At 68.7% G+C, this 230,686-nt stretch carries 200 protein-coding genes (2 of these 200 cut by a window edge); 133 read left to right on the forward strand and 67 right to left on the reverse strand.

All coding sequences use genetic code 11. From position 1 onward, the window contains the following. The 3 genes in view from PSS76_RS02385 to PSS76_RS02395 are tightly spaced (at most 4 nt apart) and all read left to right on the forward strand, a layout consistent with a single transcriptional unit that may run on beyond the window. Positions 1-77, forward strand: the 3' end of a protein-coding gene (locus PSS76_RS02385; RefSeq protein WP_005517038.1) for an MFS transporter. 1,249 nt of this gene lie to the left of the window's left edge; 77 of the gene's 1,326 nt are visible here — the last part of the coding sequence; the start codon falls outside the window, past its left edge; it ends in the stop codon at positions 75-77. 4 nt (positions 78-81) lie between these two features. Beyond that, the gene (locus PSS76_RS02390; protein WP_064076308.1) at positions 82-1,998 is read left to right on the forward strand and encodes an FAD-dependent monooxygenase; all 1,917 of its coding nucleotides are present in this window, start codon (positions 82-84) and stop codon (positions 1,996-1,998) included. Continuing rightward, positions 1,991-3,208 carry an MFS transporter gene (locus PSS76_RS02395; protein WP_337455816.1) on the forward strand — a complete coding sequence of 406 codons (1,218 nt, stop codon included), beginning with the start codon at positions 1,991-1,993 and terminating at the stop codon, positions 3,206-3,208. The genes PSS76_RS02390 and PSS76_RS02395 overlap by 8 nt, the downstream gene beginning before the upstream one ends. A gap of 20 nt (positions 3,209-3,228) precedes the next feature. Here PSS76_RS02395 and PSS76_RS02400 read toward each other — a convergent pair whose 3' ends face one another. After that, positions 3,229-3,942 carry an IclR family transcriptional regulator gene (locus PSS76_RS02400; RefSeq protein ID WP_238086552.1) on the reverse strand — a complete coding sequence of 238 codons (714 nt, stop codon included), beginning with the start codon at positions 3,940-3,942 and terminating at the stop codon, positions 3,229-3,231. 162 nt (positions 3,943-4,104) lie between these two features. Between PSS76_RS02400 and PSS76_RS02405 the strand changes: the two genes are divergently transcribed. The 6 genes from PSS76_RS02405 (at position 4,105) to PSS76_RS02430 (ending at position 9,676) form a co-directional block, all read left to right on the forward strand. Continuing rightward, positions 4,105-4,554, forward strand: coding sequence for a nuclear transport factor 2 family protein (locus PSS76_RS02405; protein ID WP_022598366.1), 450 nt, complete (start codon positions 4,105-4,107; stop codon positions 4,552-4,554). A 70-nt stretch (positions 4,555-4,624) separates the two neighbouring features. After that, the gene (locus PSS76_RS02410) at positions 4,625-5,461 is read left to right on the forward strand and encodes an SDR family NAD(P)-dependent oxidoreductase (RefSeq protein WP_081187234.1); all 837 of its coding nucleotides are present in this window, start codon (positions 4,625-4,627) and stop codon (positions 5,459-5,461) included. After that, positions 5,454-6,266 (forward strand): SDR family NAD(P)-dependent oxidoreductase, encoded by an 813-nt coding sequence (locus PSS76_RS02415; protein ID WP_022598364.1) that lies wholly within the window; start codon positions 5,454-5,456, stop codon positions 6,264-6,266. The genes PSS76_RS02410 and PSS76_RS02415 overlap by 8 nt, the downstream gene beginning before the upstream one ends. Beyond that, positions 6,263-7,723 (forward strand): FAD-dependent oxidoreductase, encoded by a 1,461-nt coding sequence (locus PSS76_RS02420; protein ID WP_081122276.1) that lies wholly within the window; start codon positions 6,263-6,265, stop codon positions 7,721-7,723. The genes PSS76_RS02415 and PSS76_RS02420 overlap by 4 nt, the downstream gene beginning before the upstream one ends. 108 nt (positions 7,724-7,831) lie before the next feature. Further along, on the forward strand, positions 7,832-9,121 hold the full coding sequence (locus PSS76_RS02425) for an MFS transporter (protein WP_005517052.1): 1,290 nt from the start codon (positions 7,832-7,834) through the stop codon (positions 9,119-9,121). 66 nt (positions 9,122-9,187) lie between these two features. Next, a complete protein-coding gene (locus PSS76_RS02430) occupies positions 9,188-9,676 on the forward strand; it encodes a nuclear transport factor 2 family protein (protein WP_013417471.1) in 489 nt (162 codons plus the stop codon). Between the two features lie 89 nt (positions 9,677-9,765). Here the strand turns inward: PSS76_RS02430 and PSS76_RS02435 are convergent, their stop codons facing one another. From PSS76_RS02435 to PSS76_RS02450, 4 genes are all read right to left on the reverse strand, one after another. Continuing rightward, positions 9,766-10,527, reverse strand: coding sequence for an alpha/beta fold hydrolase (locus tag PSS76_RS02435; protein ID WP_084847742.1), 762 nt, complete (start codon positions 10,525-10,527; stop codon positions 9,766-9,768). Positions 10,528-10,656: 129 nt separating this feature from the next. Beyond that, positions 10,657-12,006, reverse strand: coding sequence for an MFS transporter (locus PSS76_RS02440; protein ID WP_005517058.1), 1,350 nt, complete (start codon positions 12,004-12,006; stop codon positions 10,657-10,659). Positions 12,007-12,047: 41 nt separating this feature from the next. Next, positions 12,048-14,354: a cytochrome P450/oxidoreductase gene (locus PSS76_RS02445; RefSeq protein WP_064059376.1), complete on the reverse strand. Its 2,307-nt coding sequence runs from the start codon at positions 14,352-14,354 to the stop codon at positions 12,048-12,050. Between the two features lie 381 nt (positions 14,355-14,735). Next, the gene (locus tag PSS76_RS02450; RefSeq protein WP_037085916.1) at positions 14,736-15,419 is read right to left on the reverse strand and encodes an IclR family transcriptional regulator; all 684 of its coding nucleotides are present in this window, start codon (positions 15,417-15,419) and stop codon (positions 14,736-14,738) included. A gap of 259 nt (positions 15,420-15,678) precedes the next feature. On the opposite strand from PSS76_RS02450, the gene PSS76_RS02455 reads away from it, so the two are divergent. The 6 genes from PSS76_RS02455 to PSS76_RS02480 all read left to right on the forward strand — a co-directional run bounded on the left by PSS76_RS02455 (position 15,679) and on the right by PSS76_RS02480 (position 21,285). After that, a complete protein-coding gene (locus PSS76_RS02455) occupies positions 15,679-16,254 on the forward strand; it encodes a MarR family winged helix-turn-helix transcriptional regulator (protein WP_337455817.1) in 576 nt (191 codons plus the stop codon). A gap of 352 nt (positions 16,255-16,606) precedes the next feature. Further along, positions 16,607-17,806 (forward strand): homogentisate 1,2-dioxygenase, encoded by a 1,200-nt coding sequence (locus PSS76_RS02460; protein ID WP_005517062.1) that lies wholly within the window; start codon positions 16,607-16,609, stop codon positions 17,804-17,806. Further along, the gene (locus tag PSS76_RS02465; RefSeq protein ID WP_013417465.1) at positions 17,803-18,714 is read left to right on the forward strand and encodes a hypothetical protein; all 912 of its coding nucleotides are present in this window, start codon (positions 17,803-17,805) and stop codon (positions 18,712-18,714) included. Before PSS76_RS02460 ends, PSS76_RS02465 begins: the two co-directional genes overlap by 4 nt. Then, on the forward strand, positions 18,711-19,895 hold the full coding sequence (gene fahA / locus PSS76_RS02470) for a fumarylacetoacetase (RefSeq protein ID WP_069855456.1): 1,185 nt from the start codon (positions 18,711-18,713) through the stop codon (positions 19,893-19,895). The genes PSS76_RS02465 and fahA overlap by 4 nt, the downstream gene beginning before the upstream one ends. Beyond that, positions 19,892-20,638, forward strand: coding sequence for a CoA transferase subunit A (locus PSS76_RS02475; RefSeq protein WP_221285764.1), 747 nt, complete (start codon positions 19,892-19,894; stop codon positions 20,636-20,638). Before fahA ends, PSS76_RS02475 begins: the two co-directional genes overlap by 4 nt. Continuing rightward, on the forward strand, positions 20,635-21,285 hold the full coding sequence (locus PSS76_RS02480; RefSeq protein WP_084957083.1) for a CoA transferase subunit B: 651 nt from the start codon (positions 20,635-20,637) through the stop codon (positions 21,283-21,285). Before PSS76_RS02475 ends, PSS76_RS02480 begins: the two co-directional genes overlap by 4 nt. A gap of 36 nt (positions 21,286-21,321) precedes the next feature. On the opposite strand, the gene PSS76_RS02485 is transcribed toward PSS76_RS02480, so the two are convergent. Together PSS76_RS02485 and PSS76_RS02490 are read right to left on the reverse strand one after the other, a co-directional pair. After that, positions 21,322-21,936 (reverse strand): TetR/AcrR family transcriptional regulator, encoded by a 615-nt coding sequence (locus tag PSS76_RS02485; protein WP_226347548.1) that lies wholly within the window; start codon positions 21,934-21,936, stop codon positions 21,322-21,324. Positions 21,937-22,061: 125 nt separating this feature from the next. After that, positions 22,062-22,673 (reverse strand): TetR/AcrR family transcriptional regulator, encoded by a 612-nt coding sequence (locus tag PSS76_RS02490; RefSeq protein ID WP_081122269.1) that lies wholly within the window; start codon positions 22,671-22,673, stop codon positions 22,062-22,064. A 109-nt stretch (positions 22,674-22,782) separates the two neighbouring features. Between PSS76_RS02490 and PSS76_RS02495 the strand changes: the two genes are divergently transcribed. From PSS76_RS02495 to PSS76_RS02515, 5 genes are all read left to right on the forward strand, one after another. Beyond that, positions 22,783-23,532: an enoyl-CoA hydratase-related protein gene (locus PSS76_RS02495; RefSeq protein ID WP_005517080.1), complete on the forward strand. Its 750-nt coding sequence runs from the start codon at positions 22,783-22,785 to the stop codon at positions 23,530-23,532. Between the two features lie 155 nt (positions 23,533-23,687). Next, the gene (locus PSS76_RS02500; RefSeq protein ID WP_221285763.1) at positions 23,688-25,037 is read left to right on the forward strand and encodes a flavin-containing monooxygenase; all 1,350 of its coding nucleotides are present in this window, start codon (positions 23,688-23,690) and stop codon (positions 25,035-25,037) included. A gap of 40 nt (positions 25,038-25,077) precedes the next feature. Beyond that, the gene (locus PSS76_RS02505; protein WP_221285762.1) at positions 25,078-25,713 is read left to right on the forward strand and encodes a TetR/AcrR family transcriptional regulator; all 636 of its coding nucleotides are present in this window, start codon (positions 25,078-25,080) and stop codon (positions 25,711-25,713) included. Between the two features lie 11 nt (positions 25,714-25,724). Beyond that, complete coding sequence (locus tag PSS76_RS02510; protein WP_221286272.1) at positions 25,725-26,675, forward strand: alpha/beta hydrolase; 951 nt, start codon at positions 25,725-25,727, stop codon at positions 26,673-26,675. Continuing rightward, positions 26,653-27,690, forward strand: coding sequence for an NAD(P)-dependent alcohol dehydrogenase (locus tag PSS76_RS02515; RefSeq protein ID WP_084845968.1), 1,038 nt, complete (start codon positions 26,653-26,655; stop codon positions 27,688-27,690). Before PSS76_RS02510 ends, PSS76_RS02515 begins: the two co-directional genes overlap by 23 nt. Before the next feature lie 73 nt (positions 27,691-27,763). On the opposite strand, the gene PSS76_RS02520 is transcribed toward PSS76_RS02515, so the two are convergent. The 7 genes from PSS76_RS02520 to PSS76_RS02550 form a co-directional block, all read right to left on the reverse strand. Beyond that, a complete protein-coding gene (locus PSS76_RS02520; protein WP_005517087.1) occupies positions 27,764-28,912 on the reverse strand; it encodes an oxidoreductase in 1,149 nt (382 codons plus the stop codon). Continuing rightward, entirely contained in the window at positions 28,909-29,433 is a 525-nt protein-coding gene (locus PSS76_RS02525; RefSeq protein ID WP_005517089.1) for a nuclear transport factor 2 family protein, read from the reverse strand. Before PSS76_RS02525 ends, PSS76_RS02520 begins: the two co-directional genes overlap by 4 nt. 71 nt (positions 29,434-29,504) lie before the next feature. Continuing rightward, on the reverse strand, positions 29,505-30,020 hold the full coding sequence (locus PSS76_RS02530) for a nuclear transport factor 2 family protein (protein ID WP_081206018.1): 516 nt from the start codon (positions 30,018-30,020) through the stop codon (positions 29,505-29,507). Positions 30,021-30,140: 120 nt separating this feature from the next. Then, complete coding sequence (locus PSS76_RS02535; RefSeq protein ID WP_013417454.1) at positions 30,141-30,779, reverse strand: TetR/AcrR family transcriptional regulator; 639 nt, start codon at positions 30,777-30,779, stop codon at positions 30,141-30,143. 142 nt (positions 30,780-30,921) lie between these two features. Further along, positions 30,922-31,374 carry a nuclear transport factor 2 family protein gene (locus PSS76_RS02540; RefSeq protein WP_064078499.1) on the reverse strand — a complete coding sequence of 151 codons (453 nt, stop codon included), beginning with the start codon at positions 31,372-31,374 and terminating at the stop codon, positions 30,922-30,924. Positions 31,375-31,441: 67 nt separating this feature from the next. Continuing rightward, positions 31,442-32,878: a coniferyl aldehyde dehydrogenase gene (locus PSS76_RS02545; protein ID WP_081206017.1), complete on the reverse strand. Its 1,437-nt coding sequence runs from the start codon at positions 32,876-32,878 to the stop codon at positions 31,442-31,444. A gap of 170 nt (positions 32,879-33,048) precedes the next feature. Beyond that, complete coding sequence (locus PSS76_RS02550; protein WP_337455818.1) at positions 33,049-33,600, reverse strand: hypothetical protein; 552 nt, start codon at positions 33,598-33,600, stop codon at positions 33,049-33,051. 87 nt (positions 33,601-33,687) lie between these two features. Between PSS76_RS02550 and PSS76_RS02555 the strand changes: the two genes are divergently transcribed. Continuing rightward, positions 33,688-34,137 carry a DUF8021 domain-containing protein gene (locus PSS76_RS02555; RefSeq protein WP_005517095.1) on the forward strand — a complete coding sequence of 150 codons (450 nt, stop codon included), beginning with the start codon at positions 33,688-33,690 and terminating at the stop codon, positions 34,135-34,137. A 59-nt stretch (positions 34,138-34,196) separates the two neighbouring features. Then, on the forward strand, positions 34,197-34,958 hold the full coding sequence (gene fabG, locus PSS76_RS02560; protein ID WP_005517097.1) for a 3-oxoacyl-ACP reductase FabG: 762 nt from the start codon (positions 34,197-34,199) through the stop codon (positions 34,956-34,958). Here the strand turns inward: fabG and PSS76_RS02565 are convergent. Continuing rightward, on the reverse strand, positions 34,931-35,701 hold the full coding sequence (locus tag PSS76_RS02565) for a helix-turn-helix transcriptional regulator (RefSeq protein ID WP_233284607.1): 771 nt from the start codon (positions 35,699-35,701) through the stop codon (positions 34,931-34,933). The genes fabG and PSS76_RS02565 overlap by 28 nt on opposite strands. A 133-nt stretch (positions 35,702-35,834) precedes the next feature. Between PSS76_RS02565 and PSS76_RS02570 the strand changes: the two genes are divergently transcribed. Genes PSS76_RS02570 through PSS76_RS02580 form a run of 3 tightly spaced genes read left to right on the forward strand, consistent with a single transcriptional unit; the run spans position 35,835 to position 38,837 of the window. Then, positions 35,835-37,001, forward strand: a complete 1,167-nt coding sequence (locus PSS76_RS02570; RefSeq protein ID WP_005517100.1) for an LLM class flavin-dependent oxidoreductase — start codon at positions 35,835-35,837, stop codon at positions 36,999-37,001. Next, the gene (locus PSS76_RS02575; RefSeq protein WP_337455819.1) at positions 36,998-38,041 is read left to right on the forward strand and encodes an alcohol dehydrogenase catalytic domain-containing protein; all 1,044 of its coding nucleotides are present in this window, start codon (positions 36,998-37,000) and stop codon (positions 38,039-38,041) included. The genes PSS76_RS02570 and PSS76_RS02575 overlap by 4 nt, the downstream gene beginning before the upstream one ends. Then, positions 38,034-38,837: an SDR family NAD(P)-dependent oxidoreductase gene (locus PSS76_RS02580; protein WP_005517103.1), complete on the forward strand. Its 804-nt coding sequence runs from the start codon at positions 38,034-38,036 to the stop codon at positions 38,835-38,837. Before PSS76_RS02575 ends, PSS76_RS02580 begins: the two co-directional genes overlap by 8 nt. 39 nt (positions 38,838-38,876) lie before the next feature. Here the strand turns inward: PSS76_RS02580 and PSS76_RS02585 are convergent, their stop codons facing one another. Then, positions 38,877-39,809, reverse strand: coding sequence for a DNA-3-methyladenine glycosylase family protein (locus tag PSS76_RS02585; RefSeq protein WP_064076300.1), 933 nt, complete (start codon positions 39,807-39,809; stop codon positions 38,877-38,879). A 73-nt stretch (positions 39,810-39,882) separates the two neighbouring features. On the opposite strand from PSS76_RS02585, the gene PSS76_RS02590 reads away from it, so the two are divergent. Further along, entirely contained in the window at positions 39,883-40,437 is a 555-nt protein-coding gene (locus tag PSS76_RS02590; RefSeq protein WP_013417446.1) for a ribonuclease H family protein, read from the forward strand. A gap of 119 nt (positions 40,438-40,556) precedes the next feature. On the opposite strand, the gene PSS76_RS02595 is transcribed toward PSS76_RS02590, so the two are convergent. Continuing rightward, complete coding sequence (locus PSS76_RS02595; protein WP_064059360.1) at positions 40,557-40,988, reverse strand: TetR family transcriptional regulator C-terminal domain-containing protein; 432 nt, start codon at positions 40,986-40,988, stop codon at positions 40,557-40,559. Between the two features lie 56 nt (positions 40,989-41,044). Here PSS76_RS02595 and PSS76_RS02600 point away from each other — a divergent pair, with 56 nt between their 5' ends. Beyond that, positions 41,045-41,476, forward strand: coding sequence for a CPBP family intramembrane glutamic endopeptidase (locus PSS76_RS02600; protein WP_084924987.1), 432 nt, complete (start codon positions 41,045-41,047; stop codon positions 41,474-41,476). A 9-nt stretch (positions 41,477-41,485) separates the two neighbouring features. Then, on the forward strand, positions 41,486-42,784 hold the full coding sequence (locus tag PSS76_RS02605) for an HNH endonuclease signature motif containing protein (RefSeq protein ID WP_337455820.1): 1,299 nt from the start codon (positions 41,486-41,488) through the stop codon (positions 42,782-42,784). 100 nt (positions 42,785-42,884) lie between these two features. On the opposite strand, the gene PSS76_RS02610 is transcribed toward PSS76_RS02605, so the two are convergent. Next, complete coding sequence (locus PSS76_RS02610; RefSeq protein ID WP_084969054.1) at positions 42,885-43,826, reverse strand: LysR family transcriptional regulator; 942 nt, start codon at positions 43,824-43,826, stop codon at positions 42,885-42,887. 124 nt (positions 43,827-43,950) lie between these two features. Between PSS76_RS02610 and PSS76_RS02615 the strand changes: the two genes are divergently transcribed. After that, on the forward strand, positions 43,951-45,204 hold the full coding sequence (locus PSS76_RS02615; protein WP_084969053.1) for an MFS transporter: 1,254 nt from the start codon (positions 43,951-43,953) through the stop codon (positions 45,202-45,204). A 48-nt stretch (positions 45,205-45,252) separates the two neighbouring features. On the opposite strand, the gene PSS76_RS02620 is transcribed toward PSS76_RS02615, so the two are convergent. Together PSS76_RS02620 and PSS76_RS02625 are read right to left on the reverse strand one after the other, a co-directional pair. Next, positions 45,253-45,693, reverse strand: a complete 441-nt coding sequence (locus tag PSS76_RS02620) for a DUF7832 domain-containing protein (protein WP_005517116.1) — start codon at positions 45,691-45,693, stop codon at positions 45,253-45,255. A 113-nt stretch (positions 45,694-45,806) separates the two neighbouring features. Continuing rightward, entirely contained in the window at positions 45,807-46,946 is a 1,140-nt protein-coding gene (locus PSS76_RS02625; RefSeq protein WP_013417440.1) for an NADH:flavin oxidoreductase, read from the reverse strand. Positions 46,947-47,110: 164 nt separating this feature from the next. Here PSS76_RS02625 and PSS76_RS02630 point away from each other — a divergent pair, with 164 nt between their 5' ends. Continuing rightward, entirely contained in the window at positions 47,111-48,028 is a 918-nt protein-coding gene (locus tag PSS76_RS02630; RefSeq protein WP_069855470.1) for an amidohydrolase family protein, read from the forward strand. Between the two features lie 9 nt (positions 48,029-48,037). On the opposite strand, the gene PSS76_RS02635 is transcribed toward PSS76_RS02630, so the two are convergent. The 4 genes from PSS76_RS02635 to PSS76_RS02650 form a co-directional block, all read right to left on the reverse strand. Next, on the reverse strand, positions 48,038-48,823 hold the full coding sequence (locus PSS76_RS02635) for a VOC family protein (protein ID WP_069855471.1): 786 nt from the start codon (positions 48,821-48,823) through the stop codon (positions 48,038-48,040). 133 nt (positions 48,824-48,956) lie between these two features. Continuing rightward, positions 48,957-50,498: a GMC family oxidoreductase N-terminal domain-containing protein gene (locus PSS76_RS02640; RefSeq protein ID WP_022598311.1), complete on the reverse strand. Its 1,542-nt coding sequence runs from the start codon at positions 50,496-50,498 to the stop codon at positions 48,957-48,959. Positions 50,499-50,747: 249 nt separating this feature from the next. After that, complete coding sequence (locus PSS76_RS02645) at positions 50,748-51,500, reverse strand: SDR family NAD(P)-dependent oxidoreductase (protein WP_005517125.1); 753 nt, start codon at positions 51,498-51,500, stop codon at positions 50,748-50,750. A 19-nt stretch (positions 51,501-51,519) separates the two neighbouring features. Then, positions 51,520-52,461: a 3-oxoacyl-ACP reductase gene (locus PSS76_RS02650; RefSeq protein WP_013417438.1), complete on the reverse strand. Its 942-nt coding sequence runs from the start codon at positions 52,459-52,461 to the stop codon at positions 51,520-51,522. 285 nt (positions 52,462-52,746) lie between these two features. On the opposite strand from PSS76_RS02650, the gene PSS76_RS02655 reads away from it, so the two are divergent. Further along, positions 52,747-54,366 carry an acyl-CoA synthetase gene (locus PSS76_RS02655; protein ID WP_081184127.1) on the forward strand — a complete coding sequence of 540 codons (1,620 nt, stop codon included), beginning with the start codon at positions 52,747-52,749 and terminating at the stop codon, positions 54,364-54,366. A gap of 66 nt (positions 54,367-54,432) precedes the next feature. On the opposite strand, the gene PSS76_RS02660 is transcribed toward PSS76_RS02655, so the two are convergent. Both PSS76_RS02660 and PSS76_RS02665 read right to left on the reverse strand, forming a co-directional pair. After that, the gene (locus PSS76_RS02660; protein ID WP_005517129.1) at positions 54,433-54,918 is read right to left on the reverse strand and encodes a nuclear transport factor 2 family protein; all 486 of its coding nucleotides are present in this window, start codon (positions 54,916-54,918) and stop codon (positions 54,433-54,435) included. A gap of 109 nt (positions 54,919-55,027) precedes the next feature. Then, on the reverse strand, positions 55,028-55,909 hold the full coding sequence (locus tag PSS76_RS02665; RefSeq protein WP_013417436.1) for a TIGR03619 family F420-dependent LLM class oxidoreductase: 882 nt from the start codon (positions 55,907-55,909) through the stop codon (positions 55,028-55,030). 275 nt (positions 55,910-56,184) lie between these two features. Between PSS76_RS02665 and PSS76_RS02670 the strand changes: the two genes are divergently transcribed. Then, entirely contained in the window at positions 56,185-57,078 is an 894-nt protein-coding gene (locus PSS76_RS02670) for an IclR family transcriptional regulator (RefSeq protein WP_337455821.1), read from the forward strand. A 96-nt stretch (positions 57,079-57,174) separates the two neighbouring features. Here PSS76_RS02670 and PSS76_RS02675 read toward each other — a convergent pair whose 3' ends face one another. Next, positions 57,175-57,699, reverse strand: a complete 525-nt coding sequence (locus tag PSS76_RS02675; protein ID WP_005517134.1) for a flavin reductase family protein — start codon at positions 57,697-57,699, stop codon at positions 57,175-57,177. A 255-nt stretch (positions 57,700-57,954) separates the two neighbouring features. Here PSS76_RS02675 and PSS76_RS02680 point away from each other — a divergent pair, with 255 nt between their 5' ends. From PSS76_RS02680 to bphC, 4 genes are all read left to right on the forward strand, one after another. Then, on the forward strand, positions 57,955-58,821 hold the full coding sequence (locus PSS76_RS02680; RefSeq protein WP_013417433.1) for an alpha/beta fold hydrolase: 867 nt from the start codon (positions 57,955-57,957) through the stop codon (positions 58,819-58,821). Between the two features lie 14 nt (positions 58,822-58,835). Beyond that, positions 58,836-60,524 carry an FAD-binding protein gene (locus tag PSS76_RS02685; protein WP_005517137.1) on the forward strand — a complete coding sequence of 563 codons (1,689 nt, stop codon included), beginning with the start codon at positions 58,836-58,838 and terminating at the stop codon, positions 60,522-60,524. 442 nt (positions 60,525-60,966) lie between these two features. Beyond that, positions 60,967-62,139, forward strand: coding sequence for an acyl-CoA dehydrogenase family protein (locus tag PSS76_RS02690; RefSeq protein WP_005517139.1), 1,173 nt, complete (start codon positions 60,967-60,969; stop codon positions 62,137-62,139). Between the two features lie 40 nt (positions 62,140-62,179). After that, positions 62,180-63,085, forward strand: a complete 906-nt coding sequence (bphC, locus tag PSS76_RS02695) for a biphenyl-2,3-diol 1,2-dioxygenase (RefSeq protein WP_005517141.1) — start codon at positions 62,180-62,182, stop codon at positions 63,083-63,085. Positions 63,086-63,179: 94 nt separating this feature from the next. On the opposite strand, the gene PSS76_RS02700 is transcribed toward bphC, so the two are convergent. After that, positions 63,180-64,355, reverse strand: coding sequence for an alpha/beta hydrolase (locus PSS76_RS02700; protein WP_337455822.1), 1,176 nt, complete (start codon positions 64,353-64,355; stop codon positions 63,180-63,182). 113 nt (positions 64,356-64,468) lie between these two features. On the opposite strand from PSS76_RS02700, the gene PSS76_RS02705 reads away from it, so the two are divergent. After that, positions 64,469-65,284, forward strand: coding sequence for a DUF72 domain-containing protein (locus tag PSS76_RS02705; protein WP_064076293.1), 816 nt, complete (start codon positions 64,469-64,471; stop codon positions 65,282-65,284). A 78-nt stretch (positions 65,285-65,362) separates the two neighbouring features. Here the strand turns inward: PSS76_RS02705 and PSS76_RS02710 are convergent, their stop codons facing one another. The 5 genes from PSS76_RS02710 to PSS76_RS02730 all read right to left on the reverse strand — a co-directional run bounded on the left by PSS76_RS02710 (position 65,363) and on the right by PSS76_RS02730 (position 69,404). Beyond that, positions 65,363-66,061 (reverse strand): hypothetical protein, encoded by a 699-nt coding sequence (locus PSS76_RS02710; protein ID WP_064076292.1) that lies wholly within the window; start codon positions 66,059-66,061, stop codon positions 65,363-65,365. A 143-nt stretch (positions 66,062-66,204) separates the two neighbouring features. Further along, positions 66,205-67,098 (reverse strand): nuclear transport factor 2 family protein, encoded by an 894-nt coding sequence (locus tag PSS76_RS02715; RefSeq protein ID WP_337455823.1) that lies wholly within the window; start codon positions 67,096-67,098, stop codon positions 66,205-66,207. Between the two features lie 84 nt (positions 67,099-67,182). Then, positions 67,183-67,974, reverse strand: coding sequence for an SDR family NAD(P)-dependent oxidoreductase (locus PSS76_RS02720; RefSeq protein WP_013417428.1), 792 nt, complete (start codon positions 67,972-67,974; stop codon positions 67,183-67,185). Between the two features lie 28 nt (positions 67,975-68,002). After that, entirely contained in the window at positions 68,003-68,266 is a 264-nt protein-coding gene (locus PSS76_RS02725; RefSeq protein ID WP_005517156.1) for a hypothetical protein, read from the reverse strand. Continuing rightward, positions 68,247-69,404, reverse strand: a complete 1,158-nt coding sequence (locus PSS76_RS02730) for a 3-ketosteroid-9-alpha-monooxygenase, oxygenase component (protein ID WP_013417427.1) — start codon at positions 69,402-69,404, stop codon at positions 68,247-68,249. The genes PSS76_RS02725 and PSS76_RS02730 overlap by 20 nt, the downstream gene beginning before the upstream one ends. A 275-nt stretch (positions 69,405-69,679) precedes the next feature. Here PSS76_RS02730 and hsaA point away from each other — a divergent pair, with 275 nt between their 5' ends. From hsaA to PSS76_RS02770, 8 genes are all read left to right on the forward strand, one after another. Then, positions 69,680-70,846: a 3-hydroxy-9,10-secoandrosta-1,3,5(10)-triene-9,17-dione monooxygenase oxygenase subunit gene (gene hsaA / locus PSS76_RS02735; protein WP_013417426.1), complete on the forward strand. Its 1,167-nt coding sequence runs from the start codon at positions 69,680-69,682 to the stop codon at positions 70,844-70,846. Positions 70,847-71,067: 221 nt separating this feature from the next. Then, on the forward strand, positions 71,068-71,700 hold the full coding sequence (locus tag PSS76_RS02740) for a TetR/AcrR family transcriptional regulator (protein ID WP_172504543.1): 633 nt from the start codon (positions 71,068-71,070) through the stop codon (positions 71,698-71,700). A gap of 294 nt (positions 71,701-71,994) precedes the next feature. Further along, positions 71,995-73,158 (forward strand): steroid 3-ketoacyl-CoA thiolase, encoded by a 1,164-nt coding sequence (locus tag PSS76_RS02745; protein ID WP_005517163.1) that lies wholly within the window; start codon positions 71,995-71,997, stop codon positions 73,156-73,158. A 102-nt stretch (positions 73,159-73,260) separates the two neighbouring features. Further along, positions 73,261-75,465 (forward strand): acyl-CoA dehydrogenase family protein, encoded by a 2,205-nt coding sequence (locus PSS76_RS02750; protein WP_337455825.1) that lies wholly within the window; start codon positions 73,261-73,263, stop codon positions 75,463-75,465. Positions 75,466-75,476: 11 nt separating this feature from the next. Next, on the forward strand, positions 75,477-76,685 hold the full coding sequence (locus PSS76_RS02755) for a lipid-transfer protein (protein WP_337455826.1): 1,209 nt from the start codon (positions 75,477-75,479) through the stop codon (positions 76,683-76,685). Between the two features lie 4 nt (positions 76,686-76,689). After that, on the forward strand, positions 76,690-77,562 hold the full coding sequence (locus tag PSS76_RS02760; RefSeq protein WP_084845958.1) for a MaoC/PaaZ C-terminal domain-containing protein: 873 nt from the start codon (positions 76,690-76,692) through the stop codon (positions 77,560-77,562). Next, the gene (locus tag PSS76_RS02765; RefSeq protein WP_337455827.1) at positions 77,559-78,209 is read left to right on the forward strand and encodes a PaaI family thioesterase; all 651 of its coding nucleotides are present in this window, start codon (positions 77,559-77,561) and stop codon (positions 78,207-78,209) included. Before PSS76_RS02760 ends, PSS76_RS02765 begins: the two co-directional genes overlap by 4 nt. 89 nt (positions 78,210-78,298) lie before the next feature. Continuing rightward, positions 78,299-79,087, forward strand: coding sequence for an SDR family NAD(P)-dependent oxidoreductase (locus tag PSS76_RS02770; protein WP_005517168.1), 789 nt, complete (start codon positions 78,299-78,301; stop codon positions 79,085-79,087). Positions 79,088-79,094: 7 nt separating this feature from the next. Here the strand turns inward: PSS76_RS02770 and PSS76_RS02775 are convergent, their stop codons facing one another. After that, a complete protein-coding gene (locus tag PSS76_RS02775) occupies positions 79,095-79,409 on the reverse strand; it encodes a hypothetical protein (protein ID WP_242420777.1) in 315 nt (104 codons plus the stop codon). 164 nt (positions 79,410-79,573) lie between these two features. Here PSS76_RS02775 and PSS76_RS02780 point away from each other — a divergent pair, with 164 nt between their 5' ends. Together PSS76_RS02780 and PSS76_RS02785 are read left to right on the forward strand one after the other, a co-directional pair. Continuing rightward, on the forward strand, positions 79,574-80,491 hold the full coding sequence (locus PSS76_RS02780; protein WP_064079518.1) for a mechanosensitive ion channel family protein: 918 nt from the start codon (positions 79,574-79,576) through the stop codon (positions 80,489-80,491). 54 nt (positions 80,492-80,545) lie between these two features. Next, a complete protein-coding gene (locus PSS76_RS02785) occupies positions 80,546-80,935 on the forward strand; it encodes a VOC family protein (RefSeq protein ID WP_084845956.1) in 390 nt (129 codons plus the stop codon). On the opposite strand, the gene PSS76_RS02790 is transcribed toward PSS76_RS02785, so the two are convergent. The 4 genes from PSS76_RS02790 to casG (PSS76_RS02805) form a co-directional block, all read right to left on the reverse strand. Continuing rightward, on the reverse strand, positions 80,872-81,600 hold the full coding sequence (locus PSS76_RS02790; RefSeq protein ID WP_084845955.1) for a helix-turn-helix domain-containing protein: 729 nt from the start codon (positions 81,598-81,600) through the stop codon (positions 80,872-80,874). The genes PSS76_RS02785 and PSS76_RS02790 overlap by 64 nt on opposite strands. 31 nt (positions 81,601-81,631) lie before the next feature. After that, positions 81,632-82,546 (reverse strand): TIGR03619 family F420-dependent LLM class oxidoreductase, encoded by a 915-nt coding sequence (locus PSS76_RS02795; protein WP_084845954.1) that lies wholly within the window; start codon positions 82,544-82,546, stop codon positions 81,632-81,634. 85 nt (positions 82,547-82,631) lie between these two features. Beyond that, the gene (locus PSS76_RS02800) at positions 82,632-83,114 is read right to left on the reverse strand and encodes a nuclear transport factor 2 family protein (RefSeq protein WP_013417420.1); all 483 of its coding nucleotides are present in this window, start codon (positions 83,112-83,114) and stop codon (positions 82,632-82,634) included. After that, positions 83,114-84,778 (reverse strand): steroid-24-oyl-CoA synthetase, encoded by a 1,665-nt coding sequence (gene casG, locus PSS76_RS02805; protein WP_081122242.1) that lies wholly within the window; start codon positions 84,776-84,778, stop codon positions 83,114-83,116. The genes PSS76_RS02800 and casG (PSS76_RS02805) overlap by 1 nt, the downstream gene beginning before the upstream one ends. 298 nt (positions 84,779-85,076) lie before the next feature. Between casG (PSS76_RS02805) and casI the strand changes: the two genes are divergently transcribed. From casI to PSS76_RS02845, 8 genes are all read left to right on the forward strand, one after another. Further along, positions 85,077-86,717, forward strand: a complete 1,641-nt coding sequence (gene casI / locus PSS76_RS02810; RefSeq protein WP_037085920.1) for a steroid-22-oyl-CoA synthetase — start codon at positions 85,077-85,079, stop codon at positions 86,715-86,717. Between the two features lies 1 nt (position 86,718). Next, the gene (locus tag PSS76_RS02815) at positions 86,719-87,561 is read left to right on the forward strand and encodes an SDR family NAD(P)-dependent oxidoreductase (RefSeq protein ID WP_013417417.1); all 843 of its coding nucleotides are present in this window, start codon (positions 86,719-86,721) and stop codon (positions 87,559-87,561) included. A gap of 177 nt (positions 87,562-87,738) precedes the next feature. Further along, the gene (locus PSS76_RS02820; protein WP_005517194.1) at positions 87,739-88,905 is read left to right on the forward strand and encodes an acyl-CoA dehydrogenase family protein; all 1,167 of its coding nucleotides are present in this window, start codon (positions 87,739-87,741) and stop codon (positions 88,903-88,905) included. After that, positions 88,902-89,900, forward strand: a complete 999-nt coding sequence (locus tag PSS76_RS02825) for a bifunctional MaoC family dehydratase N-terminal/OB-fold nucleic acid binding domain-containing protein (RefSeq protein WP_005517195.1) — start codon at positions 88,902-88,904, stop codon at positions 89,898-89,900. Before PSS76_RS02820 ends, PSS76_RS02825 begins: the two co-directional genes overlap by 4 nt. Continuing rightward, complete coding sequence (locus tag PSS76_RS02830) at positions 89,900-91,012, forward strand: acyl-CoA dehydrogenase family protein (RefSeq protein WP_081122238.1); 1,113 nt, start codon at positions 89,900-89,902, stop codon at positions 91,010-91,012. Before PSS76_RS02825 ends, PSS76_RS02830 begins: the two co-directional genes overlap by 1 nt. After that, entirely contained in the window at positions 91,009-91,455 is a 447-nt protein-coding gene (locus PSS76_RS02835) for a MaoC family dehydratase (RefSeq protein ID WP_005517200.1), read from the forward strand. The genes PSS76_RS02830 and PSS76_RS02835 overlap by 4 nt, the downstream gene beginning before the upstream one ends. Next, positions 91,455-92,633: a lipid-transfer protein gene (locus PSS76_RS02840; RefSeq protein ID WP_005517201.1), complete on the forward strand. Its 1,179-nt coding sequence runs from the start codon at positions 91,455-91,457 to the stop codon at positions 92,631-92,633. The genes PSS76_RS02835 and PSS76_RS02840 overlap by 1 nt, the downstream gene beginning before the upstream one ends. A 25-nt stretch (positions 92,634-92,658) precedes the next feature. Further along, the gene (locus tag PSS76_RS02845) at positions 92,659-93,474 is read left to right on the forward strand and encodes a MaoC/PaaZ C-terminal domain-containing protein (RefSeq protein ID WP_005517202.1); all 816 of its coding nucleotides are present in this window, start codon (positions 92,659-92,661) and stop codon (positions 93,472-93,474) included. Positions 93,475-93,545: 71 nt separating this feature from the next. Here PSS76_RS02845 and PSS76_RS02850 read toward each other — a convergent pair whose 3' ends face one another. Then, positions 93,546-94,322: an SDR family oxidoreductase gene (locus PSS76_RS02850; RefSeq protein ID WP_005517203.1), complete on the reverse strand. Its 777-nt coding sequence runs from the start codon at positions 94,320-94,322 to the stop codon at positions 93,546-93,548. Between the two features lie 181 nt (positions 94,323-94,503). Here PSS76_RS02850 and PSS76_RS02855 point away from each other — a divergent pair, with 181 nt between their 5' ends. The 3 genes from PSS76_RS02855 (at position 94,504) to PSS76_RS02865 (ending at position 97,099) form a co-directional block, all read left to right on the forward strand. After that, on the forward strand, positions 94,504-95,265 hold the full coding sequence (locus PSS76_RS02855; RefSeq protein ID WP_337455828.1) for an SDR family NAD(P)-dependent oxidoreductase: 762 nt from the start codon (positions 94,504-94,506) through the stop codon (positions 95,263-95,265). A gap of 5 nt (positions 95,266-95,270) precedes the next feature. Continuing rightward, the gene (locus tag PSS76_RS02860) at positions 95,271-96,239 is read left to right on the forward strand and encodes an NAD(P)-dependent oxidoreductase (protein WP_337455829.1); all 969 of its coding nucleotides are present in this window, start codon (positions 95,271-95,273) and stop codon (positions 96,237-96,239) included. A 113-nt stretch (positions 96,240-96,352) separates the two neighbouring features. After that, positions 96,353-97,099 carry an IclR family transcriptional regulator gene (locus PSS76_RS02865; protein WP_005517207.1) on the forward strand — a complete coding sequence of 249 codons (747 nt, stop codon included), beginning with the start codon at positions 96,353-96,355 and terminating at the stop codon, positions 97,097-97,099. On the opposite strand, the gene PSS76_RS02870 is transcribed toward PSS76_RS02865, so the two are convergent. Both PSS76_RS02870 and PSS76_RS02875 read right to left on the reverse strand, forming a co-directional pair. Then, positions 97,062-98,318 carry a multidrug effflux MFS transporter gene (locus PSS76_RS02870; RefSeq protein ID WP_337455830.1) on the reverse strand — a complete coding sequence of 419 codons (1,257 nt, stop codon included), beginning with the start codon at positions 98,316-98,318 and terminating at the stop codon, positions 97,062-97,064. The two genes, PSS76_RS02865 and PSS76_RS02870, sit on opposite strands and share 38 nt — an antisense overlap. Next, positions 98,315-99,166 (reverse strand): alpha/beta fold hydrolase, encoded by an 852-nt coding sequence (locus PSS76_RS02875; RefSeq protein ID WP_175271661.1) that lies wholly within the window; start codon positions 99,164-99,166, stop codon positions 98,315-98,317. The genes PSS76_RS02870 and PSS76_RS02875 overlap by 4 nt, the downstream gene beginning before the upstream one ends. Positions 99,167-99,268: 102 nt before the next feature. Here PSS76_RS02875 and PSS76_RS02880 point away from each other — a divergent pair, with 102 nt between their 5' ends. The 15 genes from PSS76_RS02880 to PSS76_RS02950 all read left to right on the forward strand — a co-directional run bounded on the left by PSS76_RS02880 (position 99,269) and on the right by PSS76_RS02950 (position 112,901). Next, positions 99,269-99,754, forward strand: coding sequence for a hypothetical protein (locus tag PSS76_RS02880; RefSeq protein ID WP_337455831.1), 486 nt, complete (start codon positions 99,269-99,271; stop codon positions 99,752-99,754). Beyond that, positions 99,751-100,152: a hotdog family protein gene (locus PSS76_RS02885; RefSeq protein WP_337455832.1), complete on the forward strand. Its 402-nt coding sequence runs from the start codon at positions 99,751-99,753 to the stop codon at positions 100,150-100,152. The genes PSS76_RS02880 and PSS76_RS02885 overlap by 4 nt, the downstream gene beginning before the upstream one ends. 94 nt (positions 100,153-100,246) lie before the next feature. Further along, positions 100,247-101,551, forward strand: coding sequence for an aromatic ring-hydroxylating oxygenase subunit alpha (locus PSS76_RS02890; protein ID WP_337455833.1), 1,305 nt, complete (start codon positions 100,247-100,249; stop codon positions 101,549-101,551). Positions 101,552-101,675: 124 nt separating this feature from the next. Further along, positions 101,676-103,019: a deacylase gene (locus PSS76_RS02895; RefSeq protein ID WP_337455834.1), complete on the forward strand. Its 1,344-nt coding sequence runs from the start codon at positions 101,676-101,678 to the stop codon at positions 103,017-103,019. After that, on the forward strand, positions 103,019-103,972 hold the full coding sequence (locus PSS76_RS02900) for a DODA-type extradiol aromatic ring-opening family dioxygenase (protein WP_064076279.1): 954 nt from the start codon (positions 103,019-103,021) through the stop codon (positions 103,970-103,972). Before PSS76_RS02895 ends, PSS76_RS02900 begins: the two co-directional genes overlap by 1 nt. A gap of 35 nt (positions 103,973-104,007) precedes the next feature. Continuing rightward, positions 104,008-104,880 (forward strand): alpha/beta fold hydrolase, encoded by an 873-nt coding sequence (locus PSS76_RS02905; protein WP_005517215.1) that lies wholly within the window; start codon positions 104,008-104,010, stop codon positions 104,878-104,880. A gap of 79 nt (positions 104,881-104,959) precedes the next feature. Beyond that, positions 104,960-105,907: a 2-hydroxyacid dehydrogenase gene (locus PSS76_RS02910; protein WP_084870220.1), complete on the forward strand. Its 948-nt coding sequence runs from the start codon at positions 104,960-104,962 to the stop codon at positions 105,905-105,907. 218 nt (positions 105,908-106,125) lie between these two features. Next, positions 106,126-107,079: an ABC transporter substrate-binding protein gene (locus PSS76_RS02915; RefSeq protein ID WP_260985082.1), complete on the forward strand. Its 954-nt coding sequence runs from the start codon at positions 106,126-106,128 to the stop codon at positions 107,077-107,079. Beyond that, the gene (locus PSS76_RS02920) at positions 107,076-107,885 is read left to right on the forward strand and encodes an ABC transporter ATP-binding protein (protein WP_005517218.1); all 810 of its coding nucleotides are present in this window, start codon (positions 107,076-107,078) and stop codon (positions 107,883-107,885) included. Before PSS76_RS02915 ends, PSS76_RS02920 begins: the two co-directional genes overlap by 4 nt. Beyond that, positions 107,882-108,715 (forward strand): ABC transporter permease, encoded by an 834-nt coding sequence (locus PSS76_RS02925; protein ID WP_005517219.1) that lies wholly within the window; start codon positions 107,882-107,884, stop codon positions 108,713-108,715. Before PSS76_RS02920 ends, PSS76_RS02925 begins: the two co-directional genes overlap by 4 nt. Positions 108,716-108,748: 33 nt before the next feature. Beyond that, entirely contained in the window at positions 108,749-109,531 is a 783-nt protein-coding gene (locus PSS76_RS02930) for a class II aldolase/adducin family protein (protein WP_084870219.1), read from the forward strand. 161 nt (positions 109,532-109,692) lie between these two features. Continuing rightward, a complete protein-coding gene (locus PSS76_RS02935) occupies positions 109,693-110,697 on the forward strand; it encodes an NAD(P)/FAD-dependent oxidoreductase (RefSeq protein ID WP_022598254.1) in 1,005 nt (334 codons plus the stop codon). A 3-nt stretch (positions 110,698-110,700) separates the two neighbouring features. Beyond that, positions 110,701-111,021: a DUF362 domain-containing protein gene (locus PSS76_RS02940; protein ID WP_005517222.1), complete on the forward strand. Its 321-nt coding sequence runs from the start codon at positions 110,701-110,703 to the stop codon at positions 111,019-111,021. After that, positions 111,021-111,872 carry an alpha/beta fold hydrolase gene (locus PSS76_RS02945; protein WP_013417399.1) on the forward strand — a complete coding sequence of 284 codons (852 nt, stop codon included), beginning with the start codon at positions 111,021-111,023 and terminating at the stop codon, positions 111,870-111,872. Before PSS76_RS02940 ends, PSS76_RS02945 begins: the two co-directional genes overlap by 1 nt. Before the next feature lie 138 nt (positions 111,873-112,010). Beyond that, positions 112,011-112,901 (forward strand): IclR family transcriptional regulator, encoded by an 891-nt coding sequence (locus PSS76_RS02950; RefSeq protein ID WP_013417398.1) that lies wholly within the window; start codon positions 112,011-112,013, stop codon positions 112,899-112,901. Positions 112,902-112,910: 9 nt separating this feature from the next. On the opposite strand, the gene PSS76_RS02955 is transcribed toward PSS76_RS02950, so the two are convergent. The 7 genes from PSS76_RS02955 to PSS76_RS02985 all read right to left on the reverse strand — a co-directional run bounded on the left by PSS76_RS02955 (position 112,911) and on the right by PSS76_RS02985 (position 121,788). Beyond that, positions 112,911-114,416, reverse strand: a complete 1,506-nt coding sequence (locus PSS76_RS02955) for an AMP-binding protein (RefSeq protein ID WP_337456137.1) — start codon at positions 114,414-114,416, stop codon at positions 112,911-112,913. A 34-nt stretch (positions 114,417-114,450) separates the two neighbouring features. Then, the gene (locus tag PSS76_RS02960; protein WP_064078696.1) at positions 114,451-115,398 is read right to left on the reverse strand and encodes a quinone oxidoreductase family protein; all 948 of its coding nucleotides are present in this window, start codon (positions 115,396-115,398) and stop codon (positions 114,451-114,453) included. A gap of 58 nt (positions 115,399-115,456) precedes the next feature. After that, the gene (locus PSS76_RS02965; RefSeq protein ID WP_337455836.1) at positions 115,457-117,796 is read right to left on the reverse strand and encodes a CaiB/BaiF CoA-transferase family protein; all 2,340 of its coding nucleotides are present in this window, start codon (positions 117,794-117,796) and stop codon (positions 115,457-115,459) included. Positions 117,797-117,922: 126 nt separating this feature from the next. Beyond that, positions 117,923-118,903, reverse strand: coding sequence for an ABC transporter substrate-binding protein (locus tag PSS76_RS02970; protein ID WP_022598248.1), 981 nt, complete (start codon positions 118,901-118,903; stop codon positions 117,923-117,925). Between the two features lie 34 nt (positions 118,904-118,937). After that, positions 118,938-119,729 (reverse strand): enoyl-CoA hydratase/isomerase family protein, encoded by a 792-nt coding sequence (locus PSS76_RS02975; protein WP_064076274.1) that lies wholly within the window; start codon positions 119,727-119,729, stop codon positions 118,938-118,940. A gap of 276 nt (positions 119,730-120,005) precedes the next feature. Continuing rightward, a complete protein-coding gene (locus PSS76_RS02980) occupies positions 120,006-120,923 on the reverse strand; it encodes an AurF N-oxygenase family protein (protein ID WP_005517230.1) in 918 nt (305 codons plus the stop codon). Positions 120,924-121,053: 130 nt separating this feature from the next. Then, positions 121,054-121,788 carry an IclR family transcriptional regulator gene (locus tag PSS76_RS02985; RefSeq protein WP_005517231.1) on the reverse strand — a complete coding sequence of 245 codons (735 nt, stop codon included), beginning with the start codon at positions 121,786-121,788 and terminating at the stop codon, positions 121,054-121,056. 106 nt (positions 121,789-121,894) lie between these two features. Here PSS76_RS02985 and PSS76_RS02990 point away from each other — a divergent pair, with 106 nt between their 5' ends. The 14 genes from PSS76_RS02990 (at position 121,895) to PSS76_RS03055 (ending at position 136,614) form a co-directional block, all read left to right on the forward strand. After that, positions 121,895-123,100, forward strand: a complete 1,206-nt coding sequence (locus PSS76_RS02990; protein ID WP_337455837.1) for an amidohydrolase family protein — start codon at positions 121,895-121,897, stop codon at positions 123,098-123,100. A gap of 11 nt (positions 123,101-123,111) precedes the next feature. Then, a complete protein-coding gene (locus PSS76_RS02995; protein ID WP_238840460.1) occupies positions 123,112-123,984 on the forward strand; it encodes an alpha/beta fold hydrolase in 873 nt (290 codons plus the stop codon). 48 nt (positions 123,985-124,032) lie between these two features. Then, complete coding sequence (locus PSS76_RS03000) at positions 124,033-124,788, forward strand: class II aldolase/adducin family protein (protein ID WP_005517234.1); 756 nt, start codon at positions 124,033-124,035, stop codon at positions 124,786-124,788. Next, a complete protein-coding gene (locus PSS76_RS03005; RefSeq protein WP_005517236.1) occupies positions 124,785-125,093 on the forward strand; it encodes a hypothetical protein in 309 nt (102 codons plus the stop codon). Before PSS76_RS03000 ends, PSS76_RS03005 begins: the two co-directional genes overlap by 4 nt. After that, positions 125,090-125,992 (forward strand): NAD(P)-dependent oxidoreductase, encoded by a 903-nt coding sequence (locus PSS76_RS03010; RefSeq protein WP_084845947.1) that lies wholly within the window; start codon positions 125,090-125,092, stop codon positions 125,990-125,992. Before PSS76_RS03005 ends, PSS76_RS03010 begins: the two co-directional genes overlap by 4 nt. Continuing rightward, positions 125,989-127,209, forward strand: coding sequence for an alpha-hydroxy acid oxidase (locus tag PSS76_RS03015; RefSeq protein WP_064078697.1), 1,221 nt, complete (start codon positions 125,989-125,991; stop codon positions 127,207-127,209). Before PSS76_RS03010 ends, PSS76_RS03015 begins: the two co-directional genes overlap by 4 nt. 79 nt (positions 127,210-127,288) lie before the next feature. Continuing rightward, positions 127,289-128,437: a steroid 3-ketoacyl-CoA thiolase gene (locus PSS76_RS03020; protein ID WP_022598233.1), complete on the forward strand. Its 1,149-nt coding sequence runs from the start codon at positions 127,289-127,291 to the stop codon at positions 128,435-128,437. Continuing rightward, positions 128,437-129,261, forward strand: coding sequence for an SDR family NAD(P)-dependent oxidoreductase (locus PSS76_RS03025; RefSeq protein ID WP_064076269.1), 825 nt, complete (start codon positions 128,437-128,439; stop codon positions 129,259-129,261). Before PSS76_RS03020 ends, PSS76_RS03025 begins: the two co-directional genes overlap by 1 nt. 47 nt (positions 129,262-129,308) lie before the next feature. Then, entirely contained in the window at positions 129,309-130,949 is a 1,641-nt protein-coding gene (gene casG, locus PSS76_RS03030; protein ID WP_064078693.1) for a steroid-24-oyl-CoA synthetase, read from the forward strand. 371 nt (positions 130,950-131,320) lie between these two features. Next, the gene (locus tag PSS76_RS03035; RefSeq protein WP_064078692.1) at positions 131,321-132,898 is read left to right on the forward strand and encodes an ABC transporter substrate-binding protein; all 1,578 of its coding nucleotides are present in this window, start codon (positions 131,321-131,323) and stop codon (positions 132,896-132,898) included. A gap of 39 nt (positions 132,899-132,937) precedes the next feature. Beyond that, the gene (locus PSS76_RS03040; protein WP_044991438.1) at positions 132,938-133,879 is read left to right on the forward strand and encodes an ABC transporter permease; all 942 of its coding nucleotides are present in this window, start codon (positions 132,938-132,940) and stop codon (positions 133,877-133,879) included. Further along, positions 133,876-134,769, forward strand: a complete 894-nt coding sequence (locus PSS76_RS03045; protein WP_005517247.1) for an ABC transporter permease — start codon at positions 133,876-133,878, stop codon at positions 134,767-134,769. The genes PSS76_RS03040 and PSS76_RS03045 overlap by 4 nt, the downstream gene beginning before the upstream one ends. Then, positions 134,756-135,811: an ABC transporter ATP-binding protein gene (locus PSS76_RS03050; RefSeq protein ID WP_064059318.1), complete on the forward strand. Its 1,056-nt coding sequence runs from the start codon at positions 134,756-134,758 to the stop codon at positions 135,809-135,811. Before PSS76_RS03045 ends, PSS76_RS03050 begins: the two co-directional genes overlap by 14 nt. Next, entirely contained in the window at positions 135,808-136,614 is an 807-nt protein-coding gene (locus tag PSS76_RS03055; protein WP_084845946.1) for an ATP-binding cassette domain-containing protein, read from the forward strand. Before PSS76_RS03050 ends, PSS76_RS03055 begins: the two co-directional genes overlap by 4 nt. A 5-nt stretch (positions 136,615-136,619) precedes the next feature. Here the strand turns inward: PSS76_RS03055 and PSS76_RS03060 are convergent, their stop codons facing one another. Further along, complete coding sequence (locus tag PSS76_RS03060; protein ID WP_064078689.1) at positions 136,620-138,185, reverse strand: MFS transporter; 1,566 nt, start codon at positions 138,183-138,185, stop codon at positions 136,620-136,622. Positions 138,186-138,257: 72 nt separating this feature from the next. On the opposite strand from PSS76_RS03060, the gene PSS76_RS03065 reads away from it, so the two are divergent. Then, entirely contained in the window at positions 138,258-138,995 is a 738-nt protein-coding gene (locus tag PSS76_RS03065; protein WP_064058672.1) for a TetR/AcrR family transcriptional regulator, read from the forward strand. On the opposite strand, the gene PSS76_RS03070 is transcribed toward PSS76_RS03065, so the two are convergent. Further along, entirely contained in the window at positions 138,921-139,958 is a 1,038-nt protein-coding gene (locus tag PSS76_RS03070; protein ID WP_064076264.1) for an adenylate/guanylate cyclase domain-containing protein, read from the reverse strand. The genes PSS76_RS03065 and PSS76_RS03070 overlap by 75 nt on opposite strands. A gap of 123 nt (positions 139,959-140,081) precedes the next feature. Between PSS76_RS03070 and PSS76_RS03075 the strand changes: the two genes are divergently transcribed. From PSS76_RS03075 to PSS76_RS03090, 4 genes are all read left to right on the forward strand, one after another. Then, positions 140,082-140,843 carry a DUF6319 family protein gene (locus PSS76_RS03075; protein ID WP_084845945.1) on the forward strand — a complete coding sequence of 254 codons (762 nt, stop codon included), beginning with the start codon at positions 140,082-140,084 and terminating at the stop codon, positions 140,841-140,843. A gap of 184 nt (positions 140,844-141,027) precedes the next feature. Further along, entirely contained in the window at positions 141,028-141,684 is a 657-nt protein-coding gene (locus PSS76_RS03080; protein WP_041674861.1) for a S1 family peptidase, read from the forward strand. 252 nt (positions 141,685-141,936) lie between these two features. After that, positions 141,937-143,583, forward strand: a complete 1,647-nt coding sequence (locus PSS76_RS03085; protein ID WP_005517256.1) for a class I adenylate-forming enzyme family protein — start codon at positions 141,937-141,939, stop codon at positions 143,581-143,583. Positions 143,584-143,630: 47 nt separating this feature from the next. Further along, entirely contained in the window at positions 143,631-144,932 is a 1,302-nt protein-coding gene (locus PSS76_RS03090) for an MFS transporter (protein ID WP_005517257.1), read from the forward strand. A gap of 19 nt (positions 144,933-144,951) precedes the next feature. Here PSS76_RS03090 and ilvD read toward each other — a convergent pair whose 3' ends face one another. Next, positions 144,952-146,673: a dihydroxy-acid dehydratase gene (gene ilvD, locus PSS76_RS03095; RefSeq protein ID WP_064058669.1), complete on the reverse strand. Its 1,722-nt coding sequence runs from the start codon at positions 146,671-146,673 to the stop codon at positions 144,952-144,954. A 24-nt stretch (positions 146,674-146,697) separates the two neighbouring features. After that, positions 146,698-147,636 carry a transcriptional regulator CynR gene (cynR, locus tag PSS76_RS03100; protein WP_236733828.1) on the reverse strand — a complete coding sequence of 313 codons (939 nt, stop codon included), beginning with the start codon at positions 147,634-147,636 and terminating at the stop codon, positions 146,698-146,700. 120 nt (positions 147,637-147,756) lie between these two features. On the opposite strand from cynR, the gene PSS76_RS03105 reads away from it, so the two are divergent. From PSS76_RS03105 to PSS76_RS03115, 3 genes are read left to right on the forward strand one after another with little or no spacing between them, the layout of a single operon-like run. Then, on the forward strand, positions 147,757-148,323 hold the full coding sequence (locus PSS76_RS03105; RefSeq protein WP_064058668.1) for a carbonic anhydrase: 567 nt from the start codon (positions 147,757-147,759) through the stop codon (positions 148,321-148,323). A gap of 34 nt (positions 148,324-148,357) precedes the next feature. Beyond that, positions 148,358-148,828, forward strand: a complete 471-nt coding sequence (cynS, locus tag PSS76_RS03110; RefSeq protein ID WP_005517268.1) for a cyanase — start codon at positions 148,358-148,360, stop codon at positions 148,826-148,828. Positions 148,829-148,864: 36 nt separating this feature from the next. Next, positions 148,865-149,332 carry a nucleoside deaminase gene (locus tag PSS76_RS03115; protein WP_064058667.1) on the forward strand — a complete coding sequence of 156 codons (468 nt, stop codon included), beginning with the start codon at positions 148,865-148,867 and terminating at the stop codon, positions 149,330-149,332. An 18-nt stretch (positions 149,333-149,350) separates the two neighbouring features. Here PSS76_RS03115 and PSS76_RS03120 read toward each other — a convergent pair whose 3' ends face one another. Beyond that, positions 149,351-150,964, reverse strand: coding sequence for a flavin-containing monooxygenase (locus tag PSS76_RS03120; RefSeq protein ID WP_064076260.1), 1,614 nt, complete (start codon positions 150,962-150,964; stop codon positions 149,351-149,353). 100 nt (positions 150,965-151,064) lie between these two features. On the opposite strand from PSS76_RS03120, the gene PSS76_RS03125 reads away from it, so the two are divergent. The 3 genes from PSS76_RS03125 to PSS76_RS03135 all read left to right on the forward strand — a co-directional run bounded on the left by PSS76_RS03125 (position 151,065) and on the right by PSS76_RS03135 (position 154,520). Next, positions 151,065-151,691, forward strand: a complete 627-nt coding sequence (locus tag PSS76_RS03125; RefSeq protein ID WP_005517271.1) for a TetR/AcrR family transcriptional regulator — start codon at positions 151,065-151,067, stop codon at positions 151,689-151,691. A 131-nt stretch (positions 151,692-151,822) separates the two neighbouring features. Continuing rightward, positions 151,823-152,803 carry an alpha/beta hydrolase gene (locus PSS76_RS03130; protein ID WP_237168953.1) on the forward strand — a complete coding sequence of 327 codons (981 nt, stop codon included), beginning with the start codon at positions 151,823-151,825 and terminating at the stop codon, positions 152,801-152,803. Next, a complete protein-coding gene (locus tag PSS76_RS03135; RefSeq protein ID WP_064079140.1) occupies positions 152,796-154,520 on the forward strand; it encodes an N-acyl-D-amino-acid deacylase family protein in 1,725 nt (574 codons plus the stop codon). The genes PSS76_RS03130 and PSS76_RS03135 overlap by 8 nt, the downstream gene beginning before the upstream one ends. A 79-nt stretch (positions 154,521-154,599) precedes the next feature. Here the strand turns inward: PSS76_RS03135 and PSS76_RS03140 are convergent, their stop codons facing one another. Continuing rightward, positions 154,600-156,204, reverse strand: coding sequence for an ABC transporter substrate-binding protein (locus PSS76_RS03140; protein ID WP_044991436.1), 1,605 nt, complete (start codon positions 156,202-156,204; stop codon positions 154,600-154,602). 527 nt (positions 156,205-156,731) lie between these two features. Between PSS76_RS03140 and PSS76_RS03145 the strand changes: the two genes are divergently transcribed. The 8 genes from PSS76_RS03145 to PSS76_RS03180 all read left to right on the forward strand — a co-directional run bounded on the left by PSS76_RS03145 (position 156,732) and on the right by PSS76_RS03180 (position 166,581). After that, complete coding sequence (locus PSS76_RS03145; protein ID WP_013417369.1) at positions 156,732-157,442, forward strand: GntR family transcriptional regulator; 711 nt, start codon at positions 156,732-156,734, stop codon at positions 157,440-157,442. A 147-nt stretch (positions 157,443-157,589) separates the two neighbouring features. Beyond that, entirely contained in the window at positions 157,590-159,245 is a 1,656-nt protein-coding gene (locus PSS76_RS03150; protein ID WP_337455840.1) for an amidohydrolase, read from the forward strand. Between the two features lie 32 nt (positions 159,246-159,277). Next, positions 159,278-160,891, forward strand: a complete 1,614-nt coding sequence (locus PSS76_RS03155; RefSeq protein ID WP_064058662.1) for an ABC transporter substrate-binding protein — start codon at positions 159,278-159,280, stop codon at positions 160,889-160,891. Positions 160,892-160,955: 64 nt separating this feature from the next. Next, the gene (locus tag PSS76_RS03160) at positions 160,956-161,909 is read left to right on the forward strand and encodes an ABC transporter permease (protein WP_005517283.1); all 954 of its coding nucleotides are present in this window, start codon (positions 160,956-160,958) and stop codon (positions 161,907-161,909) included. Further along, positions 161,902-163,008, forward strand: coding sequence for an ABC transporter permease (locus tag PSS76_RS03165; RefSeq protein ID WP_005517284.1), 1,107 nt, complete (start codon positions 161,902-161,904; stop codon positions 163,006-163,008). Before PSS76_RS03160 ends, PSS76_RS03165 begins: the two co-directional genes overlap by 8 nt. After that, a complete protein-coding gene (locus PSS76_RS03170; RefSeq protein ID WP_064078626.1) occupies positions 163,005-164,072 on the forward strand; it encodes an ABC transporter ATP-binding protein in 1,068 nt (355 codons plus the stop codon). Before PSS76_RS03165 ends, PSS76_RS03170 begins: the two co-directional genes overlap by 4 nt. Next, positions 164,072-165,061, forward strand: a complete 990-nt coding sequence (locus PSS76_RS03175; protein WP_005517287.1) for an ABC transporter ATP-binding protein — start codon at positions 164,072-164,074, stop codon at positions 165,059-165,061. The genes PSS76_RS03170 and PSS76_RS03175 overlap by 1 nt, the downstream gene beginning before the upstream one ends. A 95-nt stretch (positions 165,062-165,156) precedes the next feature. Further along, positions 165,157-166,581: an amidase gene (locus PSS76_RS03180; RefSeq protein WP_081263935.1), complete on the forward strand. Its 1,425-nt coding sequence runs from the start codon at positions 165,157-165,159 to the stop codon at positions 166,579-166,581. Positions 166,582-166,588: 7 nt separating this feature from the next. Here the strand turns inward: PSS76_RS03180 and PSS76_RS03185 are convergent, their stop codons facing one another. Continuing rightward, positions 166,589-168,040 carry an MFS transporter gene (locus PSS76_RS03185; protein ID WP_064078627.1) on the reverse strand — a complete coding sequence of 484 codons (1,452 nt, stop codon included), beginning with the start codon at positions 168,038-168,040 and terminating at the stop codon, positions 166,589-166,591. Between the two features lie 234 nt (positions 168,041-168,274). Here PSS76_RS03185 and PSS76_RS03190 point away from each other — a divergent pair, with 234 nt between their 5' ends. Beyond that, positions 168,275-168,748 carry a WKL family lipoprotein gene (locus tag PSS76_RS03190; RefSeq protein WP_236723269.1) on the forward strand — a complete coding sequence of 158 codons (474 nt, stop codon included), beginning with the start codon at positions 168,275-168,277 and terminating at the stop codon, positions 168,746-168,748. Here the strand turns inward: PSS76_RS03190 and PSS76_RS03195 are convergent. Together PSS76_RS03195 and glnT are read right to left on the reverse strand one after the other, a co-directional pair. After that, complete coding sequence (locus PSS76_RS03195) at positions 168,711-169,739, reverse strand: alpha/beta fold hydrolase (protein WP_064078629.1); 1,029 nt, start codon at positions 169,737-169,739, stop codon at positions 168,711-168,713. The two genes, PSS76_RS03190 and PSS76_RS03195, sit on opposite strands and share 38 nt — an antisense overlap. Position 169,740: 1 nt before the next feature. Then, the gene (glnT, locus tag PSS76_RS03200) at positions 169,741-171,102 is read right to left on the reverse strand and encodes a type III glutamate--ammonia ligase (RefSeq protein WP_084845938.1); all 1,362 of its coding nucleotides are present in this window, start codon (positions 171,100-171,102) and stop codon (positions 169,741-169,743) included. Between the two features lie 125 nt (positions 171,103-171,227). On the opposite strand from glnT, the gene PSS76_RS03205 reads away from it, so the two are divergent. The 7 genes from PSS76_RS03205 (at position 171,228) to PSS76_RS03235 (ending at position 176,853) form a co-directional block, all read left to right on the forward strand. Next, on the forward strand, positions 171,228-171,899 hold the full coding sequence (locus PSS76_RS03205) for a TetR/AcrR family transcriptional regulator (RefSeq protein ID WP_081185006.1): 672 nt from the start codon (positions 171,228-171,230) through the stop codon (positions 171,897-171,899). A 122-nt stretch (positions 171,900-172,021) separates the two neighbouring features. After that, positions 172,022-173,362 (forward strand): ammonium transporter, encoded by a 1,341-nt coding sequence (locus tag PSS76_RS03210; RefSeq protein ID WP_064058657.1) that lies wholly within the window; start codon positions 172,022-172,024, stop codon positions 173,360-173,362. A gap of 72 nt (positions 173,363-173,434) precedes the next feature. Beyond that, positions 173,435-174,223, forward strand: coding sequence for an RsiV family protein (locus tag PSS76_RS03215; protein WP_013417359.1), 789 nt, complete (start codon positions 173,435-173,437; stop codon positions 174,221-174,223). 132 nt (positions 174,224-174,355) lie between these two features. Then, positions 174,356-175,513 carry a 3-ketosteroid-9-alpha-monooxygenase, oxygenase component gene (locus tag PSS76_RS03220; RefSeq protein WP_005517300.1) on the forward strand — a complete coding sequence of 386 codons (1,158 nt, stop codon included), beginning with the start codon at positions 174,356-174,358 and terminating at the stop codon, positions 175,511-175,513. Between the two features lie 2 nt (positions 175,514-175,515). Next, positions 175,516-175,734: a hypothetical protein gene (locus tag PSS76_RS03225; protein ID WP_069855506.1), complete on the forward strand. Its 219-nt coding sequence runs from the start codon at positions 175,516-175,518 to the stop codon at positions 175,732-175,734. Between the two features lie 87 nt (positions 175,735-175,821). Then, a complete protein-coding gene (locus PSS76_RS03230) occupies positions 175,822-176,496 on the forward strand; it encodes a hypothetical protein (protein ID WP_013417356.1) in 675 nt (224 codons plus the stop codon). A gap of 222 nt (positions 176,497-176,718) precedes the next feature. Continuing rightward, the gene (locus PSS76_RS03235; RefSeq protein WP_005517304.1) at positions 176,719-176,853 is read left to right on the forward strand and encodes a hypothetical protein; all 135 of its coding nucleotides are present in this window, start codon (positions 176,719-176,721) and stop codon (positions 176,851-176,853) included. Positions 176,854-176,999: 146 nt separating this feature from the next. Here the strand turns inward: PSS76_RS03235 and PSS76_RS03240 are convergent, their stop codons facing one another. From PSS76_RS03240 to PSS76_RS03255, 4 genes are all read right to left on the reverse strand, one after another. Continuing rightward, a complete protein-coding gene (locus PSS76_RS03240) occupies positions 177,000-177,848 on the reverse strand; it encodes a 3-hydroxybutyryl-CoA dehydrogenase (RefSeq protein ID WP_013417355.1) in 849 nt (282 codons plus the stop codon). Positions 177,849-178,010: 162 nt separating this feature from the next. Further along, positions 178,011-178,145 (reverse strand): hypothetical protein, encoded by a 135-nt coding sequence (locus PSS76_RS03245; RefSeq protein ID WP_005517306.1) that lies wholly within the window; start codon positions 178,143-178,145, stop codon positions 178,011-178,013. A gap of 167 nt (positions 178,146-178,312) precedes the next feature. Next, positions 178,313-179,470, reverse strand: coding sequence for an acyl-CoA dehydrogenase (locus PSS76_RS03250; protein WP_005517308.1), 1,158 nt, complete (start codon positions 179,468-179,470; stop codon positions 178,313-178,315). 159 nt (positions 179,471-179,629) lie between these two features. After that, positions 179,630-180,355 carry a TetR family transcriptional regulator gene (locus PSS76_RS03255; protein ID WP_022598177.1) on the reverse strand — a complete coding sequence of 242 codons (726 nt, stop codon included), beginning with the start codon at positions 180,353-180,355 and terminating at the stop codon, positions 179,630-179,632. Between the two features lie 204 nt (positions 180,356-180,559). Between PSS76_RS03255 and PSS76_RS03260 the strand changes: the two genes are divergently transcribed. Then, entirely contained in the window at positions 180,560-204,982 is a 24,423-nt protein-coding gene (locus tag PSS76_RS03260) for a non-ribosomal peptide synthase/polyketide synthase (protein WP_337455843.1), read from the forward strand. 18 nt (positions 204,983-205,000) lie between these two features. On the opposite strand, the gene PSS76_RS03265 is transcribed toward PSS76_RS03260, so the two are convergent. Further along, a complete protein-coding gene (locus PSS76_RS03265) occupies positions 205,001-205,660 on the reverse strand; it encodes a TetR/AcrR family transcriptional regulator (RefSeq protein ID WP_013417351.1) in 660 nt (219 codons plus the stop codon). Positions 205,661-205,761: 101 nt separating this feature from the next. Between PSS76_RS03265 and PSS76_RS03270 the strand changes: the two genes are divergently transcribed. The 5 genes from PSS76_RS03270 to PSS76_RS03290 are packed head-to-tail and all read left to right on the forward strand — an operon-like array spanning position 205,762 to position 211,410. Next, positions 205,762-206,952 (forward strand): lipid-transfer protein, encoded by a 1,191-nt coding sequence (locus tag PSS76_RS03270; RefSeq protein ID WP_064058653.1) that lies wholly within the window; start codon positions 205,762-205,764, stop codon positions 206,950-206,952. Positions 206,953-206,986: 34 nt separating this feature from the next. Further along, a complete protein-coding gene (locus tag PSS76_RS03275; protein ID WP_005517316.1) occupies positions 206,987-207,418 on the forward strand; it encodes a type II toxin-antitoxin system Rv0910 family toxin in 432 nt (143 codons plus the stop codon). 4 nt (positions 207,419-207,422) lie between these two features. Further along, the gene (locus tag PSS76_RS03280; protein ID WP_022598174.1) at positions 207,423-208,286 is read left to right on the forward strand and encodes a MaoC/PaaZ C-terminal domain-containing protein; all 864 of its coding nucleotides are present in this window, start codon (positions 207,423-207,425) and stop codon (positions 208,284-208,286) included. 48 nt (positions 208,287-208,334) lie between these two features. Then, positions 208,335-209,204: an SDR family oxidoreductase gene (locus PSS76_RS03285; RefSeq protein WP_005517320.1), complete on the forward strand. Its 870-nt coding sequence runs from the start codon at positions 208,335-208,337 to the stop codon at positions 209,202-209,204. A gap of 4 nt (positions 209,205-209,208) precedes the next feature. Then, positions 209,209-211,410 carry an acyl-CoA dehydrogenase family protein gene (locus tag PSS76_RS03290; RefSeq protein ID WP_064058652.1) on the forward strand — a complete coding sequence of 734 codons (2,202 nt, stop codon included), beginning with the start codon at positions 209,209-209,211 and terminating at the stop codon, positions 211,408-211,410. Positions 211,411-211,419: 9 nt separating this feature from the next. On the opposite strand, the gene PSS76_RS03295 is transcribed toward PSS76_RS03290, so the two are convergent. After that, on the reverse strand, positions 211,420-212,442 hold the full coding sequence (locus PSS76_RS03295; RefSeq protein WP_064076251.1) for a zinc-dependent alcohol dehydrogenase family protein: 1,023 nt from the start codon (positions 212,440-212,442) through the stop codon (positions 211,420-211,422). Positions 212,443-212,584: 142 nt separating this feature from the next. After that, complete coding sequence (locus PSS76_RS03300) at positions 212,585-214,186, reverse strand: acyl--CoA ligase family protein (protein WP_064058650.1); 1,602 nt, start codon at positions 214,184-214,186, stop codon at positions 212,585-212,587. Between the two features lie 150 nt (positions 214,187-214,336). On the opposite strand from PSS76_RS03300, the gene PSS76_RS03305 reads away from it, so the two are divergent. Next, positions 214,337-215,188 carry a helix-turn-helix transcriptional regulator gene (locus PSS76_RS03305; protein WP_064058649.1) on the forward strand — a complete coding sequence of 284 codons (852 nt, stop codon included), beginning with the start codon at positions 214,337-214,339 and terminating at the stop codon, positions 215,186-215,188. On the opposite strand, the gene PSS76_RS03310 is transcribed toward PSS76_RS03305, so the two are convergent. Continuing rightward, positions 215,178-216,452: an MFS transporter gene (locus PSS76_RS03310; RefSeq protein WP_081264268.1), complete on the reverse strand. Its 1,275-nt coding sequence runs from the start codon at positions 216,450-216,452 to the stop codon at positions 215,178-215,180. The genes PSS76_RS03305 and PSS76_RS03310 overlap by 11 nt on opposite strands. A 72-nt stretch (positions 216,453-216,524) precedes the next feature. Here PSS76_RS03310 and PSS76_RS03315 point away from each other — a divergent pair, with 72 nt between their 5' ends. The 12 genes from PSS76_RS03315 (at position 216,525) to PSS76_RS03370 (ending at position 228,206) form a co-directional block, all read left to right on the forward strand. Next, positions 216,525-217,232, forward strand: coding sequence for a FadR/GntR family transcriptional regulator (locus tag PSS76_RS03315; protein ID WP_005517327.1), 708 nt, complete (start codon positions 216,525-216,527; stop codon positions 217,230-217,232). Positions 217,233-217,275: 43 nt separating this feature from the next. After that, complete coding sequence (locus tag PSS76_RS03320; RefSeq protein ID WP_013417343.1) at positions 217,276-217,803, forward strand: gamma carbonic anhydrase family protein; 528 nt, start codon at positions 217,276-217,278, stop codon at positions 217,801-217,803. Between the two features lie 243 nt (positions 217,804-218,046). Further along, complete coding sequence (locus PSS76_RS03325) at positions 218,047-219,207, forward strand: magnesium and cobalt transport protein CorA (RefSeq protein ID WP_022598158.1); 1,161 nt, start codon at positions 218,047-218,049, stop codon at positions 219,205-219,207. 196 nt (positions 219,208-219,403) lie between these two features. After that, the gene (locus PSS76_RS03330) at positions 219,404-219,928 is read left to right on the forward strand and encodes an OsmC family protein (RefSeq protein ID WP_005517333.1); all 525 of its coding nucleotides are present in this window, start codon (positions 219,404-219,406) and stop codon (positions 219,926-219,928) included. Between the two features lie 60 nt (positions 219,929-219,988). Continuing rightward, positions 219,989-221,062: an ATP-dependent DNA ligase gene (locus PSS76_RS03335; protein ID WP_005517334.1), complete on the forward strand. Its 1,074-nt coding sequence runs from the start codon at positions 219,989-219,991 to the stop codon at positions 221,060-221,062. A gap of 3 nt (positions 221,063-221,065) precedes the next feature. Beyond that, positions 221,066-222,112, forward strand: a complete 1,047-nt coding sequence (locus PSS76_RS03340) for a DNA polymerase domain-containing protein (protein ID WP_013417340.1) — start codon at positions 221,066-221,068, stop codon at positions 222,110-222,112. Positions 222,113-222,238: 126 nt separating this feature from the next. Next, the gene (locus tag PSS76_RS03345) at positions 222,239-223,489 is read left to right on the forward strand and encodes a serine hydrolase domain-containing protein (RefSeq protein ID WP_390891784.1); all 1,251 of its coding nucleotides are present in this window, start codon (positions 222,239-222,241) and stop codon (positions 223,487-223,489) included. A gap of 13 nt (positions 223,490-223,502) precedes the next feature. Further along, complete coding sequence (locus PSS76_RS03350; RefSeq protein ID WP_005517337.1) at positions 223,503-223,709, forward strand: dodecin; 207 nt, start codon at positions 223,503-223,505, stop codon at positions 223,707-223,709. Between the two features lie 137 nt (positions 223,710-223,846). After that, positions 223,847-225,532, forward strand: a complete 1,686-nt coding sequence (locus PSS76_RS03355) for an FAD-dependent oxidoreductase (RefSeq protein WP_175281990.1) — start codon at positions 223,847-223,849, stop codon at positions 225,530-225,532. Between the two features lie 125 nt (positions 225,533-225,657). Beyond that, on the forward strand, positions 225,658-226,653 hold the full coding sequence (locus PSS76_RS03360; protein ID WP_084968552.1) for a L,D-transpeptidase: 996 nt from the start codon (positions 225,658-225,660) through the stop codon (positions 226,651-226,653). 71 nt (positions 226,654-226,724) lie between these two features. Beyond that, a complete protein-coding gene (locus tag PSS76_RS03365; RefSeq protein WP_081187016.1) occupies positions 226,725-227,051 on the forward strand; it encodes a YnfA family protein in 327 nt (108 codons plus the stop codon). Positions 227,052-227,171: 120 nt separating this feature from the next. Further along, positions 227,172-228,206, forward strand: a complete 1,035-nt coding sequence (locus PSS76_RS03370; RefSeq protein WP_237171028.1) for a type IV toxin-antitoxin system AbiEi family antitoxin domain-containing protein — start codon at positions 227,172-227,174, stop codon at positions 228,204-228,206. A gap of 36 nt (positions 228,207-228,242) precedes the next feature. Here the strand turns inward: PSS76_RS03370 and PSS76_RS03375 are convergent, their stop codons facing one another. Then, a complete protein-coding gene (locus PSS76_RS03375; RefSeq protein ID WP_084968550.1) occupies positions 228,243-230,201 on the reverse strand; it encodes a M13 family metallopeptidase in 1,959 nt (652 codons plus the stop codon). Between the two features lie 82 nt (positions 230,202-230,283). After that, a protein-coding gene (locus PSS76_RS03380; protein WP_084968549.1) for a peptidase associated/transthyretin-like domain-containing protein crosses the window boundary here: on the reverse strand, positions 230,284-230,686 show its end. The gene runs 620 nt beyond the window's last position; 403 of the gene's 1,023 nt are visible here — the last part of the coding sequence; its start codon lies off the right edge, out of view — the gene reads right to left on this strand; its stop codon occupies positions 230,284-230,286.

The raw sequence follows: 230,686 nt of genomic DNA on the forward strand, positions 1-230,686 counted from the left end.
TCAGCCTCGCCAGCATCCTCGTGCTGAAAGTTCCCGGTACCACGTCCTCCCGTCCGATCGAGCAGGAAGCGGTCTAGCTCCATGTCGACCTACTACCAGCCCAAGAAGTACCCGGCCTCGGACTTCGCGTCGATGACGCCCGCCGACGAGACCCTGCCCGTCGTCATCGTCGGCGCCGGCCCCGTCGGCATGGCCGTCGCGCTCGGCCTCGCACAGCGCGGCATCCCCGTCACGATCCTCGAGGCCGCCGACCAGGTGTCCTTCGGCAGCCGCGCGATCTGCATCTCCCGCCACAGCCTCGAGGCCGCCGCGCGCCTCGGCTTCGGCGCCGAGCTGGAGAAGATCGTGCTCCCGTGGGTCGGTGGCCGCAGCTTCTACCGCGACCAGCAGGTGCTGCACTTCCAGATGCGCAACGCCGACCACGACGTGCGCCCGCCCATGATCAACGTCTCCCAGTCGGAGTTCGAGCAGATCATGGTCGACACGATCGAGGCGAACCCCCTCATCACGCTGCACTGGTCGGCGAGCATCGCCGGCGTGCTGCGCGCCGACGACGAGGTCACTCTCGAGGTCGACTGTGCCGGTGGCAAGCGCCACCTGCGCGCCCGCTGGGTCGTGGCCGCCGACGGTGGCCGCAGCCGCATGCGCGAACTGGCCGGACTCCGGCTGCAGGGCAACAACTACGACGGCCGCTACGTCATCGCCGACATCCACTGGGAGTCGGAACTGCCGGCCGAGCGCATGGTCTGGTTCGATCCGCCGAGCAACCCCGGCTCGACGATCATCATGCACAAGCAGCCCAAGAACATCTGGCGCATCGACTACCAGCTCGACCCGTCCGAGGACGCCGAGATCGAGACGCAGGAGGACCGCATCCGGGACCGCATCACGCGGCACCTGGAGTGGCTGCAGAACGATCTGCCGTGGACCCTCGAATGGCACGGCTTCTACAGCGCTCGCGCGCTGGCGCTCGAGGACTTCACGCACGGTCGCCTGCTGTTCGCCGGCGACGCCGCCCATCTGGTGCCGATCTTCGGTGTCCGCGGGTTGAACTCGGGCATGGAGGACGCCGAGACCCTCGCCTGGCAGCTCGCCGCGGTGATCCACGGCAATGCTGACGAGAAGATGCTGCAGGCGTACTCGGTGGAGCGCCACGACGCGTGGCGGCAGAACGTCGCCAACGCTGGTAAGAGCACGCTCATCATGTCGCCCGGGAGCCACGGCTACCTGACCACGCGTGACGCGATCCTCGCGCTGGCCGTCAACCGCCCCGAGTTCAGCCACCTCATCAACCCGCGGCAGTCCAGCGCCACCAACGCCAGGATCTCGCCGCTCACGTGGCCCACCCCGGCCGATGTCGCGGGCGTCGCCGCCGGCGACCCGGTCGACGATCGTCGCGTCGTGACCGCCGACGGCACCGAGACGTCGCTCAACAAGCTGCGCGGCACCGGTTTCGCGGTGCTCGGTGTGCAGGTCGATGCCGCGGCGCTGGCCGCCGCGACCGCAACTCTCGCCGCGGCGTTGGCTCCGGAGTCGGTGCGCGCCATCCTGATCGGTAGCGACACGTCCGACGCGTCGGTCTCCGTCGTGCCCGACGCCGACGGCGGGATCGTCGCCGCGCTCGGTGCCCGCGACGGCGAGGTCTTCGTGATCCGCCCCGACGGTCTGCTGCTGTGCCGCATCGACGGTGTCGGACGCATCGAGGACGTCGCCCGCCACCTTTCGCTGGGGGATGCCCCGACCGGTGCCAGCGCCACCGTCGACAGCGGACCCGCCATCGACCCGGCGGAGCTGCGCCGCGAGAACGTGTGGATGGGTCTGTCCGACGCGCTCGACCAGGTCGGCGAGACAGACCGCGAGGGCTTCCTCGCGCGCCTCGCCCTGGTCCTCGGCTCACAGGTGGGGCAGCGTGAGTTCGAGGAGGCCATCGCGGCCGCCGCCGATCCGTCGCTCACCGTTCCTGCCGACCGGAACGCGGACGCCACCATCGGTGGCTGAGCAGGTCTCCGAGTCCAGCGCCGCCCGGCAGCAGCCGGCGGCGCTGGAGTCGTCTTCGTGGCCGGTGGTGGTCGTCGCATTGCTTGCCGGGGTCCTGGCCGCCAGTCAGGTCGGCAAGGTCATCGTCGCACTGCCGACGGTGCGCGACGATCTCGGAATGAGCCTGACCGCGGCAGGGTTCCTGCTGTCGTCGTACACGTTCGTGGGCGCTCTGCTGGGCAGTGCGGCAGGCGGATTCGTCGACAGACTCGGCCGACGCCGAATGCTGGCGTTCGCTCTGCTCGCCCTCGCGGCCGGCGCCGGGCTCGGTGCGATCGGTCCCGGGACACCGGCGTTGCTGTTCTCCCGGGTCCTCGAGGGGCTCGGCTTCATGGGCGTCGCGGTGTCCGCTCCCGCCACCATCACGGCGGCGTCGGGGGACCGGCATCGCCGCTTCGCGCTCGGGCTGTGGGGCATCTACATGCCGCTCGGACAGTTCGTCGCGATCCTGCTGGGCCCGTCGATCATCGACGCGGTCGGCTGGCGGGGGCTGTGGGCCGTCAACGCCGGACTGCTGCTCGGGTGCGCGGGCCTGGTGGTCGCGGTGGTGCCTCGCGTGGCCGGGGTTCCGGCTGCGTCGGCCGGGGCGAAACGAGCTCCCGTGTGGCGCAACCCGGCTGCAGTACTGATCGCTGTCGCCTTCGGTACCTACTCGCTGCAGTACCTCGCGGTCATCGGGTTCCTGCCCACCGTGTACGCATCGGGCGGGTGGGCCGACACCTCTGCGGCGATCCTCACCGCGCTCGTCGTCCTCGGCAACATCGTCGGCAACGTCGTTTCCGGAGTGTTGCTGCACCGGGGCGTACGCCCCGGCACGCTGATCGCGGTGGCCGCGACGTCGATGGGACTGGCTGCCGTCCTCGTCTACGCCGGGTGGTCGCCGTTCGGCCTGTCCTACGGTGCTGCAATCGCTTTCGCCCTTCTCGGTGGGCTGCTGCCGGCCGCCGTGTTCGCAGCCGTGCCCAGCGCCGCCCGCGGACCGCGCGAGATCGGCCCCGTCAACGGACTGGTGGTGCAGATGTCGAACGTCGGGTCGATCGTGGGACCGCCGGCCGTCGCGTTCGTCGCCACCCACGTCGGGGGCTGGTCCATGAGCCCCCTGGTGCTCGCGACCGCAGCCGTGGCTTGCCTCGTGGCCGGACTCGCCCTGCGGGTCAGGGATTCTCGCTGACCTGACCCGCCTTGCGGCGGTCAGCGGAGCAGTAGCGCCCCCAGTCGCCGGGCCGCGGCCATGACCGCCTCGCCCAGCTTCTGCTCCTCCGACGAATCGAACACCGAGACACCGATGCTCACCAGGTCAGCCGGCCGGCGGTTCGGCAGCGTGGCGGAGATGCCCGTGACCGAATGAGTGACCTCCCCCGAGGTCACCGCGAATCCGCGCTCGCGGGCGCGCGTGACCTCGGGGCGTTCGCCCTCCTGCGGCGGCAGCGCCGCGAGCATCGCCAATCCCGCCGACCCGCGGTTGATCGGGTCGATCTGGCCGGCATTGAAGCCGACGTGCGCCCGGGAGTTGCGCGGCTCGATCACCATGAGCGCGCGGACCGAGTCCTCGCCCTCCCGGACCGCGAGGTGCGCGGTCGCCTCCACGGAATCCGCGAGCTCCTCGAGGATAGGGCGGGCGAGTTCGCGCAGGTCCTGCTCCACCGAGCCCGCGAGCGTCACCAGTCCCGACCCCAGCAGGATGCGTTTGCTCTCGGTCCGTCGGCACAGTCGGTGCGCCTCGAGGGTGCGCACCAGCCGATCCGCGACGGTGCGATGCACGCGGATTCCCTCGCCGATCTCGGTGATCGTCAGCCCGTACTTGTGTTGCGTCAGCAACTCGAGGATCTCGAGCCCGTTGTGCAGCGTCTTCGACATCCGTGAATCGAGCTGGACCGCGCCCGTTCTCCCAGCACTTTCGTTCATCCGTTCATCGGAACCGACCGACGCCATGGATCCCTCCCTTGACTCGTGTGAGGCGAGACACCTACGCTTCTTCTTAATCGCACTATGCGTTCGATTATCGCACATCGAGTGTGACGGCGCAATCCCGTTCGGGAAGCGCCGTCGAGGGTCGAGGAGTTCGTGATGACAGGGATCGAGGCACGCGCCGACATCGGCGCCGTGGCGATCGTGGAGATCCACCAGCTGTACGGGCGGCAGAGCCACCTCATCGACGAGGGGCACGCGTCCGAGTGGGCGGCCACCTTCACGGCAGACGGTGAATTCCACTCACCCAGCTACCCGGCCCCGGTCGTGGGAGTCGAGGCGCTCACCCAGTTCGCCGACGCGTTCTTCACGAACGCGTCCGTGGCGGGGGAGGCGCATCGGCACGTGCTCACCAACATCGCCGTCGATCGTGTCGGTGACGACGAGCTCGAGGTCCACGCCTACCTGCAGATCGTCGCGACCCGGATAGGCGGGGATTCCCGCCTCGTGCGGTTCACCACCGTCACCGACCGGGTGGTGCGAGAGGGCGGGCAGTGGCGCATTGCGCGCCGCGTCGTCCGCCGGGACGATCAGGCCCCTCAGTCCTGACATCTCGGGGCTCGACAGACGTGCATCCCGAATCTTTTGCAGAACATTGTTTTTGGAGGAACACCCGATCATGACCGAAACCGCTGACACCCAGAACCCCGGCCGCACCGACGCGTCCCTGATGACTGCGCTGTACCCGGAGATGGCCGGCAAGGTCGCCGTCGTCACCGGCGCTGCCCGGGGTATGGGCGCGGCCTTCGCGGCCGGTCTCGCCACCCGCGGCGTCAACGTCGTCGGCGCCGACATCAACGAGGAGCAGATGGCGGCCACCGCCGACGAGATCAACGCCGCGCTCGCCGCGAACTCGCTGGCCGAGACGCCCGGACGCGTCGTCGGCACCCGCATCGACGTCACCAAGGCGGACGAGCACGAGGCGCTCGCGCAGGTCGCGCTGAAGGAGTTCGGCCACATCGACTTCTGGATCAACAACGCGGGCATCTTCCCGTTCGCGCTGGTCGACGAGATCTCCCCCGAACAGATCGCCGCGGTGCTCGACGTCAACGTCGAGGGTGTGCTGTTCGGCGCGCAGGCCGCGTCCCGCCACATGGCGCCGGGCGGCGCGATCGTGAACATGTCGTCGGTGTCGGCGCTGCGCATCCGCCGTGGACGCGGCGCATACTGCACCTCGAAGGCGGCCGTCGCGCACCTCACCGAGTCGCTCGCTGTCGAACTGGGCGACAAGGGTATTCGCGTCAACGCCATCGCCCCCGGCTACATCGACACCGAGATGACCCGGTGGGTCCGCGAGGATCCCGCCGCCCTCGAGCACGCGCTGAGCGTGGTGCCGCTGCACCGCCTCGGCTCGCCCGAGGAGGTCTTCGGGCCGCTGCTGTTCCTGCTCTCGGACAGCGCCCGCTACGTCACCGGCCATTCCATCGCCGTCGACGGTGGTTCGCGCCATGTCTGAGTCGACGGGTCGTTCTGCAGGCTCCACTTCCGAGACTTTCCCGAACGTCGTCCTCGTCACCGGCGCCGCCGGCGGCATGGGCGCGGGCCATGCGAAGGCATTGGCCGCACGGGGCGTGCACGTCTGCGTCGCCGACGTCGCGGACAGCTCCGCGGTCATGGCCGAGATCGAGGCTGCCGGTGGCAGCGCGTCGGCGCACGAACTCGACGTCGCGGACTCCGCGGCCTGGACCCGGGTGATCGACGAGATCCGCTCCACCAAGGGCGAACTCGGTGGTCTGGTCAACAACGCCGGCATCAGTCGGCGACGCGAGTTCATGGACACCCCGGACGACATCTGGGAACTGACCATGCGGATCAACCTGTTCGGTCCGTTCTACGGGATGAAGGCCGCCGCACCGCTGATGCGGGAGAGCGGCGGCGGATCGATCGTGAACATCTCGTCGATCTCCGGCCAGGTCGGCTACTTCTCGCCGGCGTACGCGTCGAGCAAGTGGGGACTGACCGGGCTGTCGAAGTCGGCGGCCGGACAGTTCGCGCAGTGGGGCATCCGGGTGAACTCCGTGCATCCCGGGCTGGTGGGCACCGCTCTCGTCGGGGGAGCGGACGCCTTCGTCAAGGCCTCGCTGCAGAGCATCCCGGCCGGACGCATGGGCACCGTCGACGAGATCACGGATGCGGTGCTGTTTTTGCTGTCCGACCGGTCCACGTACATGAACGGCAGTGAGGTGACGGTCGACGGCGGCCTGGTGTCCAACGGGCTGTACCACCGCATTCTCGCCGAGACGGGAGGAGCCCTCTCTTGAGTGAAGACAACTGGGACGTCGTCGTGATCGGCGGCGGCGGAGCGGGACTCGCGGCCGCGGTCTCGGCGGCCGAGCAGGGTGCATCGGTGCTGCTGTTCGAGTCGCAGACCGAACTGGGCGGCTCGACGCAGCTGTCGGCGGGATTGTTCACCGCCGCCGGCACGAGCGTCCAGCGGGGCCTCGGGATCGAGGACACCGCCGAGAAGTTCTTCCAGCACTACATGGACCTCAACCACTGGATGCTCAAGCCGGGTCTGGTCCGCGCCTTCTGTGAGAACGCCGGCCCCACACTGGAGTGGCTGATCGGCCTGGGCGTGGAGATTCCGGCCCGCGAATCCGCCAACGCCCACATGCCGGGTCTCGCGCAGGCCGGCGTCGAGGACGTCTGGCGCGGGCACGTGCCCAAGGATCAGGGTTACGGGCTGGTCCAGGTGCTCGACAAGGCGCGCCGCGACCAGGGCGTCGAGGTGGTTCTGAACACCCGCGTGCAATCGCTGCTTGTCGAGGACGGCCGGGTGGCCGGTGTGGTCGCCGACGACATCGAGGTCCGCGCGTCGTCAGTGGTGATCGCCAGCGGCGGATTCGCGCAGAACAAGGATCTGGTCGACCGCCTCTACCCGTTCGCGAACCGGGGCGGGGACTCCCTCTTCGTCGTGGCCGCCGAGGGCAGCCAGGGCGACCACCTGGCGTTCGGTGAGCAGGTCGACGCGGCCGTCACCGGCGAGGGCTGGGGTCTGATGCTGCCCACCGTCTACTTCCAGCGGTTCCACCACTGGCAGTCGGGCTTCCCGCCCAAGTCGCGGATCTACGTCAACGGCGACGGCCGTCGGTTCATGGACGAGGACGCGTCGTACGCGGTCTCGACCGGGATCATCGACGCACAGCAGGGCGGGGCCTGGGTCGTCTTCGACGAAAGGGCTAGACTGAATCTTCCTGCGGGCTATACTGATTGGGCTCCCGAGCGGATTCTCGACGAGGCCGAGGCCGGGCGCACCCTCCGAGCGGACACGCTCACCGAACTCGCCGCCGCGATGGGCGTGCCCGCCGATGCTCTCGAGGCGGCCGTCGCGCGGTGGAACGACCAACTCCCGAACGGTGTCGACGACGACTTCCTGCGTCATCGCACCCTCGCGAACAAGGGATCGACCGCCGACCCCGACCCGATCGACCAGGGGCCGTTCTACGCGGCCCGACTTCTGCCCGCCGAACTCGTCTGCACACACGCGGGCGTCGAGATCGACGGCAACGCATCGGTACTGGACCGGACCGGACGCCCGGTCCAGGGACTCTTCGCGGCCGGTGAGGCCGGAGCCGGCATCCTCGGCCTCCGGTACGTGGGCGGCGGCAACGCCGTGGCGAACGCCCTCACGATGGGCCGGATCGCCGGAATGAACGCCGCGCGCACCGCCCGCGGCGAGTCGACGACGTCGACGGCACTGACAACTGCAGGAATCTGACACCGAGCGTGTTGCGCACCAGACACTTACAAAGGACCATCCATGCCAACGAACGATATTGTGGAGCCCGCGGTTCGTAACCCCGAGCCCGCCCGAGGACCGGATCCCGTGCAGACAGAGACCCAGCCGAAGCAGTCCACCGTCAAGGTGGTGCGTGCGGCCATCGTCGGCACCGTCGTCGAGTACTACGACTTCGGTATCTACGGCTACATGGCGACCATCATCGCGTCGCTGTTCTTCGTCTCGGAGAACGACACCGCCGCACTGCTCGGCACGTTCGCGACGTTCGCGGTCGCGTTCTTCCTGCGTGTGCCCGGTGGCATCTTCTTCGGCCACATCGGCGACAAGTACGGCCGCAAGAACGCCCTGTCCTGGACGATTCTGCTGATGGTCGTCGCGACGGCGGCGATGGGAATGATGCCCACCTACGTCACGCTCGGTGTGTGGGCGACGGCGATCCTGGTGCTGGCCCGTTGCCTGCAGGGCTTCGCTGCCGGTGGCGAGCTGGGTGGCGCCAACGCCTTCGTGTCGGAGTCCGCTCCGGCCAGGTGGCGCGCGTTCCAGACCTCGATGGTCAACTCCGGCACCTACATCGGTTCGCTGGTGGCATCGCTGACCGCGCTGGCGCTCACCTCCGTGTTCACGCACGACCAGATCATGTCGTGGGCGTGGCGTATCCCGTTCCTGCTGTCGGTCGTCATCGGCGTCGTCGGTATCTGGATCCGGAACCACATGGAGGACACCCCGCAGTTCAAGGAGCTCGAGGACAAGGGCGAGACCGCGAAGGTGCCGGTCAAGGAACTGCTCAGCAGCTCCGGTCCGGCGCTGGTGAAGATCATCTTCCTGGGTGCGCTCATCACCGGCGGCTACTACATCGCCTCGGTGTACGCGGCGACGTACCTGCAGAAGGCCGGCGGCCAGTCGTCGACCGTCGCCTTCCTGTCCACGTCGCTCGCGCTGGTTCTCGGTGTCATCACGCTGCCGATCGCCGGCTACCTGGCGGACAAGTACGGCCGCAAACCCGTCCTGTTCACCGGCACGGTTGCCGCCGTGGTCCTGGGCGTCCCGATGTTCATGCTCATGGCGGGTGGCAGCATCTGGCAGGCGATCGTCGGCCAGTCCGTCCTGTTCATCGCGGTGTCGGTGGTCAACGGTGCGTCCTACGTGACGTACGTCGAGATGCTCAAGGCGTCGGTCCGCTACAGCGGCCTGGCCCTGGGTAACAACATCACCAACATGGCTCTCGGTGGCACGGCCCCGTTCATCGCGACGTGGTTGATCGACATCACCGGGAACAACCTCGCGCCGGCGTTCTACTTCGTGTTCTGTGCGCTGCTCACGCTCGGCGCGATCTTCTTCGTCAAGGAGACCAAGGGCATCGAGCTCCGCGTCGACTAGTTCGTCCCCGTCGGGCCCTGCCGGTGGCGACACCGGCAGGGCCCGTTCGTCACGAGAGGAGAGCGCGTGTCGCTCATCGACAAGCAGGAGATCACCGAGGTCCTCTACCGCTACGCGCGGGCGGTGGACCGCAAGGACTTCGATCGCGTCGCCGACTGCTACTTCCCCGACGCGATCGACAACCACGGCGGCTACATCGGCACCGTGGCGGGGCTCATCGAGGACATGAAGAGCCGGCACGCCACCATCGACTCGTCGCTGCACTACGTCACCAACGTGCTCATCGATCTCGACGGCGACACGGCGGACGTCGAGTCGTACTGCCTGTGCTACCTGCGGCAGGCGCCCGCCGTCGCGGGTGGCCCGCAGTCCCGGGCCACCGTCAAGTGCCGCTACGTCGACCGGTTCGAGCGGCGCGACGGGCAGTGGCGCATCGCGGACCGCATCGTCGTGTTCGACGAGTCCGTGACCGACGAGATCGTCGACGCCCTGTCCCCCTCCTGGGTTCGATCCCGTCGTTCCTTCGAGGACCCGGTCTTCACCGGGAAGCCCTGACCGGCAACACGTCCGGATCCACGAAGACGGCAGCGCCGGTACCCCATCCGCGGGGTACCGGCGCTGCCGTGGTGTCAGCTCGGATCAGCTCACTTCAGCTCGGAGAGCACGGCCTCCATGCTGGTGATCAGTGCGACCGGAGCCTCGAACATCGCGTAGTGGCCGGCGTTCGCGAGAACGTCGAGTTCGCACTGCGGCAGCTGCGCCATCCACGTCGCCTTCATCGTCTCGGCGCCCAACGCGGGATCGTGCTCGCCGACGATCGCCTTGACCGGGATCGACGTCTGCGGCAGCGCATCGACGAAATCGGCCCCGCCCCACGCGCGCAGGTACGCACCGAACGCCGGGCGCGTCGTGTGCTCGACGGAGAACTCGGTCATCTGGTTCAGCCACGTGGCCGACTGCCGGTTACCGGTCGTGAAGTCGAGGATCGCGTAGCGGTTGCCGTCCTCGTTCTCGGCACCCGTGAACAACGCCTCGCTGTCGGCGTCGAACGGGACGCCCGACGCGGGCACCGGACTGATGCCGACGACCGCGGTGACACGCTCCGGGGCGTCCGCCAGCACGCGCAGCGCCGCGGCGCCACCCATCGAATGTCCGACCAGGGCGAAGCGGTCCCAGTCCAGCTCGTCGGCGAGGGCGAGGGTGTCCGCCGAGATCTCCTCGAGCGTGTACTCGCCGGCCTCGTCCTTGCGGGCGCCGTAGCCGCGGTAGTCGATGAGCGCGTACGTGTAGGTGTCGGCGTCGACGAGCTCGGGGAGCATGCCCCAGCCCTCGGACGTGCCGAACCAGCCGTGCAGCGCGATCACCTTTACCGGGCCGTGCCCGACGAGCTTGTGAGCGATGGTCATTCGAAGTCTCCTGTCTGTAACTGCCGCCGTCGAGTATGCCGAACGATATGGGCCCCGGCCCGATCCCACGCGGGGAATCGGACCGGGGCCCATATCGTCAGGCCGGATCAGCCGACCCGGCGGTCCCGATCACGCGACCTCGTCGAGGTCCACGCCCTTGGTCTCCCGGCTCAGCAACAGCGCCACCACGGTGATCGCCATCGTCACCACCAGGTATCCGATGACGGTGCCGACACCGAAGTTCTCGATCAGCCACACCGCGATGAACGGCGCCGGGGCACCCGCGATGATCGACGAGCCCTGGAACACCAGCGACGAACCGGCGTACCGGTAGCGGGTCGGGAACAGCTCGGTGATCCATGCCGCCTCCGGACCGGCCAGCATGCCGTGGAAGAACGCGCCCACGCACACGCCGAGCCACAGCATCGGCAGGCTCTCGAGCTGGACCAGCCAGAAGAACACCGGCGCCCACACCACGAGGATGATCGCGGGCACCAGCATCGCCTTCTTGCGGCCGATGCGGTCCGACCAAGCGCCGCCGCCGATCATGCCGACGAACTGGAACAGCGACGCGAACGTCACAGCCAGGATGATGTCACCGCGGTGGAAGTCGAAGTACGTCGTGGCGTACGCGATGACGAAGACCGTGTACACGTAGAACGCGATGTTCTCGCCGAGGCGCATGCCCAGGCCGATCAGAACGGCGCGAGGGCGGCTCAGTGCCTCGAGAATCGACGAACGTTCCTGCGTCGCAGGCGCCTTCGCGGCCTGCTCCTGTGCGGCCTTGAAGACCGGGGACTCCTCGACGCCGCGGCGCACCCAGAAGCCGACGATCAGCAGCGGGATCGCGAACAGGAAGGCCACACGCCAGCCCCACTGGTCGAACGCGTCGTCGGTGAGGAAGAAGCCGAGGACCGAGACGATGACGGTCGCCAGCACCGTGCCCATCGGGGCGCCGGCCTGCGGCCACGACGCCCAGAAGCCACGCTTCTTCGGCTCGCCGTACTCGCTGACCAGCAGCACCGCGGCACCGAACTCGCCGCCGAGCGCGAAGCCCTGGATCATGCGCAGCACCACCAGCGCGACCGTCGCCCAGATGCCGATCTGGTCGTACGTCGGCAGCAGGCCGATCGCGGCCGTCGCGGTACCCAGCAGGATGAAGGTGGTGACCAGCATCGGCTTTCGGCCGAACTTGTCGCCGAGATGGCCGAACACGATGCCGCCCAGCGGGCGGGCGATGAAGCCGAGGCCCTGGGTGGCGAGCGCCAGCAGCAACTTCGCGACGCCGTCGTCACCGGGAAAGAACAGCGGGCCGAGGACGGTCGCGGCGAGGATGCCGTAGATCGCGAAGTCGTACCACTCGAGCACGGCACCGGCCATACTGCCGGTCAGGACGCGCTTGAAGCTGGACTTCGGGGGCTGATCGGTGGTGGCCGAACCCGGCGGCACGGCGGCCCCGGTGACGGACGGAGATCCCATGACGGATCCTTTCGGGTGCTGGAGAGATTCTGGGGAGGGGATCAGAGGGCGAGACTGATCTTCTTGCCGCACGCGCGCGAGCAGCACGTCATCATCGACTTGTTCTGTGCCCGTTCGGTCTTGGTGAGCACCATGTCGCGGTGGTCCACCTCACCGTCGAGGACCGGGGCTTCGCACGATCCGCACAGCCCCTCCTCGCAGTCGCTCTGGATGTCGATGTTCGACGCGCGCAGGGCGTCGAGCACCGTCTGATCGGCAGCGACCTGGATGGTCAGGCCGGAGTCGCGCAACTCCACCTCGAACGCGTGCTCGTTGGCCGGGTCGAGCGTGGCCAGGTTCGACGTGAAGTGCTCGACGTGCAGTGAGTCCTCGGGCCAGTGCGCGGTGGCCTCCTCGAGGGCGGTGAGCAAGCGTTCCGGTCCGCACGAGTAGATCTGGGTGCCGTCGACGGGGGTTGCGAGGAGGGCCGGGATGTCGAGGCGGTTGCCGGCGGCGCTCGAGTGGATCTCGACCTTGTCGCCGTGATCGGCCGTCAGCCGGTCGAGCAACGCCATGGTCGCGACGTCACGCCCGCAGTAGTGGATCTCGTAGTCCTTGCCGGTGGCCTTGGCGTGGTCGGCCATCGCGATCACCGGAGTGATGCCGATGCCCCCGGCCACGAAGACGTAGCGCTGCGCGTCGGGGTCGAGCTTGAAGTGGTTGCGAGGGCCGCGCATCTTCAGTGTGTGCCCGGCCTGCAGGGTGCGGTGCACGTAGCGCGATCCGCCGCGGCTCTCGGGCTCCTCGAGCACCGCGATCTCGTAGTGCGACAGATCGTTCGGGTCGCTGCACAGCGAGTACTGCCGGGACAGGTCACCCAGTTCGACGTCGATGTGCGAGCCCGGCGTCCACTTGGGCAGCGGCTTGCCCGACGGATCGGACAGTGTCACGCGCACGACGCCGTCGGCGACCGGGGTGACGGCGTCGACCGTGACGGTCCGCGAGATGTTGGTCTTCGACGGCTCACCGATCTTCACGGGCTGCCGCGCGTCGAGGATCGACGGGTCGGCGCGCTCCGGATTCTTTGCCGGGTCCCACTGCACCAGAACGTGATCCGGTCCGCGGAACGACGTGTTCGGCAGGTAGGTGAACTCCTGGTCGGGGACCAGCTCCATGTGCGGGATGCGCTTGGTGAACTCCTCGAGGAAGATCTGCATCTCCATGCGGGCGAGGTTCTTGCCCATGCACTGGTGGCTGCCGTAACCGAACGTCAGATGGTCGCTGGAGTTCTCGCGGCGGATGTCGAAATCGTCGGCATTGTCGAAGTGTCGCTCGTCGTGGTTGGCCGACGAGGTGACGATCAGCAGCTTCGATCCCTTCGGGATGTCGATGCCGCCGATGGTGGTGTCGTCGGTGACCAGTCGGCGCCACGCGGCCACCGAACCGGAATGGCGCAGGCACTCCTCGACCGCGTTCGGGATCAGGCTCGGGTCGGCGCAGATCTCCTCCCACACGCTGCGGTTCTCGAGCAGTAGACGGAAGGCGTTGGCCGAGGCGTTGGCCGTGGTCTCGTGCGCCGCAACGATTCCCGCCATCATCATCGAGTGCAGGTACGAGTCGGTGACGACGTCCGGCTGCTCCTGCTGGACGCGGATGCCGAACGGCATCCAGCCGTGGCCGGACGGATCCTTGCGCATCTTCTCGAGCACCGTGCCGGCGTACTGCCAGAACTTGCCCACGGCCTCGGCGACCGCGACCTGCTCCTCGACCGCGGGGCGGCCCCACGTGTTGACGGTGTGCGCAATCGAGTAGCTGCGCAGCTCGTCCATGTCCTCCTCCGGCACGCCGAGGAAGTGCAGGGCGACGGTGAGCGGTACCTCCCACAGCATCTCGTCGACCAGGTCGGCGCGGCCGGTGTCGATGAACCGGTCCACGTACTCACGGGTGAGGCGGCGGACCATCGGCTCGTGGTGGACCAGTTCCTTGGGTGTGAACGGGTCCATCAGCGCTCGGCGGCGCGGCATGTGCGCGGGCTCGTCCTCGTTCACCATGGTGCGCGCCATTGCGTAGTCGTACTTGGCGAGCGTCGCCGTCGCCTCTTCCGAGACCGGGGTGATCTTCTCGAGTGCGATCGACGGCGAGAACAGGATGTTGTCGCGGAAGACGGATTTGACGTCCTCGTACCGGGTGACCACCCAGTAGCCGAGCTCGGGGCTGTAGAAGACCGGCTCCTCGTCGCGCGACCAGCGCAGCGAGGCCGCGGGATCCACCTGGTACGGACCGGTGAAGGGATCGAAGGCAGCGGCATTCGCGGAAACCGGGCATCCCATGTTCTGGAGGGCCTTGTGATCGATCGGGCACGCGCTCATGACTTGAATCTCCGTTGCTCTGAAACTCGCTCGAACTGCGAAGTTACTAATAACGCACAACCTGTAGCGGTGAGCGAACTTCGCACAGAGTAAGTGCGGTCACATTCGAGGTCAAGTGCGGCTTCAGTAACGACGTAAGTGGTCTGTTACTTCGGGTCGATGCTCCCCGGAATCCGCCCCCCGCCACAGGGTTTCGTCCCCCCTCGCGTTTTGCGCACTTATCGCTAGTCGCGGCCCCGTCTCCCTCGCGTTTTGCGCACTTGTTGCGGGGTGAGGGGCCGGTTTCGGCGCGCTAAGTGCGCAAAACGCGAGAGGCGGCACTCGCGAGGTGCGGGTGCTGCCGGGTGTGGAGGTGGGTGGGGCGTCGTCGGACGCGTCGCGTCAGACGGTGATGAGCCGCTCGATCTGGCGGGCGGTGCGCTGGACCGCGCCGGCGGCCCGCTCGGTGTCGAGGCCGTCGATCGCCACGACGCCGACACTGCGCTCGAGTCCGGTGGTGGCGCCGACGCCGTCCGGCAGGCGGATCCCCGTCGCGATGCCGACCGCGCCGTGCTCGAGCTGTCCGCGAGTGAGGCTGAAGCCGTCGGCCCGCGCTTGGCAGACCTCGTCGGAGTCGGTCGGCTTCTCCGGGCGCATCGCCAGGATCGCGATCCCGGCGGCGCCGCGGTCGAGTGGATGACTGCTGCCGACTCGGTACGCGACGCGCAGGAGCGTCCCCTCCGGTTCGGCGACCAGGATGACGACGCAGTTCTCGCCCTGGGCTGCGGAGACGAAGGCCGTCGCGCGGGTCTCGTTGGCGAGCAGATGCAGGATCGGCTGGACGTCACCGGCGAACTGCGGTTCGAACCGGGACGCGAGGACGGCGGCACTCACGCCCAGCCGGATTCGGCCGTCGGCGGTGCGTGCGACCAGTCCGTGCGCCTCGAGCGTGGCGACGATCCGGTAACAGATGGCGCGGTGCACATCGAGTTCGCGAGCGAGGTCGGCGACCGAGATGCCGGCGGCGGACTGTGCGACGACGTCGAGTGCACGCAGCCCGCGATCGAGGGTCTGCAGTGTGCTCATGTTCATCCTGTTCGGGGGGTCGTCGCGCCCCGGTCGTGGGCGCCGCTTTCGCTGGTCTCGGTCCTTTGTACAGACTTTAAGCCGCGTATGGGTAACCCATTGGCGCACAGGGCCGAACGTAGGGTCGAAGGTCCCTTGCGCCGTCAGCTCAGCGGCAAACCGCAGCTCCCGAAATGGTTAACAGATATACTATTTAGGTGGATGCTGTACGACTTTTCGTCCTTCGCGGGGCGCTGGGCTGCCGCGATAGGGTGGCCGGATGAACGGCGACGAGGGGCGCAGCGCGCAGGCGGCGGAAGGTTCGGCGACGCCGGCCCCCGGGTCGCTCGACTTCTGGTCCTTCATCGACCTTGCCAATACGCGTCTGAGCACGGAGTTCGGGTCCACCCATCAACTGGCCACGCAGGTTTTACTGACCCTCAACCGAGCGGCGAACGTCGTCACGTACGACCTGGAATCGTCGGTACATCGCCCGCGCGGGCTGTCGTGGTCGGCGTTCCGGTTGCTGTTCGTCACGTGGCTGGCCGGGCCCATCGAACCCAAGAGCGCCGCCAAGCTCACCGGCATGAGCCGTGCCGCGGTGTCGAATCTGGCGAAGACGCTGGTCGCGAGCGGTCTGATCGAGCGATCGCCGGACGCGCGCGACGGCCGGTCGGTGCAGCTGTCGCTCACCGAGCAGGGGCGCACCGAGATGGCGGCGACCTACCGCGAACACAACGAGCGCGAGTACGCCTGGGTGAGCGTGCTCACCGAGGCTGAGCAGCACATTCTCGTCATGCTGCTCGACAAGCTGATCACCAACCGCAGCCAGTTCGACGTCCGCGGCCGCAACTGACGCGTCCCCCAACCCCCTTCTTGCTCCCGCGTTTTGCGCACTTGATGCTGTCCGGGCGCGTCCCCGCGCGGCGCTAAGTGCGCAAAACGCGGGGTGGGAGGGCGCGAGGGCGCGCTAAGTGCGCAAAACGCGAGGGGCGGGGCGGCGGGATAGCGGGGTGCCGGCGGAGGGGGAGGTGGGCGTCGGGGGACGAGACCGCTCGTGTGGTTGCGCTCACGCCCGGAAACTAGTTAATCTGTTTACTAACCTCGGACGGGGACCGGCGGCCGTGTTCATCGCAGCCGCGCTGCTGTCCCGCCGACGGTGACGACCACAGCCCGAGATCGGGCGCGAGTACCTCAGGAGGCCGGTCATGGCGTTCTACCGACAGCTCGGCAACATTCCGCCGAAGCGTCACACCCAGCACCGGGACGAGGAAGGCCGGCTCTACTTCGAGGAGCTGATGGGCGAGGAGGGCTTCTCCTCCGACTCGTCGCTGCTCTACCACCGCCACATCCCGTCGGCCATCGTCGACGCGACCGTGTGGGAGCTGCGCGACCAGACCACCACCCCCAATCACCCGCTCAAGCCGCGGCACCTGAAGCTGCACGACCTCTTCCCCGAGGAGATCTGGGCGGAGACGGATGTCGTGACCGGCCGCCGGCTGATCCTGGGCAACGCCGACGTGCGCCTGTCGTACGTGGTGTCCGCCAAGGAGTCGCCGCTGTACCGCAACTCGCTCGGCGACGAGATGGTGTACGTCGAGTCCGGCGAGGCGATCGTCGAGACCGTGTTCGGCGCCCTGCACGCCCGCCCGGGCGACTACGTCCTGATCCCGATGTCGACCACCCACCGCTGGGTGCCCCAGGGATCGGAACCGCTGCGCGCGTACGCAATCGAGGCGAACAGTCACATCGTTCCGCCCAAGCGCTACCTGTCGAAGTTCGGCCAGTTCCTCGAGCACGCGCCGTTCTGCGAGCGCGACCTGCACGGCCCCACCGAGCCGTTGATCGCCGAGGGCACGGACGTCGAGGTCCTCGTCAAGCATCGTGCCGGGGGAGCGATCGTCGGCACCCGCATGGTGTACCCCAACCACCCGTTCGACGTCGTCGGCTGGGACGGTTGCCTGTACCCGTACACCTTCAACATCTCCGACTACGAGCCCATCACCGGACGCGTGCACCAGCCGCCGCCGGCGCACCAGGCGTTCGAGGGCAACAACTTCGTCATCTGCAACTTCGTGCCCCGCAAGGTCGACTACCACCCGCTGTCGATCCCGGTGCCGTACTACCACTCGAACGTGGACTCCGACGAGATCATGTTCTACTGCGGAGGCGACTACGAGGCCCGCAAGGGTTCGGGCATCGGCCAGGGTTCGATCTCGATCCATCCCGGCGGCCACGCCCACGGCCCGCAGCCCGGCGCGTACGAGCGCAGCATCGGCGTCGAGTTCTTCGACGAGCTGGCGGTCATGGTCGACACCTTCCGCCCGCTCGAACTCGGTGAAGGTGCGCTGGCGTGCGAGGACCAGGCCTACGCGTGGTCCTGGTCCGGACGGGGGCCGAACAAGTGACTATTTCTCCTTTGCTGGCCGGGCTGTGCGACGACGCCGCGCTGTTCCCCCCGGGGAACGCGCCGATGGACGCCGCAGTGCCCGCGCACCTCGCGCACGAGCGCAGTGACCACGCTGCGCTGGTGGGGCCGTTCGTGTTCCCGGCGCCCCGTCTGGGTGAGCTGCCCGCCATCGTCGCGCAGCAGGACGGCGAGCTCGAGCTGAGCCTGACCGTGCCCGCCGGCACCGACGCCGTTCCGGCGGCGCTCGAGCAGTTGCGGTCGATGGACGGCGTGAAGCTGGTCGCGATGGAGATCGGCGTCCCCGACGGGCAGGCGCCGGACGCGCTCCTCACCGCTCTCGGTGAGATCGCCGCGGCCGCGCCGGGTGTGGAGATCTTCGTCGAGGTTCCGCGTGACGACCGTCGCCCCGCGATCCTGGCCGGACTGGTCGGCACGCCGTACTCCGCGAAGTTCCGCACCGGCGGCGTCGTCGCGACGGCGTACCCCGACGAGGCCGAACTGGCCGCCGCGATCCACACCGTCGCGACGTCGGGTGTGCGGTTCAAGGCGACCGCAGGCCTGCACCACGCTGTCCGGAACACGGACCCGGACACGGGCTTCGAGCAGCACGGCTTTCTCAACCTCATGCTCGCCACGCATCGGGCAACCGATGGCGCGACTGTCGAGGAGATCGCCGCGACGCTCGCCGACCGTGACGGAACTGCTCTCGCCGGCGCGCTGGCGGGACTGTCGGCCGAGGCCGTGGACGCGCTGCGCGCGAACTTCCGGTCCTTCGGCACCTGCAGCATCAGCGATCCGCTGACCGAACTGGTCGGCCTCGGACTGGTGCCCCGATCATCCACCGAGCCCTCCGCGCCTACGGGCTCGGTGGATTCCACCTCGACCGAGGAAGGACCCCTCGCATGACCGTCATCTCGATCCCCGCCGACTCCCTGTTCGGCGTCGACAACCTGCCCTACGGCGTGTTCTCGACCGCCGACGCGGGCCCGCGGGTGGGTGTGCGTGTCGGCGACAGCGTCGTCGACCTCGCAAAGGCGCTGGGCGACGACACGTTCGCCCAGTCGACGCTCAACGCATTCATGGCCCAGGGCCGTGCGCGTTGGGTCGAGGTCCGTACGCAGATCACCGAACTGGTGACCGGTGAGATCGCCGACGACGCGGTGTTCTCGGTCGACGACGTCACCATGCACCTGCCGATCGCGGTCGCGGACTACGTCGACTTCTACGCCTCGGAGAACCACGCGACCAACCTGGGCCGCCTGTTCCGCCCGGATTCGGCTGCGCTGATGCCGAACTGGAAGCACCTGCCGGTCGGCTACCACGGCCGGTCGAGCACCGTCGTCGTGTCGGGCACCGACATCGTGCGCCCGTGTGGTCAGCGCAAGGCGCCGGCCGACGCGGTCCCGTCGTTCGGCCCGTCGATTCGTCTCGACATCGAGGCCGAGATGGGCTTCATCGTCGGTGTCGGTTCGCCGATGGGTTCCTCGATCACTCCGGACGAGTTCGCCGAGCACTGCTTCGGTGCCGTGATCCTCAACGACTGGTCGGCCCGCGACATCCAGGCGTGGGAGTACGTCCCGCTGGGCCCGAACCTGGGCAAGAGCTTCGCGACGTCCATCTCCCCGTGGGTCGTCCCGCTGCTGGCGCTCGAGGCTGCCCGCATCGACACCCCCGTGCAGGACCCGACTCCGCTGCCGTACCTGCAGGGCGACGAGAAGTGGGGCCTGGACATCGATCTCGCGGTGGAGTGGAACGGCGACGTCGTCTCCCGCCCGCCCTACGCACAGATGTACTGGTCGCCTGCACAGATGCTGGCGCACACCACCGTCAACGGCGCGGCGGCGAGCACCGGTGATCTGTTCGGATCCGGCACCATCTCGGGCCCGGACAAGGATCAACGAGGCGCCTTCATCGAACTGACTTGGGGTGGAGCCGAACCCGTCGAGGTCGCCGGTGAGCAGCGCACGTTCATCCAGGACGGCGACGAGATCGCGATCTCGGCAACCGCCCCGGGAGCGAACGGTGGCCGCATCGGCTTCGGCGAGGTCCGCGCCCGCATCCTGCCCGCGACCGGTGATGTGCGATGAGCAAGGTTTACGCGACCGCGGCCGAGGCCGTCGCGGACATCGCCGACGGGTCCTCGCTCGCGGTCGGTGGATTCGGGCTGTGCGGCATCCCGAGCGCCCTGATCGGCGGGCTCGCCGAGCGCGGCGTGACCGGACTCGAGGTGTTCTCCAACAACTGCGGTGTCGACGACTGGGGTCTGGGAATCCTGCTGTCGGCCGGTCAGATTCGGCGTGTCACGGCGTCGTACGTGGGTGAGAACAAGGAGTTCGCGCGGCAGTACCTCTCGGGGGAGCTCGAGGTGGAACTGACCCCGCAGGGCACTCTCGCCGAGCGGATGCGTGCCGGTGGCGCCGGGATCCCCGCGTTCTACACGCCGGCCGGCGTCGGCACCCCGGTGTCCGAGGGCGGTCTGCCGTGGCGTTACGCCGCCGACGGCTCGGTCGCGGTCGCGTCGCCTGCCAAGGAGACCCGTGAGTTCGGCGGGAAGACGTACGTGCTCGAGGAGTCGATCGTCGCGGACTTCGCACTCGTCCATGCCGAGATCGGTGACACCGAGGGCAATCTCGTGTTCAACAAGACCGCGATGAACTTCAACCCGCTGGCCGCGATGGCCGGCCGGGTCACCATCGCTCAGGTCGAGAAGCTGGTCGAGCCGGGCGAACTCGACCCCGCGCAGATCCACCTTCCGGGCGTGTTCGTCCAGCGTGTGGTGCATGCGGGTCAGCAGGACAAGCGAATCGAGAAGCGGACGGTGTCGGCATGAGCTGGTCACGTGAGCAGATGGCCGCGCGCGCCGCGGCCGAGATGATCGACGGTGAGTACGTCAATCTGGGGATCGGGCTGCCGACCCTGATCCCGAACTACCTGCCCGAGGGTGTCAAGGTGGTTCTGCACTCCGAGAACGGCATCCTGGGCACCGGCCCCTACCCGAAGGACGATGCGGTCGATCCCGACCTCATCAACGCGGGCAAGGAGACAGTAACCGTGAACCCGGGTGCGGCGTTCTTCGATTCGGCATTGTCGTTCGGCATGATTCGCGGTGGACACATCGACACCGCGGTCCTCGGTGGCATGCAGGTCTCCCGGAACGGGGATCTCGCCAACTGGATGGTGCCGGGCAAGATGGTCAAGGGTATGGGCGGCGCCATGGATCTGGTGCACGGTGCCCGGCGCGTCATCGTGGTCATGGAACACACCGACCGCGATGGCGGCGCCAAGATCGTCGAGCAGTGCTCGCTCCCGCTCACCGGCCGGGCCGTGGTGCAGCGCATCATCACGAACCTCGCCGTGATCGACGTTCGGGACGGCGAATTGGTGCTGCGTGAACTCGCGCCCGACGTCACCGTCGAAGAGGTGCAGGAGAAGACCGGCGCCGCGCTGGTCGTGGACCTGGCGCAGGACGCCGTCTAGCACCCCCGATCGCCCGTCCGGTCCGGACCTCCCCCCCTACGGATCGGACGGGCTTCCCACTCGACGGGGCGCGATCGCCTCGGCGATGAACCCGGCCGCGCGGCCGAAGTCCCGTTCCATCTCGACGATGGTGTTCTCGCGCCAGAGCCGGATCGTGGTGATGTAGACCGCGGTGAGCATCTGCGACAGGAAGTCGAGCGGGTAGTCCCGGCGCACTTCACCGCAGCCGACGCCGGCCTCGAGAATCCGCCCGAACGCGACGAGGAAACGGTGGGTGCGGGCGGCGCTCTTCTCGGGCGTCGCGAGATCGCGATCCAACTCGCGGGTGGTGGCCCGGAAGTAGTTCTCGAGCGTGACGGCGGCCTCGACGACGTCGTTGAACAGCGAGCCGATCCGCTCGGCCGTCGTGAGGTCGCGCGCTAGCAGGTCGTCGACGATCCCGGGCAGCTTGTCCATGTGGACCTGATGCAGTGCGGCGAGGACCGCGTCCTTGTTGTCGAAGTAGTTGAAGAAGGTTCCCCGGGAGACGCGGGCCGTCGACGCGATGTCGTCGATCGTCGTGCGGTCGAATCCGTTCGCGCTGAACTGTTCCCGCGCGGCTTGCAGAAGCCGCTCGAACGTCTGCTGCCGCCGCTGTTCCCGCCGCGTCACGATTTCCCGGCTTTCCCCCATCTCGCCGCCTCCGTGTCCCTAGCTCGAAGCCTGGATACCTTCCGGTCAGTCGGAATCTACCTGCCGGACGACCATCTCGGACAAACTTCGCCAATTCGGTCAAATCAGGCGCGCGTGGCCAGGGACTCCGCCACGTAGGATCCCGCCATGCGGAAGCCTTCGGCGAGGTCGTACGCCGGATCCTGGCGCCAGTAGCGGATGGTCGACACGTAGACGGCTGCGACCATCCGGGCGAGGAACTGCGGTGGATAGTCCGTGCGCACCTCGCCGGACTCGATTCCGGGCGTGAGTAGCCGCAGGATCTCCTGGTCGAATCGGTCCGTACGCTCCGCGCTGATCTGGGGCGATGCGAGATCGCGCTCCAGTTCGCCGGTCACCGCCTGCAGGTATCCGGGCACGTTCCCGGTCGCCTGCACGAAGTCGTCGAACAGGCCGACGATCCTGTCCCCGGTCGTCAGGTTCTGCTCGAGGAGGCGGTCGACCACTCGTGCGAGCGAGTCCATGTGGGTGGTGTGCAGGGCTGCGAGCAGGCCGTCCTTGCTGGGGAAGTAGTTGAAGAAGGTGGCCCGGGAGACGTCCGCCAGGTCGGCGATGTCCTCCACGGTCGTACCGGCGACCCCGCGTGCGGCGAACAGTGTGCGCGCGGCGGTCAGCAGTGCGTCCCGCGTCCGGCGCTTGTTGCGCTCGCGCCGACCGAGTGCGCTCGAATCGGTCATTCGATACAACCTCCTCCGGGGCGGATCCCCAAATCTCCTGCCGAAACTTAGACTAGCGTCTATCTTTGGCCTCCAAGTCCAGTTTCAGTGAGCAATCGGAGGCGGTTCCATGACGGTGCGGTACGAGCGGGACGGTCGAGTTCTCGTGATCCGGATCGAGCGGGAGGAGCGGCGCAACGCGATCGACCGGGCGACCGCGGAGGGGCTCGAGGAGGCGTTCGACCTGCTGGACGACGACGACGCCCTGTGGGTCGGCGTCGTGACCGGTACGGAGCGAATCTTCTCCGCAGGCACGGACATTCGGGAACGTGCCGATCTTCGGATGCCACGTGGCGGCGAGTACGGGATCATCCGCCGCAAGCGGGTCAAACCGTTGATCGCCGCGGTGGAGGGCTACGCGCTCGGCGGGGGGTTCGAGATCGCGCTCGCGTGCGACCTCATCGTGGCCTCCCGCTCCGCCGAGTTCGGTCTGCCCGAGGCGCGACGCGGCCTCGTCGCGGCGTCGGGGGCGCTGTTCCGCGCGCCCCGGGCGCTGCCGGTCAACGTCGCGCGGGAACTGCTCGTCACTGGCCGGACGCTTTCGGCCGAGCGGGCATTCGCCCTCGGGGTGGTCAACGAGGTGGCCGAACCGGGGCAGGCGCTCGCCGGCGCGCTCGGGATGGCCGGCGAGATCTGCGAAGCGTCTCCCGTCGCGGTGCGAGAAACCCTGCGGGCGCTCGACGCGCAGGTTTCGGACGCCGACGTGCGTGGCTGGGAGGTCACCGCGGACGCGCTGGGCACGGTCCTGGCATCGGAGGACTTCCGGGCGGGCATCGAGGCGTTCGCCCAGCGGCGCACGCCGCAGTGGCAGGGCCGCTAGTTCCCGAACGTCCGCAACGGCGCCGGTGGGCAGCCGATCTCGCACTATTGACGCGTGTCAATTTTGCTCCTACGGTGTGAGGCACCTCACGCATCCGCCCGGTGGGTGGCCCCCGAGTGGGCCCCCGCCCCGCGGCTTCCCACGAACGGAGCACGATGGCGAAACCCACCACCTGCATCATCGGAGCCGGGATCAGCGGTCTCACGGCCGGCAAGATGCTCACCGACTACGACATTCCCTACGAGTGCTTCGAGAGTTCCGATCGGATCGGCGGGAACTGGGCGTTCGGCAACCCGAACGGGCACTCGAGCGCCTACCGGTCGCTGCACATCGACACGTCCAAGACGCGACTGTCCTTCAAGGACTTCCCGATTCCCCAGGAACTCCCGGACTTCCCCCACCACACCGACATCAAGCGATACCTCGACGACTACGCCGAGGCTTTCGGGTTGCTCGACCGGATCAGTTTCTGCAACGGTGTCGACCACGCGGAACACCTGCCCGGCGGCGGGTGGGAGATCCACACCCAGGACGGCGAGACCCGTCGCTTCGACTTCCTGGTGGTCGGGAACGGGCATCACTGGGATCCCCGCCTGCCCGACTTCCCCGGCGAGTTCACGGGCGAGTCGATCCATTCCCATGCCTACATCGATCCCGAGACGCCGCTGAACTTGCGGGACAAGCGAATTCTCATCGTCGGCCTGGGTAACAGTGCGGCCGACATCGCGGTGGAGCTGTCGCATCGAACGCTGACGAACAAGGTCACTCTCTCGACGCGGTCGGGCGCGTGGGTGGTGCCCAAGTACGCGTTCGGCGTCCCTGCGGACACGCTGATCCAGACCATCCCGCAGATCCCGCTGTCGTGGCAGCGCCGGATGGGGCGGCGCGGGCCGATCTTCCTGTCGGGTCGTCCCGAGAGCTTCGGCCTGCCCAAGCCGGATCATCATTTCGGGGAGGCGCACCCCACGCAGTCCCAGGAGTTGTACATCCGCCTCGGCTCGGGAGACCTCACCGCGAAGCCGAACATCGACCGACTAGACGGCGAGACCGTGCATTTCGTCGACGGCACCAGTCAGGACTTCGACGTCGTCATCTACGCGACGGGCTACAACATCACGTTCCCCTTCTTCGACGAGGACTTCCTGAGCGCGCCCGGCAACCACTTCCCGCTCTACAAGCGCATGTTCAAGCCGGGGATGGACGATCTCGCCTTCATCGGCTTCGCGCAGGCGGCCCCGACGCTCTTCCCGTTCGTCGAATGCCAGGCGCGCACTCTCGCCGCGTATCTCGCCGGCACCTACCGGCCGCCGACGGAAGCGGAGATGCACCGCGTGATCAAGGCCGACGAGGAACGCTTCGTGGGGCACTTCAACAATCGGCCCCGACACACCCAGCAGGTCGACTACTACATCTACGAACACGAGATGCGGACCAAGGAACTCCCGGCCGGCCTGGAGCGGGTGCGCCGAGACGGCGCGGTCCGGTTCGCGGGTGTCCCGGCATGATGGGGACTTCAACGCCGTAGCCGACCGGAAGGCCGACACCATGAGCAGTCACCCTGCCTCCAGCGAGGAGACCCGCACGCGGAGGGCGAACAAGGGTGAGGAGCGCCGGGCGGCGATCCTCGACGCCGTCGAACGCCTGCTCGAGGATCGCACCCTCGACGAGATCAACATCAGCGACATCTCGCGTGCCGCGGGGGTCACCCGGTCGGGCTTCTACTTCTACTTCGACAACAAGGCGAAGGCCGTCGCCGCACTGTCTCGCACGGTGTACGGCGAGATGCAGGAGGGAGCACGCGGCTACCTCGCCCGCGAGGGCAGTCCGCGGGAGATGATCGACGGCCTGATCACCGAGGTGATCGGAACCTGGGAACGTCACCCGAATCTGTATCGCGCCCTGCGGGATGCGCGCGACTCGGATCCCACGGTGCGCGAGATGTGGGATCACGACCGCTTCAGCTTCGTCGACCCGGTGGCGTCGGTGATCGACGCCGAACGGACGTCGGGGCGCGCGGCGGACGGTCCGGACAGCCGGGCCCTCGCCGTGGTTCTTCTCGACATGAACGACCGCGCCGTCGAGAGCCTGTCGCGCGGCGGACCGGAGGCATTGACCCCCGAGACCGCTCGCGAGGCACTCGTCGCGGTGTGGCTCAACTCGATCTATGGGAGCAAATTGTGAATCGGACCGATGTGGAATTCTCGGTGCGGGGGACCACCTGCGCCGCCTGGCACTACCGAGGCGAGGGTGACGCGTTCCTGACCGCGGCGGGCCGACCGTGCGTGGTGATGGCGCACGGCTTCGGCGGAACGGTGGACTCCGGTCTCGAGGGCTTCGCGGAAGGGCTCGCCGCGGCGGGCTTGGACGTCCTGGCCTTCGACTACCGTGGCTTCGGACGCAGCGGTGGCGATGTGCGCCAGACGATCTCGATCCAGGGCCAGCTCGACGACTACGCCGCCGCCGTCGCGGCCGCGCGCCGCACGGACGGCGTCGACCCCGACCGCATCGTCGCGTGGGGCGTCTCCCTGTCCGGCGGCCACGTCCTGCGTCTCGGCGCGAGCGATCCCCGGCTGGCGGCGCTGGTCGCGCTCACCCCGGCCACGGACGCCCGAGCCGCGTCGGCGGCCTCGATGAAGCAGTACAGTCCCGCGCACCTGGCGAAGAGTTCGTGGGCGGCGGTGCGCGACCGGGTGGCGTCGGCGCGCGGCGGTGCGGGGGTCGCGATTCCACTCGCCGGCCGTCCCGGCGAGGTGGCCGCGCTCGCACTGCCCGGCATCTACGAGGACTACCGCTCCATCGCCGGACCCAGCTGGCGCAACGAGGTCAGCGCGCGGTCCTTCCTGGAGATCGGCTCCTACCGGCCCGTGACCGTCGCCGACAAGGTGACCGCCCCGTTGCTGGTGCAGATCGGTGATCTCGATCGCAGCGCGCCGCCGCATGCCGCGGCGAAGGCTGCCGAGAGGGCCCGGGCCGAGGTGCGGCACTACCCTTGCGACCACTTCGACGTCTACCCCGGTAAGCGGTGGTTCGACCGGGTGCTCGAACACCAGATCGTGTTCCTGCGCAGGCATCTCGGTAACCCCGGCACCGTCGTGGACGTCATTGCAGGGGAGGTGCGTGATGAGAGCGTTGCAGCTGGTTGAGCACGGACGGATCGCCGTCGTCGACACCGACGTTCCTGAGATCGGCCCCGGTGAGGTCCTGATCGAGGTTGCCGGTGCGGGCTTGTGCCACTCCGACATCCACGTCCGGCACTCCCCGGCATCCATGATGCCGCCGCCGATGACGCTGGGACACGAGACCGCCGGACGCGTTGCCGCACTGGGTGACGGGGTCGACGCATTCGCGGTAGGCGACGCGGTCCTGGTGTTCCTGGTGTGGAGTTGCGGCACGTGCCGCGCATGCGTGCAGGGACGCGAGAACTCCTGCGAGCGCGGGACCGGACGCCAGGGGCTGCCGCTCTGCCCGGGCCTGGCCGCGCACGGCGGCATGGCCGAGTACATGAAGGTCGACGCCCGCTTCCTCGAACCACTCGGGGACCTCGACCCCGTCACGGCAGGGCCGTTGGCCGACGCCGGCCTGACCACCTACCACGCCATCGACGGCGCCCGGGACCGACTGGGGCCCGGTACGACGGCCGTGGTGCTCGGCATCGGCGGGCTCGGCCACACCGCGGTGCAGATCCTCGCGGCCACCACCGCCACCCGGATCATCGCGGTGGACTCGGCGGAGGAGAAGCTGGAACTGGCAACCGCATTGGGCGCCGATCACGTGTTCGCCAGCGATGCGTCGTGCGTCGGAAGGATTCTCGAACTGACCGACGGCATCGGCGTCGACGCGGTCTTCGACTGTGTCGGTGTGCAGGCCACGGTCGACATCGCCACGCAGATCATCGGACGCGACGGGGCCCTGAGAGTGCTGGGCCTGGGCGGCGGAACCTTCGCCTGGACCGGCTTCGCGCTGCCGTGGGGCGCCGACGTGCGCACGAGCTACGCCGGCACCCGTGCGGACCAGCGCGCGGTGATCGACCTGGCGCGTCGCGGGCTCGTGACGATCGAGTCCGAGACGATTCCGCTCGAGGACGCCGTCGCCGCCTTCGACGCGCTCGAGGCCGGAAAGATCAAGGGCCGCGCGATCCTGGTGCCCGATCACTCCTGAAACGGCGAACGGGAGTTCACCGCACGCACCCCACAGGAAAGCGTGCCGTGAACTCCCGTTCGTGATCGAACCGTCAGTACAGCCGGCCCGCGTGGAGCTTCTGGTCGAATTCCGGCATCGGGTCGCCGTCCCGCAGGCGCTGCGCGATCGCGGGGTCCGCCAGGTGCAGGCGCCCGATCGCGACGAGGTCGAACTCGCCCTCGTTCACGCGGCGCATCAGATCCGACAGCGTGTCCGTCATGTGCGGCAGGCCGACGATGACCTGCTCGTTGAGCGCGCTGTCGAGGCCGACGCTGCCGACAGCCATCACGGTGGCGCCGGTCAGCTTCTTCGCCCACCCGGCCAGCGAGAGGTCGCTGCCCTCGAACGCGGGCGCGTAGAACCGGCGGATGCTGGCATCCAGGATGTCGACACCGGCGTCGACGAGCGCGTTCAGCACCACACCGAGTTCCTCGGGGGTCTCGGCGATCCTCGACACGAAGTCCTGCTGCTTGTGCTGCGAGAACCGGAAGATGATCGGGTAGTCCTCGCCGATCTCCTTCCGGATCGCCTTCACGACCTCGACCGGGAAACGGGTGCGGCGCTGCAGGTCCCCGCCCCACTCGTCGTCGCGCTGGTTGGTGGGCTCCCACAGGAAGGCGTCCAGAAGGTACCCGTGACCGCCGTGCAGGGCGATGCCGTCGAACCCGACGTCGATCGCGTTGCGGGCCGCCGCGGCGTAGGCCGCGATCACGTCGGCGATGTCCTGCTCGGACATCGCCGCGGTGACCGGACGCATCTGCTCGACGTAGTCGTCGGAGTACATCGTGTTGCCCACGGTGCCCCAGTGTCCGGACGGGCGCATCGGGGTGACGTCACCGACCGGGCCCATCGCGCCGAACAGCGGCCCGACGTGCCACAACTGCGGGACGATCTTCCCGCCCGCGGCGTGGACCGCGTCGACAACCTTGCGCCAACCCGCCAGCGCCGCTTCGCCGTACATCACCGGAACGGTGTCGGCGTCGACGGCCGAGGGATGCTCGATCGCGACCCCCTCGGTGACGATGAGTCCGGTCCCACCCTCCGCGCGGCGACGGTAGTACGCGACGACCTCGTCGGTGGGCACGCCACCAGGAGACCCGTGACGGGTCATGGGCGACATCGCGATCCGGTTCCGCAGTTCGAGGGACCGGACGGTGAGCGGCGTGAAGAGGGCGGACGTGTCCAGTGCTGTGGTGGTCACAGTGCTCCCATGTAGTCGAAGAAGTTGGGCGTGTGGGTTTCGCGGAGGCGGGTGAGCTTGCGGTAGCTGATCAGCCACTTGCCCTCCACCTTGCGGTACTCCTCGTGGTAGTGGCCGTAACCGTGGAGGTGTTCCTCGACATCGCCGTTGGTCCACCACAGTTCGTCCTCCATGGCCCAGATGCCGGTGGCGGTGGTGTCCGAGGTGAGGACGATCTCGGGCGTGTGGCCGTGGTGCGCCGTGGTCACGTGCGTCGAGGATCCGAGCATGCCCCGGATCGAGTTGGTCAGGTGCTCGCGTCCGGATGCCCGGTTGGCCTGGCCGTCGGACTTGGGCTGCTTGTCTCCGGGCAACCCGGCCCACGTCTCGGTGACGACATCCTCGGTGTGCAGGGGCCCGTAGAGGTCCCACTGCTTGGTGTCCATGACGCGCAGACGCATCGCGAACACGCGCTTGATCTCCTCGATGGCGAGCACCTGCTCGGCCGCGGTCATCGTCAGTTCAGTGGTGGGCGCACCCATGCCTCAACCTCTTTCCTCGGGTCTCATTCTATCAACCAAGCAATTGTTTGGTGACCTGGAACACAGCATAGCTAGCGTCGAGGCGTATCGGCTCCGCGGTAGTCGTAGAAGTTCGGGGTCGCGGTTTCGCGCAGTCGGGTGAGGGTGCGGTAGCTGATCAGCCACTTGCCCTCCACCTTGCGGTATTCCTCGTGGTAGTGGCCGTAGCCGTGGAGGTGTTCCTCGACATCGCCGTTGGTCCACCACAGTTCGTCCTCCATGGCCCAGATGCCGGTGGCGGTGGTGTCCGAGGTGAGGACGATCTCGGGGGTGTGTCCGTGATGCACACTCGTCACGAACACCTTGCCGTCCAGGGTGTTTCGAATCGTGTCGGCGAGGGTCTCGCGCCCGGTGACTCTGCTGCCGGCACCCCAGGACTCGCTGACGATGTCCTCCGTGTGCACCGACCCGTAGAGGTCCCACTGCTTGGTGTCCATGATCCGCAGGCGCCGGGCGAAGACCCGCTCGATCTCCTCGACGGCGAGCGCCTGCTCGGCCGGGGTGAGTGTCAGCGACGGTGACTGGTTGTCCGTGGCGGGCGTGCCCATGATTCGACCTCCGTGTTCGGGGTGTGGAAGAGCGAGCTTTCGATCGGCCCGGAGCCTAACCGCGGTTGCGGCCCCGGGGCCCGGACTTCCCGCCCAGCGGTTGCGCGGGCGTCGGAGACTTCACGCCGCCGCCGGAGCGGGAGTGTGGTGCACCGAATCGTGATGGGAGCAGCCGGCATCGACGGCGAATCCGTCGAGGAAGATCGACACGCAGTCCGCGGCGAGACGATCGGTGGAGTAGGCGTCGTCGGCGCTGTGCCACCGCGTGGACAGCCACACGCAGTCGCGGATGAAGCGATGGAACACTCCTGCCGGCAGATCGTTTCGGAAGGTGCCGCGCCGCTTGCCGTCCTCGATCGTGTCGAGCCACACCTGCTGGATCTCGTCCGCGAGGTCGCTCGCGCGGGTCCGCTGCGAGCGGTTGTGTAGGTGGGGGAGTTCGTCCTGGTACACGGCGGTTGCGTGTGGACGCTCGTGCGCCAGTTCCAACGACGTGTCGACGACGGCCTGCAGCCGTGCGCGCGGGTCCAGTGTCAGTGCGTCGAGTGCCCGGTACCGCCGTTGCAGTTCTTCGAGATAGCCCACCACGAGCTCGTCCACGATGGCGAGCTTGGACGGAAAGTGGTGGTACAGCGCCCCCGACACGACGCCCACGCGGTCGGCGATCTCCCGAATGGTCGTCGCGGCCACGCCTTTGCGGGCGAACAGGTCGGCCGCCGCGTCGAGGATCTCGCGGCGTCGCGCCGAGCACTCCGTCATGGTCCAGCCCCTCCCTCGAGCTCCCAAGCAATCGCTTGACTGAACTATAGGATCGGACGGCCCGTCGGGGAAGGCCTGTTCCGCTCAGCCAAATATCTCCTGAACTGCTTCGATCGACGATTGCGTGGGACGGCGGGCGCTCTCACTTCAGGAGCTCGACCTCGACGTCGTAGGTGAAGTCGACCGAGAGTTCCCGCCGGGAGATACGCCACGCGCCGTCCGCGCGGCGGTACTCGTCCTGGTAGCGCATCGCCACGACGTAGTCGCGATGGCCACCCTCGGTGGCGTACACGTGGTGGGCCTCGCCGTAGACCTGGCCGCGGGCAGTGTCGCCCGAGAGGTCGACGATCTGCTGGCTGACGACGTGCCGGGTGGAATGGAGATGCGCGACGGCCTCGAGGACCCCCGCGGCGATGCCCATGTTGCCGGTCAGCGTGGCGTTGCGGCCGCGCCGGACCAGGCCGGCCGGCTGGACCAGTTCCGCGTCGTCGGCGAAGAGCACGGTCAGCGCCGGCTCGTCGCGGTGGTCGACGGCGATCGCGTACTGCGCGACGAGGTCGGTGAGGGCCAGGCGGTCTACGAGTTCACTGCTCATGAAACACATTCTCCCCGCCGCCCGAGAAGGCGGCGGGGAGACATCTCACTGATCGGCAATGTCGCCGCTACGGGGTGACCTGCGCCTCCATCGCGGCGAGGAAGCCCTCACCGTACGGTGGCAGCGTGCCCCATTCGGCTCGCGGGTCGTGTTCGGGCGCCTCGAAAACCGTACGGGCATGGCTGAATTCGAGAAACCCCTCCCGCCCGTGGTAGTGGCCCATTCCGGACGCGCCGACACCGCCGAACGGGGCGTCGCGCATGCCGGGATGCATCATGATGTCGTTGACCGTCACCCCGCCCGAGAACGTGCGAGTGAGAACTGCCTCCTGCTCGGCGGCGTCGGTGCCGAAGTAGTACAGCGCCAGCGGCTTCGGCCTGCTGTTGATGTCCGCGATGACATCTTCGGTCTGGTCGTACGGAAGCAGGATGATCGCGGGGCCGAAGATCTCTTCCTGCATGATCTTCGACTCGGCCGGCGGCGAGACCACCAATCGCAGCGGACGCTTGCGGTCGCCGTCGACGGGCGAGCTCTCGTCCACCGGGGTGGCGACGATCAGTGCTCCGCGGTCGCGGGCGTCGGCGACCAGCGCCTCCACCCGGGCCAGGTGACGATCGCTCACCACAGCGACGACGTCCGGGTTGTCGGTGATGGACGGCAGGAGCGAGGCGTACGACTTCTCGAGCGCGCCGACGAACGTGTCGAGTTCCTCGCGGGGGACGTACACCACGTCGGGGGAGACGCAGATCTGGCCGGAGTTGGTGGCCTTCGCGATTGCGATCTTGTTGGCTGCGTCGTCGAGGTCGGCGCTGCGCCCGACGATCGTCGGCGACTTGCCACCCAGTTCCAGGGTGACCGGTACGAGGTTCTTGGCGGCGTTGGCCATGACGAGCTTGCCGACCTCGGTGCTGCCGGTGAAGACGAGGTGGTCGAACGGCAGCGACGTGAACGCGTCGGCGACTTCGGGCCCGCCGGTCACGACCGCCACCTCGGTGGGATCGAACATCTCTGCCACGGCGTCGGCGAGCACCTGCGCAGTCTGCGGCACGATCTCGGACGGCTTGAGGATCGCGCGATTGCCGGCACCGAGCGCGCACGCCAGCGGGCTGAGTAGTGTGAACAGCGGCGCGTTCCACGTGCCGATGATGCCGACCGAGCCCTTGGGCTGGTACTGGATGTACGCCTTCGCGCCCAGTTGGTCGTACGGCGGGTACGGTGGCCGCTCCTCGTCTTCCATCCACGACTCGAGGGAGTCTCGGGTGTGCTTGAGCGACGTGATGGCTCCGAGGATGTCGTTCATGATCGAGAACGCGACGAGGCGCCCACCGAAGTCCGCGTCGATCGCCTCGGTGAGCGGCTTGTGGTAGCGGACCAGCAGGTCGATCATCTTCTGCAGGCGGGCGCGGCGCTCGTCGGCCGACGGCGTTCCCTGTTCGGACGCAGCACGTTTCTGAGCCTCGAGGATCTGAGGGAGGCGCGTGATGGCGGCGGTGTCCGTACTCATGGGTAACTCCTGTCGTTGCCGATGTCACGAAGCTAAACGACCTGTGGCGGCGGTAACAGCACGGCGTCTCGCCCACCGGGAGTGTTCGTCGGCGTCCGGCCGGGAAGGGGCCGACCGGGCCGGTCCGTCCCGGTGGCAGGTACCCCGTGCGGGGGAGTCGGGAGTCCTCGCTAGTCGGGACTTCGGTCCCCGGAGCGGGATTCGTCGGCGGATTCGGATTGGGATTCGGAGGGGTCGTCGGGCCCCTCGATCGTGGCCCCACTGCGGGTGACCACGAGCCCGGTGCCGACGAGACCGATCAGCACCACGCCGAGTGCGACGCTCGGCCAGCCCTCGGTCTGCCAGTACACGTCCCGCAGAGTGATGAGCAGTGCGGCCTCGTCGACGATGAGTGCGAGCGCGATGCCCAGTGCCAGACCCATCCACGTGCGTGCGCGCGGACTGCGGTCGACCATGCCGAAGATCGCGACGCCGGCCAGCAGCAGGATGCCCCACAGGTAGTGGTGCAGGTGCGTGCCGCCGGCGGAGACGTCGCCGAAGTCCCGGGAGTCGACCTGGATCAGCCACGTCACCAGGCGGGCGCCGCCGAAGGTGACCGTGAACGCGAGCCAGGCCAGCACGATGCCGCGGCGGGTCTCGTCGATCTGACTCCAGCGGCGCGGGAAACGCACGCGCCGTGGCTCGGATGGCTTCCGGTCGTCGTCGGAGATGGATCGTCCCATGATTTCTTGTCTACCCCCGATGACGCGACATCGCCGGGCACGCGCGTTTTCCGCCCGTACTGCAACGTGTTCTAGCTACGATGCGGCATGCGTATCGCCAAGACGTCGACCCTGTCCCTGCTCGCCGCGGCCACCATGGCCGTGGTGGCACCCACCGCTGCCTCGGCCGCGCCGAACCCGGCCGACTCCCCGAACCAGGCGATGGCCCGCGCCTACATCGACGCGCTCGTCAGTCACGACGCGAGTGCCGTCGTGTTCACCCCCGACGCCACCCGTGTCGAGGCCGGACTGCAGACCGGCTTCAACGGCCCGCAGCTCACGAACGACCTGAACCACGGCGTCCAGTACCGCGTCATCCAGGGCGTCCGGGACCTCGTGATGAGCGAGGCCGGCGACACCGTCCACACCCGCTACCTGCTCGACGCCGGCTTCGGCCCGCAGCGACTGATGACCGTCGAGATCGTCGAGACCTTCGCCTTCGAGAACGGAGCGATCGACCAGATCGTCGCCACCATCTCCCCGGTCTCGCTGTCCTGACGCCGTCGCCCGCGTAGCCTCACCGACGGACGACACCGGGCAGTGGGAGGGAACGACACATGACGGACGGCAACCAGCGGGTGGCAGTGGTCTCGGGTGCGGCACGCGGAATCGGCGCCGCGATCGCGAAGCGCCTCGCGTCGGACGGCCTCGCCGTCGCGGTCCTCGACCTCGACGAATCCTCCTGTGCCGAGACGGTCTCCGCCATCGAGAGTGCCGGCGGGCGCGCACTCGCGGTGGGCGCCGACGTCTCGGACGAGGCGTCGGTCGCCGCCGCCGTCGACAGGATCGCGAACGAACTGGGTGCCCCCACCGTCGTCGTGAACAACGCCGGCATCACCCGGGACAACCTGCTGTTCAAGATGAGCGTGGACGACTGGGACGCCGTGATGAACGTGCACCTGCGCGGGGCCTTCCTACTCACTCGCGCCGCGCAGAAGTACATGGTCGAGCAGAAGTGGGGCCGCATCGTCAACCTGTCGAGCATCTCGGCGCTCGGCAATCGCGGCCAGGTGAACTACTCGGCCGCGAAGGCTGGCATGCAGGGGCTGACGAAGACCCTCGCGCTCGAGCTGGGTCCGTTCGGCGTCACCGCCAACGCCATCGCCCCCGGTTTCATCGCGACCGAGATGACGGCCGCGACGGCGGAGCGCCTCGGCGTGCCGTTCGACGACTTCATGGCCGCTGCCGCCGCCGAGACGCCGGTGCGCCGCGTCGGTGTGCCCGACGACATCGCACACACCGCGTCGTTCCTGATCGGCGAGGGGGCGGGGTTCGTGTCGGGGCAGGTGATCTACGTGGCGGGCGGCCCGAAGGACTGAACCTCGAGGGCCAACTGGGTGCGGGACGCGCATCCGGTGGCCGCGAGGATCCGGCTGACGTACTTCTTCACGGTGTCCTCGGCAAGCATGAGTCGCCGCGCGATGGCCGCGTTGCTCATACCGTCCGCAACCAGTCTCGCGACGTCACGCTGACGTTCGGTGAGTGCGGCGTACGGGTCGCGTCGCGGTGCCGTCTCGAGATTGCGGGTCAGAGCGGACAGGTGACGGGCCAACAGGCGCAGCGTTGCGAGGTCGCGGGTGCCGAGCGCACTGTCGTCGCCGTCGAAGAGACCCACGAGAGCGCGCGCCCGACCGGGCAGATCCAGGTGCATCGCGCTGACCGAGCGCAGACCCCAGGCGCCCAGATAGTCCCGCACGTAGGCGGCCGCACCGGCGGGCAGGTCCTGTAGATCGCCGAGTGACGCGACGCGGTTGTGTTCGAGCCGGCGACGGGCCTCGGGGGTCGCGAAGATGTCGTGCCGGGCCCACTTCTCCTGGTAGACCGGACGATTGCACTCCCACCCGTGTCCGCCGACGAGTGCGGCGTCGGGATCGGTGAACTGACTGTCGTAGCTGTCGCCGACGAAGCACGTCGCGACCCGCACCGGGAAGACGTCGGTCATCGCCGCCGCGATCCGGGTGCGGAACTCCGGCACCGTCCGCACGTCCACGCAACGATCGAGCACCGCGAAGACGCGCTCGTAATCGGTTGCTCGCAAGGAGACCTCGGTCAAACAGTTCACCACCCATCCGAGTACCCGGCCTGGCCGAGGCGCTGTGTGCGGAACTGTCCACCAAAGTGCACTGTCGCCCGGGCGGAACGAATTCTAGCGTCGGGGACGACTGTGTTTCAGCGATTTCCCGAGGAGTACACGCATGGGCAGGCTTCGTTTCGGCGCTTTCATCGCGCCGCACCACGCCATCGGCCAGAACCCCACCGTCGCCCTGCAGCGCGACCTCGAGTTCGTCGAGCACCTGGACCGGCTCGACTTCGACGAGGTGTGGATCGGCGAACACCACTCGGCGGGCAGCGAGATCATCGGCAGCCCCGAGATCTTCATCGCCGCCGCCGCGGAGCGGACCAAGCGCATCAAGCTCGGCACCGGTGTGACGTCGCTGAGCTACCACAACCCGCTGTGGGTCGCGGACCGCATGGTGCTGCTCGACCACCTCACCCGTGGCCGGGTGATGCTCGGCGTCGGTCCCGGCTCGCTGCCGACCGATTCGGCGATGATCGGACTGAATCCCACCGAGTGCCGCGAACTGCTCGAAGAGAACCTCGACATCGTCGTGCGACTGCTCCACGGCGAGTCGGTCACCGCGACCACGCGGACCCACACCCTGATCGACGCCCAACTGCAGCTGCGTCCGTACTCGCACCCGTGTTTCGAGGTCGTCGTCGCCGGGGTGGCGTCGCCCACCGGACCGCGCCTGGCCGGCAAGCACGGCCTCGGCCTGCTGTCGATCGGCGCGACGCTGACCCCCGAGGGCTACGACGCGCTCGGCCACCATTTCGGAATCATGGAGGAACGCGCCGCCGAGTACGGCACCGCCGTCGACCGGGACCAGTGGCGTCTCGTCTGCCCGATGCACATCGCGGAGACGGAGGAGCAGGCGCAGCAGGACGTGCGATTCGGGTTGGGCGAGTGGATCGACTACTTCGGAAAGGTCGCAGCCTTCCCGCATTTCGGCTCCGGTGGTGCCGCAATGGACGACATGATCAAGTACATGAACCACTCCGGCATGGGGATCATCGGCACCCCGGCACAGGCCCGCGAGCTGATCGACAAGCTCGTGACGCAGTCCGGCGGATTCGGTTCGATGCTGATCATGAACGCCGACTGGGCCGCCCCGGCCGCGACGAAGCGCTCGTTCGAGTTGATCGCCCAGCAGGTGGCCCCGCACTTCCAAGGACAGTCGCAACCTCTGTTCGACGCCGCTGCCCGCGCCGGCCAGAAGCGAGACGGGTACAACGAGGCGCAGCACGCCGCGATCGCGCACATGACCAAGAAGTACGAGGACGAACTGGCGGCCAAGGCGTGAGGGCCGCTGTCCTGCACGGCATCGACGACCTGCGGGTCGAGGACGTGCCGGAACCGGAGCTGCCGGACGGGTACGTCCTCGTCGACGTGGCGTTCAACGGCATCTGCGGATCCGATCTCGGCATGATCCACTCGTTCGGGATCTCCGAGCATCCGCATCCGCTCACCGGTGCGTGCGGCCCACAGATCCTCGGCCACGAGTTCTCCGGCGTCGTTTGCGCGGTGGGCGCCGGTGTCGTCGACGTCGCCGTCGGCGACCGGGTCGCGGTGCAGCCCAACTATCACTGCGGCACGTGTGCCCGGTGCCGGGACGGGCACGAGCACCTGTGCACGTCGGCGGCCTTCCACGGGATAAACGCTCCGGGAGGCGGGTTGGCCGAGCGCACCGCCGTGCCCGCGGAGAACGTGCACGTGCTGCCCGACGGTGTCTCGCTCGAACAGGCCGCGGTGGTGGAACCGCTGGCCGTCGCGTTGCACGCCGTCGAACTGTCCGGCGTCGGGCACACCGACTTCGCCCTGATCCTCGGGGCCGGGCCCATCGGCATCGCGACCGCACTCAACCTGTGTGCGGACGGTGTGGACCGGATCCTGCTCAGTGAGCCGTCCGAGACGAGGCGTGCGGTCGCGACCGCGCTGGGCCTCGACGTGATCGATCCGACGGCGACCGATCTCGTTGCGGCGGTGCAGGAACGCACCGACGGAGCGGGCGCGGACGTCGTGTTCGAGTGCGCCGGAGTCGGTGCCGCGTTGCAGACGGCGCTCGCTGCCGTTCGGCCCCGGGGCGCGGTGGTGCTGCTCGCGACCTACAAGGAGCAGGTGCCTCTGAACACGTATGCGCTGATGTTCGGCGAGATGCGGCTGATGTCGTCCCTCGCATACTCGCGCAAGGAATTCACTTCCGTCATCGACCGTATGGCGGCGGGCGCCTATCCGCTCGACGGGTGGGTGGAGCGTATCCCGCTCGCGGACGTGCTCGACGGTGTCCAGGCGGCGTCCGACGGGCGTCGCATGAAGGTTCTCGTGGAGGTAGCTCATGTCTGACAACACGTTCGACGGCGAACGTTTCGCCGGCCGCGTCGCGGTGGTGACCGGTGCGGCATCGGGAATCGGTGCGGCCGTGGCGAAGCGGCTGATCGGCGAGGGTGCATCCGTCGTCGGGATCGACATCGCCACCGACGCGCTCACGGTCCTGGAGAAGGAACTCGGCGAGAAGTTCGTCGGCGCGACCGCCGACGTCACCGCCGAGGACCAGGTGGCGGCAGCAGTCGCCGTCGCGGTGGAGCGCTTCGGTGCGCTGGATCTGGCGTTCAACGTCGCCGGTGCCGCACGCGGCGGCATGATCCTCGATCTCGAGGAGTCCGACTGGGACTTCACCGTCGACCTCGTGCAGAAGGGCGTGTTCCTGTCCACGAAACACGAGGCCCGGCACATGGTGGCGAACGAGCGGGGCGGCGCGATCGTGAACATCGCGTCATTCAACGCCCGCATGCCGATGATGGGCGGAAGCCCGTACGTGACGGGCAAGGCCGGGGTCGAGATGTTCAGCAAGAACGCCGCCCTCGAACTGTCGCAGCACGGGATCCGCGTCAACGCGGTGCTACCGGGACTCGTCGACACCCCACTCGTCGCGGGCGTCACCGGCTGGGAGCCGCTGCTGAACGGGTTCGTCGAGCGGATCCCGATGGGCCGCCCCGCGACTCCCGAGGAGATCGCAGCGCCGTGCCTGTACCTGGCGAGCGACGACGCCACCTACATCACCGGCGCCAGCCTCATGGTCGACGGCGGCTGGCAGGTCTCCAACTACCCGGACGTGATGAAACTGGTCACCGGCCGCTGAGTGGCGTCGGGGCGCCGCGGCGGCGGAACGCGCCCAGGTTCAGTGCCAGGTGTGGTCGACGATCGGTGTCCGCGGCCCGAACTTGGGTTTGCGGGTCTGGCCACTGATCTCGAGCAGGCGGATCGCGCGGTAGCGGTGGGGGCGGAGGTCGGCGAGGTACTCGACCATGCCCGCGTCGTCGAGGGGCCGGCCCAGCAGGGTCCAGCCGACGACCGACGCGAGGTGGAAGTCGCCGACGGAGAGTGCGTCGGCGTCGCCGAGGGCGCGCTGGGAGACTTCCGCCGCGGTCCACAGCCCGACGCCGGGGACGGCGCGCAGGCGTCGGTACGCGTCCGCGCGGTCCATGCCGACGACCTCCTCGAGACGGTCGGCGACGCGGGCGCACGCGACGATCGTCTTCGCGCGCTGCGGGTCGACGTTGGCGTGGTGGAACTCCCACGACGGAACCCGCCGCCACACCTCGGCACCGGGCGGCACCCGCATGCCGTCGGGAGCGGGTCCCGGTGCCGGCGCTCCGAACTTCGTCACGAGTCGCCGCCACGACGCCTGCGCAGCGACGCCGTGTACTCGCTGCTCGAGGATCGCCGGCACCAGTGCCTCCATCACCCTGCCGGTGCGTACGATCCGCAGGTTCGGAAAGCGGCGGTGCGCCTCGGCCAGCTTCGGGTGGGCGGGCGCGAAGTCGTCGGACCGGCCGGCGTCGTCCTCCCCGACGAGACCCGGCAGGTACGTCTCCAACTCCTCCGCACCAGGTCCCCACGCGCGGGCCTCCACCACACTCGGCCCCTGCTGCCGCAGCCGGTAGGTGACCGCGCCCGACGGCAGTAGCGACGTGCGCCACACACTGCCGTCCGGCTCGCGCCGATGGCACGGGTCGAAGCGTCCGCGCCGCAGCGGCGACAGCGTCGGCGCAAGGTCCACGGGACGTCGCGTCGACAGCTCGAACCGCACTTCGGAGGCCGTATCGGTCATCACCGGCAGCCTATCGTCGCCCGGCCGGGACCTGTCCGGCGGCCGTCGGGGCGGCAACGTATTGTCCGAAGCCATGATCATCGTGAGTACCGACGGTTCGTGTCTGAAGAATCCCGGTGGCGCCATCGGGTGGGCGTGGGTCGATCACGAGGGTCCGAGCCGGTCGGGCGGAGCGGTGTCCGGCACCAACCAGATCGCCGAACTGTGGGCGCTGGTGGAGGCGATCGTCGCGCACCCCGGCCCCGAGCCGCTGCTCATCGAATCCGACTCGCAGTACGCCATCAAGTGCGCGTCCGAGTGGCTCCCCGGATGGAAGCGCAAGGGGTGGAAGACCGCGTCGGGCGGACCGGTCAAGAACCTCGAACTGGTGCAGGACATCGACCGCGCGATCACCGAACGATCCGGACCGGTCCGCTTCCGCTGGGTGCGCGGACACGTCGGCAACCACTTCAACGAGATCGCGGACAAACTGGCGGGTGAGGCTGCGCGTGCCGTCGCGTCGACGCCGGAGAAGGCTCGCCCGTGGGCCGGGCTCGGTCCGCGGGAGGTACCTCCACGTCCCGTGGCCGCGGTTACCCCGGCAGCCGCGCCGGTGAGGGCGCCGGAGCCGGAACTCACGCTGTTCTGAAGGCATCCGCTCGGGCGGGCGGGCGTGATCCGAGTGTCTTGCGTCGAGAAGCTGTCATGTTGTCGCGGACGATCGGGGTTGCACCGAGGGCAACCCCGATAGGTGCGTCGAGCACCGACCTACTGCAGGCGCGCAAGGTACGAATCGAACAGAACAGCCACTTGGTCGAAGCTGAACGTGCGTGGTCGAAGTACCGCGTTCATCGTCAGCCCATCTGTGAAGGCGCGTATCTCCGCACCGGTCACGGCTGGCGCCGAAGCAGGGGCGAGGACGGTAGCGGTCCACTCGCACAGGTGATCGAGTTCAGCGTCGATCGAGTCCAGGACCTCAGCAACCCGCGTAGTCTTGATCGCGACCTGCACTGCCAGCCAAACCTGGGCCTCGAGGCGTGATTCCTCGGTGAGCGGTAACGCCTCCCTCCATAGCTGCTTCACATGCTGTTGGGGCGTCGCGCTGACCACCATCGAATCGATTCGGCGCCGTTGCTGTGCCCTGGCGAGTGACAGCGCGTCGGCGAGCATGTCCTCGGAGTTGGCGAAGTAGTGGCGCAACGCAGACGGTGAGCAATTGGCTTCGGCAGCAACCGATCTGACGGCGACCGCTGTGGGTGGCCATCACGTCGAGCGCAATCGAAGAGATCATCTTCCGCAGAATGGTGATGGATGCACTCGCCGATAACGGGATCGGAGCGGTCGGCCAGATCGGCGCATCTGCACTGGCATTCGGCGTTGCCCACGGCGCTTGGGTTCTTCTCGGTCGAGAATGGGCCATAGCGATCCCGGTCGTTGTCTCGACAACATGCCTGGGGGCAGGATTGGCGGCCGTATATCTGCTATCGGATCGCGCACTCCTACCTGCCGTCATCGCGCATATCGCGATCAATCTGGTGATCGAGCCATGGTTGATCTTGTCCGCAGTCACCCGCGACTGGAATCCTCAACAGGCGAAGCGATTCCCGCCGCCGCAAGCTACTTCCGGATGCTCTCCGGAAAGTCTGACGAACGGGACAGGCCTTGACTCGAACACTAGTTCGAACTAAGCTCGTGTCATGAATCCGGGGGGGCTCAATACGCTGGTCACGGTCGCCGCGCCGCGACCAGAAGACGTGCACACGCTGCCAGAAATCCTACTGGTGCAGACCGGCCTCGACATCTGCCGAGCGATCGAACAACTCGAAGCACTACGCGCAGCCACCGTCGCCGAGATCGACGAGCGCGCAGTCTCGTTCGACACTCTCGGCTTTCGTAGCGTCAAGCAGTGGTTGGCCGCGAACACGTTGCTGGAAGTGCCGGCCGCCGCACGGATTCTCGCGTTGGGCCGGATGCTGAGCCGGCAGCCCGAGATCGCCGACGCCTTCAACTCCGGCGATATTTCCGCCGAGCACGCGGCGTTGATCGGAAAGTTCTGCGAGACCCCGCCGCGCGGCATGCCCGTGGAAGCGTTGGATGCGTGCCGGAAGGTGTTGCTGGATGCCGCGTCCGGTGTCGCCGCGACCACCACGACCGTCCGCATGTGCATCTCGCGGTTGGAGCGGATCTTCGAATCCGACGAACTCCCGCCCAGCGAAGACACCGAACGCAACGAATTCCACGCCTCGAAAACCCTGAACGGACGCGTCGCGGTCAAGGGTGACCTCGACGCCGTCACGGGTGAAATGCTCCTGACCGCACTGTCCGCGTTGACCAAGCCGAGGAATCCGGTCGACGACCCGGCCGAGAAACGCACTCCGGCACGGCAGCGAGCCGATGCCTTCGCCGAGATTCTGCGCCGCTACCTCGACTCCGGCGACGCCCCGATCGAGGGCGGGGAGCGGCCCCACCTGTCGCTGCACGTGAACGCCAGCGATCTCGCCCGCAGCGAGTCGGCTCACGAGTGGGTGAATCCAGACGGCGATTCGGACCTGTTCGGCGACAAGGACATCGCACGCATGCCCCACATGGGACCGCTCTCCATTGCCACCGCCCGGCGACTGGCCTGCGACTGTCACCTCACCCCCATCGTCATGGACGATGGCGTGCCCCTGAACTTGGGCCGCACGAGCAGAACCGTGTCGAAAAAGCAGCGTCGAGCGTTGATCGCCCGCGATCACGGCTGTGCTTTCCCCGGCTGCGGCGCACCACCCGCCCACTGCGAAGGCCATCACGTAAAGCATTGGGCAGACGGTGGACCCACCGACCTCGACAACCTCGTCCTACTCTGCCGCTACCACCACCAGCTACTGCATCACAGCCACTGGGGCGTGAGAATCGGCGCTGACCGGCACCCGTGGTTCACCCCACCGAGCACCGTCGACCCGTTCAAGAAACCCGTCCCCGCCCACAACCGCGCCGGACCACACGCCGCGTGACGCTGCAGCCGACACCTGGTAGGGGTGCCGGCCACAGCGGGGTGCGGGTCACGCCAGGGTCGGAGTTCACGCCGCTCCGAGTGGCCGAGCGGCGTGCCCGTCAGTCAATTCGCGTGGCCCAACTCGGTGTCCAAAGTCGTCCCGGTGGGATGACTCGAGAGGTACCTAGGTAGCGACGCAGCGCGGCCAAGGCCGGATGTGGGTTTCCGTTCCGATGGACGAGTGAATGCGGGTAGACGGGGGTCGGATCCGTGATGGGAATGCGCCGCAGGCCGTGTGTGGCGGGCCAGACGTATCGGTCACCGGCTCCCACGAGCGTTGCCAAGGTGGGGGAGCCAGCGAGCGAATCCATCAGCGCCTCAGCTCCGAAGTCGGGCCCGACGGCATCGATGGACAGACCGGACGACTCCCCGAGCTCGTCGTAGAAGGAGCCCCACTCGGTGCCCGGTTTGATCCCCGGGATCCAGATGCGATGCCCGGTCAGGTCCTGCGGGCGGAGACCCGGTGCGCCGGCGAGTGCGTGGTCCGGTCCCACGAGCAGTTGGAGCGGATCGTCGAGTACCCGTTCCACGGCCACAGAACCGGGCAGTTTTCGTGGAGGCACCGGCACGGAGCGGAACGTCGCATCGATCGATCCGGCGAGGACAGCATCGATCGCCGCGGTCACGTCGGTGTCCGGTAACGCCACCACGTCGAGGTCCATGTCCGGGTGAACTCGGTGGAAGTTGCGCAAGGCGAGGGCCGGGGCGATCCGTCGGTTCAGGACATCCACGCGCAACGTACGTCCACCCGGACGAACGGACGCCGTCGCACGGTCGATCACCCGCAGGACTTCGCGGCCGTGCGGAAGGAAGGCTCGACCATCCGGCGAGAGCGCCGCGCCCCGTGCTGTCCGCACGAACAGCGTCACTCCGAGGGCGCGTTCCAGATTGGCGATCCGTTTGGACACGGCCTGCTGGGTGATGCGCAGATCCACAGCGGCCTCCTGGAACTGTCCGGTCTCGGCGACGGCGACGAACGTTCGCACGGCTTCGATGTCCACCCGTCAGACCCTACGGATACAACGCGCGGTTGTGGCTCGCGGCGCCGGTGGTTGTTTGCGCCTGATCGACGAGGTTGGTCGAATTCTCGCTGTCGATGTTCCGTTGCGGGGGAGGGATTTTCACATGGGACGACCGGATCTTGGACGTCCGTTCGGATGGTTGTGGGCGGCGTTCGCGGCGTCCACTGCGGGGACCTGGTTGGGTTTCGGCGCGTTCCCTCTGATCGCCATCCTGGTCCTCGACGTGGGCGCTCTCGGGGTGTCCGTCCTGGCGGCGGTGGGGCTACTGGTGGGGGCCGTACTGGCTGTGCCGCTCGGGCCGTGGGTCGAGGCCCATCGGAAGAAGCCCGTGATGATCGCTGCCGACATCGCCCGGTGCGCGGCATTGCTCACCGTCCCGCTGGCCTATGCGCTGAGCTTGTTGACCTACGCGCAGCTACTCGCAGTGTCGATCGTCAGTACTGCTTCGAATATCGCTTTCACCGCCGCGAGTGGTGCCTACCTGAAGCAGATCGTGCGCCCGGACCATCTCCTGACGGCCAATGGCAGGTTCGAGTCGACCACGTGGACAGCCACCGCGGTCGGACCCACGCTGGGTGGCGGCGCCATCAGTGCTCTCGGCCCCGTCGTCACGGTGATCGGCAACGCCACGGGATTCCTCCTCTCGGCGTTGAGCATCGGGATGATTCGCGACCCGGAACGCGTCGGGTCCACGGCGAAAGCGGCGAAGTTTCGGGTTTCGGACGTGACCGAGGGATGGAAGTTCATCAGCGCCGACCGACAGTTGCTTCGGCTGTTCTGGAACACGGTGGCTGTCAACGCGCTCATCATGGCCACAGAACCGCTGATCGCTGTTCTCCTGCTCGGTGACATGGGCTGGGCGGCATGGCAGTACGGGATCGCCTTCGGATTGCCGTGTATCGGTGGCTTCGTCGGCGCCCGGCTCGCTACCGGTCTGGCCGCCAGGTACGGGCGGGGCCGCGTCCTCGTCGTCTCCGGGGCGCTGCGCGCGGTGTGGCCGGTGTGGCTGGTCCTGGTGATGCCGGGAGCTGCTGGTGTCGTGCTCGTCATCGTCGTCGAACTGGCCCTCATCACCTGTATGGGGGTGTTCAATCCGCTGTTCGCAACCGCGAGACTGCAGCGGGTTCCGGTGGACCGCGTCGGGCGGGTGATGGTGGCCTGGAACGTCACCGGTACCGGATCCATCGCTGTACTGACCGGCCTGTGGGGGCTGTGCGCCGCGATCACGGACGCCCGCATCGCCATCGGAATCGCGGGCGCCCTGCTCCTGGTGACTCCGTTCCTGCTTCCCGGGAAGCGGCATCTCGACAACGAGGTCGCCGCTCCCGGACATCAGGTGCCCGTGGCGTCGCACTGAGGACGTCGCACCGAGGACTCGGCGCGCCGACCGTTGCGGGTCGGAGCCCTACGCGACGAACTGCGGCCGCCCGCTGTCCAGCCATGCGTGGAAGCGGTCGCCGATCCGGTCCGCGATCCGGTCGTAGGTCTCCCAGGTGTCTTCCACCCGGTAGATCTCTTCCGCGGTGGTGTCGAACTCGTCGCAGTAGTCGTCGAGGTAGCGGGAGTCGTCGCCGCGGCCCGCGTAGTACGCGACGGCGAACGCGTTGCCGTCGGCGGTGAGGTCGTCGCTGGCGAACCGCTCGTCGAGCACCTTCATGAGGAAGGCGCCGGGGGTCGTCTCCCGCGTCTCGAGCGGTTCGAGTCGGTCCTCGACCCCTTCGCTCGCGAAGCCGGTGAGCAGGCACCACGCCACGAACATGCCGATGTGGGTGCCGGCCGCAGCCTGGGGGAGGTCGTCGGGGAAGTCGCCGCCGTAGTGCCAGTCGGCGTCGTCGTACTGCGTCAAGGATCGGTTCCTTCGATTCCGGGCTGCGTGGCTGTTGCCGCACAGACGAACCGGTCGCCGCAACGCCTCGCGGAGGTATTGCGGCGACCGGGTGGATCATGTCGAGCTGGAGGTTACGTCAGCGAGCCCTCGTGGACGTCACGGACGAACTCGGGCAGCGGCTCGCCGGCGCGCAGGCGCGAGGCCAGCGCCGGGTCGGCCAGGTGCAGGCGGCCGATCGCGATCAGGTCGAACTCGCCGCCACCGATGCGCTTCTCGAGTTCGGGGATGTTGTCGACGACCGGCGCCGAACCGTCGATGCGGCTGTCGCGCAGCGACTTCCCGATGCCGACGCTGCCGACGGCCATCGTGATCGCGCCGGTGACCTTCTTGGCCCAGCCGGCCAAGGACACGTCGCTACCCTCGAACGCGGGGATGTCGAAGCGGCGGATGCTGGCGTCGAAGACGTCGACCCCGGCGTCGGCGAGCGCACCGAGGATCACCTTCAGTTCGTCGGGAGTCTCGGCGATGCGCGCGGTGTAGTTCTGCTGCTTGTGCTGCGAGAAGCGGTAGAAGATCGGGTAGTCCTCGCCGATCTCGGCGCGAATCGCCTTCACCACGGCGACGGGGAAGCGGGTACGGCGCTCGAGGTCGCCGCCCCACTCGTCGTCACGCTTGTTGGTGCCTTCCCACAGGAACGAGTCGAGCAGGTAGCCGTGGCCGCCGTGCAGGGCGATGCCGTCGAAGCCGACGTCGATCGCGTTGCGGGCCGCACGGGCGAACGCCGCGATGACGTCCTGGATGTCCTGCTCGGTCATTGCCTCGGTGGGCTCCTGGACCCACGAGGTGTACGACTCCGGGTACGACGTCGTGCCGAGCGGACCCCACTCGCCGGACGGGCGCATCGGCTTGACCGCCGGGTCGACCTTGCTCATCGCGCCCCACAGCGGGCCGACGTGCCACAGCTGCGGAATGATCTTGCCGCCAGCTTCGTGCACGCCGTCGACGACCTTGCGCCAGCCTGCGAGCGACTCCTCGCCGAACAGGCGCGGCACGCGCGGGTTGTCGACCGCGGTCTCGTGGTCGATCGCGACACCCTCGGTGACGATCAGCCCGGTCCCGCCCTCGGCGCGGCGGCGGTAGTAGCCGGCGACGTCGTCACCGGGGACGCCGTCGATCGAGTAGGAGCGCGTCATCGGCGACATGACGATGCGATTCGCGAGTTCGAGCGAACGCACCTTCAGCGGCTGGAACAGGGGAGATGAAGAGGTCATGTCGTCTGCGCCTTTTCGGGATCGTCGTAAACCAAGCAAGTGCTAGGTAGCGTTTCAGGCGGTTTCCGGACCCGTCAAACCGGGGTCTCACTCAGCGCAAACGTCCCGAGACTAGGGTCGGCAGGTGTGCTCGGGGCCACTCGAGTCACCGAACCGAGAGGGGCATGACCGTGTGTGAATCAGCGGTGGGGACGGAACTCGACCGGGAGTCCGAGGCGGCCGGGGTGATCGCCTTCCGTGAGGCGCTGGGCCTGTCCGCGCTGATCGACGTGCACACCCACTTCATGCCCAAGAACGTCATGGACAAGGTGTGGGCCTACTTCGACTCGGCGGGACCGCTCACCGGTAGGGAGTGGCCGATCCGGTACCGGTCGGAGGAGGAGACGCGCGTCGCGCACCTGCGGGAGTTCGGCATCGCCAGGTTCACCTCGATGCTCTATCCGCACAAGCCCGAGATGGCGGCGTGGCTCAACCAGTGGGCGGCCGATTTCGCGGCCCGCACCCCCGACTGCCTGCACACCGCCACCTTCTATCCGGAGGAGTCCGCTGCCGGGTACGTCGCGTCGGCGCTCGACGCGGGTGCGCGAGTGTTCAAGTCGCACATCCAGGTGGGCGACTACGACCCGAACGATCCGCTGCTCGACCCGGTGTGGGGACTGCTCGAGGATGCCGGCACTCCGATCGTGATCCACTGCGGTTCCGGACCGGCGCCCGGCCGCTACACCGGCCCCGACCGGATCGCCACGCTGCTCGCGCGGCACCCCCGCCTGGTGCTGATCGTCGCGCACATGGGAATGCCCGAGTACACCGAATTCCTCGACCTCGCCGACCGCTACCCGCTGGTGCAGCTGGACACCACGATGGCGTTCACCGACTTCACCGAGGCACAGATCCCGTTCCCGCGCATCGAGGTTCCGCGTCTGCGTGACCTGGGAGATCGGATCCTGTTCGGCAGCGACTTCCCCAACATCCCGTACTCGTACCTCGACGCGCTCGAGGCCCTCACCCGCTTCGACCTGGGGGACGACTGGCTGCGTGCCGTGGTGCACGACAACGCGGTGCGCCTGTTCGGGATCGACTGATCGCGCAGCTCAGGGTGATTCGGGCTGCATGACGCTGAATACCGCGTCCTGCGGGTCGGCGAGTACCGCCATCCGGCCCACCGTTGCCACCTCGAACGGGTCGGCCATCAGCGCGCCGCCTTCCCTCGCGGCGGTTGCGACGATCGCGTCGACGTCGTCCGTGCAGAAGTAGACGTGCCAGTGGTTGGGGACATCGGGGCGCGGTGGCGTGACGCACCCGCCCACGCCGTCCTCGTGGACCTGCAGGACGGTGTACTCGCCGTCCGGCATCGGCATCGGCATCACCGCGGCACCCAGGCCCACGACGGCGGCGTAGAACGCCAGCGCCGACGACGGGTCGTCGGTGATCAGCTCGTTCCAGATCAGCGTGCCGGCCTCGTTCACCAGGGTGGCGCCGATGTGCGCGCGGGCCTGCCACAGCCCCACCTGTGCGCCCGTTGGGTCCGCGACGAACGCCATCCTCCCGGCATCCCCGACGTCGAACGCCGGGAGGATCAGCTGCCCGCCCGCCGGTTCGACCTTCGCGGCCGACGCGTCGGCGTCGTCCACCGCCAGGAAGGTGTTCCACGTCGACGGAGTATCCGCCGGCGGGGCGCCCGCGGGAAGCGGAGCTATCGCCGCGATCTGCTCGTTCCGCAGCGTGGCGATCGCGTAGACCGTGTCCTCGAGCATCGGCCGATCGTCGTACGACCAACCGAACAGTGCGGTGTAGAACTCCTTGGCTCCGGCCTGGTCCGACGTCTGCAGATCGACCCAGCTGGGTGTGCCCTCGGAATAGTTCGAACGGGTAGACATCGCGATGTCCTCTCATCCGCTTCGACGCGTGAAGAAAACGTGGTCGAGTGGGATCGTTCGTGGAAAGGCTATCGCAGAGCGGGGCCTGCCCGCGTCCCCCGGAGCGCAGGCGGGGACGCGGGCAGGCGGGTCGTCACTGGATGTCGGACGAGATGATCTTGTCCATGTTGCGCTCGGCGAGCGCGGTGATCGTGACGAACGGGTTGACGCCGACATTGCCGGGGACGAGCGAGCCGTCCACGACGTACAGGCCGGGGTACTCGGGCAGGCGGCCGAAGTTGTCGGTCGCCTTGTTCAGCAGCACGCCGCCCAGCGGGTGGTATGTGAAGTCGTCGCCCCACGTCTTGTACACGCCGAACAGATCGGTCCGGTAGATCGTGCCTTCCTTCTGGTTGATCTTGTCGAACACCTTCTTGGCCATGTCGATGCCCTTCTGGTTCTGCGACTGAGCCCAGGTGAGATCGACCTTGCCGGTGCCCGAATTGAACTGGAAGCGAGCACGTTCGGGGTTCTTCGTGATGGCCAGGTACAGGCTGACGTAGGTCTCGAGCCCGGCCGGCAGCGGGGCGATCTCCGCGAAGATCGGTGCCGTCGGGTCGGCCCAGTTGTCGATTCCCATCGTCGGGATGGTGGCCTGCTTGGATCCGGTGGCGTCCCACATGTGGTTCGCGCGGCCCACCATGATGTTGCCGTTGTTGCCCCAGCCCTCGCCGACCTGCGACGACAGGTTCGGCAGGTGGCCCTGCGCCTTCATCGAGACCAGGAGCTTGCTGGTGCCGACGCTGCCGGCCGCGAAGAACACCCGATCGGCGGTGACGACCTTGGTGGCGACGACGTTGCCCTGCTCGTCGATCTGTTCCATCGTCACGCTGTAGCCGCTGCCGGTGGCCGGCGCGACCTTGGTGACGCGGTGCAGAGTCGTGATCGTCAGCTTCCCGGTGGCCGCGGCCTGCGCGAGGTAGGTCTTGTCGAGCGACTTCTTGCCGGCGTTGTTGCCGTAGATGACCTCACCGCCGAGGCCCGACTTGGTGACCTGGCCGGCAGCCTCCTTCTTCATGTACTCGAAGTCGTACACGTTGGGCACGAAAGCGGTTGTGAAACCCGAACGTTGGGCGGTCTTGCGGCCGGTGCGGGCGAACTTGTACCACTCGGTCGACTCGAACCACGCCTGGTCGATGTTGTTGACACCCAGACCGGTGTTGGCGCGCGGGAAGTACTTGTTGTACATCTCGTTCGAGTCGACCGACGGCAGGATCTCCTCGAAGTAGTTGCGCTTCGGGGTGACTGCCATACCGCCGTTGACGAGCGAGCCGCCGCCGACGCCGCGGCCCTGGTAGACCTTGATGCCGGAGAACCGCTCGGAGTCGAGGACGCCGACGTACCGGTCGATGCTCTTGTTGATGCCGAAGCCCATGAAGTTGCTGACCGGCTGATCGGTCTTGTCGGCCAACCACATCGAGCGCTTGTCGGGGTTGAGCATCCCGCAGAAGATCTTGCCGTCGGAGCCGGGGGTGTCCCAGCTGCGGCCCATCTCGACGATCTGCGTGGGGATTCCGGCCTGCGTCAGCCGCAGCGCGGCGACGGCACCGCCGTATCCACTGCCGATGACGAGGGCAGGGACGCGGTCGCCGTCGGCGAGGGTGCGGCTGGGGGCTGCGGAGGCGGAGGTCGACATCGACGAGAGCGCGATGGCTCCCGCGGTCAGACCTGCGCCCGCAAGGAATCGACGGCGTGAGACGGATGCAACCCCCCGAGTCGCATCGGCTCTGTTCGCCCGGCTATCGGTCATGGAACTCCTCTGTCGGCGGTTTGGTAGGTGGTCCACTTCACAGCGGACTGCCAGGCTTTATACCGCCGACAGAGGAGGTTACGAGGCAGTACCGGAAAATTGGCACACCTCGGACATGGAGTTGTCGGAGCGCGATCAGCGCAGCTTGAGGCTGCCGCCGTCCGCCATGACGGTCTGACCCGTCATGTACTTCGAGTCGTCGCTCGCCAGGAACAGTGCGATCGGGGCGATGTCGGTCTCCGGATCGCCGATGCGCTGCAGCGGAACCTTGGCGATGGTCGCGGCGGCCCGCTCGGGGAACGCCTCCTGCCACGCCACGACTCCCTCGGTGGCCGCGAACGGGCACAGCACGTTGACCCGGATCTGGTCCGCGGCCCACTCGTTGGCGGCGACCCGGCTGACGCCCCGGATGGCCTCCTTGGCCGCCGCGTACGACGTCTGCGTGGGCATGCCCTCGAGCCCGGAGCTGGAGCCGAAGTTGATGATCGACCCCTTCGACTCCTTGAGCTGCGGGTAGCAGGCCTGCATGAGGTGCACCGTCGGGTAGAAGCCGGTGCCGAAGGAGAGGTCGAACATCTCCTGCGTCTGCTCGAGCAGCGGAGCCTGACGGGACGCGTGCGCGTTGTTGACGAGGATGTCGATACGGCCGAACGCCGCGACCGCGGCGTCGCGGATCGCCTCGGCCGAATCCTTCTGCGAGATGTCGACGTTGAGGAACTTGCCCTCACCGCCGGCCTCCGCGATCTCCTTCTCGAGTGCGAAGCCGTTCTCGTCGCTGATGTCGACGAACAGCACCTTCGCACCCTCGCGCGAGAACACCCGGGTGATCGCGCGCCCGATGCCACCGGCACCGCCGGTGACGATGGCAACCTTGCCCTGAAGCCTCATGAAGAGTCCGCCGTCCGGATCAGACGCCGGCGGGCGCGTCGGTGGCGAGGGCGATCTTCTCGAGGCCCGCGACGCTGTACGCGGCGTAGGTCTCGTACGGGCCGCGGCCCGAGAAGTACGGCGTCATCTGGCCGGCCAGCTCCTCGACGGAGAACTCGGAACCGGCTGCATCGAAACGGTTCTCGACCTGCGGCGCGGCCATGAGGGCGACCATCTTGCCGTAGACCACGAACACCTGGCCGTTGATCTCGTCCGACGCGGGCGACGCGAGGTAGCGGACCAGCGTGCCGACGCGCTCCGGAGCCAGCGGGTCGAGACCCTGCGTGCCGGTGTTGTTCTCGGTGCCGAACGCCTCCGCGGTCATCGCGGTCCGGGCGCGGGGGCAGATCGCGTTGGCGCGCACGCCGTAGCGGGACAGGCCGGCGGCGGTGGAGAGGGTCAGCGCGGTGATACCGGCCTTGGCGGCCGAGTAGTTGGGCTGGCCGGCGGAGCCGAACAGGAACGCCTCGGACGAGGTGTTGATGACGCGACCGTAGATCGGGCCGCCGGCGTCCTTGCTCGCCTGACGCCAGTGCACGGCCGCGGCGTGCGACGTCGCAGCGTGGCCCTTGAGGTGCACGCGGATGACGTCGTCCCAGTCCGACTCGGACAGGTTGAAGATCATCTTGTCGCGCAGGATGCCCGCGTTGTTGACCAGGATGTCCATCGAGCCGAAGTTGGACACGGCCTCCTGGATCATGCGCCCGCCGAGCGACCAGTCGGAGACGTCGCCGGTGACGGCGAGGGCCTGCCCACCGGCCGCCTTGATCTCGTCGACGACGTCGTGGGCGGCGGAGCCCATGTCGTTCACGACGACGGCGGCACCGGCGTCGGCGAGGGCGAGCGCCTCGGCGCGGCCGAGACCGGCCCCGGCGCCGGTGACGATGGCCGTCTTACCGGCCAAGCTCAGAGAATCCACCATGTCAGGCTCCTTCAGGTTCCGTGCGATGCAATCAAACTAGTATTCATTCTAGTTTTGGCACAAGGGTCTTGGTCCATCCCGTTCCTCCGTCGCCTCGGGATGCTCCCGCAGATGATGCGGCATCGCCTCCGCCTGTGCTGGCGGAACCCCAGTTCTCCCCGTCGGGCTATTGATCAACCAATAGGAATATGTTCTACTCGGCAGGTTGTGATCTCAGGCACACGAGGGCGGGGTTTGTGGTAGAACGCACTGTTGCTCGATGTGCGATTCACCGAAGGGCCGGATATGACTCTCAATCTCGCTGATCTGACCGAAGCCGTCATCGACGCCGTACCGGACAAGGTCGCGCTCGTGTGCGGATCCGAATCGCGGACGTTCGCCGAGTTCGACGCCGCTGCGAACCGGATCGCGCACCACCTCGCGGAGCAGGGTGTCGGCCCCGGGGATCACGTCGGCCTGCACGCGCGCAACAGTCTCGAGTTCGTCGAATCGCTGCTCGGCTGCCTCAAGATCCGCGCCGTCCCGGTCAACGTCAACTTCCGCTACGTCGACGCGGAACTCACCTACCTCTACAACGACGCGAAGCTGGCCACCGTCATCGCCGACGGCGAGTTCAGCGACGTCATCGCCGATGTCCTGCCCAAGTGTCCCGAGCTGCGGCACATCGTGCTCATCGGCGAGCCGGCCGGACCGGCACTGGCGGACGCCGCTGCCGCCGCCGACGTCTCGGTCGTCGACTATCACAAGGCTTCCGCCGCGCAGTCCGCAGACCGCGACTTCCCGGAGCGCAGCGCCGACGATCTCTACGTCATCTACACGGGCGGCACCACCGGCATGCCCAAGGGTGTGATGTGGCGGCACGAGGACTTCTACCACGCAGCACTCGCGGGCGGCGCGATCATGGGCGGCGACCCGATCCTCTCGCCCGCCGAGCTCGGCGCCGCCGCGGCGGCGAACCAGTTCGCGATGACGTACCTGGTGACTGCGCCGCTGATGCACGGTGCGGCGTCCTACTCGCTCTTCACCTGCATGTTCATGGGCTCCAAGCAGGTCCTCATGTCCAAGTACGACCCGGTCGAGGCGCTCGAGCTGGTCGATCGACACAAGATCAACACCGTCATGGTCGTCGGCGATGCGATCGCCCGTCCGCTCGCCGACGCGATCGAGCAGCACGGCGACCGATTCGATCTGAGCTCGCTGTGGATCATCGGTTCGGGTGGCGCGCTGTGGTCGGCGAGTGTCCGCGGGAAGCTCAACGAGCTGCTCCCCAACGTCTACCTCCGGGACGCGTTCGGCTCGTCGGAGTCCGGCAACGACGGCGAGCTGAAGAAGGACGAGGACGGCCTGCTGCGCATGCCGCCGTCGCCGAAGGCTCGCGTCGTCGACACCGACTTCTCGACGATCGAGCCCGGTTCCGACAACGTCGGCTACCTCGCCCGCGCCGGACACGTGCCGCTCGGTTACTTCGGTGACCCGGAGAAGACCGCGGCGACGTTCCCCGTCGTCGACGGCGTGCGGCTCTCGGTCCTCGGTGACCTGGCTCGCGTCGAGGCGGACGGCACCATCGTCGTGCTCGGCCGCGGATCGTCGTGCATCAACACCGGCGGCGAGAAGGTCTACGCCGAGGAGGTCGAGGAGGCACTCAAGAGTCATCCCGGTGTGCTCGACGCACTCGTCGCCGGCATCCCCGATCCCATGTACGGGCAGCGCGTGTCGGCCGTCATCTCCACCCGCGAGGGCGTCGACGATCTCGACGAGGACGACGTGATCGCCCACTGCCGGACCAAGATCGCCGGTTACAAGGTGCCGCGCACACTCGTCGTGGTCCCGGAGGTCGTCCGCTCGCCTGCGGGTAAGGCCGATTACCGTTGGGCGAAGGCAACTCTCGAATCCGCCTCCCAGTAGAGTCCTACCGCTCGACGACACGGCCCGCCTCGCGATCAGCGAGGCGGGCCGTGTCGGTACGGGAGGTCAGCTGCCGGCGCGGCCGAGCAGCTCGGGGGCCTCGGGGCGGCCGTCGAGCACGCGCGAGGTGCGGCGCTGGATCTGCCACGTGCCGTCGATCTTCTTCAGGTCGAAGCGGTTCGCGGTCACGCGCCACACGCGGAACGAATCCTCGTCCTGGTTGCGCAGCAGCAGCTGCGAGTGGCACGTGGCGACGGCCGTGTCGCCGTCGACCACGATGTTGACCGGGTCGAGCAGGTGGCCGCAGCCGTTCTTGATGTAGTCCTGGTGGGGGCTGGTGCGGACCATCTCCATGATCTCCGCGCGCCCGTTCATGTTGCGGATGTCCACGTCGTACACGGCGTCCTCGGCCCACAGTGCGCCGACCTTGTCGGCGTTGCCGGCGTCGACGGCCGGGCCGTACGCGGTGATGAGCTCCTGGATCGCGAGCTTGTCCTCGAGCAGCTCGACCCGCTCGATCAGTGACTGGACGAGCGCAGCGGTATCGGTCATCGGATCTCCTTCGGTGTATGTCCGGCTATCGGGTGAAACGTGAAACCTGTTGCGTGCGAGCCCCGATCGGTGTCCGATCCGGGCTCGGTGGTGCAGCGGCGTCCCGCGGTCAGCGGGGTGCGGGATCGAACTCGATGCCCAGTTCGGCACCGAGTTCGCGCAGGGATTCGAGCTGATCGCAGTAGTGCGCGCAGTCGGTCGCGGAGATCGACGCGCTGGCGATCGTGGCGCCGGCGTCGCGGCGGCGTTCGAGCGCCCGGAGGGTGCGGTCGCGTGCGCCCAGCGGGTCCAGAGGCGCCCCCGCGCTCAGTACGACGTCGAAGTGCGCTGGGACGTCTACCTTTTCGAGCATGCCACGAAGTTCGTCGACGCTCAGGCCGAACGGCGCCCAGCCGTCTCCGTGTGTCGTGGCGCGGCGCAGCGAACGCATCGTGCGACCACCGATCCACAGGGGCACCCGGTCCTGCACGGCGTGCGGTTCGACGAGCAGTCCGTCGTAGTCGTAGTAGGTCCCGTGGTACTCGGGCAGGCTGCGCGAGAGCGATGCGCGGAGCGCGGCGAGGGCGTCGTCGGCGCGAGCCCCGCGGTCCTCGAAAGGCGCGCCCAGAAGATCGAACTCCTCGCGCAGCGTGCCGACGCCGAGGCCGAGGATCAGCCGTCCTCCGCTCACGACGTCGAGAGTGCCGTAGCGCTTGGCGATCTCGAGTGGATGGTGGTAGCCGAGCACGAGAACCTGGGTGGCGAGCCGGATCCGGGTGGTCCGGGCGGCGAGGAATCCCAGCGTCGCGAGCGGATCCCAGTACGTGCCCCCCCGTGCGGCGGCGACCTCCACCGGGACCGCGACGTGTTCGCTGCAGGTCAGGTGGTCGTAGCCGAGACGGTCCGCGGTCTCCGCGATGCGGGCGAGGTCGGCGATACCGGCGTCGCGCTCCCACGGGGAGTGGGCGTCGGGGTGCAGGACCACGACTGGGGAGACGATTCCGATGTGCATCCCTACAGCTCCGTTGCTGGATCGGCCGGTGTTGCTTCGTTCTACCGGACGGCGGAGGGGCCTTGGGCCCGTTTTTCCGGTGACCGGGAGTCTGATCGACTCGGACGGCGGACGACGGTGCGAGCGGGCATGATCGGGTGTCCGATTCGGACAAACAATCGACCGGAAAAAAGTCCCGCCTAGCGGGACTTTCCTGCTAGCCTGTCAGAATTGATTTCAGTTTTGCGTCGGATTGCCCCTCTGATCAGGGGCTCAGATGTTGCTTGGAGGTGTCGATGACAGTCGTCGATTCCGGTGAGTCGGTCACCACGCCGGCCCCGCGCCGTGAACTGCCGCCTTCGATGGTGGAGCGGATGACCCTGATTCTCGACGCGTTCGACGGTCGCGCATCGCGGCTCACGCTCGAAGAAGTGGCGTGCCGTACGCAGTTGCCGCGCTCGACCGTGCACCGGATTCTCGATCAGTTGGTGCGGCTGAACTGGGTGGAACACGCCTCGTTCGGCTACTGCCTCGGCCGGCGTGCGCTCGGCCTCGGTGGCGGCGACGGCGGGCACAGTGAGATCCGCGCTGCCGCCGCGCCCCTGCTGCACGAGCTGCACATGCAGACCGGCATGGTCGTCCATCTCGCCGTGCTCGACGGCAGCGAGAGCGTCTACCTCGACAAGGTCGGCGGGCGTTTCGCGTCGACGCTGCCCTCGCGAGTGGGCGGCCGCGGACCGGCCTACTCCACGGCCGGCGGGAAGTCCATGCTGGCGTGGCTCGACCCGGAGCGGGTCGACAGCCTGTACGAGGCGCGGCTGAGTCGCTGCACCGACCGGACCATCACCGACATCGCGACCCTGCACCAGGAACTCAACCGGATCCGGCAGCGTCGGGGCCTGGCTTTCGAGCGCGGCGAGTCCGTGCGCGGCGTGGCCTGTGTCGGTGTCGCCGTGCGCGGCTACGAGGGTCCGGTCGCCGGAATCTCGCTGTGTGGCGACGCGCGAACCGCCCAGCTCGAGCGCGTCGCGCCGCTCGTGGTCGACGCGGCCCGCGAGGTGTCGCGCACGCTCTACCCCGACATGGGTGCTCCCCGGCGCGTGCGCCGGGCGCCCGAGCCGCCCGTCAACACCTGGTCCGCGGACGCGATGGATCGACTGCTGTCGATCCAGAGCGGGCAGTGGATCTGACGGGTACCTCCCGACCGCACCAACGGGAACTGGCGGCACACTTCCACTTCGGAAGGGTGCCGCCAGTTCCCGTTCGAGCGGTGTGGCCGGTGGCCGTCAGACCAGTTCGGGAGCTCCGATGCCGAACTTGCCGCGGAAGAACACCATCGGGCGTTCCTCGCACACCGTGTCCAGCTCGAGCACCCGGCCGATGATGATGTCGTGGTCACCGGCGACGTGGACCTCGTGCACCTCGGCGTGCACCCGCATCAGCACGTCCGGCAGCGACGGGGTGCCCCAACGGGAGACCTCCCAGTCGAGGTCCTCGTACTTGCGGCCCTTGCTCGACCCGAAACGGGAGCACAGGTCCGACTGGTCCTCGTGCAGGACGTTGACGCAGAAGCGGCCGGTCTCGCGGATGCGGGGCCAGGCCCGGCCGCGGTGATCGGCGCAGATGAGGATGAGCGGAGGCTCCAGCGAGACGGAGGCGAACGACTGGCATGCGAAGCCCACCGGGCCCTCGTCGTCGAGACCGGTCACCACGGTGACACCCGTCGCGAACTGGCCCATCACCCGTCGCATGTCCGCCGGAGTCGGCTCTGCTCCCAGCGTGATCTCCTGTGCAATCGCCTCTGTGGACATGGGGCCACCTCCGATTCGATGAAACTGCTCGGCGTCCGCTACGCCGAAGTCGATGTTTGCGAGCGTATGGCCGCAGGTCCGCAGCCCTGAATTGCTGTCTCGATCAGCGGAACCGCCCTCGGCGGGGGTGACCTCGACCAGAGGTGGTCTCGCTGATCGGGATGCGATATGGCCCACTTCGACGCGGACTGGCACCCTTCCGCCGGATGGGCTGTGACCCGGATGACATTTTTTGCAACGGACATGAGGCTGACGATGGCTATTGAGATCAGTTACGAGGATTCCAAGCGGGAACTGCACACCGATCAGGGTGTGCTTCGGTACCACCAGGCCGGCGACGGTCCGCCGCTGCTGCTGCTGCACGGTTCAGGTCCGGGTGTCACCGGTTGGCGCAACTACCGCGGCGTCATCGGCGACTTCGCGGAGCACTTCACCTGCTATGTCCTCGAGTTCCCCGGCTTCGGCGTGTCCGACCCGTGCGACGGCCACCCGATGGTCGAGGCAGTCGGCGCCGTACCGGCCTTCCTCGAGGGCCTCGGTCTGGGTCCGGTCGACATCATCGGCAACTCGATGGGCGGTGTCGTCGGCGCCCGTATCGCGATCGCGCGTCCCGAGCTCGTCAACAAGTTCGTCTCGATCGGCGGCATGGGCAAGAACGTGCTCTCGTCCAGCCCGGGCGAGGGCATCAAGCTGCTCATGGAGTTCACCGACAACCCGACCCGCGAGGGCCTCATCCGCTGGCTGCAGTCGATGGTCTACAACCCTGCCGTGGTGACCGAGCAGCTCATCGAGGAGCGCTGGGAGCTCGCGACCGAGCCCAAGACCCTCGAGATCGCCCGCCGCATGTACAGCAGCAAGGCCTTCGCCGCGATGGCCGCGGCCAACGCGCAGGCCGACGGCACCCCGTACTGGGCGCAGTTCGGCAAGATCAAGGCGCCCACGCTGCTCACGTGGGGACGCGACGACCGCGTCAGCCCCGTCGACCTCGGCCTGCTGCCGATGCGCGACATCCCCAACGCCGAGTTCCACGTGTTCCCGAACTGCGGGCACTGGACGATGATCGAGGCCCGCGACGCCTGGGTTGCGTCGGTGCTCTCCTTCCTCCTGCGCGACCGTAAGTGAGCTGACGAATCACCATGGCTGAGAACAACAACTTCGACACCGTCGTCGACTTCCTCGTCGTCGGCAGTGGCGGCGGCGGCATGGTCGCCGGCATCACGGCCGCCAACCGCGGCATGTCGTCCCTGATCATCGACAAGGGCAAGACCTACGGCGGGTCGACGGCGATCTCCGGCGGTGGCATCTGGATCCCCAACGCGCCCGTCCTCGTCCGCAAGGGCGCCGGCGACTCGCGGGAATCGGTGCGCCGCTACCTCGACATCGTCACCGAGGGCAAGGTGTCCGACGAGCGTCTCGACGCGTACATCGACAACGGCCCGCCGATGATGGAGCTGCTCGAGCGCAGCCCCCACATCGAGTTCTACTGGGTCAAGGGCTACGCCGACTACCACCCCGAGTACGACGGGGGACGCCCGCTCGGCCGTACCGTCGAGTGCACTCCGTTCGACACCCGCAAGCTCGGTGAGGACGAGAAGTACCAGCGCCCCAACAGCATGAAGGGCCCGTTGGGCCTGTGGGTGACGAGCAAGGACTACCACGACCTCGCAATGGTCAAGCGCACCTGGGCCGGTCGCCGGGCGTCGCTCGTCGCGGCGTGGCGGGTGTCGTCCAACGTGATCCGTCGCCGCCACATGTCCACCGGTGGCCGCGCGCTCGTCGCACGGATGCGCATGGCGCTCAAGGATGCCGGCGTTCCGCTGTGGCTCCGGACGTCGATGAAGGACCTGATCGTCGACGACAAGGGCGCCGTCATCGGTATCACCGCGGAGCGCGAGGGCAAGCTCGTGCGTATCGGTGCCCGCAAGGGTGTCCTGCTGGCCACCGGCGGTTTCGAGCACAACAACGCGATGCGCGCGGAGCACCTGCCCGAGCGTGGCGTGGAGAACATCAGCATGGGCGCCCGGGAGAACGTCGGCGACGGCATCGTCGCCGGCCAGAAGCTGGGTGCTGCAGTCGATCTCATGGACGATGCGTGGTGGATGCCGTCGGTCATGCACCCGATGGGTGCGGTCATCCCGCTGGTGTCGGAGCGCTCGATCCCGCCCTCGGTGATCGTGAACAAGGACGGCAAGCGGTTCACCAACGAGTCGGCGCCGTACGTCAACTTCGTGCACGACCAGCTCGAGGGCGGCCACGTGCCGGCCTACTTCATCATGGACAGCAAGGCCCGGTCGCGGTACCCGTTCGCGCAGGTTCTGCCGGGGGCCCCGTTCCCGCAGGGCTTCTACGACAAGGGCATCGTCCACAAGGCGAATTCGCTCAGCGAGCTGGCCGAGCAGATCGGTGTACCGACGCAGAACCTGCTCGAGACCGTCGACCGGTTCAACGGCTACGCCCGCACCGGCAAGGACGAGGAATTCGGCCGCGGCGACAGCGCGTACGACCGGTACTACGGTGACCCGACGATGAAGAACCCGGCCATGGACGAGATCGTCAAGGGCCCGTTCTACGCGATCCGCATCGAGGCCGGCGACCTGGGCACCAAGGGTGGCCTCGTCACCGACGCCGACGCGCGCGTACTGCGTGAGGACGGCTCGGTCATCGACGGTCTGTACGCCACGGGCAACACGTCCGCATCGGTCATGGCGAACGAGTACGCCGGCGCCGGCGCCACCATCGGCCCCTCGATGGTGTTCGGGTACGTGGCCGCGAACCGCGTCGCCGACAGCGACGTCGAGCGCGTCGTCGGATCCGGCGAGAAGTAGTCCGGAAGTCTCTCGAAATGCTCACTCAGTGGGACTGGGAAACCGGCTCTGACGTGGCCGAATTCCAGTCCCGCTGAGCGGGAGATGTTTTGTTCTCCCGGGCCGATTCCTGGGACCGTTCGATACACACGATCAGCGCAAGCGGTTGCGTTGATCCCCGATCCGCACCAGGAGGGCGCATGCTCGCGAGCACTGCTTTCCGTCCGAATGCGGGTACCCGGGGCGCCGCGGCCGATATTCTCGTCGTCGGTGTCCTTCCCAGCTTCCTCGAGCATGCCGCGCGCATGCCAAGCCTCACGGCGCACCCGAACCGAGATTCTCGGCTAGGCCGGTCGCCCGAGCTTGCCGGAGGACAGGAAAGACCAATTGCTCTAGAACGCAACCGGTCTGGCCGTTAAGAATTGATCCGCGTCGTGGGATCGCAGAGAGAGAGCTGATAGCTATGGGTCAGGTTTTGGACAACATCATGCAGTTCGCGGACGAGATCCGCGAGGGTGGCATCGAGGGCGAGAAGCTGATGCGCCTCTCGGACGGCAACGCGAAGCGCGTGCGCGACGCCGGCGTCATCCGGATGCTGCAGCCGAAGGAGTTCGGCGGCCTCGAGGCCCACCCGCGCGAGTTCGCGGAGACGGCCATGAAGCTGGGCTCGGTCGACGGCTCCACCGGCTGGGTGTCGGGCATCGTCGGTGTCCACCCGTGGGAGATGGCCTTCTTCGACCCCAAGGCGCAGCAGGAGGTCTGGGGCGAGGACGTCGACACCTGGATCGCGTCGCCGTACGCCCCGATGGGTGTCGCAGTGCCGGTCGACGGCGGCTACATCCTCAACGGCCGCTGGTCGTTCTCCACCGGCAACGACCACTGCGAGTGGGTCATGATCGGCGCTCTCGTCGGCGACCAGAAGGGCGTGCCGACCGGCAAGATCCTGCACGTGCTGGTCCCCAAGGCCGACTACACCGTCGACCACGAGAGCTGGAACGTCGTCGGCCTGCGCGGCACCGGCTCGAAGGACTTCACCGTCAAGGACGCCTTCATCCCCGAGTACCGCACGATCGACGCCGAGATCGTCCTCAGCGGCAACGGCGCCAAGCACGCCGGCCGCGACGAGACGCTGTACAAGTTCCCGTTCTCCTGCATCTTCCCGCTCGGCATCTCCTCGTCGCTGATCGGCATGTGCGAGGGCGGTCTCGCCCTCTACATCGCCGCGCAGAAGGAGCGCGTCGCGGTCACCGGTGTCCCGATCAAGGAGGACCCCTACGTCCTGTACGCCATCGGTCAGGCCGCCGACGAGATCAACGCCTCGCGCGTCGCGATCCTCGAGACCGTCGACCGCTTCTGGGACAAGACCGAGAAGGGTGAGGTCGTCACCTTCGAGGAGCGCGCCATCGGTCGCCGCACCCAGACCAACGCCGCATGGCGTGCCGTGAGCGCCCTGGACGAGATCTTCGCTCGCGCCGGCGGCGGTGCCATGAAGGTCACGCTGCCGCTGCAGCGCTTCTGGCGTGACGCGCACGTCGGCCTCACGCACGCCATCCACGTGCCGGGCTCGATCAACCACGCGTCGGCGCTGACGCAGCTCGGTGGCGAGCCGCAGGGCGTCCACCGTTCGATGATCTAGTTCGAACCCAGCTGAATTCCTCACTCAGGGACGGATTGATATGACGGACATTCGGGGTCTCGGTTACCTCAGAATTCAGACCCAGGACATCGCCCGCTGGCGTGAGCTCGTCGTCGACGGCCTCGGCATGGCGACCGGCTCGGGCCCCGACCCGGACGGCCTGTACCTGCGTCTCGACGAGCGGCGTGCGCGCCTGATCGTCCTGCCGGGCGACACCGACAAGGCTCAGGCCGTCGGCTGGGAGGTGCGCGACCACTTCGCGCTGCAGCGCGTCCGTGAGGCCGTGGAGAAGGCCGGCATCGCCGTCGAGGAGCTCTCCCTCGAAGAGGCCGACTACCGGGACGCCGAGAAGGTCATCGCGTTCGACGACCCGGCCGGCACGCGTGTCGAGGTGTTCTTCGGCCCCGTGCTCGACCACAGCCCGGTCGTGACGCCGCACGGTGGCCGCTGGGTCACCGGCGAGCAGGGCCTCGGCCACGTCGTGCTGCCGACGGCCAAGTTCGCGGAGTCCTACGCCTTCTACACCGAGGTGCTCGGCTTCCTCCCGCGTGGCGCCATCCGGCTGCAGGACGGCGTCTCGCGCGTCCGCTTCCTCGGCGTCAACCAGCGTCACCACAGCCTGGCGCTGTGCCCGGCGCCGCCGACGGAGGAGCCCGGCCTGGTGCACCTGATGACGGAGGTCGACACCCTCGACGCCGTCGGTCAGGCGCTGGACCGTGTCGCCAAGCTCGGCTTCACGATCTCCTCGACCCTGGGTCGCCACACGAACGACAAGATGATCTCGTTCTACGTGCGAGCTCCCGGAGGCTGGGACCTCGAGTTCGGCACCGAGGGCATGCTGGTCGACGAGACCTTCTACACCGCCGAGGAGATCACGGCGGACAGCTACTGGGGTCACGACTGGTCGGCCTCGGAGCCGCTGAAGGCGTTCATCCCGAAGGCCTGATCACCCGGTAGGTGGTGCTCGACGCGACAGGGCCCCGCACGGATTCGTCCGTGCGGGGCCCTTCGTCGTGCGGGGACCTCTGTCGTGCGGAGGGTCAGACCGGAAGGTCGAGGGAGCGCGCCAGCGTCGGCCATGCCTGCGGCAGCCGGTCGCGCCAGTACGCCCAGCCGTGGATGCCGATCGCCTCGTACTCGAACGTCGCCGGGATGTTCAATTCGTCGAGGCGGGCGTCGAGGAGACGGGTGCAGCCGTTCGCCAGCACCTCCATCGGCCCGCCGATGAACACCCGGTCGAACCAGTCGGACGCCGCGGGATCCTCGTACTTGCCGGGCACACCCGACGCCACCGACACGTAGATGTCCATGCCACGCAGGGCCTCGGCGTTCCGGACGCTGTCGTGGGCGACCCACCCCGGGCCACCGACCTCGCCCCACACGTTGGCGATGTCGCCGCCGCGCGACGACACCGTCGACTGGACGCTGAGCCGGCCCAGGTCGTCGACCGTCGAGTAGCAGCCGCTGAAGACCGCGATGCCGCGGTACATTCCGGGATTGCGGTGGGCGAGCATCATCGCACCCTGTGAACCCATCGAGATGCCGAGCAGCGACTTGACTCCGTTGGTGTTCAGCCGGGCGTCGAGCAGCGTGGGCAGCTCCTGGGTGATGAAGGTTTCCCACTTGTGCAGTCCGACGCCCGGATCGATCCGGTCCCAGTCGGTGTACATGCCGGAGACTCCGCCGTTGATCATCACGACGTTGACGTTCTTGTCCGCGAGGAAGTCCGGCGCGCCGCCGATCGTGACCCACCCGCTGGTGTCCTCACGCGCGTCGACGCCCTCGAGCGCGTAGATCGACGGGCGCGGCACCGAATTGTCCTTCGGAAGGAGCACTTCCACGCCGACCTCGCGGCGCAGCGCCGGCGACGCGACGGTGAAGCGCACGAGCCGATCGGTCTTCTGCTCCTCGCCGGTGATGGCCGCGGCGGCGATGTCGTCCCGCAGCGGTGGCAGCGGCGGGTGCTCGTTCTGGAGCGGGCCCGGAATCACCGACCCGGCGGTGACGCTGCCGTTGTCGGAACTGGCGGCAGCGCTGCCGCTCGACCCTGCCGCGGCGCTGCCGAGGCTCCCGGTGCTTCCGGTGCTTCCGGTGCTTCCGGGCGCGGCCGCCGCTTCGCCGGCCAGCGGCAAGGCCACCAGTGCCGCGAGCGATGCGCCCACCACGCCCCGGCGCAGTCGACGTCTCGCCGCGCGTCTCGGATCTGAACCCCACATGGAAGAAAATCCCCCTACATCTCGAATCTGGCGATCAGTAAGGTACCCCGACCTCGGGACAGGAGTTACCGAGTCCGAGGAATCGTCGATCGGACGGACTACACTGCGGCCGCATGGTGGACGTCCGTGTCGGCATCTCCGGGTGGGTGTACCCGGGATGGCGCGGTGGCTTCTATCCGAAGGGCCTCGTGCACCGGGACGAACTGCGGTACGCCGCAGAGCACCTGACGTCGATCGAGATCAACGGGTCGTTCTACGCGCTGCAGAAGCCGTCGAGCTTCGCGAAATGGCGTGACGAGACACCTGACGGCTTCGTGTTCGCCGTCAAGGGTGGCCGCTACGTCACGCACATCCGGCGGCTCCGGGACGTGGAGGTGCCGCTCGCGAACTTCTTCGCCGCGGGCGTCCTCGCGCTGCGCGACAAGCTGGGGCCGATCCTGTGGCAGTTGCCACCGAACATGCAGTTCGACCCCCGGCTGCTGGAGGAGTTCCTGACGCTACTGCCGCGCACCACCTCTGCGGCGTGCACGCTCGCGGCCCGTCGCGACGACAAACTCTCCGACGACCGCGTCCTCGACACCACCGACGCCGAACGCCCCATCCGGCACGCGCTCGAGGTGCGGCACCCGAGTTTCGCTGTTCCGGACATGGTCTCGATCGCCCGCGACCACGGTGTGGCGCTGGTGCTGGCCGACACCGCCGGTCGCTATCCCCGGATCGACGAGGACACCGCGGACTTCGCGTACGCCCGGCTGCACGGCGACGCCGAACTGTACGCCAGCGGCTACACCGACGACGCGCTCGACCGCTGGGCCGAGAAGGTGCGCCGGTGGACGGCGTCCGGGCGGGACGCCTTCGTGTACTTCGACAACGACATGAAGGGCTACGCCCCGTTCGACGCGATGGGGTTGCTGCGCAGACTGGGTTGATGCGGACTGCGGAAAGGCCCGTCGTTCCGGGCGTCTCCCGATCTCCGCTCGCCTCCGCGGCGCCACGGGTCGGTCCGCTCACGCGTGACTGCGCACCTTCTCGACGGTCCGGGTGAACACGTCGTCGAACTCGGTGCGAAACTCCTTGCCGTGGTAGGCCAGCACCAGCACGGTGTAGTCGCCGACTGCGGCGTATCCCAGTAGCACCTCGTCGTCAGCCCAGTTCGGATTGTCGGAGTGCGTGACCTCGGAGACGATCACAGCGTCCTCAGACGCGAGCTCGGGCGGTAGATCGAGTCGTTCGGTGCGGACCGTGCGGCCGAAGGAAGCCGGGTCGTCGTAGGCGACGGTGTACGTTGCGCACGATCCGGTGTGGGCATCGGCTATTCGCTGCACGTCCAGGTCGGCCTCGCTGACCAGCATGATGTACGCGCGGTCGTCTCCGAGAAGTGCGCCGGCGGCGGAACCGTTGTCGACCAACCCGATCCGAGCCCCGTCCGAGTAGGCGTTCTCGGCCTCGCACGCGGGTGGATCGAACGTCGTCGTCGCCTCCGATCCGTCGCCGGTGCTGGGTGCGTCGAGTTTGAGGCTGAGGACCATCTGGTCCTCGCGGGGGAGTCGCTCGACCACGGCGCCGGGCGGAAGGTCCGCGGCGCCGGGCAGCAGGCTCACGCGGAATTCCTCCTCGCTCACGGGCGGCGCCGCGTCCGTGGCCCCGCAGCCCACGACGCCGAACAGTCCGGCGATCCCCAGCACCGCAACTCGATACCTCGACATGTTTCCTCCCCGTCGGGTGCCGCAGTCGAGACACCTGTGCAGACGGTATCGGGCAAAACGGTCGATCGTTACGTTGATCCTGAAGGATTTCCGTCGCTCAGCGAGAGAAATCAGAAATCCTTCAGGATCGGACCCGACTGCGGTTACGCGGTGTCGGTGCGTAGTCGGGTCAGACGCATCGATGCGATCCGCCAGTCGTCGCCGGCCTTCCGGTACTCCTCGACGTAGTGCCCGTAGCCGTGCAGGCTGCGCACCGGTGCGCCGTCCGGCCACCACAGCTTGTCTTCCATCGCCCACACCCCGGTCGCGGTGGTGGGGGAGGTCAGGGTGATCTCGGGCATGTGGCCGTGATGGACGGTGGCCACGTTCTCGATGTTCGCCCGCAGGAACGGCATGTACTCGTCCATCGAATGCGTCACGCCGCCACCGGTCTCCGTCATGTCGATCGTGACGTCGTCGGTGAACACGGCCGCCAGACCGTCCCAGTCCTTGGTGTCCATGAGCCGGAAGTAGCGGGCCTTGAGAGCCCGGATCGCCTCGATGTCCGCCGCGGTGGTGCGCGGGTTCACCGGGGACGTCCCGCCGTTCCAGTGGCCGGGACCGGCCCCGAGTACCTCGATCTCCCCCTGGGTGCCGTGCATGTGCTTGGTGCGGTGGCTCATTCGCCATGCTCCGTCGGTGAGCTGCCACTGGTCGTGGTAGTCACCGAGCGTCGAGAAGCTCAGGCCGCGAAGGTCTCCGACGCCGAGATGCAGGTCGGACACGTAGGTGCGGCTGGTCGCGGTGCCGGCCGCCAGGTCGACGTCGATCAGCATGTTGCCCAGCAGGTGCTGGGTGGGCCCGCAGTCGTCGAGGAACGAGCGGATCGCGGCTTCCACCTCGCCCGGCCCGTGCAGTGTTCCGGTCCCGAGATCGGCGGTGGCGTCGGGCAGCATGATGTCGTGCAGCACCGGCCAGTCGCGGTCGTCCATCGCGCGCGCGAACCGTACGACGCCGCGGGCGATCTCGCGTTCGGCCAACAGGATCTCGAGAGTCATCGGTGTTCCCTTCGGTGGCTGGGGGGCGAATACGACTGTGGCTGCGACCTTTCGGTCGCAGCCACAGCTTGTCGATCTGAAATTCTACGAGCGGTTCAGCAGCTTGCGCATCGCCTCGGCCGCACCCTTGACCATCTTGTCGCGGGGGAAGCCACTGCGCTTCTCGGCGGCGGCGTAGTTGCCACCGGCCACCCATACCGGACCGTCGGTGAGGTGCTCGAGCCCCTCGCGGGCCGCGTCCTCCGGCTCCTGGACGATCATGCCCGGGATGTCGAAGTTGAGTCCGGCGCGGATCATCGCGGGCGTGCGGGTGACACCCAGGATCAGCTCCACCACGTGGACGTTGTACGGCGCGAGCTCGAGCCACAGGCTCTCCGCGAACACCCGGCTGAACGCCTTGGCGGACGCGTAGATGCTCTGGTGCTCGGAGCCCATGTAGCCGGCCAGCGAGCCGAGCAGCATGATGCCGCCGCGGCCGCGGTCCTTCATCTTCGCGCCGAAGTGGTGCGACAGCTCGAGCTGCTTGGTGATGTTGAGGTTGATGACGCCGTTGAACCCGTCGAGGTCACCGGTGACGAACTCGTGGCCGTAGCTGTTGGCGCCGGCGTTGAAGATGAGCAGGCCCACCTCGAGGTCGTCGGTCACCTTGCGGATCTGGTCCATCGCGTCGTCGGCCAGGAGATCGAGCGACAGCGTGCGGACCTCGACGCCGTTGGCGCGCACCTTGTCCGCGGTCTCCTCGAGCGGGCCCGGCTTGCGGGCGATGAGCACGAGGTTGAGGCCGGCGCGACTGAGCTCGTCGGCGAAAGCCGCGCCGACGCCCTCGGAGCCACCCGCGATGACGACCCACGGGCCGTACTGGTTCTTGTCGATCATGAAAGGTCTCTCTCGTCTGCAGTCCGACCTAGTGGTCGACGACCTGCGGGGTGGGGACGGGCTCCTCGTTGGTGATGGCGAGGCGGCCGTCGAGCGCGGCGACCTGGATCGTCGCGCTCAACGCCTCGCACCGCATCACCGGTGCGCCGGGGCGGCCTTCGCGGCCCACCCACTCGTGGATCTCGACGCACTTCTCCTGTGCCGTCTCGTTCCACTGCACGGCGGTGTGTTCCCAGCTGTGCTTCTGGACCTGCACGCAGGCCCCACAGCGATCACACTCCAGCGGCTGCATTCTCACGCGCCTTCTTCTCGAGGTTGTCCTCGACCACTCGACGCCACGAAGCGACGGCCTTGGTGGTGTCCATCTCGTGCTCGAACCGGTCGGTCATGTCCGAGGTGACGTCCGCGCGGTCCACGTAGAACTGCTCGTACCAGCGGCGCAGCTGGTAGACCGGACCGTCCTCCTCGCACAGCAGCGGGTTCTCGATGCGGGTCTTGTTCTTCCAGATCGCGATGTCCTGCTCGAAGCCCTTGGCGATGAACTCGCCGAACTTCTGTGCGGTCTCGAGCGCCTTGTCCCCGAGGACCGGCGACTTCTTGACGATCATGCCGTACATGAGCACGAACTTGTCGGGGCTGACCGGGTAGTGGCAGTTGATGAGGATCGACTCGACGTCGTAGCCCTCGTACTCGTACGCCAGGTCGTCGATCATGAAAGAGGGACCGAAGTACGAGGCGTCGGAGCGGCTGCCGAGCATCTTCGGAACGCCGGTCGCGTGCGGGCGCATGTCGGTACGGGCCTCGCCGCGCATGAACTGGCTGGCGACCGGGCCCTCGAAGACGTTCTTGAAGAACGTCGGGAACGAGTAGTGCACGTAGAAGAAGTGCGCCATGTCGACGATGTTGTCGACGATCTCGCGGCAGTTGGTGTCGACCTCGGTGGTGTACCAGACCCACTCGGTCCACTCGTCGCTCAGCGCACCCTCGATGTGCGGGATGTACATGTCCTCTTCGGTCGGCGCCTTGCCCTCGGGGTCGTGCCAGATGAAGAGCATGCCGTCCTGGTCCAGGGTCGGCCAGGCGCGGGTCTTGGCGACCGGGGGAACGCGGCGGGCGTAGGGGATGTCGGTGCAGCGGCCCTTGCCGTTCCAGCGCCAGTCGTGGAACGGACACGCGACCGAGTCGCCCTTGATCTCGCCCTGGCTCAGGTCGCCGCCCATGTGCCGGCAGTAGGCGTCGAGGACCTGGACGTCGCCCTTGCTGTCGGCGAACACGACCAGCTTGGTGCCGAAGGCGTGGACCGAGTGCGGCTTTCCGTCCTTGAAGGACTCCGAGAGGCCGAGGCAGTGCCAACCACGGGCGAAACGGGTGGGGGCGACACCGGCGACGATCTCGCGGACTTCGGTTTCATCGGACTGATTGAGCGTCACTTCGTCCGTCCTTTCAGGGAAAGCAGTTTTCGAGTTCGGACGCGCTTCGAATGTCGAGCGCTGGCCGCGGATGCGGGCCCTCCACGGTGGAGGATGCACCTGTGGCATTGACGGCCACGCTAGGTGACACCTATCACCCGGTTTTCGACAGTCCCACTGGCCGGGACCGCCCCACGGACCGCCCGGCGGACGGTCCGCGGCCGTCCCGCCCTACCATGCGGGTACCCCCCTGTCCCTACATGTGATCCCGGTCGGGGTCGTGGAGGAGCACCCACATGCCCAACGAGGTCCTGCAGTCGGTCCGCGAACTGTTACCCGCTATCGCCGAGCGCGCCCAGACCGTCGACGAGTCGCGGCGCGTCTCCGACCAGACGATCCGGGACCTGACGGCGGCCGGCGTCTTCCGGATGCTGCAGCCCGCGCGCTACGGAGGTCTCGAGACCAGCCCGGTCGACTTCTACGAGGTGGTCCGCGCGATCTCCGGTGTGTGCGGATCCACGGGATGGGTCACGTCGGTGCTGGGGGTGCACCCGTGGCATCTCGCGCTGTTCGACGTCAAGGTGCAGGACGAGGTGTGGGGGCAGGACACCTCGACGCTCGTGTCGTCGGCGTATGCGCCGGTGGGGGAGCTCGTTCCGGTGGAGGGCGGCTACGAACTGTCGGGCAGCTGGCGGTTCTCGTCGGGCTGTGACCATGCGTCGTGGGCGTTGCTCGGCGGGCTCGTGGTCGGTGCCGAGGGGCGACCCGTGGACTTCATGACCGTGCTGGTGCCGCGCACCGACTACCGGATCAAGGACGTGTGGGACGTCGTCGGACTGCGCGGAACCGCGAGCAACGAGATCACCGTGGAGCGGGCGTTCGTCCCCGAGTATCGGACGATCCGCAACTACGAGGCGGCACAACTGCGCGGGCCCGGACACAAGGTGAACCCCGCGCCGCTGTTCAAGCTCCCGTTCGCGGCGATCTTCACCAGCACCGTCGCGGCGCCGGTCATCGGGACGGTCGCGGGGTGCTACGAGACCTATCTGTCGGCCATGCGGGACCGGGTCCGGCTCAGTCTCGGCGGCGGCCGGTTCGCGGAGGACCAGTCGGCGCAGATCGCGGTGGCGCGGGCGTCGTCGGAGATCGACGCGGCGATCCTGCAGATGGACCGCAACATCCGGGAGCTGCTGGAGCTGGCCGAGGCCGGCCAGCCGCTGCCGATGAGCATGCGGCTGCGCGTCCGACGGGATCAGGTGCGTGGCACGGAGCGGGCCCTCGAGGCGATCGACGTGCTCTTCAAGACCGCGGGCGGCAACTCGCTCACCCGCGGCAACCCGATCGAACGGGCGTGGCGCGACGCGCACGCCGGCAGCGTCCACGTCGCCAACGACGCCGCGCGGGCCCTCGCCATGTACGGCCGTGGAGCCTTCGGTCTCCCGGTGGAGGACAACCTGGTCTGACGCCGTCGGCGGCCCGTCGTCCCACGTGCCGGGTCTGCGTGGTTGTGTCCGCCCCCGTTTTCGGGTTCGATGTGAACTCGATCGGCGGCGCCCACACGGGCTCCGCGATTCCCACTGACCGGAAGCGCTGCGAGCGGACGACGTCAGCTGGGAGCATTCGAAGTGTGCTGCGCGCCCCGCGGCACGCGGTTCGAGGACGAGGACGAGGTAGGGGGTCGACGGTGCCGAGAGTGGCCGAGGCACGGGACGCGGCCGAGCCGAGTTCGGCGGAGCAGCGCGCGCGGTTCGCCCGCATGCTCGACGCCGCCGCCCAGTTGGGCGCCGAGAAGGATCTCGAGCGCGTGCAGATGCACGAGGTCGCCAAGCTCGCGGGCGTCGCGATCGGAACCCTCTACCGCTACTTCCCGTCGAAGACGCATCTGTTCGTCGCGGTGATGGTCGACCAGATCGACCAGATGAGCGAGGGCTTCGCGCGTCGCGCGCAACCGGCGCCGACCCCGCAGGACGAGATCTTCGAGACCCTGTTGCGGGCCACGCGGGCGTTGCTGCGCCGGCCACTGCTGGCGAACGCGATGATCCAGTCGACCAGTACGGCCAAGGTCACCACGATCCCCGACGTGGCGCGCGTGGACCGGCAGTTCCGGGACGTGCTGTTCGAGGCTGCGGGGCTCGAACAGGTGACGGAGAACGATTCGGTGCTCGTTCGTTTACTGGTATCGGCGTGGTTCGGCATCATCCAGTCCTGCCTCAACGGCCGGATCTCGGTCCCCGATGCCGAGGAGGATCTCCGCACGGCGTGCCGGCTGCTGCTGGCCGACCTGTCGAACGCTCAACTGCCGCCGATCCAGGCATAACTGAAATCAATTCTAATTCCGGCCCCGTGGAGTTGCTCGCGGGGCCGGAGTCGTCGTCGGCCGGCCCTGGGGCCGGTCCCGGCGGTGGCCCAGCGCGCCAGTGCGTAAACGGCTTACTGATTGAGCTGAATGCACGGCTGGCGCAGTGTTCGCCGAGCGTGCGGTCCAGTTCCCGCGCAGCCATTGCCCTGACCGCGAAAGTAGAATACATTCCAAAAATGAACGAGTTGCAGTCCCGAACGGGGCCGACTCGCAGTTTTCGCACGTATTCGCAGTACTCATGAGGAGCGCTCCATGACCAATGTCGTCATCGTCGAGGCCGCCCGCACCCCGATCGGCCGCCGCCGCGGCGCGCTCGCGGGGCTGCATCCGGCCACCCTGCTCGGATTCGCGCAGCGCGCGGTGCTCGAGCGCGCGGGTGTCGCTCCCGAGGAGATCGGTCAGATCGTCGGCGGTGTCGTCACCCAGGCCGGCGAGCAGTCCAACAACGTCGCACGCAACGCGTGGCTGCACGCGGGGTTGCCGTACACCACGGCCGCCACGACCATCGACTGCGCGTGCGGTTCGTCGCAGCAGGCCGTGCACATGGTGGCGGGCCTGATCGCGTCCGGCCAGATCGACGCCGGCATCGGCTGCGGTGTCGAGTCGATGTCGCGCGTGTTCCTCGGCCAGGCGCTCGCTCCCGGCACCGGTATCCCGTTCCCGGAGGACTGGACCGTCGACATGGGCGACCAGTTCACCTCCGCCGAGCGGATCGCCGCCAACCGCGGGATCAAGCGCGGCGACACCGACGCGTTCGGTCTCGAGTCGCAGCGTCGCGCGGCACAGGCGTGGGCCGAGGGCCGCTTCGACCGCGAGATCGTGCCCGTCGAGGCTCCGGTCGTGACGAAGGAAGGCGAACTCACCGGAGAGGTCGCCACCGTGACCCGTGACGGCGGCCTGCGCGAGACCACCGCCGAGGGCCTGGCCGCGCTCAAGCCGGTCATGGACGGTGGCATCCACACCGCCGGGTCGTCCTCGCAGATCAGTGACGGTGCCGCCGCGGTGCTCCTGATGAGCGAGGACAAGGCGAAGGCGCTGGGCCTGCGTCCGCGTGCCCGCATCGTGTCGTCCGGCATGGTCGGCGCCGACCCGTACTACCACCTCGACGGCCCCATCGACTCCACCCGCCACGTGCTGGCCAAGGCCGGAATGTCGCTCGGCGACATCGACATCGTCGAGATCAACGAGGCTTTCGCGGCCGTCGCGCTGTCGTGGGCGCAGGTGCTCGACGCGGACCTGAGCAAGGTCAACGTCAACGGCGGCGCGATCGCGCTCGGCCACCCGGTCGGCTCCACCGGCTCGCGTCTGATCACCACCGCGCTGCACGAGCTCGAGCGTTCGGACCGTTCCACCGCGCTGATCACCATGTGCGCCGGCGGTGCGCTGTCGACCGCCACCATCATCGAGCGCATCTAGGCGGCTCCGCCACCCGTGCGCCTTTTCGGTAGTCCCCACTACCGAAAAGGCGCACGGGCGCGAAGCGCCCGTCGTACTTCATCTACTTCCGAGGACTTTTCGATGACCATTGGTTTGAGTGACGAAGACCGCGAACTCCGCGATTCCGTGCGTGGTTGGGCCGCGCGCCACGCGACCCCGACCGTGATCCGGGAGGCGGTCGAGGCGAAGACCGAAACCCGCCCCGGCTACTGGGGTTCGCTCGCCGAACTCGGCATGCTGGGCCTGCACCTGCCGGAGGAGTTCGGCGGCGCCGGCTACGGGCTCGTCGAACTCGCCATCGTCACCGAGGAACTCGGCCGTGCGATGGTTCCCGGACCGTTCCTGCCGACCGCGGTCGTGTCCACGGTCCTGAACGAGGCCGGCCGCACCGCCGAGCTCGAGGGTCTGGCCGACGGTGCGCTGTTCGGCGCCGTCGCGCTGCAGCCGGGCGGGCTGAAGCTGGTCCGCGACGGCGGCAAGACCACGCTGTCCGGCACGTCGAGCCATATCCTCGGCGGTCAGGTGGGCGACGTGTTCCTGCTGGCCGCCTCCGATGACGACACCGACGCGGCCGAGGGTGGCCTGTCGTTCGTCGTGGTGGCGCGCGATCGCCTCGACGTCACCGAGCTGCCGAGCCACGACGTGGTCCGCCGCAACGCGGAGGTGAGGGCCGACGGTCTCGAGCTGTCCGACGGCGATGTGCTGGAACTCGATTCGCAGCGCATTCTCGACATCGCCGCGACGCTGTTCGCGGCGGAGGCGTCGGGCCTGGCGGACTGGGCGACCACCACGGCCGCGGACTACGCGCGGGTGCGTCAGCAGTTCGGCCGGGTCATCGGACAGTTCCAGGGCGTCAAGCACAAGGCCGCCCGCATGTTCAGCCTCACCGAGCAGGCCCGCGTCACCGCGTGGGACGCGGCCCGCGCGCTGGGTGAGGACGTCGACGGCACCGAGGCATCGCTCGCGGCGGCGGTGGCCGGTGCGGTGGCGCTCGAATCCGCGTTCCAGGTCACCAAGGACTGCATCCAGGTCCTCGGCGGCATCGGCTTCACGTGGGAGCACGACGCCCACCTGTACCTGCGCCGCGCGCAGTCGCTGCGAATCCTGCTGGGCTCCACGGCCTCCTGGAAGCGTCGCGTCGCGAACCTGACGATCGACGGCGCCCGCCGCGTCCTCAGCATCGACCTGCCGCCGGAGGCGGAGCAGATCCGCGCCGACGTCCGCGCCGAGCTCGAGCCCGCGACGGCGCTCGAGGGTGCCGAGCAGAAGGCGTACCTGGCCGAGAAGGGCTACACCTCACCGCATCTGCCCGCCCCGTGGGGCAAGGGCGCCGACGCGGTCACCCAGCTCGTCATCGCCGAGGAACTGCGCGCCGCCGCGCTAGTTCCGCACGACATGATCATCGGCAACTGGGTGATCCCCACGCTGATCGCGCACGGTAACGCCGAGCAGATCGAGCGATTCGTCCCGCAGTCGCTGCGTGGCGACATCGTGTGGTGCCAGCTGTTCTCCGAGCCCGGCGCGGGCTCCGACCTGGCCGGCCTGTCCACCAAGGCCACCAAGGTCGACGGCGGCTGGAAGCTCAACGGGCAGAAGGTGTGGACGTCCATGGCCCGCGAGGCGGACTGGGGTATCTGCCTGGCCCGCACCGACGCGGACGCTCCCAAGCACAAGGGCCTGTCGTACTTCCTGATCGACATCAAGAACAGCGGACTCGACATCCGCCCGCTGCGTGAGATCACGGGCGAGGCGCTGTTCAACGAGGTGTTCCTCGACGACGTGTTCGTCCCCGACGATTGCCTGGTCGCCGAGCCCGGTGACGGCTGGAAGCTGGCGCGCACCACCCTCGCGAACGAGCGGGTCTCGCTGTCGCACGACTCGTCGCTCGGTTCGGGTGGTGAGGCGCTGCTCGACCTGGCCGTCTCGATCCCCGGTGGCCTCGACGACGAACAAATGACCGTTCTGGGCAAGGTGCTGTGCGACGCGCAGTCCGGCGGTCTGATGGGCCTGCGCACTACGCTGCGGTCGCTCACCGGCGCGCAGCCCGGCGCGGAGTCGTCGATCGCGAAACTGCTGGGCGTCGAACACATCCAGCAGGTGTGGGAGGTCGCGATGGAATGGGCGGGTCCGTCGTCCCTGCTCGGTGAGCAGCATCGCCGCTCTGCCACCCAAATGTTCCTGAACTCGCAGTGCATGTCGATTGCAGGTGGTACCACCAATGTGCAGCTCAACATCATCGGCGAGCGGATCCTGGGTCTGCCGCGCGATCCCGATCCCGGAAAGTGAGTTCCACACGCATGAGTAATCGCACGTTCGTCGTCGGCGTGGGTATGACCAAGTTCGAGAAGATCGAGTCTCGTGACTGGGAGTACCCGGACATGGTGTCCGAGGCCGTGGGCACCGCCCTGGCCGATGCCGGGATCTCGTACGACCAGGTGCAGCGCGCCGCCGTCGGGTACGTCTTCCAGCCGTCGGCCGCCGGTCAGCGTGCGCTGTACGAGACGGGTCTGACCGGTATCCCGATCGTCAACGTCAACAACAACTGCGCCACCGGCTCGTCGGCGCTCATGATGGCCCGCGAGTGGGTGCAGGGCGGCATCGTCGACGTCGCCCTGGCGGTCGGGTTCGAGAAGATGACCAAGACGGCGCTCTCCGGTACCGGCGAGATGCCCAAGGTCTCCACTCTCGACGATCACCTGAAGGTGATGACCGCCAAGCACGAGTGGGGCCGCGGTCCCATGACGGCGCAGCTGTTCGGCAACGCGGCACTCGAGCATATGGAGCGCTACGGCACCACCGCCGAGCAGATCGCGTCGGTGGCGGTCAAGAACCACAAGCACTCGGTGAACAACCCCTACGCGCAGTTCCGCGACGAGTACACGCTGGCGCAGGTGTTGGAAGACAAGATGATCCACGCGCCGCTCACCCGGTCGCAGTGTTCGCCCACCTCCGACGGCGCGGGTGCCGCGGTGGTCGTCAGCGAGCGGTTCGTGCGTGAGCACGGGCTCGAGGACCAGGCCGTGGAGATCGTCGCGCAGGCGCTCACCACCGACACCGCCGAGGCGTTCGCGGACAAGTCGATGATCGACGTCGTGGGCGCCCCCATGACGAAGGCCGCTGCCGCACAGGTGTTCGCCGAGTCGGGACTGACGGTCGACGACGTCGACGTGATCGAGTTGCACGACTGCTTCGCGATCAACGAGATCATCACGTACGAGGGCCTCGGCCTGTGCGAACCGGGCGAGGGTGGCAAGCTCGTCGAGTCCGGTGGCACCACGTACGGTGGCAAGTGGGTCGTCAACCCGTCCGGCGGCCTCATCTCGAAGGGGCACCCGCTGGGCGCCACCGGCCTGGCGCAGTGCGCCGAGCTCACGTGGCAGCTGCGCGGTCAGGCCGACGCCCGCCAGGTCGACGGTGCCCGCGTCGGTCTGCAGCACAACCTCGGCCTCGGTGGTGCGTGCGTCGTCACGCTGTACCGGGCCGGGACCATCTCCAAGGAGTCGTAACACCATGCCCATCGACGTGAAGGCCGCGCTGTCGGCCGAACCGACTGTCCGCGAGGCCAACTGGACCGAGCGCGACGTCCTGCTGTACCACCTGGGTCTCGGCGCGGGAGTGAACGCGCTCGATCCCGCGGAACTCGGCTGGGTGTACGAGAAGGGTCTGCGGGTCCTGCCGACGTTCGCGATGGTCGCGGGTCAGGGCATCTCGGCCGGCACACTGAGGCCGGCCGGAATGAACATGCCCGGCATCGACATCGACCTGCGCAAGATCCTGCACGGCGGCCAGTCGCTGACGTTGCACGCACCGATCCCGACCACCGGTTCCGCGCGGATCTCCTCGCGGGTCGCCGACGTGTGGGACAAGGGCAAGGCCGCGGTCATCGTGCTCGAGCAGTCCGCGACGGACCAGGACGGAAACCCGTTGTGGACCACCGCCATGCAGATCTGGGCCCGCGGTGAGGGCGGCTTCGGCGGCGACGCCGGCCCGGAGGTCGCCAACGCGGTGCCCGAGCGGGACGCCGACAAGGTCCTGGTCTCGCCGACCAGCACCCAGCAGGCGCTCGTCTACCGGCTCAGCGCCGACATGAACCCGCTGCACGCCGACCCGGAGTTCGCGAAGATGGCCGGTTTCGACCGTCCGATCCTGCATGGGCTCGCGTCGTACGGTGTCGTCTGCAAGGCCGTCGTCGATGGCTTGCTCGGGGGCGATCCCGCTCGCGTGCAGAGCTACTCGGTGCGCTTCGCGGGCTCGATCTACCCCGGCGAGACCATCGAGACGTCGGTGTGGCAGGACGGGAACACGCTCACGCTGCTCGCGACCTGCCCCGAGCGCGACGGCCAGCCGGTGCTGACCCACGCCACCATGGAGGTTCGCTCGTGAAGGTCGGTGACCACCCGACAGCACAGACCCATCCGCACGGCACCGTCCTGACGTCGGCGCCGCAGGATGCGCCGGTCGACCGCGCCACCGCGGCCGCCCGGCGGGTGATCGACGCGATGCTGCGCACCGATCGCGGCAACGCGAATCTGGATCGGGTCTCGGAGGAGTTGAACAGTATCGCCGACCATCTCGAGGAGCACGCTCCCGAGGTGGCCGAGCGGATGATCGACATGTGGAGCGGTGAGGGTGTCACCCGCCACGACCCGATCACCGGTCCGGAGAATGCGATCGCGCCGCCGCTGGTCCTGAAGGGACTCGACGACGGCTCCGTGCAGGGCGTCGTGACGCTGACCCTGCCGTACCAGGGTCCGCCCGGGTGCGTGCACGGCGGCGTGTCGTCGCTGATCCTCGACCACGTACTCGGCGTCGCGAACGCGTGGGGCGGCAAGGCCGGTATGACCGCGCAGCTCAACGTGCGGTACCACAAGCCGACTCCGCTGTTCGAGGAGTTGACCGTCACCGGGAAGCAGATCTCGGTGGACGGCCGCAAGATTCACACCGTCGGCGACATCAAGAACGCCGCCGGTGAGGTGTGCGTGTCGGTGGAGGGACTGTTCATCGACGCTTCGGTGCCGCGCCCGCGGTAACCGTCTGGCCTCGAGCTGAAGGGTCCCTTCGTGCGCTGTCCGCGTGTGAAGGGACCCTTCAGCTCTTCCAACGGAAGAGGGGATCGACTGTGGGGAAGCTCGACGAGAGGGTCGCGATCGTCACCGGTGCCGGCATGGGCATCGGCCGAGGGATCGCGGGAGCGTTCGCGCGTGAGGGTGCGAGCGTGCTGGTGGCCGAGATCGACGAGGCCGCCGGTGAATCGACCGCGCAGTGGCTGCGCGACGAGTGGGGCGTCGAGGCGAAGTTCCTGCGGACCGACATCACCGACAAGGACCAGGTCCACGCGATGGTCGACGGTGCGGTCGCGCAGTTCGGCCGCCTCGACATCCTCGTCAACAACGCGTGGCGCAGCAGCGGCTACGCGCGGCTCGAGAACATCACCGACGAGCAGCTGCGCGGCGGTTTCGACATGGCGGTGATGGCCGCGTTCTGGGCGATGCAGCGAGCACTGCCCGAACTGGAGAAGCGCGGCACCGGCCGGGTGATCAACCTGTGCTCGCTCAACGGTGTGAACGCGCACATGTACTCGGTGCACTACAACGCCGCGAAGGAGGCACTGCGCACGCTCACCCGCACCGCCGCCCGCGAGTGGGCGCCGAAGCAGGTGTGTTGCAACGTGATCTGCCCGGGAGCGCAGAGCGCTGCATACCAGCGGACCGTCGAGGCCAACCCGCAGATGGCGGCGACGATGGCGTCGGCCAACCCGATGGGTCGCATCGGCGACCCGCTCGACGACATCGGCCCCGTCGCAACGTTCCTGGCGAGCGACGATTCCCGCTACGTCACCGGCAACACGCTGTTCGTCGACGGCGGCGGGCACATCAACGGCGTGCAGTGGGCGCCGCAGGTGGACTGACGACCGGTCAGGCGCTGGGGGAGTCGACGACGCTGCCGTAGGAACTGCCGAAGCTGCCGGTGTTCGAGCTGCCCAGGCTGCCGTTGGTCGAGCTGCCCACGCTGCCCGTGTCGAGGCTGCCGGACCCGAGCTGACCGAGCAGCGGCGTCAGGAGCGAGGGAAGGCTGAAGGTGATGCTGCCGGCCGAGCTGCTCGGCTCGGGTGGCTCGGGCAGCGCGGCGGCGGTGCCCGGCGCGAACGCCATCACCGCTGCTGTCCCGGCCGCCACCAGCACGGCCCCGAGCGCTGCCCGCACCCGACGACCCGTCGTATCAGTCACCATGTTGGGTTCCCTTTCGTCAGTTCGGGACGAATGAAACACGACGAAGGCCCCGGTCGGGGCCGGATCGGACGGATTCACCCCGGGCTTCACGTCGGCACCGGACGGCGCTCGGCGAGCCGACGGTGCCCAGCCGAGGGCGCCGATCTTCCGTAGGGTCGGCACCGATGACGTACGAATTGACTGCAATCGAACTGACCGACAGTGCGCGAACGTGGTTGATCGAGCGGCCCATCGAGATCGCGGTCTACATCGTGATCGCGCTCGTCCTGCGCTTCGTGCTGCACCGGGTCGTCGACCGCGCGACCCGGGAGAGACCTGGTGGGGAGCCGGGCCTGCTGCGTCCGCTGCGGGAACGCCTGCCTGCGGGGACGCGGGACTCGGTGGCCGCGCAGCGTCGAGCGCAGCGCGCCCGCACCATCGGGTCGGTGCTCAAGTCCGGGGTGTCGATCGTGACGCTCACGTGGTGCGTGCTGCAGATCCTGACGGTGTTCAGTGTCAACGTCGCGCCCCTGGTCGCCTCCGCCGGCGTGGTCGGCGTCGCGCTGGGCTTCGGTGCGCAGAACCTGGTGCGGGACTTCCTGACCGGCATGTTCATGCTGCTCGAGGACCAGTACGGGGTGGGCGACATCATCGACGTCGGTGAGGCGTCCGGGACCGTCGAGACGGTGGGCCTGCGCGTCACCACGATCCGGGACCTGAACGGCACGCTGTGGTACTGCCGCAACGGTGAGATCGCGCGTGTCGGCAACATGAGCCAGGGTCACGCGGTGGCAGTGATCGATCTGCCCATCGCCCCGGGGGCGGCGGTCCCGCGGGCGACCGAAGTGGCGCTCACCGCGGCCATCGAAGCCTCCGAGGACGAAGCGATCGCCGACGCGGTGCTGGAACGGCCGCAGATGCTCGGGGTCAACGGCGTCACCGCGGAGTCGGTGATGCTGCGGTTGACCGCTCGTGTCAAGCCCGGACAGCAGTGGGCGGTGCAGCGGTACATCACTCAGGCCGTGCTCGCCGCATTCGACGAGCACGACATCGCGGCGCCACTCGCGGCGCTGGCGGCGATGCGCGGGCCAGCCCAGGGCTGACGGCTGTCCGAAAGATCCAATCGCGGGAAACCTGCGGACGGCTAGCGTGGCCACATGACTCCTCAGCTGAACGCCATCGGCCTCGTGACGACGGATCTCGCGGCATCCCTGCGCTTCTACCGACTGCTCGGCCTCGACATCCCCGCCGATATCGAGTCCCATCCCCACGTCGAGGTGGTTGCCGGCGGGGTGCGGTTGATGTGGGACACCGTCGAGGTCGTGGAGTCCTTCGGCGGCCCGTACACCCCGCCCACCGGCGACGCGCGGGTCTCGCTCGCGTTCGAGTGCGACGGACCGGCGGACGTCGACGCGGTGTGGGCGCGGCTCGCCGAAGCGGGGCACGGCGAGGTGGAACCGTTCGACGCCCCGTGGGGGCAGCGCTACGCGACGGTCACGGATCCCGACGGCAACGGCGTCGACCTGTTCGCGGCGTTGCCGTCTTGACGCAGTTCGCCGAACGGGCGGCCCGTGATGCGGCGCGATTCGCGGATGAGATGGCCCTGGTCGACGTAGCCGCACTCGGCCGCCACGGCGGCGGACGGCAGGCCTTGCCCCGCCAGCTCGCGGGCGCGGGCGAGGCGCAGGATGCCGGCCAGGGTCTTCGGTCCGTAGCCGAAGCTGCGGTTGCCGAGGCGGTGCAGCGCGCGGGCCGACAGTCCGGTGGCCTCGGCGACCCCGGCCACCGGCATCCCCGTCCCGAGGAGACGGGCCGCGACGGTCACCGCGTGGTCCGGTAGGCCGACATCGGCCAGGCACCTCACCGCGAACGTCTCGAACGCGTCGGAGGCGCCGGTGGGATCCAGTGCGCTCAGGGCCGCCGCAGGCCGCCGGCCGACGACGTCGTCGAGCGGCACCCGCCGGTCACGCAGGTGTGCGGCCGGGACGCCGAGCAGGTGCGGGAGCAGACCGGGTGGAAACCGCACACCCACACCGGGCTGCGGGGACGCGGTGACGACGAACGGCCCGGTGTCGGGACCCGCGACCAGGACCGCGCCGTCCCGCCACACGAGATCCATGCAGCCGTCCGGCAGCACCGTGCCGTCCGACGAACGGACCGTGTGCCAGACGGTGGCACCGGGAACCGCGTGTGACGGACGCTCGCTGTACACGGCCCCAGTACAACACGCGGGGACGACAGGGTCAGCCCACCCGCGTGCGCCCGACCGCCTTCAGTCCCACGGCCCAGTCGATCAGCTCCGGAACCTCTTCTCCCGTCGCGCAGAAGGTGGCCGGTCGGAAGACCACGACCGTCGCGCCGGCGGCATGCCAGGCCAGGGCCTTCTCGGCGGTCGCGTCGAGGTCGACGGTGCCGTCGTCGCGGCGCTCCGGCCCCACCGACACCTGGACGATCGCGGTGCGGGGATCGCGACCGTGCGCCTCGAAGGTGTCGCGCAACAGCGTGACGCTGTCCGCGAAGGTCTGCATGTCGGCGGGGTTGACGGTCCAGCCGTCGGCGACCCGGGCGATGCGGTCGAAGTTGCGCCGACTCGGGCCGAATCCGAAGATCACCGGCACCCGCTCCTGCACCGGCAGGGGGCGGGCGTGGAAGTCCTCGAAGGAGAACTCGCGGCCCTGGAAGTCGGTCGGCGCGTCGGTCCACAGTTCGCGGCACGCGCGGACGGTGTCCTCCAGGCGGCCGAAGCGGGCGTCGAAGGGCATGTTGGTGGCCGTGTACTCGGCTTCCTGCCAGCCGACGCCCATCCCGATCGCCGCCCGCCCGTCGGAGAGCCGGTCGAGGGTGGCGATCTGCTTGGCCAGCAGCACCGGCGGGCGGATCGTCGCGATCAGCACCGACACGTTGAGCAACGCCCGTTCCGTGACGGCCGCGACCGACGCCAGCAGTGACATCGGCTCGTACCAGTCGTGTTCGATCGGGAACGGGAAGCCGTGGGTACGAACGCGTTCCGCATGCGCGGCCGCGTTGAAGCCGAGGTGGTCTCCGGTGGAGATCATGTCGACTCCCGCGCGGTCCGCGGCAGCGGCCACATCGAGCACCGGGCGGATCCGTCCGGCGTAGAGGTTCTCGGCTCCGAGGATGTTCAGACCGACCTGCATGGTGCTCCTGTTCCGCGGCTACGCGTTCGGCGCCGCCTTCGTCACGGACTTTGCCTCATCGAGAGTCGCAGCGCAGCACCGATTCTCACAGAGTGCGCTGCGCGTGCTCACTGAGGTTGCCGACCAGGTCGATGCAGGTGAGCCGCTGGGTGAACATCCACTCGCCGTCGCGGACCGCGAACGCATCGAAGTAGCGGCCGGTCAGGATCGGCTGCAGGGGAAGCGCGTCCGTTGCCTGCAGCACCGTGAAGTACGACAGGGACGTCGCGGTCCTGCAGTCGTCGGCGACGTCGACCCGCAGGTTGGTGACCACGTGCTTGGTGCGCGGCCGCGGCGGTGTGCCGTGCATCCGGATGAAGCTGCGGCACGCCTCCAGCACGCCGGCGGGGTCGCAGTCGCGCACCGCCCCCACCGGCGTCCCGGTACCGTCGCACTGCCCGTACACCGCGTGCGCGAAGAGGTCGGCTACCTCCTCGAGCCGCGCCTCGTCGACGAGGTGCGTGTAGCGGTGGGCGAGGTCGCGGATGGACTCGACCGCGCCGAGTCGTTCGACGGTCCAGGCGGACATCAGACGTGGATCTCGCGTCGGTTCATCTTGCCGGTCGCGTTGCGCGGCAACAGGTCCGTGGTGATGCGCCACTTCGTCGGCACCTTGAAGTAGGACAGGCGTTCGGAGGCGAACTCCCGCAGTTCCTCCTCGGTGACCGTCGCGCCCGGCGTCACCACGACGACCGCCGATACTTCCTGACCCAGATCCGGGTGCGGGGAGCCGACGACCGCGCACTCCTGCACTGCCGGGTGCTCGTCGAGGATCTGCTCGATCTCGGTGGGGTAGACGTTCTCGCCGCCGCGCAGGATCAGGTCCGAGCGCCGACCGGTGAGCCGCAGGCGGCCGTCCTCGACGACGCCGTAGTCGCCGGTGCGCAGCCAGCGGTCGGGGGTGATCGAGTTCTCCGTCGCGACAGGGTCGTTCCAGTAGCCGAGCATGACGAACGGGCTGCGCACGCACACCTCGCCCTCCATACCGTCCGGCAGCCACTCGCCGAACGGATCCCGGATCTCCATGCTGACCGTGATGATCGGCCGCCCCAGCGTGCCCGGGTACTCCTCGAGTTCGGCAGAGGTGGCCACCGCGATGGCGGTGCTGCACTCGGTGAGCCCGTAGCTGTCGACGAGGGCGTTGCGGGCGAACGGAACCTGTTCGCGCAGGCGGTCCTTGAACGCGATCGACGACGGCGCCGACGCGAGCGAGAACGACGTCAGCGACGAGAGGTCGTACTTGTCGAGGTTGCCGTGCTCGAGCAGACGCGAGGCCATCGTGGGGACCGCGCCCCAGTTGGTGACACGTTCGCGCTCGACGAGGCGGAGGATCCGGTCGACGTCGAAGGAGCCCTGGTTGATGACCAGCGCGCCGCCCATCGCGAGGCGGGGGACCGCCAGGTTGTGCAGGCTCGCGATGTGGAAGAGCGGGGAGGTGAGCAGGTCGCGCATGTGGGTCGGCACGTCCGGATCGAACTGCTGTCCCGTGAACGACGCCATGATCGCGCCGTTGTAGCGGTGGTAGTCGACGACCGCGAGCAGGTTGCGGTGCGAGTGCAGCGCGCCCTTGGGGCGGCCGCTGGTGCCGGACGTATACAGGATCACCGACGGATCGTCCTCGTCGACCGCGACGACGGGACGCTGCGCGCCGGCGAACTCGGCGAAGAGGTTGGGAAGGTCCTCTTCCATGGTCAGGATCGTGATCCCGGACGTGTCCACCCCGGCGAGCGCGGCGCCGCGCTTGGCGTCGACGACCAGGACCTTGGGGGCGCTGTGCTGCAGGCCGTACTCGATCTCGCGCGGCACCCACCAGCCGTTGAGGCCGACGGTGATCGCACCGAGCGCCTGCGTCGCCCAGAACGAGGTGACCCATTCCGGCGTGTTGGCGCCCAGGATCGCGACCCGGTCGCCCTTCTCCACGCCGTACCGGTCCCGCAGCGCCGCGGCGAGCGCGTAGGCGTCGGCGGCGTGCTGTGCGTAGGAGACGCGACGGTCCTCGGTGACCAGGTAGTCCCGGTCGCCCCACTTCACGGACTGCGCCAGCAGATCGCCGACGGCCCGATCCCTGTTCTTCATGACCGGCATGCGGGTGCCGAGGACCTCTTCCTCGACGATCTCGAACGGTCCGCCGAAGCCGGTGAGACGAGAGATGACCTGATCCAGGTGCAGTTGTGGATCGGCGGGGGCTGTCATGGGTGACCTTTCTTCGATGTCACAGTGTCGCTCCTGTCACCATTGACCAGCGAACACCCAGGTAGATGCCGTGAGGTGTGTCATGTGACGGGTTTCTCACGGCAATTTCTCACGTCCGGAACCCGCGATGGGGGGAGTTACCACTGAGCGAGACTGACGGTGATCTGCGCGACAGCCCGCGGATACTTTTCGCGCATAGGACATGGCTGCCCCGCCGACACCGCCGACGGCCATCAGTACCGCGCCCACCGGCGCCGTGACAGGAGAGAATGAGTTGGAACGCACCACGATTGCCGAGATGCTGCTCGATCGCGTCGGCGACGAGCATCTCGGTCTCCGCACCCGCGAGCAGGACTGGACGTGGGACGAGGTCGTCCGCGAGAGCGCCGCGTGCGGTGATCTCGCCCGATCGCTGCGGACCGACGGGCCGTTCCATATCGGCGTGCTGCTCGAGAACGTGCCGGAGTTCCTGTTCTGGCTCGGTGGCGCGGCGCTGACCGGCGCGACGATCGTCGGGATCAACCCGACGCGTGGCGCGGCGGAACTCGAGGCCGAGATCAAGTACGTCGACTGCCAGCTGATCGTCACCGACGCCGCGGGCATGGAGAAGCTGAAGGGCCTGGATCTGGGGCTGTCCGAGGACCGGTTCGTCCTCGTCGACGCACCGGACTACCGGGAGCGGATCGATGCCCACCGGGTGGAGCCGGCCATGGCCGACGGCATCGACGAGTTCAGCCTGTTCCTGCTGCTGTTCACGTCGGGCACCACCGGGATGTCCAAGGGCGTCAAGTGCAGCCAGGGCCGCCTGTCGCGCCTGGCGTACGCGAACACCGCGAAGTACGGGCACAAGCGCGACGACGTCGATTACTGCCCGATGCCACTGTTCCACGGCAACGCGCTGATGGCGTTGTGGGCGCCGGCGCTCGCGAACGGTGCCACGGTGTGTCTGCCGGAGGCGAGGAAGTTCTCCGCCTCGGGTTTCCTCCCGGACGTGAAGTTCTTCGGCGCGACGTTCTTCACCTACGTCGGCAAGGCCCTGTCGTACTTGATGGCGACCCCGGAGCTGACCGGCGACATCGACAACAAGCTCGAGCGCGGGTTCGGCACCGAGGCCTCTCCGGAGGACAAGGCCGAGTTCGTCCGCCGCTTCGGCGCCGAACTGTTCGAGGGCTACGGCTCGTCGGAGGGTGCCGGCTCGGTCAAGCTCGACCCGGAGGCGCCCTCCGGCGCGCTCGGTCGCCCCGCGCACGACGGCATCCTGGTGGTGAACCCGGAGACGCGTGAGGAGTGCGCCCGCGCGATCCTCGACGAGCACGGCCGGGTGCTCAATCCGGACGAGGCCATCGGCGAGATGATCAACACCGAGGGCGCGCGTGCCTTCGAGGGCTACTACAAGAACGACGCCGCCGACGCCGACCGCATCAAGCACGGCTGGTACTGGACCGGCGATCTCGGCTACATCGACGAGGCCGGGTTCATCTACTTCGCCGGACGCAAGGGCGACTGGATCCGCGTGGACGGCGAGAACACGTCGGCGTTGATGATCGAGCGGGTGCTGCGCCGCCACCCGGAGGTCATCGCGACGGGCGTGTACGCGATCCCGGATCCGAAGTCGGGTGACCAGGTGATGGCCGCGATCGAGGTCGAATCGCTCGAAGGCTTCGACCCGGTCAAGTTCGCCGAATACCTCTCCGGGCAGGCCGATCTCGGCAGCAAGGCGACGCCGCGGTTCCTGCGGGTCTCGACCAACCTGCCGATCACCGGGTCCAACAAGGTCCTCAAGCGCGAACTGCAGGCCGAGTTGTGGCGCACCGATGAGCCGGTCTACCGCTGGGTGGGCCGCGGCGAGCCCGTCTACGAGGCGATGACCGCAGAGGACAAGGCCGCGCTCGAGGCGGAGTTCGTCGCCTCCGGTCGCCAGCGTTTCCTGGGCGTCTGACGTGACCCGCAAGGTTGCGCTGGTCACGGGCGCGAGCCGCGGTATCGGCCGGGAGATCGCGCTCGCGTTCGCGCGTGAAGGTTTCGACGTGGCCATCACCGCCCGCACGGTGCGGGAGGGTGACGGCGCAGTGACGCCTCGCACCCGCGCGGAGGGCGAGACGCTGATCGCGGTGCCCGGCAGCCTCGAGACGACCGCCGCCGAGATCGAGGCGTGCGGCGTCCGCGCGTTGCCGATCCGGATGGATCTGCTCGATCTGGAATCGGTGCTGGCCGCCGCGGACGAGGTACTGCGGGTCCTGGGCCGGGTCGACGTCCTGGTCAACAACGCCTACGCGCAGACGGCCGGCCACATGGAACGGATCCTGGACCTGCAGCTCGGCGACGCCGAGGTCATGGTCCGCGGCAACTACCTGCATCAGCTGGCGCTGATCCAGCGGGTGCTGCCGTCGATGGTCGAGAACGGGGACGGGGTGATCGTCGACCTGGTGTCGGGATCGGCGACGACGGACCCGCCGGCCGCGCCCGGCGAGGGCGGCTGGGGCGTCGCGTACGCGGCATCGAAGGCGGCGTTCGGGCGACTGGCCGGTGCCGTCAACGCGGAATACCGCGGGCGCGGTATCCGCGCGTTCAATCTGAGCCCCGGATTCGTGGTCACCGAGTCCGGTAAGGCGCGCGGCGGCACCGAGAAGATCGAGGACGCCGGATTCGACTCGGTGCCCGCGACGGTGCCGGCCGCCGCCGCGGTCTGGCTGGCCACCGCACCCGACGCCGAGCGTTTTCTCGGAAAGGTGGTCTGGGCGCCCAAGCTGGTGAATGATTTCACTGATTCCGCCACGTCCTGACGGGCGTCTCGGAGTCGACCGAGTGCAGGTGGGGTCGCGGTTCCCGCTGTGCGAGACGTGTGACCCGGGGATCCGACTCGGTCGCTAGCGTCCGGGACAACGCAGGCAGACAGTCGCCGGAACCCGGCGGCTGTCTGCCTTTGGTAAACGACGTCGTTTGGTATTAGAGGAGTAACGATGGATTTGAGGGAATCCCCCGAACAGCTCGCGCTCCGCAAGGAGCTGCGTGCGTACTTCGCGGCGCTGCTGCCGGAGGAGAAGCGACGCAAGGCCGGCGAGGAGGGCGTGGGCGGCCAGTACTTCCGCGAGGTCGTCAAGCTGCTCGGCCAGGACGGCTGGCTGGGTATCGGCTGGCCCAAGGAGTACGGCGGACAGGGCCGCTCCATCGAGGAGCAGTTCGTGTTCTTCGACGAGGTCCAGCGCGCCGGCCTGCCGTTCCCGTTCGTCACCGTCAACACCGTCGGCCCGACGCTGATGAAGTACGGCACCGAGGAGCAGAAGGAGCGCTTCCTGCCGGGCATCCTCGCGGGTGACATCGTCTTCGCGATCGGCTACACCGAGCCCGAGGCCGGCACCGACCTCGCGTCGCTCAAGACGCGCGCGGTCGCCGACGGCGAGGACTTCGTGGTCGACGGCGCCAAGATCTTCACGTCGGGCGCGAACACCGCCGACTACGTGTGGCTCGCGGCCCGCACCGATCCGGAGGCCCCCAAGCACAAGGGCATCTCGATCCTCGTGGTGCCCACCGATGACCCCGGCTTCTCGTGGTCGCCGATCAACACCGTCGGCGGTCTCATGGTCACCGCCACGTACTACAGCGGTATCCGGGTGCCGCAGAAGGACGTCATCGGTGACGTCAACGGTGGCTGGCAGCTGATCGCCGCGCAGCTCAACCACGAGCGCATCGGTCTGGCCGCGATCGGTGGCCGCACCTACGGTCTGTGGCACCAGGTCCTGGACTGGGCCAAGGAGAACGGCGCGATCGAGATTCCGTGGGTGCAGCAGGAGTTCGCGCGCACGCACGCCAAGCTCGAGGCCATGCGCCTGCTGAACTGGAAGATGACCGCGGCCGTTGCCGCCGACACGCTGTCCGGCGCCGACGCCGGCGCCACCAAGGCGTACGGCACCGAGACCCACATCGACGTGTACCGCACGCTGCTGGGCATCCTCGGCGCCGCGGGTCGCATCCGCCCCGAGTCGCCGGGCGCGCTGCTGGCCGGTCAGATCGAGCAGATCTCCCGCCAGGGCATGGTCAACACGTTCGGTGGCGGCGTCAACGAGGTCCTGCGCGACATGGTCGGCACGATGGGCCTCGGTCTGGCACGTGAGAAGAGGGTCAAGTGAGCGAATTCCTCACCAAGCTCAAGGCATTCGAGGGTCAGATCCTGACTCCCACGGTGTGGGGTCCGGACGAGGTCAACACCCCGATGATCCGGCACTGGGTCGAGACGATGGGCGACACCAGCCCGATCTACCTCGACGACGACGCGGCCCGGGCGACCGGCCGTGACGGCGCTGTCGCACCGGCGCTGATGGCGCAGGTGTGGACCATGCGCACCTTCAACGACAAGATGGCGAACAACGATCCGTCGCAGGTGTGGACCGATCTGATCGCCACGCTCGACGACGAGGGCTTCACGTCCGTCGTCGCGACCGACTCGGACTTCGAGTTCTTCACGGAACTGCGTCCCGGCGACCGTGTTTCGCTCACCGAGGTGATCGAGTCGATCTCCGAGGAGAAGAAGACCGGCCTCGGCGTCGGACACTTCGTCACGACGCTCAAGACGTACCGCCGCGGCGGCGCCGCGAACGGACACAGTGGGGACGACGAGGTCGTCGCGACGCAGCGTTGGCGGACGTTGCGCTTCAAGCCGAAGGGCAGCGAGAAGGCGGCCGAGAAGCCGGCGGAGAAGTCGGGCGGCCCCATCCCGGGCCTGCGCCCCCGACCGGCTCTCAACGCCGACAACGCTTTCTGGTTCGAGGCCGCCAAGGAGCACCGCCTGGTGATCCAGCGGTGCACCAACTGCGGCGTGCTGCGCCACCCCACGGGTCCGATGTGTGGCGCGTGCCAGTCGCTGAACTGGGACACCGTCGACGCCTCGGGCCGGGGCATCGTCTACAGCTTCGTCGTCAACCACCACCCGCAGATCCCCGGATTCGAGTACCCGCTCATCGTGGCGACCATCGAACTCGAAGAGGGCACGCGCCTGATCGCGAACATGACCGGCATCGCGCCGGACGATGTCGAGATCGGCATGCCGGTGGAACTGGACTGGATCGACGCCGACCCGGATCTGACGCTGCCCGCGTTCCGTCCGGCCGCACGGGAGGACTCCTGATGGACTTCAACTTCAGCGAAGAGCAAGAGGCAATTCGTAACCTCGCCGACGAGGTCTTCACCAGCAAGGCCGACATCGACCGCGTCAAGCAGGTCGAGTTGAGCGACGAGCGCCTGGACCGCGACCTGTGGCGCGAACTCGCCAACACGGGCCTGCTGGGTATCGCGCTGCCCGAGGATCTCGGCGGCGGCGGCATGGGCCTGTCCGAGCTGTACGTCCTGCTCGAGCAGCAGGGCCGCCACGTCGCGCCCGTGCCGATCTGGCAGTCGGCTCTCGCGGCCCTCGCGGTCGCCGAGTTCGGAACCGATGCGCAGCGCACCGCGCTGGTGCCGGGAGTGGCGGAGGGCAGCAGCTTCCTCACGATCGGTCTCGAGGAGTTCGGCCCCTACGTCGAGGGGAACCCGCAGACCACTGCCGCCGAGGCGAACGGCCAGTGGACCCTCACGGGCGCCAAGGCCGTCGTCCCGATCACGCACGTCGCGGATCGCGCGATCGTCTCGGCCACCACGCCGACCGGTGCCGCGCTGTTCGTCGTCGACCTCGCGGGCGAGGGTGTCTCGGTGGAGCAGACACAGTCCACCACCTGGGAGATCTGCGGCAACGTCACGCTCGAGTCCGCCCCGGCGGAGCTGCTCGGCCCCGCCGACGGCACCACCGCGCAGTGGTTGCTCGACCGCGTCGAGCTCGCGCTCGCCGCGATCCAGCTCGGCGTCGGTTCCGGCGCCGTCCAGCAGGCCGTCACGTACCTCAACGGCCGCTACCAGTTCGGCCGTCCGCTGGCGACCTTCCAGGCCGTCAACCACCAGCTGGCCGACTGCTACATCGACCTCGAGGCCATGCGCGTGACGCTGTGGCAGGCCGCGTGGCTGCTCGCCGAGGGGCAGGAGCTGGGCACGTCGGTGCTCGTCGCCAAGTGGTGGGCCACCGACGGCGGCCAGCGCGTGGTGCACCGCACCACGCACGTGCACGGCGGCATGGGTGTCGACACCGACTACCCCGTGCACCGGCACCTGCTGTGGGGCAAGCAGATCGGCGCCACCCTGGGCGGTTCGGCGTCGGATCTCGCCCGTCTCGGCGCGCAGCTCGCCGCGGGTGTCGAGGTGGTCGCATGACCGCCACCGTCACCGTCACGGGCCGCAGCTACGACGACATCGCCGTCGGCGAGGTGCTGCCGGAGCTGGCGATCCCGCTGACCCGCACGCTGATCGTCGCGACGGCGATCGCGACCCGCGACTTCCAGGACGTGCACCACGATCCGGAGCTGGCGCAGCAGCGAGGCAGCAAGGACGTGTTCATGAACATCCTCACCAGCAACGGGCTGGCCGGGCGGTTCGTGACGGACTGGGCGGGGCCGTTCGCGACCGTGCGCCGGGTCAAGATCCGGCTCGGTGCCCCCAACTACCCGGGCGACACGATGACCATGAGCGGTGAGGTCGTCTCGAAGGAGAACGGTCTCGTCGAGGTGAAGGTCGTCGGCGCGAACAGCCTCGGCAACCACCTCGCGGGCTCCGTCACCGTCGCGTACCCCGCCGCCAGCGAAGGGAAGGACGCCTGATGGCTGTCAGCCCGCTCTCGGGTGCCGCCGCGATCGTCGGTATCGGTGCCACCGAGTTCTCGAAGAAGTCCGGCCGTTCGGAGCTGCAGCTCGCGTGCGAGGCGGTCACCGCGGCCCTCGCCGACGCCGGCATCGACCCCTCCGAGGTCGACGGTCTGACCACGTTCACGATGGAGACCAACGGCGAGATCCTCGTCGCCCGCAACTGCGGGCTCGGGGAGCTCAAGTTCTTCTCCCGGATCGGCTACGGCGGCGGCGCGGCGTGCGCGTCGGTGCAGCAGGCCGCGATGGCCGTCGCAACCGGCATCGCCGACGTCGTGGTGGTCTACCGCGCGTTCAACGAGCGCTCCGGAATGCGCTTCGGTGCGGGCCAGCACGACCGCCCGATGGACTCCACCGCCGACCGCGCAGCGTACGCATGGTTGACCCCGCAGGGACTGGCGACTCCCGCCCAGTGGGTCGCGATGTTCGCCCGGCGGTACATGTACCAGTACGGTGCCACGAGTGAGGATTTCGGCCGGGTTGCTGTCGTGGACCGCAAGCATGCCGCGAACAACCCGAAGGCGTGGTTCTACGGCAAGCCCATCACGCTCGAGGACCACCAGAACTCCCGGTGGATCGCCGAGCCGCTGCACCTGCTCGACTGCTGCCAGGAGACCGACGGCGGTCAGGCCCTCGTCATCGTCTCGGCCGAGCGCGCCAAGGACCTGCGTCAGAAGCCCGCGATCATCAAGGGCGCTGCGCAGGGCTCCGGCAAGGACCAGCACATGATGGCGAGCTACTACCGGCCCGACATCACCGGGATCCCGGAGATGGGTCTGGTCGGCCGTCAGCTCTACGCCCAGGCCGGGCTGACGCCGGACGACATCGACGCCGCGGTCCTCTACGACCACTTCACTCCTCTGGTGCTCCCGCAGCTCGAGGAACTCGGTTTCTGCCGTCCCGGCGAGGCCAAGGACTTCATCCGCGAGGGCAATCTGGAGATCGGTGGACGGCTGCCGAGCAACACGCACGGCGGCCAGCTCGGTGAGGCGTACCTCCACGGCGTCAACGGCATCGCGGAGGCGGTCCGGGTGCTGCGGGGCACGTCCACCAACCAGCCCGAGAAGGTCGAGAACATGATCGTCACGGCGGGAACTGCGGTCCCCACGTCCGGTCTGATTCTCGGCGTCGCCTGACCGAATTACCTGGAAGGACCGAAGAATGACGGCAGTGGAGCAGAAGCCGGCCGGCGCGTGGCGTGGGGTCGACCTCGGCACCCGCACGGTGAGCTACGACGAGCGCGACGCGATCCTGTACGCGCTCGCCGTCGGCGCCAAGGCCACCGACCTGGACCTCGTGATGGAGGACCGGCTGCGGGTGCTGCCGACGTTCGCGCTGACCCTGGCCCAGTGGGCCCCCGACGAGCTGGGGCAGCGCGGTGCCTTCGACACGAAGACCGCGCTGCACGGTTCGCAGGAGCTGAAGGTGCTCGCACCGCTCCCGCGCAGCGGTGAGCTGTCGCTGAAGGCCACGGTCGGCGAGGTCTGGGACAAGGGCGCAGCGGCGGTGTTCGAGGTACGCGTCGAGTGCGAGTACTTCGTGGCCACCTGGTCGCTGTTCGCCCCGGGCGCAGGCGGATTCGGTGGCGAGCGCGGCCCGTCCAAGCCGCCGGCGCCGGAGGGCGAGCCGAACCTGACCACCGAGCTGGTCACCGCCGCGAACCAGACGGCGCTGTACCGGCTGCTCGGCGACATGCACCACATCCACATCGATCCGGAAGCGGCCGCGCACATCGGTCAGCCGCGACCGATCATGCACGGACTGTGCACACTCGCCGCGTCGACGCTGCCGCTCGCCCGGGAGCTCGGCGTGCACCCGGCGGACCTGAAGGAGCTGCAGGGCCGCTTCGCTGCCCCGATGTTCCCCGGTGACACCGCGGAGCTGAAGGCGTGGGGTGACGCCTCGGGTCTGTCGTTCGAGCTGGTCCGCGAGGGCAAGGCGGCGATCTCCGGCGGTTACGCGGTCTTCGCCGAGTAGCCCCGTCAGGACTTCAGCTGCGGGAGCGTTCGACTTCGGTCACGCTCCCGCAGCTGTTTTCACGTCCGGGCTCAGTTGCCCTGCGTCGCCATGTAGCGGGCCGGGTACTCGCCGCCACCGTGGACCGCGAGGTCGGCACCGTTGACGTACGACGACAGGTCGCTGCCCAGGAACAGGCAGGCCTTCGCGATGTCCGACGGCACGGCCATGCGCTCCATCGGCAGGGTGCGGGTGACCGCTGCGCCGCCGTCCTCGCCGTACACCGACGCCGCCGCCTCGGTGCGGATCAGGCCCGTGGTGATGTGGTTGACGCGCACCTTCGGGGCCCACTCGAGTGCGAGGGCCTTCGTCAGGCCGAGAAGGCCGGCCTTCGCGGCGGTGTAGGCGGCGGTGCCGGGCTGCGGCTGGTGCGCGGAGACGCTGCCGATGTTCACGATCGCACCGCCGGTCTCCTGTTCGCGCATCACCAGATTCGCGGCCTGCGCCATGTAGGCCGGTGCCAGCAGGTTCAGGGCGACGATCTTCTCGACGAAGCGCGGCGAGACGGTGGCGGCGTCGGCGTCGGGGGAGCCACCCGCGTTGTTGACCAGCACGTCGAGGCGGCCGAAGCGGTCGACGGCGTCCCGCACGAGGGCGGTCGCGTCGTCGGGGTCGCGGACGTCCACGGCGCGGAACGCGGCGCTGCGCCCGTCCACGGTGGGCAGGTTCTCGGGCTCGTTGCGAGCGCACACGAGAACGTCGGCGCCGGCCTGCAGGAAGTGCTCGGCGATGACGAAGCCGATGCCCTTGGTGCCGCCGGTGACGATCACTGCGCGGCCGGTGAAGTCGACCGGGTTGGGGTAGTTCATCCGAACTGCCTTTCTGTCGTATCGCAGCGCCGTACGCCACGAGGCTCATTGGTGCTCAGAAGTTTTCGTCGCCGATTTCGCGAAAACGCTGCGCGCAAGCAAATGCTTGGTTGAGAATAGTCGACTGGAGGTCTGTCACACCAGATCTTCCCAGTTCACGAGACTTCGAGAGCGAGTACACATGGGCAACCTCGACGGCAAGATCGCACTCATCACGGGCGCCGGTCAGGGCATCGGTCAGGGCATCGCGCACGCGCTGGCCAAGGAGGGCGCGTCGATCGTCGTCTCCGGCCGGACCGAGTCGAAGCTGATCAAGACGGTCGAGCAGATCGAGGCGTACGGCGGCAAGGCGTTACCGGTTCCGTGTGATGTCAGCAGCGGTGACGACATCGACGCGCTCGTGGCGCGCACGATCGAGAACTTCGGCGGGGTCGACATCCTGGTGAACAACGCCAACGACTGCAAGCCCGGCCCGCTGCTGTCGGTCACCGACGAGGACTTCGAGCGCTCGTTCGCGACGGGCCCGCTCGCGACGCTGCGCCTGATGCGCGCGTGCTACCCGTCGATGAAGGAGCGCGGCGGCGGATCGATCATCAACCTCGTCACGTCGGCGGCGGTCCGCTGGGATGCGAGCAACTACGGCGCGTACGCGGCCACCAAGGAAGGCATGCGCTCGCTCACCCGCGCCGCGGCCTGCGAGTGGGGCATCGACGGTATTCGTGTCAACGCGATTGCACCGCACGCGCTGTCGCCGGCACTCGAATGGTGGATCAACGAGTACCCCGAGGAGGCCGAGGAGTTCAAGGCCGGCATTCCGCTGCGCCGCATCGGCGACCCCGAGAGCGACATCGGACGCGCGGTCGTCTTCCTGGTGAGCAACGACGCCGGTTACCTCAGCGGTGCCACCATCCCGCTCGACGGCGGTCAGTCCCGCTGGGGCTGACGGACGTGGACGCACGGCCCGACCCCGCCCGGATCCTGGTCCTCACCACCGATCCGGCGATCGAGCGCGCCGTCGGCGAGGCCGTCGGCGGCTCGGGAACGCTCGTCCGGCCGATGTCCCGCACCGCGTCCGCGGTGCGGGACCTGCTGCCGGGTGTCGACGTGGTCGTGGCGGACTGGAGCGGACAGCTGCCGCTCGGCGCCGCCGAGGCCGCACTCGGCCGGCACCTGCGGCTGATCCAGCAGCCGGGCGTCGGCATCGCCTACATCGACGTCGACGCCTGGACCGAAGCCGGTGTACGGGTCGCGAACACCCCCGGAGGAAATGCGGCGTCGGTGGCCGAGTGGGCGGTCGCCGCCGCCGCGAACCTGTGTCGGTCGATCGCCTGGGCGGACGCCGAGATGCGCCGCGGGCGGTGGCCGCAGACGTCGGTCCGACAGCGGGACTGCCGGGATCTCGGCGATCGTCGGATCGGTCTGGTCGGGTTCGGTGACATCAATCGCCGCTGTGCTGAGCTGTTCACGGCGTTCGGATGCGAGGTCGCCTACCACTCGCGCCGGCCGCACCCGGGCGCGCCGGTGCCACACCTGCCGCTCGACGACCTTCTGGCGGTGTCGGATGTCGTGGTGGTCGCGGTCCCGCTGACCGCGGACACCCGGGGGTTGATCTCGGCACGCGAGCTCGAACTGCTGCCCCGCGAGGCGCTCGTGGTGAACGTGGCCCGCGGGCCGGTCGTGGACGAGACGGCGCTCGCCGACGCGATCCGGTCCGGCACGGTGGCCGGTGCGGCCCTCGACGTCTTCGCGCGGGAGCCCGTCGAGACCGACAGCCCGCTGTTCGACCTCGACAACGTGCTGCTCAGCCCGCACATCGCGGGAGGCAGTTCGACAGCGCTGGCCCGGATGTACGCGATGACGGCGGAGAACGTCGCGCGGGTGTGCCGCGGGGACGATCCGCTGTGGACGATCGGCTGAGAATCCCGTCGGCCTTCCGGCGCCACCGGCATCGAAACAAGCGTTCGACGGATTCTCGGTAGGCTCTGCGCACCGGTCCCGCTGGGTGGGACGGCGATCGTAGGAGGCGCCGGATGATGACATCGCTGCTGGGCAAGGTGCGCCTACTTCTCGAGTCCTTCGACGCCGAGTCGGGTTCGTTGTCCCTCACCGAACTGTCGCGGCGCAGTGGCGTCGCGAAGGCGACCGTGCACCGACTCGCGGCCGAGATGGTCGAACTGGGACTGCTCGAGCGCATCGGAACCGACTACCGGCTGGGCCTGCGGCTGTTCGAACTGGGACAGCTCGTCCCGACGCAGCGCATCCTGCGCGAGGCCGCGCTGCCGTTCCTGCAGGAATTGCACGCGATCACCCGCGAGACCGTGCACCTGGCGATCCGTGACGGCCTCGACGTGCTGTACATCGACAAGATCTCCGGCCACGGTTCGGTGGAGCTGCCGTCCCGCGTCGCCGGCCGGCTGCCGGTCGAGGTCACCGCCACCGGCAAGGTCATGCTCGCCTTCTCGTCGCCGGCGGTGTTCGAGCAGGTCGTCGCCCGCGGACTCGCGAAGTTCACGCATCGCTCGGTGGCGTCGGCGGCGATGCTGCGGCGCCAGCTCGAACGTGCCCGCAGCGAGGCGATGATGGTCGAGGCGGAGGAAGTCCGCCTCGGGACGGCCAGTGCGGCGGTCCCGATATTCTCGGGTGGTTCGACCGTCGTCGGCGCCGTCAGTGTCTCCACCAGCACGGCCCGGATGAACCTCGCCCGGATCTCGGGCCCGCTGCAGACCGCGGGACAGGGCGTCAGTCGAGCGCTGCACGAGATCGCGCGGACGGCCTGACGACCGTCCCCAGCGCGAGCAGCGCCAGGACCGCGGATCCGGTCATGGCGACGGCGATCGCCAGCGACGTGTTGCCGAGCAGTCCGACGATCGGGGCGATGACCGCCGCCGCCCCGAACTGTGCGAACCCCACCATCGCCGCCGCGGTCCCGGCGGCCTCGCCGTGCCGGGACAGCGCGAGCGCCGGCGCGTTCGGCATCACGAATCCGGTGGCGCACAGCAGTGCCAGGACCGGGAGTGCGAACCCGAGGAAGCCCCCGGTGGTGGTCGCCGCCAACCCGATCGCGACGCCGCCGAGCACGGTGCTCGCCGCGAGCGATGTCACGCAGATGCCCAGCGGCGTCCAGCGTCCCAGCAACACGACGTTGAGCTGGGAGGCGCCGATCAGCACGACGGCCCCGGCCGCGAACGCGATGCCGTAGACGCCGGGCGCCAGCTCGAACTGGTCCTGCATCACGAACGACGACCCGGCGATGTACGCCCACAGCACCGCCCGGCCCAGCCCGCACACCAGAACGAGCACCATGAAGTGTCCGTCGCGGGCCAACGTCGCGTACGTGCGCAGCACCGGCCCGAGGCCGCGCCCGACGCGCGCGGACGGTGGCAGCGTCTCGGGCATCGCGACCCCGCCGAGGACGATCATCACCAGCCCGAGGCCGGCGAGCACGAGGAACACTCCGTGCCACGAGACCGCCGTCAGCAACACACCCCCGATCGAGGGAGCCAGGATCGGGGCGACACCCATCACGAGCATCAGTCGCGACATAACGACGGCAGCGTCCCTGCCCTCGAACAGGTCCCGGACGACGGCCATCGCGATCACCCCGGTCGCGGCCGCGCCGAGCCCCTGCAGTGCGCGCAGCGCGCCGAGGACCGCGATCGACGGCGCGAACCAGCAGGCCACCGACGCCGCGACGTGCAGCGACGTGCCGAGGACGAGCGGTCGTCGACGTCCGAAGACGTCGGAGAGCGGCCCGATCACCAACTGCCCCAGGGCCAGGCCGAGCAGTGTCCCGGTGAGTGTCAGCTGCACGGCGGCGTCCGACGTCAGGAAGTCCTCGGTGATCGCGGGCAGCGCCGGCAGGTACATGTCCACCGTGAACGGCCCGAGGGCGGTGAGCAGGCCGAGGATCACGACCAGCCGGATCCGGCCCCAGCCCTCGGGCGCAGCGACGCGGGCACCTTCCCGGACCGCGTCGGTCGTCGCGTCGGCTGTCACGGATGCTGCTGGTTCAGGAACCCGGTCACCACGGTGTAGTAGTCGTGCGGCCGCTCCTCCTGGAGGTGATGCGACGCCTTGTCCATCACGTAGAGGTGGCCGTGATCGATCATCCGGGCGAGCATCAGCGGGTAGTCGGGGGTGAGGAAGGCGTCGTGCATTCCCCACGCGAAAAGTACCGGCGCCTTGATCATTCCGAGCTCCGCGGTGAGATCCTGCCAATCTCCGCGCGGGTTGTCCGATGCCGCCGCGAGGGCCATCTCGTCGGGGTCGAGGCTCTGCTCGTAGCGCATGTCGAGGGTCTCCTCGGGCAGGCGTTCGCCGTCGAACCATTCGAGCTTGGTGATGAGCTGACGCATCTTCTCCCGCGTGGGGCCCTCGCCCCCGTAGTACACGTCGCGGGCGTTGCGGCCGCGACGGCCGTCCTCGGGCAGCGGGGCGAGCGGGCCGTAGAACACCGGCATGCTGCCGGTGATCACCAACGAGCGCACCCGGTCGGGGTACTTCGCTGCCAGATTCAGCGCGATGGTGCCGCCCCACGAGTTGCACACGAAGTCGGCGCGGTCGATGCCGAGCTCGTCGAGCAGTGCCACCACCTTCGCGGCGTGGAAGTCCCACATCGGCCCGGTGATCGTGCACTTGTCCGACAGGCCGTACTGCAGGATGTCGACGAGAATCGCCCGACGATCCTGCGCGAAGAGCGGCGCGACCGGACCGAAATCGGACCATGCGGTGCAGCCCGGCCCGCCGCCGTGCAGGAAGATCGTGGGGGCGCCCTCCCCGAGGTCGTGGTAATGGAACTTCACGCCGGCTGCGGTGGCGTACAAGCTGTTCGGTCGATTCGTCATGCGCATACCTGACCCGATCTCCGTGCACGGGCAAAGGATCGCGGTCCGTCAGGCGGTCCCGGTCTGTGGCAGTGCAGGTGGTGCCGCCCCTAGCGTCGCCGCATGAGAACTCCACTGGACATCGTCCACGAGCGGGTGTCGGCGGCGATCGGCACGCGCGAGCATCGCGACCTCGGATCGGTCCGCCCCGACGAGGCGGTCGCGTTCGCGCGCGCATGCGCGGAGGACGACCCCCGCTATCTGGAACCGGACCGTCCGGACTTCGCTGTGCACCCCATGTGCGTGCCCAGCCTGCTCCGCGGGCCGAGCGGCGCGCGGGACGAAGACTATCGGGCCGACGGGATGTTCGCGGACGAGGTGCCCGGGACGTCGGGCCTGGACGTCCGACTCATGGCCGGCGGGCAGGACGTCGACTTCCACCGGCCGACGCCGCTGGGCGAGCAGATCGGCGCCGACCGGGTCGTCGACCGGATCGAGTGGAAGGGGCGCGGCGACGCCCGGTTCCTGTTGATCACCGTCGTCAAGACCTACCGCGCCGCCGCGATCGGGGTGCTGGCGACCGTCACGGAGAGGTTCATCGTCCGATGATCGGCAATATCGAACCCGCCGCCGGAGCGGAAATCGAACCTGTTGTGCTGCAAACTGATCCGACCCGCGTGCAACGCTTCGGCGCGGCCACGCACAACGCCCACCGGATCCACTACGACACCGCGTACGCGCGAGCAGACGGGCTGGCCGACCGGGTCGTGATGGCGCAGCTGCACGGCACTCTGTTCTTCCGGGCCGCCACCCGATACGTCGGTGATCCCGATGCGGTGCTGTCCGTCGGGTGGCGAAACCGTGCGCCCGCGTACGTCGGGACGACGCTCACGGTCACGGGAACCGTGCGCGAGGTCCACGACGACCGGATCGTTCTGGGTCTCGAGGAGCGCGACTCCGACGGGACGCTGTGCGCTGCCGGTGAGGCCGTCGTGGCCCGGCGGTGAACCGGGTCTGCTGAGTGAACCGGATCCGTTGGAAGGACGGACCTTTAGTCGGAAGATCTGCGTACCAAAAGATCTCGTGTCGAGAGGACTTCACATGACTGGTGTCGAGGCGCCGGACGCCGCACAGGCGCTCCCGGAGAGGCCGCGTGCGGCCGGTCGGCAGGACTGGACGGCGTGGCCCCGATACAACGAGGCCGGCAGCGGCTACCGGGGCTACTGGTACCCGGTGACGTGGTCCAGCCACATCACCAAGGACCCCAAGAGCTACACGATCTGCGGCGAGAAGCTCGCGATCATCCGTGACAGCGGCAAAGTGTATGCGCTGCACGATCGTTGTCCGCATCGCGGGGTTCCGCTGTCGGAGGGTGATCAGCAGTTCCCGGGCACCGTCAGCTGCCCTTACCACGGCTGGACGTTCCGGCTGAACGACGGCAAGCTCGCCGCGGTCATCACCGACGGACCCGACTCGAAGATCTGCGGCAAGCTTTCCGTCCGGACGTACTCCGTCGAGGAGCGGCTCGGTCTGGTGTGGGTCTACATTCCGATCGCGGAGGAGCCCGCGCCGCCGATCGACGAGCAGCTGCCCCGCGAACTCGTCGAGAACGAGGGCATCGTCGGTGGCCGCATCCAACCGCGCGGCGGCAACTGGCGATTCGCGTGCGAGAACGGCTTCGACGAGGGCCACGCCAAGTACCTGCACCGCACCGCGCTGTGGCGGCTGTTCAAGCCGATGCCCACGTGGAACATCACGAGCATCGTGCCCGAGGGGCGGTGGCTCTTCCGGGTACAGGACGAGGTGTACTGGGAGGCGGACTTCCCCGGCGTCGGCAAATGGACGAACAAGCGCTGGTGGAAGAAGAAGCCCGACGAGAGCCAGATCTCGCAGATCGGCAACGTCGGCGCCGGTCTGAAGGTGAATCCGGTGATCGAGGCCCAGAAGTTCCCGGGCTTCGCCTCGCTGTCCATGCCCGGGGTGCTGCGCATCGCCTACCCCAACTTCATCCACTACGAGTTCTACGTCCCCGTCGACGAGGACAACCACCAGTACGTGGGTCTCATGGTCAACTTCGTCACCGGGGCGGCGAAGCTCGGCTTCTACGCCAAGTACCTGGGCGCGATCCGCTGGCTGTTCCACGGTCAGTTCTCCGGCCAGGACGAGTGGATGGTCCGCGTCACGGACGCGCCGCCGGAGAAGCTCTACCGCCCCGACATCTCGCTCACCGCGTGGCGCAACCTCGCCGAGGAGGAGTACGCCGAGAAGATCGCCGCCGCGGTGGCACACACCCCGCAGCCCCCGGCTCGCCCGGTACGGGAGCGACGCCGTGCCACCCCTGCCACCCCAGCCGCCGAGTCGAACGGCGCCGAATCGGCGTCGCGGACCCCGGCCGCTTCGGACTAGAGGAGAAGACGATGTTCAAGACTCTCGTGAGCGTGACGGTCGGAGTCCTGCTCGCCGTCGGTGCGCGGCCGGCTTGGCGCTTCGTCGCGGCCCGCAGCAATACCCAGGTACACCAGGTCAACTCGTGACCCCCGGGACCGCCGACCCTCTCGCCGGTCTCGACGAACAGCGCCGCCGCTGGGTCGAGAAGGCCTGGGGCGAGGTGGATCGGGAGCGGCTGCGCGAGCTGACGGTCGGGCTGGTGGACATCGCGAGCCCGACCGGCGACGAGGCACCGCTCGCCCGACACATCACGGACACGTTGGCGGCCGGTGGGGTCGAGGCGCACACCATGTACCTCGACGACCGTCAGGCGAACTCGTGGGCCCGGGTGCGCGGCAACGGCACCGGACCGGACCTGATGTTGTACGCGCCGATCGACACCGTCACGAGCGGCGACGCCGCCGAGGACGTGCCGTGGGCCGCGGAGACGCTGCGACCGGATCTGCGCGCCGAGGCCGTCGTCGACGGCGACTACGTCATCGGTCTGGGGGCGTCGAATCCCAAGGGGCACGCGGCCTGCGTCATGGCCGCTGTGGAGGCGGTCCGGGCCGCGGAGATCCCACTGACCGGTGACCTCCTCGCCGGCTTCGGCGCCGGCGGCATGCCGACCAACGCCCGCCCGGGCGTGGGGAATCCGCGAGCGAACACCGGCCAGGGAGTCGGCTGCTCGTACCTGCTCGAGCAGGGCGTGTGGTCGGATTTCGCGCTCATCGCGAAGCCGGGCTGGACGGTGTCGTGGGAGGAGGTGGGGCTCGCGTGGTTCGAGATCACCGTGCACGGCACCCACACCTACGTCGGTTCGCGGCACCGGTTGCCCTACCGGAACCCGGTCGCGCTGGCCGGTGCGGTGGCGTTGCGGCTCGAGGAGTGGTTTCCGCAGTACTCGCACCGGCACGGGGACGGGCTGGTGTCGCCGCAGGGGATGGTTGCGAACATCCGTGGTGGCTGGGAGCGCACCGCGTCCTTCACCCCGGGGCAGGTGCGGATGACGGTGGATCTGCGGCTGAGCCCGCGGACCACACCGTCGGCGGCCGGCCGCGAACTGACGGAAGCGGTACGGGCCATCGCCGCCGATCTGGACGCGCGGATCGATGTCGAACGAATCCTGGCGATCCCGGGAGAGTCGTCCGACGAGCAGATGTGGCTGTGTCGCAGCGCGATCGGTGCATGGGAGGCGTTCGAGGGCGGCCCGCACGACGGGGTGCACGACGCCAGTGGCGCGACCGACGCGAACATCCTGCGCGGCCGCGGCATTCCGACCGTGCGGGTCGGGATGCCGAAGGTGGTCGACGCCCCGTTCGAGGTCGACTTCGCGATGGGCATGAACACCGTGGACCTGCGCGAGGCGGAACGCCTCACGCGCTACCTGATCCGGGTTGCCGTCGACACCGTGACCCGGTCTCTCGAGGAAGTGGGGATCGACTGATGGCGAAACTGGTGCTGGGGGTAGGTGCATCGCACAGCACTCTCATGAACACGCACTGGGAGGAGACGACCCACAAGGCGGAGGCCGAGCGGTTCCGCGCCGCACTGGGGGCGGCGCGCGACCGCATCGCCGCCGCGCGACCCGACGTCGTCGTCCTGCTGGGATCCAATCACTTCCGCGGCTTCTGGCTCGACCTGATCCCACCGTTCACGCTCGGGGTCGGCGAGTGCATCGCGAGCGGGGAGTCGGGCACGCCGAAAGGCCCGCAGAACGTCGACGTCGACCTCGCGCGCCACGTCGCCGACGAGGTGGTGGAGGGCGGAGAATTCGATCTGGCGTTCTCGGCGCGTCTGCAGATCGATCACGGACAGTCGCACGCGATCCAGTACCTGCTCGCCGGGCTCGACGTCCCGATCGTCCCGCTCGTGGTCAACGTGTTCGCGCCTCCTCTGCCTACGTTCGGGCGGTGCGAAGGCCTCGCCCTGGCACTGCGCGACGCGATCGCGTCGTACCCCGGCGATACGCGGGTGGCCGTCATCGCTTCGGGCGGGCTGTCGCACCGGCTGCCGTGGCCGGACTGGCGGGACCCGCACGGCGAGGACGAGGACTTCATGGTCCAGGCCTGGCTCGACGGTCGCGAGAACTGGTCGGACTACGACGTCCGCCGGCGCCAGATCATCCGGGCCGCCGAGGCCGCGATCTCACCCGAGTTCGACGACCGCATCCTCGACCTGTTCGCCGTCGGCAAGGCCGGTGAACTCGCGGGCTACACGAGCGCGGCCATCGAAGCCGAGGCGGGCAACGGCGCCCAGGAACTGCGCACCTGGCTGATGATGGCCGCGATGATGGACTACATCCCCGCCGAACGGCTTGCCTACGAGTCGATTCCGGAATGGCTGACCGGTATGGGCGTCGTCGTCCTGGATCCCGCGGCGGCACCGGCGGCGCACTGACTTCACCTCCCCTCTCTTCTGCAAAGGACACACTCATGACAATCTGGAACGAACTGGCCGGCATCGACTTCGCGGTCAAGACCGTCGACGCCGCGGGCATCCCCACCCGATCGCTGCAGGCCGGCTCCGGTGACGAGGCCGTGGTGTTCCTGCACGGCACCAGCGGCCATCTCGAGGCGTTCGCGCGGAACATCGCGGTGCACGCCGCGCACTACGAGTGCCACGCCATCGACATGCTCGGCCACGGATACACCGGAAAGCCGGACTACGCGTACGAGATTCCCCGATACGTCGAGCATCTCGTGAACTACCTCGACGCCGTCGGACTCGACAAGGTTCATCTGGTGGGCGAGTCCCTCGGCGGATGGGTCGCCGCGCACCTCGCCAGCGAACAGCCGGAGAGGGTGCTGTCGCTGCAGTTGCTCGCGGCGGGCGGGACCGTCGCCAACCCGGAGATCATGGAGCGCATCCGCACGTCGACGACCAAGGCGGTGCAGAGCGACGACGTCGAGTTGACCCGGGCACGCCTGCGGCTGCTCATGCACGATCCCGTCGATGCCACCGAGGAACTCGTCGAGGCGCGGCACCGGATCTACCACCAGCCGGACTTCGTCGCGAACATCCACAACCTGCTGTCTCTGCAGGACATGGAGACTCGTCAGCGAAACCTGCTGCGTCCCGATCGTCTCGCCCGTATCCAGGCGCCCACCCTGGTGGTGTGGGGGCACGAGAATCCGTTCGGTGACGTGCCGGAGGCGAAGAAGATGGCGGAGGACATCCCCGGTGCGCAGTTGCAGCTCTACCCCGAGTGCGGCCACTGGCCGCAGCACGAGCAGGCGGCACTGTACAACCCGCTGAGCCTCGAGTTCCTGGCGAAGGCGTCCGCGCACGCACGCAGCGTCGCCTGAGTCGACTTCCCGCAACACAGTTCGTGGAGCCGGCCGCGCATCGCGCGGCCGGCTCCACGCATCGAGAGGACGGTGTGCGATGCGGATACTGCTGTTGGCGCCGGACGAGCGGGACCTCCTCGGGGGTCTGCTGCGCGGTGCCGCTCCCGGTGTCGAGGTGGTCCGACCGGTTACCCGATCCCGGGACGAGCTGCGTGCCCTGCTGCCCGACGTCGACATCGTGGTCGGGGATTGGAGCGGTCGACTGCCCTTGGGCGCAGCGGAAGCCGAGATCGGAGGGCATCTGCGGCTGCTTCAGCAACCGGGCGTCGGTGTGAACTGGATCGACGTGGAAGCGTGGCGGCGGGCGGGGGTGCCGGTCGCCAACACCCCCGGCGCCAACGCGGCCTCGGTGGCGGAGTGGGCCGTCGTCGCGACCGCGAGCCTGAGCCGGTCGATGGGTTGGGCGCACGACCGGCTCCGCGCCGGGGAGTGGCCGCAGGAGCAGATCCTGGACCACGGCTGTCGCGACCTCGGTGAGCGCCGGGTGGGGATCGTCGGGTTCGGGGACATCGGCCGTCGGTGCGCAGGTCTGTTCGCGGCGTTCGGCTGCGAGGTTGCGTACACCGCACGCCGCCCGAGGTCCGACGCGCCGGCGCGGTATCTCCCGTTCGACGACCTGCTCGCGGTGTCGGACGTCCTCGTGCTCGCGGTGCCGTTGATGCCGTCGACCCGCGGAATGATCGGTGCGTCCGAGCTGGCCCGGCTGCCGGAGGAGGCGATCGTCGTGAACGTCGCCCGCGGTCCGGTCGTCCGCACGGATGCGTTGGTGGCCGGGCTGCGATCCGGACGTCTGGGCGGTGCGGCGCTGGACGTCTTCGATCACGAACCGCCGGCAGCGGACAGCGAGCTGCGGCGGCTCGACCGGGTCCTGCTCAGTCCGCACGTGGCCGGCGGCAGCGCCACCGCGCGGCGGCGGATCTACGAGATGACGGCCGCCAACGTCGCGCGCGTGTGTCACGGAGCCGCGCCGCGGTGGACGCTGTGACCACGTCCAATTTGTTTCCTTCGTATTTCGAACAATCCTCTCGGAACAGGTGCGATGTTGCGCGCCGGTAAGTTATCCGGCCCGGTCCGCACGGTGGACCGCGTTGGTTTTCGCCGCTGCTCCCCGCCGTTAGGTTTCTTCACCACGACCCCGCAAATGCGGCGCAGATCACAGAACGAAGGTGTGCACACATGGCCTGGCGATCGACATTCGGCAAGGTGACCCTTGCATCAGCAGCACTTGTTCTCACGGTTGCCGCGGGGGCGTGCAGCCGGCCCGCCACGCAGAGCACGGCCGACAGCGGCGGTGGCCCGCTCCGGATCGCGGTGGGCATCGATGCGTCCTACGCGCCGTTCTTCGTGGCCGACCAGGAGGGGATGTTCGCGGACGAGGGGCTCGACGTCCAGCTGGTCCAGTTCGGCCGTGGCGGTGAGGCCGTCGATGCACTGGCCACCGGCCAGGTCCAGGTGGCTGGTAGCTCCGACACCACGACTATCGCCCAGCTGCGACAGAATCCGTCGCTGCGGGCCATGTACTCGTACGAGGTGTCCGGCGACTACATCAAGGTCGTCCTGCGCAACGGAGTCGACACTGCGGCCGGTATCGAGAAGATGGGTATCGTTCCCGGACTGAGTCAGATCTCGACGGACAAGTACCTCGAGGCGAACGGAATCGCCCCGGGCGCAGTCGAGATGGTCTCGGCCACACCGACGGACATGCCCGCGCTCCTCAGTCGTGGCGACATCGACGGCTACGTGCTGTGGGAGCCGTGGCCGGCCACCGCGCTGTCGCAGGGCAGCGGGCACGTCGTTGCCGTCACCGGTGACTACGACTGGTTCTACCACCACTGGGCCATCGCGACGGCCCCGTGGCTGGAGCAGAACGAGGACACCGCCCGCAAGATCGCCAAGGTGCTCGCCCAGGCGAGCGAACGGGTCGAGTCCGACCCGCAGACGGCGGCGGCGGCGACCAGGAAGGCCGTCAACGTGGCCGAGGACCAGACCGTCACGGCAGTGAGCGAAATCGATTTCGGTGTCGAGAATCTCACCGACAAGGACGTGGAGTCCGCACAGTCGATCGTCGACTTCTACAAGAAGATCGGCGTTCTCTCCGAGCAGCCCGACCTCACCTCGGCGATGCTGCTCGACTGGTACCAGGAGGACAAGCAGTGACAGCGACAACCACCACCAAGGGCGTCCCGATCGACGTCCGCGATCTCGGCATCAGTTTCGGTGCCGCCGAGATCGTCTCGGGCATCGGCCTCGACGTTCGACCGGGCGAGTTCGTGTGCCTGCTCGGTCCGAGCGGATGCGGCAAGTCGACCTTGCTCTCGGCGATGGCGGGATTCGTGAAGCCGTCCGCCGGCGAGATCGTGTGCGACGGTGACGAGGTCTACGGGAGCAACCCGCACGCGGGCATGGTCTTCCAGAGCTCGGAGGCCCTCTTCGAGTGGATGACCGTGAGCCAGAACGTGGCGTACGGACCGCGTATGCACGGCGCGGACAAGGCGGCCCAGGCGCGGATCGCCGCCGAGTACCTCGCGATGGTCGGCCTGCCGCACGCCGGTGACAAGTTCCCGGCCCAGCTTTCGGGCGGTATGCGTCAGCGCGTGCAGATCGCGCGCGTCCTCGCGAACCAGCCGTCGCTCGTCCTGATGGACGAGCCGTTCGGTGCGCTCGACGCCCAGACCCGTCAGGTCCTGCAGACCGAACTCGACAAGATCTGGCGGCACACCGGCTGCACCGTCGTCTTCGTCACGCACGACATCGACGAGGCGCTCACCCTGGCGGACCGCGTGGTCGTCATGTCCGCCGGACCGAAAGCGCGCATCAAGAGCATCTACGAGGTGGATGCGCCGCGACCGCGCGATCGTGCCCACCCCGAGGTGATCGATCTGTACGAGCAACTGCGGGACGACATCCGCGCCGAGGTCGTGGCGTCGCTGCGCAACCAGGGCATCGAGGAGGACCAGCTGTGACCGCCGTGGCCGACACCCCCACCACCGTGCGCGCTGCGCGCACATCCCGCACCCGCCGTCGTGGTGCCGGCGCATCCACCGCCGCCGCCCGCACCGCACTCCTGTGGATCGCGTCCGCCGCGATCGGTCTGGCGGTGTGGTCGTTCCTGGCCTGGTGGTACGGGCCCACCACCATCGCCTCTCCGGCCGAGGTATGGACGGCGGCAAAGGAATTGGCGGAGAGCGGCGTACTGTGGACGTCGATCTGGGCGTCCGCGCAGCGCATCCTCATCGGCTGGAGCCTCGGTGTCGTGATCGGTGCGCCGATCGGCATCCTGATGGGCCGCGTGAACATCGTGCGACAGCTGCTCGACCCGTACATCGAATTCTTCCGCTTCATCCCGCCGATCGCGTTCGTGACGCTGGCGGTGGTGTGGTTCGGCATCGGTGAGACGTCCAAGGTCGTCCTGATCTTCTACACCTCGGTCTTCATCGTCACGGTCAGCACGATCGCAGCCACGGTCTCGATCAGCGACAACAAGCTGCAGGCGGCAGCGAACCTGGGGGCGGGCAAGCTGCAGCTCATGAAGACGGTGGTGCTGCCGTCGTCGGTGCCCGGCATCATCACCGGCGCCCGCCTCGCGATGGGCAACAGCTTCCTGACGATCGTCTCCGCCGAGATCGTCGCCGCCGACCACGGCATCGGATCGATGATCTGGCAGGCGCGCAACTACGGCCGCATCGACTGGACCTTCGTCGGCATCATCGTGCTGGGCATCATGGGCTTCGTGTTCGACCGGATCCTGCGCCTGCTCTCGACACGGTACCTCGCTCGCTACGGCGTCAAGTAGACCCCCGACACCCGTCGAACCTGAAGGGACGCAATGACTCACGCACCCACCATCGCAGAGTTGGCCGGGATCCCCGGACGACCCGAGTCGGACGACGTCGAGAGCGAACGGCGGCGCCGCAAGATCGCGGTGATCGGCGGCTACCGGATCCTCTCGCGCTTCGGTCTGGACGAGGGGATCTCGGGGCACATCACGGCCCGCGACCCGGAGCGTCCCGACACGTTCTGGACGGCGCCGTTCGGCCGGCACTTCTCCCAGGTCCGGCCGGACGAGCTGCTGCACGTCGATTCCGAGGGCACCATCCTGTCCGGCGACGGGCCGCTCAACCGGGCCGCGTTCGTCATCCATTCCAAGGTGCACGAGGCGCGACCCGACGTCGTCGGCGCCGTGCACGCGCACGGGCTCCAGGGCAAGGCGTTCTCGTCGCTGCACCGTCTGCTGAGCCCGATCACGCAGGACGCGTGCGCTTTCTACGAGGACCACTCGATCTACGACGAGTACCACGGTGTCGCGCTCGACGAGGAGGAAGGACTGCGCATCGCGGCCGCGCTGGGGCCCCGCAAGGCGGTCGTGCTGAGCAATCACGGGCACCTCACGGTCGGCACGTCGGTCGAGAGTGCCGTGTGGTGGTACGTCTCGATGGAGCGATCCATGCAGGCCGAGCTCGCGGCTCGTGCCGCGGGGGATCCTGTTGCGCTGCACCACGACGTCGCCCTCCAGACGTACGAGGCCGTCGGCACCGAGAAGGTGGGCTGGTTCGCGTACTCGACCATCATCCAGAAGATCGCCGCCGAGGAACCCCACATCTTCGGCTGACCTCGCGGCGCCCCGTGACGGCGGGCTCACCGGCAGACCTCCCCTTCGCCGGTGGGCCCGCCTTTCGGCGTGTGTGCGCACCGGTGGCGCGGACCGAACACAGTCTGCTGACCGGACCGGTTTCATATGTCAAGGGCACCAACGTCATTAGCGTTGCCGACATGAACGCTTCGTCCAACGTCCCGACCGAACTCGAGGTCGACATCCTGATCATCGGCGCCGGCCCGGCGGGTCTCTACGGCGCGTACTACGCCGGTTTCCGTGGCCTGCGGGTGGCCGTGCTGGACGCGCTGTCCGAGCCCGGCGGTCAGGTGAGTGCGATGTACCCGGAGAAGGCCATCCTCGACATCGCCGGATTCCCGTCCGTGAAGGGGCGCGATCTCATCGACGGACTGCTCGAGCAGGCCGCACCGTACGATCCGCTGTACCTGCTCGGGGAGCAGGCGCAGACCCTGGCGCACCTCGCGGACGGTCGCGCCGTCGTCGGAACGAGCACGGGCCGCGAGGTCACTGCGGGAGCCGTGATCGTCACCGGCGGCATCGGCACCTTCACGCCTCGCCCGCTCGCCGAGGGGCTCGACTTCCTCGATCGCGGGCTCAGCTACTTCGTCCCGGACCTGTCGGCCCACGCCGGCAAGGACGTCGTGATCGTCGGGGGCGGGGACAGTGCCTTCGACTGGGCGGTTCACCTCGAGCCCATCGCGTCGTCGGTGACGCTCGTGCACCGCCGCGACAAGTTCCGTGCTCACGCGGCGACGGTCACGAAGGTGCGGCAGAGCAGTGTGCGGATGATCGTCAACGCCGACGTGTCCGCAGTCCGCGGCAACGGCTGGATCTCCGAGGTCGACGTCGCACACAAGCTCGAGAAGAGCACCAGCACCTTGCCCGCGCAGTCCGTCATCGCCGCGCTCGGCTTCACCGCGGACCTGGGACCACTCACCGAGTGGGGACTCGAGATCGACTCGCGGCACATCGTCGTGAACACCCGCATGGAGACCGCGGTGCCGCGCGTGTACGCCGCCGGCGACATCACCGACTACCCCGGCAAGGTCCGGCTCATCGCGGTCGGTTTCGGAGAGGCCGCGACCGCGGTCAACAACGCGGCCGCGGTGATCGATCCCGACGCGGAGATCTTCCCCGGACATTCCACCGAACAGGAAGGCTGAACAATGGCATTCGTCATCGGCGAGGCATGCATCGACTACATGGACCGGTCCTGCATGGAGGAGTGCCCGGTCGACTGCATCTACGAGGGGGAGCGCAAGCTCTACATCAATCCGAACGAGTGCATCGACTGCGGTGCATGCGAACTCGCGTGCCCGGTCGAGGCGATCACCGTGGACCGCAAGGCCGATCCCGAGTTCAAGGAGGACGCCAAGCGGTTCTTCCTGGAAATCCTGCCGACCCGGGCCGAGCCCGTCGGCAACCCGGGTGGCGCCGCCAAGATCGATGTGATCGGCGTCGACACCCCGATGGTGGCGGCGTACTGATGGGCGTGCGGTTCGGGTACGCGGACACCTCGTTCGGCCAGCTGCACTACGCCGAGCAGGGGCGGGGACCGGTGATACTGCTGCTACACCAGACCCCGCGCTCGTGGGACGAGTTCCGAGAGCTGATTCCGTTGTTGGCGAGCAACTTCCGAGTGATCGCGATGGACATGGTGGGCTTCGGTGCGAGTGCGTCGCTGCCCGCCCCGCAGACCATCGAGGACTTCGCACAGGGGGCGTGGGAGCTGCTCGACGCCCTGGGCGTCGACCGGGCCACCGTGCTGGGGCACCACACCGGTGCGGCCGTGGCGCTCGAGATGGCGGCGGCGGACGGCGGACGACTCGACGCGGTCGTGCTGTCGTCGTGTCCGTGGGCGGACGCCGAGTACCGCGCCGGTCACACGGGCGCGGGCGGGGTGGACTGCGCCGAGCGTGTCCCGGACGGCGACCACCTGCGGGTGCTGTGGGACCTGCGTCGTCCGTACTATCCGGACCCCGTCACGGGTCTGCTGGACCGGTTCGTCCACGACGCCCTCTCGTTCGGGGTGGATCCGGCCGAGGGACACCGTGCGTGCGGTCGGTACCGGATGGAGGAACGGATCGGCTCCGTCACGGTTCCGGTCCTGCTGATCGGTGCGGGTGCCGATCCGTTCTCGATGCCGGCCCTTCCGAAGCTGCGTGAGCACCTCATCGGGGCACCGTCGGTGGCGGAGGTCGTGATCGAGGACGGCACCGTGGCCCTCGTCGAACGGCACGCGGACCGGGTCGCGACAGCGGTGTGCGAGTTCCTGGCGAATGTGAACACCACCGCCTCGCCGGTGACGGCGGACACCCTGGTCGCGCGGCATATGTAAACCCTGTGAAACCGGTCCGCTGGACGGAACGTGTGACGTGCGTCTCGGGACTTTGGTCCCTAGCGTCACTGGCACCGACAGGGCTACACCGCTCGGACCTCCGAGTCGGGGAGAGCCCCAGAGTGTCAGGAGGCCGCAGTGACGACAGCGATGCAGCGATCGGTCGATCTCGGTTCGGTGGTGCCGATCCAGGCGGCGCGAGGACAGGGCGGTGAGATGTCGTCGGTGCTGGGAAAGGCCCGCTCGATCCTCGACGCCTTCGACAGCGACCACAGCGATCTCTCGCTCACCGAGTTGACGCGCCGCAGTCGGGTCGCGAAGGCCACGGTGCACCGTCTCGCGGGGGAACTGGTCGAGTGGGGTCTGCTCGAGCGGGCCGGCACGAAGTACCGCCTGGGGTTGCGTCTGTTCGAGCTGGGGCAGCTGGTGCCCCGGCAGCGGATCCTCCGTGACGCGGCGCTCCCCTACATGGAGGACCTGCTGCTCGCGACGCAGGAAACCGTGCACTTCGCGGTGCGCGACGGCATCGACGTCCTCTACATCGAGAAGATCATCGGCCACCGCGGGCTCAACCAGCAATCCCGCGTCGCGGGCCGGCTCCCGTTGTACTGCACGGCCACCGGGAAGATGATCCTGGCGTTCTCACCGCAGTCGGTGTTCGACGAGGTGGTCGAGCAGGGCTTCACCGCGCTCACCGCGCGGACGACGATGTCGGTGTCGGTCCTGCGTCAGCAGCTCGAGCGGATGCGCAAGGAACAGTTGGCGGTCGAGGTCGAGGAGACACGCCTCGGCTACATGAGTGTCGCGGTTCCGGTCTTCAGTGGTCCCACCACGATTGCCGGGGCACTGTCGGTGACCGGCCCGACGGTCCGGCTCAACGTCAGCCGGGTGACCGGTGCGCTGCGTACCGCGGGAATGGGTATCAGCCGCGCGCTGCACGCGATGAAGTGCACGCACGCCCCCGCCGACCTCGCGCGGGGAATGGCCTGCAGCCCCACGATGTGTTCGTTCAACGGTTGCGGCAAGTAGGTGGTGCGGTCAGCGGCCGCTAGCGATCCCGGCCCCTTCCGCGTCCCACGTGTGCGGCCCGATGCCGCGTTCCCGCAACGCCGCCTTGCGCACCTTGCCCGTCTCCGTGAGCGGTAGCGCGTCCACGACGTCGATGTACCGGGGCAGGGCGAAGTAGGCGAGACGGGGCTCGGCGAACCGGCACAGCTCGGCGGGTTCGACGCGGTGCCCGGGCCGCACGACGACCGCCGCCATCACCTCGTCCTCGGCCAACTGCGACGGGACCGGGAACACCGCCGCCTGCGCGACCGCGGGATGCTGCGCGAGCACGTCCTCGACCTCGGTCGACGAGATGTTCTCCCCGCGCCGGCGGATCACGTCCTTGATCCGGTCGACGAATCGGAACCAGCCGTCGGCGTCCCGCACCACGCGGTCGCCCGTGGCCAGCCATGCTCCGGGCGCGGCGGGCGGGTCACCGAGGTAGCCGAGCGCGAAGGCGCCGTCGAGTTCGGTGCGCACCAGCAGTTCGCCGGGGGTGCCGTCCGGGACGGGGCCCCCGGCCGGGTCGACGACGAGCGCGTCGTATCCCGGCATGACCGTGCCGAGGTAGCCCGCGCGCCGGTCACCGGGAACGGTCCCGAGCACCAGATTCGTCTCGGTGGTTCCGAATCCGTCGATCAGCTCGACACCGAACCGTTCCCGGAACGGCCGCCACAGCCGCTCGGGTGTCGCGGGAGAGAGCGCCCGGGTCGCCCGATGCGCGCGATCGTGCGGGGACGGCGAACGACCGGCCAGCATGGCGACCATCGCGCCGAGCAGATACACGACGGTCGCGTCGGCGTCGGCGACGCGGCGCCAGTACTCGCGCACCGAGAAGTGCCGGCCGAGAACGAAGGTGCCGCCCGTCACCACGGCCTGGAAGAACGCGTTGATGGCGTTGGTGTGGAACAGCGGCAGGCCGTTGTAGAGCACGTCGTCCGGACCGAGGCCGAGTGAAGCGCCCACACCCTGCCCCCACCACAGGAATTGTGCGTGCGGACACTCCACGCCTTTCGGCATCCCCGTGGTGCCGGAGGTGAACAGCACTGCCGCGGGGGAGAGGGCCGACAGCCCTTCGACCGGCGGCAACGGCCGCGAATTCGGTTGCGGCGTCCGTTCGGTGCCGACGATCCACAGCTCGCCCCGGAAACCGGCTCCCGCGACGCGGGAGACGTACTCGGGTTCGACCAGTACGTGCCGGGCACCCGACACCGCGAGGACATGACGCAGCGCGTCACCGCGGAAGGCGGTGTTCAGCGGCACCGCGACGGCACCGAGCCAGGCGCACCCGAGGATCAGATCGATCGCCTCGACGCGGTTCGTGGTCATCGCGGCGACGGGGTCACCACGCCGGATCCCGCGACGTGCGAGCGACCCGGCCATGGCGCCCGCGCGGTCCACCAGTTCGCGGTAGGTCACTCGCACGTCGTCCACCCGCAGCGCGGTGTGGTTACCGCGTCGGGCGGCACGGTCGAGGAGCAGTGCCGGGATCGTCATCGGGTCCGGCAGCGGCAGTGCCCCGGTCACATCGTCACGGAACGACGACGGCACGGCCGGCGACCTTGCCCTCGCGCATCAGCTGCAACGCGTCGGCGATGTCGTCGAGCGGGAACTGCTGGACCGCGAGGCGGATGTCGCCGGCCACGAGGCGGGCGATCATGTCGGGGGCGAGCTCGGCTTGGCGGGCGGTCTTGCGAATCATGTTGACGGGCAGAATCGCAACGTCACTGAGCAGCCAGTTCGGCAGGTCGATCGTGAGCTGCGTGCCGAGGGTGTAGCCGATCAGTGCGGCTCGCCCGCCCGGCACGACACGGGCGAGCAGGTGCGGCAGCGCGTCCCCGCCGAGGGTGTCGATCAGGACGTCCGCGACCGGATCGGGCCCGAGGGCCTCGGCCACCTCCGCGCCGCGCCCGACGATCGGCCGAACCCCCTCCGGCAGCAGCGCGACCTGATCCTCGCGGGGCACCACCCCGATCACTTCGGACGCCCCCGCCAGCTGTGCGAACTGGGCGGCCATCGCCCCCACCGCGCCGGAGGCTCCCGCGACGATCACGCGTTCGCCCACTCGGACGTCGGCAACATCGTGAACGGCGACGTAGCCGGTGGTGCTCGGCAGCAGGAAGGTTGCCGCGACCGCGGGGTCGAGTCCCGAATCGAACGGGGTGAATGCCTTGTCCGAGGCCACCACGAACTCGGCCCAGCAGCCGTTCTTGAACAAGCCGACGCCGCCGCCGCGCACCAGGACCGGGGTCCCGGGCTCGAAGGTGTCGGACTCGACGACGGTGCCGGCACCGTCCGTGCCGCCGATGTGCGGCAGTCGAGGGCGGACGTCGAAGTTGCCGCTCGCGACCGTCATGTCGAGGTGACCGAGTGCGGCCGCATCGATCCGGACGAGGGTCTGGCCGGGTTCGCGGGCGGGCACGTCGACGTCGTCGACCACGGGGGCCTGTCCGAAACTGTGGAGCCGGGCGGCGCGCATGTGTTCTCCTTCTGGATCTTTCGAAAACCAAGTCGGCCCGTGGGCCGTGGAATGAGGGTCAGGTCAGCACGCCGTCGGCACGCAGCCGGGCGATGGTCGCGGGCGGATACCCGGCGACGTCGCGGAGCACGTCATCGGTGTCCGCGCCGAGCAGGGGCGCCGCTCGGCGGACGGTCACCGCGGCGCCCACCCGCACCGGTGCGCCCTCGTGCAGGAAGCGACCGACCTTGGGATGGTCGCCGGGAACGTAGTACCCGCGTGCCCGCAGGTGTGGGTCGCTCTCGACCAGGTCGCGGCCGTTCTGGACGACCCCGGCGGGAACTCCGGCGGACTGGAGGCGGTCGGCGACCGTCTCGGCGGGCAGGGGCGCCGTCCACGTCGCGATCGCGTCGGCGATCTCGGTTCCGTGTTCGCGCCGTCCCGCCGCGGTGCGGAACCTGTCGTCGTCCGCCCAGTCCGGACGTCCGAGCACGTCGCAGAGGTGTCGCCAGTCGGCGTCGTCGCGGACGGCGATCGCGCACCAGCGGTCCGGGCCGAGACACCGGAAGACCCCGTGCGGCGACATCGTGGGGTGCGCGTTGCCGATCGGGACCGGGAACCGTCCGGTGCCGGTCGCCTGCACGACGCTGGTGCCCATATGCGAGGCCATCGCCTCCAACTGCGACAGGTCGACGTGCTGGCCGCGACCCGTGCGGTCCCGGTGCTCGAGTGCGGCGAGGACGGCGGTCGCGGCCTGCAGTCCCGCCACGATGTCGCCGTGCCCGTAGATCACGCCCACCACCTGGTCGCTGCTCCAGCCGGTGAGGGCCGTCAAGCCCGTTGCGGCGGAGACGATGTCGGCGTACGACACCCAACCGCTGCGCGGTCCGGTGTGGCCCATGCCGGACATCGAGACGTACACGATGTCGGGGCGCAGTTCGCGCAGCCGCTCGTACCCGAAGCCCATCTTCTCCATGACGGTGGAACTGAAGTTCTCCACGACGACGTCGCTCTGCGCGATCAGGTCGGCCAGGACCTCGAGGCCGGCGGGGGAGCGGGTGTCGAGGGTGATGCTGCGCTTGTTGCGGTTGACGTCGTTGAAGTACCCGCTCGTGTCCGGGTCGTCGTGCGGTCCACGGGACAGGTGCATGAACGGCGCGAACCGCGTCGGATCCGGCCGGCCGAGCGACTCGACCTTGACGACGTCGGCTCCGTGATCGGCGAGGATGCGGGTGCAGTACGGTCCGGCGAGCACCCAGGTCAGGTCGAGCACTCTGATGCCGTCGAGCGGAAGGGTGCTCGAATTCAACTCGGGCGACCGGATTTCCGGGTCCCGGCAGTCGTCCAGCAGGGCCTGGTGCTCACCCGGCTCCGCCACCACGAGATCCCGGGCGCGCGCCCCCTCGGGGAACGCGAAACCGAAGCCGAGATCGCGGGTCACGCCGTCGGACGAGACTACGTCGACGAAGAAGTCGCGGTCGTTCAGCTGCGGGTTGACGAGCAACTCGTCCGGCCGATCGACGGCCGACCACGGTAGCTTGCGAGACTGTGCCACGACCGCGAACTCTTCCTTCGTCCACTTGTCGAGGAAGCGCTGCACCACCTCGAAGACGTGTTCCTGGTGATGCTTTCGCTCCACCGGATCGCCCCAGCGGGGGTCGGTGAGGTCGTCGGCCGCGCCTTCCTCGACGAGCCAGGCCAGCAGCGCGTCCCACATGCGGGGACTGCCGCCCAGCCCGCCGCCCAGGAAGCCGTCGGCGGCACGGAACAACCCGTGCGGCACCAGCGGGTGCACCCGTCCGGGCCGCGGCGGTACCCGGTCCTCGTGCAGATACGCGAGCGTCCCCGCCTCGAGGCTCGCGGCGACGCACTCCTGCGCGGAGACGTCGATCGCCGGTACCGGGCCGAGCCGACGTGCGCGCAGACCGAGGAGTGCGCCGATCGCGGCGTTCACGCCCGCCAGCTGCTCGGCCTGCCCCTGGGGAAGCAGCAGAGGAGGGCCGTCCGGGTCACCCACCTGGGCCAGCATGCCACCGAGGGCGGCGACGGTGAGATCCGTTGCCGCCCAATCCCTGCGCGGTCCGTCGACGCCGAACGGGGTCACCCGCACATGAACGGTCGAATCGGCGGGCACCGATACCGGTTCGGCACCGGGGGCGCTGCCGTCGAGGAAGACGTCCGATGCGGCGACCAACCGGGCGAGGTCACCGCGTCCGGTGTCCGATCCGAGATCGATTACGACGGACTTCTTTCCGGCGTGCCAGTGGCCGTACGCGTGCCCGCCGAACTCGTGCCGGCTGGGATCGCCGTCGGCCGGTTCGACGAGCACGACGTCGTAGCCGAGGCCGACGAGGATCCGTCCGGCGAAGCGGGTGAAGGGGCTCGAGAGTTCGACCACCCGGATTGCGGATTCGACCACGGCTGCTCCGATCGGTGACGCGGGTTCTTCGGTGAGTGCGCCGACACTATGGCGATGCCGGGCCCCGGGAAACGATTCCGTTCTGCTGACCGAACCGGGCGCGATCCGGCCGGCAGAACGGATCGATCATTCGGTGTCGGTGTGCTCGGACACCCAGCCGTGCAGCATCACCGTGTCGGTGTCGACGGAACCGGTGATCTTGCCCTGGTCGCGGAAGAAGGTGACCAGGTCGTCGGCGCGGGCCGTGTCGTCGGGGGTGAAGTCGCGTCCGACGAAGTCGATCTGGGTCACCGTGCGCTTCGCCTCCGCGGGATCCATCTGGATCGCCGACGAGATCGCCGCGGCCGCGCGGTCGGGATCCGAGTTCACGATCGCTGCCGCGTCGGCGACCACCGCGAAGACCCGGGCCGCCAGTTCCTCGTTCGCGGCCAGCCACGACTCCGAGGTGAGCAGCCACTGCGAGTACCGGGCGCCGAAGTCGCCGCTGGTGCCGACGACGCGGCCCCCGGTGGCGACGGCCTGCGCCACCCACGGATCGAACGAGATGAAGCCGTCGATGTCGCCGCGGGCGAGCAGCGCCGGCTGTTCCGGCGGGCTGGTGCTCACCAGTTTCACGGCCGCCGGGTCGAGGCCGACACTGCGCAGGTAGGCGTCCGTGAAGTACAGGCCGATACCGGGGAACACGCCCATGGTCTTGATCGACTGCGGCGTGACGCCGGGGCGGAGCACCACCTGGAAGTAGCGGTCGGATTCCTCGTAGACACCGAGTGCGCGCAGGGTCGGGTTGGCGGCCATCACCGTCAACGCGGTCGAGTCGGCGTTGCCGGACATCTCGGAGGTGCCGGCCACGACATTCTGGGCGCTCGCGGCGCCGCCCTCGGTCTGGATGATCTGCACGTTCAGGCCGGCGGCCTCGAACAGGCCTTCCTTCTCGGCGACGAAGAACGGTGCGTACGACGGATCGACGCCGACCGAGATGCGGACGAGCCCGTCGGGGGCGGACGCCGCCGACTCGGACGCCGGCCGGGAACATGCGGTGGCGACGACGGTCACTGCGGCGAGTGCCGCGACGGCGGCGAGTGCGCGGCGCCGGAATCTGGATGTCATGGGTTTCCTTCGTGGTGGGGGGATCGGTGCGCGCTCAGCGGCCCGTGAACGACGGTGCCCGCTTGTCGAGGAAGGCCTGCAGTCCTTCGGCGGTGTCGCGGGTACGGATCAGTTCGAGAACGGCGGCGAATTCGACATCGAGCGCTTCGTCGAGCGCAAGCGTGCGGCCTGCTTCCACGATGTGCTTGAGCATCCCGATCGCGCGCGTCGGTTTCGCGGCCAACTCGGTTGCGAGTTCGTCTATGCGGGAATCGAATCGGTCGTCGGGGACGACCTCGTCGACCAGGCCGATGTCCAGGGCCTCGGTGGCGGAGAGCCGTGCCCCCTGGATCATGAGGAGCTTCGCGCGATGCGCTCCGAGGAGCCGGGGCAGTCGCTGGCTGCCACCGGCGCCGGGGAAGAGCCCGAGCCCCATCTCCGGGAAGCCGATGGTCGCCGACTGCGTCATCACCCGGACGTCGCACGCGAGGGAGAGTTCCGCACCGCCGCCGAGCGCATGTCCGTTCAGCGCTGCGACAACGGGTTTCGGTGCGGACTCGAGGAGCTTCTGCACATCGGTCCACGGCCGCATCGCACGCTGCGTCTCCTCGGTGAGCTCACGCATGACGCGGATGTCGGCACCGGCGACGAAGAATCGACCCGTCCCGCGCACGACGATGCAGCGGACGTCGGGATCGGCGGCGAGCGGAGGAAGGACGGAGAGCAGTTCGGCGATCAACGCGGGATCGAACGCATTGGCGGGAGGCCGATCGATCGTGACGGTGGCGACGCCGCTCGCGCAGGTCACGGCGAGACACTCGGGGGTGGGTGGGCTTTCGGTCGTCATGGCGGCTCCAGGTCTCGGTGAGTCGGGTCCGGTGAACCCGTTGAGAGGAGCCGAGTATCGACGGGAGGTGGCGTGGTGGGCACGACCGTCGGTCCGGTGGGCGAACCGGAAACGTCACCGTAACGAGCGGCGGCGCGTCTCGGTCGCGTCAGGCGGTATCGGGTGAATGCAGTCGGCCCGCCGCACGACGGTAATCGACCCGGAAGACGCGAAATGCGCGGTGCGCGGGACCTCCCCCTGCTCGCACACCGCGCACTCGCGCCGTGACCCTGCCCGTCAGAGCAGGTGGACCTTCTTGTACAGCACCTTGGACGGCCCGCCGACCAGGCCGACGCTGTCGAGGAAGCTCATGAGCTTCGAACCCGACGTGCGGATCTTGTCGTGGTGGTGCTTGTTGGTGCGCGCGACCTCGAGTGCGCGCTCCTTGTCGAGACCGGCGTTCACGTACACGTCGGGGTGAATCATGCTCTTCATGACGAAGTAGACGGTTGCGGCGGTGCTGACGCGCTCGAAGGCGCGGCGGGCACGGGAAGCGCCCTGCAGGCGGCGTGTGACCTCTTCACGGGCGAAGCGGATGTGCCGCGCCTCCTCGAGAACGTGAATCTTGCTGACGGTGCGCGTGATCGGCTGGACGCGTTCGTCCTTCATGAAGTCGCGCTGCATCATGTCGAGGATCTCCTCGGCCGCCATGACGCTCGCGTACGCGTTGGCGCCGCGGAACAGCCCGCCCCACAGTCGGCCGGCCCGGTGGATGAACGTGATCGGGCCGTAGTCGGGCATCCCGAACTTCTCGCCGGCGCGCGCGAACATCACGGAGTGGCGGCACTCGTCCGCGACCTCGGTGAGCGCGAACTGCACGTGGCGCGAATGCTTGTCGCGGCCGTAGACGTCGCGCAGGAGCATCTGCATGAGCAGGATCTCGAACCACAGACCGACACTCGAGACGCTCGCGGCCTCGTGCTTGGTGAGCTCGATCTTCTGCTCGTCGGTCATCTCGTCCCACAGTGCGGTGCCGTACAGCGTGCTCCACTCCGGGGTGAGCCCGAACTTGTCGGTGGGCAGCGGCGCGTTCCAGTCCACTTCGACCATGGGGTCGTACGACTTGCGGGCGGACGAGGCGAGCAGGCGCCGCGCGGTCTCCTCGCGATCGGACACCGGTGGTGCCGTGCGGGTCGACGGAATCGCAGTGGTCATGACGCCCCCTCTTCCTGTCATCGCCGCGGTCGCGGCGAGCCATCTGTGTGTGACGGTCGGTTACTGTTAGCCGAACCATACAATGGCGATTGTCACGATGGCAATGGGTGGCACGCGGATCGCGGGCTGATCAGCGCTGGCGGGCCCCCTTCAGTTCGGCGGCCACGTCGCGCACGAGTGCGCCGATCTCGGCGTAACGGTCCGGTGTGAGCCGGGTTTCCGGCCCGCTCACGATCACCGCGCCGACCGGGAGTCCCGTCGAGTCGGTGACCGCGGCGGCGATGCTCGTCGAACCGGGTTGCACGGCGCCCTCGCACAGCGACCAGCCGCGGGCGCGGATTTCGGCGTAGTCGTCGTCGGTGAGGAGCGTCGCCGGGTCGGGCGTGACGTCGGCGCGGGCGTCCGGGTCGAGCAGGGCGCAGATGGCGCGGCCGGCGGCGCTCGTTCCGGCCGGATGGATCTGTCCCACCTGCAGTGTCGTTCGGACGATCTGCTTGCCCTCGGCGACGTCGACGACGGCGATCGTGGAGTTGTCGAGGACCGCCAGGTGGGCCGTCTCGCCCGTCGCGTCGCGCAGCGAGCCCAGCAGTGCGCGGGCGCGCACCGGCAGCGGGGACGACGTGAGCGCGCGGCCCGCGACGATCAACGGTTTGGTCGACACCTCCCAGCGGGGAGGTGAATCGGGAAGCGGGCGAATCCATCCCGCGTCGTGCAGGGTCGCCAGCGTGCGCTGAAGTGCGCTCTTGTCCTCGTCGAGGACGCGGGAGAGTTCGGTCAATCCGATCGGCTGGTGTTCGGCGACGGCCTCGACGACGCGGAGTCCGCGCGCGAGGGTGCCCAGTGTCTTGACTGAGATGTGGATCACCCCTACTGTGTGTCTGCAAGTGATACTCACTATCGCATAGTGATACTTACGTCGGCAAGGTGCCCCATCGAAGCCTCGTCGACGCGATCTCGCGAAGGAGCGTGCCGTGACGGCTGTCAACCAGGAACTCGATCCCGAACTCTTCAACCCCGAGCCGGAACCGGCCGAGGTCAAGTTCACGGTCATCTCCGTCGACGACCATGTGGTGGAGCCGGCGCACCTGTTCGAGACGTGGATGCCCGCGTCGCTCAAGGACCGCGGCCCGAAAATCCTCGAGGGCGAGGACGGCTCGCAGGTCTGGGAGTTCGACGGCAACATCTACTCGCAGGTGGGCATGAATGCCGTCGCCGGCCGCCGCAAGGAATCGGTGAAGTACGAGCCCTTCCGCTTCGACCAGATGCGTCCGGGGTGCTACGACATCCATGCCCGCGTCAAGGACATGGACAAGGGCGGCATCTGGGCGATGCTCAACTTCCCGTCGCAGATCACCGGGTTCTGTGGCCGGGTCTTCGCGCACGCGTCCGACAAGGAGGTCGGCATCGCGGCAGTGCGCGCGTGGAACGACTGGATCTACAACGAGTGGCACCTCGAGTACCCGACCCGCGTGATCCCCGGTGGCATCACCTACCTCACCGATCCGGTCGAGGCGGTCAAGGAGATCGAGCGCAACGCGGCGCGTGGCTTCACGTCGGTCACCTTCCCGGAGCGTCCCCACGCGATCGGTCTGCCGTCCCTGTGGGATCGCGATCACTGGGATCCGATCATCCAGGCCTGCGTCGACACCGACACCGTGATTTCGCTGCACGTCGGCAGCTCGGGCATGTACCAGTACCCGCAGGGCGCGCCGGGACTGCAGTTGGGCGCCACCATGTTCGGGCAGCTCTCGCTCGGTGCATGCAGCGAGTGGCTGTGGTCGGGCTACCCCAAGGATCACCCGACGCTGAAGATCGCGATGAGCGAGGGCGGCATCGGCTGGGTGCCGATGCTGATCGACCGGCTGGACAACATCATCGACCGGTCCGGCTACGGCCTCGGCTGGGACGAGCGTCCGGCGGACATCCTGCGTCGCAACTTCTGGTTCTGCACGCTCGACGACCCGTCCACCATCGCGCTGCGCCACGTGATCGGGGTCGAGAACATCATGCTCGAGACGGACTACCCGCACGGTGACGGCACGTGGCCGCACACGCAGAGCGTTCTCGAGAACTACTGGGGCGACATCCCGGCGAACGAGATGCGAATGATGTGCAGCGAGAACGCCGCCAAGCTGTACCGGCACCCGTTGCCCGAGATCGTTCTCCCCCGGGACTGAGGGGTAGCGGCTTGCTCGTCGACGTGGGCGAAGTGCAGATCGCCACGCGGGTGGTCGGTTCGGGCCCTCCGCTGCTTCTGCTGCACGGCTACCCGCAGACCCGCCGCGTCTGGCGGCGGGTCGCGGACGCTCTGGCCGACCGCTTCACGGTCGTGACGACGGACCTGCGGGGCTACGGCGACAGCAGCAAGCCGGCAGGCGACGACGCCCACACGACGTACTCCAAGCGGGCCATGGCCGTCGATCAGGTGGAGGTCATGCGCAGCCTGGGGTTCGAGCGCTTCGCGGTCGCCGGCCACGACCGGGGTGCGCGCGTGGTGCACCGCATGTGCCTCGATCACCCCGATCGGGTGGTCCAGGCCGCCCTGCTCGACATCCTGCCGACCTCGGAGGTCTACGCCACCACCGACCGGCAGTTGGCGACCATGTACTTCCACTGGTTCTTCCTGATCCGGCCACACGCGCTGGCCGAACAGCTCATCGACGCGAACCCGGACGCGTGGATGGACAACGTGCTCGGCCTGGCGGGCGGGGCCGGCACCTCGATGTCCGCGGACGACATCGAGCACTACAAGTCCCACTTCCGGGATCCGGCGGTGGTGCACGCGACGTGCGAGGACTACCGCGCCGGCGCGTCCGTCGACCTCGAGCACGACGCACTCGACGCCGGTCGCCGGATCCCGTGCCCGGTGCTCGTCCTGTGGGGTGACCGGGGACCGCTCACCCGGCGCGAGCATCCGCTGAACGTCTGGCGGCGATTCGCCCGCGACGTCACCGGCCGTGCCCTCCCGGGCGGGCACTTCTTCATCGACGACTCTCCCGACGACGTCGGGCGTGCGATCGCAGAGTTCCTCGAACCGTGGCGGTGCGGCGAACTCGACTGAGCGTCAACCGAGGCCGTCGCGCCTCGTATCACGAGAGGAGATACTTCGTTGGAATTCACACCCACCGCAGACCGTCTGATCCCGGAACTCGATGCCCGGGAAGAGATGGTCATGCTCGGCCGCACCCTCTGGAACGAGGGGTACCGCGACCACCTGGCCGGCCACATCACCTACAACCTCGGTGACGGCACCCTGCTGTGCAACCCGTGGCTACTGACGTGGGAAGAGGTCTGTCCGGACGATCTGCTGCGGATCGATCTGCAGGGCAACCTGATCGAGGGCGACTGGCCGGTACCGCTCGGGATCCCGCTGCACCTCGCGCTGCACAACGCCCGTCCCGAAGTGGTGTGGGCGCTGCACAACCACTCCGAGTACGGCACGGTGTGGGGCGACATCAAGGAGGTGCCGCCCGCGTACGACCAGAGTTCGAGCCTGGGCGGCGGCGAGGTGGTTCTCGTCGACGAGTACGACGGCGCCGTCAACAGCATGGAGGCAGCCGAGAAGGCGGTCCGCGCGATCGGTGACGCCGACCGGGCGTTGCTCGGCGGGCACGGCGTCTTCGTCATCGCCGACACGGCCAAGGCGGTCTTCCTCCGCGCGGTGGCGCTCGAACAGCGCTGCAAGAACGCGTGGATGGTCCGTGTCGCCGGCGGACCGGACAAGACGTCGCTGCCGGACTGGTGGCTCGACCGGCAGCTGAAGAACGACGGCAACGGCTTCCACGGCTTCTGGGAGGCCGCGGTGCGCAAGGAGATGCGGGCCGATCCCGTCCTCGCGCAGAAGATCCTGTCGCGGCCGCGATGACCGAGACGTTCACGACGGACGTGGCGGAGGGGTCGGGCGCGGAGCCCGAGCCCGGCGCCGCGGCCCGTCCTGCCGACATCTTCACCTGCCGCGAGGTCATCCGGATCATCTCCGGTGTCGAGCGACGGCCGCCGGGAGAGCGGCTCGACGAGTACTACTGGGCCGAACTGCTCGCCGGATGTACCGAATCCGAAGTGCTCGAGGCCACGTGGGAGCACTACCGGCGGCAGTCACGGCCCATCTGGCCCGCCGACATCCTCGGCTGGGTGGCAGCCCGCCGCGCGGACAGCGACGCCGACCGATGACGCGCACGGTGGTACTCGTCCCCGACGCGCGCGGCGTGGCCGCTCTCGCAGGCATCCCGCACGTGAGCGCGGTGGTGTACGACCCGAAGTGCCCACAGGTCCCGGACGGCGCGGCCGATGCCGAGATACTCGTCGCGAACGGACTCGATCCGGCCGGGGCGGGTTCCCTCTTCGCCCGGTTGCCGCGCCTGCGGATGGTGCAGCTGTTCAGTTCGGGAGTCGAACGTTGGACCGGGGTCGTGCCCGAGGGCGTGACGGTCTCGAACGCGGACCGGGCCCACGGCGGCGCGGTCGCGGAGTGGGTCGTCGCGCAGTTGCTCGCCCACGTCCGGGATCTCGCGGGCTACCGGGCCAAGCAGCGGGACCGGCAGTGGGAGGCGCACCGCACGGGGACACTGTCGGGTCGGAGCGTCCTGGTGTTCGGGGCGGGCGACATCGGTGAGAACCTTCGACGACGGCTCGAACCGTTCGGCTGCACGGTCACCCTCGTCGGCCGGACGGCGCGTGCGGGTGTCGTGGACTTCACGCAGGGCCGGGCGGTGCTCGGCGACCGGGACGTCGTGATCCTGGCTCTGCCGCTTGATGATTCGACGGTGCACCTCGTGGATGCGGGGTTCCTCGGCGCGATGAAGGACGATGCGGTGCTGATCAACGCCGGACGCGGTGAACTCGTGGACACAGAAGCCCTTCTCGGGGAGTGTGGGCGGGTGCATGCGATCCTCGACGTCACCGATCCCGAGCCGCTCCCCGTCGAGCATCCGCTGTGGACCGCACCCGGCGTGGTGGTGACGCCGCATGCCGCGGGCATCACCGACGACGTGCTCGACCGGTGCTGGGCCGCGGCCGCACGCAAGATCGCCGCGTACGTCGCTCCGTCCCGGGCGGTGGTGTCGGGATGAGGGCCTTCGGATTCGACTGGCAGTGGCGCGCATCCGGAGAACCGCTCAGCGTCGAGGACTACCGTCGCGCCGCGGGCCGCAAGCTCCCGCGCATGGTGTGGTCGTACATCGAGGGCGGTGCCGACGACCTGCGCACCGTGGCCGGCAACCGGTCGGCGTTCGACGACTGGTGGCTGGTGCCGAGCGTCCTGGCCGGGCACGACACTCACGACCTGTCCACTCGGGTTGCGGGACTGCCGGTCTCGATGCCGGTACTGACGGCGCCGACGGGATTCAACGGACTCACCCGGTGGAGCGGCGACCTCGACGCGATCCGGGCCGCCGAGCGCGTCGGCACCCGGTGCGTCGTCAGCACGGCGTCGACGTGGTCGGTCGAGGAGATCGCGGACGCCGCCGGCGAGAAGCACGCCTTCCAGCTGTACCCCGGTTCGGGCGGCGTCGCCGCGGCTCTCATGCGCCGCGCGTGGGTGGCCGGATTCCGGTCCCTGTTCGTGACGGTCGACGTCCCGGCTGTCGGGAACCGCGAGGGCGAGAGGCGGGAGGGGATGGGCGTCCCGCCCGTCCTCACCCCGCGTCGGCTGCTCGACGTCTCGCGTCATCCGCGGTGGGCCTACGACGTCGTGAAGCATCGGCGGATCGGCGGGCGCAACCTCGCGTCCGGAGATGGTGTGACCGCGGCACTCGCGTCGATCGAGATCCAGGAGCGCCAGCTCGTCCAGTCGCGGCTGAACTGGGACGACGTGGCTTGGATGCGGGACAACTGGCACGGCACCGTGCACCTCAAGGGGGTGTTGCGGCCCGAGGACGCGGCACGCGCGGTGGACCTCGGACTGGACGGCGTCGTCGTGTCGAATCACGGGGGCCGCCAACTGGACGGCTGCGTGCCGTCGGTCGCGGCGCTGCCCGCGGTGGCCGACGCCGTCGCCGGACGCGCCGAGGTGCTGCTCGACGGCGGCATCCGCCGCGGCACGGACGTGCTCAAGGCGCTCGCCCTCGGGGCCGACGCGGTGCTCGTCGGCCGCCCGTGCCTGTACGGCATGGCGGTCGCCGGGGAGCGCGGCGTCGAACACGTGCTCACGATCCTGCGCGAGGAGATCGCGCGCGGACTGACCCTCCTCGGGGTGCGCGACGTCCAGGACCTCGACCGGTCCCACGTGCGCCCGGCGACATCCGATGATCAGAACACGGTTTCGATCGAGGCGATTACCACCCAGTGAGACTCCCGCCACAACGAAATCGAATTCATCGGTATCAAGAATCGCGTTCCACACTGATGCCTGCTCGAGGAGGACTGCAATGGGTAACCCGGTGATCGTGGATGTGGCGAGGTCTCCGATCGGTCGACGTGGTGGCTGGCTGTCGGGACTGCACGCCGCGGAGTTGCTGGGTGCGGTGCAGTCCGGAATCCTCGAACGCCTGGACCTCGATCCGGCCCTGATCGAGCAGGTGATCGGCGGCTGCGTCACGCAGGCCGGAGAGCAGGCGTCGAACGTCAGCCGCAATGCGTGGTTGCATGCGGGCCTGCCGGAGCGGACCGGCGTGACGACCATCGACGCCCAGTGTGGTTCGGGTCAGCAGTCGGTGCAGTTGATCGCGGCACAGATCGCGGCCGGTGTCATCGACGCCGGTCTGGCGTGCGGCGTCGAGGCGATGTCCCGGGTTCCGCTGCTGTCGAACATCAAGGGCGATGTCGGCAGCCCCAAGCCGCCGGGCTGGGCCGTGGACATTCCGGCACAGTTCGAGGGTGCCGACCGAATCGCCCGTCGGCGTGGATTCGCGCGTGAGGATCTCGACGCGTTCGGTCTGCGCTCGCAGCAGCGCGCAGCGCAGGCGTGGGCGGAAGGCCGCTTCGACCGGGCGATCATCCCGGTGAAGGCGCCCGGCACCGACGGCGGTGCTCCCGCCGAGGTGTCGCGCGATCAGGGGCTGAGGGAGACCTCGCTCGAGGCGCTCGCGAAGCTGAAGCCGGTTCTCGACGGTGGTCTGCACACCGCAGGTACGTCGTCGCAGATCTCGGACGGCGCCGCCGCGGCGGTGCTGATGGACGAGACCCGGGCCCGGGAGCTCGGTCTGCGCCCGCGCGCCCGGATCGTCGCGCAGTGCCTGATCGGTGCTGAGACGCACTTCCTGCTCGACGGTCCGGTGCAGGCCACCGAGTACCTGCTGGGCCGGACCGGCCTGTCGGTCAAGGACATCGACCTGTTCGAGGTCAACGAGGCGTTCGCCGCGGTCCCGATGTCGATGGCCCGCGTGCACGGTGTCGACGAGGACCGGCTCAACGTGAACGGCGGTGCGATCGCCCTGGGTCACCCGGTCGGTTCGTCGGGCGTCCGGCTGATCGGCGCGGTGATCGACGAACTCGAGCGCCGCGACGGCGAACGCGCACTGGTCGCGGTGTGCGCCGGCGGTGCGATGGCAACCGGAGCGATCGTCGAGCGCATCTGATGCCCGCCCAGCTCACGGGTTTCGACGGGAAGGTCGCGGTCGTCACCGGCGCCGGGCGGATGCGCTCGATCGGCCGGGAGATCGCCGTCGAACTCGCCCGTGCCGGTTGCGATGTCGTCGTCACCGGCACGGGACGCACGCCGGACCGCTTCACCGACGAGGAGAAGGCCGCGGGCTGGCGCGACATCGAATCCGTCGCCGACGAGATCCGGGCGCTGGGACGCCGGGCGACCGCGGTCGTCGCGGACGTCGCCGACGAGGATTCGGTGAACTCCCTGCTCGCGCAGGTCCAGGCGGAGTTCGGGGGCGTGGACGTCCTCGTCAACAACGCCGCCGCTTCCCGCGGCGGCGACCGAGTCCCGGTGACCGAGCTGGACGTCGATGTCTGGGACCGCGTGCTCCGGGTCAACCTGCGGGGCACGTTCCTCATGAGCCGGGCCTTCGCGCGGGCGATGGTCGAGCGGGGCGCCGGCGGCTGCATCGTCAACATCTCGTCGATCGGCGGAAAGACCGGCGGCGCAGACACCGCCGCCTACGCCGCGTCCAAGGCGGGGGTCCAGTCGCTGACGTCGTCGATGGCCAAGGAGCTCGGTCGCTCCGGGATCCGGGTGAACGCGCTGTGTCCGGGCGTCACCTCCACCAGCCGTCTCGACGACTGGCCCGCAGACGTCTGGCAGCGGTACGTCGAAGCCAACATTCCGTTGCAGCGCGCGGGCCACCCTCGCGAAGTAGCCTGGGCCGCAGTCTTCCTGGCCAGTGATCAGGCGGCGTGGGTCAGTGGCCAGTCCTGGAACGTCGACGGCGGCCAGCTCACGATCCGCTGACCCACGCCGGCCGGCCCCGAACGATCCTTCCCCGGAAAGGTGCAGTGATGTCCGAGATTCGTCCAGTACCCGATGCGCGTGCGGCGGCCGTCGCGCGGCTGACGGCGCCGGGTGCGGCCTTCGAGATCGCCCCGGAGCCGGTGCGCGGCGCGGCGATGCCGGTCTTCCGCAACCGGCACCGATCGCTGCATCAGCTGCTCATCGAGTCGGCTCGCTACGGCGATGCCGAGTATCTGGTGTGCGACGACCTGCGCCTCACCTTCGCCGAGCATCTGGCTCGGGTGGCCTCGCTCGCCCAGGAGTTCCGGACGCGGTACGGGATAGGCGAGGGCGATCGGGTTGCCATCCTCTCGGCGAACAACGCCGAGTGGATCATGACGTTCTGGGCGGCCACGGCGCTCGGCGCGATCACGGTCGGCATGAATTCGTTGTGGTCGGCGCGGGAGATCGTCTACGGTGTCGAACTTTCCGAACCGAAGCTGATCGTGGCCGACGGGCCGCGGCGGGAGCTGCTGGGTGCGGTGGACGTCCCCGCGCTCTCGACCGAGGTCGACATCCCCGCGCTGTCGACCGCGCAGCCGGGCGCGGAACTTCCGGTGCCGGACGTAGGCGAGGACGATCCCGCGGTGATCCTGTTCACCAGCGGGACGACGGGTCGGCCGAAGGGTGCGACGCATTCGCAGCGGAACATGGTGGCCGCGGTCGACTTCCACCGGTTCAACGACGCCTTGGCGGCGGAGTTGGGGCGGCCGCCCGGCGCGCGCAGGTTCCTGCTGGCGACGCCGCTGTTCCATATCGCGGCGCTGCACAACCTGGCGGTTCCGCGGCTGGCGTTCGGAGACACCGCGGTGATCACCACGGGCCGGTTCGACATCGATCGGGTGCTGCGGTTGATCGAACGTGAGCGCTTGACGAACTGGGGTGCCGTCCCGACGATGGTGAGCCGCCTGGTCGAACACGACCTGTCGGCATACGATCTGTCGTCACTGCAGACGATTTCGGTGAGCTCGGCGCCGTCGTCCGCGGCGCTCAAGGAGCGACTGCGGCAGGTGTTGCCGGCCGCGGGGCGGTCGCTGGGTACCACGTACGGGTTGACGGAGTCGTCGTCGGCGGCCACGTTGGCGACGGCCGCGGACCTGGCGGAACGGCCGGACACCGTGGGTACGGCCGTGCCGACGATGCGGGTCGAGGTGCGGGACGAGGTCGGCCGGCCGGTGCCGGACGGCGTGGAGGGCGAGATCTACCTGCGGGGTCCGCTGGTGATGCTCGGCTACTGGAACAACCCGGAGGCGACCGCGGCGACCATCGACGAGACCGGCTGGATGGCTACCGGTGATCTGGGGACGATGGAGGACGGGTATCTCCGGATCAGCAGCCGCCGTTCGGATCTGATTCTCCGCGGCGGTGAGAACGTGTATCCCGCCGAGGTCGAGGACGTGCTCGTGGAGCATCCCTCGGTGCGCGAGTGCATCGTTGTCGGGACCGAGCACGCCGACTACGGCGAGGAGGTCTGTGCGGTCGTCGTCGTCGACTCCGATGCGCCGGTGACGGAAGAGGAGTTGGCCGGGTACATGACCGAGCGGATCGCTCGGTACAAGGTTCCGAGTCGGTGGATCCTCCGGGGCGAGGAACTGCCGCGCAACGCGACCGGCAAGGTCAAGCGGGTGGAGGTTCTGGCTACTCTGTAGTAGCTGTCTTCTCGAAAAGTGCTGTGACCAACAGAAACTGGCCGGTACACACCGTGTGGGTGCGTACCGGCTCAGCGCTGTCCGGGCCGGGATCTCGGGCGCGGGACGCTGGTTGCGCGGATGAGTGTCCATATTGCGGTTTCCGCTTGCACAACGAGCGTTGCGTGCTGTTATTGTCATCACAGCAGCGTGAGATCGGAAACACACGATGCTGCTTGGTTTTCGAGAGCGTCGAGACGACGCCTCGACTCGGCGCGGACCGTCCGAACTGCACGACAGTCGGGTAGGTGGATCGCCTGCTGCAACTCGATACGGCACATGCGCGTCAACGTGATCGGTGATCCGGTCGCGGATCTTCGAGAGGACACACAATGAGGGACAACTGGATTCGTGGGTCGCGGAACCTGGCGGCGGTAGCCGTTGCCGCGGTGGCCTTGGCCGGCTGTGGTGGCGGGGCGTCGTCCTCGCCGACATCGTCGGGTAACTCCGGCGAACTCGACACGTCCGCGACCCTGCGGGTCGCGACGGCTGCACCGTCCCGAAATCTCGACCCGTACCTGCAGACCAGCGTCGGTGGCTACGGCTACCTCTCACCCATCTTCGACCGGCTGACCGTGGTCGACGCCGACGGCAATCTCGAACCCGGGCTTGCGGAGTCGTGGGAGTTCGCCCCCGACGGCTCGTACCTGGAACTGAAGCTGCGCAAGGGTGTGACGTTCCACGACGGTGCCCCGTTCGATGCAGCCGCGGTGGTCGCCAACATCGAGCGCGGCCAGACGATGGAAGGCAGCACGGTGGTGGCTGCGCTGAAGAGCATCACGGGCACCGACATCGTCGACGAGCACACGGTACGGCTGCGGCTGGCGCCGGGCGCGGGTGTCGAGCTGCCGGGCGTCTTCAGTAACAACGCGGGAATGATGATCAGCCCGAAATTCATCGAGGCCGGCACGGACATCCGCAACGATCCCGGGAAGAGCGGATCGGGAGCGTACGAGGTCGCTTCCTATGTGCCTGAGGAGTCGCTCACGCTCGTACGCGCCGAGGGCACCAACTGGGATCCGGACGCCGGCAAGGTGGCCAAGATCGAGATCAAGGCGATGCCCGATGCCAGCACCCGGTTGAACGGCCTCAAGACCGGCGCCGTCGACATCAGCTGGGTCAGCTCCGCCAACGAGGTCGTCGAGGCACAGTCGCTCGCGAAGAGCGGCACCCTCGCGGTCGACGAGGTCTCGTTCCGCAACGTCCTCGGTGTGTACATGCGGGCGCAGGGTGATCTGGCCAAGCCGGAAGTGCGTCAGGCCGTGGCCTACTCGATCGATCCGGCCGCCGTCAGCGCCCTGTTCTCCGACACGTGCACGCCTCGGCAGCAGTTGTTCCCGGCCGGCAGCTGGGCGGCGGACGACTCCTACCAGTACCCGTACGCCTTCGATTTGGACAAGGCCAAGAGCCTCGTCCAGGGCGTCGGTGGAGCCCCGAAGATCACGCTGACCTTCGGCGCGGGCACGAATACGGAGAAGCCCGCCAACGTCATCCAGTCCATGCTCGCGGCGGCGGGGTTGGATGCCGAACTCAACCCGGTGCCCAACAGCCAGAACGAACCGCGATACGTGGCCGGTGACTTCCAGTCCATGGTCGCCAACAGCTTCACGCCGCGCGTCGATCCGGCCGAGACCGTCAGCACGTACATCACGGGACCCTACGATCTGTCGAACGGCAACCCGCAGATCAAGGAACTCGCCACGAAGGCCGCGAACCCGACTCTGTCGCAGGACGAGCGCGCACCCATGTACCAGGACATCGCGGAGCAGACCCTCGAGGAGGCGATGTTCGTACCGATCTGCAACCTCACCAATGCGACCGTCGCAACCGACAAGGTCACGGACATCGACGGAATCGCCTGGGTGAACAACGGGCTGTTCGACATTCGCCACGTGGGGATCGCGAAGTAGCCGTCACCTTCGGTCATCGACACCTGTTGAGGGGCAGCCATGTTGCGTTATGCCGGTAGGCGTTTGTTGGCGGCGATTCCGCTGCTGTTGGTCGTGCCGTTCCTGATCTTCGTGCTGATCGATCTGGCGCCGGGTGATCCGGCGGTCATCCTCGCGGGTGAGGATGCGACGCCGGAACGGTTGGCGGAGTTGCGGACGACGCTGAATCTGGACCAGAACGTGTTCGTGCGGTATCTGGACTGGGTGGGGTCGGTGCTGCGGGGCGATCTCGGGGTGTCGCTGCTGTCGAACCAGTCGGTGGCGGACCTGTTGCTCCGGCGGATGGCGACGACGCTGTCGCTGGTCGGGTTCGCGATGGTGCTGGCCGTGGTGATCGGCCTGGTGTTGGGCGTACTCGGGTCGCTGCGCCCGGGTGGCGTCGTGGACCGCGCGATCAACGTGATCGCGTCGATCGCGATCGCCATCCCGGCGTTCTGGTTCGGTCTGGTGCTGGTGTCGTTGTTCGCGGTGTCGAACCAGATCTTCCCGGCGTTCGGGTACGTGCCGCTCTCGGACGGTGTGGTGCCTTGGTTCCAGCACCTGGTGCTGCCCGGTGTGGCGTTGGCGTTGCTGCCGGCGGCGGAGGTGACGTTGCAGTTGCGATCGGCCCTGGGACAGGTGATGGGCAGCGACTACATCCTCAACGCGAAGGCCCGGGGACTGGGCACCGCGAGTGTCGTCCTCAAGCACGGACTGAAGAACGCGTGCATCCCGGTGGTGACGGTCCTCGGTTTCCGTGTGGCGGAGGTGCTCGGCGGTGCGGTGACGATCGAGATCATCTACAGCATGCCGGGGATGGGTTCGCTGGCGGTCAACAGTGTGCAGAACCATGACGTTCCGGTGCTGCTCGGGTTCGTGTTGTTCACCACGTGCGTGGTGGTGCTGGTGAACCTGTTGGTGGACATCTCGTACGGCTACTTCAACCCGAAGGTGCGCGCATGACGACGACGACTGCTTCCTCGATGTCGGGTGATGTCGAGTCCCGCAACGGTTTCGGTTCCCGCTTCCTGGGGTTCGTACGGCGTCGGCCGGTGACCGCGATCGCCGGTGCGTTCGTGCTGCTGTTGGTGCTGATGGCCGTCTTCGCGCCGCTGATCGCGCCGTACGACCCGTACGCGCAGGACGTGGTGAACCGGCTGCAGCCTCCCTCGTCGGCGCACTGGCTGGGGACCGACGACTACGGCCGGGACGTGCTCAGCCGGTTGATCTACGGTGCCCGGATCTCGTTGCAGGCGTCCCTGCAGGCGGTGGCGCTGGCGTTGGTACTCGGGCTGCCGTTGGGCGTGATCGCCGGGTACCGCGGTGGCTGGGTGGACACGGTGCTGACCCGGATCATGGACGCGTTGATGAGCGCCCCTTCGCTGGTGCTCGCGATCACGATCGTCGCGGTGCTGGGGTCGGGTATCACCAACGCGATGCTCGCCGTCGGTCTGGTGATGGCGCCGCGGTTCTACCGGGTGGCGCGGGCCTCGACGATGGACGTCCGCGGGGACACCTATATCGAGGCGTCGGTGGCGTTGGGGTGTAAGACGTCCCGGACGATCGTGCGGCACATCCTGCCCAACGTGATGCCGCCGATCGTTCTGGTCATCTCGGTCTCGCTCGGCACCGCGGTGGCGGCGGAGGCGAGTCTGAGCTTCCTCGGGCTCGGCGCCAAGGCGCCGGCGGCCAGTTGGGGCTCGATGCTGTCCACGGCGGCGTCGAACATGCAGTTGGCCCCCTATCTGGTATGGCCGCCCGGCGTGATGATCTTCCTGACGGTGCTGGCGTTCACGTATCTCGGCGACGGTGTGCGCCGGGCGTTGACGAGGAGTCGCAATGGCAACAACTGACACGCTGGTGCGCCCGGACCGGGCCCCGGTCGACCCTGCCACGCCGCTGTTGCGGGTGCGGGATCTGACGGTCCAGTTCCCGGCCGGCCGCAAGCAGTGGGTGACCGCGGTCGACGGGGTCTCGTTCGACGTCGCCGCCGGTGAGTCGGTGGCACTGGTCGGGGAATCCGGTTCCGGCAAGACCGTCTCGTCACTCGCGGTGATGGGGTTGACCGGCGATACCGGGGGTCGGATCGCCCGCGGCAGTGTCGAATTCGACGGCCTCGATCTGACGAAGCGGCCGCACAAACAGTGGCAGGGGCTGCGCGGCACGGGAATGGGCATGATCTTCCAGCAGCCCATCCGCTCGCTGAATCCTGCCTACACCGTCGGCGATCAGATCGCCGAGTCGGTGCGCAAGCACCTCGGCCTGGACCGCAAGGCGGCGATGGCGCGTGCGGTCGAGATGCTCGAGCTGGTGCAGATCCCGCGGGCGGCGGACCGGGTGCGCGAGTACCCGCACGCCTTCTCGGGCGGCATGTGCCAGCGGGTGATGATCGCGATGGTCATGGCCTGCAACCCGCGTCTGCTGATCGCCGACGAGCCCACCACCGCGCTGGATGTGACGGTGCAGGAGACGATCCTGGATCTTTTGCGGGACCTGCAGGAGCAGACCGGTATCTCGCTGCTGTTCGTCACGCACGACCTCGGCGTCGTCGCGGAACTGTGCGAACGCGTCGTGGTGATGTACGCGGGGGAGGTGATCGAGGACGGCCGCGCCGACGAGGTGTTCTTCACGCCCCAGCACCCGTACACCTCCGGGCTGCTGGCATCGATCCCACGTCCCGGCATCAGTAACGATCGGCGGTTGACGGCGATCCCGGGCCGGATCCCGGCGGCGGGGGAGTGGCCGGCGGGCTGTCACTTCCACGACCGTTGCACCCACGCCCGGTCGGGCCTTTGTGACACAACGCATCCCACGCTGGCCGAGACAGCCCCCGGACGGGCGGCGCGCTGCCTGCGCGTGGCGGATCTGCAGTTGGAAGGAGTGAGCGCGTCATGAGTCTGCTCGAGGTTGCGAACCTGACCAAGTCGTTCTCCACCCGCCGTGACTTCCTGGGCCGCCGGACCGGATGGACGCACGCGGTCAAGGACGTCTCGTTCACCCTCGACGCCGGGGAATGCCTGGCCGTGGTCGGTGAGTCCGGGGCTGGGAAGTCGACGGTCGGACGGATGGTGTTACGGCTCATCGAAGCCGATTCGGGCAGCGTCGTGTTCGACGGTGAGGACGTTCGCGCCGCCAAGCCCGCCCGACTCCGCCAGATGCGGCGCGGCATGCAGATGATCTTCCAGGATCCGCACTCCTCGCTCGATCCGCGGATGACGGTCGCGGACGCGGTGATCGAACCGCTGATCGTGCACACCGATCTCGACCGGGCCGCTCGTGCGCAGCGGGCCCGGGAGTTGCTCGACAAGGTCGGCATCGGGTCCCGTTACCTCGGCCGGTACCCGGCCGAACTCTCCGGCGGCCAACTCCAGCGCGTCGCGATCGCCCGGGCGCTTACCCTCGAGCCCGAGATGATCGTGTGCGACGAACCTGTTGCCGCACTGGATGTCTCGGTGCGGGCGCAGGTGCTGAACCTGCTCCGGGACCTACAGGAGGAGCTCGGGCTGGCGTACCTGTTCGTCTGTCACGACCTCGCGCTGATCGAGGTCATCGCGGACCGGGTCATGGTCATGAAGTCCGGTGAGGTCGTCGAGACCGGCACCGTCGAGCAGATCTACGCCTCACCGGCGCAGGACTACACCCGGAAACTCCTGGACGCCATCCCCGTGCCGGTCCCCCGCGCGGCCCGCCAGGCCTGACCTGGTCAGTCGACGTCGGCCAGAGCCTCGTGCGCGGGTGCCTCGTCGATCGATGCGATGCCGCGTCCGCCCGGGGCCCACAACCCGAGAGCGACGGCGCTGACGAACATGACGCCGGCCAGCGCCAGGGAGGCTTCCTGCATGCCGTGGAGGAACGACTCCTTCGCGAAATCGGCAAGCTGCTCTCCCTGGGGGCCGGCCAGTTTCGACACCTCGAGGGCGGCGGCGAGGGAGTCGCCGACCGGCTGCTTGGCCTGCTCGGGTACCGCATCGACGGCGGGCGCGATGTTGCGTCCGTACCCGGCTGCGAGCACGCTGCCGGCGAGGGCCACGCCGATCGCGGCACCGATCTCTCGGGTGGCGTCGTTCACGGCGGACGCCACACCCTGCTTGGCCACCGGCGTGTTCTGCACGATCGCGGTGGTCGCCGGGGCGGTGCACAGGCCCAGGCCGACAGCGGCGATCAGCAACGGCACGGCGACCTCGCGGTACGTGCTGCCGGCGTCGAGCTGACCGATCAGTGCGAGCGCCACGCCGAGTACGGCGAGCCCGAGGAACGTGAGGATCCGCAGGCCGATGCGCGGGATCAGCCACGGCGCCGCCACCGACAGCCCGATGACGACCACCGCGATCGGTGCGAGCGCGAGCGCCGACTGCAGCGGCGAGTAGCCGAGCACGAGCTGCAGGTGCTGGACGATGAGGAAGAACAGACCGAAGGTCGCAAGGAACTGCATCAGGAGCGACACCGCGCCGACGCCGAACGTGCGGTTGCCGAACAGGCGCACGTCGAGCAGGGGGTGTTCGGTGCGGGCCTCGAGGACTGCGAAGAGCGCTCCGGCGGCCAGGCCGCCGGCGATCGCGGCGAGCACCCAGGGGTCGAGCCAGCCCCGCCCCGGCGCCTCGATGATGCCGAGCACGAAGAGCCCGATCGCCCCGGCGCTCAGCACCGCGCCGCGGATGTCGAACGTCGACGGGTGCTCGTCCCGCGAGGACGGGATGGTGAACGCGAGAGCGAACAGCACGGCGGACACCCCCGCGAGTCCGATGAAGATCGCGTGCCAGGACCACTTCTCGAGCAGCAGGCCCGATCCGATGAGTCCGGCGATGCCCCCCGATCCTGCGACGCCCGACCAGATGCCGACGGCCTTGGATCGTTGCGCCGCAGGGAAACTGGCGGTGAGAATCGACAGCGTCGCCGGCATGACGAACGCTGCGCCGAGGCCCGCGACCGCGCGGGCGCCGATGATCTGGGTGGGGCTGTCCAGCAGGATCGGCGACGCCGACGCCAGCCCGAACAGCAGCAGTCCGATCACGAGCAGGCCGCGGCGGCCGTAGCGGTCACCGAGCGCGCCCGACGGCAGCAGCAGGCACGCGAGCGCGAGTGTGTAGCCGTCGACGATCCAGGTGAGTTGCGCCTGGGTGGCCCCGGTGTCCCGGGCGAGGTCGGCGAGTGCGGTGTTGAGTGCCGCCATCGCGGCCACGACGAGGGCGACCGCCGCACACGACACGGTGAGAGTCCAGATCTGTCCCCAGGTCATCCGGTCGTTCGTTCCCGTGTACTTTCCAGCCATGCGGGCCTCCCCTAGGAAACAAGACTGTCAGTATCGTAGGTGAACTGGTGGTTCCACAAAAGGTGGTGACGGATGGGTACGGACGACAGCGACGGGTCGGCGAGCGAACAGGACCCCAGGAAGGCGCGCTCGCGGGCGCGGTTGCTCGACGCGGCTACGACACTGCTCGTCAAGGGCGGCACCGAGGCGGTGACGATCGACGCGGTCACCAAACTCGCGAAGGTGGCGCGCGCGACGCTGTACCGGCATTTCGACAGTGGCACCGAACTGGTGGCCGCGGCGTTCGGGAAGCTCGTGGCGCCGGCCCCGGAGACCGCTGTCTCCGGTGGCCTGCGTGAACAACTCGTCGAACTGCTCACGGCGCAGGCACGGATGATCGAGGACGCTCCCATGCACATCACCGCGCTGTGCTGGCTCGGGATGGGCCCCGCGCTCGACGACTATTCGAGTGCGTCGGACCTCGAGGCGGGCGACCGGCCGGGGAAGAGCCGGCCCGAGCTCCGGTCGCTGCGCGAACACGTCGTCGTGCAGTATCGGGCGGCGTTCGACCGCGTGCTCGGCACCGACGAGGCCAGGGCTGCGCTGGGTGACTTCGACTACGACCTCGCCCTCGCACAGTTGGTCGGGCCGCTCGTCTTCACCCGGTTGGCGACGTTGGCGCCGCTCGGCCCCGATGCGTGCGTGCGGATCGTCGACGATTTCCTCGCGGCGCGGCAGGCCGGCCGGGCCCGAGACTCAGCGCTGGTCGCGGACGGGCCGCAGGGCGAAGGCGCGCAGCCGGGAGTAGCCGCGGACGCGGAGGGGACGTAGCGAGCGCAACTGGACCCCGTCGTCGTCCACCAGTGCCGCCGACAGTTCGGCGTCGACCAACACCGTTCCGGGACGGGCGGCGCTGGTCAGCCGCGCGGCGATGTTCACGGCCTCGCCGAACAGATCGCCGAAGCGGACGAGGACCGGACCGAGCGCCAGACCCACCCGCAGATCCGGCTGCTCCGGGTGCGTGCGCGCCGCTTCCTGGAGGCCGAGCGCGATCCGGGCCGCGTCGGACGCGTGTTCCGCCGCGAACATCACTTCGTCACCGACGTTCTTGATCACCCAACCGCCGCCCTGCGTGATGACCGACGTGGTCTGCGACTCGAAGTCCTCGAGCAGCGCACCGAGCTCGTCGACCCGGATCCTGCGCGTCAGGCTGGTGTAGCCGACCATGTCAGCGAACCCGACGACGAGGGTGCGGTGCGTGGTGTCCTCGCCGACGCTGCCCGCCCTGCGCGCTGTCGCGGCCGCGAGGTGCCGGCGCCATACGTACGACTGCAGTGCCTCGACCGTGGGCAGCAACCCCGAGGTGAGCGCTCCGACGGCGTCGCGCAGGGCACGCTCGCCGAGTGTGCCGGCATCGAGGTGGGTGGCGGCGAGCTCCTCGGCCAGATGCGAGTTGAGTACGGCGACCTGCCACTCCGCCAGTCGCGACATCGACTGACCGAGCGCCCGGGTGGCGGCGACTGCGGCGTCCTGGGCCAGGGCGCCGCTGTCGACGAAACCGACCAGACCCCGTAGTGCTGCAGCGTCGGCATCGGTGAACATCGCCGCGTCGGGGTCGGCATCGATGGCGAAACCCATCGACACCCAGAGGCGTTGCGCGCGTTCGAGGGGCACCCCGGCGATTTCGGCGACCTGTTCGCGGGTGTACCGGCGGGGGCCGCCCAGGAGGGTCTGCTCCACTTCCGACTGGATGAGGCCGAGCACAGTGGGATCGAGGTGCTCGGAGAGTTCCAACGCACGCCCCTTTCGTGATGGTCGCCCAAGAATGAACCACGACAGAGCGGGCCGCAACGACTGTCGGGTGCCTGTGGGAAGGTAGCGGTGCAAGCAGTCGTTCGGTACCAGGAGGACCCCATCATGCCGCCCCGCAGTCGTTCCGGAGCAGGCTCGGCAACGCCGGAACATCTCACCGCGGAGAACCTCGAGACGCTGGCAGCAGCCGTCGCCGAGGGCAAGCGCGCCACCGTGTACCTGCGCGAGGCCACCCCGAGCCTCGGTATCGAGGCCGGATGTTCGGCGAAAGTCGTTTCCGTGGAAGGGAACACGGTCGTCATCAGCCCCAAGGGGGTCAACGACGAGCTTCCGTTCGAAGCGGAGGAACTGCGCATGACCCGCAAGGCTCCGGAGCCGGTCAAGCCGACCCGGCCAGCGAAGGCCGCGGCTCCCGCGCCGAAGCCCGCGGCGGCCCCCACGCCCAAGCCGGCAGCGGCCCCCGCGCCCAAGCCCGCGGCCGCTCCCGCGCCGAAGCCCGCGTCGGCGCCCAAGCCTGCCCCCACACCTGCCGCGGTCACCGGCACGGCACCCCAGGCGCCACCGGCACCCGCGCCGCGTCGCGCGAAGAAGGCGCCGGCGGGTGTGAGTGTGACGATCCATGCCGGCGCCGAGAACGACTGGACGGTGACCGTGACGCACGGCGCGAAGCGCCCGGGGAAGGCCACGCCGGTCAGTCCCGACGCGGTCGATCGGGCGATGCGTGAACTCGGTGACGACGTTGCTCTCGAGGCGGTCCAATCGGTCATTTCCGCAGCACGAGAGGCTGCAGAGCAGCGAATTGCCGCATTGTCGAAGGAACTCGAGGACGCGCGCCGTGCGCTCGAAGCGCTGGGGTCGACCTCCTAGTCGGCGATTGGGTGACGATCGGATCAAGGCTGCCCGAGCACTGACGCTCGGGTGGGAAAGTTGCCGGTGAGTGTCCCGCCGACTCGAGCGTGGAAGCGTCCGGGGCGTGCAAGCAAGGGCTGACAGCAGGCATGTGGCGGTGATCGACCGATGGCACATTCGTAGCGCCAAGCGGGAGGGCAACATGCTCAAGCGACTTTCCTTGATCTTCGCAGCGTTGGCGGTGATCGCCGGCATGCTCGGCGTCGGCACCGCGACCGCGGCGCCACCCAGAGCGGTTCTGGGCGGCGGGTCCGGAATCGTGATCGACGAGATGTATCAGTGCACGCTCACGACGATCGGACACGACAACGCCGGCCGCCTGGTCGGCATCACGGCGGGCCACTGCGGCGAGGCGGGTTGGCCGGTGGTACCCGAGTCCGATCCGGACGCGGGTGTGGTGGGCAGGTTCGTCGTGTCGAACTCCGATTACGACTACGCGGTGATCGAGTTCGATCCCGCGAAGGTGACTCCGGTGAACACTATCGGTCAGGTCACGATCACCGATATCGGCAAGCCGGCGCAGTTCCCGGCCGTCGCATGCAAACAGGGCCGTACCACCGGGCACACGTGCGGAGTCGTCTACGGCGACGTGCTGCAGTCGCAGGAGACGTGGACCCAGTTGTGTGTCATCGAGGGTGATTCGGGATCCCCGGTCGTCGTCGGGACCACTCTGGTGGCGATGGTGAACGCGTATCTCGGGGTGGCGTGCCTCGGCCCGGAACTCGGCACCAACATGACCGCGATCATCGACAACATCAACGCGACAGGTGGCGTCGGGGCGGGATTCAGACCCATCTGACGCACCGCTGTCGCCTGCTTCACCGCCACGTGCCGGACCCGCGATCGGGTCCGGCACGTGGCATTTCGACGGGTATCCGGCGGTCCGGCGACGCTCTCCTCCCGGCTCCCACTTGACAGCAGATGTGTGACCCGTAACACTCGCTAACCATCGCCGACCGATCGATCGGTCGGTCGTTTGTCGGAAGAGTTCGGCCGGGCGAAGCCGTGGAACGTGCTGGCTCGGGTTCGCTGCTGGAAGGGAGCTGGTCTCATGCCCCACCCGTGGGTTGGTCTCTATCCGGAAGGCGTGGATCCGCAACCGCAACTTCGGTCGGAATCACTCGTCGACGCGTGGACGGCGCGCGTTGCCGCCGATCCGGACGGCGTCGCAGTGCGGTACTTCGACGGAACGCTCACTGCGCGGGAAATGGACGAGGAGTCGGACGCCCTCGCGGTGGGACTGCGGGACAGGGGGGTGCGTCGGGGTGACCGGGTCGGGATCTATCTCCAGAACATCCCGCAGTACGCGATCTCCATGCTGGCGCTGTGGAAGGTGGGGGCCGCGGCGCTGCTGCTCAACCCGATGTATCGGGGGCGGGAGCTGCGGCACCTCGTGGCCGACGCCGGAGCCGTGGGTGTCATCTGCGCCGACACCGTCGCGGCCGAGACGGCGGAGGCGTTGCAGGGCACGTCGGTCGACTGGTTCGTCACGACCTGCGACCTCGACTACCAGACCCGCAACGACCCGCGCGTGTTCGACGAGGCGGATCGGAGGCCGGGTGCGGTAGGCGAGGCCATGTCCGACGTGGTGGCGCGCCACCGCGGCGAGCGGCCGCCACGGCTCGAACTCGGCGGCGACGATCTCGCGATCGTCGCCTACACCTCGGGCACGACGGGTGCCCCGAAGGGCAGTCGCAACACGCACGCCAATGTCCTCGCGGTGGCGCGCACCTACGGCGATTTCGTCGGGCTCGCCGACGGCGACGTCGTGTTCGCAGTGGCGCCGCTCTTCCACATCACCGGCGCCGTGATCAACGCGGTGGTGGCGCTCGTACGCGAGTGTGCGCTCGTGTTCGCCAACCGGTTCCACCCCGAGGTCACCCTCGACGCCTTCGTCGAACACGGAGTGACGTTCACGATCGGCTCGATCACCGTCTTCAACGCCCTGTACCGGGCGCCCGGCGCGTCGGCCGAGCACTTCGCCTCGATCAAGACGTTGTATTCGGGCGGGGCGCCCATCCCGCCGGCCACGGTCCGCAAGTTCGAGGACCGATTCGGTCACTACATCCACAACGCGTTCGGGATGACGGAGACGTCGTCGGGGGTCGTCGCCGTTCCCCCGGGGGTCCGCGCCCCGGTGGACGCCGAGAGCGGATCGCTCGCGATCGGCATCCCGCTGCCCCTCGTCGAGGCGCGCATCGTGGACGAACGTGGCGACCAGGTGCCGACCGGGACGCCGGGGGAGTTGGAACTGGCAGGGCCGCAGATCATCTCGGGGTACCTCGGTCGGCCCGAAGACACGGCGAAGACCTTCCCGGGCGGCCGGCTCCGTACCGGTGACGTCGCGATCATGGACGCCGCCGGCTGGATCCATCTCGTGGACCGACTCAAGGACCAGATCAACGTCTCCGGTTACAAGGTGTGGCCGCGCGAGGTGGAGAGCGCGCTGCACGAGCACCCCGGCGTCTACGAGGCGGGCGTGACCGGCGAGCCCGACGACTACCAGGGTGAACGCGTGGTCGCCTTCGTCGCGCTCAATCCCGGTGTCGAGGTGGACGAAGCGGAACTCGTCGCCTTCGTCGGGGAGCGCCTGGCGGCCTACAAGAGGCCGCGGCGCGTCCACATCGTCGACGCCATCCCCAAGACCCTCACGGGAAAGATCCGGCGCACCGAACTGCGGACGCAGTCGGCGTCCTGAAACCCGTTATCCGACAATCGTGTCCATCGAAAAGGCTGGAGATATCCGTGGCATCTGAGGTCATCGAGAGGGATCGACTCCGGTCGACGTCCGGATCGGACATCCGGTCCAAGAAGAAGTCGCTCCTCGCGAGTGCGGTCGGCAACGTGCTGGAGTGGTACGAGTGGAGCGCCTACGCGGTTTTCGCCCCGTTCATCGCCGCGGTGGTGTTCGACAGCTCCAATCCGGTCTCCGCGCTGTTGTCGACGCTCGCGGTCTTCGCGGTCGGGTTCCTGATGCGGCCGCTCGGCGGCATCGTGTTCGGGCGGATCGCGGACCGCCGAGGACGCAAGTTCGTGCTCGTCACCACGATGCTGATGATGGCCGGCGGCAGCCTCGTCATCGGCATCATGCCGACCTACGACTCCGTCGGTATCTGGGCGTCCGTGATCCTGTTGGCCGCACGCATCACGCAGGGTTTCGCGCACGGCGGCGAGTCTGCGACGGCCTATTCGTACGTGAGCGAGATCGCGCCGCCGCATCGCCGTGGCATGTGGGGAAGCGTCGCCTTCATCGCCATCTTCGGTGGTTCCGCGCTCGCGTACTCGGTCGGCGGCGGGGTGACGTCGGTGCTGTCGAACGATGCGGTGGCCGAATGGGGTTGGCGGATCCCGTTCCTGATCGGTGCGCTGCTCGCGCTCGTCGCGCTGTACCTGCGCCGCAGCATGGAGGAGAGCGAGGTCTTCGACGCCCAGGCCGCCGACGAGGGACCGAGGATTCCTCGTGCCACGGTCGTGCGGGCGGTGCTGCTGATGATCGGTATGACGTCGGGAATCACTGCAGCGCACTACACCTGGACGTCGTACATCTCGACCTACGCGATCACGCAGAAGGACATGAACCCGGACACGGCGTACTGGATGCTCGTCGTCGCCCAGTTGATCGCGCTCGTCTCGCTGCCGTTCTGGGGGCTGCTCTCGGACCGGATCGGCCGGCGACCGATGCTCTTCGCGTTCGCCGGACTGATGTTCGTCCTGCAGTTTCCGCTCACGGCGATGATCACCTCCTCGGGTTGGACGCTGCTCGTCGCGACAACCACGGCGCTGCTCGTGGTGTCGATCCCGGCGTCGGTCCTCTCGGCGACCCTGTCCGAGAGCTTCCCCACGAAGCTGCGGACCCAGGCCATCGGCTTCGCGTACTCCATCTCGGTCGCGGTGTTCGGCGGATCCTCGCCCTACCTCAACCAGCTCCTGGTGGGGCAGGGCATCGGATGGGCGTTCAGCATCTACATCATGGTGCTGTGCGCCTTCACCGGAATCGCCTGCATGTTCATGCGGGAGACCAAGGGAATCCGTCTCGAGGACGCCTGATCCGTCGTCACCGGGGCAGCTATCCGCACACCGCGCCGCCGGAAGCGGATCCGACGAGCTTGGTGTACTTCGCCAGGACGCCGCGCGTGTAGCGCGGAGGCAGGGGCTCCCACCCGCTTCGGCGGGTGGCGAGCTCCTTCTCGTCCACCAGGAGATCGAGAACACCGTTCGCGACGTCGAGCCGGATCTTGTCGCCGTTCCGCACGAACGCGATGGGTCCGGCATCGACGGCTTCGGGGGCGACGTGGCCGACGCACAGTCCGGTGGTGCCGCCGGAGAAGCGGCCGTCGGTCAGCAGCAGCACATCCTTGCCCAGGCCGGCGCCCTTGATCGCGGCCGTGATGGCCAGCATCTCCCGCATTCCGGGTCCGCCCTTGGGGCCTTCGTAACGGATCACCACGACATCGCCCGCGGTGATGGTGCCGTCCTCGAGCGCGTCCATCGCGGCCCGCTCGCGGTCGAAAACCCTTGCCGTGCCTTCGAAGACGGACGAGTCGAATCCGGCGGACTTCACCACGGCCCCGCCCGGCGCGAGCGAGCCCTTCAGGATCGTGATGCCGCCGGTGGGATGGATCGGCGACGACAGCGCCCGCAGCACCTTGCCGTCCGGGTCGGGCGGTGCGATGTCCGCGAGGTTCTCGGCGAGGGTACGCCCGGTGACGGTGAGGCAGTCGCCGTGCAGCAGTCCGGCGTCGAGCAGGGATTTCATGATCACCGGGACGCCGCCGATGCGGTCGACGTCGATCATGACGTGCCGCCCGAACGGCTTGACGTCCGCGAGATGCGGGACACGCGCGCCGACGCGGGCGAAGTCGTCGAGCGTGAGCGACACTTCCGCCTCGTGCGCGATCGCGAGCAGGTGCAGCACCGCGTTGGTGGACCCGCCGAACGCCATGACGACGGCGATCGCGTTCTCGAACGCCTCCTTGGTGAGGATGTCCGACGTGGTGATGCCGCGGCGCAGCATCTCGACCACGGCCTGCCCGCTGCGCCGGGCATAGCCGTCGCGCCGCCGGTCGGTGGCCGGGGGAGCGGCGCTGCCGGGCAGCGACATTCCCAGGGCCTCCGCGGCGCACGCCATCGTGTTGGCGGTGTACATGCCGCCGCACGCCCCCTCGCCGGGGCAGATCGCGCGCTCGATCGCGTCGACGTCCTCGCGGCTCATCAGCCCGCGTGAGCACGCGCCGACCGCCTCGAAGGCATCGATGATCGTGACTTCCTTCTCGGTGCCGTCGGACAGTTTCGCGATGCCGGGCAGGATCGACCCGGCATACAGGAAGACGTTCGCGAGATTCAGACGCGCGGCCGCCATGAGCATCCCGGGCAGCGACTTGTCGCATCCGGCGAGCAGGACCGATCCGTCGAGGCGTTCGGCCTGCATCACGGTTTCGACGCTGTCCGCGATCACCTCGCGGGAGACGAGCGAGAAGTGCATGCCCTCGTGCCCCATCGAGATGCCGTCCGAGACGGAGATGGTGCCGAACTCGAGCGGGTAGCCGCCGGCCGCGAAGACGCCGTCCTTGCACGCCTCGGCGAGGCGGTCGAGCGACAGGTTGCACGGGGTGATCTCGTTCCACGACGACCCGATCCCGATCTGCGGCTTCTCCCAGTCGTCGTCGCCCATGCCGACCGCGCGGAGCATGCCGCGCGCGGCGGTCTTCTCGAGTCCGTCGGTGACGTCGCGGCTACGCGGCTTGATGTCCGGGCTGCCCTGTCCCGGGGTGTTCGACGAGGTGGTCACGGCGCTGCTCCCAACGATCGATCGTCACGGACGGCGTGCTTCGACGTCCATGTAACCACGGGCCGCGGGCGCTGGGGTGTAGCCGCGGACGCGGACGATGTCGTGGGTGAGCCGGGTGAACGCCCGGGCCGCGGCGCTGCGATAGGCCCCTCGTCGATCCAGGAGCGTGACCGTGCGGGCGGGCAGCGGAGGGTCGAGCGGAACGGGGACGAGGTGCGGGTGGTCGTGCGTGATCGCGTCCGGTAGGACGGTGGCCACCGATGTGCGTTGCACGATCTCGGTGAGCGCCTGGATGGTGTTGGCTTCGACTGTGATTCGAGGCTCGATCCGGTGTTCGGCGAAGTAGGCGTCGATGTGGCCACGGGTGGCGAAGTCGCCGCTGAGGAGCGCGAGTTGCTGTTCCTGGAGAGCCTGCACGGCTAGGGCTTTCGGCGGCTCCGGCGTTCGTGATCCGCCGACCACCAGGCTGAGGGTTTCCGTGAAGAGCGGTGTGGCGGTGATACCGGCCGGGTGTGCGCCCGCGAAGGCGACGCCGAGGTCGAGGTCGTCGGCGAGCAGTGCTGCCTCGATGCGGTCCTGAGTCGTCTCGGTGAGGGTCAGGCCGATGCCCGGGAAACGCGTGTGGAGTTCGGCGACGAGCGGGCCGATCAGGTAGGCGGTGAAGGTGGGGGTGACGCCCAGACGTAGGTGGCCGCGGGAAAGATCCTGGACGTCGTGAACCGCACGTTCGGCGGCGTCGAGGTCGCGTAGCGCGCGTCTGGCGTGCTCGGTGTAGACGGCGCCGGCGTCGGTGAGTTGCACGGTGCGGCCGGTGCGGTCGAGCAGTTGCACGCCGACTGCCCGCTCGAGTTGCCGGATCTGTTGGGAGAGCGTGGGCTGGGAGATGTGCAGGTCCTCGGCCGCGCGGGTGAAGTTGCCGCGTTCGGCGACGGCGATCAGGTAGCGCAGGCGGCGCAGTTCCAGGGCGGCCATGACCTTCACTATAGATGTGAGCAATCGATCTGATGGACAGCAAGTCTTGGACTCTATAGGTGCAGTTCGTGCACGGTGGATTACGTAACCCACCCACGAAGGACGTGACCCATGCAGGACCTCATCGAAGGAGTCGCTCATTTCCGGAAGGACGTCTTCCCGGCAAAGGCGGAACTCTTCGCTCATCTGGCCACCCACCACACGCCGCACACGCTGTTCATCGGCTGCTCCGACGCCCGCGTCGTTCCCGAACTGATCACCGGTACCGATCCGGGCGACCTGTTCGTCATCCGCACCGCCGGCAACCTGGTGCCCGCCTACACGCCCGAAGCCGACGGCGTGGCAGCGAGCATCGAGTACGCCGTCGCCGTACTGGGTGTGCGGGACATCGTCGTCTGCGGCCACTCGGCGTGCGGTGCCATGACCGCCATCGCTCGGAGCCACGACCTCAGCGCCGCGCCGGCCGTCGCCGCGTGGCTGCGGTACGCGGACGCCTCCCGGGCCCGCACCACCACCGCCGGTGACGTCGGAGCCCTCGTCCGCCAGAACGTCCGCGCACAACTCGCCAACTTGGCCACCCACCCGTCCGTGGCTCGCGCGCTGGAGGAGAAGAAAGTCGCCCTCCACGGGTGGGTTTTCGACATCGCGGCCGGCGAGGTCGCGGATGTGTCCGCCTGAAACCGTCCACCCCGAGAAGTAAGGAAATCCGATCATGATCCAGTCCCAGTTCGACCCCGCCGCCCGCCAGGCCGTCGCCGTCGCCGCTGTCGATGCCAAGACCCGCAAGGATCTGTCCTGGCAGCAGATCGCCGACGCCTCCGGCCTGTCCGTGGCCTTCACCACCGCGGCGGTGCTCGGCCAGCACGCGCTGCCGGAGAAGTCTGCCGTGGCCGTCGCCGAGTTGCTCGGCCTCGACGAGGACGCGGCAATGCTGCTGCAGTGTGTCCCGACCCGCGGTTCGATTCCCGGCGGTATCCCGACCGACCCCACCATCTACCGCTTCTACGAGATGCTCCAGGTGTACGGCACCACTCTCAAGGCTCTGGTCCACGAGCAGTTCGGCGACGGCATCATCTCCGCGATCAACTTCACCCTCGACGTGCAGAAGGTCGCGGACCCCGAGGGCGGCGAGCGCGCCGTCATCACCCTGAACGGTAAGTACCTGCCGACCAAGCCGTTCTGATTCCACAGCACCCCGATCCACCCCCGGAGGACATTCATGGACTTCGTCCAGCGCACCATCGACCTCGCCCGCCAGAACGTCACCGAGGGCGGCCGCCCGTTCGCGGCCGTCATCGTCAAGGACGGCGAGGTGCTCGCCGAGAGTCCCAACAGGGTCGCCCAGACCGGCGACCCCACCGCTCACGCCGAGATCCTCGCCATCCGCCAGGCCTGCACCGAACTGGGCACCGAGCACCTCACCGGCACCACCATCTACGTTCTCGCGCATCCGTGCCCGATGTGCCTGGGCTCGCTCTACTACTGCTCGCCCGACGAGGTCGTCTTCCTCACCACCCGCGACTCGTACGAGCCCTACTACGTCGACGACCGCAAGTACTTCGAACTCGCCACTTTCTACGACGAGTTCGCCAAGCCCTGGCAGGATCGTCGGCTGCCCATGCGCTACGAGGAGCGTGCCGACGCCGTCGACGTGTATCGCTCGTGGCAGGCCCGCAACGCCGGCTGACCCGGGCCGCCTCTCGGACTACGTCGTCGTGAACCCGCGGTAGCCGTCCGCCGCGATCTGGGTGCACAGGATCCGGTAGTTGCCGACACCGCCGAGGTACGGCATGAAGACGCGCGGCTTGCCGGGCACGTTGGCGCCCAGGTACCACGAGTCGGCCTGCTGGTAGATGCTGCCGGCGGCGATCGTCGTCAGGTGTTCGCCCCACTCGTCCTGTGCCTGCGTGGTCGCCTCGGCGAGCCGGGCGCCGCGTTCGCGCATGTGGTCGAGGTAGCCGACCACCCACTCGACGTGCTGCTCGATCGACACGACGACGTTCGACAGCACCGAGGGACTGCCGGGTCCGGTGATGACGAACAGGTTGGGGAACCCGGCCACCGCGACGCCGAGGTAGGTTCGCGGACCGTCCTGCCAGGTCTCGCGCAGGCCGGCGCCCTCCCGGCCGCGGATGTCGATCTCACCCAGGGCGCCGGTCAGGGCATCGAATCCGGTCGCGAAGACCAGCGCGTCGAGTTCGTGGATGCCGGTCTCGGTGCGGATGCCCTCCGGAACGATCTCCACGATCGGGTCGGACCGCAGGTCGACGAGTGCGACGTTGTCGCGGTTGTAGGTCTCGTAGTAATCGGTGCCGATGCAGACGCGCTTGGCACCCAGCGGATACCCCTTGGGGCACAGTGCTTCTGCCGTGTCCGGATCGGTGACGGTCTGGCGAATCTTGGACCGTACGAACTCCGCGGACGTCTCGTTCGCTGCGAGGTCGGTCATGACGTCGTCGAACGTGGTCTGGTAGGCGAGTCCGCCCACAGCCCACCGTGCCTCGTACTCCTTGATCCGGACCTCGGGGGCGGTCTGGAGTGCCGATCCCACGGGTGGCGGCAGGATCCAGCCGCCGTGCGACTCGCGCTGCAACTGACGCCGGGCCGGGTAGTCGGCCTTGATCGCGGCGAGTTCACCGGCGTCCAGCGGGCGGTTCCGGGCCGGGATCACGAATCCTGGTGTCCGTTGGAACACCGTCAGCCGGTCCGCCTGCTGCGCGATCAGCGGGATCGCCTGCACTCCGGACGACCCGGTTCCGATCACGCCGACCCGCCTGCCGGTGAAATCGACTCCCTCCGTGGGCCATTGCGCGGTGTGCAGGATCTCGCCCGCGAACGTGTCGAGGCCGTCGATCGCGGGCAGTCGGGCCGTCGACAACGCGCCGGTCGCCATGATCACCCAGCGCGCGGTGACGCTGCCGGCGTCCGAGTCGGTGCCGATCGCCCAGAGTTCCCCGTCCTCGTCGAAGTGCGCCGACGTGACGCGGGTGCCCAGCGTGATGTCCTCGCGTAGTCCGAAACGGTCGGCCACGTGTTCGAGGTAGCGCAGGATCTCGGGCTGCGTCGGATAGCGCTCGGTCCACTCCCATTCCTGCTGCAGTGCCTCGTCGAACGAGTAGGAGTAGTCGGCGCTGTCGACGTCGCACCGCGCGCCCGGGTAGCGGTTCCAGAACCAGGTGCCGCCCACGCCGTCGCCGGCCTCGAACAGTCGCACCGACATGCCGCGTCGGCGCAGGCTGTGCAGTGCGTACAGGCCGGCGAATCCGGCGCCCACGACGACGACGTCGTAGGTCGGTTCGGTGGAATCGTTGTTCGGCATGGGGGTGGACCTCGTTTCGTGGTGGGGTGAGCAGGGGTCAGTAGCATCGGTGCAGCAGTTGTCCCGCCGGCGCGGCGGGCGCGATGGGAGGCGTACGAGCGTGGGTGCAGGCGAGCAGGACCGGCCGGACAGGCCGACGTTGCCCGACCCCGCGGCATTGCCGAGGGGGCAGCGGGAGCGGCGTCAGCGCATCATCGATGCTGCCGGCGAACTGCTGGTCGCCGACGATTTCGAGCGAATCCAGATCCGCGACGTCGCAGAACGGTCGGGTGTCGCGCTGGGGACCGTCTACCGCTACTTCGCCTCCAAGGAGCAGTTGTACGCGGCCGTGCTGCTCGACTGGTCCGCCGCCGACCCGATCAAACACGGCGGTGCGCCGGATCCGGGGCTGCCGCCGGCCGAACGTATCCGGATTCGGCTGCACCACTCGGTCGACCGCTTCGAGGAGTTCCCCACGTACCTGCGCCTGCAGAACGTGCTGCGGCACTCGACCGATCCGGTCGTGTGCGCGCTGTTCGCGGAGTTCTCCGCGCAGGCTCTCGCGTCCTACAGAGAGCATCTGTTCGACCTGCCGGACGGCGACGCGGCGGACCTCGTCGCGATCGTGACCGCGGTGCTCACCCACGAAGTGATGCTCTTCGGCATGGGACGGCAGGACATAGGCGAGGTGCACCGCCTGCTCGACCGTACGGTCGACCTCGTCTTCGCGGCCGATACCGGGGCCTGATCCTTCCTGTCGTCCGCGGCCGTCCCGGCCCCGACCACTGCGAGAAATCAAGCCGTGCAGCAGCGTTGAGGGAGCCGCCCCCGCGGGTGTGACCGTTGTCATACCGTCAGACTAGAGTTAGATTCTAATTCATGACAAGTGGCATGCAGGGCACTCGAACAGAATTGGACCCGGTACTGCAGGCAGTGGCTGCCGCGGTGTCGGGGTCGGGCCTCCCGCCGATGGTGGAACTGGGCCCGGAAGGTGCGCGGGAACGGATCCGCGCCGCGCTGCAGTCGTGCGCACCGGGTCCCGAGGTCGCCGCGGTCACGGCGCACCGGGTGGGTGAACACGTCGGCGTACGTCTGTACCGTCCGGTGGCGCGCAGGTCTGTGGGGACGATCGTTCACTTCCACGGCGGAGGTTGGGTGACCGGCGACCTCGACTACGCGGACGCGACGTGCCGCATGCTCGCGGACGAGGCCGGCGCGGACGTCGTGAGTGTGGACTATCGACTTGCTCCGGAGGATCCGTTCCCCGCGGCGACCGAGGACGCGATGGCGGTGTTGCATTGGGTGGCAGCAGGATCGGAGGGTCTCGCCGGACCCGTCGTGGTCACCGGGGACAGCGCCGGCGGCAACCTGGCCGCGGTGTGCGCCCTCCTCTCCCGCGACGAGGACGGTATCGACCTCGCAGGGCAGGTGCTGATCTACCCGGTAGTCGACGCCGATCTCGGACGCGACTCGTACGTCCAGAATTCCGGGGTCTTCCTCGGCTCCCGCGAGATGCAGTGGTTCCTCGACCACTACTGTCCCGACCTGGCAACCCGAACGAGTTCACTGGTGTCGCCGCTGCGCGCCGCCGATCTGTCCGGGCTGCCGCGCACCGTGGTGGTCGTCGGCGGCCACGATCCGCTGCTCGACGAGGGCGTCGAGTACGCCGAGCGGTTGAGGGCGTCCGGAGTGCCGGTCGAACTGCTGCAGTTCCCGTCACTGGCTCACGGTTTCCTGCAGTTCACGGGGGTCTCTCCGGCCGCGGCGGAGGCGGCGCAGACGATCGTCCGCGCTGCCGCCGTACTCCTCGAAAACGAAGACGCGAAGAAGAATTCGACCACAGGAGGCGTTCGTGCATGATCTGGTGATCCGCGGCGGGTTCGTCGTGGACGGAACCGGTGAACCGCCCCGTGCCGCCGACGTCGCCGTCGACGACGGGCGCATCTCGATCGTCGGCGACGTGCCTGACGCCGGGCGGCGGGAGATCGACGCGGCCGGCAAGCTCGTCACCCCGGGATTCGTCGACATCCACACGCACTACGACGGACAGGTCACCTGGGACCCGCTGCTGACCCCGTCGTCGTTGCACGGCGTGACCACAGTCGTCATGGGCAACTGTGGTGTGGGTTTCGCCCCCGTCAAGCCGGAACAGCGCGACTGGCTCATCGGACTCATGGAAGGTGTCGAGGACATCCCCGGAAGCGTTCTGGCGGAGGGGATGACGTGGAACTGGGAGTCGTTCCCCGATTATCTCGACGCGATCGACACCCCGCACGCGATCGACTTCGCCGCACAGCTGCCGCACGGCGCGTTGCGCACCTACGTGATGGGCCGGCGCGGCGGTGACCATCTCGCGCGGCCGACCGCGGACGAGATGGACCGGATGCGCGACCTTGTCGCCGAGGCGGTCGAGTCGGGTGCACTCGGCTGGTCCACCTCCCGATCCGCGGTCCACAAGACGTCCGCGGGCGAACCCACACCGAGCCTGACCGCCTCGCGGGAAGAACTCACCGGCATGGCGGCAGGGCTCGCGAAGGCGGGCGCCGGCGTCATCGACTTCATCTCCGACTTCATGGACCAGCCCGAGGAGATGGAGTTCGTCAGCGCGATCGTCGAGGCCGCGCAGAGGCCGATGTCCGTGTCGGTCGTACAAAGTGACCGGGCGCCTGACAAGTGGCGGGACCTACTCGACGGTCTTGCGGAAATATCGGCAGCACAGGGTATTCCGATCACCGGTCAGGTGGCGCCGCGTGCCGTGGGAGTGATGCTCGGGTGGGAGCTCAGTTGGCACCCGTTCATGGCCTACCCGAGCTACCGGGCACTCGAGGATCTGCCGCGGGAAGAGCGCGTGGAGCAACTGCGTCGGCCGGAGGTCAGGGACGCGATCCTGGCCGAGAAGCCGGACACCGACAGTGAATTCGTCGAGCGCCTGTCGACCCGGTTCGACCAGGTTTACCTGCTCGGTGACCCGCCGAACTACGAGCCCGGGCCGGACGACTCGGTCGCCGCGCTCGCCGACCGATCCGAGGTACCGGCCGCCGAGGTCGCCTACGACGCGATGATGGCGCAGGACGGGCGCGGACTGCTCTACTTCCCGATGCTCAACTACTCGGCCGGAAACCTCGAGGCGGTCCGGGAGATGCTCGTGCGCCCCGACACGGTGCCTGCTCTCGGAGACGGCGGCGCGCACTGCGGCGCGATCTGCGACGCGAGCTTCCCCACGACGCTGCTCACGCACTGGGGCCGGGATCGCAAGGTCGGCGAGCTCCTACCCGTGGAGTGGCTGATCAAGCGGCACACAGCCGACACCGCGGCCGTGGTCGGGCTGCTCGACCGTGGACAGGTCCGTCCCGGCTATCGGGCCGACCTCAACGTCATCGACTTCGACAGGCTCCAGGCCGATCATCCCGAGGTGACGTACGACCTGCCGACCGGCGGGCGGCGGCTGATGCAGACCGCGACGGGGTACGTCGCGACCGTCGTGGCCGGCGAGGTGGTGGTGGAGGACGGCCGGCACACCGGTGCGTTGCCGGGTCGACTCGTGCGCGGTGCGCAGCCGGCGCCGAGCGCTTCCTGATCGACCGCGGAACGGGGATGCCCCCGCCACTCGTGGGAGTGGCGGGGGCATCCCCGTTCCGTCGCGGGCTGTGCCGCGATCAGCTCTTCTTGAATGCCTTGTCGAACAGAATGATTCCGTCGACGGTCGGGTTGGCGCGGTACACGTCGGGTGACCAGGCGACGTAGTTGACGCCGGCGCCCCACGAGAGGAACGGCTGATCGGTGTTCACCAGGTTCTGGATGTCGACGATCGCCTCCCGCTTGGCGGTCTCGTCCGGAGCCGAAAGGACCTTGCCGAGCAGGGCGTCCATCTCCGGGCTCTTGTAGCCGAGGATGTTGTTGGTCGAGGTGCTCGACAGCGAGCTGAAGAGCCGGATCTCGGGAGCGACGTCCGCAATGCTGTACGCGCCGAAGCTCATGTCGTAGTTGCGATCGATGTACAGGCGCTTGACCATGTCGGTGATGCTGCTGGTGTACTCGAGCGCGACATCGAAGCCGATCGAGTTCATCTGTGCCTGCACCGCGAGTGCGAGCTGCTGTGCGTCGGGATCGTTGACGCCGACGTAGGTGATCTTGCCGTTGAAGCCGTCGGCCTTCGCCTGGTCGAGGAGTTCCTTGGCCTTGGCGGCGTCGGGGGTGATGCCGTTGACGTTGCCGTACCACTCGGACCACGGCTGGAACATGTCGGTGCCGGGCATGCCCTCGCCGGCGCGCACGCGCTGGTTGAGGACCTCGGGATCGATCGAGTACGCGATCGCCTGGCGGACGCGGGGATCGGCGGCGGGGCGGCCGGGAGCGTTGTTGAGCTGTCCCACCATCGACATGCTCGTGGTGTCGACGTAGCCCGGGAACTCGGCCTTCGCCGCGTTCACGGTCTGTGCGTTGCGCAGGTAGGCCGCGTCGATGCCGCCGGACTTCAGCGCGTCCACCTTGGGCTGCTCACCTGCGATCCCCACGAACTTCAGGCCGTCGAGGTTCGGCGCGCCACCCCAGTAGTCGGGGTTCGCCTTCAGCTGCAACTCCTGCTGCGGCTGGAGACTGACGAGCGTGAACGGACCCGCACCGATCGGGGTGAACTTGTCGCCCTGCTGTGCGGTGGGCGAGACGATCATGCCGTGACCATAGGCGAGCATCGCGGGGAAGGTGCGCCACGGCTGCTTCAGGGTGAAGACCACAGTGGACGGATCCTGCGCGACATTGCTCGCGACCATCTGAGTGTAGACCTGTGAGTTGGCGCCACGTCGCTGGTTGTAGCGGTCGATGCTCGCGACGACGGCCGCGGCGTCCATCGGGGTGCCGTCGCTGAACTTGACGTTGTCGCGGAGCTTCAGCGTCCACGTCAGGAAGTCGGGGCTCTCCTCGAACGACTTCGCCAGCTGCGGCTCGAAGCTCCGGGACTGCGAGTCGTATCGCATCAGAACGTCGTAGACGGCAGCCATCTCGGTGCCACCGGTGGCACCGGCAGGCTGAGTCGCTGCCGGATCGAGGTTCGTGACGGGCGCGTAGGACGCGAAGCTCAGCGTTCCGCCCGACACGGGTGTGCCGCCGTCGCCCTGGTCGCCCAGGATGCCGTACGCCGTCGTCGTTGCGCCGGATCCGCTGCTGGAGTCGGAGCTCTCCGACGACGCGCAGCCGGCAAGCGCGACCGCGCCGACGACCGTGACGGCCATCGTTCGGGCGAGCCTTCTCGAATACTTCTTCATGTACCAACCTCCACGGTCGGGGTCGACGCCTGCCAGTCGGTACGAGCCGGATGGCCCGCCCGGATGATCGATGGGATCTCTGAGTCGACGGGGCTGGTTGCCCGGTCGAAGAGGACGATCGCACCGGAATTCGGTGCAGTCGGGGTCGTTGCAGAAACGGACTCTAGCCGCCCTGCGGTGCGTCCACAAGGAATCGGGCGAACTGGTGATTCCGCAGCGTTGCACCGGTATTCGTTAGCAGAGGGGAGCGATTCGGGCGGGGCTCCGCGGGTGGCTCCGCAGACCCGCGGACCCGACCGAAATGAATTTCACCGAAACTCTTGTGGAACCAAGATAGGTGTCCTAGATTGTCCGGAACACAGCTTTGTATAGACAAAGTTCTCGCCCCGGTCGCGGATGCCTTCCGCTGCCCGTGGTGAGGACTTCGGCGACCGACAACGGCCGGCGTGATACGGGAGGGACCTCTCGATGTACCTTGTGGTTCGCGCGTTATCCGTGTCGTGGGACGGGCGGAGAGCCTCTGTTCCGTGACCGACCCGCAGCACGTGCTGCTCGCGCAGGATCTGATCTCTCGGATCCAGTCGGGAGAGTTCGCGGTGGGGGACAAGCTTCCCACCGAACTCGAACTGTGTCAGACCCGATCCCTCGCCCGGGGCACGGTGCGGCAGGCGCTCAAGCATCTGGAAGATGCGGGAATGATCAGCCGGCGCCGTGGCGCCGGGACCACGGTCGAGTCGCCGGAACCGGTCGTGGGGCACCAGGCCTTCGTGACGAGCAGTCTCGGCATGCTCGCGTTCGTGGAGCGCACGCGGATTACCGACCCGTCGTCGGAAATCATTGTCGCGGAAAGCAACTTGGCGAAACGTGTCGGTGTTCCGGTCGGTTCCGAGTGGTATCGGGTGTCAGGGCCACGCGTGGTTCGGGGGTCGGTGATGCCGCCGTTCTGCTGGAGTGAGGTGTACCTGAGATCGGATCTGCCGCATCGCCGAATGGTGCTGACGGGAAGGTTCGGCATCGCAAATCTGGTGCGTCAGCGCATCGAGCAGGTCGTCACCGGCACGCTTCTCGCATCCGATCTGGCGGACGCGCTGGATGCGGAGAAGGGAAGTGCCGCACTGGTCGTCACGCATCGGCACGTCGATGCGAACGGTGCACTCGAGGCTGTCGGCATTCACACGCACCCGGCGGAGCGGTACCGCATCGTGACGTCGGTGGGTGCGCACCTGTCGACCGACTGACGCCGTCGGATGCCGCTCCGTCCGGGTGGCGGGGAGCCTCGGAAAGCTACTGGAGAGTAGCCCCGACCCGGATAATGACATGAATTCTATTGTGCGCTAGCCTCTTCAAAACACTATGTGATCCACATCTCACGAGGGAGTCGAACGTTGGACCGGAGTGCGACGACCAGGGATGTCGAGGTCATCGACCGCATCCACGTGAGGGGCGTCGTAGTGCCGGCTCCGGGCGCACCGGCTGCCACCGCTTTCGCGGTGTCGGGCGGGAAGTTCGTGGCCGTCGGGTCGGACGAGGACATCCGCGCGCTGGCCGGACCGACCACCGAGGTGATCGACCTGGGCGGCCGCACCGTCGTGCCCGGCTTCATCGAAACCCATGTGCACCCGCACATGTCGGGGATGAACAGTGTGAACGTCGATGCCGGATCGGACGCGTGCCCCGACATCGGGTCGCTGATCGACGCACTGGCGGCGCGCGCGGCCGAGACTCCCGCAGGGCAGCCCGTCTCCGCGTCGGGGTTCGACGACAGCCTGGTCGCCGAGGACCGTGGACTCACCGCGGCCGACCTCGACCGTGCCAGCGTCGACCATCCCATCGTGGTGCGGCACCTGTCCGGTCACGGGCTGTACGTGAACTCCTTCGTGCTGCGGAGCAAGGGAATCGACCGGGACACGGCAGAACCGGAGGGCGGCGTCGTCGTCCGGAATCCTGCCGGCGAGCCGACCGGCGAGTTCCGGGAGATTCCCGCGATGCGCCTGGTCGTGAGTCCGGAGGACTCGATGCCCACGGGTGAGGAACTGGACGAGGGACTGCGCCGAGCGCTGGCCCGGATGGCCTCGGTCGGCGTCACGACTTTCCACGACATGTTCGTCACCCCCGTGGTGATCGACTCCTACCGGCGGCTGCTCGACCGGGGGGAGTTGCCGCTACGGGCCCGGTTGTACGCGGGGTTCGGAACACTGGAGGGCTTCACGGTCGGCGACGACTCCGACGCCGATGCCCACGACCATCTCGAGATCGGTGGCGTGAAGCTGATCTCGGACGGGTCGATCCAGTTGCACACAGGGGCACTCACCGAGCCCTACCGCGATCTCGGCGGTTGCCACTGCGGTGAAATGGCGATCCCGCCCACAGATCTGGACGAGATGGTGCGCCGCTGCCACGAGGCAGGACGACAGGTCGCCATCCACACCAACGGCGACCGTGCCATCGACCTCGCGCTCGACGCGATCGAGAAGGCACTCGCCGCCGCGGGCGGAACTCCGCTACCGGGCGGACTGCAGCATCGGCTCGAGCACGTGCAGGCTCTTCGTGACGACCAGATCCGACGGATGCGCGATCTCGGTGTGTCGGCGTCGGTGTTCGTCAATCACGTCTACTACTGGGGAGATCGGCACCGCGATCGGTTCCTCGGGCCGGAGCGGGGGAGCCGGATCAGCCCCCTCGCGTCGATCAGTTCGGCACAGGTTCCGTTCGCGCTGCACTGCGACAGCCCGGTCACCCCGGTGAATCCGCTGTTCACCATGCACACCGCGGTCAACCGCGTCACGCGAGGCGGCGAGGTCCTCGGTCCCGAGGAACGCATCGACGCCGCGACTGCGCTGGCCGGCTACACGACATCCGCGGCCTGCCTCGGCGGTGAGTCCGAGGTCAAGGGAGCAATCGCCCCCGGGCTGTTCGCCGATTTCGTCGTGCTGGACGGCGATCCGACCGGGGTCGAACCGTCGGCGATCAAGGACATCACGGTCCTCGCGACCGTGGTCGCGGGTCGTGTCGTGTACACCACCGATCCCGCATTTTCCTAGTGACGTTTCGAGTTCGACGGAAGTAGGTACGAATGACGCGATCCTCGTTGGCTCGGGCCGGGACTCTCCTGACCGCGCTCACTGCCACTGCAGTTCTGCTGGCCGGTTGCGCCGGTGGTGGGTCGGGTGCGGCGACCGACGCCTCCGACGTGACGACCGGTCTCGTGGGCGAGCAGTCCGACGGCGGTGACCCGGTTTCGGGCGGCACGCTGTCGTACGCGACGTACAACGGTGTGAGCAGTCTCGATCCGGCCGATCGGCAGGACGGCGGCGCCACCGGCGGCAGCGAGATGGCGGCGATCTACGACCTGCTGATGCGCTACGACCCCGAGACCAAGGAGTATCAGCCGCAACTGGCGCAGTCGCTGACGCCGAACGGGGACAACACCGTCTGGACCCTCGCGCTGCGTCCCGGTGTGACGTTCAGCGACGGGACTCCGGTGGATGCGGCGGCGGTGCGATGGAGCATCGGCCACTACCTCGACAAGAAGGCGACGCACTCGCAGGTGTGGAAGGCGACGGTCGCGGACATCCAGTCCCCGGACCCGTCGACCGTCGTCTTCACGCTGAAGCAGCCGTGGAACGAGTTCCCGATCATGTTCACGACCGGGCCGGGCATGATCGTGGCCCCGTCCTCGATGGCCACGGGCACGTTCACCCCGATCGGCGCCGGTCCCTTCACGGTCGAGAAGTTCGCGTCGCAGGACGAGTTGGTTCTCGCTGCCCGGCCGGACTACTGGGACGGTGAGCCGCACCTGGCGAAGCTCCGGTTCCCCGCGATCGTCAGCGAGCAGGGCAAGCTCGACGCCCTGCACACCGGCGGCGTCCAGGCGGCCTACCTCCGTGGCGCGGAGGTCGTTCACAACGCCCTCGAGGCAGGCGACGTGGGTTACGTCTACACCGTCAACATGGGCGGTGTCGGAAACATCAATCAGCGTGAGGGGCGGGCCGCGTCGGACGAACGGGTCCGGAAGGCCATCGTCGCCGGCTTCGACCCGGAAACGTTCAACCAGCGTGTCGAGGGCGGCCACGGCATGCCGGGCAGTGACATGTTCCAGGACTGGTCGCGGTGGCACGGCAGCGTTGCCGGTAGTGGCTACGACCCGGAGGCCGCGAAGAAGTATCTCGCCGAGGCGAAGGCCGACGGGTACGACGGCAAGCTCACCTACGTCGGGCTGAACGATCCCGCCACCCAGAGCAGCGCGCTCGCTTTCCAATCGATGCTCCAGGCCGTCGGTTTCACCGTCGACATCGTCTACACGACGAGCATCAACGATCTGGTGAAGCGCATGTATGCGCAACACGACTACGACATCGGCTACGCCGGATTCAACATCCTGGACGAGTCGCCTTTCGTTCGCCTGTACGGCAATCTCTACAGTGAATCGTCGTCGAACGTCCTGGGCTACGCGAACCCGACCATGGACGATCTGCTCGGCAAACTGCAGACGGCTCCTACGGACGAGGATCGCCTCGCGGTGGTCGAGGACATCCAGACGGTCGTCAACGAGACGAACCCGATGCTCGTGGTCAACAGTGGCAAGTACTTCATCCCGTGGAGTAAGAACTCGCACGGCATCACACCCAGCGCCGATGGCATCATGCTGTTCGGAAACGCCTGGCTCTCTTCCGAATCCGCATCATAGTGCCGGATCGGCGATCACAATCGGATTGGTATGCCCATGAACACAGGAAGGAGGCGATGAGCCGATGACGAGAACCGTGATCGACAAGGTGATCGAGCTTATCGTCGTGCTCTTCGTCGTCAGTCTCGGCACGTTCGCACTCGTTTCGCTCATTCCGGGTGATCCGTCCGTCGCGATGCTCGGTGAGGGACGTTCGCCGGAGGAGTACGCACAGGCTCGTGCGGACATGGGGCTGAACGACCCCTTCTTCACGCGGTACTGGGATTGGTTGTCGGGTGCGCTGCAGGGCGATCTCGGTAATTCGATGGTGCCGCCCCAGGGCCCGGTGACCGACAGCATCAGTGCCGCACTGCCGGTGAGTATCCAGTTGGCGGTGATGGGTCTGTTCATCGCGATCGTGGTGGCGGTGCCGCTGGCGATGTACTCGGCGCGTCATCAGGGTGGGTGGATCGATCGCGCTATCAGCGCCTGCACGTTCGGTGTGCTGTCGATCCCGTCCTTCCTGTCGGGTCTGCTGCTGATCATGGTGATGGTCAACTATCTGGGATGGTTCCCACGGTCGCAGTGGGTTCGGGTCTCGGAAGGACTGGGGCAGAACCTCTATCACGCGATCCTGCCGGCGATCACGATCAGCCTGCTCGAGATGGCGATGTTCATCCGCATTCTGCGCAGCGACCTGGTGATGACGCTCAAGGAGAACTTCATCCTGGTCGCCAAGGCGAAGGGTATGTCCAACGCGCGGTTGCTGTTCAGCGACGCGCTGCGGCCGTCGTCGTTCTCGCTCATCACGATGCTGGGCATCGTGCTCGGCTCGATGATCGGTAGCACCGTCATCGTCGAGACGCTGTTCTCCCTTCCGGGTATGGGCTCACTGATCGTGCGTGCGGCGCAGCAGGGCGACATGCCGATGGTGCAGGGAGCGGTCCTGGTGATCGCCGTCATCTACGTGGTCGCCAACGGTGTCATCGACATCTCCTACGGATACCTCGACCCAAGGAGCCGACGAGCCCATGTCTGAGACCAAGATGGACGATATCGACATGCCGGCGTTCACCGGCCGGGTGCTCGACGACGCGGGCGCCGAGGAGTTGGCGAACGCGAAGGATCTGGCGGAGCGCCGAAATCTGTATCGGATCGGCACGATCCTGACCGTCGTGGGCGTCGTCTGCGCGGCGCTGGGTGTGCTGCCGGTACTGGTGATGGGCGCGCGGGTGGCGATCTTCGTGGTCGGCCTGATCGCCCTGTACATGGGTGTACGTCGACTGGGTCTGGCCCGCTTCGGTTCCGACTTCGACCTGACGTTCATCCTGTCGTGTGCGTGGCTGACGGTGCTGATCGTCGCTGCGATCGCGGCCCCGTTGCTGCCGCTCGCCGAGCACGAGGACACCACCAAGACGCTCAGCGCGAAGAGTTACGCGTCGCCGAGCCTGTTCTCGTCGCATCCGCTGGGCACCAACAACTTCGGGCTGGACATGCTGGCGCGCTCGATCTACGGCGCCCGGTCGTCGCTCATCGTGGCGGTCGCCGCGGTCGCGATCGGCATCCTGGTGGGTGGCGCGATCGGCATCCTCGCAGGCTACTTCGGCGGATGGGTCGACCGGGTCGTGGGCATCCTCACCAACTCGCTGCTCGCCGTACCGGCACTGATCCTGCTGATCGCGCTCGCGTCCGTCCTGCAGCCGAACCTGCGGAACGTCTCGTTCGCGCTCGCGGTGCTGGCCATACCATCCATGGTGCGTATCGCCAGAGCGAACACATTGGTGTTCTCCCAACGCGAATTCGTCCTGGCGGCACGAGCGATGGGCGCCACACGATGGCGGGTGATGCTGCGGGAGATCGCGCCGAACGTGGCGCTGCCGCTGCTGTCGCTCGGCATGGTGATGATCTCGGTCATGATCGTCGCCGAGGCGTCGCTGAGCTTCCTCGGCCTCGGCATCCAGCCGCCGTCGCCCACGTGGGGAAACATGATCTCCGAGGGCCAGGGCAACGTCTTCGAGCAGCACCCGTACATCGTCCTGGTGCCCGGCGTGTTCCTGTTCCTGACGGTGTTCTCGTTCAACATGGTCGGTGAGAAGGCCCAGAAGAAGACCGGTGGCACCCGGGAGGTGAAACTGTGAGTAGCAACGAACCCATCCTGACGGTGGACGGCGTGTCCACCAGGTTCCGCACCAAGCGTGGACAGTTGCGTGCGGTCGAGCAGGTGTCCCTCGAACTCGACGCCGGCGAGACCCTCGGCCTCGTCGGTGAGTCCGGTTCCGGCAAATCCGTTCTGGGGCAGACCATCATGGGTCTGGTCTCGAACGGCGGCAACACCGCCGTCACCGGCACCGTGAACTTCATGGGCCGCGACATGCAGGGACTGACCCGCAAGGAACAGCAGCAGATGTGGGGCAACGACATCGCGATGGTCTTCCAGGACCCGATGTCGGCGCTCAATCCGTTCAAGCGGATCGGTACCCACCTCACCGAGTCGTTGCGCGCCCACCTCGGCCTGGACAAGGCCGCGGCGCGGGAGCGGGCGATCGAACTGCTGCGCAAGGTGCGTATTCCCGAGCCGACGCGGCGGATCGACCAGTACCCGCACGAGCTGTCCGGCGGTATGCGTCAGCGTGTGGTGATCGCGATGGCGCTCGCGTGCGATCCCAAGCTCACCATCGCGGACGAGCCGACCACGGCGCTCGACGTCACCGTGCAGAAGCAGATCCTCGAGCTTCTCGACTCGCTGCGCACCGAGATGGGCATGGCCGGCATCCTCGTCAGTCACGACCTCGGCGTCGTTGCCGGGCAGACGGATCGGGTCGCGGTCATGTACGCGGGACGGATCGTCGAGACGGCGCCGACCCGGCAGTTGTTCGCCAGCCCCCGGCACCCGTACACCGAGGCGCTGCTCGCCGCGGTTCCCCGCCTCGAGCAGGAACCGCACACCCGGCTCGAGTCGATCGACGGTGGACTGCCGGACATGACGAAGCCGCCCACGGGCTGTTCGTTCGCGTCCCGGTGCAAGTACGCCCAGGCCAAGTGCCGGGAGGTCGTGCCGACGCTGACGGCATCCGCGGACACCGCCGGTGCTCGCCACCCGCACGAGGTGGCGTGCCATTTCCCGCTGGACGGTGTGGCCGACCTCGGGATGCCCGCCGCCGCGGGCACAGAAGTTCGCGAGCTGGAAGTGGAGACCATCTGATGGCCGGAAGTGGAGTTGCGCACCTGCGCAGGGACGAGGGGCCCGTGCTCGCGGTCGAGAACCTCGTCGTGGAGTTCCCGGCGGGCCGCGGCCAGACGGTGCACGCCGTGTCCGATATCAGTTTCGATCTGCTGCCCGGTGAAACCCTCGGCATCGTCGGCGAATCCGGTTGCGGCAAGTCCACTGCCGGACGCGCCGTGCTGCAGCTGCCGGCACCGAAGTCGGGCAGCGTGGAGATCGACGGAATCGAGCTGACCACGCTCAGTCCGTCTGCGCTGCGCAAGATCCGGGCGCAGATGCAGATGATCATGCAGGACCCGATCTCGTCGCTCAATCCGCGCCGCAAGGTCAAGCACCTGGTGACCGAGGGCCCGCGCATGTGGGGACAGCGGAACAAGGAACGCCTCGACCAGCTGGGCCGGGAACTGCTCCAGGCGGTCGGCCTCGACCCGGACATGGTGTGGGACCGGCTCCCGGGGGAGCTGTCCGGCGGTCAGTGCCAGCGCGTGTGCATCGCCCGCGCCATGATGCTCAAGCCGAAGGTGCTCATCTGCGACGAGCCGGTGTCGAGTCTGGACGTGTCGGTCCAGGCGCAGATCCTCAACCTGCTCGAACAGACGAAGACCGAGTTCGAGCTCACGATGATCTTCATCGCGCACAACATGGCGGTGGTCAAGAACATCAGCGACCGGGTGATGGTCATGTACCTGGGCAAGGTGTGCGAGATCGCGCCGAGCCACGACATGGAGAAGCGGGCTCAGCACCCGTACTCGCAGTTACTGCTCGCGTCGATTCCCGACCCGGACGTGCTCCGCGGCGAAGCCGACGCCACACCGCAGATCGAGGGCGACCTGCCCTCGCCGCTCAATCCGCCGTCGGGCTGCCGGTTCCGTACCCGCTGCCCGTTGGCCACCGATCGGTGCGCGGCCGAGGAGCCCCAGCTCCGGGAAGTCGCTCCCGACCACTTCGTGGCCTGCCACAACGTCTGACACACATATCTCCCGCGTTTTGCGCACTTATCGCGCTCCGGGCACCGGAATTTCAGCGATAAGTGCGCAAAACGCGGGGAGCGGGAGGGACAGGTATGTCGATCGAGAGTTTGTTCGACGGTCAGGACATGACCGGGCTGGCCGCTTCGATCCGAGACGGTGACGTGTCGGCTCGCGAGGTGGTCGAGTTCGCGCTGCACCGGATCGCGGAGCGCAACCCCGCCGTCAACGCGGTGGTTGCCGAGCGGGCCGAGGAAGCACTCGCCGAGGTGGACGCCGGGCTTCCGGACGGACCGCTGCGGGGAATCCCCTTTCTGATCAAGGATCTTCACGCCGACGTCGCGGGGCTTCCGACGTCCAACGGCTCCCGGCTGTTCGCGGATCGGGTCGCGAACGCGGACACCGAACTGGTGTCGCGCTACCGGCGGGCCGGGCTCGTGGTCATCGGCAAGACGAATACCCCGGAGTTCGGCCAGAACGCGAGCACCGAGCCCGTGCTGTTCGGTCCGACGCGCAACCCGCGCCGGCTCACCCACAGCGTCGGCGGCTCGTCCGGTGGCGCGGGCGCGGCCGTCGCGGTCGGTATCGCCCCGGCCGCGCACGCCAGCGACGGCGGTGGTTCGATCCGGATTCCGGCGTCCGCCAACGGCCTGGTGGGACTCAAGCCGTCCCGCGGCCGGATGCCGTCCGGTGCTCCGCTGTCCGGTCCGTTGTCGGTGGAACACGCTGTCACCAAGAGTGTTCGGGACACCGCGCTGCTGCTCGATCTCACGTCGGGCCCGGCAGTGGGCGCACCGTTCGGGATCGCGCCGCCCGTTCGCCCGTACGTCGACGAGGTGGGTGCCGATCCGGGCAAGCTTCGCATCGGCATCACCACGACGATGCCGGGCGGGGATCCGGTCCACCCGGATTGCGCGGCGGTCGCATCCGACGTCGGAGTGATGCTCGAGAAGCTGGGACATCACGTCGAGACGGCCGCGCCGACGTTCCATCCCGAGGCGCTCGGGGCCGCGATGCAGTACCTGATGTCGGCGCCGATGGCCGTCGAGATCGACCAGCGGCTCGCCGAACTGGGCCGGGAACTGCGCGACGACGACCTCGAGACGATGGCGCGCGTCCAGTACGACCGGTGCAAGTCGCAATCCGTCACCGATCTGGCCGCCGCCTATGCGGCACTCGAGCTCACCGGGCGGGAGATCGGGCGGTACTTCACCGAGTACGACCTGCTGCTGAGCCCGACGCTGTGCCGGCCGACGCCGGAACTGGGCGTGCTCGACGCAATGGATCTCGAGGCCATGTGGCAGCACGCCGGTGCCTACGGCGCGCTGACGTCACCGTTCAACAGTGGTGGACAGCCGGCGATTTCGCTTCCGCTGGGCAAGGATTCGACGGGTCTGCCGCTCGGTGCCCAGCTGGTGGCCGCGCACGGGCGCGAGGACCTGCTGATCCGCGTCGCGGCGCAGCTCGAGGCCGCGCACCCGTGGAGCACGGCTCCGGTGTGGCCCGCGGTGGCGGGCTGACCGCGAGTCAGTTCGTAGGAGGTTGGACGGCGGGCGCGGTGACGTCGCAGTGCGGTTGGCACGCGACGGACTCGCCCGCCGTTTCCTCTGCCGCGGCCTTGCGGGGGATCATCACCGCGGAGAGCACCGCGCCGATCAGGAGTAACCCGGCACAGATGAGCATCGCCACGCGGAAGCCCGACGCGAATGCCGCAGGGTCCGCGAGGGCGTCCGCGCCGATTCCGGCGAGCGCGGGAAGCGCAGCCACCGCGAGCAGTTGGCTGGTGCGAGCGACGGCGTTGTTGACGCCCGACGCGATCCCGGCCTGATCCGACGACACCGAACCGAGCACGGCCGCGGTGAGGGGTGCGACGAGCGCCGACAATCCCAGTCCGAACACCAGCACCGCGGGCAGCACCTGGGTCGGGTACGACGCGCCGGGCCCGATACGGAGCATCAACAGCAGGCCGCCGGCGCCGAGCAGCGGTCCGACGGTCATCGGGATGCGGGGGCCGTGGATCTGCGCCCAGCGCCCGGCCCGCGACGACAGCAGCAGCATCAGGATCGTGATCGGCAGCGACGCGACGCCGGCGGCCAGCGGCGAGTAGCCGGACACGATCTGCAACTGCAGGAGCAGCAGGAAGAAGACACCGCCGAGCGCCGCGTACACGGCGAGGGTCACCAGGTTGGCGGCGACGAACACGCGGGACGCGAACAACGATCCCGGCACCAGCGCGTACCGGGAGCGCCTCTCGACCACGACGAACGCGGCCATGAGGACGAGCCCGGCGATCACCGCCCACACGGCCCTCTCGATCAGCCCGTACGTGAGGGCGCCCAACGCGAGCGCGGCGAGTGCAGAACCGAGAACGTCCAGGCGTGCGGGCGGGTGCGGGTCCCGGGTCTCGGGCACGTGCCGCGCCGAGACCCACACGACGGCCACGGCGAGCGGCAGGTTGATCAGGAACACCGAGCGCCAGCCCGCGACCTCCACGAGCCAGCCGCCGAGCAGGGGGCCGACGGCTGCGGCCACCCCACCCAGCCCGGACCACAACCCGATCGCGGCACCCTGGTCCTCCTCGTCGAACGACGCCGAGATGATCGCGAGACTCCCCGGGGTGAGCAGTGCGGCGCCGACACCCTGCAGCAGACGTGCCGCCACGAGGATCGTGACATTCGGCGCAAGCGCGCACAGAGCGGACGCGCCCGCGAACCAGACTGTGCCCCAGACGAATACTCGTCGCCGTCCCACCCGATCGCCGAGGGCCCCACCGAACAGGATCAGGGACGCCAGCGTCAGCGTGTAACCGCTGAGGACCCACTGCAGGCCGGCGACCTCCGCGCCGAGATCCTCACCTATCCGGGGCAGCGCGACGTTCACGACGGTGCCGTCGAGCATTGCCAGAGACGAGCCGAGAACGGTGGCCGCCACGACCCACCGTCCCCGCGGCGATTTCAATTGGAGCGCCGGAGCGGTCATCTCTTCGATGGTAAGGGCGCTGCGCGCCCGTGCGCCTTTCCGGTGGTGCCCGCTACCAAAAAGGCGCACAGGTGCGGAGCGCCTGGTTCGTGAGGAGACACTAAGAGTTCGGCGCCGCGCCGCCCGATCGGTCCCGGCGGTGCCGACGCGCCCCTACCGTTGCGCACTCGAGGGAAACCGGGCGAATGGAGCGAGATGATGTCGATGCGTGGTGGGGCGAAGCGGAGTCCGAAGGTGCTTGCGGCGGCGATCCTGTGCGGTGCGGCACTCGCGACGGCAGCGTGCTCCGAGCCGGCGGAGCCTGGGGACCCTGCACCGTCGCCTCCGCCGACGACCACGACGGCGTCACCGCAGTTGATCGCCGCGCCGACACCCGCCGAACTGAACGCGAACCTGGCGCGCGCCTTCGACGAGACGGTCCCCGCGGCGGAGAAGATCACGCTGGTCCAGGGCACGCAGGCCGATCCGCAGCTGATCGACCGCGTGGTCGAGGCGGCGAAGGTCAACAAGGCGTCTGCGCAGGTCACCGGCGTCACCGACCTCGGTGACGGCACGGTCGCGGCGACCGTCGTCATGGCACTCGACGGTCAGCCCGCACCCGAGAGCGTCATGACCTTCGTCGCCGAGGACGGTGTGTGGAAGCTGTCGAAGGACAACGCGTGCGGCATCGTCAGCCTCGCTGGACTGTCGTCTCCGGCGTGTGCGTGAGCGGGGGATCGGCCAGCAGTTCCCGCGCGGCGGCGGCGATCGCGTCGGTCTCGGCCTGCCGGATTCCGGGGCGCCCCGCGATGTGTCCGAGTTCGGAGTCGATGGGACGCAACTCGGCGCCGGGTACCAGCGCGGCCTCGCGGGCGGCGTCGGCGAGAGTGAAGTAGGCGTCGGTGGTACCGGGCATGACGATGGTTCGTGCGCCGATCGATCCGAGTGCGGCGTCGAAGCCGCCCGCGTGCCCTCGGCCGACGTCTGCGGTGCGCCACGTGTCGAGCATCGCCGTCAGGTCGTCGGCATCCATCGCAGCGTGGTCGTTCGCCCACCCGTCGAGCAGGTCGTCGATCGAGTCGTAGCCGACGTCCCGGTAGGAACCGCGGTCGAAGAAGTCCCGCGAGTACGCCCAGCCGGCGTACACCCGCCCGAACGCGCGCAGCCCGTCCACCGGAGGCCCCGTTCCCGACCGGTAGGCGGGATCGGCCGTGAGCGTCGAGGCGATGCCGTCGAGGAAGACTCGGTTGAAGTCCGAGCATCGCGCGGCGCCGCAGATCGGCAGGAGGCTGCGGACCATGGACGGATACCGTACGGCCCACTCGTAGCACTGCAGCGCGCCCATCGACCATCCCGCAGCGAGTGCGATGCCCCGCACTCCCAGCGAATCCAGCAGGGCGCGCTGTGCACGCACGTTGTCGGCGATTGTGAGCAGTGGAAAAGTGCGGGGGAGAGGATGATTCGAAGGCGACGACGACAGTCCGTTGCCGAACATGTCGACCGCGACCACGAACCAGTCCCGAGGATCGAACATGCGGCCCGGTCCGATCCACGGTTCGTAACTGCGGTGCGTGCCGGTGTAGTAGCTGGGCAACAGGACACAGTTGGTGCCGTCCCGGTCGAGTGTCCCGTGGGTGCGGTAGGAGAGGTGCGCGCCGGGGAGGTCCACGCCGAGTTCGGTCGTGAACCTCCCCAGCGAGAAGCTTCGTGCCACCGACATGTCAGAAGAACTTGAGGTAGCGGTCGGTCTCCCACGACGAGATGTGCGACTGGTACGACTCCCATTCCTCGGTTTTGTAGTCGATGAAGGCCTGGTACAGCGCGTCACCGAACACTTCCCTGGACAGACTGTCGGCCCGGAACTCGTCGATCGCCTCGCCGAGCGAGCGGGGGAGCAGGGACACGCCCATCTCGGCGATCTCGGTGTCGTTGTAGCGGTACATGTTCTCGGTGCGGGGGGCGCCCGGGTCGAGACCCTCGCGAACGCCTTCGAGACCGGCGGCCAACACCATTGCCGCGCCCAGGTACGGGTTGCAGCTGATGTCGGCGGCGCGGCATTCGACGCGGCCGCCGGCGAGCGGCACGCGCAGCGAGTTGGTCCGATTGTTGTTGCCGTAGCTGACGAAGACCGGCGCCCACGTGGAGCCCGACATGCTGCCCTTGCGGACCAGGCGCTTGTAGCTGTTGACGGTGGGCGCGATGACGGCGGTGATCGCCGGCAGGTGTCGGAGGACTCCCGCGATGAACTGGTAGCCGAGCGGTGAGATGCCCACGCCGCGGGGGTCGTCGTCGGTCCGGAACAGATTCTCGCGGGTCTCGAGGTCGGCGAGCGACATGTTGAAGTGGGCACCCGAGCCGGTGCGGTCCGCGAAGGGCTTGGGCATGAACGACGCGAAATGCCCGTGCTTGCGTGCGATTTCGTTGGCCATGACGCGGAAGAAGACGAAGCGGTCGGCCATGGTGAGTGCGTCGCTGTACGCGAAGTCGACCTCGAACTGTCCTCGTGCATCCTCGTGGTCGAACGAGTAGACGTCCCAACCGAGTTCGTTCATGGCCTGGACGAGTTCGCCCAGCCAGCCCATGTTGTCGAGGGTGGTCGCCACGTTGTAGCAGGGCTTGCTGAGGTTGTCGCGGTCGCTGACCTCGGTGGTTCCGTCGGGAAAGTCCTTCAGGACGAAGAACTCGGTCTCGATGCCCAGGTTGAATCCGTATCCGAGGTCGGCGGCCGCGGCGAGCTGCCGCTGGAGGATGTCGCGGGACGAGGCCTCGAACGGCTGTCCGGCCGTGTGCAGGCTGCTCGGGAAGTAGGCGTACTCGCGGTTCCACGGCAGCTGGAACCACCGGGTGAGGTCGGGGCGGGCGGACAGCTCCTCGTCACTGATGTCCTGTGGCAGTCCGTCCAGCGCGGCGCCGGTGAACAGTTCCGATCCGCCCATCATGTTGTCGAGGTGGTCGATCGGAACGAACTTGCCCTTCGAATTGCCGTGCATGTCGACGAAACTGGCGATCGCGTACCGGACTCCGGCCGCCCGCAGCTGCTGCTTCACCGCTTCGACGTCGAGCTTGGGTTCGGTGGTGGTCATGGGTCCTCCTCGGGGCGTCCACTGATTTCGATGGCCTATCGAAACTGTGCGGGGACGTCGTGTCGTAGGGGTGTCCCCACTGTTGCCGCTTGGTAAATCGTGGATCCGTGTCGGACGATCTCCCCATGGGTAATGACGGGGTGGGGCAACGAGTCGGGCGCCCTCGGCGCAGCGGGGTGCAGGGCGAGTCGCCGCGTGAGGAGATCGTGGGCGCCGCCGCGCGACTGTTCGCCGCGGCCGGGTACGCGCAGACCTCGGTCAGTGCGATCGCGCGGGAAGCCGGACTGGGGCAGTCCTCCCTGTACTACTGGTTCGCGAACAAGGAAGCGATCCTGCAGGCGCTGATCGACAAGAATCGCGAATCCCTCGAGACCGCCCGCGAACTCGTGGATGCCACGGATTCGCCGGCGCATCGTCTCTACCGGATCGTGTACGTCGACGTCGTCCAGATGTGCTCGGCCCCATTGGACTTCTACGAGCTCGAGCGCGTGGCGCGCGCGCAACCGGAGGCGTTCGACGAGTTCTTTTCCGATTACCGCGAGCTCGAACGGCTGATCGCGCGGGTGATCCGGCAGGGGGTCGCTGCGGGGGAGTTCCGTGACGTCGACGCGACGGCGACGACGACGGCGGCTCTCGCGCTCAGCGAGGGGCTCCAGTACCGGTTCCGGCAGGGCGAGCAGGACGTTCGGCGGATGCGCGAGTTGGCGCACCTGTCCGCGTCGACGACCGTCGCCGCCCTGGTGCGGGACCGGCGGCGCGTCCGAAGTGCCCGCGCGGCGGCGGAAGAGTCGGATTAACCGAATCGACACATTTTCAATACAGCATCGAAAAGTTGCCGTTCGAAGGTTTCGATGACACATCGAAAACCTGCCGCCGGCGCACGTCGCCCGGGCGGCCCTCACCCGAGTGGGAGTACCGCATGGACAGCGGCAATACTGCGTGGCTTCTGACGGCCGTACTGGCCGTCGCCCTGATGCTTCCCGGTCTCGTTCTCTTCTACGGCGGCATGGTCAGCCGAAGAACGACGATGAACATGATGCTGATGGTCTTCGTCTCCTTCTGCCTGACCGCATTCCTGTGGGTGGCCTTCGGGTATTCGATGGTCTTCGGTGACTCGGTGGGTGGCGCCGGACTCGTCGGCGATCCGTTGGAGTTCGCGGGCCTGGGCCAACTGCTCGAAGCGCCCGAAGACGGCGCCCTGCCGCCGCTCGGGTTGGCTGCGATCCACCTGTGCTTCGCGGGACTGACGATCGGAATCGTCGCCGGCGCGGTGGCCGACCGCATGAAGTTCGGTGCATGGATGATCTTCTCGGCGTTGTGGGTCACTCTCGTGTACTTCCCGGTCGCGCACTGGGTGTTCGCGTTCGACTCTGCCGACGGTGGCGTGCGGGGAGGGTGGATCGCCAACGCCCTCGAGGCCGTCGACTACGCGGGATCCACGGCCATCCACGTCAACTCGGGTGTCGCCGCCCTCGCGATGGCGATCGTCCTGGGCCGCCGCCGGACGTGGCCGGTGCAGCCGAAGGCGCACAACCTGCCGTTCGTGCTCCTCGGTGTGGGCCTGTTGCTCACCGGATGGCTCGGGTTCGACGGCAGTGCACTCGGCGCGGCCGACAACGACGCGGCGGTGGCCGTGTTCAACACGCTCGTCGCCGCCTGCGCGGGAGCCTGCGCGTGGCTCGTCGTCGAACGCCTCCGGGACGGCGCACCGACGACACTCGGCGCCTCCTCGGGCGCCATCGCTGCGCTGGTCGCCATCACGCCGTCCTGCGGTGCGGTTTCGCCTCTCGGCGCCCTCGCTGTCGGCGTCCTCGCCGGAATCGCTTGTTACTTCGCGGTTCTGCTGAAGTACCGGCTGCGTTTCGACGACGCCCTCGACGTGACCGCTCTCCATTTCGTCGGCGGTGTGGTCGGCGGTCTGCTGATCGGTTTCCTCGCCACGCCGACAGCCCCCAGCGGTGCCACCGGCCTGCTGTACGGCGGCAGCATCGAGTTGCTCGGGCGCCAGGTCCTCGCGATCGCCGCGGTGTTCGCGTACACCTTCACCGTGACCTGGATCCTCGCGAAGGTGCTCGATCGCACGGTGGGGATCCGCGTCGACGACGAGACCGAGCGACGTGGCCTCGACATCGTCGTGCACGCCGAGAACGCGTACGAGGACACTCCCGAGCCGGCGCAGTCGCCGCGCGGTCATGCCGAACCCGCGTACACCCTGCAGACCGACGAGGGCGAGTCGGTAGCGGCACCCCGGATGCCGTGACGCCGAGCCTCTCGGCCGGGCCGGGTCGGCGCAGTCCTGCCGCCCCGGCCCGCGAGGAGCACAATGAGGCGAATGACGACTTCTCGCCTGCCTCGAACGATCGGGTTCGCTTTCGCCACGGCGATACTGACGACCGCCACTGCGTGTTCGACCGCGACGGACGGAAGCGCGCGAACGGACGCGGCACCGCAGCCGACGGCGTCGGCGGTCGCGCCTGCCTCGACGGCGACGTCGCCCCCGCCGGCGGAAAACGCCTACACCGCAACCACAGTGCATGTCACCGGCGACACCGGACGGGTCCGGTACGACGTCGTGGTCCCGCAGATCGAAGGCGGCGACCCCGCCGTGGCGGCAGAGTTCGACGAGTCGATGCGGGCGGCACTGCAGGACCAGATCGACGGGTGGCCGGGAGACCGGTTCACGCTCGAATCCACGGACCGTTCGTCGGTGGTGCACATCGGATCCCGGGTCGTCAGCGGGCTTCTGGTGACGTCGTGGAACGCCGACCCGCCCGGGGCCCATCCGACCCCGCTCGTCGCGACGGTGGTGATCGCCGACGATGCGCAGCCCGTCACGCTCGACCGGCTGTTCCCGGACCTCCGAGCCGGCCTGGACCGGCTGTCCGAGGAGTCTGCGGAGCTACTTCCCGCGACGGCTGCCGGACCCGACTTCCTGCGCGAAGGGATCGAGCCGAAGCGGGAGAACTTCGCGAACTGGGTGGCCACGCCGGCCGGGATGGAAATCCACTTCACGGACTACCAGGTCGGTCCGCACGCGATCGGGCTGATCGTGGTGACGGTGCCGTGGGACCGGCTGTCCGACGTCGTGGCACCGGACCTCGTCGGCGTGGTGTCGAGCTGAGGGCGTCACCGAACGAATGACCAGTCAACGGGAGGGCCTCTGGAACCGGGGCTGCGGCGTCGGGAGATTGGAGGTTCGAACGGAGCACCGGCACAGCCCGCCTGCGTGCACCGTGGGACGAAAGGACTGACCATGACCTCCGCGCATGCCGACGACGTCGACACCGACGAGATCCGCATCATCGACCAGGGCACGCCGCCGGCGCGCTTCGCTCGCGGCTGGCACTGCCTGGGGCTCGTCGACGGCTTCCGCGACGGCAAGCCGCACTCGGTGGAGGCGTTCGGCACCAAGCTGGTGGTGTTCGCCGACAGCAAGGGCGACGTCCAGGTCCTCGACGCCTACTGCCGGCACATGGGCGGCGACCTGAGCCAGGGCGAGATCAAGGGCGACTCGGTCGCGTGTCCGTTCCACGACTGGCGCTGGAACGGCAAGGGCCGGTGCACCGACATTCCCTACGCCCGGCGCGTTCCCCCGGTCGCGAAGACGCGTGCATGGCTGACGATGGAGCAGGACGAGCTGCTGTTCGTGTGGAACGACCCGGAGGGCAACCCGCCGCCGCCGGAGGTGACGATTCCCGCCATGCGCTCGACCGACGCCGAATGGACGGACTGGCAGTGGAAGTCGCTCGTCATCGACACCAACTGCCGTGAGATCGTCGACAACGTCGTGGACATGGCGCACTTCTTCTACGTGCACTACTCGTTCCCCACGTACTTCAAGAACGTCTTCGAGGGCCACGTCGCGATCCAGGAGCAGAAGGGCGTCGGCCGCGACGACGTCACCGAGTGGACCGATCCGGACGTGCCGCGCCTGGTCGGCAACACGTCCGTCGCCGCGTACCACGGCCCGTCGTTCATGATCGACGACCTGATCTACCACTACGACAAGTACGACGTCGAGTCCGTGCTCATCAACTGCCACTACCCGATCGCGCCGGACAAGTTCGTGCTGATGTACGGCATCTCGGTGAAGAAGACGGAGCAGGTTCCAGCCGAGATCGCGGATCAGTTGGTGGACGCGATGATCGGCTACATCGGGGTCGGCTTCGAGCAGGACATCGAGATCTGGAAGAACAAGACGCGCATCGAGAACCCGCTGCTCACCAACGAGGACGGACCGGTCTACCAGCTGCGTCGCTGGTACGAGCAGTTCTACGTGGACGTCGCGGACGTCACCGCGGACATGGTGGACCGCTTCGAGTTCGAACTCGACACCACCAGGCCCGTCGAGGCGTGGAAGCGGGAAGTGGCCGACAATCTCGCCCGCCGCGCGGCCGCGGAACAGGTGTAGCGGTGGAACCGGTCGAGTGCGACCGCTGCGGCTGTCGGGTGATGGTGGTCAAGAACAGCTGGCAGCACACGTCCGTGCAGTGGACGGCCGAGGCGCGGTCCACGTGCCAGGTGTTGGACGACGCCGCCGACCCGGTGTCGCGCGCCCGTAGTTGCCCGGCGATGCAGGAATCGATCGCACGGGCGGCCGTCGAGGGACGGATCGGCGTACTCGACGACTGAGCTCGCCGGCGCCGGTGGACGAGGTCCCCCGCACGTGCGGGGGACCTCGATTACCATCGGGGCTCGGGATTCGCGCAGGAGGTTTCCGTGATCAAGGTGAACCAGGTGACCTCGCGTCTCGAGGCGGGCAAACTGCGCGGCGTCGACCTCGTCGGGATCTGCCTGGGCGATCCTGCGGAGACGGACAGGCGGGTGGTCGACGCGGGCACCTTCACCATGCTGCAAGACGTCGTCGGGCCGCGCACCTCGCTGTACGTCGACGCGTCGGCGGCGCACTCACCGCAGGACGTCGTCGATGCCGTCGAAGCGCTCCGGCCCACCTATTTCGAGTTCACGGCGGTCGATGCGGCCAAGGAGTCGGCGGCGGCCGAACAGTTGGACTTCCTGGAACGTCTGCCGGTTCCGAAGATCGCGAACGGCTTCTTCGTCCTGAAGGACGATGTTGGCCTGCTCGACAGCCGACGGCATCTGGACCGCCTCGTGGCCGCCGGTGTCGAGTACTTCCAGGTCGAGACCGACTCGCTGCTCGATCCGCGGTTCCGGATCTCCGCGCCCCATCGTGAGCGTCTCGCGGCTCTGTTCGCCGACTACCCGTGCCTCGTCGCGGACGTGTGCACGACGCCGCCGGTGCTCCCGGAGTTCGGTCAGGTGGGGACCTATTTCAACCTGGGAAACGGGCGTGTCCGTAACTACGACTACTCGGACCGGCAGACACCCCTCTCCGGAATTGTCCGGATCCTCCGTTCTCTGCCGGTCGGCTGACCCGATTCGACCGCTGCTGTTCGCCTGTTCGACACCCGACTGTTCCGGGATCGTTGCCGGGTCACATGAATATTGCTCACGGAGATTCGAGCAGGCCGGAGCGAAATCGACTGTCTCGCAGAATCTCTGTCCGGAACTCGCGGCTATCGTCGTGAGCACCGTGCAGCATCCCGGGACGCGCTACGAAGCGCGGACACACCATTCACACTGAGGAGTTTCGAAATGGGTTCTTCCGACGCAGATCTCGCGCTGATCAAGCAGATTCAGCCCGTCGTCAGCGGCATCGGCACCGTCGTCGGTGGCATCGGTGCGATCCTGGGCCTGATCGGCGCGCTGAACGCTCTGTTCCCCGCCTGATACGTCGCCTGACCGCGTTCGGCCCGCACCCCCGCCCGGGGTGCGGGCCGAACGTCGTCCATGCCCGGGTCCCCGCCCGGACCCGGGCATGGACGACGGTGCCCCACCGCCTCGGGAGGCGATGGGGCACCGAGAGATCCGTTGCGTTACTTGTAGCTGTAGAAGCCCTGGCCGGTCTTGCGACCCAGGTGTCCGGCGTCGACCTTGCGGCGGAGCAGGGCCGGGGGCGCGTAGTTCGGCTGCGCGAACTCGGCGTACAGCGACTCCGCTGCCGCGAGTGCGACGTCCAGGCCGACGGTGTCGAGCAGCGTCAGCGGGCCCATCGGGTAACCGCAGCCGCCCTTCATGGCCTCGTCGATGTCCTCGGCGGACGCGTAGCCCGACTCGAGCATGCGAACCGCGTCGCACAGGTACGGGATCAGCAGCGCGTTGACGATGAATCCGGCGCGGTCACCCGCACGAACGGCCTTCTTGCCCAGGGTGTCACGAGCGAACTCCGTCACGGCCGCGACGGTCTCCTCCGACGTGACGAGGCTGACGACGATCTCCACCAGCGGCATGACCGGCACCGGGTTGAAGAAGTGGACGCCGACGACCTGCGACGGGCGCTGCGTCGCGTTGGCGATCTTGATGACCGGGATCGACGACGTGTTGGTCGCGAGGATGCCGGACGGCTTGACGATCTTGTCGAGCTTGCCGAAGATCTCGAACTTGAGCGCCTCGATCTCCGGCGCGGCCTCGATCACCAGGTCGCGGTCGGCGAACTCCTCGATGTCGAGCGTCACGCGGACCCGGGAGATGGCGGCGTCCGCCTCCTCCTGGGAGATCTTGCCGCGGGCCACGCCCTTGCCGATCGAGTTCGCGATGCGGGCCTGAGCGGCGTCGGCGAACTCCTGCTTGGTCTCCAGGACCAGGACGTTGCTTCCGGCCTTGGCACACACCTCGGCGATGCCGGCACCCATAGTGCCGCCACCGATCACACCAACTAGCTCCACAGTCGAATCTCCACAGTCGTCTCGTGACCTCGCCGACGGGCGAGGCGCTGTCAGGGTCATTCTGCTATCCGGGTCATTCTGCTATCCGGCGCCGGACGTCCGTCACCCCGGCGCCGAAAGCTCGACGCCGGGGTGACGGAGATCGCGGATGCCGCCGAGCGGTCAGCTGCCGAGGCTGCCTGCGCCCAGGCCGCCACCGCCACCGCCACCGATGCCGCCTGGTCCCTGGCCACCCATGATGGCCATCAATTCGCCCAGGACGTCCACCAGTTCACCGAGAATGCTGATCGATCCCATGTCCACTCAACTCCCTGCGTCGGTCACGGTGCCGGCCCCCGAACGGCCTGCTTTCGAGCAGCTCCCGGTTCGAACCGTGCTGTCACCTACCGCGGCACCCGTGGGTGCCGTCCCCCCATTGAACGCCGGAGCGTTCCAGCGGGGAACCGTCGCAGCAGAACTGTGCGTCACTTGAGCAGTGCGCGTGACATGACCAGTCGCTGAATCTGGTTGGTGCCCTCGTAGATCTGGGTGATCTTCGCATCTCGCATCATTCGCTCCACCGGGAAGTCGGTGGTGTAGCCGGCGCCACCGAACAGCTGGACCGCGTTGGTGGTGACCTCCATCGCGACGTCCGACGCCAGGCACTTCGCAGCGGCGGAGATGAAACCGAGGTTCTTCTCGCCACGCTCGGCGCGAGCGGCCGCGGTGTACACCATCAGGCGGGCCGACTCGATCTTCATCGCCATGTCGGCGAGCATGAACTGGGTGTTCTGGAAGTCCGCGATGGACTTGCCGAACTGCTTGCGGTCCTTGGTGTATGCGACGGCGGCATCGAACGCGCCCTGCGCGAGACCGAGCGCCTGAGCACCGATCGTCGGACGGGTGTGGTCGAGCGTCTCGAGGGCCGTCTTGAAGCCGGTGCCGGGCTCACCGATGATGCGGTCGCCCGGAATGCGGCAGTTCTCGAAGTACAACTCGGCGGTGGGGGAGCCCTTGATGCCGAGCTTGTGCTCGAGCGGTCCCACGACGAAGCCCTCGTCGTCCTTGTGCACCATGAACGCGGAGATGCCGTTGGCACCCTTGTCGGGGTCGGTCACGGCCATCACCGTGTACCACGTGGACTGACCGCCGTTGGTGATCCAGCACTTGGAACCGTTGAGGATCCACTCGTCGCCGTCCGCCTTCGCGCGGGTGCGCATGCTGGCCGCGTCGGATCCGGCCTCGCGCTCGGACAGGGCATACGACGCCATCGCACCCGCCGCGATCTCGGGCAGCACCTGCTTCTTGAGCTCCTCCGAGCCCTTGAGGATCAGACCCATCGTGCCCAGCTTGTTGACGGCCGGGATCAGCGAGGACGAACCACAGACGCGGGCGACCTCTTCGATCACGATGCACGCGGCTACCGAGTCGGCGCCCTGGCCGTCGTAGGCCTCGGGGACGTGGACGGCGTTGAATCCCGAGTTGACGAGCGCGTCCAGCGCCTCCTTCGGGAAGCGGGACTTCTCGTCCACCTCCTTCGCGTACGGCGCGATCTCCTTCTCGGACAGCGCGCGGATCGCGGCACGCAGTTCCTCGTGCTCCTCGTTCAGCTGGAAGAGGGGGAAATCGGGATTGCCGGACATAGGGACGCTCCTCGTCGTGCGTGCGGCCGCGGCGCCGAGTGTTCGGGCACTCAGTGTCAGGCCTGGTTGGGCTGGCTGTCCGTACCCCTCGGCATGTTCATACCGATCGCGTACGTACGTCCACGAATACCCTCAGTCAAGCATGGCACTTAGTGCCAGTCAAGGATGCTGCGCCTCGAGTTGCCGGCGTACCTGCCGGGCCACCTCGTCGGCGGGCGTACCGGGTGGGTACGTCACCACCGTCACCGTCTCGCCGAGAGCGGAGGTGGCCGGGGCGCGCCTCGCGGCGGCCCCGGGCGCGAACTTGTCCCGGACCTCGGCGAGGGCGGCGCGCAGCGCCTCGGGCGTGGCGTGCTCGTCACCGCGGATCATGGCTCTGAGCAGGTAGTTGTGGCACGCAGTGACACTGGCCGTGAAGCCGATGACGGCGAGGGGCGGGGCGGAGGGTACGGCGGCCCGCAGGTAGTCGCTGAACACCCGCTCGTAGCGATAACCGGTGACCAATTCGCGGTCGCGCAGTGCGGGCACCCGCTGGACCACCTGATAGCGGCGCACCGAGAGCTCCCGGTTCTCGCGATACCGGTCGAAGACCAGGCGCGCGGCGTCGCAGACCGCCTCCCACGGATCCGCCGTGGTGGCGGACAGGAACGCGGACGCCTGCGCGATCAGGGATTCGTGATCGGCGAAGATCACGTCCTCCTTCGACCGGAACTGCCGGAAGAACGTGCGCCGCGAGATGCCCGCCGCCGCGGCGATCTGCTCGACCGTGGTCGCCTCGTACCCGTGCTCGGCGAACAGGCGAATGGCCTGGGTCGCGACATGCACCCGGAAGTCCGCGGGGTCACCGGCTGTGTCGGGTCCCGTGCCCTCGACGCGCTCACTCATGAATGTCAGTATCCACACCACCCCTGACCAGCCGATCTGGACCGCACTGCGAGGCGGGCGGATACTGCACATAAGGCGCTGCTCGTCGTAGGACGGCTTCCGCCCGAGGGAGTTCTCGTCAGACGACGGTGGCGCGAGCCACCGTGGCGAAGCGAACCTCCTTGGGGGCGATACGTGGATTCACCCGAACCTCCCGATCCTCACATGACCGGCGTCGAGGCGTACCCGCGCCGGTTCCCACTGTCGGAGGCGCAGCGCGCGCTGTGGTTCGCGCAGCAACTCGCGCCCGACGTCCCCTTGTTCATCGCGCAGTACGTCGACATCCACGGCCCCCTCGACATCGACCGGCTACGGGCGGCGAACGTGCGTGCGGCCCACGAGTTCGAATCCCCGTTCCTGCGGGTCGTGACCGTCGACGGTGATCCGATGCAGTACGTCGACCCCGCCCGGGACACGTCGATCGAGCTGGTGGACCTCCGGGCCCACATCGACCCCGTGGCAGCGGCGCACGTGTGGATGCAGCGCGAGATCGCCACTCCGGTCGACCTGTCGGTGGACCGTCTCGTCCAGACCGTCATCCTCGAGGTGGGCGATCGACATTTCTTGTGGTACAGCAGAAGTCACCACATCGCACTCGACGGCTACGGCGCGGCGACCATGCTCTACCGCATCGCCCACCTGTACACCGCCGCGGTGGAGGGACGCGAACCGGATCCGTCGGCCGCGACCGATCTGAGATCCCTCCACGACATCGACGAGCGTTATCGGGCGTCGGATAGACACGATACGGACCGGGCGTACTGGGCGCACCGACTGGACGGCGTCCGCGGCGTGACGCTCGTGGGTGCCGGTGCGCCCGCGGTGGCCGAAAGTCGGCTCGTGACATCGCCGTTGTCGAACCGGGCGATGCGTAGGCTCGAACGGTCCGAGGACGGACAGGGGCCGGACGCCTCGGCCGCGGCGCGCATCATCGCCGCGTTCGCCTGTTTCCTGAGTCGCACGACGGGAAGCCGCGACGTGGTCGTGGACATCCCCGTCTCGGCGCGCACCACGGCCGTACTGCGGCGGTCGGGCGGGATGACCGTCAACCTGGTGCCTATCCGGGTCGAGATGCGCGACGACGACACCGTCGGCGCCCTCGTCGGCCGGGCGCAGGTCGAACTGGTTGCAGCGCTGCGACATCAACGGTGCAGTCGCGCCGACATCCAGCGCGATCTCGGAACGGATCTCACGGCGCCGATCGTCAACGTGATGTTCTTCCATCCCGAGATCGTGATGGATTCGCTGGAGACGGAGTTCCACATCATCACCTCCGGTCCGGTGGACGATCTGCTGGTCAACGTCTACCAATCCGGCACGCCGGTAAGAACGTTCGTCGACTTCCGGGCCAACCCGAATCGGTACACGGCAGAGATCGAGGCCTCCCACCACCGGCGCTTCCTGGACTTCCTGGAACGATTCGTCGCCGCGGATCCGCAGCGGTCGCTCGCGGAGGTGCACCTGGGCGCCGCCCCGGCCCCCACATCGGCCTCCCCGACGCCACTCTCCGTCCGGTCGGAGCAACCCGCGCCGTCCGAGCAGCGTGAACCGGACGTGGAGGACGCCACCGAACAGGTGATCGTGGACGTCTTCACCGAGGTTCTGCACGCGAACCGCCCAGTTCGGCCGGAAGACAGCTTCTTCGATCTCGGCGGCGACTCGCTGGTGGCCACCAAGGTCGTGGCCCGGTTGAACGCGGCCCTCGGGGTGACGCTGACGGTGCGCGATCTGTTCGAGGCACCCACCGCGCACCGCCTCGCGGGGCACGTCGGCGCGTCGAGGGAGACGGACGGAGCGACGGACGCGCCGGTGCCGATCCTGCCACTCGCGCGCCCGGATCGACCGGCGCGACTGCCGCTCTCACCGGCGCAGCAGCGGATGTGGTTCGTCAACCAGCTCGACACGGGTTCGCCGGTGTACAACATCGCGTTCGCGGTGACCTTGACCGGACAGCTCGATGTCGCGGCACTGCGCGCTGCGATCGGTGACGTCGTCGAGCGTCACGAGGCGCTGCGCACGGTGTTCCCGGTGGATGCCGAAGGCCCCCACCAGGTGATCGTTCCCGCCGAGTCGGCCGTGCCGGACGTGACACCGGCGGCCGCGGAACGGCACGAGGCATGGGGGCAGATTCGCCGAGTGTCGGTGGCGGGATTCGATGTTCGGGAAGAACCTCCACTGCGCGTGCAGCTGTTCCGGCTCGGGCCGGAGGAACACGTACTGGCGGTGGTCGTGCACCACATCGCGGCGGACGGGCAGTCCGTGTCGCCGCTGGCGCGCGACGTCATGGTCGCGTACGCCGCGCGGCGGGCGGGCGGTCCACCCCGTTGGACCCCGCTGCCGGTTCAGTACGCCGATTACGCGCTGTGGCAACGCGACATGCTCGGCGACGAGCGCGCCGGCCGGTCGGTCGCCGCCCGCCAGCTGCAGTACTGGACGGCCCGGTTGGCGGACCTTCCGCCTGCCATCGCGCTGCCGCACGATCGCCCACGCTCCGCGACGATGACGACCCGCGGGGCAACGGTCACGCTCGACGTCGGCGCGGACACGCACCGGCGACTGCTCGACCTGGGGCGCGAGTGCGACTGCACGCTGTTCATGGTGCTCCATGCCGCGTTCGCGGCGCTGCTGGCGCGCCTCGGAGCGGGGCGGGACGTCGCGATCGGCACCCCGGTGGCGGGACGGACGGTCCCGGAACTCGACGAGTCGGTGGGCATGTTCGTCAATACTCTGGTGCTGCGCACCGACGTCGACCCGGCGTCCACGTTCGTCGAACTGCTGGCGGGTGTCCGCGACATCGACCTGGCGGCCCTCGCCAACGCGGACTTGCCGTTCGAGCGCCTCGTCGAGGAACTGGCGACCGACCGCTCACCGGCGCACGCCCCGCTCGTCCAGGTGCTGTTGGAACTGCAGACGGCCGTGACCACCACGGTGGAGTTGCCGGGCGTGGTCGCCGACGTGCGCGAGATCGACACCGGCGTCGCGAAGTTCGAACTGCAGTTGAGTGTGCGGGAACAGGTCGACCGGGACGGGCATCCACAGGGTCTTTCGCTGGCACTGCATTTCGCACGTGATCTGTTCGAGCACGCGACCATCACGGGCGCCGGCCGGCGTCTGCACCGCATTCTCGACGCGATCGCCGCGGACGGCGACGTCGTGGTCGGAGATCTCGAGATCACCGACGCGCCCGAACGTGCACTGTCGAGGCTGGCGCCGGACACACTCGGCGCACCGGCGACTCTCCCCGACCTGCTGGCCCGGGCGGTTGCGGCGCACCCGGAGGCGGTCGCCGTCGTCGCGGGCGCGTCCCGGCTGACGTATCGGGAGCTGGCCGACCGAACGAACCGTCTGTCCCGCTGGCTGATCGAGCGCGGAATCGGGCCGGAGTCGCGGGTGGCCGTGGCGATGACGAGGTCGGTGGACCTGCCGGTCGCCCTCGCCGCGGTCGTCGGCGCGGGGGCCGCCTACGTACCCGTCGACATCGAGTACCCGGACGAGCGCGTCGCCTTCCTGCTCTCCGATGCCCGACCGGCGTGCGTCCTCGTCGATGCCGCCGGTGCGCACCGGTTGTCGTCGGTCCCCACCGCCGTCCCGCTCGTCGATCTCGGCGCCGACGCTGTCGGAGCCGCGATCGCCGAGATGCCCTCGAACCCGGTCACCGACGACGACCGGACGGTGCGGTTGCGACCGGACGCAGCCGCGTACGTCATCTACACGTCCGGCTCCACGGGACGACCCAAGGGGGTCGCGGTGGCGCACCGCAGCGTGGTCACCTTGTTCGAGCGCACGCGGCCGCTCTTCCGGTTCGACGCATCGGACGTGTGGACGATGTTCCATTCGTACGCATTCGATTTCGCGGTGTGGGAAATGTGGGGCGCGCTGCTGCACGGCGCGACCGTCGTGGTGGTCGATCGCGACACGGCCCGATCGCCGCGCGACTTCCTCGCCCTGTTGCGCGACGAGGGCGTGACCGTCCTGAGTCAGACCCCGGGCGCGTTCGGGCAACTGGTCGAAGCGGTGACGAGGGGAGACGCCGGCGAACCCGCACTGCGGCTGCGGCACGTGATATTCGGTGGTGAGGTGCTGGATCCCGGGCAACTGTCGGGGTGGTTCGAGCGTCGGGGTGACACCCACCCGCTGCTGACGAACATGTACGGGATCACCGAGACGTGTGTGCACGTCACCCACTGCCCGGTGAGCGCGGCGTCCGCGTCGCACGCGATCGCGGGCGCGATCGGGAACCCGCTGCCGGGCATGGCGGTCCGCGTACTCGACGAGCGGCTGCATCCCGCGCCGCCCGGCGTGGTGGGTGAACTGTACGTCGCCGGTGCCCAGCTGGCACGCGGCTACCTGGACCGGCCCGGGCTTACCGCGGGCCGGTTCGTGGCGGATCCCTTCGGCGCCGGCACCCGGATGTACCGGACGGGGGACCTGGGCGCGTGGAGGGCCGACGGGACGCTGCGGTTCGCGGGGCGCGCCGACGCGCAGGTCCAGGTCCGTGGCTACCGTGTGGAACTCGGAGAGGTGGAGTCGGTCCTCGCCGCGGTGCCCGGGGTGGGCTCGGCCGTCGCGGTCGCCTCCGACGCGGCATCCGGCAGCGTCCGGATCCTCGGCTACGTGGTGGCGTCCGACGGGGTGCGGGTGGATCCGGGCGCGGTGCGCGAGGCCGCGGCGCGCACGCTGCCGGGCTACATGGTGCCGTCGGTGGTCACGGTCCTCGAACATCTGCCGATCACGGCGCACGGCAAACTCGACCGCACGGCGCTGCCCGCTCCCGAGGACACCGATCGTGTGCTTGTGGCGCCCCGTGACCCCGTCGAGGAATCCGTGGCGGCGGCGGTCCGCGGTCTGCTCGGGCTCGAACAGGTCGGTGTCGACGACGATTTCTTCGTGCTCGGCGGGAACTCCTTGGTGGCAGCACAATTGGCGTCCCGCGTCGGTGACGCGACAGGTGTCGACGTCGGGATCCGGGACGTGTTCGACGCACCCACCGTCGCGGGGCTGGCACGCCGGGTCTCGGGGACGGACGCGGGCCCACGAGCTCGTCCGCCCCTCGTCGCGCGACCCCGCCCCCCACGGATTCCGCTCTCGCCCGCGCAGCAACGGATCTGGTTCGTCAACCAGTTCGACACGGACTCGGCGGCGTACAACATCTCACTTTCCCTGAAACTGTCGGGACCGCTCGATCGGGACGCGCTCGACGAGGCGATCGGTGACGTGGTGGCGCGGCACGAGTCGCTGCGCACGGTCTACCCGCTCGACGACGCCGGTCCCCGGCAGGAGGTGCTGCCCCCCGATCGGACCGGCCTCGGAATCGATCGCGCGGACGTCGACGACGAGGCCGACCTGCAGCAGCGGATGCGGGCCCTGATGTCGCGGGGCTTCGACGTCTCGGCGCAGGTGCCGCTACGCGCCGGTCTCTTCCGACTCGGCGACACCGAGCACGTGCTGACCGTGGTCCTGCATCACATCCTGGCCGACGGCTTCTCGCTGGGCGTGCTGGCACGCGACCTCGTGACGGCTTATGCGACGCGGACCGCTTCGGGCGTACCGTCGCGGACCCCGCGCCCCGTGCAGTACGCGGATTACGCACTGTGGCAGTCGGAGTGGCTGGGGGACGCCGACGACCCGGCCTCGCTGCTCGCCCGCCAGCTGGACTATTGGACGACGACCCTGGCGGATCTTCCCGCGGTGCTGGACCTGCCGTGCGATCGCGCCCGTCCCGACGTGCGCTCACAGCAGGGCGGCCGCGTCGAGTTCGAACTCCCCGCGCAGCTGCACGCACGCATCGTCGAACTCGCGCGCGCACACGACGCGAGCGTATTCATGGTGATGCACGCCGCGCTCGCCGTCCTGCTGGCCCGTCTCGGCGGCACCGAGGACGTCACCGTCGGCACCCCGATCGCGGGCCGGGGCGCGGCCGCGCTCGACGACATGGTGGGGATGTTCGTCAACACGCTCGTCCTGCGGTGCGCCGTCGGCGGCAGCTGTTCGTTCGCGGAGCTCCTACATCGGGTCCGGGAGGCCGACCTGGGTGCGTTCATGCACGCCGACGCGCCGTTCGAGCGGGTGGTCGACGCGGTGGATCCGCCCCGGTCCACCACGCATTCACCGCTGTTCCAGGTGCTGCTCGAGTTCCGCACGATCGCGCGCCCGGACGTGCAACTTCCCGGTGTTCGGGTGCGCACCGTCGAATCCGACTACGACATCGCCAATTTCGACCTCCAGGTGAGCGTGGCGGAGGAGTTCGACACCGACGGCGCCGCCGCGGGCATGACGGCCGGAATCGTGTTCGCGACCGACATCTTCGACGCCCGGACGGTGCGCGGGTTCGCCGACCGGCTGCTGCGGATACTGCAGGCGGTGACGGCGTCCGCCGATACCGCCGTCGGGGACATCGAACTGCTCGAACCCGCCGAACATGCCGTGCTGGCACCGGTCCGGGGCCTGCCGGCGATCGAGCCGCGTACCCTGCCGAACCTGCTGTCGGCCGCGGCCGACAGGGATCCGAGGCGGCCCGCGCTCCGGTTCGAGGGCGCCGACGTCACCTACGGCGAGCTCGACCGGATATCCGACGAACTGGCCCGCACACTGATCGACGAGGGGATCGGTCCCGGCGCCGTGGTGGCGCTGGGCATGCCGCGGTCCCTCGACTACCTCGTCGGCGTATGGGCGGTCGCGAAGTCCGGCGCAGCCTTCCTGCCGGTCGACCCGGCGCATCCCCCGGACCGCATCGAGCTGATGCTGCGCGACTCGGGTGCGGTGCTCGGACTCACCACGGCGGAGCTGCGGGACTCGTTCGTCGACATCGTCCCGTGGCGAGCGGTCGACGAGAACGTCTCCGCGGCAATAGATCCGACCGGGCCGATAAGCGACGACGAGCGTACGGCACCGCTGCGGGTCGACGACGTCGCCTACCTGATCTACACCTCGGGGTCCACCGGCGTCCCCAAGGGCGTCGCCGTCACGCACCGGGGACTGGCGAACTTCGCTGCCGACCTCCACGAGCGGTGTGGGACCGCACCCGACTCGCGGATCCTGCAGCTCACCTCACCCAGTTTCGACGTGTCGGTCCTCGAACTGCTGCTCGCGGTCGGCGTCGGAGCCACGCTGGTGATCGCCCCGCCCACCGTCTACGGCGGTGAGGAGCTGCGTCGGCTGCTGGCGTCCGAGCAGGTGACGCACTGCATCATGACACCGACCGCGCTGGCGATGACACCGACGGGCGCCGATTCCGACGGTGCGGCCGAGCTCGACCGCCTGACGTGTGTGCTCGCGGCCGGTGAAGCGCTGCCGCCCGACGTCGTCGCCCGCTGGGCGCGCGGCCGCACGATGATCGACGCCTACGGCCCCACCGAGACCACCGTGATCGGGACGGCGAGCGCGGGGCTGGAACCGGGCGATGCCGTGACGATCGGCGGACCCATCCGAGGCTTCCACGCCCTCGTCCTCGACGATCGGCTCAGGCCCGTCCCGGTCGGCACACCCGGCGAGCTGTACCTGGCCGGGCCCGGGCTGGCCCGTGGCTACCATCGTCGGCCCGCGCTGACGTCGGCCCGCTTCGTGGCCGACCCGAGCGGAGAACCCGGCGAGCGCATGTACCGCACCGGGGACCGGGTGCGGTGGACCGACGTCGGCACACTGGAGTACTTCGGCCGCGGCGATCGACAGATCAAGCTGCACGGTCACCGGATCGAACTCGGCGAGATCGAGGCGGTGCTGACGCAGCATCCGGCCGTGGCACACGTGGTCGCCGACGTCCGTGGCGTGGGTCGTCTCGGTGACCGGTTGGTGGCGTACGTGGTCCCGGCGGCGGGCGCCGACGTCGACACCGCACGGTTGCACGACATCGTTGCCGCCCGATTGCCGTCGTACATGGTGCCGCGCCACATCACGGTGCTGGCACGGATCCCGATGACCGTGCACGGCAAGCTCGACCGCGCGGCGTTGCCGGAGCCGGCGGTCGGCGCCGAGGTGTCGGCGACCCGTCCGCCCGCGACCCCCGCCGAGACGGCCCTCGTGCGTGTCTTCGCGGATGTGCTGGGCTTGGAGACGGTCGGGGTCGAGGACTCCTTCTTCGATCTCGGTGGCGACAGCATCATGTCGATCCAGCTCGTGGCACGGGCGAAGGCGGCCGGGCTGTCCGTGACACCGCGGGACGTGTTCGATCGCCGAACCGTCGCGGCCCTCGCGGCGGTCGCGATGTCCGACGGCGCAGCGGGCGAGTCCCTTGCCGAGCTCGACGGGGGCGGCGTCGGCGATGTACCGCTCACTCCGATCCTGGCGTGGCTGGTGCGGCGCACCGGTCGCAGGATCGGCCGCTTCGCGCAATCGGTGCTGCTGAACCTCCCGGACGGGGTGCGGGAGTCGGACCTGCTCGCGGCCGCGCAGGCGGTCCTGGACCGCCACGACATGCTTCGTGCCCGCCTCGACCACGACGAGTCCGGTTGGCGGACCGAGGTTCTCCCGATCGGGGCCGTCGATGCCCGGGACGTCGTCTCCCGATACCCGGTACGGGACTTCGAGGACGGGTTCGCACGTCTCGCGGAGGCGGAACTGCAGGCGTCCGCCGATCGACTGGATCCCGCGGCGGGCAGCATGATCCGGCTCGTCTGGTTCGACGGACCGGACGGAAGCGGTCGCCTGCTCGTCGTCGTTCACCACACCGTGGTCGACGGGGTGTCGTGGCGGGTGATCGTGCCCGATCTCGCCGCGGCGTGGGCCCAGTCGGTCGACGGGCGCCGACCCGAACTGGACCCGGTCGGCACGTCGATGCGCAGGTGGGCGTACGCCCTTCGCGACACCGTCTCCGACCGGATGAACGAACTGTCCCTGTGGGAGGACGTCGTCGGCGGTGCCGATCCACCGATCGGCCGGCGCCACCCGGACCCGGATCGGGACGTACACGCGACGACGGACACGGTGCTCGTCGACGCCCCGGTCTCCGACACCGCGCTACTGCTGACGAGTCTGCCCACCGCGATTCACGGCTCCGCCCAGGACGTGCTGCTCGCCGCAATCGCATTGGCCGTCGCACGGTGGACGACGCTGCGCGGTCCGGGCGACGACGCCGTGCTGCTCGGCGTCGAGGGGCACGGTCGCGAGGAGGACGCGGTACCCGGCGCCGACCTGAGCCGGACGGTGGGCTGGTTCACCACCATTCGCCCGGTGCGGCCGGATCTTTCGGGGATCGACCTCGACGACGCGTGGGCCGGTGGGCCTGCCGCGGGGGCGGCCGTCAAACTCGTCAAGGAACACCTACGGTCCGCTCCCCACCACGGCATCGGTTACGGGATGCTCACCGAACTCGACGGCGACGCGGGTCGTCGCCTGCGGTCGTCGCCGCAGATCATGCTGAACTATCTGGGCCGGCTCACCGTCGCGGACGGCCCCGCCTCCGGACCGGGTCCGTGGATGCCGGTGCAGGCCGGGGGTCTCGGCCTCACCCAGGACCCCGACATGCCGGTGTCCGCGGCCCTCGACATCTCCGCCGGGGTGCGCGCACGACCCGACGGCGGCGCGCTGCAGGCGTCGTGGACGTATCCGACGGGAGTGCTCGACCGGGCAGACGTCCAGCAGCTCGCCGAGCTGTGGCTGGAGGCGTTGCACGCGCTCGCCGGGTACGCCCGCACCCCCGGCGCCGGGGGACTGACGCCGTCGGATCTGGATCTCGTCGAGCTCGATCAGAGTGGGATCGACGCGTTGGAGGCGACACGGCCCCGGCTGGCCGACGTGTGGCCGGTGACGCCGCTGCAGGCGGGGCTGTTGTTCCACGCACACCTGGCGGAGGACGCGCCCGACACGGACGCGTACCTGATCCAACTGGTGATCGAGCTGCGGGGCGAGCCGGCGCGTGAGCGACTCCGGGATGCGGCGCGCAGCCTGCTCGACCGCTACCCCAACCTGCGCGCCGGTTTCGTCGAAGACGTCGGCGGCGAGACGATCCAGGTGATCGAATCCGACGTCACGGTGCCGTGGCGCGAAGTCGACCTGTCGGGTGAGACGCCCGCGGACGTCGAGTCTCGTTGGCAGGCGCTGGCGGCCGAGGACCGCGCCACACCGTTCGCGATGGACCGTCCGCCGCTGCTGCGTTTCACACTGGTGCGCGTCGGGCACGGGTCGTACCGGTTGCTGCTGACGCATCACCACATCCTCCTCGACGGTTGGTCGACACCGCTTCTGCTGCAACGGTTGCTGATGCAGTACGCGGCGGAACCCGACGTGACCGCGCCGTTCCCGGCCGGCGATTACCGCGACTATCTCGCGTGGCTCGCGATACGTGACCGCGATGCGTCGGTCGCGGCCTGGTGCCGAGCGCTCGACGGCGTCGCGGACCCGACGCTGCTCGTCGCGCCGGACGCGCCGGAGACCGCCGGTGCGTCAGACGATCTCGACCTGGTTCTGAGCGACTCCGACACGGCCGCTCTGACGCGTGTCGCCCGTGATCACGGCGTCACCCCCAACACCGTCGTCCAGGTCGCGTGGGCGCTCGTGCTCGGAGTCCTCACCGGGCGAACGGACGTGGTCTTCGGGGCGACGGTGTCCGGTAGGCATGCGGACGTTCCCGGGATCGAGTCGATGATCGGTCTGCTCGTCAACACGGTTCCGGTTCGGGTGCGCACGGATTCACGTGAAACCGTGGGGGAGTTGCTTCGTCGTGTGCAACGCGAGCAGGCGGCGCTGATGGAACACCACGATGTCGCACTCGCGGACGTGCAGCAGGCGGCAGGACCGGGCGCAGTCTTCGACACCCTCACGGTGTTCGAGTCGTATCCGATCGACCGCTCCGGCCTCGAGCGCGGCGCCGACATCGCCGGCCTGAGCGTCACCGCGGTGCGCGGGATCGACGCCACCCACTACCCCGTGACGTTGCGAGCCGCGCTCACCGACCGGTTGCACCTGACGGTGAAGTACCGGTCCGGCGTGGTCGACCGGGCGGACGCCGAACTGCTGCGCGCTCGCGTGCAGGCGGCGCTCGATGTGGTGACCCACCACCACGACCGGACGATCGCCCGTGTCGATCTGTCGACACCGGCCGAGCGGAAGGAATGGCTGCCGAGCGGCGGCCCGGCGGCGGCGCCCGCGCTGCTCCCGCAGCTCCTCGCATCCGGGGCCGTCGCGAACCCGGACGGGCTCGCGGTCACCGCCGCCGACGGATCCCTCACGTACCGGGAGCTCGACGAGCGCTCGAACCGTCTCGCGCGGTCACTGGTCCGCGCGGGTGCGGGTCCCGGCGCGGTCGTGGCGTGCGCCCTGCCGCGCTCGGCCGTGTCGGTGCAGGCGATGTGGGCGGTCGCGAAGTCGGGAGCCGCCTTCCTCCCGGTCGACCCCGCGTATCCGCGCGAACGTATCGAGAACATGCTCGCGGATGCCGACGTGGGCGTCGGAGTGACGTCGGCGGCGGATCGGCGCCACCTCCCGGACACCGTGCGCTGGATACTGCTCGACGACCCGGCGACCGTCGGGGGAGGCGAGTCGACGGACGCCGTCACCGACCGGGACCGGACCGCTCCGATCCACGTCGACGACGTCGCCTACCTGATCTACACGTCCGGATCGACCGGACGTCCCAAGGGGGTTGCGGTCACTCACCGCGGCCTGACGAGTCTGGTCGACGAGATGCACTCGCGCTACCCGATCTCGCAGGACGCGCGGTGCCTGCACGTCTGTTCACCGAGCTTCGACTTCGCGGTGCTGGAGCTGCTGCAGGCGGGTGCGGTGGGCGCCGCACTCGTGGTCGCGCCGCCCGACGTGTACGGCGGAGCCGCGCTCGCCGACCTCCTCGTCGCGCAGCAGATCACCCACATGTGCATCACGCCGGCGGCGCTCGCGACGGTCGAACCCGGCCGATTCGACGATCTGGCCGTCCTCGTGGTCGGCGGCGACGCCGTCGGAACGGAACTCGTCGCCGGCTGGGCCACGGGGCGCACGATGATCGACGGCTACGGACCGGCGGAGTCGACCATCGTCACGACGTTCAGCGCACCGCTGGTTCCCGGCGCCGACGTCCCGATCGGGACGCCCGTCCGCGGGACCGGCGTGCTGGTGCTCGACGAGTACCTGCGTCCCGTCCCGCCCGGGGTGCCCGGCGAACTGTACGTCGTCGGTGCCGGTCTCGCCCGCGGCTATCACAGGCGGCCGGGATTGACCGCCGCCCGATTCGTGGCCTGCCCCCGCGGGGCGGCCGGGGCACGCATGTACCGCACGGGTGACATCGTGCGTCGCCGCCCCGACGGCGCCCTCGACTATCTGGGGCGCAGCGACTTCCAGGTGAAGGTGCGCGGACTCAGGATCGAACTCGGCGAGATCGAGGCGGTGCTGGTGGCCCACCCGGCGGTGGCCCACTCGGTGACGGTGGCGCGCCGCCGCGGCGCCGGCGATTCGCTTCTCGCGTCGTACGTCGTGCCGGCGACCGACGACGGAATCGACGTGACGGAACTGACGGAGTTCGCGGCGCGCCGACTGCCGCGGCACATGCTGCCGAACGCGATCGTGGTCCTCGGCGAGCTGCCCGTCACCCCGGTCGGCAAGCTCGACCGCGACGCGCTTCCCGAACCCGACTTCGGCCGCCCGACCGCGCCCTACCGGGCGCCGCGCACTCCCGCGGAGAAGCAGGTGGTGGGGGTCTTCGCCGAAATCACCGGTGCCGCTCGGGTGGGCCTGGACGACAACTTCTTCGGGCTCGGTGGCAACTCGCTCGGCGCGACGCGCGTGGTCGCCCGGATCAACCGGGCACTCGGCTCCGGGCTCGACGTACGCGACCTCTTCGAGTGCGGCACCGCGGGACGGCTCGCGGAGCGCGCGGCGCAGCGCACGCGTGCCGAGTCGCCCGCCGGACTGCGCGGCGGGGTACGCCCGGAGCGTCCGCCGCTGTCGTGGGCGCAGGAGCGGATGTGGTTCGTCGATCAGTTCGATCCCACGTCGGCCGCCTACAACGTGCCGATGGTGTTGCGGCTCACGGGCACGCTCGACACCCGGGCCCTGCGCGCCGCACTGACCGATGTCGTGGAACGACAGGAGTCGTTGCGCACGGTCTTCCCGTCGGGCCCGTCGGGGCCTTCGCAGGTGACCGTCGCGGCCACGGACGTCGTCGGAGATCTCGAAGCCGAGCCGGTGCGGCACCAGGATCTCGACGCCCGCATCGGGGACCTGCTGCGGGCGGGATTCGATGTGGCGAACGAGGTTCCGGTCCGGGCCCGCATTCTCCGCCTCGACCCGGAGGTGCACGTTCTGGTCCTCGTGCTGCACCACATCGTCGCGGACGGCTTCTCGATCGCGCCTCTGGCCCGAGATGTCGCGGTGGCCTATGCGGCGCGGGTCGCCGGCCGACCACCCGGCTGGGAGCCGTTGACCGTGCAGTACGCGGACTTCGCGCTGTGGCAGCGCCGCGTCCTGGGCGATCCCGACGACCCGTCGTCGATGCTCGCCCGCGAGGAGGCGTACTGGCTCGACCGGCTCGCGGGCGCACCGCCGGTGACGACGCTGCCGTTGGATCGCCCGCGGGGCGCCCGCCGATCGACGCGCGGCGGACGTGTCGAGCTCTCGGTGGGCCCGGACGTGCACCGCGCGCTGTCCGACATTGCGGAACAACACGATTCGACGACGTTCATGGTGGTGCACACCGCGTTGGCGGTGCTGCTCGCGCGGATCGGCCAGGACCGCGACGTGGTGATCGGCACGCCCGTGGCCGGACGTGGCGAGGCCGAACTGGACGACGTCGTCGGCATGTTCGTCAACACGCTGGCGTTGCGCACCGAGATCGACCCGGCGGCGGCCTTCGGGGCCGTCCTCACCCGGGTGCGCGACGTCGACGTCGAGGCCTTCGCCCATGCGGACCTGCCGTTCGAGCGGCTCGTCGTGCGGTCCGGTGCGGAACGGACCACGTCGTACGCGCCGCTGTTCCAGGTGCTGCTCGAGTTCCGGAACGTCGAGGCGCCCCGCCTCGAGTTGCCGGGGCTGACGGTGGAGGCCGTCGGCATCGAGGCGCGGGAAGCGAAGTTCGACCTGCAGTTCGGGATCGGCGAGCAACACGACGAGCGTGGCGCGCCGGCCGGCCTGCGCGGCGAGATCGTCTACGCGACCGACATTTTCGACGAGTCCACGGCGGCCGGCCTGGCCGGCATGCTGTCCCGGTTGTTCACGGCGGTCGCGGGGGACCCGGGCATCGCGGTCGGTGACATAGGACTGATCGACGCACCCGCACCGGTCGCCGTGCCCGTGACGGCGGAGGGCACTCTGGCGGATCTGTTCGGCGCGGCCGCCGCCGCGGACCCGGACGCCGTGGCCGTCGTGTGCGGGGACGAGCGGATCACCTATCGCGACCTCGATGCGCATTCGAACCGGTTCGCCCGCTGGCTGATCGAACGGGGCATCGGGCCCGAGTCGGTGGTAGCGGTGGCGATGGAACGGACGGTGGACCTCGTCGCAGCACTCGCGGGCATCGTCCGGGCGGGGGCGGCGTATCTTCCGGTGGACCCGGGCTACCCGCCCGAGCGCATCGGATTCGTGATCCGGGACGCGGGAGCGCGGACGCTGCTCACCGACGCCGGATCGGCGGCCGGGCTCTCGGACGTCCCGCTTCCCGAGCACACCGAGATCGTCGGTCTGGATGCCGAGGACGTCCGGCAGCGGATCGACGGCCGACCGTCGGGGCCCGTCGCCGACCACGAGCGTGTTCGCCGGCTGCACCCGGACTCACCCGCCTACGTCATCTACACGTCCGGCTCGACCGGACGCCCCAAAGGCGTCGTCGTCACCCATCGAAACGTCGTGACGCTGCTGTCCGGGGCGCGCGACGTCATCGGTTTCGACGCGTCCGACGTGTGGACGCTGTTCCATTCCTATGCCTTCGACTTCGCGGTGTGGGAACTGTGGGGTGCCCTCGGATTCGGTGGCCGGGTCGTCGTCGTGGACGGGCACACCGCGCGAGCACCCGACGACTTCCTCGCGTTGCTGGCGGCGGAATCGGTGACACTGCTCAGCCAGACGCCCTCGGCCTTCGGTCAACTCGCGCGCGCAGAAGCCGATTCGGATCGTCCCCTCGCCCTCCGCCGGGTGGTGTTCGGTGGCGAGGCACTCGACGCCACACGACTCGCGGACTGGGTGGCGCGCCGCGGTGCCGACCGCCCCGCGCTGATCAACATGTACGGGATCACCGAGACGTGCGTGCACGTCACGTGGCACCCTGTCGATGCCGCCGAGGTCGATTCCTCCCGGACCGTCGGATCGGTGATCGGCGTCGGACTACCGGGAATCGGCGTGCGTGTCCTCGACGACCGGCTGCACCCGGTACCGGTCGGTGTGGTGGGCGAGCTGTACGTGGCGGGCCCTCAGGTGGCGCGGGGCTACCTGCACCGCCCGGACCTCACGGCCTCGCGGTTCGTCCCGGATCCGTGCGCGCCGTCGCGGCGGATGTACCGCTCGGGTGACCGGGTGCGGTGGACCCGGTCGGGCGATCTCGAGTACATAGGGCGCGCGGACTTCCAGGTGCAGGTGCGGGGGTTCCGGGTGGAGCCGGGCGAGGTGGAGGCCGCACTGACCGCGGTGCCCGGTGTCGCGGCGGCGGTGGTCCTGGCCCGCGCCGAGTCCGCGGGCGCCGATCGTCTGCTCGGGTACGTCGTCCCGGAACCGGGGCAGACCGTGACTGCCGAGACGGTGACCGACGCAGTGGCGCAGCGGTTGCCGTCGTACATGGTGCCGTCCACGGTGACGGTGCTCGGCGAGTTCCCGCTCACCTCGAACGGCAAGATCGACCGCGCGGCGCTTCCGGACCCGCGGCCGGTGGGCGGCGAGGGCCGCCCGCCCGCCACCGATGTCGAGCGGATCCTGACCGATCTGTTCGCGGATGTCCTGGGCGCCGAGTCGGTGGGTGTCGACGACTCCTTCTTCGGGCTCGGCGGCGACTCGATCATGTCCATCCAGTTGGTGTCTCGCGCCAAGGCCGCCGGCGTGACGATCACCCCGCGCGACGTGTTCGAGTGCCGCACCGTCGCCCGTCTCGCGGACGTCGCCGCGCAGCTCGACCGGCCCCGCGTCGAACTACTACCCGAATTACCCGGCGGCGGTGTCGGCGACGTCGCCACCACACCCGTCGTGCACTGGCTGGCAGAGCGCTCCGGTGACTTCCACCGGTACGCACAGTCATTGGTGCTCGACGTGCCGGTCGACCTCGATCCGGACGCGCTGGCCACCGCCGTGGACGCGGTGCTCGACCGGCACGACATGTTGCGTGCGCAGTTGCGGCACGACGACCGCTCGCGCACGGGTAGGCGCCTGACGGTGCGTCCTCCGGGAGCGGTCGACGGACGCTCGGTGATGCGCACGGTGGCCGTCCCGACGGTGCAGGGCTCCGCGTTCACCGAGGCGGCGCGGGTGGCGCTGGAGGAGGCTGCCGATCGGCTGGACCCGTTCTCCGGGAGCATCATCCAGATCGTGCGCCTCACCGCGCCCGACGGCGCTCGGCTCCTCGTCGTCGTGCATCATCTCGCGGTCGACGGAGTGTCGTGGCGGATTCTGATCCCGGATCTGGTGGCCGCGTACACCGGGGCTGTCGCGGGCCGGGACCCTGACCTCGCGCCGGTCGGCACGTCGATGCGGACGTGGGCGGACGGGCTCGTGACGGCCGCGCAGGACCGCGTCGACGAGCTCGAGCTGTGGCGGTCGATGACCGAACCGGTGGGGCCGAGTCTCGCGGCCCGGCAACTGGATCCGAACGTCGACGTCGGTGCCACCACCGATCGGGTCGAGATCGCACTGTCGGCCGAGGTCACCCGCGCACTCACGACAACCGTGCCGCGCGTGTTCCACGGCTCCGTCGACGACGGCCTGGTCAGCGCGTTGGCGCTCGCGGTGGCGCAGTGGCGGCGGGAACGTGGCGTCGACGTCGATGCCGTGGCCGTCACCCTCGAGGGACACGGCCGCGAGGATCACGTGGTACCCGGCGCCGACCTCTCCCGCACGGTCGGCTGGTTCACCACGCTCCATCCCGTGCGATTCGACCTGTCGGACACCGACCTCGATGCGGCGACGACGGGCGGCCCGGCGTCCGACACCGTCGTCAAGGCCGTGAAGGAAACGATGCGCTCGATTCCCGACCACGGCATCGGTTTCGGGCTGCTCCGGTACCTGAACGACGAGACCCGGCCGGTGTTGTCCGCCCGCCCGGTACCGGAGATCAGCTTCAACTACCTCGGCAGATTCGACACCGGTGCGGGCGGTGCGTGGCTACCGGTCGAGGACGCCGAGCTGCGGGGAGTGGCCACACCCGAGCTGTCGGCGCCCGCGGTGGTCGACGTCAACGCTGCCGCGGTGTCGGGACCGGACGGCCCCCGGATCACCGCGACGTGGGACTTTCCGCGCGGGCTCCTCAACCGCGGTGAGGTGGAGCGGCTGGCGCAGTGGTGGGAACGCGCGGCCGAGGCGATCGCGGGGCGCGCGGGCACACCGGGCGCCGGTGGATTCACCCCCACCGACCTGGACCTGGTCGCGTTGGATCAGGGGGCGATCGAGGTCCTCGAGGACCGCTACCCGGAACTGTCCGATGTGTGGCCGCTGTCCCCGATGCAGCGCGGCATGATGTTCCACTCGGAACTCTCGGCCGACGCCGCCGACGCCTACCTGGTGCAGTTGGTCCTCGAACTCGACGGCGCCGTGGAGGTTCCGCGGCTGCAGCGTGCCGCGCACGCGCTGCTCGGGCGGCACGCGAACCTGCGGACGGCCTTCGTCCGCACGCCGGGTGGCGACGCCGTACAGGTGGTGCAGGGTGCGGTGGACGTGCCGTGGAGCGAGATCGACCTCCGCGAACACAGCGAGCCGGAGGCCGCCGCGCGAATGCGTGAGCTGCTCGGCGCGGACCGCGCGACGGCATTCGACCTCTCGCACGCACCGTTGCTGCGAATCACGCTGGTGCACATGCCCGGCGGTGCCGAACGCCTGGTCGTCACCAACCACCACATCCTGTTCGACGGTTGGTCGACGCCGCTGCTGCTCGAGGACCTGTTCGCGCTCTACGCGGCGGACGGCGACCCGTCGGGGCTCTCCACACCGACCTCGTACCGCCGCTACCTGCACTGGCTCACCACCCGTGACGATTCGGCGACGTTGCGGGCGTGGACCGACGCGATCGCCGGCGCCGCCGAACCGACGCTGCTTGCCGACCGATCGGCGGCCACCGACCGGTACGTCGAGTCCCGCGATCTACCCTTCCGGCTCGATGCCGACCTGACCGCTCGGCTGCGCGTTCGCGCCCAGGACCGGGGGATCACCCTCAGCACCGTCGTGCAGACCGCGTGGGGAATCGTGCTCGGCCTCCTGACCGGTCGCGACGACGTCGTCTTCGGCGCGACCGTCTCCGGCCGGCCGCCGGACCTCGCGGGCGTCGAGACGGCCGTCGGCCTGTTCATCAACACCGTCCCGGTCCGGATCCGGCTGGATCCGTACGAGAGTCTCGGTGATCTCCTCGCGCGGATCCAGACCGAGCAGACGGCGATGCTCGATCACCACCACGCCGGACTCGAAGCCGTGCAGCGGGCTGCCGGTCCCGGCGCGGTCTTCGACACGCTGACGGTCTTCGAGTCGTATCCCCTGCGTGACGCCGACGGTTCGGGCACGGAGATCGCCGGTCTACGGGTCGTCGGTATCGACGCACGCGACTCGGCGCACTATCCGCTGAGCGTGGTCGCGGCAGTGCGCGACGGACTCAACGTGACCATGAAGTTCCGACCCGACGTGCTCCCGGAGTCGGAGGTCGCTGCCATTGCCCAGCGCCTACTGCGGGTGCTGCGTTTCCTCGCCGACGAGCCGGACCGCCGCGTCGCCGCGCTCGACTTCCTCTCGGAGGCCGAGCATCGTGCTCTCGTTCCGATGTGTACGGGACCCGGCGCCGCGCCGCGCACGCTCGCCGCGATATTCGACGCCGCCGCAGCCCGCGACGGCGAGGCGCTCGCGCTCGTCGGCGACGGCCGGGAGGTGACGTACGGGGACCTCGACCGGCGCTCCAACCGGCTGGCCCGCCACCTGTCCCATCTCGGGATCGGCCCGGAATCGATGGTTGTGCTGGGGATTGCACGATCGTTCGAGTCGGTACTCGCGGTGTGGGCGGTGGCGCGGTCGGGGGCCGCCTTCGTGCCTATCGACCCCGACTATCCGCCGGAGCGGGTGGCGACCATGCTTGCCGATTCCGGCGCGACGGTCGGTGTCACGACCCGGGAACACCGGTCCCGGTTGCCGGACACGTTGCAGTGGCTGGTGCTCGACGATCCGGGTTTCGAGCGCGCGTACGAGACGTGGCCGGCCGACGCCGTCAGCGACGCCGATCGCACCGCACCCCTGCTACTCGACAACGTCGCCTACCTGATCTACACGTCCGGCTCGACGGGACGACCGAAAGCCGTCTCGGTCACGCACCGGGGTCTCGGCAACTACGCCGACGTGCAACGTGATCGCTGCGGGCTGTCCCCGGACGCGCGGACCCTGCACTTCTCGTCACCGAGTTTCGATGTGTCGGTGGTCGAGTACCTGCTGTGCTTCGCGGTGGGCGCGACGATGGTGATCGTCCCCCGAACCGTGTACGGGGGAAGCGAACTGACGGCGGTTCTGCGCAAACGGCGTGTCACGCACGCGTTCATCACCCCGGCGGCGCTCGCGTCGGTGGATCCCTCCGGCCTCGACGACCTCGAGTGCGTCCTGGTCGGCGGCGAGTCCTGGTCGCCGGAACTGGTGGAGGACTGGCTGCCGCAGTGCCGGATCCTGAATGCGTACGGCCCCACCGAGACCACCATGGTCGTCAACCTCGAGGAGTCCGCCGCGGATCGGCCGGCCGAGCATTCCCTCGGCCCGCCCATCCCCGGAGTCACCGAGACCGTGCTCGACTCCTGCCTGCGTCCGGTGCCTGCGGGGATCGCCGGCGACGTCTACATCGCGGGGCCCGGACTGGCCCGTGGCTACCACCGACGGCCCGGACTGACCGCGGCCCGGTTCGTCGCCGACCCGTACGGCGCTCCGGGCGACCGCATGTACCGGACCGGAGATGTCGGAGCGTGGCGGCCCGACGGAAAGCTGGAGTATCGCGGGCGCAGCGACTTCCAGGTGAAGGTCCGTGGCTTCCGGATCGAACTGGGGGAGATCGACGCCGTCCTCACCGGGCATCCCGATGTGCGGTTCGCCGCCACCCTCGGGCGCCGCGGGCCGGCGGGCGACACCATGCTGGTGAGCTACGTCGTCGCGCGCGACGGCCATCACGTACACGTCGACGAGCTGAGGCGACACCTCGCCGAGCGGGTGCCGGAGTACATGGTCCCGACCGCGACAGTCGTGCTCGACGACATCCCCCTCACCCCGGTCGGCAAGCTCGATCGGCGGGCGCTGCCCGAACCGGAGTTCGGTCTCGCCGCAACGACCTTCCAGGCCCCGACCGACCCCGTGGAGGAAGCGATCACGGGGGCCTTCGCGGAGGTTCTCGGACTGGGTCGCGTGGGAACCGGCGACAACTTCTTCGACCTCGGCGGCAACTCGCTGTCCGCGACCCGCGCGGTGGCACGACTCGACGCGTCACTGGGCGTCGACCTCGGCGTGCGGGCGCTGTTCGAGGCCCCCACCGCGGCCGCGCTTGCCGAGCGGATCGAGCACGCCGACACCGGGCCGTCGGGCCGTCCCGTGCTCGAGGTGATGCCGCGCCCCGCGGAGATCCCGTTGTCGGCGGCGCAGCAGCGGATGTGGTTCATCAACCAGTTCGACCCGTCCTCTCCCGCGTACAACGTGCCGATGGCGGTGCGCCTGACCGGGGCTCTCGACTCGTCGGCGTTGCGTGCGGCCGTCGGCGACGTCCTCACCCGGCACGAGGCGTTGCGCACGCGCTTTCCGGTCGGCGCCGCCGGCCCGATCCAGGACGTCCGCCCGGCCGCCGAGGTCACGATCGACCTCGAGCCGGTGGCGGTCTCGGGCGACGACGAGCTGACGGTCCGCACGCGCGCGATCATCGCGACGGGATTCGACGTGACGGAGCGAGTTCCGGTCGACGGCGGACTGTTCGAGTTGGCTCCGGACCTGCATGTCCTGGTCCTCGTTGCGCACCACATCGTGATCGACGGGCTGTCGCTGGGGCCGCTGTCGCGCGATCTGATGCAGGCGTACGTCGCACGGACCGCCGGTCGGCCTCCGGACTGGGATCCGCTGCCCGTCCAGTACGCCGACTACACACTGTGGCAGCGGGCGCTCCTGGGCGACGAGAACGATCCGGGCTCCCTCCGGTCCCGCCAGCTCGCCTACTGGACCGAGACGCTGTCGGGCGCGCCGGACCTGTTGGGGTTGCCGAGCGATCGTCCTCGGCCGATCCAGCAGTCCTTCCGCGGCGACCGGGTCGAGTTCGCGCTCGATCCCGGGTTGCACCGCCGGCTCCTGACGTTCGCACGCGATCACGGCTCGAGCCTGTTCATGACGATTCACGCGGCCCTGGCGGTGCTGCTCGCCCGGTTGGGGGACACCGATGACATCGTGGTCGGCACCCCCGTCGCGGGCCGTGGAGAGCGGGACCTCGACGATCTCGTCGGAATGTTCGTCGGGACCCTCGCACTCCGCACGAGAGTCGATGCGCGGCGATCGTTCTCGGAGCTTCTCGAGTCGGTGCGCAACGTCGATCTCGGTGCCTTCGCGCACGCCGACGTGCCGTTCGAGCGTGTCGTGGAGGAACTCGACCCCGCCCGTTCGACTGCGTATTCGCCGCTGTTCCAGGTCGCCCTGGAGTTCCAGAACGACGAGAGCGCTGGCGTCGAGCTGTCCGGGTTGCGGCTCGAGGGCGTGTCGATCGGCGCCGGAATGGTCAAGGAGGACCTCGAGTTCGTGCTCGGTGAGCGGTTCGACGGTGTCGGAGAGCCCGCAGGGATCTCCGGTGTCGTGGCGTTCGCGACCGACCTGTTCGATCGGGAGACCGTGCAGGGCTTCGCCGATCGTTTCGTGCGAATCGTCGAGGCCGCCTCGTCCGATCCGGAACGGCCCGTCGGTGATATCGGGATCCTGCACCCGTACGAACTGGCCGGGTTGGCGCCCGCGCGCGGCGCCCCGGACGCGCCGCCCCTGCTCCTGCCCGATCTGCTCGCCTCGGCCGCGCGCAATCCCGATGCCCTCGCAGTGGTGTGCGACGGCCGCGAGCTGACGTACCGGCAGCTCGACGAGGGGGCGAATCGGTTGGCTCGCCACCTGATCGCGATGGGAGCCGGGCCGGAAGGGTACGTCGCGCTGGGCCTGTCTCGATCGGTGCCGTCGGTGCTCGCGGTGTGGGCGGTGGCCAGGACGGGCGCGGCCTTCGTGCCGGTGGACCCGAACTATCCCGCGGAGCGCATAGCGCGGATGCTCGCCGACTGCGGTGCCACAGTGGGTGTCACGGTGCGATCGTGCCGGGAGCGAGTCCCCGGCTCGTTCGACTGGGTGGTGCTGGACGACCCGGACGTCGCGGAGGCCGTCGCGGCCGAGCCGGCCACCCCGATCTCGGACGCCGACCGGAGGCGTCCCCTGCGTGCCGACCACCCCGCCTACCTGATCTACACGTCCGGTTCGACCGGTACGCCGAAGGGTGTCGTGCTGACCCATCGGGGTCTGGCCGACCTGGCTGCCGAGGAGCGGGATCGGCTCCTGGTGACGCCGACGGCGCGGACACTGCACTTCGCTTCGCCGAGTTTCGACGCGTCGGTGTTCGAGACGGTGATGGCACTCAGTGCGGGAGCGACGATGGTCGTCGTGCCCCCGGACATCTACGGCGGCACCGAGTTCGCCGAGATCCTCGCCACCGGCGGGGTGACGCACGGGTTCGTCACGCCGACCACGTTGGCCTCACTGGATCCGATGGGCCTCGAGAGCCTGCGGACGCTCGTGGTGGCGGGGGAGCCGTGTCCGCCGGAGTTGGTGCGGCGCTGGGCGCCGGGGCGCACCATGCTCAACGCGTACGGCCCGACGGAGACGACGATCATGGCGAACATCAGCGCGCCGATGAGCCCGCACCGGCCGGTGACGCTGGGCGGCCCGATCCGGGGTGTCCGCGAGGTCGTGCTCGACTCCCGCCTGCACCCGGTGCCCCGCGGGGTGGTCGGGGAACTCTACGTCGCCGGATCGGCGCTCGCGCGCGGCTACCATCGCCGTCCGGGAACCACGGCCGCCCGCTTCGTCGCGGACCCGTTCGGCGCTGCCGGAGACCGGCTCTACCGGACCGGTGACCTGGTGCGCTGGCGGACCGACGACACACTCGAGTACGTGGGCCGCAGCGACTTCCAGGTGAAAGTGCGCGGCTTCCGGATCGAGCCGGGGGAGATCGACACCGTTCTGGCGGCGCAGCCGGGCGTGGGATTCGCGGTCACGCTTGCCCGGCGGGGGCCGGCCGGCAACATGCTGCTGTGCTCGTACGTGTGTCCCACCGTCGACGCGCACGTGGACCCGGACGAGATGCGCCGCGCCGTCGCCCGTCACCTGCCGGCGCACATGGTGCCGTCGGCCGTCACGGTTCTCGATCGCGTTCCGCTCACGCCGACCGGCAAACTCGATCGCGATGCCCTGCCGCCCCCGGCCTTCCTGGCGGCGCCCGCGGTGTACCGGGAGCCGCAGGGCCCGGTCGAGACGGCTGTGGTCGACGCGTTCGCAGACGTCCTCGGAGTCGAGCGAATCGGCATGGACGACAGCTTCTTCGACCTCGGCGGAACCTCGTTGCTCGCGACCGGACTCGTCGCGGATCTGAGTGCGCGGATGGGCACGCGAGTGTCGCTGCAGGCGCTGTTCCTGAATCCGACGCCCGCGGGTCTGGCGCGCCGCCTCGAGACCTCGGCGCCGGACGACGTCGGAGCCGCCCTCGCACCGGTGATCACACTCCGGGCGGAGGGGGACGGCCGGCCGCTGTTCTGCGTGCACCCGGGAATCGGATTGTCCTGGGGCTATGCGGGTCTCGTGAGATTCCTGCCGCCGGAACGGCCCGTGTTCGGTCTGCAGCTCCCGGGCATCTCCGGGGGACCGCAGTACGCGTCCGTGGAGGCACTCGCCGCGAGCTACGTCGACGAGATCGAGGCCATCGCGCCGGACGCCGCGTGCGATCTGCTCGGCTGGTCGTTGGGCGGTGTGCTGGCGCACGCGATGGCCGTCGAGCTGCAGCGGCGCGGGCGGCCCGTCGGTGCTCTGGCCGTGATGGACAGCTACCCCGACGACGGAACCGCTCCGCTGCTCGGGCGTCTCGACCTCGCCGACCTGCTGCGCGGATTGGGACTCGAAGTCACCGCGTCGGATCTCACCTACGACGACGCCGCGCGAATGATCGACGCGCACTTCGGAACCGCCGGCGGCATCACCGGGGCGCACCTCGAGCGGATCGACGACGGCTATGCGAACTCGCGACTGCTGGTGCACCGCTACGTGCCGCAGGTGTACGACGGCGATCTGCTGGTGTTCCCGGCCCTCGGCGACGGTGACGGGGACCGGCGATCTGCGCAGGAATGGCGCCCGCTGGTCACCGGCGACATCGACGAGCACCCCGTCGACTGCGGGCACAACGACATGGTCGAGGGCGAGTCGCTCGCGGTGATCGGGCCGGCGCTGGCCGCATACCTGGATCGGCGGGACTGAGCCTCCGCCCGTAGCGATCTAGAGTTCGGCGATCGTCGTCGACGGCTCGAGCTCGACACCCAGCGCGCGGAGATTGGCGTCGAGCACGCTCCAGATGGACGTCTCGAGGAAGCGCGCGAGGTCTGCGCTCGGCACGGGATTCTCCGGCTGGCTCAGCCACCGGTTGACCGTGGCGTCCACCAGCCCGACGAGGGCGAACGCCATCGGTTCCGCGAGCGTCGACGTGACCCCACGGCGGTCGAGGATGCCGGCGAGGAGTGCGCCCAACTGCACGCCGATCGCCGTCTTGGTTCCGGTGACGGCCCGTGAGCCCACGGTCTTGCGGCTCGGCGCGCCCTTGCCGAGAAAGGCGTGCAGGCGCGGGTGCGCGATGATCCACCGCAGGTACGTCTCGACCGCGAGTTCGATCGCTTCCCGCACTGTTCCGTGTGGCGTCAGCACCGGCCCCAGCTCGGTCATCATCACCTCGATGATCCGCAGACGGATCTGTTCGTCGAGGTCACCGCGGTCCGCGAAGATCCGGTACACGACCGACCGCGGAACCTGCGCGCGTTCGGCGATCTGCTGGACACCGATGTCCGTACCGCCGCCCTCGACGGCCTCGAGCGCGGCCTCGAGGATTCGTTCGCGCCGCTGCATCTTGTGGTCGTCCCACCTCGTCGCGCGCCCGTCCGTCATTCGGCGAACAGTACTCGGCAGGGCATTGACTGGACAGGGTGTCTCACTTACTTTGGTCGGACAGCGTGTCACACACAACTTGATCCGGATCGGGAGTCGGCATGAGCAAGAGGGTGTTCGTCGTCGGGGTGGGGATGACGAAGTTCGAGAAGCCGGGGGCGCGCGAGTGGGACTACCCCGACATGGCCCGGGAGGCCGGGACGAAGGCGCTCGAGGACGCCGGTATCGACTACCGCGAGGTACAGCACGCGTACGTCGGATACGTGTACGGCGAGTCGACGTCCGGGCAGCGTGCGGTCTACGAGCTGGGACTGACCGGGATCCCGATCGTCAACGTCAACAACAACTGCTCCACCGGATCCACCGCGCTCTACCTCGCGACCCAGGCGGTCCGCAGCGGTCAGGTCGACTGCGCACTCGCGCTCGGCTTCGAGAAGATGCAGACGGGTTCGCTCGGCACGACGTACGACGACCGGGAACAGCCGATGATGCGGCACCTCCTCGCGCTCGCCGAACTGCAGGAGTTCGCGATGCCGCCCGCGCCGTACATGTTCGGTGCCGCCGGCAAGGAGCACATGGAGCGCTACGGCACCACCGCGGAGCAGTTCGCGAGGATCGGCGTCAAGAACCACCGGCACTCGACGAACAATCCGTACGCGCAGTTCCAGGACGAGTACACGCTCGAGGACGTGCTGGCCTCCAAGCCGATCTACGGTCCGCTCACCAAGCTCCAGTGCTCGCCGACGTCGGACGGGTCCGGGGCCGTGATCGTGGCGAGTGAGGACTTCGTCGACCGTCACGGGCTGGCCGAGCAGGCCGTCGAGATCGTGGGTCAGGCGATGGTGACCGACCTGCCCAGCACGTTCGAGGACCGCAGCGCGATCAGCCTGGTCGGTGCCGACATGACGCGCACGGCGGCCCGATTCGTCTACGAACAGGCCGGCATCGGCCCCGCCGACATCGACGTCATCGAACTCCACGACTGCTTCTCGACCAACGAGCTGCTCACGTACGAGGCGCTCGGACTGTGCGCCGAGGGTGAGGGCGGCAAGCTCGTCGACGCCGACGACACCACGTACGGCGGTCGCTGGGTGGTCAACCCGTCCGGCGGCCTCATCTCGAAAGGGCACCCGCTGGGCGCCACCGGGCTCGCGCAGTGCAGCGAGCTCACGTGGCAGCTGCGTGGCACCGCCGACCGGCGTCAGGTCGACGGCGCCGAAGTGGCGCTGCAGCACAACATCGGGCTCGGCGGGGCGGTCGTCGTCACCGCCTACCGCCCGGCCGAACGCTGAAACCTTCCGTCCCGCAATCATTCCAGGAGTACTCATGGCTTCCGTTTCCGTCTCCGCAGCTCTGCCCGCCGCCCCAGACAAGGCGTGGGACGCCCTGTCGGACCTGTCCCGTTGGGAGGAGTGGCTCACCATCCATCAGGGCTGGAAGAGTGAACTGCCCACCGAGGTCCGCCTCGGCGCCACCTTCACCGAGGTCGTCTCGGTGATGGGCATGGCCAACAAGATCGAGTGGACGGTCACCGAGGTCGAGGTGCCGAAACTCGTGAAGATCGCCGGCACCGGCATGGCCGGCGTCACCGTCGAGTTCACGCTGCAGGTGCAACCCGACGAGGCCGGCAGCAAGGCTGTCATCGACGCCAGCTTCAAGGGCACCATGATCGTCGGCCCGATCGGCAAGGCCGTCGCCAAGAACGCCGCCGCCGACCTCGAGACGTCTCTCGCCAAGTTCGCCGAGCTGGTGGGATAGCGGGATGACCACGCCCACAGTCGAGTTCGACACCTCCGGAATCGGGGTGTGGACCGATCCCGAACGATTCGAGGTGACCGCCGAGCGTATCGCCGAGTATGCGGCCGCCACCAACGATCCGATCGAGCGGCACCTGCGCGGCGAGATCGCCCCGCCGGTGTTCGCCGTCGTGCCGGCGTTCACGTCGATGGCTCCGGCGGCGCTGTCAGTGGCCCCGGTCGAGCTGCTCATGAAACTGGTGCACGGTGAGCAGGATTTCCACTTCCACCGCCCCATCCGTCCGGGTGACACTCTGGTCGTCCGCGCCAAGCCGGTCGGCTTCGCCGGTAAGGAGAACGGATCGACCGTCGTCGTCTACGTCGAGACCCGCACGGACGGAGGCGAACTGGTCAACGAACAGTGGATGACGGCGTTCTTTCGCAAGGTCGACGCGGGGCCGGGGACCGGTGCGTCCGCGCCGACACACCGGTTCGACGAGGCGTTGCGGGCGACGGACCCGGCCGCTGTCGTCACCGCGCACATCGACGAGGACCAGACGTTCCGGTACTCACCGGCCTCCGGTGACCCCATGCCGATCCATCTCGACGACGAGATCGCCCGCATGTCCGGCCTGCCCGGCATCATCAATCACGGGCTGTGCACGATGGCGTTCACGTCGTGGGCCGCGCTCACCGAGTTCGCCGACGGCGACGTGGAGCGACTGAAGCGCCTCGCCGTGCGCTTCGCGAAACCTGTTCTGCCCGGGCAGGACATCGAGACCCGGTTCCGGAGATCGGGATCGGAATCCGGCACCACCACCTACGCCTACGAGACCGGGGTCGGCGACGAACTGGTGATCAAGGACGGCCTCGCCGTCATCGCCGACTGACCTGCCGACCGGTCCACCGACAGATTTCGCTGCGAGAGGGATAACACCATGGGAACACTGGACGGACGTGTCGCGATCATCACCGGCGCGGGGCGGGGTATCGGGCGCGAACACGCCCTGCTGTTCGCGCGCGAGGGTGCCGCGGTGGTCGTCAACGATCTCGGCGGTGCCAACGACGGCACCGGGTCCGACGCGGGCCCGGCGCAGCAAGTGGTCGACGAGATCGTCGCCGCGGGCGGCAGAGCCGTCGCGAACACCGACAACGTGGCCGACTGGGCGGGCGCCGAGGCGCTCGTCGCCCAGGCGGTGCGGGAGTTCGGGCGCCTCGACATCCTCGTGAACAACGCGGGCATCCTTCGCGACAGCTTCATCGCGGGCATGGAGGAGAGCCAGTGGGACGCCGTCATCGCGGTGCACCTCAAGGGGCACGCCGCGACTTTGCACCACGCCGCCGCGTACTGGAAGGCGCAGGCCAAGGCCGGGGAGCCGGTGCAGGCCGCGGTGATCAACACCGCGTCGGCGTCGGGCACGTTCATGCCCAACGCGGGGCAGGGGAACTACGGCGCCGCGAAGGCCGGCATCGCGGCCCTGACCCTGGTGGCGGCCGACGAACTCGAGCGCTACGGGGTCCGCGTCAACGCCATCGCGCCGATCGCGCGCACCCGACTCACACTCGCGACACCGGGGATGGGTGCGCTGTTCGCCGCCGAGGTGCCGGAGGGCGAGTTCGACGCGTTCGCGCCGTCGAACATCTCGCCCCTCGTCGCACGCCTGGCCGCGGCCGACTGCAAACTCACCGGAAAGGTGTACGCCGTCCAGGGGGGCGCCATCTCGGAGCTGATCAACTGGCACGGCGGTGACACCATCGAGAGCGACGGGCCGTGGACGGTCGACGACCTCGCCGAGCGGTTGGGCTGAGCGCATGGCACGCAACGGATACGAGCTCGGGATCGGGCTGAGGGACGAGCATGTGGCGCTGGCCGATTCGGTCCGGGCCTTCGCGGAGCGCACGATCACCGCGGAGCACGTGCGGGCAGCGGTGGAGGCACGGACTGAGGACCGGTTCCCGCCGTTCTGGTCGGCGCTCGCCGGTCAGGACCTGCTGGGTCTCGCGGTGCCCGAGGACCGCGGCGGCCACGGGGCGGGGCTGCTCACGCTCGCGGTGGCGCTCGAAGCACTGGGGCGGACCGTGGCCCCGGGGCCGTTCGTGCCCACCGCCGCCGCTGCCGCGGTACTGGGGGCGGCCGATTCCAAGATCGGGATAGAGGTGCTTCCGGGCTTGATCGACGGAACCCGCACCGCGACGGTCGCTCTCGGTGGTCCGCTCACCGCCGAACCGGACGGCGATGCCTACGTGCTGTCGGGAGTCCTCGATGCGGTCGTCGCTGCCGAACACGCCGACGTGCTGCTGGTGCCGGCCGTCGTCGGCGACGCGGTGCGCTGGATCGTCGTCGACGGCGGCGATCTCACGACCACACCGCAGGACGGTATCGACGTGCTCCGCGGGTCGGCGCGGGTCGAGGCCGACAGGGTGACCGTCGGCTCCGACAGAGTTCTCGACGGTGTGGATGCCCGCCGGGTGCAGTCCATCGTGTCGGTGGTGTTCGGCGCCGAAGCCGTCGGCGTGCTGTCGTGGTGCGTGTCGACGGCGGCGGAGTACGCGAAGACCCGGGTGCAGTTCGGACGCCCGATCGGGCAGTTCCAGGCCGTCAAGCACAAGTGCGCGCACATGGGGATCGCGTTGGAGAAGGCGCGGGCCGCGATCTGGGACGCGGCCTCCGCGCTCGACGTCGACGATGCGACAGCCGATTTCGCCGCCGAGGTGGCCGCGCTGATCGTGCCCGACGCGGCCGTGCAGGTGGCGCAGGACTGCATCCAGGTGCACGGCGGCATCGGATTCACATGGGAGCACGACGCGCACCTGTACTACCGCCGCGCCCTCGCGATCCGCGGCCTGCTCGGCACGCGTGAGGAACGGGCGGAGCGCGTCGCGCAGCAGTCCCTGACCGGTGTCGTCCGGCATTCGGAGCTGGAGCTGCCGCCCGAGGCCGCGGACCTGCGGGTGGCCGTACGGGCGGAACTCGAGCCGATCGCCGCGCTCGACGACGAGGACGAACAACTGGTCGTGCTCGGAGACGGCGGCTGGGTGCAACCCCACCTGCCGAAGCCCTACGGACGCGGTGCCGGTCCGCTCGAACAGATCGTGATCGCGCAGGAGCTGAAGGCTGCGGGAATCCCGTTGCCGCAGTTGCTGATGGGCGGCTGGGCCGTGCAGGCCGTGGTGGCGCACGGGTCCGAGCAGCAGAAGCAGGATCTGGCGGTACCCACCCTGCGCGGCGACGTGGTGTGGTGTCAGCTGTTCTCCGAACCCGGTGCCGGATCGGACCTCGCGTCGCTGACCACGCGGGCGGAGAAGGTCGACGGCGGCTGGAAGATCACCGGCCAGAAGATCTGGACCACCGTCGCGCAGTTCGCGGACTGGGCGATGCTCATCGCCCGCACCGACCCGTCGCGGCCCAAGCACGAGGGCATCACGTACTTCGTGCTCGACATGTCCACCCCCGGAATCACGGTGCGGCCCCTGCGGGAGATGACGGGCTCGGCGCTCTTCAACGAGGTGTTTCTCGACGAGGTGTTCGTACCGGACGAGAACGTGGTCGGGGCTGTGAACGACGGCTGGCACGTCGCCCGCACCACGCTGGCGGGTGAACGAGTGGCCCTGAGCCAGAAGATGGAGGCTTACGCGAGCGACAAGGATCTGCTGGAATTCGCGCGCGGTCGGGGCCTCGGTCCCGTCGGTCGGTACCGGTTCGGCGAGTTGGTCGCGGAGAGCCAAGCGATAGACCTGATCGGCGCGCGGCTGGTGCTCCAGCAGCTTTCCGGTGCGGACGTGAGTACGACGTCGTCGGTCGGCAAACTCCTGGGTATGGGCCTGGGGCAGGCGATCTCGGAATTCGTGGTGGCCGAGTTGGGGCCGGCGGGTGTGGTGGCGGTGCCCGGTGAGCCCAGCGACAAGGCGATGGAACAACTCGTCGCCGGGCGTGCCACGACGATCTACGGCGGCACCACCGAGGTCCAGCTAAACGTGATCGGCGAACGGATGCTCGGTTTGCCCCGGGACTGAGCGGTCCACTCACGGGCGGAGCAGTACCTTGACCGCGCGCCGCTCGTCCATCCGGCGGTAGCCCTCGGCGGCGTCCTCGAGAGGGAGTTCGAGGTCGAACACCCTGCCCGGGTCGATTTTTCGGTTCCAGATGAGATCGACCAGTTCGGGGAGGAAGCGCCGGACAGGCGCCGGCCCGCCGAACAGGTGCACCTCGGCAAAGAACAGTTCCTCGCCCGGCAGTGCGACGCCGTGCGAGACGCCGACGTACCCGACGTGGCCGCCGGGGCGGGTGGACCGCACGGCTTGCATCATCGACTCCTGGGTGCCGACGGCCTCGACGACCGAGTGTGCGCCCAGACCGTCGGTGAGTTCCTTGATGCGGGCCACCCCGTCGTCCCCGCGTTCGGCGACGATGTCGGTGGCGCCGAACTCGTGGGCGAGGGCCTGCCGGTCGGCGTGGCGGCTCATCGCGACGATCCGCTCCGCACCGAGTTGCCGGGCGGCGAGCACCGCGAGGAGGCCGACGGCGCCGTCGCCGACGACCGCGACGGTCTTACCGGGGCCGGCCTCGGCGGCAACCGCGCCGAACCAGCCGGTGCCGAGGACGTCGGACGCGGTGAGCAGCCCGGGGATCAGGTCGGCATCGGGCATCCCGGGTGTCGCGACGAGGGTGCCGTCGGCCAGGGGGATACGCGCGAGTTGTGCCTGGGTGCCGATCGCGCCCATCGGCTCGGCGTTCACGCAGCGGGACTGGTAGCCGGCCCGGCAGATCTCGCACGTGTTGTCCGACGCGAAGAACGAGCCGACCACGAAGTCACCGGGGGCGACGTTGCGAACCTCGCTCCCGACCTCCTCGACCACGCCGACGTACTCGTGTCCCATCGGGGCCGGTCCCCGAACGTTCTCGATCCCGCGATAGGGCCACAGGTCCGATCCGCACACACACGTCGCGGTGGTCCGGATGATCGCGTCGGTGGGAGCGAGGATGGTGGGATCGGGCCGGTCCTCGACCCGGATGTCGCCGGGGGCGTATATGACGGCTCCACGCATGAGCGGATCCTTTCGAGCGAGGGTCGCTTGCCTGCGGTCTGCTCGTGGTCGACTCTATCGGTGCGGGGACGCGTACGGAACCGTCACCGGTTCGGCTGGGACGAACAGACATTCGCGTCGTCCCGGCCGAACCGGGCAGGATTCACCCCAGTGCACGCAGCTCGAACTTGAGCACCTTGCCGGTCGGGGTGCGCGGCAGATCGAGCGGGAACACGATCTCCTCGGGCACCTTGAAACGCGCGATCCTGCTCCGGGTGTGCTCGATGATTTCCTCGGCGGTCGCGGCGGCACCCTTCTTCAGGATGACGTACGCCTTGGGGCGTTCGCCCCATTTCTCGTGCGGCACACCGACGACCGCGACGTCCAGTACCGCCGGATGCGCCATGATCGCCTGCTCCACCTCGACGGTCGAGATGTTCTCGCCGCCCGAGATGACGATGTCCTTGGCGCGGTCCTTGAGCTGGATGTAACCGTCGGGGTGCATGACGCCCAGGTCGCCGGTGTGGAACCAGCCGCCCGCGAAAGCCTCTGCAGTGGCGTCGGGATCGCGGTAGTAGCCGAGCATCACGTTGTTGCCACGCAGGACGATCTCACCCATCGTCTCGCCGTCGGCCGGCACGTCGGCCATGTTCTCGTCGACCACACGTGCGTTCTCGGCCTGGACCATGCCTACCCCCTGGCGGGAGATCAGCGCGGCACGTTCCTCTGGCGAGCAGTCGTCCCAGGCCTGCTGGTATTCACAGATGGTGTACGGCCCGTACACCTCGGTGAGCCCGTACACGTGCACGACGGTGATGCCGAGCGCCTCGAGCTGGCCGATGACGGTGGGAGACGGCGGTGCACCCGCCGTCGTGATGCGCAGCGCGTCGACGCGGTGGGCTCGCTCGGCACCGGCGATGGTGGTGCACACCGCCGGTGCGCCACACAGATTCGTGATGCCGAGGTCGTCGATCGCGTCCCAGACCGCGTCGGCGCGCACCGCCCGCAGGCACACGTGCGTGCCCGCGGCCGCTGTGACCGCCCACGGCGTGCACCAGCCGTTGCAGTGGAACATCGGCAGCGTCCACAGGTATTTGGTGCTGCCGTCGAACCCGTTGTGGAACGTCTCGCCCAGCGAGTTGAGATACGCGCCGCGATGGGAGTACATGACGCCCTTGGGCTTGCCCGTGGTGCCGGAGGTGTAGTTGATCGCGATCACCTGCTGCTCGTCGTCGACGCCCCAGTGCAGCGGCGCGTCGGCCGCGCCGTCGCGGTTGGTCAGGAACTCGTCGTACCGCGCCGTCGCCACCCCGGCGGGGACGTCGGGGTACGGGACCGTCGAGTCCGGTATCTCGACGATCTCCACGACGCTGCCGACGTTCTCCCGCACGGTGCGCACCGAGCCCACCAGCTCGGAGTCGACGAACAAGATCTTCACGCCCGCGTGGTCGAGAATGTACTCGAGCTCCGGACCGGCCAGGCGTGAGTTGAGCGCCACCAGCACGCCGCCGGCCAGTGGCACCGCGAAATGCGCCATCAGCATCTCGGGGGTGTTGGGGCAGAGGTACGCGATCCGGTCCCCGGGCTCGATGCGCGAGCGCAGCACCCGCGCGAGCCGCGCCACCTCGTCGGCGAACTCGCGGTAGGTGTAGCGGCGGTCCCCGTGGACGATCGCGGTCTTGTCGGGGAAGACCGTGGCCGAGCGGTCCAGGAAGCGCAGCGGACTGAGCGGGGTGTGGTTCGCCGAGGCGGACAGTGGGGACACGAGTACCTCCGTGGTGAGTGCACGTGACGGGCGTTACATCCGGTCGGCGCCGACGCTATGGGCCACGACCCGGCTCCCGCTACCCTCTGAAGTGGGTATCCCGAAGCGGGCGCCCGAGCCCGTGAGTCCCACGATCCACCGAACGAACAGATGACCGACACCCTGAGACCCAGCGACGAGGACGCGATCCGCGCCGAACTGCGAAATCTGCGTACCAGCACCTCGCTGCCGGTCCTGTTCGGCGGAATGGCCGACGGACCCAGCATGCGGTTGTCCGGCTTCGTCGGGACGCGTGGCACGCTGCTGCGCGACCTCGTCATCGACTCGGCCTGCGGGCTGGGCGGCCGGGTCATGGCCGAACAGCGACCCGGCGCGGTCCAGGACTACGCGCACTCGCGGCACATCACGCACGACTACGACCACGAGGTGGCGAGCGAGGGCATCGAATCGCTGCTCGCCGCGCCTGTCGTGGTACGTGGGAAGACCCGTGCCGCGGTGTACGGGGGACTACGCGCGAACCTCCCGATCGGGGACGTCGTCGCCGAGACGGTGATGCGATCCGCGCGCAAGCTCGCGCACGAGATCGAGGTCCGGGACGAGGTCGACCGCCGGATACTGATGATCGAGAACTCGCGGACCGCGCCCGTGGGCCACCGGGACCCGAGGGTGTCGGAGGGGATCACCGAGAGCTACCTCGCGCTGCGCTCGATCGCGGACCGGCTCGACGACGCCGCCCTGACCGCCGAGGTCGAGGCCGTCGAGCAGAAGCTGCGCGGGCTGACCACGGGGCCGTCGGCTCCGGCCGAGGTCGCCCTGTCCCGGCGGGAGTTCGAGGTGCTCGCGCACGTCGCGCTCGGCTGCCGCAACGCGGAGATCGCCGAGCGGCTGGGGCTGCGCCTCGACACGATCAAGAGCTACATGCGCAACGTCATGACCAAACTCGAGGTCCACAGTCGGCACGAGGCGGTCGTCGAGGCGCGTCGGCAGGGACTCATTCCCTAGCCGCTCCGGCCGACTCGGATCGGCGGATCATGTTCAGCACCAGAGCGATCAGGCACAGAACCGCCGCGGCCACCGAGAACTCCGCGACCGCCGTCGAGGTTCCCTGATACGTCACGAGGAGACCGGCGACGATCGCCGGCACCCCCAGCCCGATGTACGTGACGGTGAAGAAGGCGGCCAGTACGGCTCCGCTCGTCTCCGGTGCCCGCGCGGCGACGGCTGCGCCCACCCGCTGCATGCCGCCCGCGAAGGCCCAGCCGTGTCCGAGGCCCACCGCCACCGTCACGGCGAAGAGCAGCGGCAGGCTCGGAAAGCGGTCGACGACGAACAGTCCCACCGTCCCGCCGAACATCACCCCGAGCCCGACGCGTTGCGCGACGAGGGGGTCGATGCCGCGCATGCCCAGTTGCGAGAGCACCGAACACCCCATCACGAGCGCGGCGGCGGCGGCGCCCACCAGGAGGTTGGACATGCCGAGCAGTTCCGCGATCCACGACGGCACCACCGACTGGAACAGTCCCACCGTGGCCCAGGCGATCGCGGCCGGCAGCGTCGCCAGGACGAACACCGATCGGATGTCACGCGGAAGGCGCGGCACCTCGACGAGGCGACGCCGTGCGCCGGGCGCCGCGCCGCGGTGCGACGGCTCCGTGGTTTTCGGGAGGGCGGCGAGTGCGACGGCACCCGGCACCAGGGCCGCGGCGAAGAGGACGTACGGCAACACGGTGGAGTGGGGGAGGTACTCGGCGACCGCCCCGGCGAGCAGTGGGCCGAGCGCCGCACCGGCCGCGGTGCTCGCGCTCGCCGCGCGGGCGGCGCGGACCGTGTCGCGTCCGGGTACATGATCGAGCAGCGCCGCGGCTCCGGCGGCCGAGCAGGCGCCCACCGACACGCCCTGGAGGATGCGTCCGACCACGAGCCAGGCGGTCGCGTCGGCCGCCGCGAGCACGACGGCCCCCACGAGTCCGGCGCCGAGGGCGGTCACCAGAACCGGGCGTCGTCCCACCCGGTCCGACAGCGGGCCGAAGAGGAAGAGGGCCGGCACGAGGGCGGCCGCGTACACCGCGAAGATCAGCGTCTGGGTGACGGGGCTGAACCCGAAGTCCGCGCGGTAGACGCCGTAGAGCGCGGTGGGCATGTTGGCGCCTACCAGCAGGATCGCCAGGACGTACCCGATTCCGTGGAAGTGGCGTGCCGCCCAGCGGCGCGTGCGAGGCGGGGCGTCCTGCAAAGCGGTTCCGGAGCGGAGGGAGGTCGTCGACACGAATACATCCTACGTAGGACGTCCCATGTATTCTCGGTGAGGGCGGGTGGCGACTCGTGTGAGGATGAATCGGTGACGGTTGTGCAGAGGGAATCGGCTTACCAGCAGGCGCTGGACTGGATGCGCGCCCGGATCGCGTCGGGCGACTGGCCGATCGGCGCCCGGATCCCCACCGAGCCCGAGCTGACCGAACTCCTCGGCGTCGGGCGCAACACGCTCCGTGAGGCGATCAAGTGCCTCACCTCGACCGGAATTCTGGAGATCCGGCGGGGGGACGGGACATACGTGTGCGCTCGCACCGACATCGGCGGGCTCCTCACCCGTCAGGTCGCGGTCTCGGAGATGCTCCACGTCTACGAGGTTCGTCGCGCGCTCGAACTCGAGGCAGTCCGGCTCGCATGCGTCCGCCGCACCGACGACGACGTCCGGCGTCTGCGTGAGGCCCTCGACCTGCGGAACGAGACCGGTCGCACCGGGGACGGCGGCGCATTCGCCGACGCCGACCTCGCCTTCCACGTCGCGGTCGTCGCCGCAGCCCACAATCCGGTCCTCGACGAACTGTTCGCCGGCATCTCGGAGCCACTGCGCGCCACGTACGACTTCACCGAAGGCGTCCACGAGCCCGAACTCGGGGCGGGACATCACCGGAACGTCGTGGACGGGATCGAGCAGGGCGACGAGTCGCTCGCGACGCGCGGCACATGCGGTCATCTCGACCTGTTCGTCGCCGGGGTGCACGAACGCCGGGCCGATGCCGAGCGTTCGGCGCGCTCGGGGTAGAAATCTCGCGAAGTGCATTTCGTTCTCGAAAGGTGTTCTCCGCGTGGCAATCTATCGTCTCGGTGACCTGGTTCCCGACATTCACCCGACCGCCTTCGTGCACCCCGACGCGGTCGTCGTCGGTGCGGTGACCATCGGTGCCGACGCCTCGATCTGGCCGTCGGCGGTTCTGCGGGCCGACTACGGGGCGATCAGTGTGGGTGCGCGTACGTCCGTCCAGGACGGCACCGTGCTGCACACGTCGGCGCAGTGGCCGACCGTGATCGGGGCCGGGTGCGTCGTCGGACACAACGCGCATCTCGAGGGCGCGGTCGTGGAGGACGGCTGCCTGATCGGATCGATGTCGACGTGCCTGCAGCGAGTGGTGGTGGGCACAGGCAGCCTCGTCGGTGCTGCCGCCCTGCTCACCGAGGGGACCGTCGTCCCGCCCCGCTCGCGGGTGTTGGGTGCGCCGGCAACCGTTGCGCCGCATCCGGATCCGGACGGATTCGCGAAGGGTATCGAGCGGGGTGTGGCGACGTACGTCGCGAACGCGGCGCGCTATCTGTCGGAGATGGAGCGCATCGGCTGACCGGTGCGGTTGTCGCCGTCGTCGGCGGCGGAGTAGGGTGTCGTCGTTCGTGCCGAACCCTGCCCGCGTGCGGTCGCGGGATTTCGAGGAAAGAGGAGGTGGGGCTAGCGATGAGTAGCCAACCTCCGAGTACCAGCTGAAATTCAGACAATCCACGCCATCCGATCGGGTGGCGTTCGACTGGTGTCCGCTGCTGCCGTGACCGACGGTGCCGCCGCGGACCTTCCCGAAAGCCGTGTTCGCATGCGTGAAAAGCGTCCGATCCGTTCCATCCTTCCTCGTCGTGCCGCGGGCACCGCCGACGACGTGGTCTCGCCGGAGCACTCGATGGCGCCCCGTCATCCCGGGCAGTCCGTGCCCACCCCGCCGCAGGCCGGTCTGGTCGAGTCCAGCGTCGTCAACAGTGCGGTGTACCGCGACGGTCGACGCATCGCGTCGCCGGCGACTCTGGCCGAGGCGCTCGCGAGCCTCCCCGATGCGTCGTCGATGGCCTGGATCGGGCTCTACCGCCCGTCCGAGACTCAACTGCACGCTGCGGCAAAGCAATTCGATCTGCACGAGCTCGCGGTCGAGGATGCGATCGTCGCGCACCAGCGTCCGAAGCTCGAGCGCTACGGCGAGACGCTGTTCGTGGTGCTCCGCGCTGCCCGCTACCTCGACGAGTCGGAGACGGTCGACTTCGGTGAACTGCACATCTTCTGCGGTCCCACCTTCGTGCTCACGGTCCGGCACAGCGAATCGCCGGACCTGTCGAATGTTCGGGACCGCATGGAGAGCGACCCCGAACTGCTCAAGCTGGGCCCGGAGGCCGTGCTCTACGCGATCCTCGACGCCGTGGTCGACGGCTACGCTCCCGTCGTCGCCGGACTGCAGAACGACATCGACGAGATCGAGACCGAGGTGTTCAGCGGCGACCCGATGGTGTCGCGTCGCATCTACGAACTCTCGCGCGAGGTGGTCGAGTTCCAGCGCGCCACGAAGCCGCTGCTGGGCATGCTGCGGGCGCTGTCCGCCGGTTTCGACAAGTACCAGACCGACGAGGAACTGCAGAAGTATCTGCGCGACGTCACCGATCACGCGACCATGGTCGTCGAACGGGTGGACGGCTTCCGGGAACTGCTCGGCAGCATCCTCACGCTCAACGCGACGCTGGTCTCGCAGGCGCAGAACGAGGAGATGCGCAACCTCACGCAGGCCAGCTACGCGCAGAACGAGGAGATCAAGAAGGTCTCGTCCTGGGCGGCGATCCTGTTCGCGCCCACGCTCATCGGAACCGTCTACGGCATGAACTTCGAGAACATGCCCGAGTTGAACTGGGCGGGCGGCTACCCGTTCGCCCTGATGCTCATGTTCCTGACCTGCGCCAGCCTGTACACCATTTTCAAGCGGCGCGGCTGGCTGTAGCGCGTTCGGCGCGTTACAGTTTCGGCTGTGACCGGAACACGCGCGCTCGACCTGGGGATGCTGCTGACGCGGCGCCGTCATGTCGATTTCGCGCTCGTGTGCACGTGCGGTTGTCGTCGATTCCGATAGACCCCGACGACCAGTTCGCCGGGCGGCCGAGGCTGCCCGGATCCGCACTCCCACGACAGGTTCCCCCATGACCACAGCTTCCGTATCGCATCTGTCGGCCATCGTCTCCGCGACCGCCGACGCGGTCGCGGACGACGCCGCCAAGGCACACGTCGTGTTCCGGGCGAAGGCCCAGGCGCACGACGCCGTCGCCAGCACCGTCGCACTGGGCAAGTACACGGTCGAGGTCGACGAGCCGCCGGCCCTCGGCGGCGACAACGCCGCACCCAACCCGGTCGAGTACTACCTGGCCTCGCTGCTGTCCTGCCACGTCGTCACCTACCGCTTCTGGGCCGAGCGCCTCGGGATCCGGGTCGACGACATCAAGGCCCGTGCCGAGGGCGACCTCGACGTCCGCGGCTTCTTCGGGTTCGACGACGACGTCCGCCCCGGATTCGGTGAGGTGCGCGTCGTCGTGACGGTCACCGGGCCGGAAACCCGCGAGCGCTACCTGGAACTGCACGCGGCGGCCGAGGCGCACTGCCCGGTGCTGGATCTGACGCGCAACCCGACGCCCGTCGTCTCGGTGCTCGAAACTCCCGAGACGAACTGATCGGCGACACCGACGGCGAAGCGCAGCGCGAAGACGCCGATCGGGTGCCACTATGGACCCGTGGATCTTCCGATCGCGCCACCCCTGCAGCCGATGTTGGCCAAGGCCGCATCCGGAGTGCCGGAACAGCCGGCCGACGAGCCCGTGTGGTCGTACGAGCCGAAGTGGGACGGATTCCGTGCCATCGTCTTCCGCGACGGCGCCGACGTCGTGCTGGGCTCCCGTGGCGGCAAGGACCTGGCGCGCTACTTCCCGGAGATGGTCGACGCGGTGCGCGCGGAGTTGCCGGAGCGGTGCGTCGTCGACGGTGAACTGGTGGTGCCCCGCGAGATCGGCGGACGCACGCGGCTGGACTGGGGTTCGCTGTCCGAGCGCATCCATCCCGCCGACAGCCGCGTGCGGCTGCTCGCCGCCGAGACCCCGGCCCAGTTCATCGGGTTCGATCTGCTGGCGCTCGGCGACGACGACTTCACGAAACGTGCCTTCGCGGAGCGGCGGGCGGCCCTGCTCGGGGCGATCGGCGGCGGGCCGAGCTGTCACGTCACCGCCGCGACGCGCGACGCCGCCACCGCCGAGCGCTGGTTCGAGACGTTCGAGGGCGCCGGACTGGACGGCGTCGTCGCCAAACGCCTCGACGGCCACTACCTGCCGAACAAGCGGGAGATGGTGAAGGTCAAGCACTCCCGAACAGCAGATGTCGTGGCGATCGGCTACCGGCCGCACAAGAGTCAGCCGGGCATCGGGTCGATCCTGCTGGGCCTCTACGACGGCGGCGAGCTGCACATGGTCGGCGGGGCGTCGGCGTTCACCGCGAAGCGGCGCGTCGAGCTGCTGGCCGAACTCGAACCGTTGCGGGTGGGCGACGACGTCGTCGCAGAGGGCGAGGCGACGCGGTGGCGGTCGAGTGCCGACCGCAGTTGGGTGCCGCTGCGCCCCGAGCTGGTCCTCGAGGTCGCGTACGACCAGATGGAAGGCGGTCTGGGGGAGCGCGGCAGCCAGGCCGGGGTCCGCTTCCGGCACGCCGCCCGGTTCCTCCGTTGGCGTCCGGACCGCGACCCGCAGTCGTGCACGTTCGAGCAACTCGAGGTCCCGCTGCGCTACGACCTCGCCGACGTCCTCACAGGAGAGAGCTGAACCATGGCGGCTACCAAGCGTTCTCCGGCGGAGGAGCTCGACGTCGACGGCGTGGCCGTCCGGCTGTCGAACCCCGACAAGATCTACTACCCGCGGCTGGGCCCCGAGGGCGGCACCAAACGCCACCTCGTCGAGTACTACCTGAAGGTCGCGACCGGCGGCGAGCTGCTGCGGGCGCTGCACGACCGGCCCACCCACCTGCAGCGATACCCGGACGGGGTCGAGGGCGAGGAGATCTACCAGAAGCGGGTGCCGGCCAAGCGGCCCGAACACGTCGCGTCGTGCGAGGTGACGTTCCCGTCCAAACGCACCGCGGACGTGCTGCGCGTACGCGGTGCCGCCGACATCGTGTGGGCCGCGAACCTCGGCACCGTCACCTTCCACCCGTGGGCGGTGCGCTGCCCCGACGTCGAGCATCCGGACGAGTTGCGGATCGACTTCGATCCGCAGCCCGGCACCGACTTCGACGACGCCCGTCGTGTCGCGCTGGACGTCATGCAACCGCTGCTCGACGAACTCGGCCTGATCGGGTTCCCGAAGACGTCGGGCGGGCGCGGCCTGCACGTCTACATCCGGATCGAGCCGCGTTGGGACTTCGTCGAGGTCCGCCGCGCCGGGATCGCGCTGTGCCGGGAGATCGAGCGGCGCAGCGGCGACCGGGCGACCACCAACTGGTGGAAGGAGGAGCGCGGCAAGCGCATCTTCCTCGACTTCAATCAGAACGCCCGCGACAAGACGATCGCGTCGGCGTACTCCGCGCGCAACACCCCGATCGCGACGGTCTCGACCCCGGTGACGTGGGAAGAGCTCGCCTCCGTCGAGCCAGACGACTTCACCATCGCGACCGTTCCCGCGCTGCTCGCCGGTCGCGGCGACCCGATGGCGACGCTCGACGACGTCGCGCACTCGCTCGACGTCCTGCTCGAGATGGCCGAGCGGGACGCGGCGGCCGGCCTGGGCGATCTGCCGTACCCGCCGAACCATCCGAAGATGCCCGGCGAACCCAAACGGGTGCAGCCGAGTCGCGACCGGGACCGCAAGGAGGACTGAGTCGGTCGCTTGACCAGGTGGTTCTCCGTCCCGCTCTTCGCGTATGTCTGTTTCGCTCCGCCGGAAACCCTTCCACGCTTAGGCTGCGCCAATCACAATGGTGTGAGGAGCGGATCGGAGGTCGCGATGGCGATCCATGTGGAGCACGGCAACGCGCCGCGGACTGCGGCACCTGCCCCCGTTCGAGCCCCGCTCGGGGTGCCGGCCGCCGCCCAGGCGCGCACCGAGATGCTGGTGCACCCGCAATTCCTGCCGTTGGCCGACCGGTTCTTCTCGATGTACCGCCATCCGCACAACGGCGGCGGCGCGCTGGTCGCGTACGTCCACGGCGAGAAGGTGCTCGACGTCTGGGCCGGCTACGCCGATCGTGACCGCCGGTGGGACAGCGACACCGTGTCGCTGTCGTTCTCCACGGGCAAGGGCGTCGCGAGCACCGTCACGCACCGTCTGGCCGAGCGCGGCATCGTCGACTACGACACCCCCGTCGCCGCCTACTGGCCCGAATTCGGGGCCGCCGGCAAGGGCGAGATCACGATCCGGGACGTCCTGACCCATCGCGCGGGCCTGCACAAGGTCCGCGGACTGGTGCCCGGACGGACCGGGCTGCTCGACTACGAGACCGTCGTCGAGGCCCTCGCCGCCGCGGCGCCCGATCCGCGGCGGCGCCGCGGGCCCGGGTACCACGCGGTCACCTACGGCTGGCTGGTGGCCGAGACGCTGGCGCGGGCCACCGGCAGGCCGTTCACCGAACTGGTTCGCGAGGAGATCGCCGAACCGCTCGGGATGCCCGAGTTCTGGTACCAGGTGCCGCAGGCGCAGCGGGGACGTATCGCCAAGCTGTTTCCGCACATCAATCCCGGCGGCCTGGACTGGCGCATGACGTCGGCGGTCCTGTCGTTCGCGGGTCCGCTCCGTGGACTCGCGGAGGCGGCGATGCCCGACGGTTTCGACGAACTGGTCCGCAACCCCGCGGTGCACGACGCAGTGATGCCCGGATGGAACGGTGTGTTCAGCGCCCGCTCACTGGGCCGTATGTATGCCGCCATCGCGAACGGCGGCGTCCTCGACGGTGCCCGGTTCCTGCAGCCGGAGACTCTCGAGCAGATGGGCACCGTGCAGACCCGCGACCGCGACTACGTACTCGGCGTCAAGCTCGGTTGGCGACTCGGCTACCACCCGCCGCTGCTGGCCAGCCGGGTCCAGCCCACCCGCGGGCTGGGGCACTACGGGGTGGGCGGTTCGGGCGCCTACGCCGATCCGGAGACGGGTCTGGCGCTGGCGTTCGTCACCAACCGGCTGGGGAACGCGGTCACCGCGCTCGGTGACCTGCGGTTGGCCCGGCTCGGCGCCGAAGCGCAGTCGATCGTGCGTTCGTGAGGGAGGTTCTCGGATGAGTGATCATGTCTATCGGGTGATCGAGATCGTCGGCTCGTCGAGCAAGGGTGTCGACGACGCGATCGCCAACGCCGTCGGCCGGGCGAATGCGACCATGCGGAACCTGGAGTGGTTCGAGGTGGTCGAGACGCGCGGCCACATCGAGGACGGGGCCGTCGCCCACACCCAGGTGACACTCAAGGTCGGATTCCGGCTGGAATGATGGCGGGGCCGACCCGGAATGATGGCGGGGCCGGCCGATCACGTTCCGACGCAACGGAACCTCGACCGAAACTGAAACACGTTATAGTCTGAACGAGAATGTCGGTCTCGGTGGGTACGCACAGGTAGGGAAGAACTGTGGCTTATGTGATTACGCAGGCATGCTGCAACGATGCATCATGCGTGGACGTCTGTCCCGTCAACTGTATTCATCCGACGCCGGACGAGCCCGAGTTCGCCACGACCGAGATGCTCTACATCGACCCGCAGACGTGCATCGACTGCGGCGCGTGCGTCGACGAGTGCCCCGTCGACGCCATCTTCGGGGAGAACGAGCTCAGCGAGGCGCACTCGATGTACCCGGAGATCAACGCGGCGTACTTCGAGAAGCATCCGATCGGTCCGGACTGGCCGGAGCTGGCGTCGCCGCGGAAGCTCAGCGCCGAACTGGGGACGTTGCGCGTCGCGATCGTCGGGTCCGGCCCGTCGGCCTGCTACGCCGCCATCGAACTCACCTCGCGCCCGCGGGTCGAGGTCGACATGTTCGACCGCCTGCCCACGCCGTACGGACTCGTGCGGGCCGGCGTCGCCCCCGACCATCCGGGTACCAAGGGTGTCTCCGACGTGTTCCGGTCGGCCCTCGGCAAGCGTTCGGTGCAGTGCCACTTCAACGTCGAGGTGGGCCGGCACGTGAGCCACGAGGAGCTCCTCGAGCATCACCACGCCGTCATCTACGCGGTGGGGGCGGCGAGCGACCGTCGACTCGGGGTCCCCGGCGAGGACCTGCCCGGATCGCACGCGGCGACCGAGTTCGTCGCCTGGTACAACGGCCACCCCGACTACGCGGACCACGAGTTCGACCTCTCGGGTGAACGCGCCGTCATCGTCGGCAACGGCAACGTCGCGTTGGACGTCGCCCGCGTGCTCGTCACCGACCCCGACGAGCTCGCCAAGACCGACATGGCCGAGCATGCCGTAGAGGCGCTGCGCCACAGCAACATCCGCGAGGTCGTCATCGTCGGCCGTCGTGGACCCGCGCAGGCCGCGTACACCAATCCGGAACTGATCGCCCTCGGGCAGATGGCGGATGTCGACATCGTCGTCGATCCCGACGAGGTGATCCTGGACGCGGCCAGCCGCGCCTGGGTCGACGGGCCCGACTCCGAACCGTCCGAGAAGCTCAAGGTGCGTCAGGTCGAGGAGTTCGCCAAGCGGACCGCCACCGACGGGCGCAAGCGCATCGTGCTGTGCTTCCTCGCCTCGCCCGCGGAGCTGATCGGCGACGATCGCGTCGAGAGCATCCGCCTGGTGCGCAACGAGCTGGTCGCCGACGACGCGGGCAAGCTCACAGCCCGCGCGACCGACCGCACCGAGACGCTCGAGACCGGTCTGGTGCTGCGGTCGATCGGCTACAAGGGTCTGCCGATTCAGGACCTGCCGTTCGACGAGCGTCGCGGCGTGGTCCCCAACGAGAACGGTCGCGTCATCGATCCGGAGACCGGCAAGCCCGTCCCCGGCGTCTACGTCGCCGGCTGGATCAAGCGCGGCCCCACCGGTGTCATCGGCACCAACAAGCACTGCTCGGCGGCCACCGTCGACCTGCTGCTGTCCGATTTCTCCGACGGACTGCTGCCCCAGCCGGGTAGCGAGCGTGAGCACCTCGGCCGGCTCGTCGGCGAGCGTCAGCCGGAGGTCGTCGATTTCCAGGGCTGGCAGCGCATCGACAAGCAGGAACGCGCACTCGGCGCCGAGAGCGGCCGTTCCCGCACCAAGATCGTCGACATCGCCGCGATGCTCGAGATCGCGCGCGGCGAAGCCGGCTGAGGGCGGTCGCGGTTCGCGGCGGGTCGGTTGTGGGACGCGCGTCCGGTATGGCTGAATAAGACCTACCGGACGCCCGTCGTGGCGGCGCGACCGTGGCACGGTGTCGTCGAGCGAGGGGTGCGCACATGACCGGGCAGATCGCAGGACGCGGCGCGAGGCGTCGGAAGTGGTTCGCCCGTGCGGCGGCCGTGCTCGTCGGCGCCACCGCAGCGGGCGGCGCCCTCGTCGCCCCCGCGCAGGCGGCGCCGCTGTTCCCCGGTAGCGCGGAGATCCCGGGCGTCCAACTTCCTGCCTTCGAGTTGCCGCAGATCCCCACCCCGCCGCTGGTGCTTCCGCCGGGGTTCGAACTGCCCCGCGAGGTCCAGACGTTGCTGCCGGCCGGGCTGGTCGTCACGGCCCCGCCGCCGCTCGGGCCCGCGAACTTCTCGGCTCCGTCGCTGAACCCGGCGCCCGGCGAGGTGGTGGGCATCGCCCAGCCGGTCATCATTCGCTTCAACGAGGCGATCGCCGACCGCGCCGTCGCCGAGCGGGCGATCCGCGTGACCACGAACCCGCCCGTCGAGGGGCACTTCTACTGGGTAGGCGACAAGCAGGTCCGGTGGAAGCCGAATCAGTTCTGGCCCGCCAACATCCAGGTCACCGTCCAGGCCGGCGATTCGCATTCCACCTTCTCGATCGGCGACGCCCTCGTGACCGTCGCCGACGACAACACCAAGCAGATCACCGTCACCCGCAACGGCGAGGTCGTCAAGACGATGCCGACGTCGCTCGGCAAACCCGGCTACGAGACCCCGAACGGCACCTACATCGTCGGCGAGAAGTTCCGCGACATGTACATGGACTCGTCCACGTACGGCGTGCCGATCGACGCCCCCGAGGGCTACCGCACGTACGTCGAATACGCGACGCGAATCTCATACAGCGGCATCTTCGTCCACGCCGCGCCGTGGTCCGTGCAGCAGCAGGGCCACAGCAACGTCAGTCACGGCTGCCTCAACGTCAGCACCGAGGACGGCCGGTGGTTCTTCGAGAACGCCAAGAAGGGCGACCCGGTGATCGTGCAGAACACCGCCGGCGGAATCCTCAGCGGCGCCGACGGGCTGGGTGACTGGAACCGATAGGCGCTTCGCACCTGTGCGCCTTTTTGGTAGCTGGCGCTACCGGAAAGGCGCACGGCTGAGATATTGATGCCATGACGGTGACGCGCTCGATCCTGCTTTTCGTCCTGGCTGCGCTGTTCGAGATCGGTGGGGCCTGGCTGGTGTGGCAGGGCGTGCGTGAGCAGCGGGGCTGGCTGTGGGTCGGCGCCGGAATGATCGCCCTCGGCATCTACGGTCTGGTTGCGACCCTTCAACCCGACGCCAACTTCGGGCGCATTCTGGCTGCGTACGGCGGTGTGTTCGTGGCGGGTTCACTGCTGTGGGCCGTGATGATGGACGGCTTCCGCCCGGACCGCTACGACATCATCGGCGCACTCATCTGCCTGTGCGGCGTCGGCGTGATCATGTATGCGCGATAGGCGGCTGCGCCGCCCGTGCGCCCTTTTGGTAGCCGGGACTACCAAAAAGGCGCACAGGGGCTGTGGATAACTGCCCGGGCTCCACCGGAACTTGTCATGGCCGGAACGAACGATCGCGGCATGACCGAAATCGAGTCTCCCGACCTTCGACGACTTGTGGACGACCAGTGGGGAATGGTCACCCAGGGCCAGATCGCGCTGCTCGGCTATGGCCGCGGACGTGTCAGACACCTCCTCGACACCGGGCGGTGGCGTCGCGTCCTGCACGGCGTCTACGCCGTGACGAACGGCCCGCTGACTCGCGAGATGACGCTGGCGGCGGCGTTGCTGTACGGCGGCGACCACGCGATGCTCAGCCCTCGGACGGCTGCCGAGGAATGGGGAATGTTCCGGGTCGACGACGGCGCGCCGGTGCATGTGACGGTGCCGTACGGAAAGTCCTCGAGGCCGCAGACGGCAACCGCGATGCTGCCGGCACGGGCGTCCGGGCACCCCGTCATTCGGCCCGGGTCGCTCCTGCATCCGGGTGTCGTGGTGCACCGCTCTCGCGCGCACCGGCACATCGGAGTGGACACGGCGAATCCGCGGACGTCGAAGGCCGACACTGCTCTCGACGTCGCGGTGGCGGAGCCGTCCGCCCGCTTGGCCTACGTCTCACTCGTCACGACGGTCACCAACGCGCGAATACGACTGAACGACGTCCGGCAGCGCATGGTCGAGCGGCGACCGCGTCGATACCGACGCGCGCTCGAGGACGCGGTCGGACTCCTTGCGAACGGCGTGCAGTCGGTACTCGAGTATCACTATGCGGTGGACGTCGAACAGGCGCATGGCCTTCCGACGGCGCACCGTCAGGGTCCGGTGATCGTGGACGGGCGCACGCTCTTCGAAGACGTCGACTACTCCGAGCACGGCGTCCCTCTGATCGTGCGGCTCGACGGCCGGTGGGCTCATTCGATGCGTGAGGTCCAGTTTCGCGATCGTAGGCGCGACAACGCCGCCGAACTCGCCGACCGGCCGCGGCTGGTGTACGGGATGGACGAGGTCGGCGGCATGCCGTGTGTCGTGGCCCGGGAGGTCGAGGCCGTCCTCACCCGGGAGGGTTGGAGGCGTGCCGGCGCTTCGCGGTGTCGCGCCTGTGCGCCTTTTCGGTAGGAGTCGCTACCGAAAAGGCGCACGGGTGCGGAGCGCCTACCAGATCTTGACCCGCTTCTCGGGCTCCAGATACAGGGCGTCCCCCGGCTGGACGTCGAACGCGTCGTGGAAGCTGTCGAGATTGCGGATGACGCCGTTGCAGCGGAACTCCGGCGGCGAGTGCGGGTCGACTGCCAGTCGCCGCAGTGCCTCTTCCTTGCGCGCCTTCGTACGCCACACCTGCGCCCAGCCGAAGAACACGCGCTGCAGGCCGTCCAACTCGTCGAGGACCGGAGCCTCGGTGCCCTCGGTGGCGATCCGGTACGCCTCGAGCGCGATCGACAGGCCGCCCAGGTCGCCGATGTTCTCGCCGATCGTGAACTCGCCGTTGACGTGGTGGCCCGGCAGGTCCTTGGGCTCGAAGTCGTTGTACTGCTCGATGAGCGCCTTGGTCCGCTTACCGAACTCGGTGCGGTCGTCGTCGGTCCACCAGTCGACCATGTTGCCGTCGCCGTCGTACTTGGCGCCCTGGTCGTCGAAGCCGTGGCCGATCTCGTGGCCGATCACCGCGCCGATACCCCCGTAGTTGGCGGCGTCGTCGGCCTCCGGATCGAAGAACGGAGGCTGCAGAATAGCTGCGGGGAAGACGATCTCGTTCATGCCCGGGTTGTAGTAGGCGTTGACGGTCTGCGGGGTCATGAACCACTCGTCGCGGTCCACCGGACCGCCGAGCTTGGCGATGTCGCGGTCGTGTTCGGCAGCGAAGCCGCTGCGGTAGTTGCCCACCAGATCGGCGGGGTCGATCTCGACGGCCGAGTAGTCCCGCCACTTGTCCGGATAGCCGATCTTCGGGGTGAACTTCTCGAGCTTCGCGAGCGCGGCCTGCCGGGTAGCCGGGGACATCCACTCGAGGTCGGAGATGTTGCGGCGGTACGCTTCCTGCAGATTCGCGACGAGTTCCTGCATGCGCGCCTTGGATTCCGGCGGGAAGTGCCGCTCGACGTACAGCTTGCCCACGGCCTCCCCGAGCAGGTCCTGCACCAGCGAGACGCCACGCTTCCAGCGTTCGCGATTCTCCTGGGTGCCACTGAGAGTCGTGCCGAAGAACGCGAAGTCCTCCGCGACGATCGCCTCCGTGAGGAACGCGGCACGCGAGTGCAGGACGCGCCACGTGGCCCACGCCTTCCAGTCCTCGAGTGGGCGCGAGGTCCACAGTTCGGTGAACGACTCGACGAACCCGGGCTGGCGTACCACGATCTCGGCGAGCTGCTCCGGCGTCGCCTGCAGACCGGAAATCCAGGCATCCCAGTCGAACCCGCCGTACTGCGAGTGCAGGTCGTCGAGTGTCACCAGGTTGTAGCCGAGTTCCGCGTCACGACGCTTGACGACGTCCCAGTGACCGCCCGCGATCGCCGTCTCGAGGTCGAACACGCGCTGAGCGTCGTACTCGATTCCGGCCAGTTCGAACATCTTCCGGATGTGCTCGACGTACGCGTCGCGGATCGCGGCGTAGTTGTCCTCGCGGTAGTACGACTCGTCGGGCAATCCGATACCGGACTGCGTGAAGTGCACCAGGTAGCGGGACGAATCCTTGGCGTCGGTGTCGACGTACTGCCCGATGCCGCCGCCGACGCCGGTGCGCTGCAGGCGTCCCACGATGCCGGCGAGTTCGCTCAGGTCCGCGGCGTCCGCGACGGCCGCGAGTTCCTCGGCGATCGGAGACAGTCCGGCGGCCTCGACGGCGTCGGCGTCCATGAAGCTCGAGTACAGGTCGCCGATCTTCTGGGCGTCGGTACCGTGCGCCGCGCCGGACTCGGACGCCTCCTGGATGAGCGTCTTCACGTCCTCCTCGGCCTTGTCGTACAGGGTGCGGAACGCGCCGTCCACCGCACGGTCGGCCGGGATCTCGTACTCGTCCAGCCATTTGCCGTTGACGTGCACGAACAGGTCGTCCTGCGGGCGCGTGCCCGCGTCGATGTGGGTCAGGTCGATGCCGGAACGAGTCATGCACTCCATCTTTACACCGCGCCGCCGGTGTCGGCCGATCCTGAAAGGAATCCTCTCGCCGGGCGATGGAAATCCTTCGGGATCGATGGTGTCAAACGTCGATGCCGAGGTTGATGGCGGCGAGCATGCGGTCCGGTTGCCGGGACGTCGCCATGAGCCCGGCCGCGTCGTAGATGCCGTCGGTGTCGTTGCGGGTGTCGCGGCCGGTGTGGTCGGTGTACGGCGGGACGGTGGAGAACACGTCGTCGTTCAGCGCGTCGTCGAAGTACAGCTGCGTGGTGAGCACGGTCTTCTTGTCGATGTGCACCTTGAGGTGGATGTGTACGGTGCGGCCGGTGTACCAGCCGGGGAAGATCGTCGTGAACCGCGCGATGCCGTTCGCGTCGGTGGTCTGCGCGCCCCGCAGGTAGGTGCCGTCGTCGGTGGTCGTGGCCTCCTGGTCGCCGACGCTGTACGAGCCGTCCGACGTCTCGCCCGAGCCGCCCATGCCGCCG

The organism is Prescottella sp. D32 (genome assembly GCF_037287305.1).
GTDB classification, from domain to species: domain Bacteria; phylum Actinomycetota; class Actinomycetes; order Mycobacteriales; family Mycobacteriaceae; genus Prescottella; species Prescottella equi.

What these genes read in the sequence shown, in the direction of transcription:
- PSS76_RS02390 (WP_064076308.1), top strand. Translation starts at nt 82, where the DNA reads ATGTCGACCTACTACCAGCCCAAGAAGTACCCGGCCTCGGACTTCGCG.
- PSS76_RS02400 (WP_238086552.1), bottom strand. Translation starts at nt 3,942, where the DNA reads ATGAACGAAAGTGCTGGGAGAACGGGCGCGGTCCAGCTCGATTCACGG.
- PSS76_RS02405 (WP_022598366.1), top strand. Translation starts at nt 4,105, where the DNA reads ATGACAGGGATCGAGGCACGCGCCGACATCGGCGCCGTGGCGATCGTG.
- PSS76_RS02410 (WP_081187234.1), top strand. Translation starts at nt 4,625, where the DNA reads ATGACCGAAACCGCTGACACCCAGAACCCCGGCCGCACCGACGCGTCC.
- PSS76_RS02415 (WP_022598364.1), top strand. Translation starts at nt 5,454, where the DNA reads ATGTCTGAGTCGACGGGTCGTTCTGCAGGCTCCACTTCCGAGACTTTC.
- PSS76_RS02435 (WP_084847742.1), bottom strand. Translation starts at nt 10,527, where the DNA reads ATGACCATCGCTCACAAGCTCGTCGGGCACGGCCCGGTAAAGGTGATC.
- PSS76_RS02440 (WP_005517058.1), bottom strand. Translation starts at nt 12,006, where the DNA reads ATGGGATCTCCGTCCGTCACCGGGGCCGCCGTGCCGCCGGGTTCGGCC.
- PSS76_RS02445 (WP_064059376.1), bottom strand. Translation starts at nt 14,354, where the DNA reads ATGAGCGCGTGCCCGATCGATCACAAGGCCCTCCAGAACATGGGATGC.
- PSS76_RS02450 (WP_037085916.1), bottom strand. Translation starts at nt 15,419, where the DNA reads ATGAGCACACTGCAGACCCTCGATCGCGGGCTGCGTGCACTCGACGTC.
- PSS76_RS02455 (WP_337455817.1), top strand. Translation starts at nt 15,679, where the DNA reads ATGAACGGCGACGAGGGGCGCAGCGCGCAGGCGGCGGAAGGTTCGGCG.
- PSS76_RS02460 (WP_005517062.1), top strand. Translation starts at nt 16,607, where the DNA reads ATGGCGTTCTACCGACAGCTCGGCAACATTCCGCCGAAGCGTCACACC.
- fahA (WP_069855456.1), top strand. Translation starts at nt 18,711, where the DNA reads ATGACCGTCATCTCGATCCCCGCCGACTCCCTGTTCGGCGTCGACAAC.
- PSS76_RS02475 (WP_221285764.1), top strand. Translation starts at nt 19,892, where the DNA reads ATGAGCAAGGTTTACGCGACCGCGGCCGAGGCCGTCGCGGACATCGCC.
- PSS76_RS02480 (WP_084957083.1), top strand. Translation starts at nt 20,635, where the DNA reads ATGAGCTGGTCACGTGAGCAGATGGCCGCGCGCGCCGCGGCCGAGATG.
- PSS76_RS02490 (WP_081122269.1), bottom strand. Translation starts at nt 22,673, where the DNA reads ATGACCGATTCGAGCGCACTCGGTCGGCGCGAGCGCAACAAGCGCCGG.
- PSS76_RS02495 (WP_005517080.1), top strand. Translation starts at nt 22,783, where the DNA reads ATGACGGTGCGGTACGAGCGGGACGGTCGAGTTCTCGTGATCCGGATC.
- PSS76_RS02500 (WP_221285763.1), top strand. Translation starts at nt 23,688, where the DNA reads ATGGCGAAACCCACCACCTGCATCATCGGAGCCGGGATCAGCGGTCTC.
- PSS76_RS02505 (WP_221285762.1), top strand. Translation starts at nt 25,078, where the DNA reads ATGAGCAGTCACCCTGCCTCCAGCGAGGAGACCCGCACGCGGAGGGCG.
- PSS76_RS02515 (WP_084845968.1), top strand. Translation starts at nt 26,653, where the DNA reads ATGAGAGCGTTGCAGCTGGTTGAGCACGGACGGATCGCCGTCGTCGAC.
- PSS76_RS02525 (WP_005517089.1), bottom strand. Translation starts at nt 29,433, where the DNA reads ATGGGTGCGCCCACCACTGAACTGACGATGACCGCGGCCGAGCAGGTG.
- PSS76_RS02530 (WP_081206018.1), bottom strand. Translation starts at nt 30,020, where the DNA reads ATGGGCACGCCCGCCACGGACAACCAGTCACCGTCGCTGACACTCACC.
- PSS76_RS02535 (WP_013417454.1), bottom strand. Translation starts at nt 30,779, where the DNA reads ATGACGGAGTGCTCGGCGCGACGCCGCGAGATCCTCGACGCGGCGGCC.
- PSS76_RS02540 (WP_064078499.1), bottom strand. Translation starts at nt 31,374, where the DNA reads ATGAGCAGTGAACTCGTAGACCGCCTGGCCCTCACCGACCTCGTCGCG.
- PSS76_RS02545 (WP_081206017.1), bottom strand. Translation starts at nt 32,878, where the DNA reads ATGAGTACGGACACCGCCGCCATCACGCGCCTCCCTCAGATCCTCGAG.
- PSS76_RS02550 (WP_337455818.1), bottom strand. Translation starts at nt 33,600, where the DNA reads ATGGGACGATCCATCTCCGACGACGACCGGAAGCCATCCGAGCCACGG.
- PSS76_RS02555 (WP_005517095.1), top strand. Translation starts at nt 33,688, where the DNA reads ATGCGTATCGCCAAGACGTCGACCCTGTCCCTGCTCGCCGCGGCCACC.
- fabG (WP_005517097.1), top strand. Translation starts at nt 34,197, where the DNA reads ATGACGGACGGCAACCAGCGGGTGGCAGTGGTCTCGGGTGCGGCACGC.
- PSS76_RS02570 (WP_005517100.1), top strand. Translation starts at nt 35,835, where the DNA reads ATGGGCAGGCTTCGTTTCGGCGCTTTCATCGCGCCGCACCACGCCATC.
- PSS76_RS02580 (WP_005517103.1), top strand. Translation starts at nt 38,034, where the DNA reads ATGTCTGACAACACGTTCGACGGCGAACGTTTCGCCGGCCGCGTCGCG.
- PSS76_RS02585 (WP_064076300.1), bottom strand. Translation starts at nt 39,809, where the DNA reads ATGACCGATACGGCCTCCGAAGTGCGGTTCGAGCTGTCGACGCGACGT.
- PSS76_RS02590 (WP_013417446.1), top strand. Translation starts at nt 39,883, where the DNA reads ATGATCATCGTGAGTACCGACGGTTCGTGTCTGAAGAATCCCGGTGGC.
- PSS76_RS02605 (WP_337455820.1), top strand. Translation starts at nt 41,486, where the DNA reads ATGAATCCGGGGGGGCTCAATACGCTGGTCACGGTCGCCGCGCCGCGA.
- PSS76_RS02615 (WP_084969053.1), top strand. Translation starts at nt 43,951, where the DNA reads ATGGGACGACCGGATCTTGGACGTCCGTTCGGATGGTTGTGGGCGGCG.
- PSS76_RS02625 (WP_013417440.1), bottom strand. Translation starts at nt 46,946, where the DNA reads ATGACCTCTTCATCTCCCCTGTTCCAGCCGCTGAAGGTGCGTTCGCTC.
- PSS76_RS02630 (WP_069855470.1), top strand. Translation starts at nt 47,111, where the DNA reads ATGACCGTGTGTGAATCAGCGGTGGGGACGGAACTCGACCGGGAGTCC.
- PSS76_RS02635 (WP_069855471.1), bottom strand. Translation starts at nt 48,823, where the DNA reads ATGTCTACCCGTTCGAACTATTCCGAGGGCACACCCAGCTGGGTCGAT.
- PSS76_RS02640 (WP_022598311.1), bottom strand. Translation starts at nt 50,498, where the DNA reads ATGTCGACCTCCGCCTCCGCAGCCCCCAGCCGCACCCTCGCCGACGGC.
- PSS76_RS02645 (WP_005517125.1), bottom strand. Translation starts at nt 51,500, where the DNA reads ATGAGGCTTCAGGGCAAGGTTGCCATCGTCACCGGCGGTGCCGGTGGC.
- PSS76_RS02650 (WP_013417438.1), bottom strand. Translation starts at nt 52,461, where the DNA reads ATGGTGGATTCTCTGAGCTTGGCCGGTAAGACGGCCATCGTCACCGGC.
- PSS76_RS02655 (WP_081184127.1), top strand. Translation starts at nt 52,747, where the DNA reads ATGACTCTCAATCTCGCTGATCTGACCGAAGCCGTCATCGACGCCGTA.
- PSS76_RS02660 (WP_005517129.1), bottom strand. Translation starts at nt 54,918, where the DNA reads ATGACCGATACCGCTGCGCTCGTCCAGTCACTGATCGAGCGGGTCGAG.
- PSS76_RS02665 (WP_013417436.1), bottom strand. Translation starts at nt 55,909, where the DNA reads ATGCACATCGGAATCGTCTCCCCAGTCGTGGTCCTGCACCCCGACGCC.
- PSS76_RS02670 (WP_337455821.1), top strand. Translation starts at nt 56,185, where the DNA reads ATGACAGTCGTCGATTCCGGTGAGTCGGTCACCACGCCGGCCCCGCGC.
- PSS76_RS02675 (WP_005517134.1), bottom strand. Translation starts at nt 57,699, where the DNA reads ATGTCCACAGAGGCGATTGCACAGGAGATCACGCTGGGAGCAGAGCCG.
- PSS76_RS02680 (WP_013417433.1), top strand. Translation starts at nt 57,955, where the DNA reads ATGGCTATTGAGATCAGTTACGAGGATTCCAAGCGGGAACTGCACACC.
- PSS76_RS02685 (WP_005517137.1), top strand. Translation starts at nt 58,836, where the DNA reads ATGGCTGAGAACAACAACTTCGACACCGTCGTCGACTTCCTCGTCGTC.
- PSS76_RS02690 (WP_005517139.1), top strand. Translation starts at nt 60,967, where the DNA reads ATGGGTCAGGTTTTGGACAACATCATGCAGTTCGCGGACGAGATCCGC.
- bphC (WP_005517141.1), top strand. Translation starts at nt 62,180, where the DNA reads ATGACGGACATTCGGGGTCTCGGTTACCTCAGAATTCAGACCCAGGAC.
- PSS76_RS02700 (WP_337455822.1), bottom strand. Translation starts at nt 64,355, where the DNA reads ATGTGGGGTTCAGATCCGAGACGCGCGGCGAGACGTCGACTGCGCCGG.
- PSS76_RS02705 (WP_064076293.1), top strand. Translation starts at nt 64,469, where the DNA reads ATGGTGGACGTCCGTGTCGGCATCTCCGGGTGGGTGTACCCGGGATGG.
- PSS76_RS02710 (WP_064076292.1), bottom strand. Translation starts at nt 66,061, where the DNA reads ATGTCGAGGTATCGAGTTGCGGTGCTGGGGATCGCCGGACTGTTCGGC.
- PSS76_RS02715 (WP_337455823.1), bottom strand. Translation starts at nt 67,098, where the DNA reads ATGACTCTCGAGATCCTGTTGGCCGAACGCGAGATCGCCCGCGGCGTC.
- PSS76_RS02720 (WP_013417428.1), bottom strand. Translation starts at nt 67,974, where the DNA reads ATGATCGACAAGAACCAGTACGGCCCGTGGGTCGTCATCGCGGGTGGC.
- PSS76_RS02725 (WP_005517156.1), bottom strand. Translation starts at nt 68,266, where the DNA reads ATGCAGCCGCTGGAGTGTGATCGCTGTGGGGCCTGCGTGCAGGTCCAG.
- hsaA (WP_013417426.1), top strand. Translation starts at nt 69,680, where the DNA reads ATGCCCAACGAGGTCCTGCAGTCGGTCCGCGAACTGTTACCCGCTATC.
- PSS76_RS02745 (WP_005517163.1), top strand. Translation starts at nt 71,995, where the DNA reads ATGACCAATGTCGTCATCGTCGAGGCCGCCCGCACCCCGATCGGCCGC.
- PSS76_RS02750 (WP_337455825.1), top strand. Translation starts at nt 73,261, where the DNA reads ATGACCATTGGTTTGAGTGACGAAGACCGCGAACTCCGCGATTCCGTG.
- PSS76_RS02755 (WP_337455826.1), top strand. Translation starts at nt 75,477, where the DNA reads ATGAGTAATCGCACGTTCGTCGTCGGCGTGGGTATGACCAAGTTCGAG.
- PSS76_RS02760 (WP_084845958.1), top strand. Translation starts at nt 76,690, where the DNA reads ATGCCCATCGACGTGAAGGCCGCGCTGTCGGCCGAACCGACTGTCCGC.
- PSS76_RS02775 (WP_242420777.1), bottom strand. Translation starts at nt 79,409, where the DNA reads ATGGTGACTGATACGACGGGTCGTCGGGTGCGGGCAGCGCTCGGGGCC.
- PSS76_RS02780 (WP_064079518.1), top strand. Translation starts at nt 79,574, where the DNA reads ATGACGTACGAATTGACTGCAATCGAACTGACCGACAGTGCGCGAACG.
- PSS76_RS02785 (WP_084845956.1), top strand. Translation starts at nt 80,546, where the DNA reads ATGACTCCTCAGCTGAACGCCATCGGCCTCGTGACGACGGATCTCGCG.
- PSS76_RS02795 (WP_084845954.1), bottom strand. Translation starts at nt 82,546, where the DNA reads ATGCAGGTCGGTCTGAACATCCTCGGAGCCGAGAACCTCTACGCCGGA.
- PSS76_RS02800 (WP_013417420.1), bottom strand. Translation starts at nt 83,114, where the DNA reads ATGTCCGCCTGGACCGTCGAACGACTCGGCGCGGTCGAGTCCATCCGC.
- casG (WP_081122242.1), bottom strand. Translation starts at nt 84,778, where the DNA reads ATGACAGCCCCCGCCGATCCACAACTGCACCTGGATCAGGTCATCTCT.
- casI (WP_037085920.1), top strand. Translation starts at nt 85,077, where the DNA reads ATGCTGCTCGATCGCGTCGGCGACGAGCATCTCGGTCTCCGCACCCGC.
- PSS76_RS02820 (WP_005517194.1), top strand. Translation starts at nt 87,739, where the DNA reads ATGGATTTGAGGGAATCCCCCGAACAGCTCGCGCTCCGCAAGGAGCTG.
- PSS76_RS02830 (WP_081122238.1), top strand. Translation starts at nt 89,900, where the DNA reads ATGGACTTCAACTTCAGCGAAGAGCAAGAGGCAATTCGTAACCTCGCC.
- PSS76_RS02835 (WP_005517200.1), top strand. Translation starts at nt 91,009, where the DNA reads ATGACCGCCACCGTCACCGTCACGGGCCGCAGCTACGACGACATCGCC.
- PSS76_RS02840 (WP_005517201.1), top strand. Translation starts at nt 91,455, where the DNA reads ATGGCTGTCAGCCCGCTCTCGGGTGCCGCCGCGATCGTCGGTATCGGT.
- PSS76_RS02845 (WP_005517202.1), top strand. Translation starts at nt 92,659, where the DNA reads ATGACGGCAGTGGAGCAGAAGCCGGCCGGCGCGTGGCGTGGGGTCGAC.
- PSS76_RS02850 (WP_005517203.1), bottom strand. Translation starts at nt 94,322, where the DNA reads ATGAACTACCCCAACCCGGTCGACTTCACCGGCCGCGCAGTGATCGTC.
- PSS76_RS02855 (WP_337455828.1), top strand. Translation starts at nt 94,504, where the DNA reads ATGGGCAACCTCGACGGCAAGATCGCACTCATCACGGGCGCCGGTCAG.
- PSS76_RS02865 (WP_005517207.1), top strand. Translation starts at nt 96,353, where the DNA reads ATGATGACATCGCTGCTGGGCAAGGTGCGCCTACTTCTCGAGTCCTTC.
- PSS76_RS02875 (WP_175271661.1), bottom strand. Translation starts at nt 99,166, where the DNA reads ATGACGAATCGACCGAACAGCTTGTACGCCACCGCAGCCGGCGTGAAG.
- PSS76_RS02880 (WP_337455831.1), top strand. Translation starts at nt 99,269, where the DNA reads ATGAGAACTCCACTGGACATCGTCCACGAGCGGGTGTCGGCGGCGATC.
- PSS76_RS02885 (WP_337455832.1), top strand. Translation starts at nt 99,751, where the DNA reads ATGATCGGCAATATCGAACCCGCCGCCGGAGCGGAAATCGAACCTGTT.
- PSS76_RS02890 (WP_337455833.1), top strand. Translation starts at nt 100,247, where the DNA reads ATGACTGGTGTCGAGGCGCCGGACGCCGCACAGGCGCTCCCGGAGAGG.
- PSS76_RS02900 (WP_064076279.1), top strand. Translation starts at nt 103,019, where the DNA reads ATGGCGAAACTGGTGCTGGGGGTAGGTGCATCGCACAGCACTCTCATG.
- PSS76_RS02905 (WP_005517215.1), top strand. Translation starts at nt 104,008, where the DNA reads ATGACAATCTGGAACGAACTGGCCGGCATCGACTTCGCGGTCAAGACC.
- PSS76_RS02910 (WP_084870220.1), top strand. Translation starts at nt 104,960, where the DNA reads ATGCGGATACTGCTGTTGGCGCCGGACGAGCGGGACCTCCTCGGGGGT.
- PSS76_RS02930 (WP_084870219.1), top strand. Translation starts at nt 108,749, where the DNA reads ATGACTCACGCACCCACCATCGCAGAGTTGGCCGGGATCCCCGGACGA.
- PSS76_RS02935 (WP_022598254.1), top strand. Translation starts at nt 109,693, where the DNA reads ATGAACGCTTCGTCCAACGTCCCGACCGAACTCGAGGTCGACATCCTG.
- PSS76_RS02940 (WP_005517222.1), top strand. Translation starts at nt 110,701, where the DNA reads ATGGCATTCGTCATCGGCGAGGCATGCATCGACTACATGGACCGGTCC.
- PSS76_RS02945 (WP_013417399.1), top strand. Translation starts at nt 111,021, where the DNA reads ATGGGCGTGCGGTTCGGGTACGCGGACACCTCGTTCGGCCAGCTGCAC.
- PSS76_RS02955 (WP_337456137.1), bottom strand. Translation starts at nt 114,416, where the DNA reads ATGACGATCCCGGCACTGCTCCTCGACCGTGCCGCCCGACGCGGTAAC.
- PSS76_RS02960 (WP_064078696.1), bottom strand. Translation starts at nt 115,398, where the DNA reads ATGCGCGCCGCCCGGCTCCACAGTTTCGGACAGGCCCCCGTGGTCGAC.
- PSS76_RS02970 (WP_022598248.1), bottom strand. Translation starts at nt 118,903, where the DNA reads ATGACATCCAGATTCCGGCGCCGCGCACTCGCCGCCGTCGCGGCACTC.
- PSS76_RS02975 (WP_064076274.1), bottom strand. Translation starts at nt 119,729, where the DNA reads ATGACGACCGAAAGCCCACCCACCCCCGAGTGTCTCGCCGTGACCTGC.
- PSS76_RS02980 (WP_005517230.1), bottom strand. Translation starts at nt 120,923, where the DNA reads ATGACCACTGCGATTCCGTCGACCCGCACGGCACCACCGGTGTCCGAT.
- PSS76_RS03005 (WP_005517236.1), top strand. Translation starts at nt 124,785, where the DNA reads ATGACCGAGACGTTCACGACGGACGTGGCGGAGGGGTCGGGCGCGGAG.
- PSS76_RS03010 (WP_084845947.1), top strand. Translation starts at nt 125,090, where the DNA reads ATGACGCGCACGGTGGTACTCGTCCCCGACGCGCGCGGCGTGGCCGCT.
- PSS76_RS03015 (WP_064078697.1), top strand. Translation starts at nt 125,989, where the DNA reads ATGAGGGCCTTCGGATTCGACTGGCAGTGGCGCGCATCCGGAGAACCG.
- PSS76_RS03020 (WP_022598233.1), top strand. Translation starts at nt 127,289, where the DNA reads ATGGGTAACCCGGTGATCGTGGATGTGGCGAGGTCTCCGATCGGTCGA.
- PSS76_RS03025 (WP_064076269.1), top strand. Translation starts at nt 128,437, where the DNA reads ATGCCCGCCCAGCTCACGGGTTTCGACGGGAAGGTCGCGGTCGTCACC.
- casG (WP_064078693.1), top strand. Translation starts at nt 129,309, where the DNA reads ATGTCCGAGATTCGTCCAGTACCCGATGCGCGTGCGGCGGCCGTCGCG.
- PSS76_RS03035 (WP_064078692.1), top strand. Translation starts at nt 131,321, where the DNA reads ATGAGGGACAACTGGATTCGTGGGTCGCGGAACCTGGCGGCGGTAGCC.
- PSS76_RS03040 (WP_044991438.1), top strand. Translation starts at nt 132,938, where the DNA reads ATGTTGCGTTATGCCGGTAGGCGTTTGTTGGCGGCGATTCCGCTGCTG.
- PSS76_RS03045 (WP_005517247.1), top strand. Translation starts at nt 133,876, where the DNA reads ATGACGACGACGACTGCTTCCTCGATGTCGGGTGATGTCGAGTCCCGC.
- PSS76_RS03050 (WP_064059318.1), top strand. Translation starts at nt 134,756, where the DNA reads ATGGCAACAACTGACACGCTGGTGCGCCCGGACCGGGCCCCGGTCGAC.
- PSS76_RS03055 (WP_084845946.1), top strand. Translation starts at nt 135,808, where the DNA reads ATGAGTCTGCTCGAGGTTGCGAACCTGACCAAGTCGTTCTCCACCCGC.
- PSS76_RS03060 (WP_064078689.1), bottom strand. Translation starts at nt 138,185, where the DNA reads ATGGCTGGAAAGTACACGGGAACGAACGACCGGATGACCTGGGGACAG.
- PSS76_RS03065 (WP_064058672.1), top strand. Translation starts at nt 138,258, where the DNA reads ATGGGTACGGACGACAGCGACGGGTCGGCGAGCGAACAGGACCCCAGG.
- PSS76_RS03075 (WP_084845945.1), top strand. Translation starts at nt 140,082, where the DNA reads ATGCCGCCCCGCAGTCGTTCCGGAGCAGGCTCGGCAACGCCGGAACAT.
- PSS76_RS03080 (WP_041674861.1), top strand. Translation starts at nt 141,028, where the DNA reads ATGCTCAAGCGACTTTCCTTGATCTTCGCAGCGTTGGCGGTGATCGCC.
- PSS76_RS03085 (WP_005517256.1), top strand. Translation starts at nt 141,937, where the DNA reads ATGCCCCACCCGTGGGTTGGTCTCTATCCGGAAGGCGTGGATCCGCAA.
- PSS76_RS03105 (WP_064058668.1), top strand. Translation starts at nt 147,757, where the DNA reads ATGCAGGACCTCATCGAAGGAGTCGCTCATTTCCGGAAGGACGTCTTC.
- cynS (WP_005517268.1), top strand. Translation starts at nt 148,358, where the DNA reads ATGATCCAGTCCCAGTTCGACCCCGCCGCCCGCCAGGCCGTCGCCGTC.
- PSS76_RS03115 (WP_064058667.1), top strand. Translation starts at nt 148,865, where the DNA reads ATGGACTTCGTCCAGCGCACCATCGACCTCGCCCGCCAGAACGTCACC.
- PSS76_RS03120 (WP_064076260.1), bottom strand. Translation starts at nt 150,964, where the DNA reads ATGCCGAACAACGATTCCACCGAACCGACCTACGACGTCGTCGTCGTG.
- PSS76_RS03130 (WP_237168953.1), top strand. Translation starts at nt 151,823, where the DNA reads ATGACAAGTGGCATGCAGGGCACTCGAACAGAATTGGACCCGGTACTG.
- PSS76_RS03140 (WP_044991436.1), bottom strand. Translation starts at nt 156,204, where the DNA reads ATGAAGAAGTATTCGAGAAGGCTCGCCCGAACGATGGCCGTCACGGTC.
- PSS76_RS03155 (WP_064058662.1), top strand. Translation starts at nt 159,278, where the DNA reads ATGACGCGATCCTCGTTGGCTCGGGCCGGGACTCTCCTGACCGCGCTC.
- PSS76_RS03160 (WP_005517283.1), top strand. Translation starts at nt 160,956, where the DNA reads ATGACGAGAACCGTGATCGACAAGGTGATCGAGCTTATCGTCGTGCTC.
- PSS76_RS03165 (WP_005517284.1), top strand. Translation starts at nt 161,902, where the DNA reads ATGTCTGAGACCAAGATGGACGATATCGACATGCCGGCGTTCACCGGC.
- PSS76_RS03175 (WP_005517287.1), top strand. Translation starts at nt 164,072, where the DNA reads ATGGCCGGAAGTGGAGTTGCGCACCTGCGCAGGGACGAGGGGCCCGTG.
- PSS76_RS03180 (WP_081263935.1), top strand. Translation starts at nt 165,157, where the DNA reads ATGTCGATCGAGAGTTTGTTCGACGGTCAGGACATGACCGGGCTGGCC.
- PSS76_RS03185 (WP_064078627.1), bottom strand. Translation starts at nt 168,040, where the DNA reads ATGACCGCTCCGGCGCTCCAATTGAAATCGCCGCGGGGACGGTGGGTC.
- PSS76_RS03195 (WP_064078629.1), bottom strand. Translation starts at nt 169,739, where the DNA reads ATGTCGGTGGCACGAAGCTTCTCGCTGGGGAGGTTCACGACCGAACTC.
- glnT (WP_084845938.1), bottom strand. Translation starts at nt 171,102, where the DNA reads ATGACCACCACCGAACCCAAGCTCGACGTCGAAGCGGTGAAGCAGCAG.
- PSS76_RS03205 (WP_081185006.1), top strand. Translation starts at nt 171,228, where the DNA reads ATGGGTAATGACGGGGTGGGGCAACGAGTCGGGCGCCCTCGGCGCAGC.
- PSS76_RS03210 (WP_064058657.1), top strand. Translation starts at nt 172,022, where the DNA reads ATGGACAGCGGCAATACTGCGTGGCTTCTGACGGCCGTACTGGCCGTC.
- PSS76_RS03215 (WP_013417359.1), top strand. Translation starts at nt 173,435, where the DNA reads ATGACGACTTCTCGCCTGCCTCGAACGATCGGGTTCGCTTTCGCCACG.
- PSS76_RS03220 (WP_005517300.1), top strand. Translation starts at nt 174,356, where the DNA reads ATGACCTCCGCGCATGCCGACGACGTCGACACCGACGAGATCCGCATC.
- PSS76_RS03235 (WP_005517304.1), top strand. Translation starts at nt 176,719, where the DNA reads ATGGGTTCTTCCGACGCAGATCTCGCGCTGATCAAGCAGATTCAGCCC.
- PSS76_RS03245 (WP_005517306.1), bottom strand. Translation starts at nt 178,145, where the DNA reads ATGGGATCGATCAGCATTCTCGGTGAACTGGTGGACGTCCTGGGCGAA.
- PSS76_RS03250 (WP_005517308.1), bottom strand. Translation starts at nt 179,470, where the DNA reads ATGTCCGGCAATCCCGATTTCCCCCTCTTCCAGCTGAACGAGGAGCAC.
- PSS76_RS03255 (WP_022598177.1), bottom strand. Translation starts at nt 180,355, where the DNA reads ATGAGTGAGCGCGTCGAGGGCACGGGACCCGACACAGCCGGTGACCCC.
- PSS76_RS03260 (WP_337455843.1), top strand. Translation starts at nt 180,560, where the DNA reads ATGACCGGCGTCGAGGCGTACCCGCGCCGGTTCCCACTGTCGGAGGCG.
- PSS76_RS03265 (WP_013417351.1), bottom strand. Translation starts at nt 205,660, where the DNA reads ATGACGGACGGGCGCGCGACGAGGTGGGACGACCACAAGATGCAGCGG.
- PSS76_RS03270 (WP_064058653.1), top strand. Translation starts at nt 205,762, where the DNA reads ATGAGCAAGAGGGTGTTCGTCGTCGGGGTGGGGATGACGAAGTTCGAG.
- PSS76_RS03275 (WP_005517316.1), top strand. Translation starts at nt 206,987, where the DNA reads ATGGCTTCCGTTTCCGTCTCCGCAGCTCTGCCCGCCGCCCCAGACAAG.
- PSS76_RS03280 (WP_022598174.1), top strand. Translation starts at nt 207,423, where the DNA reads ATGACCACGCCCACAGTCGAGTTCGACACCTCCGGAATCGGGGTGTGG.
- PSS76_RS03285 (WP_005517320.1), top strand. Translation starts at nt 208,335, where the DNA reads ATGGGAACACTGGACGGACGTGTCGCGATCATCACCGGCGCGGGGCGG.
- PSS76_RS03290 (WP_064058652.1), top strand. Translation starts at nt 209,209, where the DNA reads ATGGCACGCAACGGATACGAGCTCGGGATCGGGCTGAGGGACGAGCAT.
- PSS76_RS03295 (WP_064076251.1), bottom strand. Translation starts at nt 212,442, where the DNA reads ATGCGTGGAGCCGTCATATACGCCCCCGGCGACATCCGGGTCGAGGAC.
- PSS76_RS03305 (WP_064058649.1), top strand. Translation starts at nt 214,337, where the DNA reads ATGACCGACACCCTGAGACCCAGCGACGAGGACGCGATCCGCGCCGAA.
- PSS76_RS03325 (WP_022598158.1), top strand. Translation starts at nt 218,047, where the DNA reads ATGCGTGAAAAGCGTCCGATCCGTTCCATCCTTCCTCGTCGTGCCGCG.
- PSS76_RS03330 (WP_005517333.1), top strand. Translation starts at nt 219,404, where the DNA reads ATGACCACAGCTTCCGTATCGCATCTGTCGGCCATCGTCTCCGCGACC.
- PSS76_RS03340 (WP_013417340.1), top strand. Translation starts at nt 221,066, where the DNA reads ATGGCGGCTACCAAGCGTTCTCCGGCGGAGGAGCTCGACGTCGACGGC.
- PSS76_RS03345 (WP_390891784.1), top strand. Translation starts at nt 222,239, where the DNA reads ATGGCGATCCATGTGGAGCACGGCAACGCGCCGCGGACTGCGGCACCT.
- PSS76_RS03350 (WP_005517337.1), top strand. Translation starts at nt 223,503, where the DNA reads ATGAGTGATCATGTCTATCGGGTGATCGAGATCGTCGGCTCGTCGAGC.
- PSS76_RS03360 (WP_084968552.1), top strand. Translation starts at nt 225,658, where the DNA reads ATGACCGGGCAGATCGCAGGACGCGGCGCGAGGCGTCGGAAGTGGTTC.
- PSS76_RS03365 (WP_081187016.1), top strand. Translation starts at nt 226,725, where the DNA reads ATGACGGTGACGCGCTCGATCCTGCTTTTCGTCCTGGCTGCGCTGTTC.
- PSS76_RS03370 (WP_237171028.1), top strand. Translation starts at nt 227,172, where the DNA reads ATGACCGAAATCGAGTCTCCCGACCTTCGACGACTTGTGGACGACCAG.
- PSS76_RS03375 (WP_084968550.1), bottom strand. Translation starts at nt 230,201, where the DNA reads ATGGAGTGCATGACTCGTTCCGGCATCGACCTGACCCACATCGACGCG.